The 223,176-nt window shown below is 59.5% G+C and carries 231 protein-coding genes, 1 tRNA gene, 17 pseudogenes and 1 riboswitch (2 of these 250 cut by a window edge); of the genes and pseudogenes, 139 read left to right on the top strand and 110 right to left on the bottom strand.

Going from position 1 to position 223,176, the window contains the following annotated elements; translation table 11 throughout:
* The 3 genes from MUN79_RS03430 to ruvX form a co-directional block, all read right to left on the bottom strand.
* Positions 1-672 carry the 5' portion of a zinc dependent phospholipase C family protein gene (locus tag MUN79_RS03430; RefSeq protein WP_244676396.1) on the bottom strand. Its footprint begins 306 nt before the window's first position, so 672 of the gene's 978 nt are visible here — the first part of the coding sequence; it begins with the start codon at positions 670-672; the stop codon falls past the left edge of the window.
* Positions 673-948: 276 nt separating this feature from the next.
* Positions 949-1,554 carry a peptide deformylase gene (gene def / locus MUN79_RS03425; protein ID WP_244676395.1) on the bottom strand — a complete coding sequence of 202 codons (606 nt, stop codon included), beginning with the start codon at positions 1,552-1,554 and terminating at the stop codon, positions 949-951.
* Positions 1,551-1,961, bottom strand: coding sequence for a Holliday junction resolvase RuvX (ruvX, locus tag MUN79_RS03420; protein ID WP_244676394.1), 411 nt, complete (start codon positions 1,959-1,961; stop codon positions 1,551-1,553). Before ruvX ends, def begins: the two co-directional genes overlap by 4 nt.
* Positions 1,962-2,495: 534 nt before the next feature.
* Here ruvX and MUN79_RS03415 point away from each other — a divergent pair.
* On the top strand, positions 2,496-4,058 hold the full coding sequence (locus MUN79_RS03415) for a S41 family peptidase (RefSeq protein WP_244676393.1): 1,563 nt from the start codon (positions 2,496-2,498) through the stop codon (positions 4,056-4,058).
* A 285-nt stretch (positions 4,059-4,343) separates the two neighbouring features.
* Positions 4,344-4,631 (top strand): hypothetical protein, encoded by a 288-nt coding sequence (locus MUN79_RS03410; protein WP_244676392.1) that lies wholly within the window; start codon positions 4,344-4,346, stop codon positions 4,629-4,631.
* A gap of 239 nt (positions 4,632-4,870) precedes the next feature.
* Here MUN79_RS03410 and MUN79_RS03405 read toward each other — a convergent pair whose 3' ends face one another.
* Both MUN79_RS03405 and MUN79_RS03400 read right to left on the bottom strand, forming a co-directional pair.
* Positions 4,871-5,902 carry a transglutaminase-like domain-containing protein gene (locus MUN79_RS03405; RefSeq protein ID WP_244676391.1) on the bottom strand — a complete coding sequence of 344 codons (1,032 nt, stop codon included), beginning with the start codon at positions 5,900-5,902 and terminating at the stop codon, positions 4,871-4,873.
* Between the two features lie 130 nt (positions 5,903-6,032).
* Complete coding sequence (locus MUN79_RS03400) at positions 6,033-6,617, bottom strand: hypothetical protein (protein ID WP_244676390.1); 585 nt, start codon at positions 6,615-6,617, stop codon at positions 6,033-6,035.
* A 156-nt stretch (positions 6,618-6,773) separates the two neighbouring features.
* Here MUN79_RS03400 and MUN79_RS03395 point away from each other — a divergent pair, with 156 nt between their 5' ends.
* Complete coding sequence (locus MUN79_RS03395; RefSeq protein ID WP_244676389.1) at positions 6,774-7,982, top strand: homogentisate 1,2-dioxygenase; 1,209 nt, start codon at positions 6,774-6,776, stop codon at positions 7,980-7,982.
* 120 nt (positions 7,983-8,102) lie between these two features.
* Positions 8,103-8,630 carry a hypothetical protein gene (locus tag MUN79_RS03390; protein WP_244676388.1) on the top strand — a complete coding sequence of 176 codons (528 nt, stop codon included), beginning with the start codon at positions 8,103-8,105 and terminating at the stop codon, positions 8,628-8,630.
* A 54-nt stretch (positions 8,631-8,684) separates the two neighbouring features.
* Here MUN79_RS03390 and MUN79_RS03385 read toward each other — a convergent pair whose 3' ends face one another.
* From MUN79_RS03385 to MUN79_RS03350, 8 genes are all read right to left on the bottom strand, one after another.
* Positions 8,685-10,256, bottom strand: coding sequence for a T9SS type A sorting domain-containing protein (locus MUN79_RS03385; protein WP_244676387.1), 1,572 nt, complete (start codon positions 10,254-10,256; stop codon positions 8,685-8,687).
* A 259-nt stretch (positions 10,257-10,515) separates the two neighbouring features.
* A complete protein-coding gene (locus MUN79_RS03380; RefSeq protein WP_244676386.1) occupies positions 10,516-12,072 on the bottom strand; it encodes a hydroxymethylglutaryl-CoA reductase in 1,557 nt (518 codons plus the stop codon).
* 102 nt (positions 12,073-12,174) lie between these two features.
* Positions 12,175-12,597 carry an energy transducer TonB family protein gene (locus MUN79_RS03375; RefSeq protein WP_244676385.1) on the bottom strand — a complete coding sequence of 141 codons (423 nt, stop codon included), beginning with the start codon at positions 12,595-12,597 and terminating at the stop codon, positions 12,175-12,177.
* 12 nt (positions 12,598-12,609) lie between these two features.
* Entirely contained in the window at positions 12,610-12,954 is a 345-nt protein-coding gene (locus MUN79_RS03370) for an energy transducer TonB (protein ID WP_244676384.1), read from the bottom strand.
* A 277-nt stretch (positions 12,955-13,231) separates the two neighbouring features.
* Positions 13,232-13,999, bottom strand: a complete 768-nt coding sequence (locus tag MUN79_RS03365) for an energy transducer TonB (RefSeq protein WP_244676383.1) — start codon at positions 13,997-13,999, stop codon at positions 13,232-13,234.
* A 4-nt stretch (positions 14,000-14,003) separates the two neighbouring features.
* Entirely contained in the window at positions 14,004-14,828 is an 825-nt protein-coding gene (locus tag MUN79_RS03360) for an energy transducer TonB (RefSeq protein ID WP_244676382.1), read from the bottom strand.
* A 1-nt stretch (position 14,829) separates the two neighbouring features.
* Positions 14,830-15,615 carry an energy transducer TonB gene (locus MUN79_RS03355; protein ID WP_244676381.1) on the bottom strand — a complete coding sequence of 262 codons (786 nt, stop codon included), beginning with the start codon at positions 15,613-15,615 and terminating at the stop codon, positions 14,830-14,832.
* Positions 15,616-15,932: 317 nt separating this feature from the next.
* A complete protein-coding gene (locus MUN79_RS03350; RefSeq protein WP_244676380.1) occupies positions 15,933-16,733 on the bottom strand; it encodes a WG repeat-containing protein in 801 nt (266 codons plus the stop codon).
* A gap of 211 nt (positions 16,734-16,944) precedes the next feature.
* Here MUN79_RS03350 and MUN79_RS03345 point away from each other — a divergent pair, with 211 nt between their 5' ends.
* The 4 genes from MUN79_RS03345 to MUN79_RS30585 all read left to right on the top strand — a co-directional run bounded on the left by MUN79_RS03345 (position 16,945) and on the right by MUN79_RS30585 (position 18,753).
* On the top strand, positions 16,945-17,592 hold the full coding sequence (locus tag MUN79_RS03345; protein WP_311136647.1) for a phytanoyl-CoA dioxygenase family protein: 648 nt from the start codon (positions 16,945-16,947) through the stop codon (positions 17,590-17,592).
* 2 nt (positions 17,593-17,594) lie between these two features.
* A complete protein-coding gene (locus MUN79_RS30595) occupies positions 17,595-17,759 on the top strand; it encodes a hypothetical protein (protein WP_311136646.1) in 165 nt (54 codons plus the stop codon).
* A gap of 209 nt (positions 17,760-17,968) precedes the next feature.
* Positions 17,969-18,319 carry an SDR family NAD(P)-dependent oxidoreductase gene (locus MUN79_RS30590; protein WP_311136645.1) on the top strand — a complete coding sequence of 117 codons (351 nt, stop codon included), beginning with the start codon at positions 17,969-17,971 and terminating at the stop codon, positions 18,317-18,319.
* Positions 18,283-18,753 (top strand): SDR family NAD(P)-dependent oxidoreductase, encoded by a 471-nt coding sequence (locus MUN79_RS30585; RefSeq protein ID WP_311136644.1) that lies wholly within the window; start codon positions 18,283-18,285, stop codon positions 18,751-18,753. The genes MUN79_RS30590 and MUN79_RS30585 overlap by 37 nt, the downstream gene beginning before the upstream one ends.
* Positions 18,754-18,760: 7 nt before the next feature.
* On the opposite strand, the gene MUN79_RS03335 is transcribed toward MUN79_RS30585, so the two are convergent.
* On the bottom strand, positions 18,761-19,354 hold the full coding sequence (locus MUN79_RS03335; protein WP_244676379.1) for a phosphatase PAP2-related protein: 594 nt from the start codon (positions 19,352-19,354) through the stop codon (positions 18,761-18,763).
* Positions 19,355-19,543: 189 nt separating this feature from the next.
* Here MUN79_RS03335 and MUN79_RS03330 point away from each other — a divergent pair, with 189 nt between their 5' ends.
* The 4 genes and pseudogenes from MUN79_RS03330 to MUN79_RS03320 all read left to right on the top strand — a co-directional run bounded on the left by MUN79_RS03330 (position 19,544) and on the right by MUN79_RS03320 (position 23,127).
* On the top strand, positions 19,544-20,860 hold the full coding sequence (locus MUN79_RS03330) for an amidohydrolase (protein ID WP_244676378.1): 1,317 nt from the start codon (positions 19,544-19,546) through the stop codon (positions 20,858-20,860).
* 78 nt (positions 20,861-20,938) lie between these two features.
* Positions 20,939-22,254, top strand: a pseudogene (locus MUN79_RS03325) (amidohydrolase).
* Positions 22,255-22,261: 7 nt separating this feature from the next.
* Positions 22,262-22,381, top strand: a pseudogene (locus MUN79_RS32335) (hypothetical protein); the annotation flags it as partial.
* Positions 22,382-22,383: 2 nt separating this feature from the next.
* Positions 22,384-23,127, top strand: coding sequence for an ATP-grasp domain-containing protein (locus MUN79_RS03320; protein ID WP_244676377.1), 744 nt, complete (start codon positions 22,384-22,386; stop codon positions 23,125-23,127).
* A gap of 192 nt (positions 23,128-23,319) precedes the next feature.
* On the opposite strand, the gene MUN79_RS03315 is transcribed toward MUN79_RS03320, so the two are convergent.
* Entirely contained in the window at positions 23,320-24,087 is a 768-nt protein-coding gene (locus tag MUN79_RS03315) for an SDR family oxidoreductase (RefSeq protein WP_244676376.1), read from the bottom strand.
* Between the two features lie 514 nt (positions 24,088-24,601).
* Between MUN79_RS03315 and MUN79_RS03310 the strand changes: the two genes are divergently transcribed.
* Together MUN79_RS03310 and MUN79_RS29830 are read left to right on the top strand one after the other, a co-directional pair.
* On the top strand, positions 24,602-25,897 hold the full coding sequence (locus MUN79_RS03310) for a M4 family metallopeptidase (protein ID WP_262922981.1): 1,296 nt from the start codon (positions 24,602-24,604) through the stop codon (positions 25,895-25,897).
* 5 nt (positions 25,898-25,902) lie between these two features.
* Complete coding sequence (locus MUN79_RS29830; protein ID WP_262922980.1) at positions 25,903-26,835, top strand: GEVED domain-containing protein; 933 nt, start codon at positions 25,903-25,905, stop codon at positions 26,833-26,835.
* Between the two features lie 292 nt (positions 26,836-27,127).
* Here the strand turns inward: MUN79_RS29830 and MUN79_RS03300 are convergent, their stop codons facing one another.
* Together MUN79_RS03300 and MUN79_RS03295 are read right to left on the bottom strand one after the other, a co-directional pair.
* Complete coding sequence (locus tag MUN79_RS03300) at positions 27,128-27,862, bottom strand: hypothetical protein (RefSeq protein ID WP_244676375.1); 735 nt, start codon at positions 27,860-27,862, stop codon at positions 27,128-27,130.
* A gap of 76 nt (positions 27,863-27,938) precedes the next feature.
* Positions 27,939-28,658, bottom strand: coding sequence for a tetratricopeptide repeat protein (locus tag MUN79_RS03295; protein ID WP_244676374.1), 720 nt, complete (start codon positions 28,656-28,658; stop codon positions 27,939-27,941).
* Positions 28,659-28,860: 202 nt separating this feature from the next.
* Between MUN79_RS03295 and MUN79_RS03290 the strand changes: the two genes are divergently transcribed.
* Positions 28,861-29,745: an alpha/beta hydrolase gene (locus MUN79_RS03290; protein ID WP_244676373.1), complete on the top strand. Its 885-nt coding sequence runs from the start codon at positions 28,861-28,863 to the stop codon at positions 29,743-29,745.
* On the opposite strand, the gene MUN79_RS03285 is transcribed toward MUN79_RS03290, so the two are convergent.
* From MUN79_RS03285 to MUN79_RS03270, 4 genes are all read right to left on the bottom strand, one after another.
* On the bottom strand, positions 29,742-30,251 hold the full coding sequence (locus MUN79_RS03285) for a methylated-DNA--[protein]-cysteine S-methyltransferase (RefSeq protein WP_244676372.1): 510 nt from the start codon (positions 30,249-30,251) through the stop codon (positions 29,742-29,744). The genes MUN79_RS03290 and MUN79_RS03285 overlap by 4 nt on opposite strands.
* 44 nt (positions 30,252-30,295) lie before the next feature.
* A complete protein-coding gene (locus tag MUN79_RS03280; protein ID WP_244676371.1) occupies positions 30,296-31,015 on the bottom strand; it encodes a phospholipase D-like domain-containing protein in 720 nt (239 codons plus the stop codon).
* A 7-nt stretch (positions 31,016-31,022) separates the two neighbouring features.
* Entirely contained in the window at positions 31,023-32,249 is a 1,227-nt protein-coding gene (locus MUN79_RS03275) for a glycoside hydrolase family 1 protein (protein ID WP_375378236.1), read from the bottom strand.
* 399 nt (positions 32,250-32,648) lie between these two features.
* Positions 32,649-33,590 carry a cation diffusion facilitator family transporter gene (locus MUN79_RS03270; protein ID WP_244676369.1) on the bottom strand — a complete coding sequence of 314 codons (942 nt, stop codon included), beginning with the start codon at positions 33,588-33,590 and terminating at the stop codon, positions 32,649-32,651.
* A gap of 100 nt (positions 33,591-33,690) precedes the next feature.
* Here MUN79_RS03270 and MUN79_RS03265 point away from each other — a divergent pair, with 100 nt between their 5' ends.
* On the top strand, positions 33,691-35,118 hold the full coding sequence (locus MUN79_RS03265; protein ID WP_244676368.1) for an APC family permease: 1,428 nt from the start codon (positions 33,691-33,693) through the stop codon (positions 35,116-35,118).
* 8 nt (positions 35,119-35,126) lie between these two features.
* Here the strand turns inward: MUN79_RS03265 and MUN79_RS03260 are convergent, their stop codons facing one another.
* From MUN79_RS03260 to rocD, 9 genes are all read right to left on the bottom strand, one after another.
* A complete protein-coding gene (locus MUN79_RS03260; RefSeq protein ID WP_244676367.1) occupies positions 35,127-35,675 on the bottom strand; it encodes a GNAT family N-acetyltransferase in 549 nt (182 codons plus the stop codon).
* A 41-nt stretch (positions 35,676-35,716) separates the two neighbouring features.
* Positions 35,717-36,808: a transglutaminase domain-containing protein gene (locus tag MUN79_RS03255; RefSeq protein WP_244676366.1), complete on the bottom strand. Its 1,092-nt coding sequence runs from the start codon at positions 36,806-36,808 to the stop codon at positions 35,717-35,719.
* A 333-nt stretch (positions 36,809-37,141) separates the two neighbouring features.
* Positions 37,142-40,702, bottom strand: coding sequence for a PQQ-dependent sugar dehydrogenase (locus MUN79_RS03250; protein WP_244676365.1), 3,561 nt, complete (start codon positions 40,700-40,702; stop codon positions 37,142-37,144).
* 337 nt (positions 40,703-41,039) lie between these two features.
* Positions 41,040-42,890, bottom strand: a complete 1,851-nt coding sequence (locus MUN79_RS03245) for a vWA domain-containing protein (protein ID WP_244676364.1) — start codon at positions 42,888-42,890, stop codon at positions 41,040-41,042.
* Positions 42,891-42,995: 105 nt separating this feature from the next.
* On the bottom strand, positions 42,996-43,949 hold the full coding sequence (locus MUN79_RS03240; protein ID WP_244676363.1) for a DUF6745 domain-containing protein: 954 nt from the start codon (positions 43,947-43,949) through the stop codon (positions 42,996-42,998).
* Between the two features lie 7 nt (positions 43,950-43,956).
* A complete protein-coding gene (locus MUN79_RS03235; protein ID WP_244676362.1) occupies positions 43,957-44,271 on the bottom strand; it encodes a DUF8820 family protein in 315 nt (104 codons plus the stop codon).
* Between the two features lie 269 nt (positions 44,272-44,540).
* Positions 44,541-45,533, bottom strand: a complete 993-nt coding sequence (gene hemB, locus MUN79_RS03230; protein ID WP_244676361.1) for a porphobilinogen synthase — start codon at positions 45,531-45,533, stop codon at positions 44,541-44,543.
* Positions 45,534-45,865: 332 nt separating this feature from the next.
* On the bottom strand, positions 45,866-46,705 hold the full coding sequence (locus tag MUN79_RS03225) for a hypothetical protein (RefSeq protein ID WP_244676360.1): 840 nt from the start codon (positions 46,703-46,705) through the stop codon (positions 45,866-45,868).
* Positions 46,706-46,770: 65 nt separating this feature from the next.
* Complete coding sequence (gene rocD / locus MUN79_RS03220; protein ID WP_244676359.1) at positions 46,771-48,027, bottom strand: ornithine--oxo-acid transaminase; 1,257 nt, start codon at positions 48,025-48,027, stop codon at positions 46,771-46,773.
* Between the two features lie 205 nt (positions 48,028-48,232).
* Here rocD and MUN79_RS03215 point away from each other — a divergent pair, with 205 nt between their 5' ends.
* Complete coding sequence (locus MUN79_RS03215; protein WP_244676358.1) at positions 48,233-48,439, top strand: hypothetical protein; 207 nt, start codon at positions 48,233-48,235, stop codon at positions 48,437-48,439.
* Complete coding sequence (locus MUN79_RS03210; RefSeq protein ID WP_244676357.1) at positions 48,436-49,158, top strand: LEA type 2 family protein; 723 nt, start codon at positions 48,436-48,438, stop codon at positions 49,156-49,158. The genes MUN79_RS03215 and MUN79_RS03210 overlap by 4 nt, the downstream gene beginning before the upstream one ends.
* An 11-nt stretch (positions 49,159-49,169) precedes the next feature.
* Here MUN79_RS03210 and MUN79_RS03205 read toward each other — a convergent pair whose 3' ends face one another.
* Positions 49,170-49,685, bottom strand: a complete 516-nt coding sequence (locus MUN79_RS03205; RefSeq protein ID WP_244676356.1) for a DUF2314 domain-containing protein — start codon at positions 49,683-49,685, stop codon at positions 49,170-49,172.
* Positions 49,686-49,806: 121 nt separating this feature from the next.
* Here MUN79_RS03205 and MUN79_RS03200 point away from each other — a divergent pair, with 121 nt between their 5' ends.
* The 14 genes and pseudogenes from MUN79_RS03200 to rimO all read left to right on the top strand — a co-directional run bounded on the left by MUN79_RS03200 (position 49,807) and on the right by rimO (position 57,279).
* Positions 49,807-49,989, top strand: a complete 183-nt coding sequence (locus MUN79_RS03200; RefSeq protein ID WP_244676355.1) for a C1orf53 family protein — start codon at positions 49,807-49,809, stop codon at positions 49,987-49,989.
* Between the two features lie 97 nt (positions 49,990-50,086).
* Positions 50,087-50,326 (top strand): 50S ribosomal protein L28, encoded by a 240-nt coding sequence (gene rpmB / locus MUN79_RS03195; RefSeq protein WP_022825070.1) that lies wholly within the window; start codon positions 50,087-50,089, stop codon positions 50,324-50,326.
* A 96-nt stretch (positions 50,327-50,422) separates the two neighbouring features.
* Complete coding sequence (locus tag MUN79_RS03190) at positions 50,423-51,007, top strand: aminopeptidase P N-terminal domain-containing protein (RefSeq protein ID WP_244676354.1); 585 nt, start codon at positions 50,423-50,425, stop codon at positions 51,005-51,007.
* A gap of 353 nt (positions 51,008-51,360) precedes the next feature.
* A pseudogene (locus tag MUN79_RS03180) lies at positions 51,361-51,875 on the top strand (M24 family metallopeptidase).
* On the top strand, positions 51,821-52,078 hold the full coding sequence (locus MUN79_RS29825) for a M24 family metallopeptidase (RefSeq protein WP_262922979.1): 258 nt from the start codon (positions 51,821-51,823) through the stop codon (positions 52,076-52,078). Before MUN79_RS03180 ends, MUN79_RS29825 begins: the two are co-directional and overlap by 55 nt.
* A gap of 149 nt (positions 52,079-52,227) precedes the next feature.
* Positions 52,228-52,410, top strand: coding sequence for a 50S ribosomal protein L33 (gene rpmG / locus MUN79_RS03175; protein WP_100337992.1), 183 nt, complete (start codon positions 52,228-52,230; stop codon positions 52,408-52,410).
* 7 nt (positions 52,411-52,417) lie between these two features.
* Entirely contained in the window at positions 52,418-52,579 is a 162-nt protein-coding gene (locus tag MUN79_RS03170) for a DUF4295 domain-containing protein (protein ID WP_135395614.1), read from the top strand.
* A gap of 195 nt (positions 52,580-52,774) precedes the next feature.
* Positions 52,775-53,754: pseudogene (ftsY, locus tag MUN79_RS03165) on the top strand (signal recognition particle-docking protein FtsY).
* A gap of 175 nt (positions 53,755-53,929) precedes the next feature.
* Positions 53,930-54,346, top strand: a complete 417-nt coding sequence (locus tag MUN79_RS03160) for a hypothetical protein (RefSeq protein ID WP_244676352.1) — start codon at positions 53,930-53,932, stop codon at positions 54,344-54,346.
* Positions 54,347-54,402: 56 nt separating this feature from the next.
* Positions 54,403-54,564: a hypothetical protein gene (locus MUN79_RS03155; protein WP_244676351.1), complete on the top strand. Its 162-nt coding sequence runs from the start codon at positions 54,403-54,405 to the stop codon at positions 54,562-54,564.
* A gap of 95 nt (positions 54,565-54,659) precedes the next feature.
* Positions 54,660-55,277: an acyltransferase family protein gene (locus MUN79_RS03150; protein WP_244676350.1), complete on the top strand. Its 618-nt coding sequence runs from the start codon at positions 54,660-54,662 to the stop codon at positions 55,275-55,277.
* Positions 55,278-55,285: 8 nt separating this feature from the next.
* The gene (locus tag MUN79_RS03145; protein ID WP_244676349.1) at positions 55,286-55,426 is read left to right on the top strand and encodes a hypothetical protein; all 141 of its coding nucleotides are present in this window, start codon (positions 55,286-55,288) and stop codon (positions 55,424-55,426) included.
* Positions 55,399-55,791, top strand: a complete 393-nt coding sequence (locus MUN79_RS03140; RefSeq protein ID WP_244676348.1) for a hypothetical protein — start codon at positions 55,399-55,401, stop codon at positions 55,789-55,791. The genes MUN79_RS03145 and MUN79_RS03140 overlap by 28 nt, the downstream gene beginning before the upstream one ends.
* Before the next feature lie 174 nt (positions 55,792-55,965).
* On the top strand, positions 55,966-57,279 hold the full coding sequence (gene rimO, locus MUN79_RS03135; RefSeq protein ID WP_244676347.1) for a 30S ribosomal protein S12 methylthiotransferase RimO: 1,314 nt from the start codon (positions 55,966-55,968) through the stop codon (positions 57,277-57,279).
* A 39-nt stretch (positions 57,280-57,318) separates the two neighbouring features.
* Here the strand turns inward: rimO and MUN79_RS03130 are convergent, their stop codons facing one another.
* Entirely contained in the window at positions 57,319-57,534 is a 216-nt protein-coding gene (locus MUN79_RS03130) for a hypothetical protein (RefSeq protein WP_244676346.1), read from the bottom strand.
* Between the two features lie 151 nt (positions 57,535-57,685).
* On the opposite strand from MUN79_RS03130, the gene bshC reads away from it, so the two are divergent.
* The 6 genes from bshC (at position 57,686) to MUN79_RS03100 (ending at position 62,523) form a co-directional block, all read left to right on the top strand.
* Complete coding sequence (bshC, locus tag MUN79_RS03125; RefSeq protein WP_244676345.1) at positions 57,686-59,266, top strand: bacillithiol biosynthesis cysteine-adding enzyme BshC; 1,581 nt, start codon at positions 57,686-57,688, stop codon at positions 59,264-59,266.
* Between the two features lie 109 nt (positions 59,267-59,375).
* On the top strand, positions 59,376-60,248 hold the full coding sequence (locus MUN79_RS03120) for a carboxypeptidase-like regulatory domain-containing protein (protein ID WP_244676344.1): 873 nt from the start codon (positions 59,376-59,378) through the stop codon (positions 60,246-60,248).
* 39 nt (positions 60,249-60,287) lie between these two features.
* Entirely contained in the window at positions 60,288-60,866 is a 579-nt protein-coding gene (locus tag MUN79_RS03115; protein ID WP_244676343.1) for a 5-formyltetrahydrofolate cyclo-ligase, read from the top strand.
* Between the two features lie 82 nt (positions 60,867-60,948).
* The gene (locus MUN79_RS03110) at positions 60,949-61,446 is read left to right on the top strand and encodes a biopolymer transporter ExbD (RefSeq protein ID WP_244676342.1); all 498 of its coding nucleotides are present in this window, start codon (positions 60,949-60,951) and stop codon (positions 61,444-61,446) included.
* Between the two features lie 14 nt (positions 61,447-61,460).
* A complete protein-coding gene (locus MUN79_RS03105) occupies positions 61,461-61,682 on the top strand; it encodes an ExbD/TolR family protein (RefSeq protein WP_244676341.1) in 222 nt (73 codons plus the stop codon).
* A gap of 325 nt (positions 61,683-62,007) precedes the next feature.
* Positions 62,008-62,523, top strand: coding sequence for an ExbD/TolR family protein (locus MUN79_RS03100; RefSeq protein ID WP_244676340.1), 516 nt, complete (start codon positions 62,008-62,010; stop codon positions 62,521-62,523).
* 30 nt (positions 62,524-62,553) lie between these two features.
* Here the strand turns inward: MUN79_RS03100 and MUN79_RS03095 are convergent, their stop codons facing one another.
* The 7 genes and pseudogenes from MUN79_RS03095 to MUN79_RS03065 form a co-directional block, all read right to left on the bottom strand.
* The gene (locus tag MUN79_RS03095) at positions 62,554-63,042 is read right to left on the bottom strand and encodes a hypothetical protein (protein WP_244676339.1); all 489 of its coding nucleotides are present in this window, start codon (positions 63,040-63,042) and stop codon (positions 62,554-62,556) included.
* 8 nt (positions 63,043-63,050) lie between these two features.
* Positions 63,051-63,526 (bottom strand): annotated as a pseudogene (locus MUN79_RS31680) (GDYXXLXY domain-containing protein).
* A 71-nt stretch (positions 63,527-63,597) separates the two neighbouring features.
* A complete protein-coding gene (locus MUN79_RS03085) occupies positions 63,598-63,858 on the bottom strand; it encodes a hypothetical protein (RefSeq protein ID WP_244676338.1) in 261 nt (86 codons plus the stop codon).
* Positions 63,837-64,646 (bottom strand): DUF2157 domain-containing protein, encoded by an 810-nt coding sequence (locus tag MUN79_RS03080; protein WP_511177057.1) that lies wholly within the window; start codon positions 64,644-64,646, stop codon positions 63,837-63,839. Before MUN79_RS03080 ends, MUN79_RS03085 begins: the two co-directional genes overlap by 22 nt.
* Positions 64,647-64,657: 11 nt before the next feature.
* On the bottom strand, positions 64,658-64,810 hold the full coding sequence (locus MUN79_RS03075; protein ID WP_244678420.1) for a DUF2157 domain-containing protein: 153 nt from the start codon (positions 64,808-64,810) through the stop codon (positions 64,658-64,660).
* A 247-nt stretch (positions 64,811-65,057) separates the two neighbouring features.
* Positions 65,058-65,366 carry an MnmC family methyltransferase gene (locus tag MUN79_RS03070; protein ID WP_244676337.1) on the bottom strand — a complete coding sequence of 103 codons (309 nt, stop codon included), beginning with the start codon at positions 65,364-65,366 and terminating at the stop codon, positions 65,058-65,060.
* Complete coding sequence (locus MUN79_RS03065; RefSeq protein WP_244676336.1) at positions 65,354-65,779, bottom strand: hypothetical protein; 426 nt, start codon at positions 65,777-65,779, stop codon at positions 65,354-65,356. The genes MUN79_RS03070 and MUN79_RS03065 overlap by 13 nt, the downstream gene beginning before the upstream one ends.
* On the opposite strand from MUN79_RS03065, the gene MUN79_RS03060 reads away from it, so the two are divergent.
* Together MUN79_RS03060 and MUN79_RS03055 are read left to right on the top strand one after the other, a co-directional pair.
* Positions 65,778-66,215, top strand: a complete 438-nt coding sequence (locus MUN79_RS03060; protein WP_244676335.1) for a thioesterase family protein — start codon at positions 65,778-65,780, stop codon at positions 66,213-66,215. The two genes, MUN79_RS03065 and MUN79_RS03060, sit on opposite strands and share 2 nt — an antisense overlap.
* Before the next feature lie 2 nt (positions 66,216-66,217).
* A complete protein-coding gene (locus tag MUN79_RS03055; protein WP_244676334.1) occupies positions 66,218-66,787 on the top strand; it encodes a thiamine phosphate synthase in 570 nt (189 codons plus the stop codon).
* 73 nt (positions 66,788-66,860) lie between these two features.
* On the opposite strand, the pseudogene thiH reads toward MUN79_RS03055, so the two are convergent.
* From thiH to thiS, 6 genes and pseudogenes are all read right to left on the bottom strand, one after another.
* A pseudogene (thiH, locus tag MUN79_RS03050) lies at positions 66,861-67,984 on the bottom strand (2-iminoacetate synthase ThiH).
* 161 nt (positions 67,985-68,145) lie between these two features.
* Positions 68,146-68,918, bottom strand: a pseudogene (locus MUN79_RS03045) (thiazole synthase).
* The gene (locus MUN79_RS03040; protein WP_244676333.1) at positions 68,915-69,535 is read right to left on the bottom strand and encodes a thiamine phosphate synthase; all 621 of its coding nucleotides are present in this window, start codon (positions 69,533-69,535) and stop codon (positions 68,915-68,917) included. Before MUN79_RS03040 ends, MUN79_RS03045 begins: the two are co-directional and overlap by 4 nt.
* Positions 69,522-70,301 (bottom strand): hydroxymethylpyrimidine/phosphomethylpyrimidine kinase, encoded by a 780-nt coding sequence (locus MUN79_RS03035; protein WP_244676332.1) that lies wholly within the window; start codon positions 70,299-70,301, stop codon positions 69,522-69,524. The genes MUN79_RS03040 and MUN79_RS03035 overlap by 14 nt, the downstream gene beginning before the upstream one ends.
* Positions 70,302-70,447: 146 nt before the next feature.
* Positions 70,448-72,289 (bottom strand): phosphomethylpyrimidine synthase ThiC, encoded by a 1,842-nt coding sequence (gene thiC, locus MUN79_RS03030; protein WP_311136641.1) that lies wholly within the window; start codon positions 72,287-72,289, stop codon positions 70,448-70,450.
* Between the two features lie 70 nt (positions 72,290-72,359).
* Positions 72,360-72,563: a sulfur carrier protein ThiS gene (gene thiS / locus MUN79_RS03025; RefSeq protein WP_244676331.1), complete on the bottom strand. Its 204-nt coding sequence runs from the start codon at positions 72,561-72,563 to the stop codon at positions 72,360-72,362.
* A 77-nt stretch (positions 72,564-72,640) separates the two neighbouring features.
* A riboswitch (TPP riboswitch) is annotated at positions 72,641-72,736 on the bottom strand.
* Positions 72,737-73,068: 332 nt separating this feature from the next.
* Here thiS and rlmN point away from each other — a divergent pair.
* On the top strand, positions 73,069-74,136 hold the full coding sequence (gene rlmN, locus MUN79_RS03020) for a dual-specificity RNA methyltransferase RlmN (RefSeq protein ID WP_375378235.1): 1,068 nt from the start codon (positions 73,069-73,071) through the stop codon (positions 74,134-74,136).
* A 90-nt stretch (positions 74,137-74,226) separates the two neighbouring features.
* Here the strand turns inward: rlmN and MUN79_RS03015 are convergent, their stop codons facing one another.
* The 3 genes from MUN79_RS03015 to MUN79_RS03005 form a co-directional block, all read right to left on the bottom strand.
* Positions 74,227-74,922 (bottom strand): hypothetical protein, encoded by a 696-nt coding sequence (locus MUN79_RS03015; RefSeq protein WP_244676329.1) that lies wholly within the window; start codon positions 74,920-74,922, stop codon positions 74,227-74,229.
* A gap of 224 nt (positions 74,923-75,146) precedes the next feature.
* Complete coding sequence (locus MUN79_RS03010; protein ID WP_244676328.1) at positions 75,147-75,956, bottom strand: hypothetical protein; 810 nt, start codon at positions 75,954-75,956, stop codon at positions 75,147-75,149.
* 96 nt (positions 75,957-76,052) lie between these two features.
* The gene (locus MUN79_RS03005; RefSeq protein ID WP_244676327.1) at positions 76,053-77,021 is read right to left on the bottom strand and encodes a YihY/virulence factor BrkB family protein; all 969 of its coding nucleotides are present in this window, start codon (positions 77,019-77,021) and stop codon (positions 76,053-76,055) included.
* A gap of 147 nt (positions 77,022-77,168) precedes the next feature.
* Here MUN79_RS03005 and MUN79_RS03000 point away from each other — a divergent pair, with 147 nt between their 5' ends.
* Positions 77,169-78,005: a DUF6503 family protein gene (locus tag MUN79_RS03000; protein ID WP_244676326.1), complete on the top strand. Its 837-nt coding sequence runs from the start codon at positions 77,169-77,171 to the stop codon at positions 78,003-78,005.
* A gap of 3 nt (positions 78,006-78,008) precedes the next feature.
* On the opposite strand, the gene MUN79_RS02995 is transcribed toward MUN79_RS03000, so the two are convergent.
* On the bottom strand, positions 78,009-78,737 hold the full coding sequence (locus MUN79_RS02995; RefSeq protein WP_244676325.1) for a DUF3891 family protein: 729 nt from the start codon (positions 78,735-78,737) through the stop codon (positions 78,009-78,011).
* A 230-nt stretch (positions 78,738-78,967) separates the two neighbouring features.
* Here MUN79_RS02995 and MUN79_RS02990 point away from each other — a divergent pair, with 230 nt between their 5' ends.
* The 4 genes from MUN79_RS02990 to MUN79_RS02975 all read left to right on the top strand — a co-directional run bounded on the left by MUN79_RS02990 (position 78,968) and on the right by MUN79_RS02975 (position 81,700).
* On the top strand, positions 78,968-79,789 hold the full coding sequence (locus MUN79_RS02990; RefSeq protein WP_244676324.1) for a MeeY/MeeF family manganese export membrane protein: 822 nt from the start codon (positions 78,968-78,970) through the stop codon (positions 79,787-79,789).
* A gap of 215 nt (positions 79,790-80,004) precedes the next feature.
* Positions 80,005-80,691: a hypothetical protein gene (locus MUN79_RS02985; protein WP_244676323.1), complete on the top strand. Its 687-nt coding sequence runs from the start codon at positions 80,005-80,007 to the stop codon at positions 80,689-80,691.
* A 98-nt stretch (positions 80,692-80,789) separates the two neighbouring features.
* Positions 80,790-81,440, top strand: a complete 651-nt coding sequence (locus MUN79_RS02980; RefSeq protein WP_244676322.1) for a hypothetical protein — start codon at positions 80,790-80,792, stop codon at positions 81,438-81,440.
* Positions 81,416-81,700 carry a T9SS type A sorting domain-containing protein gene (locus MUN79_RS02975; RefSeq protein ID WP_244676321.1) on the top strand — a complete coding sequence of 95 codons (285 nt, stop codon included), beginning with the start codon at positions 81,416-81,418 and terminating at the stop codon, positions 81,698-81,700. Before MUN79_RS02980 ends, MUN79_RS02975 begins: the two co-directional genes overlap by 25 nt.
* A 102-nt stretch (positions 81,701-81,802) precedes the next feature.
* Here MUN79_RS02975 and MUN79_RS02970 read toward each other — a convergent pair whose 3' ends face one another.
* Entirely contained in the window at positions 81,803-82,774 is a 972-nt protein-coding gene (locus MUN79_RS02970) for an NAD-dependent epimerase/dehydratase family protein (protein WP_244676320.1), read from the bottom strand.
* Positions 82,775-83,028: 254 nt separating this feature from the next.
* On the opposite strand from MUN79_RS02970, the pseudogene MUN79_RS31675 reads away from it, so the two are divergent.
* The 4 genes and pseudogenes from MUN79_RS31675 to kbl all read left to right on the top strand — a co-directional run.
* Positions 83,029-83,295 (top strand): annotated as a pseudogene (locus MUN79_RS31675) (patatin-like phospholipase family protein); the annotation flags it as partial.
* 62 nt (positions 83,296-83,357) lie between these two features.
* Entirely contained in the window at positions 83,358-83,636 is a 279-nt protein-coding gene (locus tag MUN79_RS31670) for a patatin-like phospholipase family protein (RefSeq protein ID WP_375378234.1), read from the top strand.
* A gap of 6 nt (positions 83,637-83,642) precedes the next feature.
* Positions 83,643-84,080 carry a hypothetical protein gene (locus MUN79_RS02955; RefSeq protein ID WP_244676317.1) on the top strand — a complete coding sequence of 146 codons (438 nt, stop codon included), beginning with the start codon at positions 83,643-83,645 and terminating at the stop codon, positions 84,078-84,080.
* Between the two features lie 256 nt (positions 84,081-84,336).
* A complete protein-coding gene (kbl, locus tag MUN79_RS02950) occupies positions 84,337-85,584 on the top strand; it encodes a glycine C-acetyltransferase (protein WP_244676316.1) in 1,248 nt (415 codons plus the stop codon).
* A gap of 70 nt (positions 85,585-85,654) precedes the next feature.
* Here the strand turns inward: kbl and MUN79_RS02945 are convergent, their stop codons facing one another.
* The 3 genes and pseudogenes from MUN79_RS02945 to folP all read right to left on the bottom strand — a co-directional run.
* Positions 85,655-86,014 (bottom strand): hypothetical protein, encoded by a 360-nt coding sequence (locus MUN79_RS02945; RefSeq protein ID WP_244676315.1) that lies wholly within the window; start codon positions 86,012-86,014, stop codon positions 85,655-85,657.
* Between the two features lie 141 nt (positions 86,015-86,155).
* Positions 86,156-86,992 carry a diadenylate cyclase CdaA gene (gene cdaA, locus MUN79_RS02940; RefSeq protein WP_244676314.1) on the bottom strand — a complete coding sequence of 279 codons (837 nt, stop codon included), beginning with the start codon at positions 86,990-86,992 and terminating at the stop codon, positions 86,156-86,158.
* A gap of 82 nt (positions 86,993-87,074) precedes the next feature.
* Positions 87,075-87,775, bottom strand: a pseudogene (gene folP, locus MUN79_RS02935) (dihydropteroate synthase); the annotation flags it as partial.
* Positions 87,776-87,918: 143 nt separating this feature from the next.
* Here folP and MUN79_RS02930 point away from each other — a divergent pair.
* From MUN79_RS02930 to MUN79_RS02900, 7 genes are all read left to right on the top strand, one after another.
* On the top strand, positions 87,919-88,506 hold the full coding sequence (locus tag MUN79_RS02930) for a DUF1599 domain-containing protein (RefSeq protein WP_244676313.1): 588 nt from the start codon (positions 87,919-87,921) through the stop codon (positions 88,504-88,506).
* On the top strand, positions 88,503-89,612 hold the full coding sequence (locus tag MUN79_RS02925) for a BT_3928 family protein (protein WP_244676312.1): 1,110 nt from the start codon (positions 88,503-88,505) through the stop codon (positions 89,610-89,612). The genes MUN79_RS02930 and MUN79_RS02925 overlap by 4 nt, the downstream gene beginning before the upstream one ends.
* A gap of 133 nt (positions 89,613-89,745) precedes the next feature.
* A complete protein-coding gene (locus tag MUN79_RS02920) occupies positions 89,746-90,801 on the top strand; it encodes an ABC transporter permease (RefSeq protein WP_244676311.1) in 1,056 nt (351 codons plus the stop codon).
* A 168-nt stretch (positions 90,802-90,969) separates the two neighbouring features.
* Entirely contained in the window at positions 90,970-91,491 is a 522-nt protein-coding gene (locus tag MUN79_RS02915) for a shikimate kinase (protein ID WP_244676310.1), read from the top strand.
* 79 nt (positions 91,492-91,570) lie between these two features.
* Complete coding sequence (locus MUN79_RS02910) at positions 91,571-92,128, top strand: sterol desaturase family protein (RefSeq protein WP_311136640.1); 558 nt, start codon at positions 91,571-91,573, stop codon at positions 92,126-92,128.
* A 395-nt stretch (positions 92,129-92,523) separates the two neighbouring features.
* The gene (locus MUN79_RS02905) at positions 92,524-94,407 is read left to right on the top strand and encodes a hypothetical protein (RefSeq protein WP_244676309.1); all 1,884 of its coding nucleotides are present in this window, start codon (positions 92,524-92,526) and stop codon (positions 94,405-94,407) included.
* Positions 94,374-94,943 carry a T9SS type A sorting domain-containing protein gene (locus MUN79_RS02900; protein ID WP_244676308.1) on the top strand — a complete coding sequence of 190 codons (570 nt, stop codon included), beginning with the start codon at positions 94,374-94,376 and terminating at the stop codon, positions 94,941-94,943. The genes MUN79_RS02905 and MUN79_RS02900 overlap by 34 nt, the downstream gene beginning before the upstream one ends.
* 83 nt (positions 94,944-95,026) lie before the next feature.
* Here the strand turns inward: MUN79_RS02900 and MUN79_RS02895 are convergent, their stop codons facing one another.
* The 5 genes and pseudogenes from MUN79_RS02895 to MUN79_RS02875 all read right to left on the bottom strand — a co-directional run bounded on the left by MUN79_RS02895 (position 95,027) and on the right by MUN79_RS02875 (position 102,530).
* Complete coding sequence (locus MUN79_RS02895) at positions 95,027-95,200, bottom strand: hypothetical protein (protein ID WP_244676307.1); 174 nt, start codon at positions 95,198-95,200, stop codon at positions 95,027-95,029.
* A gap of 366 nt (positions 95,201-95,566) precedes the next feature.
* Positions 95,567-97,675 carry a beta-1,3-glucanase family protein gene (locus MUN79_RS02890; protein WP_244676306.1) on the bottom strand — a complete coding sequence of 703 codons (2,109 nt, stop codon included), beginning with the start codon at positions 97,673-97,675 and terminating at the stop codon, positions 95,567-95,569.
* Entirely contained in the window at positions 97,663-97,815 is a 153-nt protein-coding gene (locus MUN79_RS02885) for a hypothetical protein (RefSeq protein WP_244676305.1), read from the bottom strand. The genes MUN79_RS02890 and MUN79_RS02885 overlap by 13 nt, the downstream gene beginning before the upstream one ends.
* A 568-nt stretch (positions 97,816-98,383) precedes the next feature.
* Positions 98,384-100,533: pseudogene (locus tag MUN79_RS02880) on the bottom strand (glycoside hydrolase family 97 protein).
* Between the two features lie 200 nt (positions 100,534-100,733).
* A complete protein-coding gene (locus tag MUN79_RS02875; protein ID WP_244676304.1) occupies positions 100,734-102,530 on the bottom strand; it encodes a glycoside hydrolase family 35 protein in 1,797 nt (598 codons plus the stop codon).
* A gap of 197 nt (positions 102,531-102,727) precedes the next feature.
* Here MUN79_RS02875 and MUN79_RS02870 point away from each other — a divergent pair, with 197 nt between their 5' ends.
* The 26 genes and pseudogenes from MUN79_RS02870 (at position 102,728) to MUN79_RS30565 (ending at position 124,744) form a co-directional block, all read left to right on the top strand.
* Positions 102,728-103,540 carry an alpha/beta fold hydrolase gene (locus MUN79_RS02870; RefSeq protein WP_244676303.1) on the top strand — a complete coding sequence of 271 codons (813 nt, stop codon included), beginning with the start codon at positions 102,728-102,730 and terminating at the stop codon, positions 103,538-103,540.
* 382 nt (positions 103,541-103,922) lie between these two features.
* Entirely contained in the window at positions 103,923-104,786 is an 864-nt protein-coding gene (locus MUN79_RS02865) for a 4-hydroxy-3-methylbut-2-enyl diphosphate reductase (protein ID WP_244676302.1), read from the top strand.
* Between the two features lie 108 nt (positions 104,787-104,894).
* A complete protein-coding gene (locus MUN79_RS02860; protein WP_244676301.1) occupies positions 104,895-105,950 on the top strand; it encodes a hypothetical protein in 1,056 nt (351 codons plus the stop codon).
* 714 nt (positions 105,951-106,664) lie between these two features.
* Positions 106,665-107,327, top strand: coding sequence for an HlyD family secretion protein (locus tag MUN79_RS02855; RefSeq protein WP_244676300.1), 663 nt, complete (start codon positions 106,665-106,667; stop codon positions 107,325-107,327).
* Positions 107,328-107,350: 23 nt separating this feature from the next.
* The gene (locus MUN79_RS02850; RefSeq protein ID WP_244676299.1) at positions 107,351-107,815 is read left to right on the top strand and encodes an efflux RND transporter periplasmic adaptor subunit; all 465 of its coding nucleotides are present in this window, start codon (positions 107,351-107,353) and stop codon (positions 107,813-107,815) included.
* Between the two features lie 12 nt (positions 107,816-107,827).
* On the top strand, positions 107,828-108,937 hold the full coding sequence (locus tag MUN79_RS02845) for a TolC family protein (RefSeq protein ID WP_244676298.1): 1,110 nt from the start codon (positions 107,828-107,830) through the stop codon (positions 108,935-108,937).
* Complete coding sequence (locus MUN79_RS02840; RefSeq protein WP_244676297.1) at positions 108,931-109,284, top strand: TolC family protein; 354 nt, start codon at positions 108,931-108,933, stop codon at positions 109,282-109,284. The genes MUN79_RS02845 and MUN79_RS02840 overlap by 7 nt, the downstream gene beginning before the upstream one ends.
* A 54-nt stretch (positions 109,285-109,338) precedes the next feature.
* Entirely contained in the window at positions 109,339-110,031 is a 693-nt protein-coding gene (locus MUN79_RS02835) for an ABC transporter ATP-binding protein (RefSeq protein ID WP_244676296.1), read from the top strand.
* Between the two features lie 29 nt (positions 110,032-110,060).
* On the top strand, positions 110,061-111,314 hold the full coding sequence (locus MUN79_RS02830) for an ABC transporter permease (RefSeq protein WP_244676295.1): 1,254 nt from the start codon (positions 110,061-110,063) through the stop codon (positions 111,312-111,314).
* Positions 111,311-111,724, top strand: coding sequence for an ABC transporter permease (locus tag MUN79_RS02825; RefSeq protein ID WP_244676294.1), 414 nt, complete (start codon positions 111,311-111,313; stop codon positions 111,722-111,724). Before MUN79_RS02830 ends, MUN79_RS02825 begins: the two co-directional genes overlap by 4 nt.
* Entirely contained in the window at positions 111,706-112,494 is a 789-nt protein-coding gene (locus tag MUN79_RS02820) for an ABC transporter permease (protein ID WP_244676293.1), read from the top strand. The genes MUN79_RS02825 and MUN79_RS02820 overlap by 19 nt, the downstream gene beginning before the upstream one ends.
* 606 nt (positions 112,495-113,100) lie before the next feature.
* On the top strand, positions 113,101-113,265 hold the full coding sequence (locus tag MUN79_RS02815) for a hypothetical protein (RefSeq protein WP_244676292.1): 165 nt from the start codon (positions 113,101-113,103) through the stop codon (positions 113,263-113,265).
* A gap of 63 nt (positions 113,266-113,328) precedes the next feature.
* Complete coding sequence (locus tag MUN79_RS02810; RefSeq protein WP_244676291.1) at positions 113,329-113,493, top strand: hypothetical protein; 165 nt, start codon at positions 113,329-113,331, stop codon at positions 113,491-113,493.
* A gap of 52 nt (positions 113,494-113,545) precedes the next feature.
* The gene (locus MUN79_RS02805; RefSeq protein ID WP_244676290.1) at positions 113,546-113,710 is read left to right on the top strand and encodes a hypothetical protein; all 165 of its coding nucleotides are present in this window, start codon (positions 113,546-113,548) and stop codon (positions 113,708-113,710) included.
* 55 nt (positions 113,711-113,765) lie between these two features.
* On the top strand, positions 113,766-113,930 hold the full coding sequence (locus MUN79_RS02800) for a hypothetical protein (RefSeq protein WP_244676289.1): 165 nt from the start codon (positions 113,766-113,768) through the stop codon (positions 113,928-113,930).
* Between the two features lie 395 nt (positions 113,931-114,325).
* Positions 114,326-116,125 (top strand): prenyltransferase/squalene oxidase repeat-containing protein, encoded by a 1,800-nt coding sequence (locus MUN79_RS02795; protein ID WP_244676288.1) that lies wholly within the window; start codon positions 114,326-114,328, stop codon positions 116,123-116,125.
* The gene (locus MUN79_RS02790) at positions 116,112-117,368 is read left to right on the top strand and encodes a zinc metalloprotease (RefSeq protein WP_244676287.1); all 1,257 of its coding nucleotides are present in this window, start codon (positions 116,112-116,114) and stop codon (positions 117,366-117,368) included. Before MUN79_RS02795 ends, MUN79_RS02790 begins: the two co-directional genes overlap by 14 nt.
* Positions 117,369-117,417: 49 nt before the next feature.
* The gene (locus tag MUN79_RS02785) at positions 117,418-118,827 is read left to right on the top strand and encodes a radical SAM/SPASM domain-containing protein (RefSeq protein ID WP_244676286.1); all 1,410 of its coding nucleotides are present in this window, start codon (positions 117,418-117,420) and stop codon (positions 118,825-118,827) included.
* A gap of 136 nt (positions 118,828-118,963) precedes the next feature.
* Positions 118,964-119,488 carry a cytochrome P450 family protein gene (locus tag MUN79_RS02780; RefSeq protein ID WP_244676285.1) on the top strand — a complete coding sequence of 175 codons (525 nt, stop codon included), beginning with the start codon at positions 118,964-118,966 and terminating at the stop codon, positions 119,486-119,488.
* Positions 119,489-119,493: 5 nt separating this feature from the next.
* Positions 119,494-119,841 carry a cytochrome P450 family protein gene (locus MUN79_RS02775; RefSeq protein ID WP_244676284.1) on the top strand — a complete coding sequence of 116 codons (348 nt, stop codon included), beginning with the start codon at positions 119,494-119,496 and terminating at the stop codon, positions 119,839-119,841.
* Positions 119,730-120,122 carry a cytochrome P450 gene (locus MUN79_RS02770; RefSeq protein WP_244676283.1) on the top strand — a complete coding sequence of 131 codons (393 nt, stop codon included), beginning with the start codon at positions 119,730-119,732 and terminating at the stop codon, positions 120,120-120,122. The genes MUN79_RS02775 and MUN79_RS02770 overlap by 112 nt, the downstream gene beginning before the upstream one ends.
* A gap of 183 nt (positions 120,123-120,305) precedes the next feature.
* Positions 120,306-121,052, top strand: a complete 747-nt coding sequence (locus MUN79_RS02765; RefSeq protein WP_244676282.1) for a hypothetical protein — start codon at positions 120,306-120,308, stop codon at positions 121,050-121,052.
* 11 nt (positions 121,053-121,063) lie between these two features.
* A complete protein-coding gene (locus tag MUN79_RS02760; RefSeq protein ID WP_244676281.1) occupies positions 121,064-121,393 on the top strand; it encodes a hypothetical protein in 330 nt (109 codons plus the stop codon).
* Between the two features lie 196 nt (positions 121,394-121,589).
* Entirely contained in the window at positions 121,590-122,321 is a 732-nt protein-coding gene (locus tag MUN79_RS02755; RefSeq protein ID WP_244676280.1) for a hypothetical protein, read from the top strand.
* 234 nt (positions 122,322-122,555) lie between these two features.
* Positions 122,556-123,361, top strand: a pseudogene (locus tag MUN79_RS30570) (glycoside hydrolase family 97 N-terminal domain-containing protein); the annotation flags it as partial.
* Entirely contained in the window at positions 123,362-124,744 is a 1,383-nt protein-coding gene (locus MUN79_RS30565) for a glycoside hydrolase family 97 catalytic domain-containing protein (RefSeq protein ID WP_311136638.1), read from the top strand.
* Positions 124,745-124,759: 15 nt separating this feature from the next.
* On the opposite strand, the gene MUN79_RS02745 is transcribed toward MUN79_RS30565, so the two are convergent.
* The 8 genes from MUN79_RS02745 to pheS all read right to left on the bottom strand — a co-directional run bounded on the left by MUN79_RS02745 (position 124,760) and on the right by pheS (position 131,417).
* Entirely contained in the window at positions 124,760-125,554 is a 795-nt protein-coding gene (locus tag MUN79_RS02745; protein WP_244676279.1) for an SDR family NAD(P)-dependent oxidoreductase, read from the bottom strand.
* Positions 125,555-126,319: 765 nt separating this feature from the next.
* The gene (locus MUN79_RS02740) at positions 126,320-127,264 is read right to left on the bottom strand and encodes an ABC transporter permease (RefSeq protein WP_244676278.1); all 945 of its coding nucleotides are present in this window, start codon (positions 127,262-127,264) and stop codon (positions 126,320-126,322) included.
* On the bottom strand, positions 127,252-127,491 hold the full coding sequence (locus tag MUN79_RS02735) for a hypothetical protein (protein WP_244676277.1): 240 nt from the start codon (positions 127,489-127,491) through the stop codon (positions 127,252-127,254). Before MUN79_RS02735 ends, MUN79_RS02740 begins: the two co-directional genes overlap by 13 nt.
* A gap of 26 nt (positions 127,492-127,517) precedes the next feature.
* Positions 127,518-128,159 (bottom strand): ABC transporter permease, encoded by a 642-nt coding sequence (locus MUN79_RS02730; RefSeq protein ID WP_244678267.1) that lies wholly within the window; start codon positions 128,157-128,159, stop codon positions 127,518-127,520.
* Positions 128,156-128,764 carry an ABC transporter permease gene (locus tag MUN79_RS02725; RefSeq protein ID WP_244676276.1) on the bottom strand — a complete coding sequence of 203 codons (609 nt, stop codon included), beginning with the start codon at positions 128,762-128,764 and terminating at the stop codon, positions 128,156-128,158. Before MUN79_RS02725 ends, MUN79_RS02730 begins: the two co-directional genes overlap by 4 nt.
* An 854-nt stretch (positions 128,765-129,618) precedes the next feature.
* Positions 129,619-129,692: transfer RNA gene (locus tag MUN79_RS02720), tRNA-Asn, on the bottom strand.
* Between the two features lie 96 nt (positions 129,693-129,788).
* The gene (locus MUN79_RS02715) at positions 129,789-130,229 is read right to left on the bottom strand and encodes a hypothetical protein (protein WP_244676275.1); all 441 of its coding nucleotides are present in this window, start codon (positions 130,227-130,229) and stop codon (positions 129,789-129,791) included.
* Positions 130,230-130,373: 144 nt separating this feature from the next.
* A complete protein-coding gene (gene pheS / locus MUN79_RS02710) occupies positions 130,374-131,417 on the bottom strand; it encodes a phenylalanine--tRNA ligase subunit alpha (RefSeq protein WP_244676274.1) in 1,044 nt (347 codons plus the stop codon).
* A 199-nt stretch (positions 131,418-131,616) separates the two neighbouring features.
* Here pheS and MUN79_RS02705 point away from each other — a divergent pair, with 199 nt between their 5' ends.
* The 4 genes from MUN79_RS02705 to MUN79_RS02690 all read left to right on the top strand — a co-directional run bounded on the left by MUN79_RS02705 (position 131,617) and on the right by MUN79_RS02690 (position 133,305).
* A complete protein-coding gene (locus tag MUN79_RS02705) occupies positions 131,617-131,859 on the top strand; it encodes a hypothetical protein (protein WP_244676273.1) in 243 nt (80 codons plus the stop codon).
* Positions 131,860-131,978: 119 nt separating this feature from the next.
* Positions 131,979-132,155: a hypothetical protein gene (locus MUN79_RS02700; RefSeq protein WP_244676272.1), complete on the top strand. Its 177-nt coding sequence runs from the start codon at positions 131,979-131,981 to the stop codon at positions 132,153-132,155.
* Between the two features lie 87 nt (positions 132,156-132,242).
* Positions 132,243-132,500 carry a hypothetical protein gene (locus MUN79_RS02695; RefSeq protein ID WP_244676271.1) on the top strand — a complete coding sequence of 86 codons (258 nt, stop codon included), beginning with the start codon at positions 132,243-132,245 and terminating at the stop codon, positions 132,498-132,500.
* 193 nt (positions 132,501-132,693) lie between these two features.
* Positions 132,694-133,305 (top strand): hypothetical protein, encoded by a 612-nt coding sequence (locus tag MUN79_RS02690; protein WP_244676270.1) that lies wholly within the window; start codon positions 132,694-132,696, stop codon positions 133,303-133,305.
* A gap of 96 nt (positions 133,306-133,401) precedes the next feature.
* On the opposite strand, the pseudogene MUN79_RS02685 reads toward MUN79_RS02690, so the two are convergent.
* Together MUN79_RS02685 and MUN79_RS02680 are read right to left on the bottom strand one after the other, a co-directional pair.
* Positions 133,402-134,681: pseudogene (locus MUN79_RS02685) on the bottom strand (M16 family metallopeptidase).
* A 79-nt stretch (positions 134,682-134,760) separates the two neighbouring features.
* The gene (locus MUN79_RS02680) at positions 134,761-137,175 is read right to left on the bottom strand and encodes a TonB-dependent receptor plug domain-containing protein (protein WP_244676269.1); all 2,415 of its coding nucleotides are present in this window, start codon (positions 137,173-137,175) and stop codon (positions 134,761-134,763) included.
* Positions 137,176-137,631: 456 nt separating this feature from the next.
* Here MUN79_RS02680 and MUN79_RS02675 point away from each other — a divergent pair, with 456 nt between their 5' ends.
* The 5 genes from MUN79_RS02675 (at position 137,632) to ytxJ (ending at position 141,333) form a co-directional block, all read left to right on the top strand.
* Complete coding sequence (locus MUN79_RS02675) at positions 137,632-138,072, top strand: hypothetical protein (protein WP_244676268.1); 441 nt, start codon at positions 137,632-137,634, stop codon at positions 138,070-138,072.
* 71 nt (positions 138,073-138,143) lie between these two features.
* Positions 138,144-140,132, top strand: a complete 1,989-nt coding sequence (locus MUN79_RS02670; protein WP_244676267.1) for an alpha-ketoacid dehydrogenase subunit alpha/beta — start codon at positions 138,144-138,146, stop codon at positions 140,130-140,132.
* 99 nt (positions 140,133-140,231) lie between these two features.
* Positions 140,232-140,543, top strand: coding sequence for a hypothetical protein (locus MUN79_RS02665; RefSeq protein ID WP_244676266.1), 312 nt, complete (start codon positions 140,232-140,234; stop codon positions 140,541-140,543).
* Between the two features lie 113 nt (positions 140,544-140,656).
* Complete coding sequence (locus MUN79_RS02660; protein ID WP_244676265.1) at positions 140,657-140,980, top strand: hypothetical protein; 324 nt, start codon at positions 140,657-140,659, stop codon at positions 140,978-140,980.
* Positions 140,981-140,988: 8 nt separating this feature from the next.
* A complete protein-coding gene (gene ytxJ, locus MUN79_RS02655; protein ID WP_244676264.1) occupies positions 140,989-141,333 on the top strand; it encodes a bacillithiol system redox-active protein YtxJ in 345 nt (114 codons plus the stop codon).
* A 91-nt stretch (positions 141,334-141,424) separates the two neighbouring features.
* Here ytxJ and MUN79_RS02650 read toward each other — a convergent pair whose 3' ends face one another.
* A complete protein-coding gene (locus tag MUN79_RS02650; RefSeq protein ID WP_244676263.1) occupies positions 141,425-141,829 on the bottom strand; it encodes an OsmC family protein in 405 nt (134 codons plus the stop codon).
* 181 nt (positions 141,830-142,010) lie between these two features.
* Between MUN79_RS02650 and MUN79_RS02645 the strand changes: the two genes are divergently transcribed.
* The 3 genes from MUN79_RS02645 (at position 142,011) to lipA (ending at position 143,780) form a co-directional block, all read left to right on the top strand.
* The gene (locus MUN79_RS02645; RefSeq protein ID WP_244676262.1) at positions 142,011-142,544 is read left to right on the top strand and encodes a hypothetical protein; all 534 of its coding nucleotides are present in this window, start codon (positions 142,011-142,013) and stop codon (positions 142,542-142,544) included.
* Positions 142,545-142,573: 29 nt separating this feature from the next.
* Positions 142,574-142,720: a hypothetical protein gene (locus MUN79_RS02640; RefSeq protein WP_244676261.1), complete on the top strand. Its 147-nt coding sequence runs from the start codon at positions 142,574-142,576 to the stop codon at positions 142,718-142,720.
* Positions 142,721-142,877: 157 nt separating this feature from the next.
* A complete protein-coding gene (lipA, locus tag MUN79_RS02635; RefSeq protein ID WP_375378233.1) occupies positions 142,878-143,780 on the top strand; it encodes a lipoyl synthase in 903 nt (300 codons plus the stop codon).
* Between the two features lie 85 nt (positions 143,781-143,865).
* Here the strand turns inward: lipA and MUN79_RS02630 are convergent, their stop codons facing one another.
* Positions 143,866-144,474 (bottom strand): DUF4136 domain-containing protein, encoded by a 609-nt coding sequence (locus MUN79_RS02630; protein WP_244676259.1) that lies wholly within the window; start codon positions 144,472-144,474, stop codon positions 143,866-143,868.
* Positions 144,475-144,695: 221 nt separating this feature from the next.
* On the opposite strand from MUN79_RS02630, the gene MUN79_RS02625 reads away from it, so the two are divergent.
* The gene (locus MUN79_RS02625; RefSeq protein ID WP_244676258.1) at positions 144,696-144,992 is read left to right on the top strand and encodes a hypothetical protein; all 297 of its coding nucleotides are present in this window, start codon (positions 144,696-144,698) and stop codon (positions 144,990-144,992) included.
* A 104-nt stretch (positions 144,993-145,096) separates the two neighbouring features.
* Here MUN79_RS02625 and gcvP read toward each other — a convergent pair whose 3' ends face one another.
* A complete protein-coding gene (gene gcvP / locus MUN79_RS02620) occupies positions 145,097-148,018 on the bottom strand; it encodes an aminomethyl-transferring glycine dehydrogenase (RefSeq protein WP_244676257.1) in 2,922 nt (973 codons plus the stop codon).
* Between the two features lie 444 nt (positions 148,019-148,462).
* Here gcvP and MUN79_RS02615 point away from each other — a divergent pair, with 444 nt between their 5' ends.
* The gene (locus MUN79_RS02615) at positions 148,463-149,677 is read left to right on the top strand and encodes an NAD(P)-dependent oxidoreductase (RefSeq protein WP_244676256.1); all 1,215 of its coding nucleotides are present in this window, start codon (positions 148,463-148,465) and stop codon (positions 149,675-149,677) included.
* A gap of 56 nt (positions 149,678-149,733) precedes the next feature.
* On the opposite strand, the gene MUN79_RS02610 is transcribed toward MUN79_RS02615, so the two are convergent.
* The 4 genes from MUN79_RS02610 to MUN79_RS02595 form a co-directional block, all read right to left on the bottom strand.
* A complete protein-coding gene (locus tag MUN79_RS02610; protein ID WP_244676255.1) occupies positions 149,734-150,570 on the bottom strand; it encodes a DUF1206 domain-containing protein in 837 nt (278 codons plus the stop codon).
* Positions 150,571-150,641: 71 nt separating this feature from the next.
* Positions 150,642-151,214 carry a hypothetical protein gene (locus tag MUN79_RS02605; RefSeq protein ID WP_244676254.1) on the bottom strand — a complete coding sequence of 191 codons (573 nt, stop codon included), beginning with the start codon at positions 151,212-151,214 and terminating at the stop codon, positions 150,642-150,644.
* Between the two features lie 208 nt (positions 151,215-151,422).
* Positions 151,423-152,016: a hypothetical protein gene (locus MUN79_RS02600; protein WP_244676253.1), complete on the bottom strand. Its 594-nt coding sequence runs from the start codon at positions 152,014-152,016 to the stop codon at positions 151,423-151,425.
* A gap of 41 nt (positions 152,017-152,057) precedes the next feature.
* On the bottom strand, positions 152,058-152,801 hold the full coding sequence (locus MUN79_RS02595; protein WP_244676252.1) for a hypothetical protein: 744 nt from the start codon (positions 152,799-152,801) through the stop codon (positions 152,058-152,060).
* A gap of 186 nt (positions 152,802-152,987) precedes the next feature.
* Between MUN79_RS02595 and MUN79_RS02590 the strand changes: the two genes are divergently transcribed.
* Positions 152,988-154,520 (top strand): hypothetical protein, encoded by a 1,533-nt coding sequence (locus MUN79_RS02590; protein ID WP_244676251.1) that lies wholly within the window; start codon positions 152,988-152,990, stop codon positions 154,518-154,520.
* Between the two features lie 82 nt (positions 154,521-154,602).
* Here MUN79_RS02590 and MUN79_RS02585 read toward each other — a convergent pair whose 3' ends face one another.
* Positions 154,603-154,866 carry a hypothetical protein gene (locus MUN79_RS02585; protein WP_244676250.1) on the bottom strand — a complete coding sequence of 88 codons (264 nt, stop codon included), beginning with the start codon at positions 154,864-154,866 and terminating at the stop codon, positions 154,603-154,605.
* A gap of 196 nt (positions 154,867-155,062) precedes the next feature.
* Here MUN79_RS02585 and MUN79_RS02580 point away from each other — a divergent pair, with 196 nt between their 5' ends.
* Positions 155,063-155,479, top strand: coding sequence for a DUF6799 domain-containing protein (locus MUN79_RS02580; RefSeq protein ID WP_244676249.1), 417 nt, complete (start codon positions 155,063-155,065; stop codon positions 155,477-155,479).
* 15 nt (positions 155,480-155,494) lie between these two features.
* Here the strand turns inward: MUN79_RS02580 and MUN79_RS02575 are convergent, their stop codons facing one another.
* Together MUN79_RS02575 and MUN79_RS02570 are read right to left on the bottom strand one after the other, a co-directional pair.
* A complete protein-coding gene (locus tag MUN79_RS02575; protein WP_244678266.1) occupies positions 155,495-155,977 on the bottom strand; it encodes a WG repeat-containing protein in 483 nt (160 codons plus the stop codon).
* A complete protein-coding gene (locus MUN79_RS02570) occupies positions 155,902-157,389 on the bottom strand; it encodes a hypothetical protein (protein WP_244676248.1) in 1,488 nt (495 codons plus the stop codon). The genes MUN79_RS02575 and MUN79_RS02570 overlap by 76 nt, the downstream gene beginning before the upstream one ends.
* 137 nt (positions 157,390-157,526) lie before the next feature.
* Here MUN79_RS02570 and MUN79_RS02565 point away from each other — a divergent pair, with 137 nt between their 5' ends.
* Both MUN79_RS02565 and MUN79_RS02560 read left to right on the top strand, forming a co-directional pair.
* Positions 157,527-157,928, top strand: a complete 402-nt coding sequence (locus tag MUN79_RS02565; RefSeq protein ID WP_244676247.1) for a hypothetical protein — start codon at positions 157,527-157,529, stop codon at positions 157,926-157,928.
* A gap of 146 nt (positions 157,929-158,074) precedes the next feature.
* Positions 158,075-159,085 (top strand): hypothetical protein, encoded by a 1,011-nt coding sequence (locus tag MUN79_RS02560; protein WP_244676246.1) that lies wholly within the window; start codon positions 158,075-158,077, stop codon positions 159,083-159,085.
* Between the two features lie 89 nt (positions 159,086-159,174).
* On the opposite strand, the gene MUN79_RS02555 is transcribed toward MUN79_RS02560, so the two are convergent.
* Positions 159,175-159,579 carry an RlpA-like double-psi beta-barrel domain-containing protein gene (locus MUN79_RS02555; protein ID WP_244676245.1) on the bottom strand — a complete coding sequence of 135 codons (405 nt, stop codon included), beginning with the start codon at positions 159,577-159,579 and terminating at the stop codon, positions 159,175-159,177.
* A 455-nt stretch (positions 159,580-160,034) separates the two neighbouring features.
* On the opposite strand from MUN79_RS02555, the gene MUN79_RS02550 reads away from it, so the two are divergent.
* From MUN79_RS02550 to proC, 4 genes and pseudogenes are all read left to right on the top strand, one after another.
* The gene (locus MUN79_RS02550; protein WP_244676244.1) at positions 160,035-161,198 is read left to right on the top strand and encodes an L-dopachrome tautomerase-related protein; all 1,164 of its coding nucleotides are present in this window, start codon (positions 160,035-160,037) and stop codon (positions 161,196-161,198) included.
* Between the two features lie 205 nt (positions 161,199-161,403).
* Positions 161,404-164,253, top strand: coding sequence for a 2-oxoglutarate dehydrogenase E1 component (locus tag MUN79_RS02545; protein WP_244676243.1), 2,850 nt, complete (start codon positions 161,404-161,406; stop codon positions 164,251-164,253).
* Positions 164,254-164,396: 143 nt separating this feature from the next.
* Positions 164,397-166,103: pseudogene (gene odhB / locus MUN79_RS02540) on the top strand (2-oxoglutarate dehydrogenase complex dihydrolipoyllysine-residue succinyltransferase).
* A gap of 135 nt (positions 166,104-166,238) precedes the next feature.
* Positions 166,239-167,054, top strand: a complete 816-nt coding sequence (proC, locus tag MUN79_RS02535; protein ID WP_244676242.1) for a pyrroline-5-carboxylate reductase — start codon at positions 166,239-166,241, stop codon at positions 167,052-167,054.
* A 194-nt stretch (positions 167,055-167,248) separates the two neighbouring features.
* Here the strand turns inward: proC and MUN79_RS02530 are convergent, their stop codons facing one another.
* Together MUN79_RS02530 and MUN79_RS02525 are read right to left on the bottom strand one after the other, a co-directional pair.
* Positions 167,249-167,638 carry a group III truncated hemoglobin gene (locus tag MUN79_RS02530; RefSeq protein WP_244676241.1) on the bottom strand — a complete coding sequence of 130 codons (390 nt, stop codon included), beginning with the start codon at positions 167,636-167,638 and terminating at the stop codon, positions 167,249-167,251.
* 175 nt (positions 167,639-167,813) lie between these two features.
* Positions 167,814-168,743 (bottom strand): EamA family transporter, encoded by a 930-nt coding sequence (locus MUN79_RS02525; protein WP_244676240.1) that lies wholly within the window; start codon positions 168,741-168,743, stop codon positions 167,814-167,816.
* A 200-nt stretch (positions 168,744-168,943) separates the two neighbouring features.
* Here MUN79_RS02525 and MUN79_RS02520 point away from each other — a divergent pair, with 200 nt between their 5' ends.
* Both MUN79_RS02520 and MUN79_RS02515 read left to right on the top strand, forming a co-directional pair.
* Positions 168,944-170,599, top strand: coding sequence for a M1 family metallopeptidase (locus tag MUN79_RS02520; RefSeq protein WP_244676239.1), 1,656 nt, complete (start codon positions 168,944-168,946; stop codon positions 170,597-170,599).
* 52 nt (positions 170,600-170,651) lie between these two features.
* Positions 170,652-172,208, top strand: a complete 1,557-nt coding sequence (locus MUN79_RS02515) for a dienelactone hydrolase family protein (protein ID WP_244676238.1) — start codon at positions 170,652-170,654, stop codon at positions 172,206-172,208.
* A 318-nt stretch (positions 172,209-172,526) separates the two neighbouring features.
* On the opposite strand, the gene MUN79_RS02510 is transcribed toward MUN79_RS02515, so the two are convergent.
* Entirely contained in the window at positions 172,527-172,718 is a 192-nt protein-coding gene (locus MUN79_RS02510; RefSeq protein ID WP_311136637.1) for a GIY-YIG nuclease family protein, read from the bottom strand.
* A 183-nt stretch (positions 172,719-172,901) separates the two neighbouring features.
* Here MUN79_RS02510 and lpdA point away from each other — a divergent pair.
* Together lpdA and MUN79_RS02500 are read left to right on the top strand one after the other, a co-directional pair.
* Positions 172,902-174,307 (top strand): annotated as a pseudogene (gene lpdA / locus MUN79_RS02505) (dihydrolipoyl dehydrogenase).
* Between the two features lie 77 nt (positions 174,308-174,384).
* Positions 174,385-174,855, top strand: a complete 471-nt coding sequence (locus MUN79_RS02500; protein WP_244676237.1) for a hypothetical protein — start codon at positions 174,385-174,387, stop codon at positions 174,853-174,855.
* A gap of 64 nt (positions 174,856-174,919) precedes the next feature.
* Here MUN79_RS02500 and MUN79_RS02495 read toward each other — a convergent pair whose 3' ends face one another.
* Both MUN79_RS02495 and MUN79_RS02490 read right to left on the bottom strand, forming a co-directional pair.
* Complete coding sequence (locus MUN79_RS02495; protein WP_244676236.1) at positions 174,920-175,681, bottom strand: hypothetical protein; 762 nt, start codon at positions 175,679-175,681, stop codon at positions 174,920-174,922.
* A gap of 296 nt (positions 175,682-175,977) precedes the next feature.
* On the bottom strand, positions 175,978-177,144 hold the full coding sequence (locus tag MUN79_RS02490) for an AAA family ATPase (RefSeq protein ID WP_244676235.1): 1,167 nt from the start codon (positions 177,142-177,144) through the stop codon (positions 175,978-175,980).
* A gap of 405 nt (positions 177,145-177,549) precedes the next feature.
* On the opposite strand from MUN79_RS02490, the gene MUN79_RS02485 reads away from it, so the two are divergent.
* Together MUN79_RS02485 and MUN79_RS02480 are read left to right on the top strand one after the other, a co-directional pair.
* A complete protein-coding gene (locus tag MUN79_RS02485) occupies positions 177,550-178,116 on the top strand; it encodes a hypothetical protein (protein ID WP_244676234.1) in 567 nt (188 codons plus the stop codon).
* A 326-nt stretch (positions 178,117-178,442) separates the two neighbouring features.
* On the top strand, positions 178,443-178,862 hold the full coding sequence (locus MUN79_RS02480; protein WP_244676233.1) for a hypothetical protein: 420 nt from the start codon (positions 178,443-178,445) through the stop codon (positions 178,860-178,862).
* 131 nt (positions 178,863-178,993) lie between these two features.
* Here the strand turns inward: MUN79_RS02480 and MUN79_RS02475 are convergent, their stop codons facing one another.
* Together MUN79_RS02475 and MUN79_RS02470 are read right to left on the bottom strand one after the other, a co-directional pair.
* Positions 178,994-180,490, bottom strand: a complete 1,497-nt coding sequence (locus tag MUN79_RS02475; RefSeq protein ID WP_244676232.1) for a TPM domain-containing protein — start codon at positions 180,488-180,490, stop codon at positions 178,994-178,996.
* A gap of 110 nt (positions 180,491-180,600) precedes the next feature.
* The gene (locus MUN79_RS02470; RefSeq protein WP_244676231.1) at positions 180,601-181,170 is read right to left on the bottom strand and encodes a hypothetical protein; all 570 of its coding nucleotides are present in this window, start codon (positions 181,168-181,170) and stop codon (positions 180,601-180,603) included.
* 332 nt (positions 181,171-181,502) lie between these two features.
* On the opposite strand from MUN79_RS02470, the gene MUN79_RS02465 reads away from it, so the two are divergent.
* Both MUN79_RS02465 and MUN79_RS02460 read left to right on the top strand, forming a co-directional pair.
* Positions 181,503-181,742 (top strand): nuclear transport factor 2 family protein, encoded by a 240-nt coding sequence (locus MUN79_RS02465; RefSeq protein WP_244676230.1) that lies wholly within the window; start codon positions 181,503-181,505, stop codon positions 181,740-181,742.
* 130 nt (positions 181,743-181,872) lie between these two features.
* Positions 181,873-182,523: a hypothetical protein gene (locus MUN79_RS02460; RefSeq protein WP_244676229.1), complete on the top strand. Its 651-nt coding sequence runs from the start codon at positions 181,873-181,875 to the stop codon at positions 182,521-182,523.
* Between the two features lie 202 nt (positions 182,524-182,725).
* Here the strand turns inward: MUN79_RS02460 and MUN79_RS02455 are convergent, their stop codons facing one another.
* From MUN79_RS02455 to MUN79_RS02445, 3 genes are read right to left on the bottom strand one after another with little or no spacing between them, the layout of a single operon-like run.
* Positions 182,726-183,091 (bottom strand): PQQ-dependent sugar dehydrogenase, encoded by a 366-nt coding sequence (locus MUN79_RS02455; protein WP_244676228.1) that lies wholly within the window; start codon positions 183,089-183,091, stop codon positions 182,726-182,728.
* Between the two features lie 19 nt (positions 183,092-183,110).
* The gene (locus MUN79_RS02450) at positions 183,111-183,740 is read right to left on the bottom strand and encodes a PQQ-dependent sugar dehydrogenase (RefSeq protein ID WP_244676227.1); all 630 of its coding nucleotides are present in this window, start codon (positions 183,738-183,740) and stop codon (positions 183,111-183,113) included.
* Positions 183,698-184,027 (bottom strand): hypothetical protein, encoded by a 330-nt coding sequence (locus MUN79_RS02445; RefSeq protein ID WP_244676226.1) that lies wholly within the window; start codon positions 184,025-184,027, stop codon positions 183,698-183,700. Before MUN79_RS02445 ends, MUN79_RS02450 begins: the two co-directional genes overlap by 43 nt.
* A gap of 309 nt (positions 184,028-184,336) precedes the next feature.
* Here MUN79_RS02445 and lepB point away from each other — a divergent pair, with 309 nt between their 5' ends.
* The 4 genes from lepB to MUN79_RS02425 all read left to right on the top strand — a co-directional run bounded on the left by lepB (position 184,337) and on the right by MUN79_RS02425 (position 186,351).
* Positions 184,337-184,867 carry a signal peptidase I gene (gene lepB / locus MUN79_RS02440; RefSeq protein WP_311136636.1) on the top strand — a complete coding sequence of 177 codons (531 nt, stop codon included), beginning with the start codon at positions 184,337-184,339 and terminating at the stop codon, positions 184,865-184,867.
* Positions 184,858-185,298, top strand: a complete 441-nt coding sequence (locus MUN79_RS02435; protein WP_244678419.1) for a hypothetical protein — start codon at positions 184,858-184,860, stop codon at positions 185,296-185,298. The genes lepB and MUN79_RS02435 overlap by 10 nt, the downstream gene beginning before the upstream one ends.
* Before the next feature lie 32 nt (positions 185,299-185,330).
* Entirely contained in the window at positions 185,331-185,495 is a 165-nt protein-coding gene (locus tag MUN79_RS02430; protein ID WP_244676225.1) for a S26 family signal peptidase, read from the top strand.
* Positions 185,496-185,685: 190 nt separating this feature from the next.
* A complete protein-coding gene (locus tag MUN79_RS02425; RefSeq protein ID WP_244676224.1) occupies positions 185,686-186,351 on the top strand; it encodes a DUF6624 domain-containing protein in 666 nt (221 codons plus the stop codon).
* 134 nt (positions 186,352-186,485) lie between these two features.
* Here MUN79_RS02425 and MUN79_RS29820 read toward each other — a convergent pair whose 3' ends face one another.
* The 7 genes and pseudogenes from MUN79_RS29820 to MUN79_RS02400 all read right to left on the bottom strand — a co-directional run.
* Positions 186,486-186,836 carry a suppressor of fused domain protein gene (locus MUN79_RS29820; protein ID WP_262922977.1) on the bottom strand — a complete coding sequence of 117 codons (351 nt, stop codon included), beginning with the start codon at positions 186,834-186,836 and terminating at the stop codon, positions 186,486-186,488.
* A complete protein-coding gene (locus MUN79_RS29815) occupies positions 186,833-187,075 on the bottom strand; it encodes a suppressor of fused domain protein (RefSeq protein ID WP_262922976.1) in 243 nt (80 codons plus the stop codon). The genes MUN79_RS29820 and MUN79_RS29815 overlap by 4 nt, the downstream gene beginning before the upstream one ends.
* Positions 187,076-187,319: 244 nt before the next feature.
* Positions 187,320-188,096, bottom strand: coding sequence for a hypothetical protein (locus tag MUN79_RS02415; protein ID WP_244676223.1), 777 nt, complete (start codon positions 188,094-188,096; stop codon positions 187,320-187,322).
* A gap of 72 nt (positions 188,097-188,168) precedes the next feature.
* Positions 188,169-188,453 carry a dihydrofolate reductase family protein gene (locus tag MUN79_RS29810; RefSeq protein ID WP_262922975.1) on the bottom strand — a complete coding sequence of 95 codons (285 nt, stop codon included), beginning with the start codon at positions 188,451-188,453 and terminating at the stop codon, positions 188,169-188,171.
* Positions 188,372-188,740, bottom strand: coding sequence for a dihydrofolate reductase family protein (locus tag MUN79_RS29805; protein ID WP_262922974.1), 369 nt, complete (start codon positions 188,738-188,740; stop codon positions 188,372-188,374). The genes MUN79_RS29810 and MUN79_RS29805 overlap by 82 nt, the downstream gene beginning before the upstream one ends.
* Before the next feature lie 142 nt (positions 188,741-188,882).
* Positions 188,883-189,902: a zinc ribbon-containing protein gene (locus tag MUN79_RS02405; RefSeq protein ID WP_244676222.1), complete on the bottom strand. Its 1,020-nt coding sequence runs from the start codon at positions 189,900-189,902 to the stop codon at positions 188,883-188,885.
* Positions 189,878-190,165, bottom strand: a pseudogene (locus MUN79_RS02400) (TPM domain-containing protein); the annotation flags it as partial. The pseudogene MUN79_RS02400 and the gene MUN79_RS02405, both read right to left, overlap by 25 nt.
* 498 nt (positions 190,166-190,663) lie before the next feature.
* Between MUN79_RS02400 and MUN79_RS02395 the strand changes: the two are divergent.
* Positions 190,664-191,149 carry a DUF4468 domain-containing protein gene (locus tag MUN79_RS02395; protein ID WP_244676220.1) on the top strand — a complete coding sequence of 162 codons (486 nt, stop codon included), beginning with the start codon at positions 190,664-190,666 and terminating at the stop codon, positions 191,147-191,149.
* On the opposite strand, the gene MUN79_RS02390 is transcribed toward MUN79_RS02395, so the two are convergent.
* The 3 genes from MUN79_RS02390 to MUN79_RS02380 all read right to left on the bottom strand — a co-directional run bounded on the left by MUN79_RS02390 (position 191,114) and on the right by MUN79_RS02380 (position 194,629).
* Entirely contained in the window at positions 191,114-192,850 is a 1,737-nt protein-coding gene (locus tag MUN79_RS02390) for an FAD-binding dehydrogenase (protein WP_244676219.1), read from the bottom strand. The genes MUN79_RS02395 and MUN79_RS02390 overlap by 36 nt on opposite strands.
* Before the next feature lie 112 nt (positions 192,851-192,962).
* Positions 192,963-194,393 (bottom strand): hypothetical protein, encoded by a 1,431-nt coding sequence (locus MUN79_RS02385; protein ID WP_244676218.1) that lies wholly within the window; start codon positions 194,391-194,393, stop codon positions 192,963-192,965.
* A gap of 14 nt (positions 194,394-194,407) precedes the next feature.
* The gene (locus MUN79_RS02380; protein ID WP_244676217.1) at positions 194,408-194,629 is read right to left on the bottom strand and encodes a hypothetical protein; all 222 of its coding nucleotides are present in this window, start codon (positions 194,627-194,629) and stop codon (positions 194,408-194,410) included.
* 179 nt (positions 194,630-194,808) lie between these two features.
* Between MUN79_RS02380 and MUN79_RS02375 the strand changes: the two genes are divergently transcribed.
* The 5 genes from MUN79_RS02375 to MUN79_RS02355 all read left to right on the top strand — a co-directional run bounded on the left by MUN79_RS02375 (position 194,809) and on the right by MUN79_RS02355 (position 198,225).
* Complete coding sequence (locus MUN79_RS02375; RefSeq protein ID WP_244676216.1) at positions 194,809-196,071, top strand: S41 family peptidase; 1,263 nt, start codon at positions 194,809-194,811, stop codon at positions 196,069-196,071.
* Between the two features lie 78 nt (positions 196,072-196,149).
* Positions 196,150-196,737, top strand: a complete 588-nt coding sequence (locus MUN79_RS02370; RefSeq protein WP_244676215.1) for a YdeI/OmpD-associated family protein — start codon at positions 196,150-196,152, stop codon at positions 196,735-196,737.
* A gap of 176 nt (positions 196,738-196,913) precedes the next feature.
* Positions 196,914-197,294 (top strand): hypothetical protein, encoded by a 381-nt coding sequence (locus MUN79_RS02365; protein ID WP_244676214.1) that lies wholly within the window; start codon positions 196,914-196,916, stop codon positions 197,292-197,294.
* 149 nt (positions 197,295-197,443) lie between these two features.
* Positions 197,444-197,860 (top strand): hypothetical protein, encoded by a 417-nt coding sequence (locus MUN79_RS02360; RefSeq protein ID WP_244676213.1) that lies wholly within the window; start codon positions 197,444-197,446, stop codon positions 197,858-197,860.
* Positions 197,861-197,937: 77 nt separating this feature from the next.
* The gene (locus MUN79_RS02355; protein ID WP_244676212.1) at positions 197,938-198,225 is read left to right on the top strand and encodes a hypothetical protein; all 288 of its coding nucleotides are present in this window, start codon (positions 197,938-197,940) and stop codon (positions 198,223-198,225) included.
* A 110-nt stretch (positions 198,226-198,335) separates the two neighbouring features.
* On the opposite strand, the gene MUN79_RS02350 is transcribed toward MUN79_RS02355, so the two are convergent.
* Positions 198,336-198,515 (bottom strand): hypothetical protein, encoded by a 180-nt coding sequence (locus MUN79_RS02350; protein ID WP_244676211.1) that lies wholly within the window; start codon positions 198,513-198,515, stop codon positions 198,336-198,338.
* On the opposite strand from MUN79_RS02350, the gene MUN79_RS02345 reads away from it, so the two are divergent.
* The gene (locus MUN79_RS02345) at positions 198,507-199,004 is read left to right on the top strand and encodes a hypothetical protein (RefSeq protein ID WP_244676210.1); all 498 of its coding nucleotides are present in this window, start codon (positions 198,507-198,509) and stop codon (positions 199,002-199,004) included. The genes MUN79_RS02350 and MUN79_RS02345 overlap by 9 nt on opposite strands.
* A 74-nt stretch (positions 199,005-199,078) precedes the next feature.
* Here MUN79_RS02345 and MUN79_RS02340 read toward each other — a convergent pair whose 3' ends face one another.
* From MUN79_RS02340 to MUN79_RS02330, 3 genes are all read right to left on the bottom strand, one after another.
* The gene (locus MUN79_RS02340; RefSeq protein WP_244676209.1) at positions 199,079-199,453 is read right to left on the bottom strand and encodes a DUF805 domain-containing protein; all 375 of its coding nucleotides are present in this window, start codon (positions 199,451-199,453) and stop codon (positions 199,079-199,081) included.
* Positions 199,454-199,637: 184 nt separating this feature from the next.
* The gene (gene rlmF / locus MUN79_RS02335; protein WP_244676208.1) at positions 199,638-200,639 is read right to left on the bottom strand and encodes a 23S rRNA (adenine(1618)-N(6))-methyltransferase RlmF; all 1,002 of its coding nucleotides are present in this window, start codon (positions 200,637-200,639) and stop codon (positions 199,638-199,640) included.
* A 158-nt stretch (positions 200,640-200,797) separates the two neighbouring features.
* Positions 200,798-201,295 carry a cold-shock protein gene (locus MUN79_RS02330; protein WP_244676207.1) on the bottom strand — a complete coding sequence of 166 codons (498 nt, stop codon included), beginning with the start codon at positions 201,293-201,295 and terminating at the stop codon, positions 200,798-200,800.
* Positions 201,296-201,535: 240 nt separating this feature from the next.
* Here MUN79_RS02330 and MUN79_RS02325 point away from each other — a divergent pair, with 240 nt between their 5' ends.
* Entirely contained in the window at positions 201,536-202,198 is a 663-nt protein-coding gene (locus MUN79_RS02325) for a T-complex 10 C-terminal domain-containing protein (RefSeq protein WP_244676206.1), read from the top strand.
* Between the two features lie 260 nt (positions 202,199-202,458).
* Here MUN79_RS02325 and MUN79_RS02320 read toward each other — a convergent pair whose 3' ends face one another.
* Positions 202,459-203,790 carry an alpha/beta hydrolase family protein gene (locus MUN79_RS02320; protein ID WP_244676205.1) on the bottom strand — a complete coding sequence of 444 codons (1,332 nt, stop codon included), beginning with the start codon at positions 203,788-203,790 and terminating at the stop codon, positions 202,459-202,461.
* A gap of 246 nt (positions 203,791-204,036) precedes the next feature.
* On the opposite strand from MUN79_RS02320, the gene MUN79_RS02315 reads away from it, so the two are divergent.
* Genes MUN79_RS02315 through MUN79_RS02305 form a run of 3 tightly spaced genes read left to right on the top strand, consistent with a single transcriptional unit; the run spans position 204,037 to position 205,510 of the window.
* Entirely contained in the window at positions 204,037-204,243 is a 207-nt protein-coding gene (locus MUN79_RS02315) for a hypothetical protein (protein WP_244676204.1), read from the top strand.
* A gap of 23 nt (positions 204,244-204,266) precedes the next feature.
* The gene (locus tag MUN79_RS02310; protein WP_244676203.1) at positions 204,267-204,581 is read left to right on the top strand and encodes a hypothetical protein; all 315 of its coding nucleotides are present in this window, start codon (positions 204,267-204,269) and stop codon (positions 204,579-204,581) included.
* On the top strand, positions 204,578-205,510 hold the full coding sequence (locus tag MUN79_RS02305; RefSeq protein WP_244676202.1) for a hypothetical protein: 933 nt from the start codon (positions 204,578-204,580) through the stop codon (positions 205,508-205,510). The genes MUN79_RS02310 and MUN79_RS02305 overlap by 4 nt, the downstream gene beginning before the upstream one ends.
* A 220-nt stretch (positions 205,511-205,730) precedes the next feature.
* Here the strand turns inward: MUN79_RS02305 and MUN79_RS02300 are convergent, their stop codons facing one another.
* Positions 205,731-206,435, bottom strand: coding sequence for a LytR/AlgR family response regulator transcription factor (locus MUN79_RS02300; RefSeq protein ID WP_244676201.1), 705 nt, complete (start codon positions 206,433-206,435; stop codon positions 205,731-205,733).
* Complete coding sequence (locus MUN79_RS02295) at positions 206,432-207,490, bottom strand: sensor histidine kinase (RefSeq protein WP_244676200.1); 1,059 nt, start codon at positions 207,488-207,490, stop codon at positions 206,432-206,434. Before MUN79_RS02295 ends, MUN79_RS02300 begins: the two co-directional genes overlap by 4 nt.
* A 226-nt stretch (positions 207,491-207,716) precedes the next feature.
* Between MUN79_RS02295 and MUN79_RS02290 the strand changes: the two are divergent.
* The 3 genes and pseudogenes from MUN79_RS02290 to MUN79_RS02285 all read left to right on the top strand — a co-directional run.
* A pseudogene (locus MUN79_RS02290) lies at positions 207,717-209,843 on the top strand (outer membrane beta-barrel protein); the annotation flags it as partial.
* A gap of 68 nt (positions 209,844-209,911) precedes the next feature.
* Positions 209,912-210,139 carry an outer membrane beta-barrel protein gene (locus MUN79_RS29800; protein WP_262922973.1) on the top strand — a complete coding sequence of 76 codons (228 nt, stop codon included), beginning with the start codon at positions 209,912-209,914 and terminating at the stop codon, positions 210,137-210,139.
* Positions 210,140-210,458: 319 nt separating this feature from the next.
* Complete coding sequence (locus MUN79_RS02285; protein WP_244676199.1) at positions 210,459-211,703, top strand: tol-pal system protein YbgF; 1,245 nt, start codon at positions 210,459-210,461, stop codon at positions 211,701-211,703.
* A gap of 34 nt (positions 211,704-211,737) precedes the next feature.
* On the opposite strand, the gene MUN79_RS29795 is transcribed toward MUN79_RS02285, so the two are convergent.
* Entirely contained in the window at positions 211,738-212,232 is a 495-nt protein-coding gene (locus tag MUN79_RS29795) for a DUF5723 family protein (protein ID WP_262922972.1), read from the bottom strand.
* Positions 212,233-212,243: 11 nt separating this feature from the next.
* Positions 212,244-213,233, bottom strand: coding sequence for a DUF5723 family protein (locus MUN79_RS29790; protein ID WP_262922971.1), 990 nt, complete (start codon positions 213,231-213,233; stop codon positions 212,244-212,246).
* Positions 213,234-213,706: 473 nt separating this feature from the next.
* Here MUN79_RS29790 and MUN79_RS02275 point away from each other — a divergent pair, with 473 nt between their 5' ends.
* Positions 213,707-214,504: an SDR family oxidoreductase gene (locus MUN79_RS02275; RefSeq protein WP_244676198.1), complete on the top strand. Its 798-nt coding sequence runs from the start codon at positions 213,707-213,709 to the stop codon at positions 214,502-214,504.
* A 92-nt stretch (positions 214,505-214,596) separates the two neighbouring features.
* On the opposite strand, the gene MUN79_RS02270 is transcribed toward MUN79_RS02275, so the two are convergent.
* Complete coding sequence (locus tag MUN79_RS02270) at positions 214,597-215,580, bottom strand: phosphatase PAP2 family protein (RefSeq protein WP_244676197.1); 984 nt, start codon at positions 215,578-215,580, stop codon at positions 214,597-214,599.
* Between the two features lie 447 nt (positions 215,581-216,027).
* Between MUN79_RS02270 and MUN79_RS31665 the strand changes: the two are divergent.
* From MUN79_RS31665 to MUN79_RS02250, 4 genes and pseudogenes are all read left to right on the top strand, one after another.
* Positions 216,028-217,478: pseudogene (locus MUN79_RS31665) on the top strand (aldehyde dehydrogenase family protein).
* Between the two features lie 559 nt (positions 217,479-218,037).
* Positions 218,038-218,370, top strand: coding sequence for a hypothetical protein (locus MUN79_RS02260; RefSeq protein ID WP_244676196.1), 333 nt, complete (start codon positions 218,038-218,040; stop codon positions 218,368-218,370).
* Positions 218,340-219,833, top strand: coding sequence for a GMC family oxidoreductase (locus MUN79_RS02255; RefSeq protein WP_244676195.1), 1,494 nt, complete (start codon positions 218,340-218,342; stop codon positions 219,831-219,833). Before MUN79_RS02260 ends, MUN79_RS02255 begins: the two co-directional genes overlap by 31 nt.
* Before the next feature lie 92 nt (positions 219,834-219,925).
* Positions 219,926-220,339: a DUF4890 domain-containing protein gene (locus MUN79_RS02250; protein ID WP_244676194.1), complete on the top strand. Its 414-nt coding sequence runs from the start codon at positions 219,926-219,928 to the stop codon at positions 220,337-220,339.
* 5 nt (positions 220,340-220,344) lie between these two features.
* Here MUN79_RS02250 and MUN79_RS02245 read toward each other — a convergent pair whose 3' ends face one another.
* Positions 220,345-221,133, bottom strand: coding sequence for an SDR family oxidoreductase (locus MUN79_RS02245; RefSeq protein ID WP_244676193.1), 789 nt, complete (start codon positions 221,131-221,133; stop codon positions 220,345-220,347).
* A 189-nt stretch (positions 221,134-221,322) separates the two neighbouring features.
* Between MUN79_RS02245 and MUN79_RS02240 the strand changes: the two genes are divergently transcribed.
* The 3 genes from MUN79_RS02240 to MUN79_RS02230 all read left to right on the top strand — a co-directional run.
* Complete coding sequence (locus MUN79_RS02240; protein WP_244676192.1) at positions 221,323-221,991, top strand: ABC transporter ATP-binding protein; 669 nt, start codon at positions 221,323-221,325, stop codon at positions 221,989-221,991.
* A 72-nt stretch (positions 221,992-222,063) separates the two neighbouring features.
* Positions 222,064-222,573 (top strand): hypothetical protein, encoded by a 510-nt coding sequence (locus MUN79_RS02235; protein ID WP_244676191.1) that lies wholly within the window; start codon positions 222,064-222,066, stop codon positions 222,571-222,573.
* A 101-nt stretch (positions 222,574-222,674) separates the two neighbouring features.
* Positions 222,675-223,176 carry the beginning of an ABC transporter permease gene (locus tag MUN79_RS02230; protein WP_244676190.1) on the top strand. The gene runs 722 nt beyond the window's last position, so only the first 502 of its 1,224 coding nucleotides appear in the window; it begins with the start codon at positions 222,675-222,677; the stop codon falls past the right edge of the window.

The following is a 223,176-nucleotide window of genomic DNA, read 5'->3' as shown; positions in this document are numbered from 1 at the left end:
GGTCAGCTCCCGCTCGAAGCGCAGCACCGAATCCACGGCGGCATTGGAGCGGCCCACCGCGTCCCAGATGGTCTGGGTCGGGTTCTTCAGATACTCCGGCTGGCCCACGAAAAAGTCGTAGTTGGCACTCAGGATTTCCGGCAGCCGGCTTTCCCAGAACCCGTGAATGCCGCGCTGCCCGGTCAGCTGCCCGTTGTAGTTGTGGGTGGTGTGCAACGGCACGCAGGCGTCGGCAATATAGTGGCCCATGTCGGCCGAGAAACTCAGAATCCGGTCCGCGTCCCGCTTTTTGAAGGCGTCGGTCAGCTGGTATTTCATTTTCACCACCTGCCAGGGCACAATGCCGTGCTTCATCAGCGAGTCTTCCCCGTACTTGGCCACGGCGTCGGCCCAGTTGTGGGGCAGCTTAGTCAGGGCACTGTCGCCGTACACGTCCACGTCCAGGAAGTGGCGCGGGGCTTCGCCGGGCACCACCGAGCGGCGGGAGTCGGGTCGGGTGGCGTTTTCGGTCAGGTAGTCAATATTGGCCTTGTAAAACCCGACCATCTCGGGCGGCAGCGTAAACACCGCCAGCCGGTTAATCAGCCGGTGCCCGAAAAAGCCCCAGGCCTGGGGCCGGTGTGGGAGTAGCCAAAAAGTTGATAACAGGAATAGAGTAAAGGTTTTACGCATAGAGTTTGGGGCCAGATAATCCGTTAATTCAGTTCTGTCATCCTGAGCTTGCGAAGGACCTTCCTCCATGTCCTTACAAACCTGATTCAACGTAACTAAGCCTTTGCTCTACCTCGATGTCCCATTGAAGGAAACGTAGTGGGGTAGGAGAGAAAGGTCCTTTGCAAGCTCAGGATGACAGAGAAAATAGCAGCCCCTAAGTAACAAAAAAACTCGCCGGCCCGGACGCTTTTCTGCGACCCGGCCAGCGAGTTGTATTCCTTCAGACTAAGCGGCTTAGCGGCGGCCCTGCCCGGCGAAGCGCATACGGTAATCGGCATTCACGTCGCCCTTGCTGATGCGGGTGAGCTTGCCCTTGATGAGCTGCTTTTTGAAGCTGGAGATATGGTCGGTGAACAGCACGCCTTCCAGGTGGTCGTACTCGTGTTGAATCACGCGGGCCGTCATACCCGAGAAAGTTTCCTCGTGCTGCACGCGCTGCTCGTCCTCGTAGCGAATCACAATGGTTTCGTGGCGGTACACCGTTTCGCGCACCCCGGGAATGCTCAGGCAGCCTTCTTCAAAGCCCCATTCCTCGCCGGTTTCACTTACCATCACGGGGTTGATGAAAGCACGCTTTACAGGTGCCTCCGTCGGGTCAGCATCCGTGGCTTCTTCTTCGTCCTCGTCATCATCGCCCACCATCGGGGCCGAGTCAATCACGAACAGGCGGACGCTTTTGCCAATCTGGGGGGCAGCCAGACCCACACCGTTGGCGTGGTACATCGTGGCGTACATATCATCGATGAGCTGCTTGAGCTCGTCGGCGGGCAACTCGGCGGGGATGTCTTTGGCGCGGGACTTCAGGACCGGGTCACCGAAGGCAACAATGGGATAAATCATCGGGATTCGAGGAAAGATTGCAAAATAAGGGTGGCGCTTACCTTGTCGACGGTGGCTTTGTCGCGCCGGTCCTTCTTGGACAGGCCGCCGGCCAGCATGGCGGCATGAGCCATGCGTGAGGTATAGCGCTCGTCAATTTCGTGGACCGGCACTTCGGGGAAGTCCTTGCGCAGGCGCCGTACCACGCCCACCACGGCGCTGGTCGAGTCGGTGGCTTCGTTCAGCAGGGTCTTGGGCATACCAATGACAAGGGCCGAAAGAGGCTCCCGGGCGTGCAGGGTTTTGATGTAGGTCAAAAGGTCCTGGCTGTGAATGGTTTCGAGCGGCGTGGCAATGAGCTGGAGCGGATCCGTGACGGCCAGTCCTACTCGCTTATTCCCGTAGTCAATGGCAAGGATACGTCCCATGGAAAGCGTGAAAATGACGGCAGCAGAAGCTAACAGCCCCGCTGCTCTGCAAAGATACGATAGCCCGCAAGATTGGTAGCATTCAAAGCCCGGCCCAAGTCGCCGCGTTAGGCCGCCGTAGCTTACCGCCCGACCCGCCGGAAGCTGAGTTCGTCTAAATCCAAAGACTATGAAAAGTCATAGATTTATCTTTGTGCATCAAGCTTTTAGAACAGCGCTGAATTTGGAGAATAACGAGCTATATCGGGTGTATATAGTTCTTATTTTATAAAGAATTGTACTGTTATTGGAAAATCCTGATTCACCTATGTAGTAGGTGGGTTTCTTGGAAAAGTTTCAATAGCTTTGAAAGCTTACCCTAGCCAGTTACTCCTCCTTATCGTCCGAACTTCTACTCTCTCAGTCGCTTATGAACGTTGAGCCAAACGATGCTCAGGCGCCCGAACCGGTAAGCACGCCGGCTGCTGCCCCCGCAATTCGCGGGCCCAGGTACGGCAGCCGCTGCTGCTGGCGATAGTGTTGGCCTGTGGTATTTTGCTGGGAGCAAACCCGTTTCGGCCTTCCGACCAAAACCCCGACGGCACGGCCCGGGGCTACCTAAAGTTCAAAGAGATTCTGAGCTACGTGGACCGCGACTACGTGGATTCCGTGGATGCTGAGGCGCTGTCCGATTACGCTATTAGCCGCATGCTGGAGCGCCTTGATCCGCACTCGGTCTTTATTCCGGCCCGGCAGCAGCAGCAGGCTTCGGCCTTCTTACAGAGCGACTTCGACGGTGTAGGCGTGGAGTTCAACCTGTTTCGCGACACCGTAACCGTTGTTTCGCCCCTGAGTGGCGGCCCCGCCGAGCAGGCTGGTTTGCAGCCCGGCGACCGAATCCTGGCCGTAAATGGCGAGCAGGTATCGGGTGTGCATATCACGACCGAGCAGATGTTTGGCAAGCTACGCGGCCCCCGCAACAGCAAGGTGCAGCTGCTGGTGCAGCGCCGCCACCAGCGCAAGCCCTTGAGCGTGCTTGTGACCCGCAACCGGATTCCGAACAGCTCAGTGGACGTGGCCTATATGGTCGATAACGAAACCGGCTACATCAAGGTAAGCCGCTTTGCCAGTGGCACCTACGACGAGTTTAAGCAGGCCCTAGGTGACCTGCGCCGGCAGGGCCTGACCCGCCTCGTGCTCGACTTGCGCGGCAACCCCGGCGGCTACCTCGACCGCGCCACCAAGCTGGCCGACGAGTTTATTGGCGGCACCAAGAAGATTGTATACACCGACGGCAAAGGCGACGTGTACGACACCCAGACCTACTCCCGCACCCTGGGCGAGTTTGAGGAAGGCCCGCTGGTAGTGCTGGTGGATGAAGGCAGTGCCTCGGCCGCCGAGGTGGTGGCTGGTGCTTTGCAAGACCACGACCGGGCCCTGGTGGTAGGCCGCCGCACTTTTGGCAAAGGCCTGGTGCAGCAACCCATTGCCCTCAACGACGGCTCGGAGCTGCGCCTTACCATTGCCCGCTACTACACGCCCTCGGGCCGCTCGATCCAGAAGTCGTACCGCGGCGGCTACGAGGCCTACGAAAAAGAGCTGGCCCAGCGCCAGAAGCACGGCGAGTATTTCCACGCCGACAGCATCCACTTCGCCGATTCGCTGCGCTACCGCACCGATAAGGGCCGCACCGTGTACGGCGGAGGGGGCATCATGCCCGACCTGTTTGTGCCCCGCGACACCTCGGCGTACTCGCCCTACTACACCCGCTTGCAAAGCCATAACCTGGTGCGCGAGTTTGCCCTGAACTTCTACCAGGACCACAAAGCCGAGCTGGAAGCCATGCGCTTCGAGCAGTTCAATACTTCGTTCCGCATTTCCGAGGCCCAGCTGCAAGCCCTGACCGCGCAGGCAGCCCACGACGGCGTGCCCGCCGATGCGGCCGGGATGAAGCGCTGCTCTACACTGCTCAAAGACCAACTTAAGGCCCTGATTGCCCGCAGCGCCTACGGCAAAACAGCTTACTACCAGGTGCTGCGCGACCAGGATGCCGAGCTGCAGCAGGCCCTGCGCGCCCTGGGCGGCGACGGCTCCAAGCTGCTGGGCCTGCTCAAGTAAGCTTGACGAATATCTCCGTTAACAAAGAGCCCCCGGATTTCCTGCTGGAAGTTCGGGGCTCTTTGTTAACGCCGACATAGGTGGTATGTCTTTCGCTCGGCCACGTACAAACACCTGTTTTTAATAATCAGGTATTTGTACTTCAAACCGTCTAGTACACTTAGTCGACCTTTGTGATCTTGCCAATCCGAATTATAGTGCGTTTCGCATCATACTTGCTGGGTCAAGATGAGCGTGTAAAGCGGCGACACGATTTGCGCAGCTACTCCCTGATATTTCCTTTTTATGATCGTTGTATTCGTCAACAATTGCGTTGCTGACAGCAGCTTTTCCATTCAGTGGAACGGTGGCCAGTCCAACCGGACTGCTGTAATTCAGTATGGCCAGTCGGTTAGCATCGATACAAGTACCGTTAACATTCCGAATGGTACTTCCTGCTGGGCCCGCGCCTATGTACAGACCGGACCAAACCACGACTCCAGTGACAATTTCACCTTCCCTACCAACGAGGTAACGTATACCCTTACTGGCGGAGTAGATGATCCTGAGTTTTCCTGCAGCGGCTGTAACTAATGGCTTCCTGGGCCGTGCAATCTGCGCCGCTCCGTGCTAGTAGCTCCTGCTCACCGCCTCCTGGTCGCTTCTGACCAGGAGGCGGTGTTGTATATATGGGGGCTTGTTTTTCGGCTGCCGGCTTCTGCCCGTACTGTCACGGTTGCCGGTGTTTTTGCATAGCGCGCAAATAAAAACCGGATTATTCCCTTCCAGTTTTGGAGGAAATAGCCCGGTTTCGTGCGGTAGCGACAGGAGCGTTATTTGGCGGCCCGGGCGACGTCGTGGTAGCGAAACTGCTTGTCAATGGACGTGAAGGGCTTGCCGTCGACTTCAGCGTAGGGATAGATGAAGTAGTTGAGCGTCTGGCCCTGCTGGCGCGGAGCCAGCGTCAGGTCGCGGCCCCGGGTAAACTCAACGCGGTTTTCGTCGTGAGCCCCGAAGAAGTAGTTGCGGCGCGACGGGTCCTTGGCTGCCTCGGAGGCATCGACGGGCACCCAGCCGGTGGCTTTGGTGTAAAACTCAGCCCAGCAGTGGTAGCCTTTTACTTCGCCCTCGCCCCGCTCGGTGGGCAAGGGGAAGCCGATGCTGAAGCGGGCCGGAATACCTACGGCGCGGCAGTAGCCGATAAACACGGCGTGGAAATCGGTGCAGTTGCCGCGGCGGGCGTCGCAGGCGTAGTAGATGTCGCCGCGGCCCCAGCCCTGCCCGGTCTTGTCGTACTTAACGGTGCTGACCACGTGGTTATAAATGGCCTGGGCCTTTTCCAGGTCGGTTTTGGCCTTGGCTTTGGCTACTACTTCCTGGGCCCAGAGGCGGATTTTGTCGTCGAGGGGCACGAGCTGGTCGGCCTGCAGCCAACGCTGCATGTCGGGGTCGGCCGCTTCCTTTTCCTTCTTGCCACCGGCCTCGGGCACCAGCACCGGGTTTTTGTGCTCGCGCCGGGTGGCATCGAACTTCATGCTAACCGAGAAGCTGGTCGGCTCGGGGTTGAGCACGCGCAGGTGCAGCACCTTGTTGCCGTGGGCCGCGTCGAGCAGCTCGTAGGGGTAGGGTGAGCTGATAACCAAGTTGTTGATGTCCTGGGATTTGTCGGAGTGGGGTACCGGAATCCAGAGGTCAGTTTCCTTGGCCTGAGCCGGCAAATCCTTAACCGTAGCCGTGTACTCGAAGGCAAACGTGCGGGCTCGTACCGGCGCGGTGCTCACCGGCGACTTGCCGTTCCAGGACAGCAGCGTGCCGGCCAGAAGCAGAAACGAAAAGGCTTTGGGTAGCGAAGAGAATAAGGACACGAGAAAAAAGTAAAGGTGAAGCCGCGGGCGGCCGGGTTATAAAGTCAGGCGCAAGTTACGCACGCGCCGCGTAGCTGTCAGAAACAGCTACAATCAGGATAACCGGCCTCCGCCAACACCCCGCACTCATTTATAGTGCCAGCGCGGCTTGCAGGCGCGCTGTTTCGGGGCGCAGCTGCGGAATAATCTGGTCGAGGCCTTGCCGGACGCACTGCAAATATAACACCCGGTCGGGCTGGCTGAAATTGGTGCGGCTGTACAAACCGGCCGTAGCGCGCGCCTGCCCCGTGCCCCGATACGAGCCAATCAACTCCCGGCGCTGGTTGAGCACGTCGAGCTGCACGTCTACCACGTAGCGGTAGCGGGCCCAGGGGAAACCCAGCAGGTTGAGGCTGCCCGCCGTCAGGACCGAGGCAAAAGTGAAACCCAGGCCAGGCCGGGCACTCACCCGGCGCGTGTGCAGCACCAGAAAGCCCCGCGACTTGCCATACGGCTCACTGAGCACCTCGCGTACTTCGCGCTCAAACAGGGTGCGCACGTCGTTGGGTACGGCCATCGGGCTGAAGGATAGTAGGATACGCTCACTCTGCACCTCGGGCGTAAGCGTAGGCAGGCGGGTAGGCAGGGTTTCGGCCGTAGGGTTGAGCAGAGCGGGGTCAAACGCTTTGCAGCCGCTACCAAACAGCAGAATCGCGAGGATAAATTTTTTTCTCATCAGGCTTAAAATAAGTGTTTTCTGTTCGTATTACCAGCAGCCAGTCTTACCGCTACCAACGCCTCCGCCCAACTACAGGTGTGGCGGGTCTGGGCTAGCCTGCTTACCTTCACCAACCCAAATCCACCCGATTTCCCACCCGAAAATTCGTTTTGTATGGCTTACTACCATCGTATTGGGCAGATTCCGCACAAGCGCCACACCCAGTTTCGCCAGCCCGACGGCACGCTTTACTCCGAGCAGCTCGTGGGCACGCTGGGCTTTCACGGCGTGTCGTCGTTGCTCTACCACATTCACCCGCCCACCCAGATAAAAAAAGTAGGCGAGCCGGTGCCCTACGCGCCCAAGCTGCTAAAAGACCGGCCCCTGGAGCCCAGCCATTTGCGCACCCTGGGCCAGACGACCACCGGCGGCGACTACCTGCAGGCCCGCCAAACGCTGATCGGCAACGCCGACGTGACCATGAGCATCTGCAACCCGACGGAGCGGCGCATGGACTATTACTATAAGAATGCCTTAGCCGATGAGGTGATTTTCGTGCACGAGGGCAGCGGGGAGCTGTGGAGCCAGCTGGGCATCGTGCGCTTCGAGCCCGGCGACTACGTTGTGATTCCGCGCACCATCATTCACCAGCTCCACTTCGACGAGGGTCTGGTGCGGTTGCTCATTATCGAGTCGTTCAGCCCCGTGGAAACCTGCCGGCGCTACCGCAACCACTTCGGGCAACTGCTGGAACACTCGCCCTACTGCGAGCGGGATATCCGCCCGCCCCACGAGCTGATCACCGGCGATGTGCGCGAATCGGGCGACTACCTGGTCAAGATCAAGAAGGAGGGCTACCTGCACCAGCTCACCTATGGTCACTCGCCGTTTGATGTGGTCGGTTGGGATGGGTATTTCTATCCCTACGCCTTCAGTATCCACGACTTTGAGCCGATAACGGGCCGCATCCACCAGCCGCCACCCGTGCACCAGACCTTCGAGGCGCACAACTTCGTGATCTGCTCGTTCGTGCCCCGCCTGTTCGACTACCACCCCGACAGCATCCCGGCGCCCTACAACCACTCCAACGTGGACTCCGACGAGGTGCTGTACTACGTGGCCGGCAACTTCATGTCGCGCAAGGGCATTGACCTGGCCTCGTTTACGGTGCATCCCAGCGGGATTCCGCACGGCCCGCACCCGGGCACGGTAGAGGCCAGCATCGGCAAAAAGGAAACCCACGAGCTGGCCGTTATGGTCGACACGTTCCGGCCCTTATACCTGACGGAGGCTGCCTTGCCGTACCTGGATGAGAAGTACCCGATGAGCTGGAATCCGGACTTCAAGCACGAGCCGCCCCGCTCGGCCGACATGATGGACTAGCGGCGGAAAAGCCGGAAAAGTGCTATATTTATCTTCTGGCGCCGCCGGCACTAAATCAGTGCAGAGGGCGTTAGGCGGTTTCTATTCCCCCTCCAACTTTCACTGCAATAAATGACTAGCATGAAAAAAGTCCTTCTTCTGGCCCCGCTGTTTCTGCTGCTGGGCTTTATGAGCTGCAAAAAAATCAAGCAGCTGCTGACCTTTGAAATTTCGACTTCGCAGAACATCAAGGTGCCAGCCAGCGCGGCCTTCATTGCTACGCCCGTGGTGCTGCCGGTGCCCGTATCCGTGAATTCCAACGAGACGTTCAAGAACAATAACACCAGCGCCGACCTGGTAAAAGACGTGTCGTTGAGCAAACTCTCGCTCACCATCACTGACCCCCAGGCTGAGAACTTCGACTTTCTGAGCAAAATCAAAATCTCGATTGGCACCGACCAGAACGACATCGTGCCCCTGGCTTACCTGGATGCCGTGCCTAAAGGCGTATCCAGCATCGACTTGACATCCAGCGGCACCAAGCTCGATAAGTACATCAAAGCACCCAGCTACACGCTTTACACCGAGGCTACGGTTAACCGCTCTATTGCCCGCGAAATCACCGTGCGCGCTGATTCCAAGTTCAAAGTAACTGCCGACCCGCTTTAAGCCGGTGTGTACGCCAAAGAAAAGGGCCGCTGGTTTCAGCGGCCCTTTTGTGTTTTAGTGCAGTACCGTCACGCGGCGGTGTAGACTGGTAGTGCCCACTTTCACATCGAGCAGGTAGATGCCCGCGGCCAGGTCGTGAACCGGAATGGTGAGCTGCTGGTGGCCGGCGCCGAGGCTCTGGCGCAGGGCCGTGCGCACCAACTGGCCGGTGGGCGTGCGCAGGTCGACCTGGGTAAGGGTGGGGGCGGGCAGTTCCAGAGCCAGGTGGAGCACCTTGCCGGCCGGATTAGGATAGGTTTGCAGGGTCAGGTCGGGCAGGCTGCCGGGGCCTTTGCTACCCAGCACCGTTACGTCAATCAGGGCCGTCCAGACGCTGGGCTGGGTGTTGTCCATGCGCGTCCAGACGGGGCGCACCACGTTGTTGTAGGCCGTAATGTTGGTATAGTCGCCAAAAAACGCGTTTTCGTTGGGCAAAAACGGGCTCTGGCTGAGGCGAAAGTTCTGGAAGGTCAAGCCGCCGTCGGTGCTGCGGGCCGCGTACACGTCGGTGCGCACATCGGTAGGGCTGGCCGTGTAGTTGCGCCGGTCGTAGAAAACAAACCAGAGGTAGCCAGTTTTCTGGTCCACGGTCATCCAGGTAAAGAATTGGTGGCGGCCGGCCGGGTCGTTGTTTACCCGAGTGGGCGCACTCCAGGTTTGGCCGCCGTCGGTGCTGCGGGCCAGCCACACATCGGTATCGGTGGGGCCGTTGCGCTGGTCGGTCCAGTTCACGTACAGGTTGCCGCGGTAGGGCCCCGGGCTCAGGTCACAGGCCGTGACGGGCAAGCCGTTGGCGCGGTAGATGCCCGGTACGGCGTAGTCCCAGCCGCCGGGCTGGCTCACGATGGTTTTTTCCCGGGGCAGCCAGGTCAGGCCCTTATCCAGGCTGCGGTTGAACACGATGCCCCGCGGGCCGGCCCAGGCCGTGTAGATTTCGCCGTTGGGCCCCACGGCCGGCACGGCGCCTTCCACCGTATTGTCCTCATCCACCGCGTCGCCGCCGTAGAAGCCAATGCGCTGGGGCGGGCTCCAGGTCTGGGCCTGGTCGGTGGACTTAGTGAACATAATCCGGGTACTGTCGCGGCTGCTCAGGCTGCCGTAGGAGTCAAACTCGGTCCAGGTGGCGTATAAGGCGTTGGTTTTGGGGTCCACGGCTACCCATTCCTTGTCCTGCTGCTTGGGCGGGTTCAGGCCAAAATAGCTCCGGTAGGCCAGGGGAGTGCCCACCGCGGGTGTGCGCTGCACCAGCAGCCGGTCGATAAACGGAAACTCCCCGGAATTGCTGCCGGGGTTCGAGAGGTGGAAATAGTAGAAGGCCCCGGTCGTGTCGACCACCACGACCGGGTCGCCCCACACCGAGTAGGGCGAGGTCAGGGTGCGCCAGGTCCAGGTGCGGCCGCCGTCCTGGGAAGTGTACTGGTTGTTGATATTGGCCCCGGCCATCAGCTGCTGGGTGTTCTTGGGGTTGATGGCAATGCTGGTTTCGTTGGGCGAGTTCTGCACGCTGATCAGCACGTTGGGGTGGGCCGACTGGGCGTGGAGCGTGCTGGGTAAACTCAGGAAGCCAAACAGTATAAGTCTTTTCATAACAGGCAATAAGGTGGCTGGTAAAGAACCGGTTTCTGGCCGCACGGCCTGTCCCGCAGGAAGGCGGTGGTGGGTATCCGCCGGATTGGCTTTCAATATATTAACTATAAGATGTAAGAAGGGTAAATTGAAAAAAGAACGTCATGCTGAGCTTGTCGAAACATCTCTACTGTGGGAGTAACTAAATACTTTGACAATAGAGATGCTTCGACAAGCTCAGCATGACGAAAATTGAATTTAACTGGGCCCAACCGGGTGCCTATCGGTTGCGGCCGTACTGCTCGTGGCTGCTGACCCAGTCGGAAGAGGAAATGGCTGAGCCCAGGCTGAGCTCTCCGGCCAGCACCACGCCGGCCACGATTTCCGCAAACTTATTGACCGTGCCCCGGCCCACGCAGCCCAGCATGCGCAGGCACTCGTTTTGGGTGGCTAGGCCGGTGCCGCCGCCGTGGGTGGCCACAATCAGGGACGGAATGGTGATGCTCAGGTACAGGTCGCCTTCCTTGGTTACTTCTGAGTAGAGCACACCCGCCGAAGATTCCGACACGTTGGCCACGTCCTGCCCGGTGGCAATGAAGAGGGCCGTAATGCCATTGGCCGAGTGGGCGCCGTTGTTGTTGGCTCCTGATAGAAAGGCCCCCACGTTGCTTACCTGCCCGTGGTAGGCCAGCTGCTCGGGCGTCACGCGCATGCGCTGCTGCAGCACGTCGCGCTTGATGACGGCCTCGGCCACTACGCGCTTGCCGCGGGTGCGCATCACGTTGATCTGGGAGGCTTTCTTATCGGTGGCGAAGTTCGATTCAAGGTAGAAGTGGCGAATCGGGGCGCCCTTGTAGTTTTCCAGAATCCAGGAGCAGGCGGCAAATGTGGCCCGGCCTACCATGTTCTGCCCGGCCGCGTCGCCGGTGCTGTAGTTGAAGCGCAGGAAGGCGAACTTATTGCTCAGGTAGGTGTCGATGTACTGGAGCTTGGCCACGCGGGAGGTGCTTTCGGCCTCGGGCCGGATCTTGTCGATTTCTTCCTCTACCCAGCGGCCGAAGTCCCGGGCCCCGCGGGCATCGTCGAATACGAAGACCGGGGCCCGCTGCATGGCGTCGCCGACGACGGTGCACTTGACGCCCCCGCAGAGGTTGAGCACCTGAATACCGCGGTTGTAGCTGGCCACCAGGGTGCCCTCGGTGGTGGCCATCGGAATCAGAAACTCGCCCTGGGCGTGCTCCCCGTTTACCACCAGCGGCCCGGCCAGCCCCACCGGAATCTGGGCCACACCGGTGAAATGCTCACAGTTGCCCTGCAGGTCGTGGGCGTCGAAGGAGTAGTGCTTCAGGTGCTTAAACTCCTGACCCGTAAACTCCTCGGCAAAGCGCTGCCGGGCCTGAATGGCGGCCTCGGAGTAGTCGTCCTGGTCCTGGCGCGGAATCTTGTTGCGGTGGCTGGGCAGGTTCACAATAGCGTCTTCCACTTCCACGCTCAGGTTGCCAAACGGGTCGGCGGCAAACTGCACGCACACCTTATGAATGCCTTCGGGGAGCTTGTCGGTGGCCAAATGAAACGTGGCGGCCTGGCCCACGGGCAACTCAAAGCCGGCCGAGTCGGCGTTGAACACCGTGGCGGGCCGCACGTCGCCGTTGCCCAGGTCCAGGGCAATCTGCTCTACGCCCAGGCGCTGCCCATCAATGAGCACGGCGTCGATGCGGGTGATGCGCACCGTGTCGAGGCGGTTCTTGATGCTGAAAGCTACTCCCTCGGGCGTGTTGTGCAGGCTGCCGCGGGTGTAGAGCAGCTTCAGAAGCATGGGGCTGGGCGTGAAAATCATAGAGCGTCGGCGGATGGGGTTCGGTGGGAATATGTGGGTAGTAAAGTGCGAATTTTTCTGGAACCAACGGCGTAATGTGACCTGCTGTTACTGCATCCGGGACTATTTAGGACTGAACCAGACCGGTATGGTCTGCTTCACCGTCAGAGGTCGGCCTTGCTCATTCATAGCCGGTACAAAGTCTCCTAGGGCCCGCACGGCCCGCAGGGCGGCAGAATCGGCCTCCGGCTGAAAGCCCTGCTTTATCCTTGCATTTCGCACCTTGCCGGTGGTGTCAACAGTATACTCCACCAACACCCGGCCCGCAGTTGTAAGGTGATGGGGGTAACGCATGTTTTTACCGATGCTGTTCAGCATACCTTTTGCGCCGCCATCCTTATACACTGGAAACCGACACCCAAAGCAGTGATACAGCGGGTCATCAGTCAGGCCAATGGTAGGTGCTGGTTTGGGTGGGGCAGGACGTTGTGCCTGGGCCTGAGTAGCCAGCAGGGCCAACCAAAGCAGTAGCAGCAGTAGTTTCATGGCTATTCGAGGCTACTGTATACGGCGCTGCGCCCGGGCCTGCCGGCGGAGCTCCCGGCCCGTCGGTTCCTGCGGGGGCTCTGGGCCGAAGCGGATGGGTAAAGTGTACTCTACGTCTACCGGCTGTTTATTGTGTTGCCCCGGGTGCCAGACGGGCATTTGTTGTACCAGGCGCAGGGCCTCGGCATCGAGGGTTGGGTCCAGACCTTTGATAACCTTGGCATTGGTAATGGTCCCGGTCTTGGTGACCACAAAGTCAATCCACACTTTGCCCGTTGCCGTAGCACCCGCCGGATACCGCAGGTTTTGCCGGATGTAGGCAAACAGGCTTTCTATCCCGCCTGTGGGCGTGGGCATGACTTCCGGATGAAACCGTATACTCCTCCTTTCCGCCTTTGGGGCGGATGGCGGAGCCTGCTGCAAAGCTTCCAGGCCTAGCTCTTCTAGGCTCTTGCGGTGCAACTGCTCAGTCGGTTCAAAACGGGCGGCTTCCCCGGTCTTCCGTACTTGAGCCCAGGCTTCTCCGCTCGTCAGGCCAAAGCCATACACTAGTACCGACGCCACCAAGAACCACCGCAGTTGCGAATTGGCCCCCACATTTAAATGCACGTTGAGGATGGGTAGATTCAGCATCTTACTGGCGGCTGAAGGTGATAGGCAGTGTGTAGCTTACCTCCGTTGGTAGTCGGTTCTGCCGGCCGGGCTTCCAGGCGGGCATTTGCCGCACCACGCGCAGGGCTTCCGCGTCGAGCAACGGATCCACTGATTTAAGGATCCTGGCATTGGCTATAGCCCCGGTTCTGGTGACCAAGAAGCCTACGAATACTTTGCCCGAAGCCGTCGTACTATCGGGGTAGTGCAGGTTCCGCTTCAGGTAGGCTTTCAAGCCTTCCATGCCGCCTTTAAACTCGGGCATCTGTTCTGCTACTACTCCGAAGACAATTGACGCCCGGGATTGGGGCAAGGGGCCGAGCGGGGCCAAAGGCTGCGCCTCATTCTCCCTTAAGGCCAGCGGGCTGAGTTCCTCCGGTGTCTTGAGCTGTAGCTGCGTGGCGAACTTTATCCGGGTGGCCAGCTCGGTTTTTTGGAGCTGCGCCCATGCTTCGCCACATGTCAGGCCCAGGCCGCAGACCAGCACTAGGGCCACCACGAACCGGCGCAGCTTCGGCCGTAGCTGCACCCGCGGGGTAGTAGCTAGTTGCTCCGCCCGGAACCGCCCGCACAGCCGCCCGTCCGGGGAGGCGGCGCGGGCGGCGTCCAGGTCGGCCTGGGTGCCGCTGGTGAAGTCGATGACTTCCCGGTCGCAGCTGCGGCAGAAGTGACCCTGGGCCGTGGGCGTCAGCTGCTCGGGGGCCACGGAGCAGGGGGCTAAGCGCACGTTGAGGATGGGCAGGCGGAGCATAGAACTAGCGTTGAAACGTAAGTGGAATGGTATAATACACATTCACGGCCCGGCCGTTCTGCCGGCCGACTACGAATTTGCCCTCCATAAGCCGGGCCACGCGCAGTGCTTCGGCATCGAGCAGAGGGTGAAGGCCTTTGAGTACCTTAAAGTCGCGCAGCTTCCCGTCGGCCCCCACGATAAAGTTGACGAACACCCGGCCTTCCGCATCAAGCATCCCCGTATTTGGCGGCCACTGCAGGTTTTTCTGCACAAAGGACTGTATCCCTTCCCGTCCTCCGGGAAACTCCGGCATCTGCTCCACGTAGCTGTAGACTCTGGGCTCGACCTCTATCCGTGTCAGCGTATCCATGGCCACAAGGCCTTGCACATCCCCGCTGACTATCGTCACGGTGGAAACAGCAGGCGCTTTCTGAGAGGCCTTGGCAGTCGGAAGCGTCTTTTTGCTCAGTGTCTTCCCTTGGTTGGGCTTGCTAGCTGCCGAGGCCACTTTACGCACCTGCGCCCACGCCTCGCCACTGGTCAGCCCCAACCCGCATACCAGCACCAAAGCCACCAGAAACCGCCGCAGTCGGGGGCGCAGCGCCACGCGCCGGGGTAGCGGGGCCGGCTGGCTGGGGGCTAGCTGCTCCGCCCGAAACCGGCCGCACAGGTGCCCATCCGAGGCGGCGGCGCGGGCGGCGTTCAGGTCGGCCTGAGTGCCGCTGGTGAAGTCGATTACTTCCCGGTCGCAGCTGTGGCAGTGGCGGCCTTGCGCGGTGGGCGTCATTTGCTGCCAATCGGCGGGGCAAGCGCGTAGGCGCACGTTGAGGATAGGCAGGCTGAGCATATCAGAGGTGCATGAATGGAATAGCAATTGTGTAGGATACGTCCACGGCCTGCCCGTTTTGCCGACCAGGCACAAATCTGCCCTCAAGCAGTTGCACTATGCGTAGTGCCTCGGCATTCAGCGTCGGGTGCGGAGTCTTGAGCACCTCGGCGTTCTGAATACGGCCGGTCTTATCAATGACAAACTTGACGAATACCTTCCCCTCTGCCTCAGCACTGGCGGCAACGGGCCATTGCTGATTACGTCGTATAAAATCGAGGAGGCCTGCCCATCCACCGTCTTTAAACTCCGGCATCTGCTCCACATGGGTGTACGGCCCGGAGGGCGCCACCGGGACGAAGTCCTGCTCCGAGTAAAACGCCAGAGCGTCGACACCCCCCATTATGAGGGGTTCAACCGGAACATCCTCGTTAAGGTCCTCTACCTGCTCTTGTTTAGGGGGAGTACGCTTGGTAGCGGGGCGAGCCTTACGTACCTGGGCCCACGCCTCTTGGCTGCTCAACCCCAATCCACACACCAGCACTAGGGCCACCACAAACCGTCGCAGCTTGGGGCGTAGCTGCGGCCGCGTCACGGCCGCCACCTGCTCCCGACGGAACATTCCGCACAGTTGCCCATCGGGGGAGGCGGCGCGGGCGGCGTTCAGGTCGGCCTGAGTGCCGCTGGTGAAGTCGATTACTTCCCGGTCGCAGCTGTGGCAGTGGCGGCCTTGCGCGGTGGGCGTCATCTGCTGCCAGCTTTCGGAGCAGGCATTCAGGCGCACGTTGAGGATGGGTAAGTCGAGCATAGGTGTAGGCAGGAGTAGAGCAGGTAAGCTGACAACGTAGCCGCGGGCTTTACCTATATCAGGAAGATACGTTTCTCGGGCATTTATTGCATCCTGCACCGGTGCAAGGTGCTTGCCGAGGCCCCGGCAAGCGGCTTGCACCGGTGCAGGATGCCCAAAGCCTCCCCGGCAAGCGGCTTGCACCGGTGCAGGATGGTCAAAGCCTCTCCGTGAAGTACCTTGCACCGGTGCAAGACGTATCCCGGCGCTTCCCAATGCCTTTGCCACCGGTGGCAACAGCTTCCAGGCGGGGCGGCAAAGGCCCTTCACCCGCGCGGCTAGTCGAAATATTCCCGGCCGCGGCTGTCGATGTAGCCGGTGCGGCCGTCTTGGGTAGTCACGCGGGCCACGTTGGCCACGAAGGGCTCGGCGGCTCGGTACTTGGGCGGCACGAGCAGGCTGCCGTCCTCGGCCAGGTAGCCAAAGCGGCCCTGTTGCTCCACCACCGGGAGCACGAAGTTGTTGGCCTCCACGGCCCGGATGGCGTCGTACTCCAGCGGTAATGTCAGCTTGCCCTTGTTGTTGATAACGCCCCACTTGGCGCCCTGGCGCACGAAGAGCAGGCCGTTGTAGTCTTCCAGAATCTCGTCGTACACATTGGGCACCACGGCCTGACCCACGGTAAAGCGGAAGCCCACCTTGCCATTTTGCCGGGTCAGGTCGCCCTGGGTCAGAAATTCGGTTTCGGGTTCGGGCTCGGGCGGGGTGGTCAGGCGGCGGCCGCTGCCGTCAATCTGAAAGGTTTCGCCGTTGAGTTCCACCGTGGCCCGGTTGCGCGCAAAGGTGCCCGCCTTGGTAAAGTGTACCGGCGTTACGGGGTTGCCGCCCCCGTCGATGTAGCCATACAGCGGCCCGATGCGCACCCAGGCCAGCTCCTGCACGAAGGGCCCGGCCTCGTCGTAGAGCAGAGGCAGCACCAGGCGGCGGTGCTGGTCGGCGTAGCCCCACTTGGCGCCTTGCCGAAACGGAATCAGGCGGGCCGAGGTGGTCTGGGCCGGACTAGAGGCCGTCAGCAACAGGGTCAGGGCCAGCAAAGCCGCTGATTTGGGGACGGAAAGAAAGCGAAGGAGGCCAGACATTGCGGCTAAGATACAAGGCTGACCCTGAATCAGAAACCCGGGCTTCACCGGGCCTTCACCGCCGATGGGCCACCTTGCCCGGGCCCGCCGGCTGAAACAGCGGCCCGGTTCCAGCTGGGTCCGGCGCTGTTTTCACGCTGGGCAGTGGCGGCGGCACCGGGGTTTCGTACCTTTGTCCCGCTACTTACCAGGTATTCGCTGCTTTACTGCTATGGATTTAACCCCTACCTATCCGCGCTTCACCCTGGGCCAGACGCTAACGGCTGAGCAGCGGGAATTCTTTCAACAGCACGGCTTTCTGCACTTCCGGGGCTTTATTTCGCCCGAGCAGGTAGCTCATATTCTGGCCGCTACTGAGGCCATTCAGGCCCGCTGGCTGGCCGAGGGAGTGGAAAAGGTGAATGGCGTGCCCATCAAGTACGGCCACGACGTAGACGGCTCCCGCATTGTGCAGCGCTTTGCCTTTGCCTCCCAGCACAGCCCCGAGCTGCACGAGTTCTTGCAGGATGCCCGCTTCCCGGCCCTGTTTCCGCTGCTTGAAGCCAAGAATGAGCGGATTGGGGAAGACGAGAAGAACGGTCTGGTTATCAACCACTACGTGAACGTGCCCGGCAGCGAGTTCAGCCAGATGGGCTGGCACACCGATTCGTTGCGCGACATTTTCTACGGCCGCCGCATCGGGCCTATGCTCAACGTGGGCGTGCACCTGGACGGCACGCCGGCCACCAACGGCGGCCTGCGCATTCTGCCCGGCACCCACCGGCAGCCCCTGCGCGAGATGATCTTCCGCAAGAAGTACTTCAAGGACCTCTCGGCCGACCCCAGGAGCTGGCCGTCGAGACCGAGCCCGGCGACCTGACCGTGCACGACGGGCGCATGTGGCACCGCGTGGCCCAGTCGCCGCTGGTGGGCGCCGCTTCCCGCCGCCGGGTGATGTACGTGCCCATCATTGCCGGCAAGTACGAGCCCAAGCAAGCCGACAGCCCCACGCCCTTCTACCTGCGCTTCCTGCACCTGGTGAAGTAGGCTCGTAAATCAACGTGTCATTGCGAGGCCAAAGGCCGAAGCAATCCGTGCTCTGCGAAGGTAGTCCCGTCCTTATAACCAGAAAGCCTTTACTCGTAACAGCTAGAAAGGGCTTATCACAGCAAGCCGCCGCGTACATTTCAGAGGACGGATTACTTCGGCCTTTGGCCTCGCAATGACACAAGTTCACCATTTCACAACTTCACCTTATGCCCTACGCTCTCATTACCGGTGCTTCCCGCGGAATCGGTCGGGCCCTGGCCGCCGAGCTGGCCGGGCGCGGCTACAGCCTGCTGCTCACGGCCCGCAGCGCCGATCAGCTTGCCCAGGTAGCCGCTGAGCTAAGCCGGCTGCCCGGCGTGGAGGCCCGGTTTCTGGCCCTGGACCTGGCCGAGCCCGGCGCAGCTTTGCAGCTGGCTGCCTGGGTGCGGGAGCAAACCAGCGAGCTGGCAGTGCTGGTAAACAATGCCGGCTACGGCCTGTGGGGCGGTTCGAGGATTTGCCCCTGGCCGCCCAGCAAAATATGCTGCAACTCAATATGCTGCTGCCCGTGGAGCTGACGCACCAGCTTATGCCTTTGCTCAAGCAGCAGCCCAAGGCCTACGTGCTGAACATTGCCAGCACGGCGGCTTACCAGGCGGTACCTACGCTCACGCTCTACGCGGCCAGCAAGGCGTTCTTGCTTACCTTTTCCCGGGGCCTGCGCTACGAGCTGCGCGACTCTTCCGTGTCGGTGACCTGCCTGAGTCCCGGGGCCACCACCACCGACTTTGCCGACCGGGCCGGTATGAGTGCGGGCCTGCAGGAAGTGGCCGCCAAGCTTTCCATGACGCCCGAGCAGGTAGCCAAGTTCGGCGTTACGGCCCTGCTAGCCGGGGAGGCCGAAGTAATTCCCGGCGCGCTCAATAAGGTGTCGGCCAGGCTCACAGGTTTGGTACCCAAGGCGCTGACCGAGAAAATTGCGGCCAACATCTACGAGAAGCACCTGAAGTAAAGGTGGGTTAGTAGCGGGCCACGCGGCGGGCCAGCCAGGCACTCAAGCCGGCAAACAGCGGGGCCGCCACCACGTCGTAGGTATAGTGGGCGTGCTGAATCAGGACGAGCAAGCCAATGAGGGCGCCGGCCAGCAGCAGGGCGCGCCGCAGGGCTCGGTGTTGCACCGTAAACGCCAGCAGGAGCACGGTGGCGGTGTGGGCCGAGAAGAACAGGTCCTTGGTAATGGGCGTGGCCGAGGCGTAAAAGAGCTGGTCGACCAGCGGGTCGTGGAGCAGAACCAGGCCGGTGGGCGGCTCTAGGGGCAGGAGCCAGAGCGTGAGCAGCCGAAACCCGTGCAACAGGCCGTAGCCCCACAAGGCCCGCAGCAGCAGCGCCGGCCGCGGCACCAGATGCACCACCGCCACGGCAATGCTCAGGTAAATAGCCCCGAACGTAAGCCAGGATACGTCGTGGGCCGGCAGCCAGGCCAGCACCGGGTCGGGCAGCACCACGCCGGGGCGGGCCTGAATGAAGGCGAAGAACCGCGGAATAACGGCCCCAACGCCAGCAGCAACCCCACAATGCCGAGGAGGCGGGCCCGGAAAGCCGGCTGCCGCCACAGCTGCGGCCAGCTGGGCGAAGCCGGGTACGGCGGAGCAGAAACTGGGGAAGAAGCCGACATGTGCTGGATGAACTCGGAAGAAATGCAAAAGTAGCGGATAGGCCGGGGCAGCAAGTGAAAAACAGCTAGGCCGCAAATGGGCCCCGCATTGTACCTTGGGGTCTAATTTCCTTCCTGCCGGTCACTGATGAAATACTTCTATTCTGCTATTCTTGCCGCCGGCTTGCTGCCCGCTGCTGCCCCGGCCGCCCCGGCCCAGAATGCCGCCCTCAATGCCCGCATCGCCAAGCTGGCGGCCGCCGAAGAAGCCAAGGTCATAGCCTGGCGCCGCGACTTCCACCAAAACCCGGAGCTGGGCAACGAGGAAACGCGCACGGCCGGCATCGTGGCCGCTCACCTCAAGAGTCTGGGCCTGGAAGTGCAGACCGGCGTGGGCCGCACCGGCGTGGTGGGCATTCTGCGCGGCGGCAAGCCCGGCCCGGTAGTAGCCCTGCGCGCCGACATGGACGCACTGCCCGTCACGGAAACCTCCGGCGTGCCCTTTGCCTCGACGGTCAAAACAACTTACCTCGGTCAGCCCGTGGGCGTTATGCACGCCTGCGGCCACGACGCGCACATGGCTATGCTCATGGGCGCGGCCGAGGTGCTGAGTCAGGTGAAAAAGGACCTGCCCGGCACCGTGAAGTTTATTTTCCAGCCGGCCGAGGAAGGCTCCCTGCCCGGCGTGGAAGGCGGGGCTAAGCTCATGATTAAGGAGGGTGTGCTCGAAAATCCCAAGGTCGAGGCCATTTTCGGACTGCACATCAACGCCCAGACCGAGGTGGGCAACCTGTCGTTCCGGCCTGGGGGCGAAATGGCTTCGTCCGACCGGTTTACCATCAAGGTCATTGGCAAAGGCGCCCACGGGGCCCGGCCCTGGAGCAGCGTGGACCCCGTAGTGACGGCCGCCCAAATTATCGTAGGCCTGCAAACCATTGTGAGCCGGCAGGTGAACCTGACTGACGATGCGGCCGTGGTAACGGTGGGCACGCTCAAGGGCGGGGTGCGCTACAACGTCATTCCGGCCGATGTGGAGCTGAGCGGTACCATCCGGGCGTTCAACAAAAAGGCCCAGGAACAGATCTGGGCCGCTATCCGGCGCACGGCCACCGGCATTGCCGAAAGCGCCGGAGCTACGGTGGAAGTCGGCATTGAGCCCTACGTGCCCGTGACCTTCAACGACCTGCCCCTGACGGCCAAGATGGTGCCCACGCTCCAGCGCGTGGCCGGCGGCCCCGCCAACGTGAAGGAAGTGAAGGTGAATACCTGGGCCGAGGATTTTTCCCTGTACCAGGAAAAGGTACCCGGCTTGTTCGTCTTCGTGGGCGGCATGCGCAAGGGCGGCGACGTGAACATCACCGCCGACCACCATACGGCCGGCTTCACCCTTGATGAAAGCGGCTTTATCCTGGGCGTCAAAACCCTGGCCACTCTGGCCGCCGATTACCTAAGCATGAAAAAGTAAGACCCAGGGTAGCCTTACCTGCATCTTCCGCTCGCCTTTTCCATCTTTCACCGCACTCCGCCGACCTTTCCCTGCACCATGAAGTCAACCCGCTACGCCATAGCTGCCCTGCTGCTGGGGGCTCTGCTGCCTCATTCCACCACGGCTCAGAACGCAGCCCTCAATGCCCGCATTGCCAAGCTGGCCGCCGCCGAAGAAGCCAAAGTCATAGCCTGGCGGCGCGACTTCCACCAAAACCCCGAGCTGGGCAACGAGGAAACGCGCACGGCCGGCATTGTGGCGGCCCACCTCAAAAGCCTGGGGCTGGAAGTACAGACCGGCGTGGGGCGCACCGGCGTGGTGGGCATCTTGCGGGGCGGCAAGCCCGGCCCCGTGGTAGCCCTGCGCGCCGACATGGATGGCTTGCCCGTCACGGAAAAGAACGAGCTGCCCTTCGCTAGCAAGGTCCGCACTCAGTACAACGGCCAGGAAGTGGGCGTGATGCACGCCTGCGGCCACGATACCCACGTGGCTATGCTCATGGGCGCGGCCGAGGTGCTAAGCCAGGTGAAAAAGGATTTGCCCGGTACCGTCAAGTTCATTTTCCAGCCCGCTGAGGAAGGGTCCTTGCCCGGCGTAGAAGGTGGAGCCAAGCTCATGGTCAAGGAAGGCGTCATGGACAACCCGAAGGTGGACGCCGTGTTTGGAGTCCACATCAACGCCCAGACCGAAGTTGGGACCCTCAAATACCGGCCCGGGGGGAAATGGCGGCTTCCGACGTATTTACCATCAAAGTAAAAGGGAAATCGGCCCACGGCGCCTACCCCTGGCTGAGCGTGGACCCCGTGGTGGTGGCTTCCCAGATTGTGATGGGCCTGCAAACCATTGTCAGCCGCCAAACTCAGCTGACCGAGGACGCGGCCGTTATTACCGTGGGCATGATGCACGGCGGGGTCCGCAACAACATCATCCCCGAGCAGGTGGAGCTGACCGGCACCATTCGCACGCTCAACAAAGACATGCAGCGCAAAATCTGGGACGACATCCGGCGCACGGCCACCAACATTGCCGAAAGCGCCCAGGCTACGGCCGAAGTCGACATTATCAACTACACGCCCGTGACGTTCAACGACGTGAAGCTGACCGAGCGGATGCTGCCTTCCCTGCGCACCGCCGCCGGCTCCGAGAGTAAAGTGGTGCTGCAAAAGGCCGTGACCGGGGCCGAGGACTTTGCTTTCTACCAGGAAAAAGCGCCCGGCTTGTTCGTTTTCGTGGGCGGCATGACGCCTGGCACCAACCCGGCCACTACCGCCCCGCACCATACCGCCGGCTTCCGTATCGACGAAAGCGGGCTGACGCTGGGCGTCAAGACCCTGGCCACTCTGGCCGCCGACTATCTAACCCTGAAAAAGTAAGTTATAGATGAACATTGCCCTCGTTACCTGCGAAAGCCTGACCCAGTACGCGGCGCCCACCGTGGAAGATGAAGACAGCCTGCTCACCCGTTACCTGCGCGAGCAGGGCCACCAGGTAGCCCCGCGGGTGTGGACCAACCCGGCCGTCGACTGGGCCGGCTACGACAAAGTGGTGGTAAAATCCCCTGGGACTACTTCGACCGGGTCGACGATTTCTACGTTTGGCTCGACCGGATGGACGCCACTGGTATTCAGCTGCTCAACCCCTCGAGCATCATCCGCTGGAACGCCGACAAGAAATACCTGCGCGACATGGAGCAGGCCGGCGTGCAGATTGTGCCTACCCACTGGTTGCCCAAAGGCAGTGAGGTGGTTATCGACGAGCTGTTTGACAAGCTCGGCAGCGACCAGCTGGTGGTGAAGCCGGCCGTGAGCGGGGGCGCCAAAAACACCTTTACCCTGACCCGCCTCGAAACCGCCGAGCGTCTGCCCCAACTCACGGAGCTGGTGCAGCACGAAGATTTCCTGGTTCAGCCTTTCCAACCCCAGATTCAGACGGAAGGGGAGTGGTCCTTGATTTACCTGGGCGGGCAGTTCAGCCACTGCGTGCTCAAAACGCCCAAGTCGGGCGACTTCCGGGTGCAGCATTACCTGGGCGGCGGCATCGAGCCCCGCGAGGCTCCCGCCCACCTGCGCCAGGCCGCCGACAGCATCATTGCCCAGTTTGCTCAAGGCTGCCTCTACGCCCGCGTCGATGGGGTAGACGCCGACGGCCAGTTTCTGCTCATGGAGCTCGAGCTGATTGAGCCCTTCCTCTACCTGGCCTCCAGCGAAGGCGCCCTGGCCCGCTACGAAGCCGCCTTGCACGAGTAAGGTTATTAAGCTGTCATTGCGAGCAACGCGAAGCAATCCGTCCTCTGCGCAGTACGACTCGTTCTTTTACCAGAAAGCCCTTTCTCGTTTCGCACGGGAAAGGACTTTTTACTTTAGGTAATTCAGCACATTTCAGAGGACGGATTGCTTCGGCCTCGCAATGACAGGTTGGATACTGGTCCGCGTGAAATATTAGAAGCCATTCACGCTGAAGCCCCCGTCCACACTCAGGGTCTGGCCGGTGATGTAGCTGGCGGCGGGCAAGCACAGAAAGGCCACGGCGCTGCTGACTTCCTCGGGCTCCCCGATGCGCTGCAGCGGCGTGCGGTCCAGCACGCTTTGCAGGTACTGCTCATTGCTGAGCACGCCGGCCGCCAAGGGCGTGCGGATATACCAGGGCGCAATGCAGTTGACGCGAATATTATCCGGGGCCCACTCCACGGCCAGGTTGCGGGTCAGCTGAATAATGGCCGCCTTGGTCATGCCGTACACCGAGCCAGTCCGCAAGTGTACCAGGCCGGCCACCGAGGAAATGTTCACGATGCTGCCCCCGCCGTTGAGCTGCAGCAGCGGATAAGCCGCCTGACACATGCCAAACGTGGATTCCAGGTTAGTTTCCATCACGTGGCGGTAGTCGTCGGCCGAGTACACGGCCGTCGACTTGCGGATGTTGGTGCCCACGTTATTGACCAAGATGTGCAGCTTGGGCCAGCGCCGACTGATTTCGCGCAGCAGGTTTTCCCGCTCGTCGGGGCGGCTCAAGTCGGCGCTTAGGGCGTGGGCGTCGAGGCCCTGGGCCTGCCAACGGGCTACCTGGGCTTCGAGGTCGGCGGCCCCGCGCGCTACGGCAATAACAGTAGCGCCAAAGCGCAGCAGCTCCTCGGCTACGGCGGCCCCAATGCCTTTGGATGCTCCGGTGACCAGGGCAGTGGTACCCTGCAGGCTCCAGCGATTATTCATATTCAGCTATGTTTGGTTGGAAGGAATGACTGGTGCGGAAACGTATAAAATTATGGGAAAAGACAGCTAGTAGCCGTGGTCAAGCCAGGTGTTTACCCCAGCAGCGTGCCGACATAATGAATGATTTTAGCAGAATTTCAGTGAATTAGTCTTTTGTTGAAAATATTTCAACAAAACAGCGAACATCACGGGGTTAAATTCAGTAGATCCGGCCTCGTGTTGATAAATCATTACCTTGCTGCTGTTCGGTAGCCATTCCGAAACCCGCTCCTTTCTTACCAATTCCAAACCACACATTCATGAAAAAAAAGTACTCAGCAGTAGCTATGCTACTGGCTAGCGGATTTGCTTGCTCCACCGTTCAAGCCCAGGACAAGGCCGTTGTTCAGCAAAAAGTCCTATCGGATAAAGGAACCCCGGAGCTGATAGCCTTCCGGGCTGACGCCCCGCTTACACACTCAACGACGCTCGTAAGGCCCTGGCCGAGCAGCTGCAGCTGACCACCAGTGACCAGATGCTCCGTAGCAAAACGGAAATCGACCAGCTGGGTTTTGCTCACGAGCGTTATGAGCAGTACTACAAAGGTGTTAAAGTGGAGCACGCTTCCTACACGCTGCACGCCAAGCAAGGCGCCGTGCAAAGCATGTCGGGCAACTTTGAGCGCATCAGCAACCTGAACGTAACGCCCGCGCTGAGCGCCCAGGCGGCGCTGCAGTCGGCCCTGCAGTTTGTAGGCGCCAAGAAGTACATGTGGCAGGATGCCCGCGAGGAAGCCGGCCTGAAAGAGCAGGAAAATAACCCCGCCGCCAGCTACAAGCCTCAGGGTGAGCTGGTCATCGTGAACAATCAGGAAACGGGCAAGCCCACGCTGGCCTGGAAGTTCAACATCTACGCCCAGCTGCCCCTGAGCCGCGCCTACATCTACGTGGACGCCGCTACCGGCGCCGTGGTACTGCGCGACGCTATTATCAAGCACGCCGCAGCCACCGCTACCTTTGCCACTGCTTACAGCGGCACCCGCTCCTTGGCCAATGAAACGGTAGTGGCCGGGCAGTACCGCCTGCGCGAGTACACCCGCGGCCTGGGCATCGAAACCTACAACTGCCGCAAGGGCAGCAGCTACACCTCGGCCGTGGACTTTACCGACGCCGACAACAGCTGGACGGAGTACAACAACGCCAACTTCGACAACGTGGCCGGCGACGCCCACTTCGGCGCTCAAGCCACCTTCGACTACTGGAAGCTGGTGCACGCCCGCAGCTCCTACGACAACGCCAACGCTAAAATCAAGAGCTACGTGCACTTCGACGACACTCCCGGCGACGGGGTGGGCTACGAAAACGCGTACTGGAACGGCTCGGTGATGACCTACGGCGACGGGGCTTCGCGCTTCCGGCCGCTGACGGCCCTAGACGTGTGCGCCCACGAAATTGGCCACGCCGTGTGCGAGAAAACAGCCAATTTGACCTATCAGAACGAGTCGGGAGCTATGAACGAAGGCTTCTCCGACATCTGGGGCGCCGCCGTTGAGGCCTACGCCGCCGCGCAGTTCGGCCTGACCAAGTCGACCTGGCTGATTGGGGAAGACATTGATAAGGTACGGCCGGCGCTGCGCTCCATGAGCAACCCCAACGCCGAGGGCCAGCCCGACACCTACAAAGGCACTTACTGGAAAGCCACCACCACTTCGCCCACTCAGTCGAACGACTACGGCGGAGTACACACCAACAGCGGAGTGCTGAACCACTGGTTTTACCGCGTAGCCGTAGGGGCAGCGGCACTAACGACATCGGCAGCGCCTTCAGCGTAACCGGCGTGGGCCTTGACGCCGCCGCTAAAATTGCCTACCGGACCGAAAGCGTGTATCTGACGGCTTCCTCCAACTATGCCGCAGCCCGTACCTATTCTATCCAGGCCGCTACCGACCTGTATGGGGCTGGTTCGGCTCAGGTTCAGGCTGTTACCAACGCCTGGTACGCCGTGGGCGTGGGCGCCGCCTATAGTGGCGGCGGTGGCACTACGCCAACCCCCGTTACGTATTGCACCTCGAAAGGCAACAGCGTCGCCTACGAGTTCATCGACTATGTGGCTCTGGGTACCCTGACCCGCACCTCGGGTGCTGATGCCGGCTACTACAACGGCACGGCCCTGACGGCTCCCACCCTGACGGTCGGCACTACGCAAACCATCAGCTACAGCGCCGGCTTTACGGGCACGGCTTACTCGGAGTACTTTAAGGTCTACATCGACTACAACCAGAACGGTGTCTTTACTGATGCTGGCGAACTGGTGGTAAGCTCTGCCGCCAGCACCTCGACGGCCACCCGCACCGGCTCGTTTACGGTACCGGCCGCCGCCAAGAATGGCAAAACCCGGATTCGCTTCGTGATGAGTGACAACTCGGCTACTACCAGCTGCAACGCCTATAGCTACGGCGAAACCGAAGATTATAGCGTGACCATCTCCGGAGGCACGACCTTCGCCGGGGTGGCAGGCATCTCAGCCGGCAGTGCTTCGAGCAAGTTCGACGTGTATCCGAACCCCGCTACCGACCGTCTGACCATCGCGCTGCCTAACAACGCGGAAGTGGTATCGGTACAGATTCTGGATGTGCGCGGCGCCGTTATCAACGCGGCCCGCTACGAAGGCAACGGTCAACTGAACGTGTCTAGCCTAGCTAAGGGCATGTACACCCTGACCGTGAGCGACGGGCAAACCACCTACCGCCAACGCTTCGTGAAGGAGTAGGCGAGCCTAAAACTTCCTGGTAATAGAAAAGGGCCCGTCGAGAGACGGGCCTTTTTTATGTGGGTAGTGACGAGGCTTTTCCCGCATGCCCGGCCTCGGGTAACGGAACGCTCAGCTCTTTACCAGCAGCTAGCCTACACCTTTAAACCAAGCAGGGCTTTCCATCAGGTATAGCTTCGTATTCCAGTTAGAGGCCTTTTGCTGAACTACTTAAACAACGGCTCGTGCCTACGTAAAAGCACCCCTCTCCGCAGGGGAGAGGGGCGCTTTTACGTAGCAACAATAGAACTTGCTACTGCCAGGGCGAGTATTCCAGTTTAAGCTCCATCAGCCCAAATCCGTCGTTGCGGGTGGCATTGCCGCGCTGGCTGATGTCGTCGAGGTGGTCGGTGGTGGTGAAGTAGTACGAGCCCTCAGCCGAGGCATTGAGCTTGGGCGAGAGGCGAAACGTGAGGCCCAGGCCCACGGGCGCGACAATGGCCGTGGCCGGGTAGTCGTTGCGCTCGGCGGTGAGGAAGGTGGTGCTGGGCACCGGCCGCCCGTCGCCCATATACGACTCGGGGGTGTAGAGCAGGAACCCGACGCCGGCCTTCACATAGGGCTTGATCAGGGACGGGGCGCCGTGCGAGTCGGCAAACTCGCCTTCGTCCCGGGTCAGCTCGTAGCGCACAAAGCCGGTGAGGGCGCCGTTCTTGCCCCGGAACGCGTAACCACGCTCCGGCAGCTGGTCTTTGGCGCCCAGCTTAAACACGGAAAGCTCGCTGCCTAGTATCACGCGGGGCCGCACCATATACAGCACGCCCACGCTGCCGCTGGGGCCGGGCAGGTTGTCGTCAAAGCTTTCGGCCAGGTCGCCGTTATAGAAAGCGGCCCCGCCACCCAGGGTAAAATACAGCGGCCCGCGGTGGTAGGGGCGGGCCGAGTTGGTGTAGTGCCGCCGGCGGCGCTCGGGGCTCTGGGCCGCGGCGAAGTGGGCGTACAGCGAAAATAGCAGCAAGCTGCCGAGGAAAGTCAGACGAAAGTTCACGGCCGTATACAGTTGGTGAGCAGCAGGAATACGGCGCCCGCGCATCTACCGTTGCTCCCGAGCTCTGGCCGCCGGCTTATCGGAAGATGCCCTGGGGGTCGGGCAGCTTGGCGCTCAGCTCGCTGATCAGGTCAAAATCGATGCTGCTCACGTTCAGGCTCTGGCCCTTGTGCACGGCCTCCCAGGCCTTGGCGTAGTCTTCCCGCAGGTAATGCACCCGGGCCAGCTGCTGCCAGGCGTAGGCGTTGTTGGCATCAGTTGCTATGGATTTTTCCAGCTGCTGCTGAGCCTGGTCAAGGTCTTTTTTCTTTTTGGTCTGCTCGTAGCGAATCAGGTAGCTCGTGCCCAGGTCGGAGAGCATGAGCGAGTTGGTGGGCGCTACCGTCAGGCCCTGCAGGAGCAGGCTGATGGATTCGTCGGGAGTGGGGTTGCGGCTGGCAATAACGCCCAAGCCCCGGTAGGCGTCGGCGTTTTTCTGATCCAGCAGCCAGGCCAGGTTAAAGCGGTAGAGGGCCGTGTCGGCCTGGTTTTCGGTGATGTACTCGTAGCCTTTGTCGGAAAAGAACTTGCTGGCCTCGGTGCGGGAGGCAAAGTTCCGGTCAATATCGGCCAGGAAGGCGGAACCCACCAGCTGCTGAGCCGCTTCCACCGACAGCCCGCCAAACAGGGGCAGCAGGCGGTTGGCGGCCGTGCCCCCGGCCTCGGTTTTCACTTTGACTTTGGTTTTGCGCTGCGCGTGCACCGGCACGGCCATCAGGCCCAGGCCGCAAACGAGGAGCAACAGGTATTTTTTCATGGGAAAGAGCAACTAAAGAAAAGAACGGGGAAGCGGCCAGTACCAAGGCCATCAGGCAAATATAGGACGGCTACCGGCAACCCGACGCAGCCGGGTACGTTGGCCCTAGCCAAGCTGCCAATCCGGTAGTACACCCACTAAAGTATATAGTCCCGCGCCGGGTTCCCGCCCGCCTTTCTGCTTCGTCGTATTCTTCCCCTACATGCATTTATCCCGTTTGCTGGCCTTGCCCGCGTTGCTGCTGGTTGCCGTACTGGTGCTGGTCGCCAACGAAATGGCCCAGGCCCGACCCAGCCGCCGCTTTGCCAACCTGGCCTATGTGCCTGCCTCCGAAGCCGGCTTCGACACCGAGCGGCACCGCCTCGACGTGTACGCTCCCCGTCGTAAGGCTGCGAAGGCCTATCCGGTGGTGGTTTTTATTCACGGCGGCAACTGGAACAGCGGCAACAAAAATTTTTACTCGTTCATTGGGCGGCGCCTGGCCAAGCAGGGCGTGGTGGCCGTTGTCATCAACTACCGCCTGGCCCCGGGAGTGCAGGTACCAGCCATGGCCGATGATTGCGCCCGGGCCGTAACCTGGACCTACCAGCACATTGCCGAGTACGGCGGCGACCCGCAGCGGCTTTTTACCATGGGCCACTCGGCCGGGGGCGGGCTGGCCGCCCTGCTGGCGGCCGACAACACGTTGTTTACTCGCCGGGGCCTGACAGCCAACCCCGTGCGCGGCGCCATCCTCGACGACCCCGCCGGCCTGGATATGTACGACTACCTGCGCAAGATGCAGTACGCCGGCGACGCGCAGTACCTGGTGCCCTTCGGCAAAGACCCCGCGGTGTGGAAAGCCGTGTCGCCGCTGTACTACGTGACGGCCGCCACGCCACCGTTTCTGGTCTTTATCGGTGGCGAAACCTACCCGTCTATCCGCGACAGTAGCCAGAAGTTTCGGCAAAAGCTGAAGGAGCTTGGCCGGGAGCCGCAGTTTGCCGTGCTGCCCGGCAAAAAGCACGTGCCCATGGTGTTGCAGCTTTATTGGCAGAACAACGTGATATACCAGGAGCTGCTCAAGTTTGTGGGGGCCGGCAGCTAAAAGCCGAACAGCGTGGTTTGGGCCGCGGGCTGCTCGTGGGCCAGCAGCCACTTTTTGCGCGGCAGCCCGCCGGCGTAACCCGTAAGCTGTCCGCTGGCCCCGATGATGCGGTGGCAGGGCCACACGATGGCCAGGGGGTTCTGCCCGTTGGCCGCGCCCACGGCCCGCACCGCCCCGGCGTTGCCCAGCTGCCGGGCCAAATCGAGGTAGGAAGCCGTGCGACCGTAGCGTATACCTTGCAGCACCTGCCACACCCGCTGCTGAAACTCGGTGCCGCTGGGCTGGTCATACACCAAGGAAAAGTCGCGCAGCTCCCGGCCGAAGTAGGCCCGCAGCTGCTGGTGGGCTTCGCGCAAACATAAGGCCACGGCATCCTGGGGTGTTTCCGGTAAGGCAGAATCGTCCAGAAACGTCACGGCGGCCAGGCCGGCATCCGAGCCTTTGAGCTCCAGCAGGCCGATGGGCGTGGGCAGGTAGGAATAAGCAAAGTCCGGAGCAGCAGGCATGGGCGCGAAGTTAGCAGCGGCAAGGTACGCCCAGAGCCGTTCTACTAGCCCCCAAATACCGTCATTTCTGCCCAAAGCCGGTCAAACTCCGTGGTATAGCGCCCCACGGCCGTGGCGTCGTCGGTAATGAGCAGGTTCTCCAGGTTGACCGTAGCCGCCGAGCGGGTCCAGTTATAGCTGCCCGTAAGCACCAGGCGTTGGTCGGCCAGGGCAAACTTGTGGTGCATGTGGTCCGTGGTCTGGTCGATGCGAATCTGCAATCCGCTGGCGTGCAGCTTGCGGATGTCGGAGCCCTTGTCGAACAGCTTGTCGTTGTCGGTAATAAGCCGGATGCCGACGCCCCGGCGGTGGGCGGACAGCAGGGCGTCGGTTATCCGGTCATCGGAAATGGTAAACACGCACACGTCGAGCTGGTGGGCAGCGTGGCTAATAAACTGCCGGATGGCGTCCACGCACTCGTTGCCCGGGCTGAAATGCACGCTGGTCTGGGCCGGCTGGGGTGGGGGCTGGGGCAGCAGCAGGGCGCTGGCCGCCTCCAGCCACTCCACCACGGCCTTGTCCTCAAACGAGTTGAACCGCTCCCGGGCCAGGGCAAACAGCTGCTGGCGCAAGGTGTGCAGAGCCGCGCCCTGCTGCCCGTGCGCGGCCAAGCGGCGGCGCAGCTCCTGGGCCTCCTGCACCGACAGCGTGGAATCGGCGAAGGACTGCTCAAACTGGCGGAGCAGGCCGGAGGTACCAGCGGAGTCGGAAGCGGAGGCGCTCATGCCGGTTTTAGGTTAAGGACAGGGACAAGGCCACGTCCGCTTCGGTAACGTGGGTAATCGGCTTGGGAATAGCGGCCGATACGGTTTCCTGGGCCTGCAGCAGGGCTTCGGCGTAGGCCGTATCCAGCACGCGGGTCAGGCCGGGCTCGGGAGCAGCCGTGTCGGCATCCCACAGGCCGGCGCGGTGCCAGGGCGTGAGGTGGTCCCAGTCGGGCCGGTCGATGATGGGGTAGAGGCAGGCGCCAAATACCGGTACGCCGGCCTGCAGAGCCGCGGCGCACTCCTTGCCAATCATGTCAATCCACAAGGGCCGGTCCATACCGGGGTGGCTGGTTTCGGTAAGCACCACGGGCCGGTTGTAGCGCTGCCAGGCCCGCATTAGCAGGAAGCTCAGGGGGCGGAAGCGCGGGTCGTTGAAGTCATCGGCCCAGGGCAGGGTTTGGTGCGGGTCGAGCTGCCACTGGTTGTCGTAGTAGTAGTTGAAACCCAGCAAATCGAGGTATTCGGGCTTGCCGCCCAGGTCGGGGCACATGCGCCCAGCCAGCATATCGACGGCCTGAAACTGATTTTCGTCAAAGTCCTTGGCCCGCTGCCGCAAGTGGGCGTCGGCGTTGGGAGCGGCTACAATGTGAATGAGGGGCTCGGTAGTCAGAATCCGGATGCCGGGGTCGGCTTCGCGCAGCGCGGCTACTCCTTCGATATAGGCCCGCATCAGCCCGCGCTTTACTTCCCAGCCCTGGCCCACGCAGTAAGGCGAGGTGCCGCGCACGTCGCCGCCGAGCCAGCTCATAAAGCTTACCTCGTTGATGGGCGTCACAATGAGTGTTTCGTCGGGGCGCTGGCCGCGGTAGAATTCCACGAAGGCCCGGCACAGGTGGGCAAAGCGGCGGGCAAACATGGGGTGCAGGGGCGTCAGGTCGTCGGGGTAGCCAAAGTGGCACAGGTCCCAGATCTGCTGAATGCCGTGGCGCTTGCCCGCGTCGAGCATTACCTGCACCGTGCTCCAGTCGTATTGATAGGGTACTTTCTCCACCTGGCTCCAGCGGATGCCTTCCCGCACGCTGCCAATGTTGAAGGGCTGCAGATCCTGGTAGTCGGCGTCGAGGCGCTGTAGGTGGCCGGTAACGTTCAGGAAATCAACGCGGTGCCCGAAGGCGTTTAGCTGGTCGGTGCATTCGTAGCCACCCATCCAGAAAGTGCGAAACGGATTTGTGTGCGTCGTAGTGGAAGACATCATAAGCGCAGGGGTTAACGGGCAAAACAGGCAGCAGCCAGGGCTCTTAAAGCCCGACTAGGGCCTAATGTACCTGAAAAGTGCTGGATTGGTTGGGCTTAGTACTATAAGCATAGATAACACCTATTCATTTATGCTCGGCAGAAACCCTTCGGGCAGGCCTGGTAATAACCTATTCCATAGGCGGGTATACACCTGATGTGTAGCCAGGAGCGTGTATGCCCGCTAGGTGTATAAGTGGATAATGCTGTTGAAAACTTAGGCCCGATGGGCTGTCACTTCCTTCCAAATAAACGAGGTGCTTGCCTCCCGGGCAAACACCTCGTTTCTCAAGTAACCAGCACCCGTCGGCCGCCTGGCGCGTCCGGACTGAGTCAGCCGACAGTACCTGTAGACCGACTAGCTTAAGGCCGCGGCCGTGGCTCGACCTTTGTCGCTGAGGCTTTTGGCTTCCACGAAAATACGCTTGAACTCGGGGTGCCGGGCCCGGATGGCATCCTGCAGCCGGTCGATGGCCTCCTCCACCTGTATGGCGGTCAGGTTGCGCTTAAACTGCACGTCCAGGGCCAGTACCACGTCGGCCGGACCCAGGTAGGAGGTGAGCGGGGGACGGACGCTTTCGACCGCAGCTTCGGCCCGGGCAATGGCGTCGATGCTGGCCAGGGTTTCGTCGTCTACTCCTTCCCCCACCAGCAGGCCCTTGGTTTTGTAAATCAGGAAGATGGCCACCGTTACCAGCAGCACCCCAATGCAAATGGAGGCGGCGCCATCGAGGTAGGGGTTGTTGAGCTTATGGCCAAAATAAACGCCCAGCAAAGCAATTGCCAGGCCCAGCAGGGCGGCCAGATCTTCCATCATAATGGAAAACACCGAGGGGTCTTTGCTGCGGCCCAGCGTGTCCCAGAACCCGGCCTCGCCCCGGGTCTTGTTGAACTCCCGGAAGGCCAAGAAAAAGGAACTGCCCTCGAATAGCAGGGACAAACCCAGCACCCAGTAGTTCCAGGTGGGGTCGGTGATGGGGGCCGGGTGCTTCAGGTGCTCGATGCCCTCGTAGAACGACATGCCGCCGCCCACCGAAAACACCAGCACGGCCACAATCAGGGCCCAGAAGTAAAGCTCCTTACTGCGCCCGAATGGATGGCGGGTATCGGCGGGCTTCTCGGCTTGCTTCACGCCGTAGAGAATCAGCAGGCCGTTGCCGCTGTCAACCAGGGAGTGAATACCCTCGGAAAGCATGGCCGAGGAGCCCGTGAAAAAGGCCGCCACGAATTTGCTGATGGCAATGGCAATATTGGCCCCGATGGCCCCGTACACAACCAGCTTAGAAGAGCTTCCGGCCATAAAATGAAATAAGGATAACGTACCGGTGGTACGCGCCAGTTGAAGCGGAGGTTAACGTCCAGGTTTGAACATTCCGCTTTTATTCGACTTTTACGCCTCTATGACCCAACCTTCTACCGACCCCACTTCCAAGCCCCAGCTGCGCCGCAGCCTGGGCCTGGTGCAGGCCACGGCCCTGAACATGATTGACATGGTGGGCATCGGGCCCTTTGTGACACTGCCGCTGGTCATGGGCCTGATGGGCCCCAACTTTCTGCTGGCCTGGCTGGTGGGCGCGGCCCTGGCCTCGGTGGACGGGCTGATCTGGAGTGAGCTGGGCGCGGCCTACCCTGAGGCGGGCGGCTCCTACAAGTTTCTGAAGCTGGCCTACGGGGAGCAGAAGTGGGGCCGCTACATGTCGTTTCTTTACGTGTGGCAAACCCTGATTCAGTCGCCGCTGGTGCTGGCCTCGGGCGCCATCGGCTTTGCCCAGTACTTCGGCTACCTCGTGCCCCTGACGGAGTGGTGGCAGCCCAAGATGGTGGCCGGCTCGGTGGTGCTACTGCTTATTGTGCTGCTGTACCGCCGCATCGAGGACATTGGCAAGCTGGGCGTGGTGCTCTGGGTGGGCGTGCTGGCCCTCATGGCCTGGCTGATTTTCGGCGGCCTGACGCACCCCAATCACCACGTCGATATTTTCCCCAGCGGCGGGCTGCCGGTGCTGCCTGGTTTGCTGCTGTCGGTAGCCATGGGGCAGGCGGCCGTCAAAACCATCTATTCCTACCTGGGCTACTACAACGTGTGCCACCTGGGGGCCGAAATCCGGGAGCCGCAGCGCGTGATTCCGCGCAGCATTTTCCTGAGCATTCTGGGCATTGCGGCCCTGTACCTGCTGCTCAACTGGAGCGTGGGCACCGTGATTCCCTGGCAGGAAGTGCAGGCCTGGCAGGCCGGGGCCGGGGATAAGTCGCAGTTTATCGTGAGCGTGTTTGTGGAGCGGCTCTACGGGCCGGCTGCCGCCACGGTGGCTACGGGCCTGGTGCTGCTGGTGGCCTTTGCGTCGTTGTTTGCGGTGCTGCTGGGCTACTCCCGCATCCCGTACGCCGCCGCTGCCGACGGTGAGTTTTTGCCCCTGTTCGGCAAGCTGCACCCTACCAAGGACTTTCCCTACGTGTCGCTCCTGCTGCTCGGGGGCGTGGGCTTCGTGTTTAGTTTGCTGTTTCGGCTGGGCGAGGTTATTTCGGCCATCCTAGCCATGCGCATTCTGGTGCAGTTTGTGGGGCAGGCCGTGGGCCTGATCCTGCTGCGCCGCCGGCGCGGCACGGCCGGACTGCCCTTCCGCATGCCGCTGTATCCGCTGCCGGTGGTGCTGGCCATCGTGGTGTGGCTGGCCGTGTTCTGCGGGATTGCGCCGGTCGAGGTAAGCTGGGGCGGCCTGCACTTCCGGCTGTATTTTCAGCTGGCGGCCCTGGGCATGATGGGATTGGGCACGGTGGCATTTCTGCTCTGGAGCCGGCAGCGGGGGCAGTGGCCTTTTGCTAATCGGTAGATCAGCCGTTATTCCAGCCGCTTCTCGTAGCAGAAAAACCGCAGCCCCGGCCGAAACGCCAGCGTGATTTCGCCGGCAAAGCGGTAGCCCAGCTTCGGAAACAGCCGCTGGGTGGCCGCGTTTTCCGAGTTGGTATCCACCCGCAGCGACTTCAGGCCCCAGGCCCGGGCTAATTTTTCGGCCTGGTCCAGTAAGGCGGCCGCCACGCCTTTGCCCTGCGCGTTGGGGTCCACGGCCAGGCGGTGCGTTACAATGGCCGTTTCGGTCGGGTCCCAGTCGGCCTGGGCGTACTCTTCGTCCTGGTCCTGGGTGAGGGCCGCCACGCCGGCTATCTGCCCGTCCAGCTCAGCCACCCACAGCTGCTCCCGGGCAATATCCTGACGGAAAACCTCTTCGTTGGGATAGTCGGCGCTCCACTGCTGGTTGCCGCTGGCTTGCATCAGCGGCACCACGTGGCGTACCAGGTTCAGAATGGCAGGTAAGTCGGCGGTAATGGCGGGGCGAATAGTCGGCATAAGGCGGTTGTAAGGCAAGGCAAATACAAGGGAGGTATGCACTGAAGCCCGGCCCTAAGCTAGGGAAAGATGCGAACCGGTGCTTAGCGGGCCATTTCATTGCGGCCGCCTATCGTGCTGATGTTCATAAACAGGGTGGGGCGCAGCAGCTTGCTGGTACGCAGGTAGTGCTCCATAAAGGCCTGGCTTTTCTGTAAAAGTGTTTCATTTTCTGCCAGAGCCTGCTGAAACTGCTTTAGGGAGGTCTGGCGGCTGGCTTCCTGGAAGCGCACTACGGCCAGCAGTTCTCGCGAACGGGCGAAGTCAGCGGCGATGGGAGGGAGCAGCAGCTGCAGCTCCGCATCCGTTTTCTTGGGCTGAAACTGATGGTTGAAGTAATTCACGAAGTCATTCAGCTTATTGCTGCCCGCATTCATGGCGTTCTGCGCGTTGTTGTACGCCGTGATGTAGTAGTTCTCTTCCAGTACCCGGTTGTTGCCCAAAAAGCTGAGGGTATGGTCATCCTGCACACCGTGTTGCTCTACGCGTCGGTTGGCGGCGTGCAGCTGGGCAATGTAGCTTTGCTGCTCGTAGGCGGTTACTGAGTCGGCCACGTGAAACGGGTGTGCGGCCGGGCTTGGCACGGTTCCCTCCTGAAACTGAGCCGGGCTACGCGGTGTGGCCAACAGCTGCCACAGCGGGTCAAAAGGCATGTGGTCCTTAATCATGGTTACGGGCCGCACTTTGTAGTAAGAGTTGGTAAAGCGCGGCACAAACGTGCTTTCTACTACATACCCCGCGCTCCACGTGGGGTCCATCAGATACCACTCTCCGGCCAGTTGCGTAGCGCACCACATGTGCCCCACCGGAGTCACTGTTCCGTCGTGGTGCTTGGTGTAGCCAGGTATCACGCGGGTTTTAACCCCAGCCTGGTTGGCAATGGCCGCGTAGAGTTCGGCGTAGTTGGTACATACGCCCTTGCGGCTGGCCATAGTTTCCTGCACCACCACGGCTGGCTCGCGCTGAAAGCTTACCACGTAGCGTTTTGCCACATCATAGCGAATATGCGTTGCCACCCACACAAAAGCGGCTCGGGCCTTGTCGGCGTCGGTGGCAAAGGAGACAGTGATATAACGAGCTAGTCCTGCCACCGTGCGGGCCGACGAGTCGGGTACCTGCTGCATTTTGGCATCCACAGCTTGGTATGGAGGTACTGGGGCGGGCCGTGGCTTGGCCTTTTGGGCGGTGGCCGGAAAAGCAGCCCAGCTTAAGAAAAGTACGGCCAGGGTATACCGGCAAAGAAGCGTAAGCATAAGAAGAATAGAGTAAAGAACCAGCCGCCAATTAACAAAGTTGGGCAAATCCCGCGGGACTAGCCCCGAAATTTGCCCACTACTTTCTACTTGATTAAAATCATTGCTGCTTAGCCGCGACGCACTACCTCGGCAGCCTCCACATTGCCCGGGCGGCAAAACAGGGCGAATCCAGCGGACCCGCCCTGTTGAGCTTTTGTAAGAAAACTGACTGTGCTATTCCGATACCACTAGGCGCTGGGTGCTACTGCTACCACCGGCCTGCACCGTTACCAGGTACACGCCCGGAGCCAGTTTTTCCAGGGGCAGGCGCAACTCCGACCGGCCCACAGTAGCCGGCTGGGTAGTGGCAAGCAGCTGCCGGCCCAGCGCGTCGAGCACCGTTACGCGCACTTCCTGGGCTTCAGAAAGCTGCAGGTCCACGGTCACGAACGAGTGGGCCGGGTTGGGGTAGAGACTAAAAAGTACAGGGTTGGCCAGCTTGGTGGTGGCACGTAGTGCTGGCTGGGCCGCCGTGGCGGGCAGCAGCCGGGCCCCGGCCCAGTCGGCGTGGTCGTAGCCGTTGTCGTTGCCGCCGTTGGTGACGACCAGGCGCAGCTCACTGCTGCCACTTACGTTCAGGTCGAGGCGGCCCGTGGCGGAGCTGCCCGTCAGCACACCGCTTTCGTAGGTCAGAACGCCGTCCAGATACACCTGAAACTTCACGCTGCCGTTGTTGCCGACTTCATCATCCACGCCCATGTCGCTCAGGAAACGGCTGTAGCTGCCACCCAGGGCGTACACGATTTCGGAAGCCGCATGTACCCCCAAGCCTTTGGCATACGTTACCCCGCCCAGGCTAATGGTTTTGCTGTCAGAAGGGTCTTGCTCCCCATTGCTACCGTCGCGCTCCACCGGTCCCCAGCCACTGCTGGCCGAAACCCAGCTCAGATCCGACAGGTACACGGCAGCCGGCGCCGGCGCACTGCCCAGCCGCGACAATGCCGTGCCGGGTACAACCTGCTTGGCCAAGCCCGGACCAGCATAGCTCACGCTCAGTACTTCGGCCCCCGTGCGCTCAAAGAAGGTGACCGTAATGGCGTGTACTCCCGCCCGCAGCCCAATCGTGCCCGACTTTTCGGCGGCGCCGTGCAGCCCGTCGTTATTCACGACCAGCTGGTTGCCAATGAAGAGCTGGCTGCCGTCGTCGGAGGTGGTGTAGAACGTGTACACCCCGTCGGCGGGCACCCGCACGTAGCCGGTATAGCGGAAGGCGAAGTTCTCATCCCGGGTGCGCGGAGTCAGGTCGAAGCCGGTTACCGAGCCGGTTTTGGCCGGAGTCAGGGCCGCAAAATTGGGCAGCACGCTCCAGTCGGTGCCTTCGTAATAGCCATAGTTGAGGCCAGCCACGGTGCCCGTTGGGTTTTCGGGCGTGCGCAGAGCGGCATCCGTCACGGTAAAGGCTACTGTCAAGGCCTGACCGGCCGTGCCGGTGGCGCCAGTAGCAGTGTAGGGCGTGGCCGTCAGGGTGTGGTTGCCCACGGTGGGCGTCCAGGGCAGATAGTCGGTCGGGCCATTGTCGCCGGCCAGGGCATAAGGCACAGAGTTTTCGGTCCGGAAGTTGGCATTGGCGTCGTAAGCAAACCGCACGCTGCCCACGGTGGCCGGGTTGGTATTGGCCCGAATGTTCAGATTGCGTGAGGGTAACGTCGCCAGGTTAAGTGTGGCTCCGGCCGGCAGCGGGTCGTAGCCGGCTATGGGCTGGTCGGTGTCGGCATTGAAGAGTGTGAAGCTGGTTACGGCCTGGCTGGCGGGTACCACCCGGAAGCTGGCCGTGTAAGTAGCATCCTCAGTCGGCGTCGGTCCGGTTTGGGTAGCCGCGCCGCCATTGCTCCAGCCCGTAAACTCGTAGGTAACCCCGTTCACCGTCTGCGGACTTACCACGCCCAAAGTCCGCAGTACGCCTTCCACGCTAGTCACGGTGGCGGGCGTGATCAGCGGCTGCCCGTCGAGGGTGAGGCGCAGGCCGGCCGGGTTGGTGGCGAAGCTCAGCACCGAGGTGCGGGGGTAAATGTCGCGGAACACGGTGGAGGTCAGGCCGCCGGCGTCCGTCACGGTCAGATAGAGGCGGTACCACACGTTGGCGGCCGTTTCACCGGTGTTGGGAATGGCAAACGAGCCGGTTTTGAGGCCCTGGTTGAAGGCCGTACCGTCGTGCACGTGGGTGTCGTGGTGAAAGTCGACCCGCCAGCTAAAGGCGCTGGCCGGCAAGGTGCCCTGCTCCGGGTCGGTAGCGTCGCCCGAGAAGGTGAACGTAGTACCAGCTACGTAGGTCGTGCCCTCGGCCGGGGTGAGAATCTGAGCTGTAGGAGCGGTGTTGGGGGCCGTTACGGTTAGCGTGGCGGCCGTGCTGGTAGCTGTGCCCACGGCATTGGTTACTACGGCGCGGTACTGGCCGGCGTCGGCCGCCGCTACGCTGACAATGGTGTAGGTAGCGGCCGTAGCACCAGTGATATTCACGCCGTTTTTCTGCCACTGGTAGCTCAGCGGGGCCGTGCCGGTGGCCGTTACCCGAAACGAAGTCGCCTGACCCGGGGCTACGCTCACGTTGGCGGGCTGCCCGGTAATGACGGGCGCGCTGGTTGAAGGCGTGTACACCACTTTGTACAAAGCTCCGGCGCTGCGGCTCAGGTAGTACAGGTTGCCGTCGAGGCCGGTGGTGAGACCCACGGCGTTGCCCGGCAGGGCTGTGGCAAAGGCCGAGCGGACCGGCGTGCTGCCCGAGAGGTCAATGTAGTTGATCCACTGGTTGCACAAGTCCTGGTAGAAGTACTTGCCCGCGTAGGTAGCCGGGTAGTTGGTGCTGACCGGGTTGAAAAAAGTGCCGCCCGTAATGGCGCAGCCCCGGCCGTCGCCGGTGCCGTGGGGGTAGCTGAACACGGGGCTGGTCACGCCGGCAGCCGTGGTAGCGCCTTCCGTGGCGGGCCAGCCGAAGTTGCGACCCCCGGCAGTAGCGTCGTCAATTTCCTCCCAAGTATTCTGGCCTACGTCGTTAAGAAAAATCCGGCCCGTAGTAGGATGAATAGCAAAGGTATAGGGGTTGCGCAGGCCGTAGCTCCACACGCGGCGGCGCTGCTCGGAGCCAGTTGGGAAGGGGTTGCCGGCCGGCACCGAACCGTCCGGGTTGATGCGCAGAAACTTGCCGTGGTAGGTGTCCAGGTTCTGGGCGTTGCTGCCGTTGGCGTTTTCGCCGATGGCCACGTAGAGCTTGCCGTCGGGTCCGAAGCTCATGGCCCCGCCGTTGTGGTTGGTGGCCGAGCTCAGCGGGTCCAGCTCCAGCACCACTACCTCACTGCCCGCCACGGCTACGTCGCCGGCGGCCGTGAAGCGGCTGATGCGGTTGCGCACCGGCGCCGTGCTGACCGTGTAATACAGATAGATATAGCCGTTGGCGCTGAAGTTCGGGTCGAGGGCTATGCCAATCAGGCCCCGCTCCCCGCTCGAATTCACGCTCAGCCGCACAAAGGGCGTGGCCAGCAGACTACCGTTCTTGATGACGCGTAGGGCGCCACCCTGCTCGCCCACGAAAATGCGCCCGTCGGGCGCGAAAGCCAGCACCGTGGGGTTGCTGATGCCGTTGGTGACCTGTACCTGGTTGAAGCCGGTCGAGAAGGTTTGGGCCGTGGCCGTCAGGGCCAGCAAACTCAGCAACAGTAGCAGCAGGGCCATTTGTAGCCTAACCGTCGAGGGGCGGATCTGGCGGCCGGCGGGCCGCACAACACGGAGAAGTGTTTTCATAGGAAAGCAGGTAGAGGTTGTGGAACATAGAACTGAGGCGGCGTTACCGTAGGTGAAGTTCCGCCGGCATTGGGCCGGTGGCAGCAGTGGAAAAACAGGAGCGGGTAAGCAAGTGGAAAACGTAAAGAATAGAGAATCTTAGTGTTGAGCTTAAAAAAGCAAGTATTCACTATTCCTAATGAAGATAAGAAAGGTCGCCGGCTTTGTCCTGTTTTAGGGTGTTAAGATTATGTCATTGTCGCGGCGCACTGCGGCCAGCAATTGTCAGGGCATAAAAAACAGGACGTCCCGGTGCCGGAACGTCCTGTTAGCCGAGTAAGCTGCTTAGCGCCGTTGCCTACGTAGCTTGCACAAACTTCTTAATGTCGCCGCTGGCAATGTAGGACTTGCCATCCGGGGCGGTATTCACCTGTTCTACCACAAACAGCGTGCTTTCGTCGCGGATGCCGCGGGGGAAACGCATGTTCCAGTTGGGGTCAAATCCGTCGCTCACCACGCGGGCGCGCAGCTTGCTGCCGTCTTTCACGCACTGAATCAGGACGCCCGAGCCAATGGTGTCGGTTTCTTCCAAATCGGCCAGGGTCGTAGCCGGCTTGGCCGGGCGGGAACTGGCGCTGCTGGTGCTGCGGCTGCGCGACGAGCCACCGTAATGGCCGCCAGCCAGCGGGTCGGTTTCGCCCGGCCGCACGAGGCGGGTAATATTGCCCTTGGCCCGGTAGAAAGTGCCATCCGTACTGCGCTCCAGCTCCTCCACAATGTAGTGCGCGCCCTCGGCCCGAATGGCCCGCGGAAACTGGATGTTTAAGTCGTCGTAGCCCGGCGACAACACCCGCACGCGCAGTTTGCCGCCTTCCCGGAAGCAGACGAGCTCCACGCCGGAGCCGGCCTCCGTTACTACAGGCAGGGCATGGGCCGCCTGATCGACGCTTACACCCCGGCCCGATAAGTCGACGCGGGCCCGGCGGCCCTGGAAGGCTTGGTCGCGCAGCTCCTTGCGGCTCTCGTTGTCGAGGTGGCGGCTGGCAATGCGCTGGGCGTAGTGGTTGATCTGGTCGATTTCCTCGGCAATTTCGAAGTGCTCGTGCAAGCCCTTGGCCGTCAGGTCGGCTACCAGTTGCTTGAGTAGGGCCTCGGCTTCCGCGTACTGCCCGGCATCGGCCATATCCACGGCGTGCTCCTTGTCGCGGGCAATGCGCAGGCGGGCCAAGTCCATCGTGACGCCCCCGTCGGTGGCGGCGGCTACGGCCTCGATGCTGCCGGCCGTAATCTGTACAATGTGCTCCCCGGCAATGGCCTCGATGCTGCCCGCCCGGATGGCGTCGGCGCGGTAGGCCACGTGCAGCAGCTGGTGGCTGCCGGTAGGCAGGGCTGGCAGGCGCAATTGCAGGCCCAGCAGTTTGTCTTCGTTCTCGTGCACGTCGCCGAGCTGCAGCACCAGGCGGCCGCCATCCTGGGGCTCCACCCGGGCCAGGCTCAGCACATCCGCTATTTGGGCCTGACCAATGGGGGTGAGGGTCACTGTCAAGTTTTGGGCGGCAATGGCCTTGAGGCTATCCAGCTCGATGCCGAACACGTCGGCCGCGTCATCCAGGGACTGAATAAAGTAGAAGTTGCCCCCGGCAGCGCGGGCCATACCGATAAGCAGATCTTCCTCAAAGTGGGCACCGAAGCCCAAGGTTGTGGTAGTAATGCCCTCTTCGGCTTTTTTGCCGGCCGTGGCTATCAGCACTTCGGAGTTGGTGATGCCGTGGTTGGCCTGCCCGTCGGTGAGCAGCAGCACGCGGTTCACGTGCTTGTCGGTTTTGTGCTTGGCTACCAGCTCGCAGCCCCGCAGCCAGCCCCCGCTCAGGTTGGTAATACCCCCGGCCCGCACGCTTTTGAGCAGGGCCTTAATGGCTTCTTTGTCGGTGACCAGCGTGGCGTCCAGCAGGGTATTTACCACGTCGTCGTACACTACCACGCTCAGCCGGTCTTCGGCCGTGAGGCGGTCCACGAAGTCGGCGGCGGCTTTCAGGGCGTGCTTCAACGGGGCACCGGCCATGCTGCCGCTGCGGTCAATTACCAGGGCTACGTTTAGCGGCCGGCGCTGCGGATTGGGAACATCTTCCCGAAAGCTCAACAGGAGGCTGGTCGAGTCGGCCAGGTTTTCGAGGAGCACCGGACTGGTAGGCTGCTGGGTAATCTGCATAAGCGAATAGGTTAAGGGTTGGAAAGGTTAAAACTAGAGTGGAGTAGTCCCCGGGTAAGTCAGTGGCACCGGTAAAGGTCTAAGAGTCAGAAGTTTGCCCCGGGCCTAGGTTTCGATAAGGGGCCGATAGTCGTGCTCGTTTTCGAAGCCGGCCAACCAGGCGGCGGCCCGGCGGCAGGTGCGCACGTGGGGCGGCACCCGTAGCACGTAGGAGTGGGCTGTGGAGGGGCACTTCACGCGCAACGCCACGATGGGTTCGTCATCTTCGAGCGGAATGCTGAGCAGCTGCCGTTCCCCGCCCGCGTCCCGGTCACGGTCGATAATCAGGCCGCCCACTTCCTCAATGAACCGGTCGAGGCCGAAGCGTTCCAGCAGCACCCGCCGCCGCGTAACGTTGCGCACGTTCAGGATTTCGACGGCTTTGAGGTCTTCGGGGCGGAAGGCGGTGCGCTCATCCACGGCCGTGCCCTGCCAGCGAATGTTCACCTTCAGGCCGCTGGGCAGGCTGGTCAGACCACTACCGGCTACTTCCACCCAGTTGGTCAGGTGCAGGGTGGCGGGCAGGTGCAGCAGCTGGGGGCAGTTGGCTACGGATAAGCTCTTGGCCGTCAGGCGCTCGGGCAGCCGCTGCAGGCGCGGATTGTCGCTCAGGTTCACGGTTTCCCGCACCAGCCAGTCGCCGGTCAGCTCCCGGATGCCGGTGCGCGTAGCCTGCACGCTCGTGGCCCGGAGCCGCTCGGGAAACAGCTCCAGGTTGGGGCAATTGTTTACCTCCAAATGCGTGCATTCCAAAAACGTGGGCAGCTCCCGGAGCCGCGGCTCCCCGTTGAGCCGCAGCGCCCCGCTTACAATCAGCTCGTCGGGCATGCGGCCGGAGAGCAGCAGGGCCCGGGCTTCCTCGGGCGTGGTGCGCACAACCCCGGCAGCCCGGGCATACGCAGCAGTCGGCTCACTGGCAATGCTGGGCGTCGGAGGCACGGGGGCCGCCGGAGCAGCTGGCTCCGGGGCTGCGGGAGCCGGGCGGCGCAGGTGGCGACCCCGGGCGTTGATGCTGAACATAAGGCAGTTAGTCTACTACGGTGCGAATGGCCGAGGGCGTGTACTCCCGCTGCTGCCACACCCGGTAAACGCCCACCGGCAGCTCAATAGGCCGGTGCTCCTCGTGAATCAGCGTGGCCGTCGGGGCCGAAACCACTAGGTACAATTCGTGTCCGTAGGCATACAGGCTGGCGGCGTTGGTTTCACGGATGCGGTGAGAATGGCCAGTATGCTCCCCATGAGCCAGCACAAGCCCCGGCCGGGGCACCGCCCCGGTGGGCAGGACAGCTACGGCTCCAATAAGTACATCACCATGCCGGTACAATGAACTGGTCTGAGTCATAGTATTTTGCTAAAAAAGATGGTAAAGTAGGTTAGATATTCTTTCTACGATATTAGGGCTTTTGGGTTTAATATGCAAGCAATTGACATCATTTTGTACTAATAATTTTAGTAAAAGAGTGGGCGGATTTGACTAAAAATCCGACTGGCTCAACCGGAAAGGCGTTTTGCGGCAGGCTCATTTCGTTTAGCAGCTTTTGCTGCCGACCGGGCAAAAAAAGAACGCACCAGCAGTGGTGCGTTCTAAAAAAGCGGGCAGTAAAATGGAGTTTAGCCGCGGCGCAGCACTTCGGCCGCTTCCTTAGCAAAATAGGTCAGGATGGCGTCGGCGCCGGCCCGCTTGATGCTGAGCAGCACTTCCATCATGGTTTTCTCCCCGTCAACCCAGCCGTTGCGGGCGGCGGCCTTAATCATGGCGTACTCGCCCGAGACGTTGTAGGCCGTAACGGGCAGGTGGGTTTTTTCCTTTACCACGTGAATCACGTCAAGGTAGCTCAGAGCAGGCTTCACCATTACCATGTCGGCGCCTTCCTGCTCGTCGAGGGCCAACTCGCGTAGGGCCTCGCGCTTGTTGGCCGGGTTCATCTGGTAGCTTTTCTTGTCGCCTTTCTTGGGGGCCGAGTCCAGAGCGTCGCGGAAGGGGCCGTAGAAAGCCGAGGCGTACTTGGCCGTGTAGCTCATGATGCTCACGTGGCTGAAGGCGTTGCGGTCCAGGATATCCCGTATCCAGGCTACGCGGCCATCCATCATGTCCGAAGGGCCGATGATGTCGGCGCCAGCGCGGGCCTGGGCCAGGGCCATCTGACCCAGCACTTCCAGGGAAGCGTCGTTGAGGATTTCGCCCGATTCGGCATCTACCACGCCGTCGTGCCCGTCGCTGGAGTAGGGGTCCATGGCCACGTCGGTCATAATCACCACGTCGGGGAACTGCCGTTTGATGTCGGCCACGGTTTTCAGGTAGAGGCCCTCGGGGTTGGCCGATTCCTTAGCCAGGCGGTCTTTCAGGGAGTCGTTGATGCTGGGAAAGGGAGCAAAGGCCTTGATACCCAGCTCCACGGCCTGCCCGATTTCGTCGATTAGGCGGTCGGCGGTGAAGCGGTGAATGCCCGGCATCGAGCTTACTTCCAGCGTTTGATTTTGGCCCTCAATCAGGAAAACCGGGTAGATGAAGTCGTGGGTGGTCAGGTTGGTTTCCTGCACCATGTTGCGGATGACTTCAGACTTGCGGTTGCGCCGAGGGCGGTGTGTGGGGAGAATGGCCATGGATACGTTTGGGAAGATTCAACCGGGCAAAACAACGCCGGCAAAGGTAAGGTTGCGGAATCAAGCGGAATTACTTCCGGCCGTTAATCCTGCCGCAGCTGCGAAATGCGCCTCGCCCTGGCCGCAGCGTGCAGGCTACGCTGGAAAGAAGAGGTATAGCAAGATCAGCACAAGTGCTATTGCCAACAGGTAGCGCAGTGGAAGCTCTGCAATAAGCTCATAATGAAGCTCAACGCTACTGAAAACCACCAAATTTTTCGTGTCCCTGCTTCCGGATTGGCCGTAAAAACAGCCCAGGTGTTCGCACCTCTCTGCTCTATTTATCACCTCTTCTACTTGAAGCCATGAAAGACAGCAAGCAAACTCCCCAGCACCCCAACAGTGGCGAAACCGGCAAGAAAGCTCCCGGAGTAGCCGGCCAGCCCAGCGGCCCCCAGGAAGGTCCCGTAGCCGGCGGTGCCGATAACACCCGCGGCGAGAATAAACCCAGCCGGGAAGGCCACAGCGGCGGCGCCAAGAAAGGCAAGAGCAACTCCTAGCGCCCTTTCGTACCAGAAACCAGTAGCCGCAGTCTGCGCACCGCTCAACTCGGGTGCGCGGGCTGCGGCTACTGGTTTCTGGCCGGCACCAAGGCTACATGTTGAAAAACTCCTGGAAGATTTCCAGCCAGGCGTGGGGCCCGCCAAAGCCCATAACCAGGAAATAATAGCCCAGCAATACCACTGCCGCCCCACGCCCAGTCCCAGCCAGCCGCCCAGCAGCAGGCCCAGGATGATGCCGCCGATAATCAGCAGGGAGCCCAGCACCACGTGCAGCACGTCGGCTTCGCCGTCGTCGGTAGCGCGCCGGGGCTTATGAGCCTTCTGCCAGGCCCGGATGCTTTGCGCTTCCGCGCGGGCCCGGCGCAGCAAAGGCCGGCCTTTGCGGGCGGGAGCTGCCGCTACTGCCCGGCTAACTAGGCGCTGCTCGGGAGCTTTTGGCGCTGCTACGGCAGCCTGGGCCTGGGGAGTTGGCGCTCCTGATTCTGGCGCTGCTGGAGTAGCCGTAGGGCTAGGCGCAACGGCAGCTACGGGCGCGGGCGGCCGAAATTGAAAAGCTACTTTCTCACTACGGCAGCCAGTCAATAGCGTCATGGCCAGCACTAGTACTCGAATTCCGGAATTTACTTTCATCGGCAAAAAATAAGCGGACCGCCAAGGTAAGGCGGTCCGCTCGGGTTTTAGAAAAACGCTCGGGCTTAGAAAGCCAGAATCACCTCTTCGATAATGTCGCAGGCCTCGTGCATCTGCTCCTCGGTAATAACCAAGGGCGGGGCAAAGCGGATAATGTCGCCGTGGGTGGGCTTGGCCAGCAGGCCCCGCTCCATCAGGCTCACGCACACGTCCCAGGCGGTGCGGCCGTCGGCAGCGGGCTTGATAACCACCGCGTTGAGCAAGCCCTTGCCGCGTACCAGCTCCACCACTTCGGGGCGTTTGGCCATCACGCGGCGCATTCTTTCGCGGAATACTTCGCCCTGGACCTTGGAATTGCTGATCAGGTGCTCGTCGTGCAATACGTCGAGGGCAGCACGCAGCACCACGCAGGCCAGCGGGTTACCGCCAAACGTGGAGCCGTGCTGCCCGGGCTGAATCGTGAGCATAATGGCATCCGAGGCCAGCACCGCCGACACCGGCATTGTGCCGCCCGACAAGGCCTTGCCCAGAATCAGGATGTCGGCGTGCACGCCTTCGTAGCAGACGGCCAGCAGCTCACCGGTGCGGCCCAGTCCGGTCTGGATTTCGTCGGCAATGAACAACACATTGTGCTGCTTGCATAAGGCGTGGGCGTGGGCCAAATAGCCGTCGGCAGGCACCATTACGCCGGCCTCGCCCTGAATGGGCTCCACCAAAAAGCCGCAGACGTGCGGGTCCTTCAGGGCTTCTTCCAGGGCGGCCAGGTCGTCGTAGGGTACCACCTGATAGCCAGGCATGTAGGGTCCAAAACCGCCAGTGCTGTCGGCATCGGTGCTGAAGGAAATGATGCCGGTGGTGCGGCCGTGGAAGTTGTGCTCGGCTACCAAAATGCGGGCCTGGTTGGGCGCTATGCCTTTTTCCTGGTAGCCCCACTTGCGGGCTAGCTTTAGGGCGGTTTCTACGGCTTCGGCGCCCGAGTTCATCAGCAGGGCCTTGTCGTAGCCAAACAGCTCACAGAGCTGCTTTTCGGCCGGACCCAGCTGGTCGTTGAAAAAGGCGCGCGAGGTCAGGGTCAGCTTCTGGGCCTGCTCTACCATGGCACCCACAATACGCGGGTGGCAATGTCCCTGGTTTACAGCTGAGTAAGCCGAGAGAAAGTCGAAATACTGCTTGCCGTCGACATCCCACACGTGCACGCCTTCTCCCCGGCTTAGCACCACGGGCAAGGGGTGGTAATTGTGGGCTCCGTAACGGTCTTCGAGGGCCATCAGCTCCTGGCTGCGGCTGGTCGTGGGGGCGGATTGGGTGGGGGTAGCGTGCATAGTGGGAGAGAGTTAAGCCAAGAAAGCAGATTCAGCTAGCCCAAAACTACGCAAAAGCCCGCAAGGCGTTGACGACGTGAAATGAGGAAGCTCGGCTATAACAAACAAACGGCCGGACTACGTAAGGTTAAAATATATATGGTTGGATTTCAATAAGTTGTTGTTGAGCTTCAGTTGCCGTGTTTCATCCTGTATTCCCTTAATCATGGCTACCCACTCCTCTCCCCGCCGACATACCGGCCTCTGGATTCTCCTCGTGCTCGTGCTGCTCGGCGCCGGCGCCTACTTGTACTTCCGCTCCGACAAGGGCAAGGAAGTCTTGGCCGACAAAGGCAAAGAGCTGCTGCCCACCCTCGAAAACGCCACCATGACGGTGGGCAACATCACCCCGACGAGCTGCAGGCCCAGATGAAGGTGGATCTGCGCAACAACATGCCCATTACGCTCAAAGTCGACAGCTTCAGCTACGTGACCAAGGTGGATGGCACCGAGCTAGCCCACGGCGCCAAGGACAAGGCTACCGTGCTCCACGGCGACTCGGTCAGCCGCCTGAGCGTGCCCATGTCCGTGGATTTGAGCAAGGTTAAGGACAAGATCAAGACCAGCCAGCAGGACTGCGTCGACGTGCAGATGGTCATGACCCTGTTTACCACCCTACCCGTAGCCGGTTCCCAGAAGATTCCGGTGGAAGTTACCAAGCGCGTGTACGTGCCCAAAATGCCCAAAATCGAGGTGGCTGACGTGGACATTGAAGACCTGGGGCTCAAGAACGGCGAGGCCACCGTGACACTGAAAATTACCAACTACAACCCGTTTCCCTTTACCATCCGGCAGGTGAAATACAACTTCAGCATCAGTGACGATATGCAGGTGCAGGGCGTGGAAGAAAAGGACGTGTCGTTCCGGGAAAAGGGCACCGAGATGATGCCGATTCACGTGCGCTTCGAACCGAAAGGCATGCCCAAAGTGGCCTTTAAAACCCTCTTCAAAGCCGAGAAAACGCCCTACAAACTGGATGGTCACGTGGTGGTAGCGGCCGGCAAAAACAACCCCAAGGACATGACGATGAACTTCAACAGCAACGGCACCCTGCAGGATCTGAAGAACATCCCGAAGAAGGGTAAAGAATAACCTCCGCCAACTTACTCGCCCAGCCGGTCCAGCCGGTTCTGAATGTCGAGAAACTTGCCTACGTAGTTGCCCTCCTCCGAGCCATCGGCCCGCACGATGGTCCAATCGTACACGGCCTTGGTCGTAAATTCCAGGGTCTGGCCGGTGGTGTAGTCGTGCACGGTCTGCAGAGTATTGGCAATGGTGCCCTGCACGTAGGTGTCTTCCCACTGCTTTACCTGCACGAAGACTTGCTCAAATGTGCCGTCGGCGTCTACCACGCGGGTTGTCAGGTAGAACGTTTCACCCGGCTCGAGGCCGGCTTGGAACCTCTTCTTGGCCTGGGGCAGGGTCCGTAGGGCTTCCTGCATAGGCTTGGCAATAAGCTGGTCGAACAAGGCCATAGACTGAGCCGCGCCTACTGAGCCCGCCTCGGGAATAGGAGCCGGTGCTACCGGTTTATCCGGGGCAGCTTGCTGCGCCCAGGCTTCGGTTTCAAAGCCCGGCAGCAGAAGCAGCGCAAGAACGACAGCTTGATAAGTAGACATAAAACGGCCGGCCAAAGTCTGATTCTGCCGGGCCTTCTAAGGTACGAAACCGGCGGCGTTTTGGCCAGCTGGTCCCGGCTTAAGCAGCACCCCCGGCCTTTTGGGTGTAACTTGCCGGCGTATGGCACTCCAACCGCAACCCCTGCAGCCGGGCGACTATTATCTTACCCCGGAAGGTTTTATGGTCTTTACTGAACAATATCATTTACGCCGCGGATTTTGCTGTAAAAGCGGCTGTCGGCACTGTCCGTGGGGTTTTTCCCGGGCCGGCAAGGCTGCTCCAAAGACTCCGAAGCAGGGCTAACCGCTTATTTTTCAGCGCACCGGTTTGATACTATCGTACAAATACCGATATTTGCGTCCCTTTTTCCAGCATTGAAACCTCTAAGTCCCTCGATATCATGGCACGAGTTTGTGATCTGACCGGCAAGCGTACCCGCGTAGGCAACAACGTTTCGCACGCCAACAACAAAACCAAGCGCAAGTTCTACCCGAACCTGCAGAAGAAGCGCTTCTACATCCCTGAAGAGGATTCTTGGGTTACGTTGAAAGTAGCTACCAGCACTATCCGCACCATCAACAAGAACGGCATCATGTCAGTCCTGAAGAAGGCTAAAGAGCAGGGCTTCATCGTTTACTAGGTTTTTTCGGAAGCCTGGAGTACTAACTTACGGCGAAATGCGCTGAATTGACCCCGTACGCAACGTGCCGGGCAGTTCGGAGTCTTTCCCGTACGTATGCTCTATTCGCTTCTATTAAAATCGCCCCGGGTATTCCTAACTGTCGCACTGACGGTTTCGCTGGCTGGCCTCACGTCGGAAGTTCGCGCTCAGCGACCTGCCGCTGCCGAACGTCCCACTGATTTTCTGGACCCCGCATTTCACCGGCAACGGAGAGAGCTGCTGCGCCAAGCGCTGCCGGCTCGCTCCGTTGCCGTTTTTTTTGCGGCTCCCGTCCGCAACCGGGCCAATGATGTGGACTTTATTTACCACCAGGATCCGGATTTCTACTACCTGACGGGCTATACCGAGCCCCACGCCGTGCTGGTCCTCTTCAAGGAACCTCAGACCATCGGCGGTCAGAGTGGCGTCACGGAGGCCCTGTTTACCCAACCCCGCGACCCGCAGCGCGAGTCTTGGACCGGCCGCCGCCTCGGGGCCGAAGGGCAAAGCAGCAACTCAAGCTGCAATACACGGCCGACAACAAAGCTTTTGCTGAGTCGGGTATTAAGTGGGCCGACTTCGGTCAGGTGCTCTTCCTGGACTTGCCCACCGATGTGCGCGACGAACCCCGGGACCCGGCCGACCTCTACAACCTCGTAGCTGACTTCCGCCGGCTAGCGGGCATACCGGCCGATTACAGCCCGGCCGTAAGTGAGTTGCGCAGCCTGATTGAGCGGGCCGGCCTGACCAATGCGGCCAATTTGCTGCCCTATATTGAGGCCCAGAGCAAGGCCCTGCCTGCCGTAGCCGCCGATCCGTACATCCAGGCTTACCGCAAAGCCACTACCGACGCCGAGCGGCAGAAAGCTGTGGCCAACAAGCCGGCCGCCGGCCGCTACGACGGCGCTACCCTAGGTGATGAGCTGGGTAAGCTGCGCGAAATCAAGACGCCGGAAGAGCTGAAGCTGCTGCGTCGCGCCGTCCAGATTTCAGCTACCGGGCAGCTGGAAGTCATGAAAGCCCTACGCCCCGATATGTCGGAAAATGCCGTGCAAGGCATCCACGAGTATGTGTACCGCACCTACGGCGCCGAGTTTGAGGGCTACCCTAGCATTGTGGGAGCCGGGCCAACGGCTGCATCCTGCACTACGAAACCAACGACAAGCCCCGCCTCGGCAACGACCTGATTCTGATGGACTGCGGGGCCGAATATCACGGCTACTCGGCCGACGTGACCCGCACGGCCCCACCCAGCGGTAAGTTCTCCCCGGCCCAGCGTCAGATCTACGAGCTGGTTTTGGCGGCTCAAGACGCGGCTTTCAAAGAGTGCAAGCCTGGCAGCGAGTTTCAGGGGCCACACAAAGCCGCCCAGCAGGTTATCAACGACGGCCTCATCAAGTTGGGAATCATCAAGGACGCGGCGGAGGCCCGTAAGTACTTCCCCACGGCACCAGTCACTACCTGGGCCTCGACGTGCACGACCGGGGCACTTACCAGCCCTTGCGGCCGGGCGTGGTCATTACCGTAGAGCCTGGCATCTACATCCCGGCCAATAGCCCCTGCGACCCGAAATGGTGGAACATCGGCGTGCGCATCGAAGATGACATCCTGATTACCAGCTCGGGCTACGAAAATCTGTCGGCCGGGGCCCCGCGCACGATAGCCGAAATCGAGAGTGCCATGGCCAAATCCAGCGTACTGGACAATTTCAAGCTGCCCGTTTTGAAGTAACTGCTGCTGAGCGAATACGGGAATTTTTGGGTGTAATTGCTGGTTTTGATTTAAAATCGGAAAAATCTATGCTACTATTTGGCTGACGGTTTGACAATTCCGAAAACACTTGTACCTTTGCAGTCCTTAATCCAAAACCCCAAGTCGAGATGGCTAAGAAAGGAAACCGGGTGCAGGTAATCCTGGAGTGCACCGAGCACAAGAACTCGGGTATGCCGGGCACCTCGCGCTACATTACCACCAAGAACCGTAAGAATACGCCTGAGCGTGTTGAGTTGAAGAAGTTCAACCCCGTGCTCAAGAAAATGACCGTCCACAAGGAAATCAAGTAATTGAGCGATGGCTAAGAAAGTAGTAGCAACCCTGAAAGTAGCAGGCGGCAAAGACTGGGCAAAGGTCATCCGCGCTGTAAAGTCGCCCAAAACCGGCGCTTACACCTTCCGCGAGGAGATGGTCCCCGTTGACAAAGTACAAGAGTACATTGCCTCCGGCACGAAGTAATTCAGTGCCTTCGGGCATAGCTGAATGAAGTGAAGAAGTCCCGCCGCCGTGGGACTTTTTTGCGTGTATAAGGATTTGTTGCGCGTGCTTGCTGGCTCGGGCTTAGTGCTGAACCGCAGATAAAAAGCAACCTTGCACCCGCTTCGCGGCGGTTGCGCGACTAAGCGCCAACAACTAAGCATCAAGCACTATTGAATGGGACTTTTCGATTTCTTTAAGAAAGACAAGGAGAACAAGGAGCAGCAGGAGTCGCTGGATAAAGGGCTGGAGAAATCCAAAACCAGCTTTTTCGAGCAGCTCAGCAAGGCCGTGGTGGGTAAAGCTACTGTGGACGAAGCCGTGCTCGACGACCTGGAAAGCGTACTGGTACACGCCGACGTGGGCATCGAAACCACGGTGAAGGTCATTGACCGCATCGAGAAGCGCGTAGCCCGCGACAAGTACGTAAGCACCGGCGAACTGGACCGCATCCTGCGGGAGGAAATTGCCGGCCTGCTCGATGCTAACAGCGGCGCTACCGGCTCCCGGGCCATCCTGGACCGCGCCGACAACAACGGGCAGCCCTTCGTAATTATGGTGGTGGGCGTGAATGGCGTGGGCAAAACCACGACCATCGGCAAGCTGGCCCACCGTTTCCACTCGGCCGGTAAGAAAGTAGTGCTCGGTGCCGCCGATACCTTCCGGGCCGCTGCCGTTGACCAGCTCATTATCTGGGGCAGCGCGTGGGCGTACCGGTTATTTCGCACGGCATGAACACCGACCCTGCTTCCGTGGCCTACGATGCAGTGCAGAAAGGCGTGGAAATGGGTGCCGACGTGGTCATTATTGACACGGCCGGCCGTTTGCACAACAAGGTGAACCTGATGAACGAGCTCAGCAAGATCAAGCGGGTGATGCAGAAGGTGATTCCGGATGCACCCCACGAGGTATTGTTGGTACTCGATGGCAGCACGGGGCAGAACGCCTTTCTGCAGGCCAAGGAGTTTACCAAAGCCACTGAGGTTTCGGCCCTGGCCATCACCAAGCTCGACGGCACGGCCAAGGGCGGCGTGGTAATCGGCATCTCCGACCAGTTTAACATTCCGGTGCGCTACATCGGGGTGGGCGAGAAGATGACCGATCTGCAGCTGTTTGACCGTCATACCTACGTCAACTCCCTCTTTTCAAAGAAGTAAGCTGACCAGCAGCCTAACCAAAAGCGCCACCGCCTACCGCGGTGGCGCTTTTGCGTTATCTTGGCCCGGCTACTTATTTCTACGCTATGGGCCTTCGGCAACTCCTTAATAAACTCACGGGGCATCCCCAACTCAGGCTCTGGCACCGGCTCCACCGCCAGCCTGTATCCGCGAAGTGCTGTTCGGCGACCTGCCAATGGCGCAGTGGCCCGCTTCTGATTCAGACCTACGCACAGTAGAGCCTTGGTCGTGGTTTGCGGCGGCGCAGCAGGCCCAAGCGCAGCAGGACGCGGTAACTGCCGAGCAGGCCCTGCGGCGGGTGCTGGCCACGGCCGGGCTGGAATCGAGGCACTACTTGCAGGCCTGGCAGGCCCTGCGGGAGCTGGGCGTGACGCCTCCAGCCGACACGGCGAAACAGGTGCTAGGCGTAGTGGTGGAAGTAAGCCTGGAGCAGGGCCTGGACCTATTGGCTGCCTACGCCGACGGTTCGGCGCGCTACTATAACTACAGCGGAGCCGGTGTGGTGTGGGAAAATCCCGACGATTCGCTGGCGCCGCTCATTAGGGCCTTGCTGGGGCCGGGCAGCAGGTAGCCACGCAGATTGGGCCCTGGGAAGAGGCCCGGCCCGCCGCGCCGGGCCAAGGGCAGGTGCGCCTCAACCTGCTCACGCCTTCCGGCCTGCACTTCGGGCAGGCCCCCTTTGATACGCTGTGGCAGGACGCCCTGGGCGGCCCCGTGCTGGTAGCAGCCCAGCAGCTGATGCAGGCCCTCATTGTCAAGCACGAGCAAGTAGCTGAAAAGCACCCGTAGAGCTCCTTGCAGCGGAGCTAGCATCACCCAAATATGTTAGGGCAGTCAGGGCGCAAGCAGACAACCGATTTAGCGGTGGCCGCATCTGGAGAAGTATGCAGATTGCCTACGAAACTTCCGCTCCGGCGGTGCCCGCCGCCGGGCCTGCCCGCCTCAATTCTTTTCTTAGCCAGAAGCTGCGGTTCTGGTCGTTGGCGGCTATGGTGCTGCTGGTATACGTGCACGCCTACAATCTGCACTCCCGCTACCTGCAGCCCTGGACGCCGGTAGATGAAGCGCTGTCGGTGAGTACTTTTCTGCAGTATTTATTGGCCAACGGGCTGCTGCGCTTCCGCATCCCGATTCTGTTTGCCATTTCCGGCTACCTGTTTGCCCTGCACGATACCCGGGCCCCGCACCCGGTGCGGGTGAAGCGCCGGGTGCAGACGCTGCTGGTGCCTTACCTGCTCTGGAGTGCCTTCGGGCTGGGCCTGACCTGGGCTCTGGAGCAGTATGCGCCAACCCGGCAACTGGTGCTGGCCGCCGAGCTGAGCGTTTTCGGGCCCGATAATCCGCTGGTGAGTGGGTACAGTCCGGGGAGTTGCTGCTGCGCTGGCTGCTGCTGCCGGTACCCTTTCAGCTCTGGTTTCTGCGCAGCCTGCTGGTATATAACCTGGTCTACCCGTGGCTGCGCAAGGCTGTGCTGGCGGCCCCACAACTTTACTTTGGCGTAGCCGGGCTGTTGTGGCTGCTCGAAATCAGCGTGCCGCCGCTGCTGGAGGGCACCGGGCTGGTATTCTTTGCCCTGGGAATCTGGCTGCAAAAGCGCAACGTGAACCTGCTCACGCCGCCCCGTTGGCTGCGGCCGGGTGGCTGGCGGTAATCTGGCTGGCGGTGCTGGCCCTGAAAACCTACCTGGCCTTTGCCTCCGACCACCCGCCCTTTATTCCGATGCTGCTGCTGCATCGGGCCAGCGAGGCCCTGGGCGTGGTCGTCATGTGGTTTGGCACCGATGCCCTGGTGCGCGGGGCCATGCGGCAACGGTGGTTTGTCTGGCTTACTGGCTTTTCTTTTATGATTTATGTCCTGCACGTGCCGTTGGTAAACTACGCCACGGAAGCGGCCCTGCGGCAGTGGCCCGGGCAGAACCTGCTGGTGTACTTGCTGCTGCCCCTGGCCGTGGTGGCGCTGGCCGTGGTGCTGGGGCCGGGCTGCGCCGCCTGTTGCCGGGCGCGTACGGCGTGCTGACCGGTGGGCGGGGCTTGTAGGTTTGGCTGGAGCTTGCCTGGGAAAAGGAACAATCCGAGTAGGAAAAGGCGTTGCCGAGTTCGTACCTTTGCGGTCCGAAATTCGTCGTGGGTGAAAAGAGGGCAAGCTTCTCACTGCTAAGAAATTGCCCGACTACCCGCTTATCTCATTCGCATGAAAGTAAGAAGCCAGCTGGCCAATAAAGTCAACGTCATTACCCTGGGCTGTTCCAAAAACCTCGTCGATTCGGAGGTGCTGATGGGACAATTGCAGGCCAATAACTTCCAGGTAACCCACGAGGCCGACAAGAGCGACGCCAACATCGTGATTATCAACACCTGCGGCTTTATCGACAACGCCAAGCAGGAAAGCATCGACACCATCCTGCGCTACGCCGACGAGAAGGAAGCCGGCCGCCTGGATAAGCTCTACGTGACGGGCTGCCTCTCGCAGCGCTACAAGGACGACCTGGAGGTAGAAATTCCGCAGGTCGATGCCTACTTCGGCACCCTGGAGCTGCCCCAGCTGATGAAAACCCTGGAGGCCGACTACAAGCACGAGTTGGTGGGCGAGCGGCTTATTACCACGCCCCGGCACTACGCTTACTTCAAAATTGCCGAAGGCTGCAACCGGCCCTGCTCGTTCTGCGCCATCCCGCTGATGCGCGGCAAGCACGTAGACCGCACCATCGAAGACCTGGTGAAGGAAGCCAAGCGCTTGGCCTCGATGGGCACCAAGGAGCTGATTCTCATTGCCCAGGATTTGACCTACTACGGCCTGGAGAAGTATGGGGAGCGGAAGCTGGCCGACCTCTTGCGCAACCTTTCCGACGTAAACGGCATCGACTGGATCCGGCTGCAATACGCCTACCCGTCGCAGTTTCCGCTGGACGCCCTGGACGTGATGATGGAGCGCCCCAACATCTGCAAGTACCTGGATATGCCCCTGCAGCATATCAGCGACAATATGCTCAAGACCATGCGCCGCGGCATTAGCAAGCGCCGCACGGTGGAGCTGGTGGACACCATCCGGCAGCGCGTGCCCGACATTGCCTTGCGCACCACGCTGATTGCCGGTCACCCCGGCGAAACCCAGCAGGATTTCGAGGAGCTTTACGACTTCGTGGAGCAAACCAAGTTTGAACGCCTGGGCATCTTTACCTACTCGCACGAGGACAACACCCACTCCTACACGCTGGAAGACAATGTGCCCGCCGAAGTAAAGCAGGACCGCGCCGACCAGATTATGGAGCTGCAGCAGGGCATTTCGATGGAGCTCAACGAGCAGAAAGTCGGCAACGTTTACAAAGTACTGTTTGACCGCAAGGAAAGTGGCTACTACGTGGGCCGTACCGAATTCGACTCGCCCGAGGTCGACAACGAAGTGCTGGTGCCGGCCACGCCCGATACCTACGTGTCGCTCGGCGGCTTTGCCAACGTGCAAATCACCGATGCTTCCGACTTCGACCTGTACGGCAAGCTGGTATAGCGCCTTCAGTAGAACCTGATAAAGAAAAAAGCTGCCCGTTCAGGCAGCTTTTTTTCGTTTAGACCTTCTCCGGCGATGCCCCTTGGTCCAGTAGAGCACCAGGCCGATAACTGGCTGAGTGAGTACGGTATGAAACCAGCGGCGCTTTTCCCAGCGCCCGGGAAATTCGCCCCGTTGTATATAAAGCAGGGTGTATATCCAGGGCAGGGGCAGCACAATAAGCAGCCACAGGCCCAGGAGCTGAAACAGATTCATGCGGACGTGGTTTGACCTCTATTCAAGACGGACGTAAAGCCTTGTCAACAGCAAAACGTGCTGCGAGGTGCGCCCGGTAGCGCCGGAACTTGCGGCTTCGCTGTACTTTTTTTCCGGACCTTGCACCGCCAATTGACTTCTCCCTGCCGATATGCCCCTGCATCATCTTAGCTACGCCGCCACGGGCGCCTTTTCGTCCTTTCTCGCCGATTACATAAGCCAGAAACCTGAGCTGCAGCCCTACTACCACCGGTTTCCGCGGCTGGAGGAGTTCGGGGCCCAGATAACGGAAAAGCAGGCGGCCTACTCGCCCGAGGCCCGGCAGCGCCTGGTAGCAGCCCTGCGGGAGCAGTACCAAAGTCTGCCCGACGTGAATCCGGCTGTGGCAGCCAACCTGGAGCTGCTCAGCCTAGATACGACCTTTACCGTCACCACTGGCCACCAGCTCAATCTGCTCACCGGTCCGCTCTACTTTATTTACAAGATTGTAAGCACGCTCAAGCTGAGCCGGCAGCTCAAGCAGCAGTACCCGCAGTGCGACTTCGTGCCGGTGTACTGGATGGCTACCGAAGACCACGACTTCGCCGAAATCAACCACTTTCACCTCTTCGGCAAAAAGCACGAGTGGCAGTCCGCCCAAGTGGGCGGTCCGGTGGGCCGGATGGCGCTGGACGGCCTCTCGGAGCAGATTCTCGACCAGCTGCCCGCCGATGTGCCCGCCGCTTTCCGCGAGGCCTACGAGGCCGGCGGTACCCTCACCGAAGCCACCCGCCGCCTAGTGCACGCCCTGTTTGGCGAATACGGGCTGGTAAGCATCGATGGCGACAGTGCCGCGCTGAAGCAGGCCCTGGTGCCGGTGCTGGAGCACGAAATCCGGGAGCAGGCTTCCAACCAAGCCGTGCAGACCACCAACGCCCAGCTCGAAGCGGCCGGCTACAAACCCCAAGTGTATTCGCGGCCCCTCAACCTGTTTTTCCTGACCTCGGAAGGCAAGCGGGAGCGAATCGAGCAGGACGGCGACTGTTACGCCATCCGCAATACCGACCTGTGCTACACCCAGAACGAGCTGCTGGAGCTGGCCCGCACCCGGCCCGAGTGTTTTAGCCCGAATGTAGTGCTGCGGCCTCTGTACCAGGAGATTCTGCTGCCCAACCTGTGCTACATCGGCGGCGGGGCGGAAGTAGCTTACTGGTTTCAGCTCAAGCAGGTATTCAGTGACAACCAGGTGCCGTTTCCGATGCTGCTGTTGCGCAACTCGGCTCTGTACCTGGGCAAGGCCCACGCCGGCAAGCTGCGCAAGCTGGGCCTCACACCCGCCGACATTTTCCGGCCCCTGCCCGAGCTCAAAAAGCAGGTGGGTGCTACCCTAGGCCAGGAAGAAATCAGCCTGCGGGAGCAGCAGCAGGCCATTGCCGCCGCCTTTCAGCAGGTAACCGAGCTGGCCCAGCGCCTCGACCCGACCCTGGTGAAAACCGTGGCCGCCGAAGCCCAGAAAACGGCCGGGGGCCTGGCCGGCCTGGAAAAGCGCCTGAGCAAAGCCGCCGAAGCCAAGCATGACACGGCCTACTCCCAGCTCACGGCCGTCAAGGAAAAGCTGTTTCCCGGCGGCGACCTGCAGGAGCGCGTCGACAACGTGCTGTCTATTCTGATCAACAACCCGCAGTTTATCAACCAGCTGCTGGAGAGCTTCGAGCCGCTGGCCCTCGAGTTTGCCATTGTGGAAGAGGCGTAGCTTCGACTCTAAGTATTTGCGTGGTAGGCGCACCCGGAAGCTCCGGGTGCGCCTGTTCTGCTTTATATTGCTCCTCTTTTTATCCAGTTAGCCCAGGTTTCATCCAGTTATGCCCCAGTATTCACTTCGCTTTATCCTGCTGCTACCGGCTCTGCTGGCTACGCTTACGGGCCGGGCTCAAGCCATTACTGGCACCATCCGCGACGCCAACACCCACGAGCCGGTGCCCTACGTCAACATCGGGGTGCTGCACAAGGGCGTGGGCACGGTGGCCGACGAGCAAGGCACATACCGGCTAAACTTGGCCGAGGCCCAGCCCACTGATACCGTGCGCATATCCAGCCTGGGATTCCGGCCGCGGCTGCTGCGGGTACAGGAGCTACGGCAGCAGCCCGCCGTGGAGCTGAGCCCCGAGGCTGTGGTGCTGCGCGAAGTGAAGGTAAAAGCCAAGGGAATGTACAAGCGCACCCGCACTCTGGGGTTCCGCAACCCCGACGCCAGCGGCACGCTGAATATGTCGTCGAACGACCTGGGTACGGAAATCGGCTCGGTTATCAACCTTAGCCGCAAGCCCACCCGCGTTATCAATGCCAACTTCAACGTGGCCTACAACCACAGCGGCCCGCTCACGTTCCGGGTGAATATCTACCGGCTGCTGCCCAACGGCCGGCCCTCGCAGGAAAAGCTGCTGCGGCGCGACGTCATCGTCACCTCCGGCATCGAGAAAGGCACCATCACCGTGGACCTCACGCCCGACCAGCTGATTCTGGACGAGGACTTTATGCTGGCTCTGGAGTGGATTAAAGGTCCGGCCAATGCCAAGGTTCAGTCGCAGCTGGCCTTTGTGGCGGGCCTGGGCTACGCCAACAACGATTTTTATCTGCGCGAAACCAGCCAGGCCAGCTGGGAGCGAACTTCGGTAGGAGCATATCTGGCGGGCATGCAGCCCAAAATCAGCTTTTACGTAACCGCCCAGGACTAGCCTGGCTCTACCATTTCTTTCAAGCTTATACCTGCGTTTATGTTGAAAAGTGACCTGCGGCGGCAGATGTTGACGTGGCGGCGGGCTATGTCGGACCTGGAACTGGCAACCCGCAGCCAGCAGGTAGCCGCTCAGCTGTTCAAGGAAACCGACCTGACTAAGCTGGAAACGGTGCACGTGTTTCTACCCATTCAGCGGCAGCGCGAGCTGGATACCTGGGCCATTATTCGCCGCTTCTGGCGGGAGTTTCCCGCCGTGCGCATTGTGGTGCCGGTCATGCAGGAAGACGGACTTTCCCTGCGTCATTACCTGCTCACGCCCCAAACCGAGCTGGTGGAAAATGCCTGGGACGTGCCCGAGCCCCTGAATGCCGAGGAAGTAGCGCCCTACGAGCTGGATGCCGTGCTGCTGCCCCTGCTGGCCTTCGACGAAGCCGGCAACCGCGTGGGCTACGGCAAAGGCTTCTACGACCGGTTTCTGCAGCAGTGCCGCCCCGACGTGCTGCTCATCGGCCTCTCGCTGGAAGACCCCGTGCTGCGCATAGCCGATGCCTGGGAAGGCGACGTGCGCCTGCACGCCTGCGTGACGCCCACCCGGGTGTGGCACTTCGAGCGGTAGCGCTGACCGGGCCTGGGGCGGGAACAACAAACGGCCGTGGGGGAGCGTTGCCTGAGGGTCCGGTTACGAACCCTCGCGCCCTATGACTACCCCATCTTCTATCCGTTCCAGCCGTCGCCGCAATATTCGGCCCCTGGATTTGACGCCTATAGTCTGTGTGAGCCTGGTGCTGGCCGTGCTTTTGCTGCTGACCTCCAAAGCGGCAAAGCAGACGGTGCTACAGCTGACGATGCCCTCCCAGAATCATAAAGAGTACATTCAGAAATTTTCAGCGCACGACGGCCTTACGCTGCTGCTCGGCCGGCAGCGCCAGATTCATTATTACCGGGGCGGTTACTATTCAGGAGAATTGCCTAAGTTACAGACCATTCATAATGGCTACTCGGGCCTGCGGCGCGTCTTGCTGGAAGCCCGTTACAACAATCCCCGGGTCGTTATCCTCATCAAGCCCGGGCCCGGCGCCAAGTACCGCGACTTAGTGGACGCCCTGGATGAGATGAACATCACCGACCAGAAAAAGTACGCGGTGGTGGATCTGCACAAGCTTGATTACGCGCTGCTCCGGCAGAACGGCTTATAAACTCTCCTTGTATCATGGCTACCTCCCAACCGACTCCAGCGCCTGGTCTGCGCTCCGCCCGGCGCAACTTTCGCCGCATCCTGCACCCAGATATGACCCCGATGGTGGGGCTGGGTTTTCTGCTGGTCACGTTCTTTCTACTGGCCGCCGACTTTGTGAAGCCGACGGTGATGCAGTTGACGATGCCGGTAAAACCTAAGTATGATTCAGGCGAGAGCCACTGCGGGGGCTGTTGAGTTTGGATGTTACGACATTGATTCTTGGTAAGAACAGCCAGGTGCACTACTATAAGGGAGATGCTTATAGTTACGACGGTAAGGATACCGAACTGCGAACCACAAATCTTAGCTCTGCCGGATTGCGGCAGATATTGCTGGCAGAAAAGGCTGCAAACCCCAGAACTATAGTAATAATAAAACCGGGTCCTGACGCCAAGTACCGCGACTTGGTCGATGTGCTGGATGAGATTAATATCACCGACCAAAAGCGGTACACAATCTCAGATATGTACCACGGAGACTACGCCTTACTGAAGCACTACAATCTGTAGGTACCTGTATCATGACAACTTCTCATCCTGCCACCGGTCTGCGCTCTGCTCGGCGCACCTTCCGCCGTATCCTGCACCCGGATATGACCCCGATGGTGGGCCTGGGCTTCTTGCTGGTCACGTTCTTTCTGCTTACGGCTGAGTTCTCCAAATCCACTGCACTGCAGCTCTTAATGCCTGCAAAGGCTAAGGCGGATGATATTATTGTAGATAGACGACTCTCAGATGTTGTAACGCTCATTCTTGGCAAGAATGGCCAAGTACATTACTACAAAGGAGGACTCTACTCAGACGATATACCCGAGCTACAAACGGTACATGACGGTTCGGCAGGCTTACGGCGTCTACTGCTGGAAGTGCGACAACGCAATCCTAATACAATAGTCATAATTAAGCCATCAAACGAGGCCAAGTACCGGGATTTAGTGGATGCATTAGATGAAATGAGCATTACTAATCAACGGCACTACGCTTTGGCAGATATGTATCGGGGTGACTACGACCTGCTCAAGCAGCATGGACTATAGAGTTGCTCTTAAGGCTGGTTCGCTCCCGGCTTATCCTTGTTGCGCGGAGCGTTTACCGGCTTTATAGCTTAATACAATTACTGCCAGCACTGCCGCAAACTGAACCAATACCAGCAAAAGCATACTATCAAAGGTTTTCTCTGGACTAGGGGCCAGCGGTGCGGCCGGGTCGAGTGGCGGATAGATGGTGCTGCCATTCAGAGGGTTGCTGAGGGTATACAGCAGCCCCGAGCACAAGCCGACAAATACTGTCCCCAAACCCAGCAGGACCCAGACCACGGGCGCATAACGCCTGTAGAGCAGGTAACTGACCACGCCTCCCAGCAGCAACGGCACAAAGAGCCCCGCCACCAGTAGGTAAGGCGCCACCACAACATAGGTATTGTGCAGCTGTATATCCACGCTGGGAGCTAGGAGCTGGTCGAATCCGAGGGCGGCACTGGTTAGGACCACGGCTAAGGCCAGGGTGCCTACCCCAATAGCGAGAATGGTGACGGAAGTTCGTTTGGCTGTTGACATGGATAAGGCTACTTCGGCAGCTCTTCCACCTTCGTAATGCGGGCCTGACCCCAGGGCGCCACGCTGACGTGCACCAGGAAGGGCCGCCGGCCGCCAGTCTTTTGCAGGCTCTTGCCCGTGGCTTCGGGCACGTAGTACCGCTCCAGGTTATAGCGCAGGCGCAGGCCATGGCGCCAGCTGTCCGTCACCCAGCCGCGTAGCACGGCCTGGTCGGGGCCGGGGTGGTGGGCTCGGTGGGGTATACGGCGGTGGCTTCGTAGGCGCCGTTGCGGGGCTGCAATACCACGTACACCGGCTGGTGCTTGCGGGGCGGTTCGGGGCCCCGCCAAAGCGTGGGTGGCACCTGACTGATGCTGTAATTAAGCCGCAGGTAGTCGCCGTAGAGCAGGTCGCGCGGGTCGACGGGGGTGGTACGTAGCGTAATGGTGCGGCCCAGGGCAGTGGTAGCATAGCCGGCCCCGGCCACGGCCAGCAGAAACAGCATCTGGGCCGCCACGGCCAGCCCGATCAGACGGCGGTGGGTGAAGAAGGAGGGAGTGGTAGTAGGGGCCATGCTTACTCGGGCTGTTTGGAAGACAACGACTGGGCATTCCTGCGCCGCAGATACCAGCTCATGCCCAGCAGCAGCACCCCGCCCACCAGGAAGAACAGCGACTTATCCATAAAGGCCCAGGTCAGCTTGAAGTAGGCCACCATAGTGGTTAGGATGAACAGGACGGTCCCCAGGGTGACCCGGTCGGGGTTATTTTCCTGGTGCGCCCGCCACAGCACCGTGCCCGAGTAGGCGTAGAGCACTACCAGCGTGGCAATGGCCAATGCCAGACCGCCGTGCAGGTAGAAGCCGGGCAGCAGCAGGAGCCAGTCGGTGGCGCTGCCGGGGCGGCCCCGGCGGTACTTGCCCCACCACGACAGGGCAAACACCGCCAGCAAGGCCCCGATGTAGGCCAGAAACGGTGGCCGCAGCATGCCGGCGTAGGTGTCGGCCTCGCCGTAGAGGGCCAGGCCCAGGGTAAACAGGAAAGCCGTGGCCAGGGCGGGGTTTGCAAAGCCCGGCCCGCCGACCGGTCGGTTTGCCAGTCGCCGACGGCGTAAATGAGCATGGCCGGAATAAAGAACCAGGTGATTTTGGCGTGCAGGTGCCCGATGAGCAGCCCTGCCTGCCAGAGCAGGCCCGTGGCCAGCACCGTGCCCAGCAGGGCATCGGGGTGGCGCCACCAGTAGTAGCCGAGGCCCACCACAGTAAGAGCGGCGGTAAGGTAACTGAACGAGCCCAGCTGCCCGGTGCTGTAGCCCTGCACGATACCCCCGATGCAGGCCATCAGCACGAAGATGGTGCGGCTGCGGTAGAGGTAGGTAAGGGCCGTGCCGGCCAGGGCCCAGGCCAGCAGGCCCGGGGCGTCGTAGCCGATTAGCTGGTACATCTGGCTGGTGAGAATAATGCCGCAGCCGAACAAGATCAAGCCCAGCCCAATCAGGCCAATGCCCAGGGACTCATTCTTGCGGGCCAGAAAATACTCGCCGCCGGCGTAGGCCCCGCCCATACTGCCCAGCAGCAGCAGCAGCCGGAGCCACTCGGGTAAGCCCTGCCAGTTGGCGGCCACCACGCTCAGGGCGCTCAGGCCCAGCAGCAGGGAGCCCAGCAGGGCAGCAGCCCCACCACGCGCTGTTCCTCGGGGTACAGAGCCAGGAGCTGCGCGTGCTGCTCCCGGGTAATAATGCCTTGGCGCACCCACTCGGGGCCGTCGGTTTCAAGCAGCTTGCGACTCATAGTTGGGGGTAACTTACGCAGAAACCCGGGGAAGGTGCGGCCGCTGGCTCCTGGCTACAGGTGGGCAGGACAAGCGGCAGCGGCTGTTGAAAGTAGTATTTATTCAAGAACAGAGGTCTGAGGAAGAAGCAAGGTAGCTGGCGGGAAGGTCCAGGGAGGTCCAGGAGAGAAGGCCGGTAGACGGGGAATAGAGCGAAGGAAAGTTTTTGCACTACGCCGGGAAGCCGACCGGCCGTTGGCCGCCGGGTTACTCCGCTGCTTTGCGGGCCCGGGTCATTTCGCGCTTGCCGGGCGGGCCGGGCAGCTTCTCGACCAGCCAGCCGGCTGCTTTCAGGCTACGGCGGAAGGAGCCCTTGGCGCAGTAGCTGACCAGGGTTCCGCCTGGGGCGGTGGCTTGGTAGAGCTGTTCGAACACGGCTTCGGTCCAGAGGTCGGGCTGCTTGTCGGGGGCAAAGGCGTCGAAGTAGATGACGTCGTAGCGGGCGGCAGCCAGGGCCGTGTCTTGCAGGGCTGCGGGCAGCTTGTGCAGCAGAAAATGCTCGGTCAGGTGCACCACTTCGTTCCAGGGGCGGCGTGCAGGTACTCGTGAAAGGCCAGCAGCTCGGGGTTGAGCACGTAGCGCTCCACGCCCAGGCTCTGGATGACGGTGGGCGGCAAGGGGTACTTCTCCAGCGTGTCGTACTCGATGATCTGACTGGCGCTCAGGCTGCGCTGCAGGGTGAGCAGGGCGTTGAGGCCGGTACCAAAGCCGATTTCGAGCACTCGCACCGGCTTGGGCTCGGTGAGGTGGGGCTCCAGACCGGCGGCCAGGTATACGTGCTGGGCCTCGCGCAGGGCCCCGTGGGTGGAGTGGTAGTGCTCATCCAGGGCGGGCACATAGAGGGTGCTGGAGCCGTCGGCTGTGGTTCTAACCTCTACTTTTACGCCGCCTTCCGTTTCGTGCATCATCATCTTTGTTTTTGGCAACATGGCCCGCGTAAAAGTAGCGTTACCCACCGCATATTCCCTGACGGTGCAGATTCCGGTCCGCATCACCGACCTTAATTACGGCAACCACCTGGGGAATGATGCCCTTCTGAGCATCCTGCACGAGGCCCGGGTGCAGTTTCTGCAGCACCTGGGGCTGCGGGAGGTAGACCCCGCCACCGGTCAGGGCGTCATCATGGCCGACGTGGCTATTGAGTACAAGGGGGAAGGCTTCTACGGCGACGTGCTGCACATTCAGCTGGCTGCCACCGAGGTCAGCAAGTACGGCTTCGACGTGGTGTACTGGGTGAAAAACCAGGACGGCCGCGAAATTGCCCGGGCCAAAACCGGCATGCTGCTCTTCGACTACACCACCCGCAAGCTGCGCCCCATGGATGCGACCATGGCCCAGCGCCTGGGCAGCGAAACCCAGCACTAACGATGTTTCAACTGCTGCTTATTTCCTCGCCCTGGTTTTTGCCCGAGGAGCACCATGTTTTGACTCAGCTGTTTGAAGCGGGCCTCACGTCCCTGCACCTGCGCAAGCCCGGCGCCTCGCGGGCCGAGGTGGAGGCCTACCTGCGCGCCGTGCCGGTCGAGTTTCACGGCCGTATTATGCTGCACCAGCACCACGAGCTGGCCCGCGACTACGCCCTGCAGGGCCTGCACCTGCCCGCCGCCACCCGGGGAAAATGGCGGGGCCGCCCGATGCCTGGACAGCACCTGTCCACCTCATTTCACAGCCTGGCCGAGGTTGAAAGGCACCGGCGCCGCTACCACCACGTGTTTTTGAGCCCCATCTTCAACAGCATCAGCAAAGTGGGCTACTCGGCTGCTTTCCAGGCGGCGGAGCTGCAAGCCGCCCTGCACCGCTGGGCCATCCGTCCCACGTTTCGGCCGCAGGTAATAGCCCTGGGCGGCATCGATGCCTCAACCCTGGGCCAGGCCCGGCAACTCGGCTTCGCGGGAGCCGCCGTGCTCGGGCCATCTGGCAGCACCCGAATCCGGTAGCCGTGTTCCGGGAGCTGCAGCAGGTAGCCGCGCAGCCTGTAGCGCCAGTTGTGTAGGTCAAGCTACTGCTGGGTTAGGGGCGGGCCAGAGCGGTTAAAGTCGGGTCCCAGTCTTTCCAGACCGGCTCGTAGCCCTGGCGGCGCAGCATAGCGGCAATTTCGGCGGGGCTACGCTCGTCGGATATTTCGAACTGCTCCAACGACTCGGGGCCACGGTGTAGCCGCCGGGGTTGGTTTTGGAGCCCGCGCTAATGCTGGTGATGCCCAGGCGGATGATATTGTCGCGGAAGCTGGGGCTTTCCCGGGTGGAAATGGACAGCTCCACTTCCTCGTTGAGCAGGCGGTAGGCGCAAACCAGCTGGACCAGCTCCCGGTCACTCATTTCCACTTTGGGCTGCAACAACCCCTCGGCCGGGCGCAGGCGCGGAAACGACAGGCTGTACTTGGTTTGCCAGTAGGTGCGTTCCAGGTAGTCGAGGTGGAGGGCGGTGTAGAAGGAGTCGGTGCGCCAGTCTTCCAGGCCGAAGAGCACGCCCAGGCCCATCTTGTGAATACCGGCCCGGCCCAGGCGGTCGGGCGTGTCGAGGCGGTAGTGAAAGTTCGACTTCTTGCCCTTGGGGTGATGTTGGCGGTAGTCGGCCTGATGGTAGGTTTCCTGGTATACCAGCACCGTGTTCAGCCCCTGCGGAATGAGCCGCTCGTAGTCGGCCTGGTCGAGGGGCTGTACTTCCATGGAAATGTGGGAGAAGTGTGGCCTTAGCGTTTGCAGGGCCTTTTCCAGGTAGTCGACGCCCACGGTCTGGTTGGCTTCACCCGTCACGAGCAGCACATGGTCGTAGCCCCATTCTTTGAGTACGGCCGCTTCCTGCAGCATTTCCACGCTGCTCAAAGTGCGCCGCCGAATCTTGTTGTCGAGGCTGAAGCCGCAGTAGGTGCAGATGTTCTGGCACTCGTTGCTCAGATACAGCGGCACGTAGAGCTGTACCGTATTGCCGAACCGCCGGCGCGTGAGCTGCTGACTGAGCCGGGCCATCTGCTCCAGGTAAGGAGCCGCCGCGGGCGAAATCAGGGCCTGAAAATCGTCCAGGGTGCGCCTGGGCGAAGTCAGGGCCCGCTCCACGTCGGCCGCGGTTTTGGCGTAGATGCTGGCTTTGACGTCGTCCCAGGTGCGGGCTTCGAAGATGGGGCGGAAGCTCATGGGTGAGGTAGGTTAAAAAAAGGCGGTCATGTCGACCGCAGGGAGACATCTCGCGTGCTGATGTAGGAGGAGTAATTAGATTACCACCATTGCAGGCGAGATGTCTCCCTACGGTCGACATGACGTTCTTAAGGTTAAAATTGCCAACCAACAACTATTCGCTAATCCAGAAAGGCCGTGAGTGGGGAGCTGGCTACGGCGTGCGTTACCGGGGCGGCGAGCTTGGCTTCGTAGGCCAGGCGGCCGGCTTCCACGGCCAGGCGGAAGGCGTGGGCCATGGCCACCGGCCGCCCGGCCACGGCTATGGCGGTATTCACCAGTACCGCGTCGGCACCCATTTCCAGGGCCGCGGCGGCGTGCGAGGGGGCCCCAATGCCGGCGTCGACTACCACCGGCACCCGGCTCTGGCTTATGATGATTTCCAGGAATTCGCGGGTCAGCAGGCCTTTGTTGGAACCGATGGGGGCGCCCAGGGCATCACGGCGGCCACGCCCACTTCCTCCAGGCGCTTGCACAGCACCGGGTCGGCGTGAACGTAGGGCAGCACCACAAAGCCCAGCTTCACCAGCTCCTCGGCCGCCTTAAGGGTTTCAACCGGGTCGGGCAGCAGGTACTTGGGGTCGGGGTGAATTTCGAGCTTGAGCCAATCAGTTTCCAGGGCCTCGCGGGCCAATTGGGCGGCAAACACGGCTTCCTTGGCCGTGCGCACCCCGGAGGTGTTGGGCAGGAGGCTGAACTGCGCGTGACCCAGGTGGCGGAGCAGGTCGTCTTCGGCCGAAGTCACGTCGACGCGCTTCAAAGCCACCGTCACCAGCTCCGAGCCGGAGGCCAGCAGGGCTTCTTCCATCAATGCGGCCGAGCTGAACTTGCCCGTGCCGGTAAACAGGCGGGACGAAAACGTGCGGCCGGCAATAACCAATGGTTGAGTTTTCATAGGGTAAGCTCCTGCAAGTAGTTGACAAACTGTGCGGCCGCGCTGGGTAGGTCGTCCGTGTTGGCAATGGCGCCCGATATGGCCACGCCGTGCAGGCCGGTGAGCTGCAGCGCTTTCACGTCGGCCAACGTTATGCCGCCAATGCCGATAATGGGCACTGTGAAGCCCGCTGCTGCGCATTGCTCGAGAATGTCCGTGTAGCCTTCCAGCCCCAGAATAGGGCTTAGCTTTTCCTTGGTAGTCGTAAAACGGAAAGGCCCCAGCCCGATGTAGTCGACGCCGGCCTGCACCAGCTGCTCAATGTCCTCGAAAGTGTTGGCCGTACCACCCAGGATTTTATCAGGTCCTAGCAGCGCCCGGGCCTCAGCCGCGGGCATATCCTGCTTGCCCAGGTGCACGCCGTCGGCTCCGATTGCCAGGGCCAGTGCGGGGTTGTCGTTGATGATAAGCGTGGCGCCGTAGCGTTGGCACACGGCCTGGGTGTTTAGGGCCAGTTGCTTCCAGTGGTTGGGAGCCGCATTTTTCACCCGGAGCTGCACCCAGCGCACTCCGCCGCGGCAGGCCTGCTCGGCGTGCTCGGGCCGGTTGGTTATGAAATGAAGGTTACTGATCTGCATACGGCGGAGAAAGAGGAAGAGAGTGGTAGCCGAGCAGCGTGTCGTTGCTGGCCAGAAAGGTGGTGGTGTAGTGCTTGCCCAGCCGGCAGGCGTCGGGCAAGGAGTTTCCTAAAGCCAGCTGCGCCAGAACAGCGGCCGACAGCACGCAGCCGCTGCCGTGCTTTTCGCCGTGGGGCAGGCGGGGCTGGGTAAAGTGGTAGTTCTCCCCATCAAAAAACAGCGTGTCCACGGCCTCATGGCCGCTGCCGTGGCCGCCTTTAAGCAGCACGGGACAAAACATGGCCGCGTCGGCAGCGGCAGCCTCGGCCGAAGTTGCCGGCCACAGCCGTAGCATCTCCGGCAGATTCGGGGTGATGAGCGTACACTCAGCCAGCAGCTTCAGCACCAGCTTCCAATCGGGATGCTGGTGAAACTCGTAGCCGGCCGTAGCCTTCAGCACCGGGTCCCAGACGATGCAGGCGGCCGGGCGCAGCTGCCGCAGCCACCGCAGCAGCTCCAGCAGCTTCGCTAGACTCTCAAACAGCCCGATCTTGATGTAGTCGACCGGAAAACGCTCCAGCAACAGCCCGATCTGGTCCTGGATATCGGCCAGCGGCACCCAGTTCACCCGCTCAAAAGTTATGTCGTTCTGCACTGTCAGGGCCGTGCATACGCCCAGCCCATATACGCCGTGAGCTTCCAGCGTCTTGCAGTCGGCCAGCAGGCCGGCCCCGGCGCTGGGGTCGAAGCCGGCTATGCTCAGGGCGTACGGGCGGGTTGTGGGCATCGGAGTTGGTAAAAAAGAACGTCATGTCGAGCCTTCGCGAGACATCTCGCCTGGCCTCGTTGCAATGCTAGCTGATTACCACTGCAGGCAAGATGTCTCGCGAAGGCTCAGCATGAAGGGCGGCTTAGCCGGCAGCGACTAAGCGTCTACAGGTAGATTTCACTGCCTTTGTTGACAAACTCCCGCGACTTCTCGGCCATGCCGGAAGCCAGCACTTGGGCGGCCGTCATATCCTGGGTGGCGGCGTAGTCGCGCACTTCCTGGGTGATTTTCATCGAGCAAAAGTGGGGACCGCACATCGAGCAGAAGTGGGCTACTTTGGCGCCTTCGGCCGGCAGGGTTTCGTCGTGGTACTCCCGGGCTGTGTCGGGGTCCAGGCTCAAGTTGAACTGGTCTTCCCAGCGGAACTCGAACCGGGCCTTGCTCAGGGCGTTGTCGCGGTATTGGGCGCCCGGGTGGCCCTTGGCCAGGTCGGCGGCGTGGGCGGCTATTTTGTAGGCAATAACCCCGTCTTTCACGTCCTGCTTGTTGGGCAAACCTAGGTGCTCTTTGGGCGTCACGTAGCAAAGCATGGCCGTGCCGAACCAGCCAATCATGGCCGCTCCGATGGCCGAGGTGATATGGTCGTAGCCGGGCGCAATGTCGGTGGTCAGCGGGCCCAGGGTGTAGAATGGCGCCTCATGACACTCCTTGAGCTGCTTGTCCATGTTCTCCTTAATCAGGTGCATGGGCACGTGGCCGGGGCCTTCGATCATCACCTGCACGTCGTGGGCCCAGGCAATCTTGGTCAGCTCGCCCAGGGTTTCGAGCTCGGCAAACTGGGCCTCGTCGTTGGCATCGGCAATGGAGCCGGGCCGCAGACCGTCGCCCAAGGAAAAGGCCACGTCGTAAGCCTTCATGATCTGGCAGATTTCCTCGAAATGGGTGTACAGAAAGCTTTCCTGGTGGTGGGCCAGGCACCACTTGGCCATAATCGAGCCCCCACGCGAGACGATGCCGGTAACCCGCTTGGCCGTCATCGGGATGTAGCGCAAGAGCACCCCGGCGTGAATCGTGAAGTAGTCCACGCCCTGCTCGGCCTGCTCGATGAGCGTGTCGCGAAACAGCTCCCAGGTCAGATCCTCGGCCTTGCCGTTCACTTTCTCCAGGGCTTGGTAAATCGGGACCGTGCCCACCGGCACCGGGCAGTTGCGGATAATCCATTCCCGCGTCTCGTGAATGTTCTTGCCCGTGCTCAGGTCCATCAGCGTGTCGCCGCCCCAGCGGCAGCTCCACACGGCCTTGTCCACCTCTTCCTCGATGCTGGACGTGACGGCCGAGTTGCCGATGTTGGTGTTGATTTTTACCAGGAAGTTGCGCCCGATAATCATGGGCTCGGCTTCGGGGTGGTTGATGTTGGAGGGAATCACGGCCCGGCCGGCGGCTACTTCCTGGCGCACGAATTCGGGCGTAATATAGCCCTGGGGCGTGCGTGCGCCGAAGCTGTGCCCGCGGTGCTGCACCCGCAGCGGGTCATCCTGGGCCAACTGGTCGATACGCTGGTTTTCCCGGATGGCAATGTATTCCATTTCGGGCGTGATAATGCCCTGGCGGGCGTAGTGCATCTGGCTCACGTTGCGGCCCGCTTTAGCCCGGTACGGCCGGCGGATGTGCTCAAAGCGCAGCGCGTCCAGCGAAGCATCGGCGGCCCGCTGCTGCCCATATTCCGACGAGGTGCCGGGGAGCTGCTCCACGTCGCCGCGGCCCAGAATCCACTCCTCGCGCAGGCGAGGCAACCCTTTTTTCAGGTCGATGGCCATATTCGGGTCGGTGTAGGGGCCGCTGGTGTCGTACACGGTTACCGGCAGGTTTTGCTCGGTGGGATTCACGAAGTCGAACTTGCGCTGGGTGTCGCTGAGCACGATTTCGCGCATGGCCACCCGCAGGTCGGGGTAGAGCTGGCCGGGCACGTAGATCTTGCGCGAGCCGGTCAGGGGCTGGCGCTCCACCAGCGTCTGCTGGGGGCTTGGTCTTTTTTCTTCATCGGAAAAGGAAGTGGAAACGGGTCGGCGGCGCGGCCTAGCCCCCTTGGGTGGCGCGAATAATCGTAATCCGGTCGTGGGCCCGCAGCTCGTGGGCGGGCCAGTCGGGGCGGGGCACTACCACGTCATTCACGGCCACGGCAATGCCGCGCAGGTGCAGCAGCTGCAACTGGTCGAGGGTGGCCGTCAGGGTAGGGGAAACCGGGGCCTCGCAAGGTTTATCGTTGACAAATAGCGTCATGCAACAAGCAGAGTAGCAGGTTGATGGAGTCAGAACAATAAACGATAGGACGGCGTACGCCACGGGCACAGAGCGTCCCGTTTCTGGTCACTTTTCCCTTCGCCAGCATTACCTGGATCAGGTTCCAAGGGTATTTCTCAGTCCCGCGTAGCAGAACACCCCTAAAGTTTATGCCGGCAAGGTAAGGGAATTTGTGAAATGGCGAGGTTGCGAAATTATGATGTTGCAATCCGTGCTTTCTTTCCCTGTCATTGCGAGGAGGGACGACGGAGCAATCCATCCTCTGAAATGTGCCGGGCCCTCTAACTTGATAAGCCTTCACCGTTATAACAGGAAAGGCTTTCTGGGTAAAGGTCATTTCGTATTGCGCAGAGGACGGATTGCTTCGCTTTGCTCGCAATGACAGGCAAAAGGCGGCACTTTTTTCAGCGTCAGCGGGTTAGACAATGTTCTAGCAGATAGGACGCACATCTTCGGCTTCCGCTATAGTATCTTTGCAGTTATGATGATTGACCTGCCCGTTGTTTCCAAGCGCGACATCCGCAAACTCACCCCCGACGAGCTCAAAGCCTTTATGGTGGAGCACGGCGAAAAACCCTTCCGCGCCAAGCAGGTGCTGGAGTGGCTGTGGAAGAATACCGCGGCCTCGTTTGAGGAAATGAACAACATTTCCCTGGCCACTCGCGAGTTGCTGGCCAAGCACTTCGTCATCAACGGCGTGACGGTTCAGAATCAACAACTCAGCAACGACGGCACCATCAAGTCGGCCTTCCGGCTGCACGACGGCAACATCGTGGAGGGCGTGCTCATCCCGCACGACACGCGCATGACGGCCTGCATTTCCTCGCAGGTGGGCTGCTCGCTCACGTGTAAGTTTTGCGCTACGGGCTACATGGAGCGCAAGCGCAACCTGGACGCGGCCGAAATCTACGACCAGGTGGTGCGCATCCGGGAGCAGTGCGAGGCCCAGTATGGCACGCCGCTCACCAACATCGTGTACATGGGCATGGGCGAGCCGCTGCTCAACTACGCCAACGTGGTAAAGAGCGTGGAGCGCATCACCGCCCCCGACGGCCTGAACATGGCCCCACGCCGCATTACGATTAGCACCGCCGGCATTGCCAAGATGATCAAGAAGCTGGCCGACGACGATGTGAAGGCTAATCTGGCCCTCTCGTTGCACGCCCCCAACGACGTGAAGCGCAACGAGATTATGCCCATCAACGAGGCCAACTCCCTGGCCGCGCTGAAGGACGCGCTGCAGTACTACCACCAGAAAACTGGCCGCAAAGTCACCTACGAATACATCGTGTTCGAGAACTTCAACGACACGCTGGAGGACGCCGCCGAGCTCTACCAGATTTCGAAGTGGCTGCCCTGCAAGGTGAATTTGATTGAGTACAACCCCATCGAAAACGCCAGCTACCAGAACGCGGAAGCCGACAAAATCACGGCCTTCCACAAGTTTCTGGCCGACCGCGGCGTGCAAACCAACATCCGCCGCTCCCGCGGTAAAGACATTGATGCCGCCTGCGGACAGCTGGCGGTAAAGGAAAAAGCCGAGTTGGCGTAGTCCTTCCAACCAGAATACTACCGAACGCCACACGGCCCGCTTTCTATGGCAGAGAGCGGGCCGTGTGGCATTTGAGGTTGAATGTCAGCGTTACTTGACGTTGGCCAGCATCATCAGAATGTTTGGGCATTGCGTGCCCATTTGCAGGCCGAGCTTGGTGCCCACAGCCCGCATACGTTCCGAGTCGAGGAAGATGTCGGCGCCGTACTGCTGGGTAAGCTCCTTGGCGTGAGCCTTCATGCTTTTCTGCACTACTTCCTGCAGCACCTCCGACCGTTTTTCGGGCGTGAGGGCGTTCAAGTCCTGCTTTTTCTGGCGGGCTTCCAGGTCGTGGCAGACTTCTACAGCCATCGGCTGCAGGATCTTAGCTTCGGCGGCAGGTATCGGCTGCTTTTTGCTGATTTCCTGCGCGCCCATTTTCATAAACAGCGGCTGCGTGATAGGACACTCCTTTAGCAGCCACAGCCCAATTTTCTTCCCAAGGATTTCTCCGTATTTGTTGGCACCGGCCGGGTTACTGGTCAGAGCCGTAACCAGCTCCGGACTAGTCGAGGCGCTGCTCATGATGAGGCGCACGAAGAGCTGCTGGGCTTCCTGGGCTGTAAGATTTTCGAGGGGCTGCTTGGCATTTTCCGCCGTCAGCTGCCGGCACATATCGGCCCCCACTGTCTGAATAATTTTCTTCTCGGTCAGACTGTCGCTTAAGGCTGTCGTCTGGGCCTGGGCCCGCTGACCAACCGTACACAGGCTCACGAATAATATCAGGGTAACTATCAGTTTCTGCATCCGGCAAAGGTAGTATAGTCGAAGGCCACTGTCAGCGCCGGCCTCGTAAGAAACGGCTGGGATGCTTGCGGGTAATGGACTATGAGTAGAGAAGTAGATTGAGGGTAACCACCGACAGCATCGGTGCATGAGTTTGGCGAGTAGTGTTAGAACAGAAGCCGGATGTGCGCAGCCGCCAAGTCGTTACAAAATCAACTACGGAACACCTCATTGGCCCGGGGTAGCTACTTTTTGTGGCCGCGCCGGGCAGGGGTTGCCTTGGTAGGCTGAGCGGGCTCTGGTTCCTTCGATTGCTTTTGCAGATTTGCCATGCCCCGATCCACCCGTAAGAGACCGGTGAGGTCGGGGCATTCCTCGAACATCACTTGGTCAACATTAAGCCACATGTTGTCTTCCAGCCGCGCATCGTTCAGCAGTTCGTCGCCGAAGGCAATGAGGATAGTCTGCCCATGACGCCTTATAGCAGCAATCCGGGCTTGATAATATAGTTCCAGCCGTTCAGTTGGCAAGCGGCGGCTGAAGGCCTGGACAGAATTCAGCGCAGCCATCTGCCCGCATAGGTCCAACGCTACGGTGCGGACAATCTGTTGCTGGGAAGCCGATAAGTTGGTATCGAGGTTAGTCATCTGAATGCCCAGCTGAACCAGCAGCTTGTTCGCCAGTGGGCAAACCGTGCGCAGACCCAGCACTGCGTTTATCGAAAGGCGCTGAACCGCCGCATCCTCACTAGATGCCCGCAGAACAAACGTATTGAATTCGGTTGAATCCCGAATGATGACGTTCGTTAGCATATCCTGCAACAACCCCATACCCTGAGCCTTCGTCAGCACCGAGAAATCCTGATGGCGGCTTTCCAGGTCTATCTGCTCGCAAAGCCTTTGGGTAAACAAGCGCGTGATGCGGGCCTCACCCGCCACCGTATCGGCGGGGGCACCTCCGGGCCGGGCGGCTTGGGCGCTAGTTTGGGCAAAGCCGGTAAAGAATTGGCCGCAACAAGCGAGCAGCAACACGACCCGAAGGATAACACTTTTCATCAAGGGCAAAAGTAGCGTAGCGCCCCTGATAAATGGTGTTGAAAGTCAACAGTAAGTGCGAGTTGGCAGACAGACTTAGTTGCCCGAGTGGTAAGCCTAGCTTTTGAAGCGGCCCGTAGAGCGGGGCCGGCCGGTGCTGATTTCCTCCTTGGTTTCGCCCTCGGGCACTTCCCGGGTTTCGATGCGCACGGCGTGGTGCTTGGGCTGCACTTTCTGACCAAAGGCGTCGGCAAACTCCTGGGTAAACTCGGCCCCGAAGAAGATGATAAGCGCCGAGTAGTTAACCCAGACCAGCAGCACAATGGCCGAGCCGGCGGCCCCGAAAGCCGAGCCCGGATCAGCCTTGGCAATGTAGAAGGCAATCAGGAATTTGCCCAGCACAAAAAGCAGGGCCGTGATAAAGGCCCCGATGCCCACGTCGCGCCAGCGGATAATGGCATCGGGCAGAAAGCGGTAAATCAGGGCGAAAAGCAGGGACGTGACGGCCAGCGACAAAATAAAGTCGACAAGGCGAATAACGACCACGCCGATTTCGGGAAACCACTGCTGCAGCTGGCCCGTGAAGGCGCTCAGCACGGCGCTTACCACAAAGGAAATAAGCAGCAGCAAGGCCACGCTCAAGATCAGGCCGAAGGAAAGCAGCCGGTCGCGCACAAACTGCCAGATGCCGTTGCGGGGCTTTACTTTCAGGTTCCAGATGTCGTTGATGCTTTCCTGCAGCGTCACAAAGAACGTGGTGGCAGCAAAAATCAGCGCCCCGATGCCGATGATGGAAGCCACGCCGCTTTTCTGCTGCTTGGTGAACTCGGCAATGGAATCCTGCAGAAACTTGGCCGAGTCGGCGCCCAGAAAGCCCCGCATCTGCCCGTAGACCTGGCCCGTCACGGCCTCGGTGCCATACATGGAGCTGGCTACCGTAATGACAATGAGCAGCAGGGGCGGCAGCGAGAAAATGGTGTAGTAGGACAGGGCCGCGGCGTGCCGGAACGAGTTATTGGTCATAAACTCGCTGGCCGTGGTTTTAAGGATACCGACAATATCGGAGAAGCGGTAGTGTGTGGCCATGGGGCGGAAAGCTGGAAGGAGTAAGTACGAGTTAGTACGGGCTACCGGCCGCGGCGTTTAGTTGAGCTGACCAAAACCATCCGGTATGCGTACAGTTGCTAGCTTTAGCCGGGCGCAAATGCCCCGTCGTCCCATCTACTCTGCCCCATGATTCTTTCCCGTTCCTTCCTGTCGTTGCTGCTCGGCACTGGCCTGGCCCTGCTGCTCACCGGCCCCAGCGCCTGCACTTCCTCCAAAACGCTGCCCGCCGGCACAACTGAGGCCACTGGCAAGGTACTGAGCTACCCTACTGCGCCGGGCTTCGACCAGGCCGGCTCTGACGCCCGCGCCCAAGCCTGGGCCGACACGGTGATGCAAAACATGGGCGGCTACCCGGCCTGGCAGCAAACCCGCCTGCTGGGCTGGGATTTTCTGGACGGCTCCTACCAGCTCTGGGACAAGCACACCGGCGACTTCCGCTGGCAGAAAGACACGCTGGTGGCCGTGTATAACCTCAACACCAAGCAGGGCCATACCTACAGCAAGGGGCAGGACATTTCGACCACCGAGAAGGGCAAGAAGCTGCTGGACCGGATGTACCCGATTTGGGTCAACAACTCCTGGTGGCTGCTGATGCCCTTCAAGCTCAAGGACTCGGGCGTGACGCTCACCTACAAGGGCGCGGGTCAGCTCATGGACGGTTCTCCGGCCGAGGTGCTCAACATGACCTTCAAAAACGTAGGCGTGACGCCCGACAACAAGTACGAAGTCTACATCAACCCCAAAACCAAGCTGGTGGAAGAGTGGGCTTACTTCCCCAAGGCCACCGACGCCCAGCCCGCCTTTCGCCGCCGCTGGACCGAGTACAAGCAGTACGGCCCCCTGAAGCTGGCCGCCGACCGCACCGACGGCAAAGATGGCCGCCGCCTGGGCCACATTACGGCCAGCACCACCGTGCCGGCAGGCGTGATGCAGAACCCGGCGCCCATTGCGCGGCTGGAGTAGACTTTATTTGGCAAAGTCCCAGCGCAGCGTCACGATTGGGGCCTGGCGGATGGCTTCGCTTAGTTCCTCGTCGTCCTTGAACTGCAACTGACTTAGCTGGCAGGCTTCCACGCTTACGGAGAATTCCTTGGCCGCAAACGGCCAGGGCGTAATCGTGACCGGGCCCCCGGTGGCGGGCTGGGCTACCTCGTGGCGCTGCCCGTCGGGGCCGGTACTGATTTCGAGGTGGCGGCCCATTTCGGGCAACTCCTGCCGGCACAGAATCAGGCTGAGCCGGTCGCACCACTGCATCAGGTCATAGGCTTGCTGAGCTTCGGCCTTGGTAATGTGCAAGGCCCGGCGCCAGCGCTGCTGACAGGCTTTCTGCTCGTCGAGGAACTGGTCGGTTTCGGGCTGCTGGCCGCGTAGGCTTTCGTAGAGGAAGCTCATGTGCATGCTGGTGAGCAGGCTGCGCCACTGTCCCTGGAAGCGGGCGGCCCGCATTACGCCGGTGGCCTGGGGCAGGGAGAATTCCTTCATGGTAAAGTTGGCGGGGGCTCCGGCCGGCGTGAGGCCGTAGTGGCCGTCCCAGTGTTCCTGCTCGTCGTCGTGCTGGGCAATGGCAGCCAGCAAACCCACCCACCGGTCGGTGGGGCCAAAGGGCTGCCACTGCCAGGCCAGCTGGGCCGCGAGCAGGGCGTGGGCCTGCTGGTAGATAATCTGCCAGCCGTCGGGGGTAAGGTTTACTATCATGGAAGAAGTAAGCGGTGATTAACGCGTGCGGACGAACTTACGGGCTGGGGTCGGGTTAGTTGATGAGTTGTTTCGGGCAGCAGTAGCCCAAACAGCAGCTGACCCATGGCGGCACAGGTTTTTAAGGTGGCTGATGCGTTTTACTGAGGTATTCTACCTTTGTTTACGCCGGCAACCGCGTAGCTGCCTAGTGCCGTATCAGAGTAGCCGACTGTCTTTTCCTTGTTCTTATGAATCCACACGTTCAACAAATTCTCGATAATCCGCTAGCCGCCGCGGCTATTGTCGGCAACCTGGTCATTATCGAGAGCCTGTTGTCGGTAGATAATGCGGCGGTGCTGGCCACCATGGTCGGCGACTTGCCCAAGGAGCAGCGGCAGAAGGCGTTGCGTTACGGCATCATCGGGGCTTACGTGTTTCGGGGCCTGTGCATTCTGTTTGCCTCTTTTCTGATTGAGTTCTGGTTTCTCAAGCCTCTGGGTGGCCTTTATCTGCTGTACCTGGCCTACAACCAGTTCAAGCCCAAACGCTCTTATTCCTCGGACGACGAGGACGAAATCGACAAGGACAAAAGCTGGCTTTACAAGCGCACCTTGGGCCTGTTCGGCAAGTTCTGGGCCACGGTAGCGCTGATTGAGCTCATGGACCTGGCCTTCAGCATCGACAACGTGTTTGCCGTCGTCGCCTTTACCGACAACCTGATTCTGATCTGCCTGGGCGTGTTTATCGGTATTCTGGCCATGCGGCTGGTGGCCCAGGCCTTTGTGCTGCTCATGGCCAAGTACCCGTTTCTGGAAACGGCGGCCTTTCTGGTTATCGGCATTCTGGGCCTGAAGCTGATGCTGAGCTTGTTCGAGCATTATCTGCCCAACCACCCCTTCAGCACCTTCCTGGGCAGCCACGGCGCCGATGTAGGCCTGACGCTCGTCACCGTAGGCTGCTTTGTGGTGCCGCTTATTACCTCGTGGCTCTTCAATGTGCCCCGCCACATGACTATGCCCAAGATGCCGAAGCGCAAGCCAGGCGGAGAAGAAAAGCAGCCGGTGGGGTAAGCAGCCTCGAAAGAAACTATAGTGTTTTGCTCTGGCATTCGGCTACACAAAGTAGGTAGCGGGTGGTCAGCATCATGTACGCCAGAGGCCGTGCGCGTTCAGCCGGCGGAAGGAGGAGCAAGAATTATTCGTTTATTGAAGACAAAATAGTGCGGCGGCCTTGGCAGAAAATTGTCGAGTAGCCATGTATTCCTACCTCTTCTATTCCTGTTGCTATGCGCTTCAGTACCCAACGCCTGTGGGCCGGTTTGTTTATGCTGTTGCTAGTGGGGGCACCTGGAGTGCTGCAGGCCCAAAGCTGGGAGCGGGTTATGGCCCTGGCCGCAACTCCCAGCAGCGAGTTCACCTTTTGTAACACTACCTGCTATGATGCAGCCGGTAACTTAGTCGTCGCCGGCTCTTTCGGAGGGTCCCTGACGCTAGGCTCCTTTACACTGACCAGCGCTGGCAAGCGCGACATCTTTGTGGCCCGGCTCAGTCCGGCGGGGCAATGGACACAGGCAGTGCGAGCCGGCGGCACCGGTGACGACGGAGCCACTGCTTTGCTCTTGCTGCCCGGCGGTGAGTTGGCAGTAGCTAGTTCCTTCGAGAACTCCCTGACGCTGGGCTCGTCTATGCTAACCAGTGCCGGCAAGCGCGACATCTTTGTGGCCCGGCTCAGTCCGGCGGGGCAGTGGACGCAGGCAGTGCGGGCCGGAGGCAGCGAAGACGATGGAATAAGTGCCCTAAGCCTGGATGCCGCCGCGCAACTAGTAGCTGTAGGTTCGTTCGTTAGTCCTACGGTCACTTTCGGGACTTTTATACTTCAGAACACGATCCGGCCCACGAACCCCCTAGTTACCCTCACCCCGACGTGTTTGTCGCTCGCCTCAACGCAGCCGGACAGTGGACTCAGGCCGTGAGCTGTTACGGGAATTATTACGACAGCGCTAGTGCTGTGGCTGCTTATCCTGATGGCTCAGTGCTAGTAGCTGGACAGTACAACAGCTCAGACTTCAGGATGGGCAACAGCCTACTGAGCAGCGCCGGCCCTCCCTACTCGAACATCTTTATGGGGCGGTTGAGTGCCGATGGCGAATGGTCAGAAGTCACCCAGCTGGGAGGCGACCAAGAGGAGCAGCTCGGTCAGGTAGCCCTCGATGCGGCTGGCAACCTGACCTTGGTGGGCTCTTTCAGTGGCTCTACCCTAGCCGTGGGAAGCACTACGCTCAGTAACGCCGGTCCCGTCGGTACCTCCGACATCTTTGTAGCTCGCCGTAACGCGGCGGGGCAGTGGACCCTGGCCGTGCGGGCTGGGGGCACCAGCAACGACAAGGCTCTGAACGTTGCTCCCGGCGCTAATGGTACAGCTACCGTAGCAGGCTACTTTAGTAGTTCTACGGCTACGCTTGGCCCCTTCACGCTCTCTAACGCCGACGCTTCTGCGGCTACTACCGATGTATTTGTGGCCCAGCTCGACGCCGCGGGAGCCTGGGTGTCGGCCCTGACAGCGGGCGGGGTTGATAATCAGCGAGTGAGTGCTCTGGCTACCGATGGGCGCGGAGGGGAACTGTTGTCGGCTATTCGCAAGGGGCTAGCGTCACGTTTGGCTCTACTACGGTCAGCTCAGTCAGCTCTCTTTACGGTTTGGTTGGGCAGTTTAGTGGCCTAGTTACCGGTACTCGGGCTGCTGCGCCAGCAGAGCTATTCAGCCTGGCTCCCAACCCCACTGCTACACAGGCCCGTCTCACCTGGCCCGCCGCCACGGCGGCGCCGAGAGCCGTGCTGGTACTCGATGCCCTGGGCCGCGAAATGTGCCGCCAGACGCTGCCCGCCCGCACCACCACTATGGAGCTCAATGTAACCGGCCTGCAGTCGGGTATGTATCTGGTGCGCTGTGGGGCCGCTGTAAGTCGGTTAGTGGTAGAGTGAGATGAGCGGAGTAATACCTCGAATCAGCCTTTAGCCAACGGGCCCCGTCTTGTACAAGACGGGGGCCGTTGCGTGGTAGGAAACTACTGAAAGGGCCGCTGATTAGGCCGGCTGGAGTTGCTGCTTCAGGTGTAGCAGCATGTCCTGGGTCATTTTGTCGAGGTCGAAGTCGGGCTGCCAGTTCCAGTCCCGGCGGGCGTGCTGGTCGTCGATGCTGGCGGGCCAGGAGTTGGCAATCTGCTGCCGGGAGTCGGGCTGGTAGGTAACCTGGAAGTCGGGTAGGTGGCGCTGGATGCTGGCCGTAATTTCCTTGGGGCTGAAGCTCATGGCACCCAGGTTGTAGGAGCTACGAATTTTGATTTGCTCGGCCGGAGCGTGCATCAAATCCAGGGTGGCTTTCAGCGCGTCGGGCATGTACATCATCGGCAGGTAGGTGTCTTCCTCCAGAAAACACTCGTAGCTCTGGCCGGCCACGGCTTTGTGGTAGATGTCGACGGCGTAGTCGGTGGTGCCGCCGCCGGGCAGGCTCTTGTAGCCAATCAGGCCGGGGTAGCGCAGGCTGCGCACATCCAGGCCGTGCTTGCGGAAATACCACTCGCACCACTGCTCCCCGGCCAGCTTGCTGATGCCGTACACCGTGTTGGGGTTCATCACCGTGAGCTGGGGCGTATTCTCGCGGGGCGTATCGGGGCCAAAAACGGCGATGCTGCTGGGCCAGTACACGCGCTGCACGCCCAGGTCCACGGCTGCGTCGAGGACGTGAAACAGGCCGTCCATGTTGAGCTGCCAGCCAAACTTGGGGTTCTTTTCGGCCGTGGCCGACAGCAAAGCCGCCAGGTGATACACCTGCTTAGGCTTGTACTGGCGAATTACTTCTTCCAGCCGATTTTTGTCCAGCACGTCGAGCAGCTCAAACGGACCGCTTTCCGTGGTGGCCGCGTCTTTGGGCGCCCGCACGTCCGCGGCCACCACGTGGGAGGCGCCGTAGCGCTGGCGCAGTTCGTGGGTGAGCTCCAGGCCAAGCTGGCCGCCGGCGCCGATAACGAGGATAGTGTCGCTGGGAGTAGACTGCATGTTGAGTGGGGGTGGGAGAGTGGTAGAGGGTGGGGCTGCAAAGATACCGCACAGACGCGGTTTGTGGGGCGGGGCTGCCCGTGGAGCTGGTACGTAGGCAGCCGGGGCCGGGGTTGGTCGGGTAAGTGGTTCGGGCCTAATATATTGGTGACCGGTACAGGATTTTTCCCTGATACAACCGCCCGCCCCGAATGCGGCTCCGCTTGGGTACGGTCCGGCTTGCCGGTCACTTCATCCCTCTTCTGTTCTGAGCAATGCGTCGTTTTCTTTCTCTGCTTGTTTGCGCCCTGCACCTGGCTACGGCCAGCTTTACCCAAACTAAACCGCCGGTTATCTACCGCAACCTGGTGATGGAAGGCGGCGGCATCCGGGGCATTGCCTACGGCGGGGCTCTGGCGGAGCTCGAGAAGCAGGGCGTACTGGCCGGTATCCGGCGGGTGGGCGGCACTTCGGCCGGGGCCATTCAGGCGGCCTTGCTAGCCGTGGGCTATTCACCGGCCGAGATTATTACGGTGGTAAACGAGATGCCGGTGCAGCGCCTCAACGATGGCCGCCTGATGTTCTTTGGGGCAGCACTCGGCTTATCAAACAGTACGGCTGGTACCGCGGCGACCAGTTTACCCGCTTCATGGGCGAGCTGGTGGCCCGCAAAACCGGCTCGGCCGACCTCACCCTGGGCCAGCTGCACGCGTTGGCGACGCAAGGCAAAGGCCGCGACCTGTACACCACCGGCACCAACCTGACGCGGCAGTGCGGGCAGGTGTTCAGCTACGAAACCCACCCCGATATGCGCGTAGCTGATGCAGTGCGCATTTCGATGAGTATTCCGCTCTACTTCCGGGCCGTGCTCCTCGATGCCTAGGGCCACGTGGTGCAAAAGCCCGCCCGGGGCCAGGCCGTGGAAGTGTTGGTCGATGGCGGCCTGTTGGCCAATTACCCGGTGAGCTTGTTCGACCAGCCGCAGTACCTGCCGGCGGGTATGAGGGCCAATCAACCCACCGTGAACCCCGAAACCCTGGGCCTGCGCCTCGACCGGCCCGAACAGATTGCCTACGACACCCTGACCACTGGCCGGCAACAGCTGGCGCCCTACCAGATCAACAGCTTCGGCAGCTACGTAGGAGCCTTGTATAACGTGGCCCTGGAAAACCTGAACCCCGCCCGCCCCGCCGACTGGCCCCGGACGGTAAGCATCAGCACGGCCGGCTTTAACCCGAAGATCAAGCGGATGACGGCTGAGCAGAAGCAGCAGCTCATGGACAGCGGCCGGGCCGGGGTGCAGCAGTTTCTGGCGCGGCGGCTGTAGGAAGCGTTGCCCGTTGCGTCTCTTTTCGTTTGTCATCCTGAATGCAGCGCAGCGGAGTGAAGGACCTTATCACGTGGGCTCGAGTGGCTGTTACGCTTGTCGTTCGTATTCCATAAGGTCTTTCGGCTGCGCCTCAGGATGACAAACGATATATGAGGAAGGAAAAATCAGAGTATAGGTAGCGGCGCGAAGCCCGACCCAGACGGTTACCTTTGCCGTATCCCACTCACCACTTCACAATTTCACGACTTCCCGCATGTATACCACCCTCCAGCCCGATCTGCAGCAGCAGCTCCAGGAAATCAAAGACAACGGCCTGTTCAAGAAGGAGCGGGTAATTACCTCCGCCCAGGGCGCCGAAATCACGACGGATGAAGCGGGCGAGGTGCTGAACTTCTGTGCCAACAACTACCTGGGCCTTTCCTCCCACCCCGAGGTAATCAAGGCGGCCAAGGAAGCCATTGATACCCACGGCTACGGCATGTCGTCGGTGCGCTTTATCTGCGGCACCCAGGATATTCACAAGCAGCTGGAAGCCAAGCTGGCCGAGTTTCTGGATACCGAAGACACCATTCTCTACGCCGCCGCCTTCGACGCCAACGGGGGCGTGTTCGAGCCGCTCTTCAACGAGCAGGACGCTATTATTTCCGACGCCCTGAACCACGCCAGCATCATCGACGGGGTGCGTTTGTGCAAGGCGCAGCGCTACCGCTACAACCACAACGACATGGACGACCTGGAAAAGCAGCTCCAGGACGCCCAGGCCAAGGGCACCCGCCACCGCATCATCGTTACCGACGGCTCGTTCAGCATGGACGGCACCATTGCCCAGCTCGACAAAATCTGCGACCTAGCCGACAAGTACCAGGCCCTGGTGATGATTGACGAGTGTCACTCCATGGGCTTTCTGGGCAAAACCGGCCGCGGCACCCACGAGTACCGCGACGTGCTCGGCCGCGTCGACATCATCACCGGCACCCTGGGCAAAGCTCTGGGCGGGGCCATGGGCGGCTTCACCTCGGGCCGCAAGGAAATCATCGAGATGCTGCGGCAGCGCAGCCGCCCGTATTTGTTCTCCAACACCCTGGCCCCGGCCATCGTGGGTGCCTCCCTGCGAGTACTGGAGTTGCTGACCGAAAGCACCAAGCTGCGCGACCAGCTCGAGGAAAACACCAAGTACTTCCGCCAGAAGATGACCGAAGCCGGCTTCGACATCAAGCCCGGGGAGCACCCCATCGTGCCCGTCATGCTCTACGACGCCCGCCTGGCCCAGGACTTTGCCGCCAAAATGCTCGACAAGGGCATTTATGTAGTCGGCTTCTACTTTCCCGTGGTGCCCAAAGGCCAGGCCCGTATCCGGGTGCAGCTCTCGGCCGCCCACACCCGCGCCCACCTCGACAAAGCCATTCAGGCCTTCATCGAAGTGGGTAAGGAACTCGGCACGCTCAAGGACCGCTCGGCGGCCCAGCCCGAAGCTGGCCAGGTAGTAACCAACACGCCCTAAAAACAGATACCGCCGGCTTACAGGAGTAGGCCGGCGGTACTGTTACGGGGCTAGGCTATTAAACCTACGTTTAGGCTGAGCGGAAGCCTGTTGCCTGGCGAATGCTCCGTTCCTGGCCCGAGTTGGGTTCGTTGTAGGTATGGTCGCTGACTTCCACCGACAGCCGTTTGCCAATCAACTGCTTGGTATCTAAGTCTTTCTCGCCTTCTGGTTTGATGCCCACGGCTGAGTATAGCGACAAAATGATAGGTTTACCGGCCGGGGAGTTGTAAAATCGCTGACTTACAAACCCATCTTCGTTTTCCATGCGGACCGCGAAGAAGGGCACTTGTTGATGTTCGCTTACGCCTTCTTCAATGTCGGTAATCTCTACCGTGTGGCGTCCGTCGGGCAGAAAGCCTTTTTCCTGGTTATCAACTGATATCTTCATGGCTTGCTTGTTTTTTTAGCAGGGTTTGCTAATTATAACGGCAAGCGGAGGCATAGAGTTACTTTAGTTTATTCCTTCGATGGCCAAACCCTGCAGTTGATTCTGAGCCCAATAAAAGAGGATTAGATAAACCCCCCTTGCTTACGCCGCTACTTCCGCCGCCGAGGCCGAGGTGCTGGCCGGGCGGGGAGCGGCATCGAAGAGGAACTCGTTGAGACGGGCCCGCAGGTCGGACGACGACAGGTTGCGGAATACTTCCCCACCACGCACCAGCGAAATCTGCCCGGTTTCCTCGCTCACCACCAGCACCACCGAGTCGGTCACCTCGGTCAGGCCGATGGCGGCGCGGTGGCGCAGGCCCATGGAGGCGGGCACGTCGGGATTCTCGCTCACGGGCAGGATGCAACGGGCTGCCTTGATGCGGTTGTTGCTGATAATCACGGCTCCGTCGTGCAAAGGCGAGGTTTTGTTGAAGATGGACATGAGCAGGCGCTTGCTCACGGTGGCGTCGATCAGGTCGCCGGAGTCGCCGTAGAACTTCAGGTCCGACACCATTTGAAAGGCAATCAAGGCACCGGTGTTTTTGCCGGCCAAGCTCTTGGCCGCTTCCACAAAGGGCGTGATGCTCATGCGCTCGGTGGGCGCGTCGCGGCGCCAGGGAAACACCCGCATCCGGTCAAAGGCCGTCGCCTTGCCGATGGTGAGCAGAAAGCGGCGGATTTCCTGCTGAAACAAAATGATGCTGGCCAGCACGCCCACGCTCATAAACTGCCCCAGGATGCTGGTGAGCAGCTCCATGCCGGCGGCTTTCACCACCAGGTAGAGCAGGTAGATGGACATCAGCCCCAGGAAAATCTTCAGCGCCACACTTCCCGTCAGCAGCTTGTAGAGCTGATAGAACAGCACCGTAACCAGCAGCACGTCCACGACGTCTATCCAGCCAATGCGCAGGAAGCCGATGCTGAAAGTGCCAATCACGGGAGGAGGGTAGCATGGTGCGGGAAACCAGCCGAATGGTTTGCACAGCTTCGGCTACATCGTGTACGCGCAAGAGCCGGGCGCCGTTGAGCAAGGCAATGGTATTTACGGCCACAGTTCCGCTCAACGCCGAGTCAGGCGTTAGGCCCAGAGCCTTGTAGACCATGGCCTTGCGCGAGAGGCCGGCCAGAATGGGCAAGCCCAGAAGTTGGAGTTCCCGCAGGCGGCCGAGCAGCTCGTGGTTCTGGGTGGCCGTCTTGGCAAAGCCGAAGCCCGGGTCCAGGATAATGTCGGTGACGCCGGCCGTGCGCAGCCGGGCCACTTTGTCGCGGAAGTAGCGCACCAGCTCCAGCACCAGGCCGTCGGGGTAGTCGGTGAGCTGCTGCATAGTCTGGGGCGTGCCGCGCATGTGCATCAGCACGTAGGGCACTTGCAGCTGTCCGGCCGTGGCAAACATGTTCGCGTCAAGCTCCCCGCCGCTGATGTCGTTGATGATGTCGGCCCCGGCGGCTACGGCCGCGCAGGCCACGCTGCTCCGAAAGGTGTCGATGGACAGGAAGGCTTCGGGAAAGGCGCGGCGCAGGGCCTCCACGGCGGGCAGCACTCGGCTTTTCTCCTCTTCCTCACTGATGTGCTCGGCCCGGGCCGGGACGAGTAGCCGCCCACGTCGAGGATGCCGGCCCCGGCCTGCAGCATGGCTTCGGCGCGGTGCAGCAGGTCGTCGGAGCCCGCCACGCGGCTTTTAGCAAAGAAGGAATCCGGGGTCAGATTCAGGATGCCCATGACCTGGGGCGAGGCCAGATTCAGCACGCGCCCCCCCGGGCAACGCAGCGTTTGCCTCGGAGAAAAACACGTATCTTTCGCGGCCTGGGCAGACATGAGCAAAGAGGCTAAAAACCGGGATTCTTAAAAGTAGGCTGAAAATTTTGAGTAACCAAACCCAGCACGAGTACGACCAGGTGATTGGTCAATGCCGGAGCTTATTCCTGGCCAAGACCCACGACTACGGCACGGCGTGGCGCATTATGCGCCTGCCCTCGGTCACCGACCAGATCTACATCAAGGCCCAGCGCATCCGCTCCATTCAGGAGAAGGGCAAGCAGCTCGTGGCCGATGGGGTAGATGAGGAGTTTGTGGCCATCATCAACTACTGCGTTATTGCCCTGATGCAGCTGCGCCTGCCGGCCGACGCGCCCCTGGATCTGGAGCCCGCCGACGTGGCCGCCGCCTACGACGAGCAGGTGGCCGAAAACCGCCGCCTGCTGTTTGCCAAAAACCACGACTACGGCGAGGCCTGGCGGCAGATGCGGGTGGAAAGCATTACCGACATCATCCTGATGAAGCTGCACCGTACCAAGCAGATTGAGGACCTGGCCGGCCTGACCCGGGTGTCGGAAGGCGTGGATGCCAACTACCGTGACATGCTCAATTATGCCGTGTTTGCCTTGATTAAGCGCGGGGCTCTGGCCCCGAGCCCAAACCTGATTCAGAATAAGGAGTTTAAAGCGTTATGAAATCCATTACCCGTATCTGCTGGCTGCTGCTGGGCGCGCTGTTTATCTTCTCGGGCCTGGTCAAGCTCAACGACCCTATTGGCACGGCCTATAAGCTGGAGGAATATTTCGAGGTGTTTGCCGCCTCCGTGCCTAGCTTGGCCAGCTTCTTCCTGTGGTTTAAGAGCAGTGCCCGGCTGTTGTCGCTCACGCTCAGCTCCCTGGAGGTAATTCTGGGCGTGGCCCTGCTGCTGCGCTGGTACCTGCGCCAAACCCTGTGGGTGCTGCTGGTGCTGCTGGTGTTCTTCACCTTCCTAACCTTCTACTCGGCGGCCTTCAACAAGGTAACCGACTGCGGCTGCTTCGGCGACTTTATCAAGCTCACGCCCTGGACCTCGTTTAGCAAAGACGTGTTCCTGCTGGTGCTCTGGGCAGTGGTGTTCCTCAATCAGCGCTACCTGCGCCGGGTGTTTGCCAAAGGCATGCTGGGCATCATGTACATCACCCTGGCCTCGGCGGTGGCCATCGGCATCGGGGTGCGGGCCCTGGGCCATTTGCCCTACTTCGACTTCCTGCCCTACAAAGTTGGCAACGACATTGGGCAGCTGATGAAGCCCTCGGCGGCCATGCGCTACAAGTACATTATGGAGCGCAACGGCGAAACCCAGGAGTTTACCGAATACCCCACCGACACTACCTGGAAGTACAAGCAGATGGTGGCCCTAAATCCAGAATCGGCCCCAAAAATCACCGACTTCAAGGTCTGGAACGACCAGGGCGACTATACCCAGGAGCTGCTCAAGGGCAACAAGCTGGTGCTTATCGTACAGAACACTGACCATGCCGACCGGGACCGGTTCGAGCTGATCAACAAGCTGATTTCGGCGGCTGATTCGTCCCAGAAGAAAATTACGCCGCTGGTTATTACCAGCAGCAGTCCGGCCGAGTTCGACGCCTTCCGCCACGAAGTCAACCTCTCGGCGCCCTTCTACTACGCCGATGCCACGGTGCTTAAGTCCATGATTCGCTCGAATCCCGGCTTTATGCTGCTCAAGGACGGCGTGGTGAAAGGCAAGTTCCATTACCACGACATTCCCGACCGCGCCAAGCTCGAGGAACTGCTGTAGTTGGTAGTACAAAGCCAGAACGTCATGTCGAATGCAGCGAGACACCTCTTGTGCTGACGTCAGATTACCATTCATCCCTTAGCACGCAAGATTCCTTGGCAAGCTCAGGATGACTTTCTAACCCAAAACCCAAATGATTTCTTTCGTGCTGCGGCGGCTGTTGCAAGGAATACTGGTGCTGGCCGGGGTGGCCCTCACGGTGTTCTTTCTGTTTACGGTGCTGCCCGGCGACCCGGTGGCCCTGCTGGCCGGTCAGCGCTCCGACGTAGCCACCCGCGCCGCCATTGCCGCCGACCTGGGCCTCGACCAGCCCGTGCCGGTGCAACTGGTGGGCTACCTCAATGACGTGTCGCCGCTGGGCCTGCACCCGCGTGACTCGGCCGGCGTGGCCAAATACGGCGGTGTGGCCCTGCTGCCCTTGGGCGACAAGTCCTTGGTGCTGAAGGTACCCTACCTGCGCCGCTCGTTTCAGAGCAACAAGGACGTGCTGCGCATCCTACTCGACCATTTTACGGGCACGCTCTGGCTGGCCCTGGCGGCCATGCTGCTAGCAGCGGTGCTGGGCATCACCTTCGGCATCGTGGCGGCTCTGAAGCCTCATTCCTGGCTCGACCGGGCTCTGATAACCACATCCGTGCTGGGTATATCAGTACCGTCCTTCGTGGCCGGCATCCTGATTGCCATGACTTTCGGCTTTTACTGGAGTCACTGGACCGGCCTGAACCTGACCGGGCAGCTCTACGAAACCGACCCCTTTACGGGCCGCCACCTGGTGCTGCGCAACCTGCTGCTGCCCGCTATTGCCCTGGGCATCCGGCCGCTGGCTGTTATTACCCAGCTCACCCGTAGCTCCATGCTCGACGTGCTCAGCCAGGATTACATCCGCACGGCTCGGGCCAAGGGACTGTCGGGCTACCGCGTGGTGGTGGGGCATGCGTTGAAAAACGCGCTGAATCCGGTGATTACGGCCGTGTCGGGCTGGCTGGCTTCGCTCATGGCGGGGGCTTTCTTTATTGAGTACATCTTCAACTGGAAAGGGCTAGGTACCGTCACACTGCGGGCTGTTGAAAACCTGGACTTTCCGGTGGTAATGGGCGCCACTATCTTCATTGCCTTCCTCTTCGTGGTGGTCAATATCGTGGTCGACGTGCTCTACGCCGTGCTGGACCCGCGGGTAAAGCTGAGTTAATGTGCTGATGTGCTAATATGAATAAATGTGAGAAATGAAAAGAGCGTGTTATTGCTTCGGATGCGCCCCTCAAAGACACATTTTCCACATTCCAGCACATTCTCATATTATTCATTCATTAGCATATGCCCCACATTAGCACATCAGCACATTAGCACATTAGAAACCATGCGTCTGTACTTGATTGGAATGCCGGGAGCAGGCAAAACGACGCTGGGCCGGGCGCTGGCCGTGGCCTACGAGCTGCCCTTCCGGGACCTCGACCAGGAAATCGTGCGGCGGGAGCAGCGCAGCGTGGCCGATATCTTTGCCGCCGAAGGGGAAGCCTACTTCCGGCAGCGCGAGGCCACCGTGCTGCGCGACCTGGTAGCCGAACTGCCCGACCTGGTGCTGGCCACCGGCGGCGGCACGCCCTGCTTCCACCAGAATGCGGAAGTGCTGCTCGAAACCGGCACCACCTTATATCTGCATGTGCCAGTGGAAGAACTGGTGCGCCGCCTGCAGCGGGGCGCCGCTACCCGGCCCCTGCTAGCCGAGACCAGCAGCTCTGAAGCTCTGGAGAAGCGCCTGCGCGAAACCTTAGCCGCCCGTGAACAGTTTTATAGCCGCGCGCCGCTGCGCTGCTCAGGTTCTTCGTGCACGGTGGCGGCCGTACAGCGTCTGTTGGAACAGTACCGAACCAGCAGCTAAATTGGGTCCTGCTGCGTATTCGGCGTAGTGTTTGTGCGGCTCTGCGTACTTTTGCTTCTTACAATAGCTGATCATTCCTATGAATTCCGCTTCTTCTACCTCAGCCCCCGAACTAGCCCCCAGCCCGGTAAAAACACCTGACCAGATCAAACCCAAGCACAAGGGTTCGGCGCAGTTGTTCAAAAACCCCTTACTGGAGCGTCTTACGCACACCCACATTGCCCTGCCCGTATCCATCTTCCTGCTCACGGCGGCGGGTAGCCTGTACTACGGCCTCACGCACGGCTTTATCAACGGCCTTTCGGCTTTCGGCCTGTTTCTGCTGGGCTGGTTTATGTTTACCTACGTGGAGTATGCTATGCACCGCTACTTGTACCACATTCCGGCCACCACGCCGAAGCGGGCCAAGTTTCAGTACACCATGCATGGGGTACACCACGAGTTTCCCAAAGACAAAACCCGCCTGGCTATGCCGCCCATCGTGACGGTATTTGTGGCTTCGCTGCTGTTCTTCATTTTCCGCTTCATCTTCGGCAGCTACGTGTTCGGCATTCTGGCCGGCTTCACGTTTGGCTACGCGCTGTATCTGTTTGTGCACTATGCCATTCACGCCTACGCGCCCCGAAGAACTTCCTGAAAGTGTGGTGGACCCACCACGCCCAGCACCACTACCGGCAGGACGAAATTGCGTTTGGCGTTTCTTCCACCCTCTGGGACCATATCATCGGTACCATGCCCAAGAAAGCGCACGACAAGTAAGCTTTCCAGTTCCTTAGCAGTAGCAGCCCGGCTCCACAAGAGCCGGGCTGTTTTGTTTTAGCGGCGCTGGTTTAAGGCAGTTGGATATTGAGAAGAATATTTCTGTGCATGTGCTAGTCTTCAATCCTGGAATATCTCGGGATAAGTAAATTGGCTCTAATTATTTATGTTTTAAATAAGATGATTTTATATAATTTTAACTATTGGAAGATATTCCGTTGTGGCATCACAAAACGGGATTTCCCGTAGTCTGCTCTACTCAACCCACCACCTATGCAAAAAATCTACCCACTCGCCCTCGTTCTGCTTGGCAACCTACTGCCCCATTTCACCACCGCTCAGTACCAGTTCAAGAATACGGCCGACGCCACCTCGGCCGGTTTGGCGCCTTACGTGCAGAACTTCAATTCCCTGGCCGGCACCAAAGCTGCTTTTTCGAGCAATGCCACCCTGCCCGGCGTGTATGCCCGCTTCACCCTGAATTCCTACGGGGCCAACGAGTTTGAGTCGTACCAACGCCTGAGCACCCCGGCCAAGCTGGCGCCCGACGACGGACAGGAAGGCACCACGACTACCTCCACCGTAGATGCCGACGGTACGCCGCACGGCGCGGCCTGGTACCACTTCGGCACCAGCGGCAGCACCGACCGGGCCCTGGGCGGCATTGCCTCCACCAACATTACGGCCGGGGTTGGCTACATCGGTATCCGGTTGAAAAACAGCTCGACGGTGCCGATTAAGAACCTGGAAATCAAGTATGCCATGGAGCAGTGGTACAACTCGAGCAATACCCAGGAGGCAACCATGCGCGTGCATTATCAGCGTTCCTCAGGACCTATTACCCAGCTTACCACCGGAACTTGGCTGCCCATTGGCGACCTGGACGTACCCGCGCCGTCTACCAGCACGGCCATTACCCCGCGCGACGGCAACGCGGCCACCAACCGGCGCGTGGTGCAGGCTAAGCTGCTGGGCGGCAGCGGCGTAGTGCTGGCCCCGGGCGAGGAGATCATGGTGCGCTGGTCGTATGTGTTCAACTCGTCCAGCAACGGCAATGGCCTGAGCATCGACGACGTCGTGATTACGCCCGAAACCAACATCTTTTACTCTGAAGCCTCCGGCGACCTTGCCGACAAGAACAAATGGGGCATTAACACGGACGGTACGGGCACCAAGCCCCACAACTTTGCCGTGGACAACACCACGTTTTACGTGCGCGGCACCGATTCACTGACCAGCCGGGTGCTTTCCAACTGGGCTATTACCGGGGCCAACTCCAAGCTGGTAGTGGGCACGCCCACCGAGCCGGCCGTGCTGTATGTGGGTGCGGCTACCAATCTTACCGCGACGGTAGATGTAACCTCGGGCTCCCGCCTGCGCATTGCTCGGCCCCAAAACAGCCTGACCCTGGGCACGCTCAACCTCAAGAGCGTGGTGGAGTACCTGAACAGCTCGGCCTCGACTACGCAGCAGGTAAACGGAGGTAGCTACGGCATTCTGAAGCTAAACGGGGTAGGGCCCAAAGTCCTGAATGGCCCGGTACTGGTCAACAGCGACGTGGCCTTTACCAGCTCCGGCCTGTCTACCCTGGCCTTGGCCGACCACGACCTGACCATCCTGAAAAAAGGCCGCATCCGGACTCTGGGCGGCACGAGCTTCTTTTTGACCACGGGCAAGGGCGGCCTGCGCCAGACGGTAACCAACGACGGGGCCGAAGTAACCTTTCCGGTAGCTACCACGGCCGCCGCCGCCGACTACACCCCGGTGGTATTGTCGCAAACGGCGGCCAGCTCCGAGGATACTTATAAAGTGCGGGTTATCGACAACGTGTACCGCAGCTACGATGCCAACGAAAACGGTACCAATCCGGTAACGGAGGGCGTGGTGAAGAAAACCTGGTTTGTAAGTGAGGAAGTGCCCGGCAACTCCGACATCACCCTGCAGGCCTTCTGGAATAGCAAGGACGAGGCCACCGGCTTTGAAGAGACCAACGCCTTTATCGACCACTACACCACCGGCGCCAGCTGGGACCGGGTAAGAAACAATCCGGGAGTCGTGGCAGCCCCTGCGCCGAACCACAAAGGTGCCAAGCGGGCGGGGTTAAGAACTTCTCGCCCTTTGCGGTGGCCTCACGCGCCGGCGGGGTGCTGCCGGTAGAGCTTACCGCCTTTGGGGCGCAGTACACGGGCTCCACGGTGGTGTGCCGCTGGGCCACTGCCACCGAAACCAACAGCGCCTACTTTGTGGTGGAGCGTAGTCAGAATGCCCGGCAATTCACTGAAATAGGCCGGGTGGCCGGGGCCGGTACCAGCACCCGGGCGCAGTCATACTCCTTTAGTGATGCGCGGCCCCTGCCCGGCACAGCCTACTACCGTCTGCGCCAGGTAGACCAGGACGGCAGCACGGCTTTCTCACCGGTGGCCGTGGTACAGAGTGCTGAACAGGCGGCCTTTACGGTAGTGCCCAACCCCGGGGTCGGCGCCTACGAGCTAGGCACCTCTTTCCGGGAGCCGGCCCGCCTGCAAGGCACTGTGCTAAACCTGCTGGGCCAGCCGGTAGTGCAGTTCAATCAGGAGGTAGCGGCGGGCAATGTGCGCACTCCGTTTACGCTGGAAGGTCAGCCCGCCGGGGTTTACCTGGTGCAGCTGGTTACGCCCGGCGGCCCGGTTACGCTGCGGGTAGTGAAGCAGTAGCTACAAACGCAGTCTAGCAACAAGAAAGGGCCTTACCGTGCGGTAAGGCCCTTTCTTGTTATTTATCGGCTGACAAAAGCGGATTAGCGGCGCATTTTGCGAATCAGGAACAGGACCAGCAGGACCACGATGACCACGCCGATAAGGCCCGTCCACATCCCGGCTTTGAATATATCACCGATTATATCGCAGCTGCTGAGCGAGAAGGTCAGTAGGATCAGGAGAACGGGCAGAAAGTAAAAACGGTAGTTTTTCATGGTCAGGTCGAAGAGGAGTGTGGTAGAAAAGGCCAGCGGGCCTTACCCTAGTACGTACTGACCCTTCTCTAAAAAGGTTGACTTCGTGCCGTTCCTAGGAGCTTCCGCGGCCCCGGCCCGGCTGGCTGTGCCCGCCGCGTAGAACTAGGTACTGAGGCGCACCTAAGCGTTAGGACTTACTTTCTTAGCCCACGACAATTTTCCATAACCTCCTTTCAACAGATTCCCAATCCGGCTTGCACCCATAGTCACGGCCACGGGCTGCGGGTGTACAGCGCCACCGGGCAACGGCAGGATTTCATTGTCCACAAAAAAGCCCCACCGGACCAACCGGCAGGGCTTTTGGTTGAAGCTGCTAACTTGGCTTTACTTGGTTTTGACAAAGCGGCGCAGAAGCTGCTGCTGACCCGGCGTCGTTACCTGTAGCGTGTAGATACCGGCTGGCAACTGGCTCGTTTCCACAGAGCTACCCACCACCGTGCCGCTGCTCATCGTCCGGCCGCTGTTGTCCATGATGCGGTACTGACTGCCGCCCAGGTCGGCGGAGGCGCTTAGGTACAACTGGTCAGCTACCGGGTTGGGGTAGAGCTGCAGCATTTCGGGGCTGCGCTGGGCTGCCGTTGCCAGCGTGGTGCGGGCCGCGCTGTTGACTTTAGTAATGCGGACCCAGTTAAGGTTCCAGCCGCCGGTCTGGGCGTAGATGCCGAAGTTGTAGGTGCCGGCGTTAATAGTCACGGTGCGGGACACGGTGGTCCAGTTCTGCCAGCCGCCGGTGCCGGGAATGGCCGTGTTGCCCAGCTGAGTTGCTCCAGCATTAAGGTCTGAGGAAATGGTGCCGCCGCTGGCACCGCTGGCTACGCGGTACTCAATCAGGTAGGAGCCTGAGGTGGGGAAATTGATGCCGTTCCAGACCAGATAGTCGCCGGCATCCACGAAGCCCATGTTCTGCCCGCCGCCTGCGTCGGTGGTGGTTTCTGCTGTCATGCCGTTGTTCACGTTGGCCGCTTCAGCCTGCAGCGTCACGCTGAACGAGGAAGTTGTGGCGGTGCGTACCCGCAGCGAAGTGGTTTTATCATTCCAGTTGCTGGTGCCCAATGGGTTGTTTACCAGGCAGCCGTTGCCGGCGCTGCCCACCGTGAGCGTGCCGCCCGTAAAATTGTCACCTTCGTAGAGCACCACCTCGTAACCGGCGTTAACTCTGAGCGAGGACACGTCGTCGTTCAGGATGCCGCGGCTTTGCAAAGCAGCCAGGTTGTAGTCGCCGGCGGGCAGGGCCACGGCGGTACCGGTGTAGTTGCAGTCCTTGTACATAGTAGCCACGCCCGTAGCAGGCGGTGGAGTAGAGCCGGCGAAACCGCCGAAAGTGGCAATGACCTTGGTAGGCTGGGGCGTGTGTAACGTGGCCGACTGGTCGTTCACGTCGTCGTAGGCAAAGCCGTAGCTGAGGTTATCCACGCTGATGCCGGGCAGGTGCCAGAAGCGGGCATAGTAGTTGGCCGGACCAGTTTGGTAATACCGGCTAGCATCGTACCAGTTCTGCTGGCCGGGGTTGGCAGTCGTTACGTCTACCACGTGGCGGTTGATGGCGGCCGTCATCTGGGCCTGCACTACCAAGTCGCAGTCGCCGTCACTCACACGGTTGTCGAGCAGGCCCTTGCCTTCGAAGGCCATCTGAGTGGTGGGGCGGCCGTTGATAATGCCGGTGCGGCCGGCAAAAGCGCCGTTCTGGCCTACCACGACCAGCCGGTCATTGGCATCTACGCGGCCCTTAAATACGCCCGCATTGCCAGCGTAGAAAATCAGGTCCGTGGTCTTGTACTTGTTCCAGATGGCGTCGATGTAGCTCTTGAAGTAGTTGCCATAAGGGCCGGCTACGGTGCCATTCGAGCCATCCTGAAAAGCCGGCGTCTTGGAAGGGAAGGTGATTTCGCCGGTGGTGCTGTTGACTGTGCCTTGAAACTCGGCCGGCACGTTGGCCTTATAGGCCGCCACAATATCGGCGGCATTTTTCAGCTCGCCCGTACGCTTCTGGTAGCCGTTGCCAAACAGCTCTAGGCCCATGGGGTAGCGGAAAGCGTCGACGCGGGTGGTGTTGCCAAAGAAGCCGTACTGGTTGTTAGTCAGCTCGATGAACTCGTACATGATGCCCTTGTTCGGGTCGTTCGGGTTCTGGTGGTTAGGTGCCGCGTAACCCGAAGGCGCGCCCGAGGAGCCGAAGAAATAGAGGTAAAGCTGTTGGCCCCGGGAAATAAACACCCGGCAGCCGGCAATGTAGGGCAGGGTAAAGGTCTTGTTCGGAATGCTGCTCAGGCGGGTGAAGCAGGCCGCGTATTTGGAGTTTTGCCCGGGGCCGGTGTTGCCATTATAAGTCGGCCCGGTCACGGTGTTGTAGGAGGCACTCATGGGCAGCACCTGGCTGTTAGCGGCATTAATCCAGACGTGGTTACCGGCTGGGTCGATGCCTACGATGGCCACGTAGAGGTCGGAGTCGGGGAAGGGGAGTTGTTGGCAATGGTAAACGGAATGCTGCCCTGGGCCCAGCTGGTGGCCGAAAAGAGCAGGCTGCTCAGCAAGACCAATAGGCTTCGCCAAGCGGTACGCGTACGGGTTTTCATGGAGTTTGGAGTTAAAGTGGGAATTAGGTTGGGGCAGGGCAAAACGCGGCTGGCTCCCCAGATTCTGGGTAGCACAACGGACTGGAAACACAGGTAAGCAGCAGGGCCGAGGTAGGCAAAAGGCTCAGGATAAAGGACTGAGCAGCTGCTAGGGTGATTTAAATATAGTAGGCCTTTTTCAAGAAAAGCAAGGACTGTACTAGGCTAAGAAGGACGCACGCCGGCTTGTATTACGCTTACGTCGCACGACTGCCAGGGCTACTGCACACGCAGGATTTGCTAAGAAGTAAGGTTTGCCTGATTCTTGTGAGAGTGGTGGATTTTTAGTGCTTCGCTTAAAAAACAAGTAATAAAACTGAGGTATAAGCAAAGTTTTTTGAAAATATTTCATCGAATAGAGCTAATTGTTCTGCTTGTATCCGCTTCGTCACTCAACCAGGAAGCAGGTGTCGGCTTCTTGGGAAGAAGGTGAATTCCGCCTTCTTGATGAAATAGAACTTCGTCCTTAAAAACAAAGCCCTGCCTTACGCTTGGTAAGACAGGGCTTTAGTGCTAAAGAAGCAGCGGGCTACTTGGCGCCAGCTTCCATGATGCTGATGGCGTAGCCACCACCGGGGCACAATACTGGGTCAGCTTGGTTTTGCTGGTCACGTTCTGCTTGCGGATGGCGTAGGCCTGCGGGTTTTTCTCGTAGTGGGCATCCTTGGCGTCGGCGTAGATGGTGGCCACGTACTTCTTGCCGGGCTCCAGGAAGCTCAGGTTGATTTTCGAGGTCCGGCCATTTTCGTCGTTGGTGCTGCCCACAAACCAGCTGCTCTTACCCTTGGCCTTGCGGGCGTAGGTGATATAGTCGCCGGGCTCGGCTTCCAGCACTTCGGTAGCATCCCAGTCTACGGCCACGTCCTTTATGAACTGGAAGGCGTCGAGGTGCTTCTCGTAGGTTTCGGGCAGGTCGGCGGCCATCTGCAGCGGGCTGTACATCGTCACGTACAGGGCCAGTTGCCGGGCCAGGGTAGTGTGCACGAAGGAGTTGTTCTGCGGATTATAGGCACTGACCTTGGTCTGGAAAATGCCGGGCGTGTAGTCCATCGGGCCGCCAATAAGCCGGGTGAAGGGCAGGATGGTGGTGTGGTCGGCGTTGTTGCCGCCAAACGACTCATACTCCGTGCCACGGGCGGCTTCGTTGCCAATCAGGTTGGGGTAGGTACGGGCCAGGCCGGTGGGGCGCACGGCCTCGTGTCCGTTCACCATGATTTTATGCTCGGCGGCCTTTTCCAGCACGTACTGGTAGTGGTTGTTTACCCACTGGTCGTAGTGGTGGTGGCCCAGGGGCACGATGTCGCCCACGTAGCCGGTTTTCACGGCGGTGTAGCCGTATTTGTTCATAAACTGGAAGGCCGTGTCCAAGTGCCGCTCATAGTTACGCACCGAGCCCGAGGTTTCGTGGTGCATGATAATGCGCACTCCCTTGCTCTGGGCGTAGCGGTTCAGTTCCTGCACGTCGAAGTCGGGGTAGGGGGTCACGAAGTCGAACACGTAGTCCTTGTGCTTGCCAAACCAGTCTTCCCAACCCGTGTTCCATCCTTCCACCAGCACCGCGTCGAAGCCGTGCTTAGCGGCAAAGTCGATGTAGCGCTTCACGTTGGCGTTGGTGGCGCCGTGGGTGCCGTTGGGCTTTACCTTGGAGTAGTCCAGAGCGTCGAGCTTAATGTTTTCCTGGTTGGTGTACGACCAGGTGCTCTTGCCCGTAATCATCTCCCACCACACGCCCACGTACTTCACGGGCTTAATCCAGGAGGTATCCTTGATTTTGCTGGGCTCGTTCAGATTCAGCACCAGCTTGCTCTGCAGAATGTCGCCGGCTTTGTCGCTCACGATAATGGTGCGCCAGGGCGACACGCAGGGTGTTTGCAGCTCCCCTTTGTTGCCGGCGGCATCGGGCGTCAGGTGCGACTCGAGCACGAAGTTCTTGTCGTCGAGCTCCAGATGCATGCAGGAGTAGTCGATCAGGGCCGCTTCGTGGATGTTGATGTAAAGGCCGTCCTTGCTCTTAAGCATCAGGGGCGTCTGCACGCCGGTTGCCGAGAAAGGCGTTTGGGAGGCATTGGGCGTAGTGGCAGCCTTCATCTTGCCCCGCACTTCCGAGAGGTTCGACGTGACGGTGCTGTACTCCTGGGTATCGTAGTCGCCGGGCAGCCAGAAAGCCTTATGGTCGCCGGCCAGGGCAAACTGCGACTTTTCCTCTTTCACCACGAAGTAGTCAAGCTTGGGCTGCAAGGGAAACTCGTAGCGGAAGCCCAGACCGTCATTGAACACCCGGAAGTGCAGAATAACCGTGCGGCTGGTGGCGGCCTGCTGCAGGTTCACGGTCAGCTCGTTGTAGTGGTTGCGGATGCTCTTGGTTTCACCCCACACCGGCTGCCAGGTTTCGTCGAAGGTTGTCTGCTTAGAATTGGCCACGGTAAAGCCGCTGGTCAGGGCCGGGGCGTTTTTGAGCTCCAAACCCAGCTTGCTGGTCTTAATTACCGGCCGGCCCTTGTAAGTCAGGGCGTAGGTTGGCGCCCCGTCGCTCTGCAGCGTGAAGGTAAGCACCAGCTGCTGGTTGGGCGACTTTATTTCTTCGGCCCGGGCTCCGTTCCAGAGCAGGCACAGCAGCGCCAGCGTGGTACCCAGCGCACGGAAGGAAAAGGCCGCCGAACCGCGTATTTTGTATTTCATAGGGTGGGAGGTAGATGGTGGAATTTCAATGGTTTGCAGAGCAAAACAATGAAAAAATTACGCAACTAATTCGCTCCGCCCCGAAACTCTTGCTATCCGCCGGTTTATCAGTTGGTTTGGTTCAAGCTGGTTGGTGGTTTCCGGCTACTGCCGTGTTGCCGCAGCCGGCTTTACCACGCCCAGAATAGGCTGGTCCACCGTCAGCAGTTCAGCTTGTTCAGGCTTGAGCAGCTCCAGCACGACCACCTCGTTGCGGCCTTTCTGGAGCCACTCGGCCGGCACGTACAGGGTTTGCTGGGGCCTACTTCCCAGTAGCGGCCCAGGTGGTGGCCGTTGAGCCACACGCAGCCCTTGCCCCAGCGGCTCATGTCGAAGTAGGTATCAGCCGGCGTGTTCACCGTGAAGCTGCCCCTGCGCAGTACCGGACCAGTCTCGGTGCCGGCCGGCTGGTCTTTTAGGGTGGCCGTGACCTTCGAAATATCGTCGAAAGGCAGGCCGAAGTGCTGCCAATTGGTGAGCAGCTGCCCGCCAAACGTGACGCGCTGGGTGATGCCCTTGCGGTTATCGTTCAGGTAAGGCCCGAAGTTGATACGGCCCAGGTTTTCCACCAGAATATCCAGGGTCACGGGCCCCGCCGGCAAATTCAGTGTTACACTGTCCTGAGCCAGGCGGCGGTCCAGCACGGCGGCGCGCTGTCCGTTCACCAGCACCACGGCGTAGTCGCGCAGCTCCTTGATGGAGAGCGTACCCATGCGCCCACCCGGCAGCTGAGTCCGGTACAGCACGAAGCCGTAGGCCTGATTTAGGTTCTCAAACGTCAGCGGCTGGGCATTCTGCCGGGGCTTCGGCAGCTGGGCCACGAGGCGGCGGCCATTGGTCAGGGCAATGGGCGGCAGCTGCATCGTGGGCTTGGTCGCCGGCACTGGTGGCAGCATGGCGCCGGCCGGCAAATGCCGCTCAATTACCTGCCGAAACAGCCGAAACTTCGCCGTGGCATTCCCGGCCTCGTCAAGCGGCGCGTCGTAGTCGTAGCTGCTGATTTGGGGCTCGTAAGGCTTGCCCGGGCCTTTGTAGTTGGCTCCGTTCAGAAAGCTCCGGGTGGTGCCGCCGTGAAACATGTACATGTTGATGGAGATACCCGCGGCCAGCACCGAGTCCAGGCGGGCGGCGTAGGTGGCGGCCGGCACGGTGTGGTGCGGCGTGCCCCACCAGTCAAACCAGGCCGGGTACCACTCGGCAATGAAGTAGGGGCCCTGGCCGCCGTGGTGCTGGCGCACCAGCTGCTTCACCTGAGCCGGCTTGTCGAGGCCGTTTACGGCGGGCAGCAGGCCGCTCAGGTGCCCGTTGGCTACGTCCTTGGCCGGGTCGCAGGTGTAGAGCAGCCCATCGAAGCCCGCCTCCTGAAACAGCTGCCGGTTTAGCGCCAGATAGTCTTTGTCGCTGCCGTAGGAGCCGTACTCGTTTTCCAGCTGCACCATCAGCACCGGGCCGCCGTGGTTTATCTGCAAGGGCGCCAGCTGCCGGCCCACGGCCCGAATGTAGCGCTGGTAAGCAGCCACAAACTTCGGGTCCTTGCTGCGCACCTGCAGGCCGGGTTCCTTTTGCAGCCAGTAGGGGTAACCCCCGAATTCCCACTCGGCGCACACGTAGGGGCTAGGCCGCAGCACCACCCACAAGCCCTCTTCCTGGGCTGTTTTCACAAAGGCCGCAATGTCGTTGTTGCCCGTAAAGTCGAACCGGCCCGGCTCGGGCTCGTGCAGATTCCAGAATACGTAGGTGCCGATGGTGTTCAGACCCATAGCCCGGGCCATGCGCAGGCGCTGCCGCCAGGCCTCCCGTGGCACCCGCGGATAGTGCATTTCCCCGGAAATCATCTGGAACGGCTTTCCGTCGAGTACAAACTGCTCCTCGGCCAGCCCAAACGTGTGCGTAGGTGCCTGGGCCCACAAGCGGCCCGGTACACTCAGCAGCAGGATTATCAGCAGTAGCTTCCTCATAGCAAATTGACGTTAGGTATTCGCCCGAATGAGCACGGTTAGCCGCCAAGCTAGCGGCCTGAGTTGACGTTACTCTCCTGCGCTTTACTGGACGGAAAAGAAAAAATCTACTTAAATAGATTATCTTAAGATTCAGTTGGCTTGCGCCGATAAGACTGCTGGTTATTCTCTATTCAATCAGTAGAAACCGAATTGCTATGAATGTGCTGCGCCGAAATAACGTCCACGTCATCGGGCACGGTCCCCAGACCTTGCTCTTCGTCAATGGCTTCGGCTGCGACCAAAGCATCTGGCGCTACCTCACGCCTGCTTTTGCCGAGCATTTCACCCTGGTGCTTTTCGACCACGTAGGAGCGGGCTTGTCGGTTGCGGCTGCCTACGAACCCACCAAATATGCCTCCCTGGAAGGCTATGCCCAGGATGTGCTGGAAATCTGCGACTACCTGGGCCTGGAGCAGGTGTATCTGGTTGGCCATTCAGTAGGAGCCATGATTGGTACCCTGGCGGCCATTGCCGAGCCCGAACGTTTTAAGAAGCTGCTGCTGCTGTGCCCCTCGCCGTGCTACGTCAACGATACCAGCTACTACGGGGGCTTCGACCGGCCCGACCTGGAAGCCATGCTGGCCTTTATGGAAACCGACTACGTGGGCTGGGCCGATACATTCGCGCCCTTCATTATGGGCACCCCCGACCAGCCCACGCTGGCCGCCGAGCTTACCCACAGCTTCTGCCAGACCAATCCGGCCATTGCCCGGCAGTTTGCCCGCGTCACGTTCCTCTCCGATAATCGCCAGGATGTGGGCCAATTGCGCATTCCCTGCCTGCTTGTGCAGTGCGCCGAAGACTTAGTAGCACCTCCCGAAGTGGGAGAGTATCTGCTAGCCGCTATTCCGGATGCCACTCTGGTCACGCTTCCCATTAGCGGCCATTGCCCACAGTTAAGCGCCCCCACCGAAACGCTGAATGTTCTGGAATCCTACCTGCCCACTAATGGCAGTCGGCTCAGGTGAAGGGCAAGTGGCTGATATATAAGTATCTGTGTTAAATGTTGTGAGGTAATGCAGTAATTGACAAAAAGAATTTATATTGCAGCGCTATATATACTCTATCCTTATCCTCAATCTATCCACTACCTGAAACCTGCCGACCAGTAGTTTCCCCCTTTTCCTTTTCCCGCTGCTCATATTCCAGGCTGTGCAACGGTCTGTCGGGATTTCGCGCAACTCATTTCCCTGAACACGCTATCTGTTAGCTGGCTTCTCAACTGAGCAGCAGTGTTTCTGATCTTATTCAGCCAGCCCGGTTAGTGCCCGGCTGTCTGTCTTTCAGCCGTTTTGCGCACTACGGCTAGTGCTTATCATTATCCTTTATATCGTTATTCAGCCCGATTACATGGCACATAATCTTACCGTTAGTATCGACCAGGACTCCGGCTTCTGCTTCGGAGTTACCTACGCCATTCAGATGGCCGAGGAAATACTAAATGACCAAGACTATCTGTACTGTCTAGGCGACATAGTGCACAACGAAGAAGAGGTGGAGCGACTAAAGTCCCTGGGGCTGCGCATAATCACCTATGACGTCTTTACCCAGCTGCACGATGAAATGGTACTTATTCGGGCCCACGGGGAGCCGCCCAGCACCTACCGTATTGCGCTGACCAACAACTTGACCCTGATTGATGCTTCCTGCCCGGTCGTGCTCAAGCTGCAGAACCGCATCAAAGCTAGCTACGACAAGCAGAACAAGATCTTTATTTACGGCACCCACGGCCACGCCGAGGTGCAGGGCCTGCTTGGGCAAACCCAGGGCAACGCAGTGGTGTTCGAGAATATGGATCAGCTGCTGCAACACTCTCTGCCCCAGGAGCTGACGCTTTATAGCCAAACCACCAAAAGCCCCGACAGCTTTTACCGCATTAAGCAGGAGCTGGAGGAACGCGGCTACACGGTAATGGCCAACGATACCATCTGCCGCCAAGTCAGCAACCGCGACAAAGACCTGCGCCACTTCGCCATTCGCTTCGACCACATCGTATTTGTCTCGGGCACCAAGAGCAGCAATGGCAAAGCGCTTTACCAGGTCTGCAAGGCCGCTAATCCCAATACCCACTTTATTTCTAAGGTCGAGGAGTTGGATTTAGCCTGGTTTGAGCCCGGTCAGTCCGTTGGCGTCTGTGGCGCTACCAGCACCCCGATGTGGCTGCTCGAAGACGTGCGCGCGGCCTTGGTTTCCGTGCCCGCCATGGCGAGCTAACCGGCTTTTCTGACTTGGGCAACGCAGCGGTTTTGCTTGCTGCATCTATAACATTTACCGGGGAGCTTATCCTGGTAGCTGTCAGTCGCTTTTCTATAGAATAAGTATATGCCTACCGAAATTCGTACTTCGTCCGGAGCCCCCAATAAGCCCTATGCTTCGGGGCTGCTGGCCCTGCTGGTGCTCGGCGGGCTAAGTGGGTATTATTACCTGCGCAAGCGCTTTGAACCGGCCCCCAACCAGCTCACGGTAAGCAACCTGCCCGCCCTGTGCACCTTTGAGTGGCTGCCCGAGGCTGATGCCCTACCCATCGAGCCTTACGCTTACCTGCTCGTGCCGGTGCAGCTGCCCGGCTGCCCGCTTACTTGCTACCTGCAGTTCGATACCGGCGCGCCTTCCTCCATGTTGTACGCGCATTCCGTGGCGGCCCTGCGGGCAGCGTATCCGGCTACGGAGTCAACTCTGAGCGAAGACAACGGGGGAATTTCTGATTTCAGCTTCCAGCTCGGCCCGGCTACCGTAGCAGCGGCTCACATTCGGCTGCTGCAATACGGCGACGAAGAGTTGCCTACCAACAGCGCTGAGCCTTTCATCATTGGCACTCTGGGCGCCGACGTGCTGGAAAATCGGGTACTCGTGCTCGACTACCAGCAGCGCCAGTTCTATCTGCTGGCCCAGTTACCGGCCGCACTGGCTCGTGAGGCCGTTTTTACACCCTTGCGTTTTCCCCGGCGGCGGGTGTTGTTGAGCACTGCCTTGCTGGGCCAGCAGCAGGAATTGCTGTTCGATTCGGGCAGTAGCGCCTACGCCCTGATAACCAGCAAGAAGCGCTGGAAAGCCTGGGCCCGCGCAAAGGGCAACGTCGAAATCAGCACCGTCAACTCCTGGGGCCATGCCCTGACTGCTTACACGGCCCCCACCCAGGCTTGCTTGCAGCTGGAACACATTGCCTTGCCTTTGTGCAGCGTTACTTACATCCAGGGGGTGAAGTGGTGGCAGTATGCCCTGATGCGCGCTTCGGGTATGGGTGGAATGCTGGGTAATAAACCATTCCGCCAACATACCATTATTCTGGATGCCGCTGGAGGCCGTTTTGGCCTTATCGAGCAGCCAAACAGCGCAGAGGTAAAGTCAGCTGAGGTATTGTCAGCTATTACACGATAGGTAATTATGTTCTTGAAGAATAGGTCAGAAATAATCCGGCAAAATAAATTTCGGCTATTCTTGTATTTATTGAAATTGTTTCTGCATATTTGAGAGCAATATTATAATTACGCTAGTTAGAAGATTTTTACAGCCCTTATCTATACCAACTATGGTTCACTACCCCAGCCCTTATCGGTTTTCTCTGCTACCTTAGCCTAGCCAGGTTTAGTGGCACTGTTGCATGCATATAGGCTGCGCTCCGGCTGCTGTGCAAGGTCTTAGCTGCTTATTTCTTCAGAGCATTAGGCGGCTGTCAACCAGATTATACGGCTTGCTTTCAATCAAAAACAACTGAGCTATAATAGGCGTGCAGTTACGATTTTGTACGTTCTGCTTAATTACCTGAAGTACGCCTTGCATTATTTCTGATAAAACTTGCTCTGATTATCAGGCTGGGTTTTTAATTAAGCGCCTTGGATTATCTGAGGTGATTTTGCAGCCGGCAGCTAATTTTCTGCCAGCGCCCTTTAAAGTTAGATTATCTATAGTTAGTGCTATTACGCATCGGCTCTTGCTGGCTTTTTACGCACAGAGCCCACGTGTTGCAGGTGATATTATCATATTATTTCTATACAAATGGACAGACTAATAGCTCCCAAAGTTAGAAGCCAGAAAAGTCGGCGGCGCTGGTTGCTTAGCTTGGCTCTGGTGGTCATACTTCTCAGCGGTACAATGGCTTTTCGCTCATTTCTGAAGCCTAGTATCCAGCGCAGCGTCATCCTGATGGCCCCGGTAGAAATAGGGGATGTGGAAGCCTCACTGACCGCTGCCGGCATCCTGATTCCCGGTCACGAGGCAGTTATTACCAGCCCCATCCAAAGCACTATCCGGCGAGTAGCCGTGGCAGTAGGAGCCCGCTTGGCACCGGGTCAAACCATCTTGGAGCTGGACAAAGAAGCTGCCGCTTCGAGCCTGGCCAAGCTGGACGATGAGCAACTGCGCAACCGCAACAAAAACTCCCAGCTGCAGCTCGGCCTGGAGCGCGACCTGAACGACCTACGGACTCAGGTAGAAGTGCAGGCGGCCAAAGTAAGAAGCCTGCAGTCCAACCTGCGCGATGAGCAGCAACTGCTCAAAATTGGCGGCGGCACGGCCGAAACGGTACGCCAAGCCGAGCTGAACCTGAAAGTAGCTCAGCTGGAAGCCGACCGCCTGGCCCGCCAGATTCAGACCCAACAACGCTCCAACGCGGCCGATGTGCGGGAACTGGGATATACTATGGCTATTCAGAACCGTGCTATAGCCGAGCTGGCCGGTAAGCTGGCTCAAGCTACCATCAGCGCCCAGGATGGTGGCGTACTGACCTGGGTAAACGACGACATCGGGGCTCAGTAGAGCAGGGGGCCCCATTGGCCCGCGTGGCCGACCTGAGCAGCTTCAAAGTGCGGGCTACCATTTCCGACGCCTATGCTGATGCTCTGCACGTGGGCGACCCGGTGGTAGTGCGCATCAACGGCACCGACCTGCGCGGCACGATTAGCACCATCAGCCCGGCCGTGGATAAGGGTGTGGTAACCTTCTACGCCCAGCTCGATCAGGACCATCATCCGGCCCTGCGGTCCAACCTGCGCGTGGATGTATTCGTGGTTACCAAAGGCCACCACAACGTGGTACGGGTGAAGAACGGCGCTTTCTACCAGGGCGGTCAGGAACAGTCGGTGTTCGTGGTGAAGGACGGCAAGGCCAGCCAGCGCACCGTGCGCTTTGGCGACAGCAACTTCGACTACGTGCAGATTGTGAGTGGTTTGCGGCAGGGTGAGCAGGTCATCGTGTCCGACATGAAGGAGTATCTGGATACGCCGGAGCTGAGCATCACCGAGTAAGGCCCTACGACCATGAAATTCCGGATCCTTCCTTTCCTGGCACTGCTGGGACTGCCCTTCCACGCGGTAATGGCCCAAACGGCCAGCCGTCCTCTCAACCTCGACGAGGTTATTTCCCTGGCCCTGAATCACTCAGCCATTGGCAAGCAAGCCAACACCGACCGGGAAATCGGCTACTGGCAGTGGCGCGACTACCGCTCTACGTACCGCCCCCAACTCGGCCTGCAGGGCACCCTGCCTAACTATAGCAGCACAATCACTCCGGTAGTGCAGCCCGAGGACGGTTCCATTGTATTCAGGCAAATCAAGAATAACAACTCCAATGTGGGGCTGGCCGTCAGGCAGAATATCGGTCTGACCGGGGGCCAGGTTATCGTGGGAGCCGATGTGCTGCGCTACGACGACTTTATCGGCAAGGCCAAGCGCTACAACAGTCAGCCATTTACGCTGGGCCTGACGCAGCCCATCGGGCAGTTCAACGAGTTGCACTGGAACCGCCGCATCGAGCCCCTGCGCTACCAGGAAAGCCAGCGGCAGTTCTTGGAAGAGCGGGAAAAGATTGCCCAGCGCACTACCGAATTGTACTTCGACGTGCTGCTGCAGCAGGTAAATGCCGAAGTGGCCCGCCAGAATGCCCAGGCTACCGACGAGTTGCTGCGCATCGGGCAGGAACGGTACCGCTTGGGCCGCCTTTCCCAGAGCGACTTACTGCAACTTGAGCTTAACTTGCTTGATGCTCAGCAAGCCAAGATTCAAGCCCAGCTCAGCGCCCAGAATGCCACCGTGGAGCTCCAGGCCTACACCGGGCTTACCGGTGCCCCGGCCCTAGACGTACCGGCTTTGGTGCCCCAGCCCGTAGTGGCGCCCGAAGTAGCGTTGGAGCAGGCCCGTCAGCACCGGAGCGCCATGCTGGCCTTTCAGCGCCGCTTGCTCGAAGCCGAGCGCGACGTGGCCCAGGCCCGGGGCACAACCGGTATGCAGGCCACGCTCTCGGCCAACCTGGGCTATGTCAATCAGGCTCCGGAATTGAATAATAGTCTGCAAGATCTGCGCAATCAGCAGCAGGTGAAGCTGTCTTTCTCGGTACCGTTGCTCGACTGGGGCACCGACAGGCCGTGGTGAAGACCGCCAAGCTCACCCGCGACCAGGTGCAGCATACCGTAGCCCAGGAAGAGCGCAGCTTTGCCCAAAGCGTGCTTACCGAAGCCGGGCAGCAGCAACAGCTGGCCGTGCAGCTCCGCCTGGCCCAGCACGCCGACTCCGTGGCCCAGCAGCGCTACAACATTGCCCGCTCCACCTACCTGCTCGGCCGCATCAGCCTGACCGATCTGAGCCTGGCTTCTCAGGCCAAAGACGGGGCTCGCCGCAGCTACATTGCCGCTCTGCGGGCCGGCTGGGTGGCCTATTACCGCCTGCGGGCTCTCACCCTATATGATTTTGAAAAGCAACAGCCCCTGGCTGCGCAATAGCGCCGGCGGTCCTGCTTCGTCTCTTTTATCTCTATCCTCTTTACCGCTACTACCATGACTAAGATTGCTGAAGCGCCCGTTCTGCGGCTTATTGACATCGAGAAAATCTACCAGACCAGCACCGTCGAGACTTCTGCGCTCAACTGCGTGAGCTTGAGTATTAATCGCGGCGAGTTTGTATCCGTGATGGGCCCCTCGGGCTGCGGCAAATCGACGCTCTTGAGCTTGATGGGCCTGCTGGATGAGCCCTCCGTGGGCACCGTGGAAGTGAATGGGCGCCCCGTGCAGTCCTACTCCGAAAAGGACTTGGCCAGCCTGCGCAACGAGAAGATCGGCTTCATTTTTCAGAGCTACCACCTTATCAACGACCTCTCGGTGGTCGACAACGTGGAACTGCCCCTGCTTTACCGTTCGGGTATGAGTGCCAAAGACCGGCGCAAGCGGGCCTTGGCCATGCTTGAAAAAGTGGGCCTGGGGGCTCGTACCAGCCACTTCCCGCAGCAGCTCTCGGGTGGTCAGCGCCAGCGCGTAGCCATTGCCCGGGCCCTGGCCGGCGAACCCGAAATCATCCTGGCCGACGAGCCCACCGGCAACCTCGACTCGGTAATGGGCGAGGAAATTATGGATCTGCTACTGCACCTCAACGAGAAGGAAGGCACCACCATCGTGATGGTAACTCACGATGAGGCCCAGGCCCAGCGCACCAAGCGCCAGATCCGGCTGCTGGATGGCAGCCAGGTAAACTGAAACCCGCACGCGTTTTAGACTCCTATCTTATGTTGCTCAATTATCTGAAAATTGCCTGGAAGGTGCTGCTGCGGCGGCGGTTTTTCACCTTCATCAGCCTCTTCGGAACCAGCCTGACTCTTATGGTGCTGCTGGTGCTCTACGCCATTTTCGACTATACCGTGGGCCCCCACACCCCCGAAACCCAGGTCGACCGGCTGGTATTCATCAACCGGATTCAGCTGGTGGCCCAGGAGGGAGGACAAAGCAACGGCTTTATCGGCTACTCCTTCCTTGACCGTTACGTGCGGCCCATGCGGACTCCCGAGAAAATCTCCCTGAGCGAAGGCAACTACAACAACGTGGAGGCCTACGTGGGGGAAAGTACCCTGAAGCTGGACCGCAAGCTAACCGACAGTGAGTTTTGGCAAGTGCTGAATTTCAACTTCGTAGAAGGCCGGCCTTATACCGCCACCGAAGTGCGCGAGGCCGCTCTGGTAGCGGTTATCAACGAAAGCACCAGCCGTAAGTACTTCGGTACCAGCACCGGCGTGGTTGGCCGCACGTTCGAAGCCGGGGCCGTACACTACCGCGTGGTCGGTGTGGTGCGCGACGTGCCCATTTCGCGCTCCAACTCCTACGCCGACTTCTGGGTGCCCATCACGACCACCAACGAAGACCTGCGCGACCCGGCCTATATCGGCAACTACCAGGCTATTGCCCTGGCCAGCAAGCCTGCCGACGTAGCCACCATCCAGCAGGAGTATGCCCGCATCATTGAGCAGGTGCCCATGCCCGACCCCAAAAAGTACAAAGCCGTCCACTCGTACGCCCGCACTCTGCTGGCTTCGCTCACGGCCCGCTTCAACAACAACGCCGACGCGGAAGGTGGAGTAGGGCGCATGGTGCAGGTTTCCTTGGTAATGGCGTTGCTCTTTATGTTGCTGCCCGCCCTGAACCTGGTCAACGTGAACGTGAGCCGCATGCTGGAGCGCTCCTCCGAAATCGGGGTGCGCAAGGCCTTTGGCGCTACTTCCCGGACGCTGGTGGCCCAGTTCCTGTTCGAGAACGTGTTTCTGACCCTGCTCGGGGGCCTGCTCGGCCTGGCTCTGGCCGCCGGCGCCCTGATGCTGCTCAACTACAGCCAGTTTATGCCTTACTCCGACTTCGCGCTGAATGCCCGGGTGTTTGGGGCCGGCATCCTAACGGCCCTGTTTTTTGGGGCGCTGTCGGGGGCTTACCCAGCTTATAAAATGTCGAAACTGCCTGTAGTACAGGCACTAAAAGCCGACTTCAAGGTATGATACGCCACCTCCTTACCCTTATTTGGAACCGTCGCCGGGCCAATGCCCTGCTGGTTACCGAGATATTCCTGGCCTTTATTGCGGTGTTTGCCGTGACTAGCCTGATACTGTACATGCGGCAGAACTACCAGACGCCTCTGGGCTTTCAGTACCAGGATGTGTGGCAGATCAGCCTGAAGCAAGGAAACCAAACCGGCCAGCAGTTTGCTACCCTGCAGCAAGTGGTGCAGCGCCTCAAGTCCACGCCTGGGGTAAGCAGCGTGGCCCGTAGCGGCGAGAATACGCCTTTCTCGTTCAACAATGGCACCATCAAACTGGACGCCGGCGAGGGCACTAACAAGCGCCGCTCAGAAACCACCGACATCTACTTTGCTGGCCCGAGCTGCAAAACGTGCTCGATCTGCAGATAGCCGAAGGCCGGTGGTTTGACCGCCGCGACGAAGCTGCTACTCGCCGGCCAGTGGTCATTACGGAGGCAACCCGCGCCGCTTTGTTTCCGGGGAAGTCGCCTATCGGTAAAATCGTGCGGGGCCTGAACGAGGAGTGGCAGGTAGTGGGCGTAACCAACTCCTACCGCGCCGGCGGCGAGCTAAGCACTCCACGTCCCGCCATCATGCTCTACGTCAGCCCTAATGACACCGCGGAAGCCTTATCGACCCTGCTCGTTCGGGTGGCGCCCGGGGCCGGGGCCGCGCTGAAAAAGCAGCTGGCCGCGCAAATTCACTCCACCAATCCTTCTTTAAACAGTACCATTTTGGCCTTGGGCGAGCAGCGCCTGGCCAAGCTCAAAATGCTACTGGCCCTGCCCACCATGCTCGGTATCGTATGTCTGTTCCTGACGATGAACGTAGCCTTGGGAATATTCGGCGTGATGTGGCTCAATATCAGCCGCCGCCGCGTCGAAATAGGCCTGCGTCGCGCTATTGGAGCCAGTGCCGGTGCTATTAGTAGTCAGATTCTGGGCGAGATTCTGATCATTACCACCTTCGGCTTATCACTGGGCGTATTAGCCGTTATTCAGTTCCCCATTTTGGGCGTGTTCAATGTGCCGGCTGGCGTTTATATCCTGGCTATAGCGCTGGGCCTGGGTCTTATCTACGGACTGGTTACTCTGTGTGCCGTCTATCCAAGTCAGCTAGCCACGGGTATACGGCCAGCCCTTTCGTTGCGGGAAGAGTAATATAATTTGCGGTAGGATATAATTCGTGCTTGGGATAAGTATTGATACTATTTATTGTTAAATGTGTTAATTGATTTAATTAGAAAAACGCATTTAAAGTGGTGATATTAATTTAGTATGCACAATAAAAAACGTCGAAATTAATTTAAACTAGCTTGCTTTTTTAAATTAATATGAATAGGTTTACTGCATATAAAGTTATTATCTCTAGTGCATTAGTTAGGCCCGGGCTGGTAGTGTGCCCGCCGCTGTTACCCAATCTTTCGGGGCAGCCTTCCCAGTACCTGATTGCCTTTTGCCTTACGGCTTTTCTTCAGCCAGGCCCGCCGTTCGGTGGATGAATTCACGCTTCTTTCCAGGATTACTCCCAAGAGTCGATTGTTGCCGCGCAGTTACGCGCATCAGATCAATCTACCCGCTTGCTTATCGAGCACGCCAGCTGAATGCACGCCAGGCGTCTTGCCCTGCAGTAGCGGTTGACCCTGCTAGGCGTTACCCACTTCGCCTTCCTTGTACCAGGCATCCGAGTGCAGGCTCTCTGTTCCCCTCAGCGATACTTACTACATCTATCACTTTTTCATTTTCCACTTTTCTAACTCCTTTTTTATGAACAACGATCAAAACCAGCTGCTGTCCAAAATCACCGACCTGTCGGAGGACCAGAAACTCGAACTCTTCAGCGTGGAAGAACTCGAAAACCGCCTGGAACTAACCGCCGTGGCCGATTCTGCCATCGACGTTACCGGCAACGCCGTGTGCTGGATTGGCTAAGCGCTACCCGTTTACATTCTGCTTACCCTTTTTTCATTTTTCCACTTTTCTAACTCCTTTTTTATGAACAACGATCAAAACCAGCTGCTGTCCAAAATCACGGATTTGTCGGAAGACCAGAAACTCGAGCTTTTCAGCGTCGAAGAGCTGGAAAACCGGTTGGAGCTGACCGCCGTGGCCGACGCCGCTATTGATGTTACCGGTAACGCCGTGTGCTGGATCGGCTAAGCCTTTGCTTACCTATTTTCCTTCCTTTTTTCCACTTTTCTAATTCCTTTTTATGAACAACGATCAGACCCAACTGCTGTCCAAAATCACCGACCTGTCGGAGGACCAGAAACTCGAACTCTTCAGCGTGGAAGAACTCGAAAACCGCCTGGAATTGACGGCTGTGGCTGATTCTGCCATCGACGTTACCGGTAACGCCGTGTGCTGGATCGGCTAGTTTAAGCCACTTTTCGATTATCCTTTTCCTTTCTCACCTTTCAATTTCTTGTTTTATGAACAACGATCAGACCCAACTGCTATCTAAAATCACCGACCTGTCGGAAGACCAGAAACTCGAGCTTTTTAGTGTTGAAGAGCTGGAAAACCGTCTGGAGCTGACGGCTGTGGCTGATGCCGCTATCGACGTTACCGGCAACGCTGTGTGCTGGATCGGCTAAGCTAGGTCACCGGCTGGGGGCCGTGTAGTGCATGGTCCTCAGCCGGTGAAATGGATGCTCTAAAAAATGCTTAACAGTGAACTGCAACGGTAAACTGTTAAGCATTTTTTGAGCTTCTGCAGGAAAGGAATTTTGGACTGGATAGAATTCTATGAAACTGTTTTTACAATAATTATATGATTGACATCAGTAAAGTGCGCTTTTCTCATCTGGATAAAACTACCGAGAATCTGCGCCAGTCATTTTTAACTTATTTGGACGACAACGTTTCACTTCCAGGTAGTTTAAAGCACTTAGCTTTTCCTAATTCCTTCTTCGACTCGGAGTATTATTTAGTCTTTCCGTATTTATTCCGGAAGGCTTTTGGGGAACGGAACAGCTTGTTTGTCCACCAAGTGTGCGTTTCGGGATTCTTCTACTTCAAGTACCTGCTGTGCCTGGATGCCATGCACGACAAGGACGACATATCGGGACCCGCCAGTGCCGAGCGGGAAAGCCACCTGCTGCTGCAGTCCCACATCTACCACGAGGAGTCGATGAAGATTCTCTCCCGGCATTTTGGGAAGAAGGATGCCTTCTGGGTGCTGTGGAACCAGCGCAACTACGAGTTTCTGGCCAGTATTCTACTCGACAAAGAATACAATGTGCAGATGAGCTTCGATACCTACACCCGGTTGGCCATCAATAAGTGCGCCTTCTCGAAAGTAGGCGCCGATGCCTATTACGCCAAAAACAGCAGTCAGACTGAGCTGCACCGGGCGCTAACCCAGTCGCTGGATTACTTTGCCATTGCCCGCTGCATTCAGGACGACCTGGAGGATTTTAAAAAAGACCTTCAGTACGAGAAAAATAACCTGGGCCATATTTTCCTGCAAGCTTGGCTGAAGTCGAATGGCAAAAAGCTGAAGGACTATACGCCCGAGGTACTGGAAAAGTACCTGTTTACCTCCGAAACCGCCGAACGGATGATGACTCTCTCGAAGAGTTATTATCAGAAGGCCATCGACGAAATTGAGCCGTACCGCAACGAGCTGACGGACTATATCAAAATCATTGACCTAGTTAGAAATAAGATAAATTTCTACAAGGTCAATGTGCAAGCCTACCGGGTGAATAAGCTGCTGGAAAAAATTATCAGCACCACATTCGGTAATCAAACGAGCATTGAAGAAGCCATTGCGCGCTCCAAGAAATATATTGAACGCCTGCAGAGTGACGACGGGTCGTGGTTTGAAGTAACGAACATGCAGGGCCTGAGCAACGTCTGGTCGACGGGCTTCGTGGCTTCTTACCTGGAAAAAGACAATCCGAACCTGGCCAAGGCCAGCGAGTTTCTGCTCGGCAACCAGCAAGACCACCTCTGGGGCTACAACACCGACTGGGTTTTCGATTTCGACTCGACGACCTGCGTGCTGTTTGCCCTGAACAACGCGGAGCACGCCATTGAGCCGTATCTGGGCCTGTGGTTTGAGGGCCAGACCAGCACCGGCGGCTTCCGCACGTATTCCGACACGGCCTTTAACCTGGTCAGCCAGCTGGGCCTAAAGAAAACCCAGCTCAATGGCTGGACCAGCTCCCACATCTGCGTTAGCGCCCTGGCTTATTACTTCCTTAGCCACCTGGAAAACCAGAGCAGCTTCCGGGAGCAGCGGGCCGCGCTAAAAGCCTATATCCTGGCCAACAAGTCGGAGAAAGGCATCTGGCAGCCGTACTGGTGGACTTCCTATTTGTACCCAACCTGCTTCGTGGTGCAGGGAATGCTGCGCGACGAGGAGGATTTCACGGCCGAAATAAACCGGGCCCTGGACTACATCGTCGGCAAGCAGAACAAGGACGGCAGCTTTTCCTGCGAGATTCTAAAGCAGAAGAGCGTGTTCTACACCGCCTTGGTGCTGGATACCATTACCGCCGCGCCGGCCCTGTTGGCCAGGTACCACGGCAACGCCCTCCGGATGAAAGACTGGCTGCTGGCCAATCAGTACGAGGACGGGGGCTTTGCGGGCTCCAACTTCCTGGTTATTCCTAATCCGACGACGCTGAACTGGTACCAGTCCAAAAAGCGCCTGAAAATCAATAAAGCGGGCGGCGGCAACTCTATTACCGGGGAAGTGGCCAACCTGTTTTCTACTGCGGTTTCGCTCCGGGCCCTGCAGCGTTATCATCAATTAGCTACCGCCATCCATGGAAATCAGTAAGGAGTACGTTCCCCAGCTAGCCGAGCAGCACTCGTACGTACAGTTTGATAAAAACACCTACGTCCTGTGCATCGACGGAATTACACCTATCAAGCTCAATGTCAACCAGTTGACCAAGAGCCTGTTGGAGCAGATTGACGGCAACCGCAACCTGGAGGACATCACCTACGCCTTCAACCGCGCCAACCAGGTCAACTTCTCGGTGGAAGACATCATTTCTATCTTCAACAAGCAGTTGGTCGGCTACGGCATTTTCGACACCGACAACCTGGACCGGATTAAGGCCCAGGACGAGTACCTGAAGCTGCGGATGACCTTGCTGCCGGCCTGGGTGGTCAAAAAAATTACGCCCTTTCTCACTTTTCTGTTCAGCGTCAAGCTGTTCGTGGTTCTGTTTGTGGCCAGCCTGGTTTTCCTGGCCGCCAACTTTGCGTTCAACATCGATATTCAGGCCATCTACCACGACTCCAATCCTAAGCTGCTGGGCGTGCTAGTGTCGGTGGTTTACCTAAGCCTGCTGCTCCACGAGTTTGGGCACGCGGCGGCCTGTGAGCGGTTTGGCGCCAACAGCGGGGCCATTGGTTTTGGCTTCTACGTCTTTACGCCCGTGTTCTACGCCGACGTAACCGACACCTGGCGCCTCAAGCGCCACGAGCGGCTCATTGTCGATTTCGGCGGCATTTACATGCAGCTGCTCATGTGCGTGCTGCTCACCATTGCTTTTTACCTTACCCGGGAAAAGGCCCTGCTCTATATTTCCTTCGTCATTGGCCTCTCCGTTGCCGCCAACCTCAACCCGCTGCTGCGTTACGACGGCTACTGGGCCCTGAGCGACGCCCTGAATATCTCCAACCTCAAAGGCAAGTCGATGACGGCCCTGGGTAAGTTCTTTGGTATGTGCATTGGCATCAACAAGAACTGGGACCACAGCCGACGCGCCTTATTCCTGACGGCCTATGGCTTGGTCTCGGCCGGCGCGTTTATCGCCTTTGCCGGATACATGCTCTTTTTCAACCACCATTCCCTGCTCAACTTCCCACTTAACCTATACTCCTTCGTCCACGGACTGCTGTTTGATTTTAAACAAATAGATTTTTTCTGGTTGAAGAGCAACATTGCAAAATTATTTATACCTTTCGTCTTCTACTATATGTTGATTAAGTCTATTATTGAGGGCGTAAGGAATAAATATTTTGCTACCCGGGCTCCGGCCCAACCCGAGGCTGTAGCCCTGGGCGCTTGAATTAAGTAAGTACTAGGTTATTTTATAAACTATTTATGAATCGTACTATATGTATAAGCTTTCCTATTATACCATAATCACGAATCCAATCGATGGTAAGAACACCAGATTGGCTTATTCCACTCGTACGGGCCATATAGTCTCGCTCAGCAGCCTCTGCCACGACTTTCTGCAAAACGGCCTGGTGGGCAGTATTCCGGTCTATATCCAGGAAAAGCTGATTAAAACCGGCATTCTGGTGCCAGCCGAAGAAGACGAGCTAGCTAGCATTATCAACGAGAACATTGATTTCGGCGAAACCGAGCAGGGCCAGCTCAACGAAGTAATTCAGCCGAGCGCCATGTGCCAGTTGGGCTGCTACTACTGCGGGCAGCAGCACGTGAAGAGCAGCATCTCCGACGATCTGGTGAATAAGCTGGTAGAACGCATTTACGACAAGTTCGTGAAGGGCAACTACAAGAAAATTTACATCGGCTGGTTTGGCGCCGAGCCCTTGATGGGGCTGCCCCAGATGCGGGCCATCTACCGCCGCCTGACGGCCCGCATTGCGGATCCAACGGTGCATATTGGGGGGAAGATTGTTTCTAACGGCTTGAGCCTGAAAGAAAACATCTTTGCTGAGCTGGTGCAGGAACTCAACGTGGATACCTTCGAAATAACCCTTGACGGAGTAGAGGAGTACCACGACAGTCACCGCTTTACCAAGGCAGGCGGGCCTTCGTTTAATATTATTTATCAGAATGTTAAGCGCATCGTTTCCAGCCCCGATTACAACCCCGCCAAAACCCGAATGACTATCCGCTGCAATGTGGATATCAACAACGTAGAAGGGGTAGAGCCGCTGATTCGACTTATTGCCGCCGACAACCTGCACCGCCGCATTTACAACCTGTACTTCATCGGGATTTACTCCTGGGGCGGCAATGATGCTCAGACCAAGTCCTTGACCAAGGAACAGTTTGCCCGTATGAAGCTGCAATGGGAGATTTTGCAGGTGAAGCTAGGCTACCCCTTCCACACCACCATGCACAAGCGGAAGAAAACCACCTGCATGGCCACGGGCGGCAAAGGGGAGCTGTACGACGCCTTCGGTAACATCTTCAACTGCACGGAAGTGTCCTATTCCGACTTCTACGAAAACAAGGACTACAAGCTCGGTACCCTGCAGCAGGACACGCTCAAGACATTCGACGTGAAGCCTCACAACGACTGGTATAGCATCGTGCGCGACACCGACAAATACCCCTGCCATAGCTGCCGGTTGCTGCCCATCTGCGGAGGAAGCTGCCCTAAGTCGTGGGTAGAGGGTAATTCGGCCTGCCCACCGTATAAGTTTAATATTCAGAAGGAAATGGAGTTTAAGTACCTGTTGGCTACGACTCCCCTGGCCGAAATGGACGCTGTGCTAACGGCCTTCGAAAACGCCTTCGCCGAAGAAGATTTCGTGCGCTACCGCTAAGCTGCACAGCCGCATATTATCCCACTGGGCCGGCCGGCTTTACCGCCAGCCTAGTACTACTATAGCTACTCCTTTTATCTTACTATTTATCTATTCTTATGAACACGAAAGCATCCTCGTTCTTGGTAGGCGCCCTATGCCCATTCCTACGGTTGACCCGTATCCGGCCTACCATAAAGTACGAAATGAGAATCCAATTTATCGGGTTTCGCCGACGCAGTGGGTTATTACGGGTTATCAGGATGCTTTGTCGCTGCTGCAGAATCCCTTGTGCTCCCACTGGGGGCAGGATTCCGAAACGCAGGCCATTCTCTTCTCCGGCAAAAGTGCTGTTGCCAAAACGCTGTTTGCCTTTGCTCCCGACAGTGGACTGCCCTACCGCAAAAACGTGATGCACGCCTTGGCTGGCAAAAACCTGAAGTTTGATGGCAAAGCCATGCAGGAGCAGGCCGACAAACTGCTTGATAAGTTGGTGGGTAAGGAAGAAATTGACTTTATCAAGGATTACGCCCACCCGCTGACCTTCGAAACCATTAGCCGCATCATCGGTATTCCCGACGAGGACATTCCGGCCCTGAGTGAAACGGTGGCTGAGCTGGACGGTATGTACCTGGGCCTGATTTATAACCCACGACAGCGGGAGTCGGGGGCTTGTTTCTGAGCTTTTTGCGCACATTTATCGAGCATAAGAAGGAGAACCCCGGCGACGACCTGTGCAGCGCCCTGATTGACGCTTGCCGCCGGGAGGAAGAAGACGAGTCGTTTATCCTGTCGATGCTGATTCTGCTGTTCTACGCGGGCCACGATAACATGATGAACTTCCTGGGCAATGCCATTCTGGCCCTCGACAAGCACCAGGCCGAGCAGGCTACCTTGCGGGAGCAGCCGGCCCGGGTGTATGAGTGCGTAGACGAATTGCTGCGCTACGACAGTCCGGTGCAGTTCTTCCTGCTGTTTGCCAAAGGCCCATTCCCCTGGGTACCAAAACCATTGCCGCCGGCAGCCAAATCCTGATTTGTGTGGGAGCGGCCAACCGGGACCCCAGCGTGTTTACCAACCCTGATGGGCTGGACCTGACCCGCAAGCCAGCCCACCTGAGCTACGGTACGGGTGCCTACCGCTGCATTGGCGCGCGCCTGGCGCATATGCAGGCCGGCACCGCCCTGAGCAAGTTTATTGCCCGCACCACGGCCTACGCACCTATTAAGGGTGGCACGAACTGGCGCACGGCTCCCTACGTGCAGCGCGGCCCGTCTTCGGTGAAGCTGCAAGTAACCTGGAATACTGCTCTGTAAGGTTCTTCGGTGGCTGCGTGGCGGCTGGCCGGCTGGCTTGGTAGGCAGGACTACATCTTACTCCACAGTGTAAAGAACTCGGGTATGAATTTAAAGAAATCCAGATACGCGCTTCTCTCAGATGCCTTCGACGCGGAAGAAACGCTGACATCCAAGCGCATGCTCTTCTCGACGCGGAAGGGGATGGGCATTACTATTTCCAACTACGTCTGGTCGCTGATTGAGGCCGGCAACTTCACAGCTATTCCCGACAACCTGTTCAACGTGCTCATGTACCACGAGCTGATTGTGCCCGCGGATGAGGATGAGCTGGAGGAGGTAATTACCCGCAACCAGCTCATGGCCCTGGATACGAGCGGGGCCGAGCTGTCGGTGTACCTGGGCTCGGCGGCAGTGCTGGATGAGGAGCTGCAGCACACCATTGCCCGCCTGCTGGACGAGCACGGGGCGGCTACCAAAAAGAAGCTGGTACTCATCGTGGCCGGGGCTTCGGTGGCGGCGGGCTTGCAGCGCATTCACTGGCTAAGCTCGTTTCTGAACACGCTGGGCCCTGTGGCAGCTCAGCAGAAAGAATATCAGCTGGTAAGCCTGAGTGGCAGTAATTCAGCTCCCGTGCCGCCATTTACCAAGGTATTGCAGGCCCGAGTGACCAAAGTTTCGCTGGTATTGCCGGTAGAGCAGGCCCACGTGCCGCTGGTGTTTCAGGAGCTGCGAGCGTTGCAGGGACCCATGGCCGGGCAGCCCCCGGCACCGGTAGCCATTCAGCTGCTGACGACCAGCGCCACCACCCGGGTGACGGAGGTTGTGCAGGAGTTTCAGCAACTCAAGCAGGCCCTAAGCACGGACATCTTTGTGCAGCTGCTGCCCCGGCAACCGCCGATGCCGAAAATGGCACGCCGGAGCAGGAACTGGCCTGGCTTCAGGAAGTAGGTAATCACAACGTGTGTCTGAATTTGCTGCCCGCGCCTACCAACACCTACTTCCACCACGGAGCGCCAATCCGGACACAGGCTGCGGCGGCCGTGCTGAAGCTGGACCACGCCCCGGTAGAGCTGGATACGGCCGAAGCCCTGGCTACGCGCCGGTTCTACGACACGAGCATCAGCGACTTGCTCCGGGCCAGCCAGATCAGCTGCTCAGCCTGTATTTATCTGCCCATGTGCGGCGGGCGCGCCGATAAAAGCAGCACCCACGACCAGGATTGCCCGGCTTTCGTGCAGAACTTTATGAAGAAGGTAGAGCTGAAATATAACCTCGTTAGATCCTGCTAGTATGGCCACGACCAACACGCCCGTATCCGCTAAGATGAAGTGGAACCGCAGTCAGCTGATTGAAACCAATACCTATGTTAAAGTATATACAGAGGCTCTAATTCGAATTCTACCGCCTTATGATCGACAAACTCTATTCATTGTTTCTAAGCTCTTCGCCGATGGAGCAGCCGAGTCTGGCGGGCGAAGACTCCACATGGCTCGACATCTTTTTGAGCGTGGAGAGAAGTACGTTGCTGCAATACCTGCGGAAAAGTCCCTTCTGAGGCTGTTCCTGTCAAATATCTACGACCGGTCCAAGTCGTTCTACCACTACCGCACTGGCAACCCCACAGAAGCCATTCGGCTGGTGCACAACGCTCTGAGCAACAACATTACGCTGGAGGCCAACGGCCTGGAGTTTCTGGTATTCGACCGGGTGTCGCAGTATCACAACCTGGCCAAGGTGTATTTTGGGCTGCAGCAGCCGGAGCGCGGATTCGAGATTCTGTCGGACGCCATCTGCTTTCTGATGACGGGCCACGCCAACGTTCTGACGGATTTGAACCGCAACTACCTGAGCGCCTACACGGCCGACCTCATTCAGATGCGGTACTCGCTGCTGGCCCTGATGCTGTGCGAAACGCTGACCAACCTGCAGAAAGGCGCCGATGCCGAGGCGTTTGTCCGCGACAGTGAGGGCTTTATCACCCCAATTCTGCAGGCCGCACCCGACTTCGTGTTGCAGGAGCCGCAGGAGGAATTCCTGCAGAAGTGGCTGCTGGTAGTGCGACTTTTCTATCAGAAGCGGTATGCCGATTTCCGGGTAGCCGCCGAGGCCTTTCTGGCTTCGGAGCCTTCTTGCCTGCGTAACGTTCCGCATCAGCTGCTGGAAAGCTTCATCGGCTACAGTAAGGAGTTGAGTGAGCCGCTTCTGGCTGAGGCCTAAGACCCCGTCGGTCTACCTATTTTGGTGGCAAAAATCAGCGCCCCGCCCATCCGGCGGGGCGTTTTGCGTGTTAGGGCAACCGCCAGTAGGAGCCCGGCTTATATGAATAAACTCCGCAACTATTCCCTACTTTTGGTAGCCTCCGCGGCGTACTACAGGCGCGGCTGGCGTCCGACCGGCGGCTGCTATTGGCGGAGCCCAAATGGTAGTTTTTGAGAATCTTACTACATATTGATGAAGAACTTTTTCTTGGTGGCCCTGCTCTGCTCCGCGGGCTTGCGCGTGAGCGGGCAGACTGCTGCGCCCCTGACGGCCCGCATGGAGCAGGTAAGTCTCACCTTCGCTCTGGCACCCGGTGGTCAGCCCACGTACGCCGTGCATTTGGGGGCTAAAACGGTGCTGAAACCTTCCCGGCTGGGCTTGGCGCTGGCCGACGGCAAGGGCTTTGACGGGCCGCTGGAGCTGGTAGGCAGCGAAACCAAGGAGGTAGACGAAACCTGGCAGCCGGTGTGGGGCGAGGTCAAAAGCATCCGCAACCATTACCAGCAGCTTACGGTGCATCTGCGCCAACCCGCGGCCCCCAGCCGGCAGCTGGACGTCGTCTTCCGCGTCTTTGCCGACGGCGTGGGCTTTCGCTACGAGTTTCCGGCCCAGCCCACGCTGCAGTATTTCACGGTGCAGGACGAGAAAACCGAGTTCAACCTGCCCGCCAACCACAAGGCCTTCTGGATTCCGGGCGACTACGATTCCAACGAGTATACCTACAGCACCACCCGCCTGAGTGAGGTCAACTCGGCCAATATCGAGCCTATTCAGCTTAAATCGGCGCCCCAGCGGGTGCAGACGCCGCTGATGCTTAAGTCGGACGACGGGCTCTACATCAACATCCACGAGGCAGCCCTGGTCAACTACCCGGCTATGATGCTCAACGTGGACACCAAAACCTTCGGTCTGAGCAGTCAGCTGGTGCCCGACGCCACCGGCACCGGGGCCAAGGCCTACCTGCAGGCCCCGAGCACACGCCCTGGCGTACCATTATTGTGAGCAACAAGGCCCCGGAAGTACTGGCCTCCAAACTGGTGCTCAACCTGAACGAACCCACCAAGCTCACCGAAACCAGCTGGATTCAGCCCCAGAAGTTTGTGGGCGTGTGGTGGGAAATGCACGTCAACAAAGCCAGCTGGAACTACTCCGACGTGAGCAACATCAAGCTGGCCGACACCGACTGGAACAAGCTCACGCCCAACGGCCACCACGGCGCCAACACGGCCAACGTGAAACGCTACATTGACTTTGCCGCCAAATACGGCCTGCAGAGCGTGCTGGTGGAAGGCTGGAACGTAGGCTGGGAAGACTGGGCCAATAACTGGAAAGAGGAAGTTTTCGACTTCGTGACGCCCTACCCGGACTTCAACGTGGCCGAGCTGCAACAATACGCCCAGAGCAAGGGCGTGAAGCTGATGATGCACCACGAAACCAGCTCATCGGTGACCAACTACGAGCGGCGCCAGGATGCGGCTTACCGCTTTATGAAGGACCACAACTACGACGCGGTGAAAACCGGCTACGTGGGCCGCATCATTCCGCGCGGGGAGCACCACGACGGGCAATGGATGGTAAACCACTACGTGCGCACGGCCCAGAAAACAGCTGATAACCACCTGATGGTCGACATGCACGAGTCGGTGCGGCCCACGGGCCTGCACCGCACGTATCCCAACTGGTTGGCCTCGGAAGCGGCCCGCGGCAATGAGTTCAACGCCTGGAGCAGTGGCAACCCACCCGAGCACGAAACCATCTTGCCCTTCACCCGGCTTATCGGCGGGCCGATGGACTACACGCCCGGCATCTTCCAGATCAAGCTCGAAAGCTGGAACCCGGCCCGCAACCAGGGCAAGCAGGTGCATACCACGCTCACCAAGCAGCTGGCTTTGTACGTGACGCTGTACAGCCCGCTGCAGATGGCCGCCGACCTGCCCGAGGCCTATGAGCAGCACCTCGACGCCTTCCAGTTTATCCGCGACGTGCCCGTGGATTGGGACGATACCCGTATTCTGCTGGCCGAGCCCGGCGAGTATATCACCACGGCCCGCAAGGCCAAGGGCAAGGACGAGTGGTACGTGGGCAGCATTACCGACGAGCAGGCCCGGCAGCAGCAGGTCAAGCTGGACTTTCTCACGCCCGGGCAGCGCTACGAAGCCACCATCTACGCCGACGGCAAAGGCGCCAGCTGGGACAAGAGCCCCATGGTCTACCAGATCCGCAAGCAGAAAGTGGACAGCAAAACCACGCTCAAGCTGCAGCTGGCCCCGGCGGGGGCACGGCCATCAGCATCAAGCCCGTTGGCAAGTAAGACCTGGCTACCAATCATCCAGCATCCCACTAAAAAGCCCGACCAGTGCATTACTGGTCGGGCTTTTTAGTGGGATGCGGACAGTTTATTCCTTTTCCGGCTGCATCTGCGTGTTCATCATCGTGGCCAGCAGGGAGTCGGAGAACAGGGCGCTGGAGGCAAAGTTGAGCTTGGCTCCGAAGGTGGGCAGCACCCGGGCCTCGCCGTTGAGCAGGCCTTTATAGCCGCCTTCGGCCACTTCCTCGGGCGTAGCTTTCTTGCTCTGGCCTACTTTGGTATCCTCGGCATTGGCTACCCGGAAGAAGTCGGTTTCCGTGGCGGGTGGGCACAGAATCGTCATTGTCACCTCCGACTTCATCTCCTTGAGCTCGTGCTGCAGGGCTTCCGAGAAGGAGAGAACAAACGCCTTGGTGGCGGCATATACGGCTTGGCGCGGGTTGGGCAAGAACGACACGACCGAGCCCAGCTGCAGGATCTTACCCGAATTGCGGGTCACCATTTCGCGCAAAAAGAGCTTGGTCAGCGTCATCAAGGCCAATACGTTGACGTGGACGATGCCCATTTCCTTCTGCAGGTCGGTTTCTACGAACAAGCCTGCCTCCCCAAAGCCGGCGTCGTTGACCAATATATCAATCTGCAAGCCCTGGCGCTGGGTTTCCTCAAACAGCTGCACCGGGCCTTCGTGGGTGCTTAGGTCGGCGGGAATAACAATGGTCTGCACGCCGGCAAACTCCTGCTGCAACTTTTGGGCAGCCTCTTGCAGGTCGGCCCCGGGGCGGGCGGAAAGAACAAGGCGGTACTGGTCGCGGGCAAAGCAGCGGGCCAGCTCGAAGCCGATGCCACTGGAGGCCCCGGTAATTAGGACAGTTTGGTTGGTCATAGCGGTAAGAATTTAGGTAGGCTAGTAGGTACCCCAATCCGGCGGATTGAGTTACAGCCTGCCGCGCTTACCGCAAGGCATTCTACTGCTGGGCTGCGTTATAGATTGGCTTTAGTCAACTTATGATGTTTTCCTTCAATAGACCGATTCCTTTTTGCAGCTCTTGTAGGAGTCTATAGGATTCCGGATAAAACTTGACGGTTAAGCTAGCAGGATGGTGGCGAGTATATCTCGCCGTTGGGAAGAGACAAATACTCGTTACATTCTCTTCGTCTACAGGGTCCACAATACTAACTCCAAAGCCACACAGGCCGCCCGTAGGAGGCGATAGGTGATTAGTTCTGAATCAAGTTCAGCGCTGCATCAACCTGCACCTGCACAATATACTCTTGTTGATGGCCCGAATTATCAAACGATGCCTGCTTTATAGCTGCCATAGCAGTCGCCCAGGTACAGCGGCGAATAACTGAAAGATGCAGAGTGGTAGCTTAAGTTTCTTAACCCTGTCTGTTGGCGTTGGGCTTTGACAATCATAGCTGAATCATTGCCTGATAAGCAGTACTACTACAGCAAATAAAACGCCTCAACGGTGAGTGGGGCAGGGGACTTCGTATTCTTCCAGCAATTGCCGCAGGTTGATGTTCATAAGGGTCTTTCTAATCGGTTTTGTTCAAGAAAATTACCGTTTTCCTGAACTATTGTAGCAGGACAAGCACGCGAAAAAGCCGCCGGGCCTGCCGGGGCGGGTTTACTCTTCCCGCAGCGCTACCCCGGGTGAATGCCCGCCGCCAGCAGGCTCGGGTATAGGGCGCAGAACACTGTGAGGCCGTAAATTAAGGCAGCGGACAGCCCTATTGCCATCAAGTACACGCCGGCCGGTACATCCAGCGCGCCCACCAACGGAAACTGCGCCGCCACCAGCAGCCCCGGCAGCAGGCCAAGCGTTGTGACGACCAAAATCTCGCCCACCATCTGGCTGCCGATAGTGCCGGCCGTAGCACCCATCGCCCGGCGTATCCCGATTTCGCCCCGGCGCTTGCTGATGCTCAGCCACAAGACCCCGAACAATCCCAGCGCCACGCTCAGAACCAAGAAGCCGCACACCAGCCCAAGCACGATAAGTGGTATCAGCGCAATTTTCAGGGTCAGTGCACGGTTCTGCTCCAAGGAATTTACCGTCACCGACCAGCCTTTTGCCACGGTGGTAATTTCCTTGATTAGCTGTTGCTCCAGCACAGCGCCGCTGCCGGGCTGCACCCGAACCAAAAAAACGGCCGCCCCATGGGTGCTTTTTTGGGCGGTATCGTACTCCAGCACGCGGCGTCGAAAGCTGACAGGGATAGTTTCGGCGAAGTCGTCTTTCGCGCGGTAGTCCACTACCCCCACTACCTGCCACTCTTTTTCGGCTTTTTCGTCGGTAAACAGTTGGCCCACTGCTTTCTCGTTGGGAAACGCGGCGTTTTTGAGCGCCATGTTGATCACGATAGGAGCGCGCGTGCTAGCCGCGTCGCGTTTGTCGAACCAGCGGCCTTCCACCACGTTGAGCTTCAGCACTTCCCGCAACTCGTCGTCGGCGTCGTGGTTTGCGTTTTTGGGCATTCTTTCGCCTTTGTAGAAATAAGTGCCAATCCGCGTATTAAATGAAAAGGGCGTGTTACTACCCGTTTTGCTCACGCCAACCACGCCTTTGGTGGTTTTTAAGCGCTGCACGGCAAGCTGAAGCTGTTGATGGAAGTCAGTCGTATCCGCTTCGGGTCAATGTTGATTTCCCACACGTTCTGGTAATCAAAGCCCAGCGGCTGGCGGTAGTGGTACACGTTGTACAGGAACAGGCTGCTCACCGCGAAGAGGACGAAAAAGCACAGCAAGATTTCCACAGCCAGCAGCATGGTGGACCGCTTGCGGTTCCAGATCAGGATCAAAAGATGACGTATCATAGGAGGCAGAGGCTATGAAAACACAATTAGTTCGCGCTGACTTTTAGGGCTTCAACGGGCGCCACCCTGGACATTTTGAAGGCGGGATACACGCCCGACAGCACCCCAAAGAACACGGCAGCCAGCAAGGCCCAGCCAAATACGCGCACGTTGAGCGTGAGCCGGGCGTAAGGAATCAAACCGGCGTCATTGATTAGCTCCAGGACGCCGTAGGCCAACGCGAGCCCCAATAGCCCACCCAGTAGGGTCAGAAATATATTCTCGATCAGAAACTGCCCTACCAGCGTGTTGCTGGTGGCGCCAAACGCTTTACGCACTCCTATTTCGGAACTGCGATCCATGATGCGGCTCAGGTTGATATTCACCAGGTTCAGCGCCGGCAACGCCATGAACAGCAAGGCCAGACCAAAGGCGATAAAGTAAAAGGCCGTGATTTTAGGTGATTCCGATTCTCCCTGCCCCAAGATTTGGCGGGTCAACGTGGCCAACAGGTCGTCGGCGTGGGCGGTCAGCGTCTTCACGTCGGGGTTGGGATTGACCACGCGCTTCAGTACCTGCTGATACTCAGCGTCGATGGTTTCCAGGTCAGTGCCTTCGGGGGCTAGCAGCGCCGCGAAATACTCGCCCTCCAGGGCAGGGCCGCGCAGGTCGGCCTTGGTGGTAGTCATGGGGCCCACACTTCGGCGTAGGAGTTGAAGCGCAGAATCGACACGTCGCTGACCACACCCAGCACCTGAAACCGGCGCTGGTCCACTTCAAGGGAGCGGCCCACGACGCCCCGGGTGGTGCCGAAATAGCTGCGGGCCGTGGTTTCCGAAATCACCACCACGCGGTTGGCATCGCGCAGGTCGTTGGCGTTGTAGGGCTTGCCGTCGAGAAAGTGAAAGTCGAAGACCTCCCAGAACACGTTGTCGGTAAACTTTAGATCGAGTTCCACCTTCTTGTTGCCGATGTAGCTGGGGCTGGTCCGAAACAGCGAGTAAACAGCTATTTTCTCGGGCGACTTCATCGGGCGCACGTACTTATCAAGAAAGTAAGGACTGGGCGGGGTATTTATTTGGTTTCCATCCGCAAAGCCATGGTTCAAAAACGTGATAAACGCGATGCGCTCGATACGCGACTCGGGCGTGCGGGCCCCCACGCTGTAGTCGAACAGGGCCACCACCACCAGCAGCACCATGAGCGTAAAGCTGATGCCGAACAAGCTGATAAAGGTGAAGAACTTGCGCCGCAGCAAGACCTTCCAGGCAAGTTTAAGGTAGGAGAGCAGCATAAAAAGGCAGGTTGAAACGTGAGGAGGTGCTGAGGAGAGTCGACCAACAGGCGGCCCCGCGCCGAAGTCGTTTGCAGAGAACGGCCGCCGACCGGGCGCTCCACTCCAAGCCATGGCTAGTGTCAGCGTTCGTGACCACCATCACGACGTCTTCGCCCACTAGGCGAATTACGGCGGTGTGGCCCAGCCACTCCTCCGCTCCATCGGGGCGTGTCTCGGTCGTGCGGCCGTGCCGCTTCGCCACGCCGCCCGGGCCATGATGATCTTGCTCCGGGCTGGGAGTAGCGCGCTCGAACACCTGCGGAACCAAAAGCTTTTAGCGGCTGCCATCTGCTCGCGCCTGTTGCTTGCGCGGCGCTTTCAGCCACTTGTGTAAGTCAATGATGGCCAGCATATAGCGGCGCGTTGGCGCTGCTTGGTAACGGTAGTGCAAATGGCTTTGTCCATTTTCGAACAGGGAATAGGTCAGTCCCTGCTCTGCAATCCAAACCCCGCGCCATATGCATAACTAACTGACCACTAGTTCACAAGCGCAACCTTGGATGAATGTGATTCAGCAAAACATGTCCGTTTTCGAACAACTTGTCCCTAAATGGACGGTGTTAACTCTCGCAAAAAATAGGTTATGCCGTAAATGTGACCTCTTCTGTAATTCTAAGCAGATGGGTTCGTGCTTCCTGTTCAGCAGACGCTGATTTTACGCTTGTAGGCTGTCTGGCGCTGCATACGGGCAGTCGTACCGGTTTTTGTACCGCTATGGCCTGTCATACCCGTCTGGGGTAATGTAGCAATCCTGCCGGATGGGGCTAAAACAAAAATACCCGCCGGATAAGGGCGGGTATTTCCAATCGTAGCGCTCCCTCCTGGGCTCGAACCAGGGACCCTCTGATTAACAGTCAGATGCTCTAACCGGCTGAGCTAAGGAAGCGGTTATGGCGACGTTTATCTGTCGTTGCGGGTGCAATATTAGTGCACTGCGCGATTTCCTGCAAGCATTGTTGCAAAAATAATTGTAAAAAGTTTTCTAGTTTGTGATTGTCAGCGTGTTGCCCGAGAGCGAAGTTGAGTACCGACGCAGCGGTAAGTTGGCCGGACCGCTCTGTGGCTGGCCCTGAAAGTTGAATTGCGACTTGCAGCAAGGGTCAAACAGGTTCACAAACGGCGAAATCTTAACCCGGGCGCAGGTGTCGGTCGAGTTGTAGGTGCAGGCACGCTCAAAGGCCAGATAGGTGCTGGCGTTCTGCCGTACCACAATCAGGCCCCTCACGCCACCCTTGTGATACACGGCCCCGTTATCGAAGCGCAGGGCGCTGTTCTCCTGGTTGGTCAGGAAGAGTACCTCATTAAAGGCCGTAAGCGGAATCTGGGGTTGCGCGCTGGAGCCCGAGTCGCAGCCGCAGAGCACCGCCTGGCTAAGCAGGCCGAATCCGACAATATAGGAGCGGGCAGAAGGCAACGACAACATAGCATTTGGTTTTAGGAGCGTCGCCCCGGTGGGCAATGCCGCTGGGTGCATTGCCCACCGGGCGACTAATGGTAGCTTCACAACGAGGCCCGTGTGTGTTCTTGTTCCGGGCCGCGTATATGGTAAACAATCTTTTGACCCGCTTTATTGTACGCCTTCAAACTGCCGTAGAAAGCGCAGGTCGTTTTCTGTGAACAGGCGCAGGTCCTTAATCTGGTACTTGAGCATGGTGATTCGCTCAATGCCCATACCCCAGGCGTAGCCCGAGTATTTCTCCGCGTCAATGCCGGACTGCTCCAGCACGTTGGGGTCGACCATGCCGCAGCCCCCGATTTCCACCCAGCCGGATTGCTTGCAGATGTTGCAGCCCGTGCCTTTGCAGATTAGGCAGGTAATGTCGATTTCGGCGCTGGGCTCGGTGAACGGGAAGAAGGAGGGCCGGAAGCGGATGTTAATGTCGGCCCCGAACATTTCCTGCACGAAGTAATACACCGTCTGCTTTAGGTCGGCAAAGCTGACGCCTTCGTCAATGAAAATGCCCTCTACCTGATGGAACATCATGTGGGCCCGGGCCGAAATGGCCTCGTTGCGGTACACCCGCCCCGGCATAATGCTGCGGATAGGTGGCTTCTGGCTTTCCATCACCCGCACTTGCACCGTGCTGGTGTGGGTGCGCAGCAGCGCGTCGTGCGTCGGGTCACTGGGGTTGCGGGTCACGAAGAACGTGTCCTGCATGTCGCGGGCCGGGTGGTTTTCGGGGAAGTTGAGGGCCGTGAAGTTGTGCCAGTCGTCCTCGATTTCGGGCCCTTCGGCTACGTTAAACCCGATACGGGAGAAGATGCGCACCATTTCCTCGCGCACCAAGCTCAGCGGGTGGCGGGTGCCCAGGGCGTTGGGCACCACGGGCAAGGTGTAGTCGAACGTTGGGTCGGCGGGAGCGTTCTGGGTGGCGGCTTCGAGCTCCTGCTGGCGCTGGGCAAACTTGTCGAGGGCCAGCTGTTTGAGCTGGTTGAGCTCCTGACCCACGGCCCGGCGCTGCTCCTGCGGCACAGTTTTGAGAAGGTCGAACAAATCGGCCAGTTGCCCTTTGCGCCCGGTGAAGGCAATGCGGAACTGCTCCAGCTGGTCGGGAGCGGAGAGGTCGTAAGCTTCGATTTCGGCGCGGAGGCGGTTGATTTGGTCCTGCATAGTGCGGCAAAGGTAGGGGTCTTGAAATTCAGGACATAAACCGGGCCCGATCAGGCGGCCGAAAAAGTTGGTACGATTGCTGCAAAACTCCTTCTCACAAGCGGCAAAGAAGACTGAACGCGGGGCGCCACCCGTTCGAGCCTACCCGCCGACGGCTATGCGCCTGGTCTGTTATTCATCCTTTCGCCTTCTCTGAGTTATGAACCGTTTCCTGTCTTCCGCTTTCTTCTTTGTAGTACTTAGCGCCGCTTCGGCCCAGGCCCAAACCCAGACCAAAAGTACGTCGGCTGCTGCCACCGATTGGTCGCAGCCCGAGCTGGACCCCTGGACCATTAATGCGCCCACCAAGGAGGAAGCCGCTCCAGCTACCACCACTACTGCTACCACCAACGAAGCTATCAGCTACAACACGGGCTGGAGCAGTGCCCCGGCGTCAGCCTGAGCCTGCACGACAAGCCCAGCACCGACTGGTGGGGCCGCCCACTTAAGAAAAAAGCAAAAAGCAACCTGACTACCGCTCCCGTAGCGCAGACTACCACCGACGAAGCCAGCGACGACCCCATGATGCACTCCTCCGGCGTCATGATTGCGCCCGGCATGAACACGGCCCCTTACCGCGGCACCAGCACCGATTACTGGGGCCGCCCCGTACGTAAGGCCAAGCGCCAGGACGCTAAAGTAGCTGCCAAAATCGCCAAGTCTTCGACCGTTGCCACGACGGCTGCCTCGGGCGAATAAAAGTTAGTGAGGCTCAACGTGGCCTAACCCCTCGAGGGTACCGTATTAGGAACCAGGAGTGTATGTTTCACTTAATCCTGTTGCCTAATGCGGTACCCTCGACTCATTTTCGGGCTGTTGAGCCTGGCTTTTCTGTTGCCCGTGTGCGCCGCTCAGGCCCAAACCAAGCGTGCCAGCGGCTACCATAAGAAAGCTTCACCTGGCCGCTCCCGGGCCGTAGCCCGCGTTTCCAATTCGCGGCGCTACACCGATGAGGACCGGCAGCGGCTGGCCCCGGGAATGCGCATCAACATGCCCACGCCCCCAGCACCGACTATATGGGCCGGCCCATCAAAAAGAAAGTAGCCAAGCCCGCTTCCTTCAGTTCCACAATTTCGTCGGAGAAGACCGCGCCGGCACGCAAGCAATAGCAAGAAAAATATGCGGCTAACTCCAATACTTCGGAATGGAGTAGATATTTTTGTGGTTTCAGGCACAAATCCTACAGTTTCTGCGTAGTAGACTTGACCAAATTTTCTACTACCACTCCTTTTTCGCTATGCTACGTCCCGTTTTTTCGTGCCTTTTGTTGGTTGCCGTGTTGAGCACCTCGAACGCACTAGCCCAGCAAAGCCGCTCGAAGCCGGCTGCTAAGAAGCCCGCCGACTCGTGGGGCGCCGAAACCGCTCCAGCGGCTGCTCCGGCTACGGCCACAACCCCAGCTGCTGCCACTGATCCGGCTGCCAGCAGTGGTTTCGCTGCTCCTGCCGCTGCCGCTACTGAGTCTGTTCCCCAGTCGAATGGCTTTGCCATTGCTCCCGGCTTCACAGCTGCTCCTTCGCACCGCGTCCGGATGGACTACCGGGGCCGGCCGCTGGCTCCATACATCAAGCGTAACGTAAGTACCAATACCTCCACGACGGCTCCGGCCCCAATGGTAGAAGCCACTGCTCCAGCTCAGCCCGCCGTAACGACAACCGAAGTAGCTGCCCCCGTAGCAGCTCCGGCCGCCAAGACTGCTACAGCGTCGGCATCGGCTAGCAAGAAAGTAAGCAGCGCCGGTGCTGCCACCGCGGAGGCCGCGCCCAAAAAGGCTGCCGCACCCGCCAAAAAGGCTCCGGCCAAGAAAGCTGACAACGGCTGGGGTTCTTCCTCCGGTAGCGGCTGGTAAGCCCAGCTTCCGCCACGTGCAAGACCATAAAAGAAGCCCCGTCGGATATCCGACGGGGCTTCTTTTATGGTCTTATACCAAATAGGCTCACGCAGTTTATTCCTCGGAATCAGCAGTGACCAGGGGAGTAGTGGCTACCTCGGCCTGGGCCCGGTAGAAAAGCGTGCTGCTGTTGTCGGGGCGGAGGTACTCCTGGGCGGCGGCCCGCAGTCCTTCGGCCGTTACGGCCTGCACTTTCGCACTTTCCTGATTGATCAGGTCCGTGTTGCCGAGCAGTTTGAAGTAGGCCAACGTCATGGCGCGGTTGAGCAGCTCAATTTCCTCGAAGACGATGGTGGCTTCGGCCTGGTTTTTCACTTTCTCTAGCTCCTGCGCCGAAACCAGCTCCTGCCGCAGCTCGGCCACTACTTCTTCCACAGCGGCGTCGGCGGCTTCCATCGTAATGCCGCTGTTCAGACGGCCGCTGATGACGAGCAGGCCAGGCTCAAGGGAACCGCTGCAGGAAGCCGAAACGGAGTTGAACAGCTGCCGGTCTTTCACCAGGCGCTGGTGGAGGCGGGCCGATTTGCCCCGGCCCAGCACGTCGCTGAGCAGGTCGACGGTGTGGTAATCGGCGGCGGAGCGGGCCGGAATGTGGTATACTTTATAATAAGCGCTGACCGGCACGTCGGCTACCACGTCGAGGTGGCGCGGGGCTGTCTGCCGGGGCTCGGCGGGCAGCTGCCGCTCGTAGCGGGTGCCGCCGGGGATGGGCTCAAACCACTTTTCGGCCAGGCGGCGGGCTTCGGCTACCGTGACGGCGCCGGCAATGACCAGAATGGCGTTGGCAGGGGAGTAGTGCTTGGCAAAAAAGGCCCGCACGTCGTCCATTACCGCGTTTTCGATGTGGCTGATTTCCTTGCCGATGGTGGGCCACTGGTATGGGTGCTGCTGGTAGGCCAAAGGGCGCAGCTTCAGCCACACGTCGCCGTAGGGCTGGTTGAGGTAGTTCTGCTTAAACTCCTCGACCACCACTTTGCGCTGTACTTCGAGCCCGTTTTCGGAGAAGGCCAAACCCAGCATCCGGTCCGATTCGAGCCAGAAGCCGGTTTCGATGTTGGCCGCGGGCAGCGTCAGGTAGTAGTTGGTGATGTCGGGGAGGTAAAGGCGTTGTTTTCGCCGCCCACGTACTGCAAGGGCTCGTCGTAGTTGGGAATATTGACCGAGCCCGAGAACATGAGGTGCTCAAAGAGGTGGGCAAAGCCGGTGTGTTCCACGTCCTCGTCGCGTGAGCCCACATTATAGAGCACGTTGAGTACGGCAATGGGCGTCGAGTGGTCTTCGTGCACGATGCAGCGCAGGCCGTTGGCGAGGGTGAATTCTTCGAATTGAATCATAGGGCAAGATAGTAGGAAGCGGAAATAGTACTGCAATAACCCCTGGAGTAGCGCGGAGGTTCGGGTTCAGCTCACTCGTCTAGAACTGCCCGCGCACACCTAGCTGCCACACCCGGGCTACGGGATACACGCTGGCATCCTGGCCGGCTAGCAGAGGAGAGGCGCCGCCGCTGCTCACGTTGGGGTCGAAGCCGCGGTAGGAGCCCGTAACAAACAGGTTCTGCCCGCCCACCCATACACTCAGGCGCCGGGCTTCCGTATTAAGTACTTCATAGCTAAGCATGAGCTGCGACAGGCGGACGTGGTTGCCGCTAGCCAGGTCCTGGTCGCTGAATGGCCCATAGGAGGCCGCGCGCCCAGGCTTGGGCACGGAAGTATTCTGGTTGTTGGGAGTCCAGTAGTCTAAGGCCCGGACCGAAGCGTTACTATTGCCCGTGGGCCGGTCGAGCCCGACGAGCGTGGTGTTGAGGATCTGATACCCGAACAGGCCATCGAGTTGGGCTTCGAGCTGCCAGCGCTGCCAGTGCAGCTGCTGGTACAGGTTGAGCGTGCGGCGGGGCAACCCGCTGCCCTGATACTGGCCGTCGCCGTAGTCGAACTGCCCGTTGTTGTTCCGGTCGCGGAAGCGGACCCGGCCAGCTTCGGGCGAACTGGCGGGGTAAGTGCCTTGCTGCTCAAATACGAAGAAGCGGCTCACGGACTGGCCTTTCTCGAGCTCGTTCACTTTGTCGATGGAGTAGGTGCCGAAGCGTATTTCCGTTACTTCGTTCTTGTTGGCCGCCACGGCTACGGTGCTCAGGCCCCGGAACTGACCAAGCTGCCAGGAACCACCCAGCGTCAGCTCCACACCCTGGTTCCGGAGTTCAATTTGAGGCGAGTAATAAGACGTGATGGGGCCATTGGTGCCGAAGAATACCGTCGTGAGCGTGGCTTGGGCATCCTCCGTCCGGCGACGGTATACCTGCGCGTCGAGGGTCAGCTTGTCGTGCAGCATGCCCAGGTGCAGGCCGGCATCCACCTGGTCGGTTTGATCAAAGGAGTAGAAGCTACGGGTGCGGCCGGCCCCGGCCTGTAGGGAGAGGGCACTAAGGCTGGCCACATCGGCCAAGAAAGCCTCCTGACCCAGATGCCAGCGTAGCTCGGCCCCTGGAAACCAGCGGTGAATCTCTTTGCTGTCATCGGTGGCCAGTATAAAATCGGACCGCATGGAAGCCCGCAGCTCGTACCGTTTGTCGTACACGTAAGCTACAGCCGCCGTGGCGTTGCGCAGCGGCTCGGTTTCCATCTCCGTCCGAATATAGGCTGTACCTATGCTGGCTGGGTTGTTTAGATAGGCGTAGGTAGTCCGGCGTTCCTGATTTTGGCTGCGCTCGTACTGCTGCTGCTGGTAGTGCAGACTGGCGCTAAGGCCATGCCGGTCGCCCAGCGTCTGTTGGTAGCTGAGCTCTGAGCCATACACAGCGGTTTTGGTTTCCGAATCGGCGCTCTGCTCGTAGCCAATGACGGTGCCATCGGGTACGGTGGTGGGCTTTACGTGGAAATTGCCCGCCAGCTTGGCCTGTTCGCGGCTGGCATAGGCCCGCAGGCTGAGCGCGGGGGTAACTTGGTAGCTAAGCCGCAGCTGGGCCAGCAGGCGGCGGGTGCGCGGCTGGAAGTATACTTCCTCCAGATCCCGCATTGGGTTAAAGGTGTAATACGGGTTGGTTGAAGGCGGAGGCAGAATGGGCCGGGCCTGGAGCAGGGTGGCCAGCGTACTACTGGCATCCGACTGGAAGCCCGGCTGCTTCTGATCCAGCTGGCTGCCGGCTACTTTGGCGCTGACCGTCAGCTTGCGGCCCAGCTGCTGCTCGACGTTGGCCCGCAGGCTGTAGCGGCTTAGCTGGGAGTTGATCAGTACCCCACCTTGCCGCAGGTAATCGGCGGCCACGTAGTAGCGCGTGCCATGCGCGGTGAGCCCATCCACACTCAGGTTGTGGCTTTGCATGCCCGCCACCCGGAAGGCCTTGTCCTGCCAGTCGACGCCGGACAGGTTGTTGAGCTCGGCTGCTGAGTAAGGAGGGCTGTTCCCGTCGTTGCGGGCGGCCTCATTGGCCAGTTCGGCGTACTGGCGGGCATCGAGCAGGTCGTAGCGCTGGCGTACTTGCTGCAAGCCGCCCCAGCCAGCGTAGCGCACCCGCAGCGGTTGGGCCAGCGCGAGGCCGTCGGCGCCGCGGCGGGTACTGATACGAATAACCCCGTTGGTGCCCTGAATACCATACTGCGCCGTAGCGGCGGCTCCTTTCAGCACTTCCACTTGGTCGATGTCGGCCACCGGCAAATCGAGCAGCGGGTTGCCCATCGGGGAGAAAGGCACCGGCTCTTTCACCGGCGCGTACTGCGTCTCGTTGATAAAGCGGTACAAGCCGGTCCAGTTTTCAGGCTTGGCATCCATATTATAAACCGGAATGCCGTCGACTACATACAAGGGCTGACTGCTGCTGGTCACGTTGGCCACCCCCGGATGCGGACCGTAGCCCAGGCCCCGGGCGCCCCGGAGTAGGGCGTAACCTGCACCCCGGCAATGCGGCTGAGGACGGGCTGAACGGTGGTAAACGAAGGCGAACTTACCTGGGTACTTACCTGGGTTATGGGTAGGCCTTTCGCTGTACAAACAAAATGGCCAAGCACAAAGCTGTCAGGAGGAAAACTCACCACTGACTGTGGTGTAAGCAGTGCTGGTTGGCGCCTCGCTAAGGTGTCGAGCTGTTGCGCTTGAGCAAAAGCTGCGCTCAATACAGCAAGAGTAGTATTGGTAAGTAGAATTCGGGTCATACTAAGGATAGAGAAGGAAAATGGATTCCAAAGATAGATGCCGCCGGCCGGCCTATTTCACAAAGCCAGGCCAACAATTTTCCTTTCGTCCAAACCTGTACTTTTATTCTGCTTACTTCCACGGCTGAATCAGTAATAAATGAAACACTATGTAAAAGCATTAGTCTCCATACTGCTGTTAGCAAGTGTAATAGCCTTGGTTCTGACTTCGGCCTGGCACGAAATCGGCAAGTGCAGCGGGCAGGGTTGCCTGTTTGTATTTCCGGTGGCAGGTATTCTGTTTCTGGTGGAGTACTTGCTGCTTGCCCCTTCCTATTTCTGGCTGATGATGGGGAGAGCTTGGTGGGGCGCTCTGCTAGCGGCGGTGAGCATAGCGCTGAGCGTTGCGGGGCTGTATAAGTCGGCCGGCTTTCTTGATGTGAGGATGTATTCTCCCGTGTTTGGCTGGTACCTGACCTATCCGGAGTCATGGCCTGTGCAATACCTCGTCTGGGCGCAGCTTCTGACGGTGGCCCTGGTGCTGCTGAAGGTCGTGTTCCAGGCACCGTTGCGGCGGCTGTTTTCCGACGATATAGGATAGGAGGCAGCGGGGCAATGCGTCTTTCGTCCAAACCTGTACTTTTGCCCCGCTTACTACCCACCCTCCCCCGTATGAATTTCGACCGGAAAGACTACTCCAACGATATCCTGCTCCACCTCTACCAAGGGCTGCTCAAGCCCCGCATGATTGAGGAGAAAATGCTGATTCTGCTGCGCCAGGGCAAGGTCAGCAAGTGGTTTTCGGGCATTGGGCAGGAAGCCATTTCGGTGGGTAGCACCCTGGCCCTGAACCCGGACGAGTACATTCTGCCCCTGCACCGCAACCTGGGCGTCTTTACCGGCCGCAACGTGCCCCTGGACCGCCTCTTTGCCCAGTGGCAGGGCAAAACCACCGGCTACACCAAGGGCCGGGACCGGAGCTTCCACTTCGGCACCAACGAGCACCACATCGTGGGTATGATTAGTCACCTAGGCCCCCAGCTGGCCGTGGCCGGCGGTATTGCCCTGGCCGATTTGCTGGATAAGGAGCCCCGCGTCACGGTAACCTACAGCGGCGACGGTGGGGCCTCCGAGGGCGACTTCCACGAGGCCCTCAACGTGGCCGCCGTGTGGCAGCTGCCGGTTATCTTCATCATCGAAAACAACGGCTACGGCCTGAGTACGCCCAGCAAGGAGCAGTTCCGCTTCAACTACTTCATCGACAAAGGCCCGGCCTACGGCATGGAAGCCGTGCAGGTAGACGGCAACAACGTGCTGGAAGTGTATGACACGGTACGCCGCCTGGCCGAAGACCTGCGCCAGAATCCGCGGCCCGTGCTGCTGGAGGCCCTAACGTTCCGGATGCGCGGCCACGAGGAAGCTAGCGGCACCAAGTATGTGCCCCAGGAGCTGTTTGAGGAATGGGCCCAGAAAGACCCGGTTGAGAACTACGAGAAGTGGCTTTTGCAGGAAGGCATCCTGGACGAGGAGGCCCGCATGCGCTTCCGCGAAACCATCAAGCGCGAAATCGAGGAAGGTTTGCGCGTAGCCGACGCCACACCCATGCCCACGGCCAGCATCGAGCAGGAAATAGCCGACATGTACCAGCCCTTCGAGGCCGATGCTGCGCTTCAATTAACAAGTGACAACCAACAGCCTGCAACGGACAAGCGCTACGTCGACGCCATCAGTGACGCGCTGCGCCAAAGCATGGAGCGCTACCCCGAGCTGGTACTCATGGGCCAGGACATTGCCGACTACGGCGGGGTGTTCAAGGTAACCGAAGGCTTCGTGGGGCAGTTCGGCAAGGGGCGGGTGCGCAACACGCCCTTGTGCGAGTCGGCCATTGTGGGCGCGGGCCTGGGCCTGAGCATCCGGCGCAAGAAGGCCATGGTCGAAATGCAGTTTGCCGACTTTGTGACCTGCGGCTTCAACCAGATTGTGAATAACTTGGCCAAAAGCCACTACCGCTGGGGACAGAATGCCGACGTGGTGGTGCGGATGCCCACCGGGGCCGGCTCGGCCGCCGGGCCGTTTCACTCCCAAAGCAACGAGGCCTGGTTTACCCACACCCCGGGCCTGAAAGTGGTGTATCCTTCAAATCCCCACGACGCCAAAGGCCTGCTCAACGCGGCCATCGAAGACCCCAACCCAGTGATTTACTTCGAGCACAAGATGCTTTACCGCTCTGTCAGCGGGCCGGTGCCGGATGCCTACTACACCACGCCCATCGGCAAGGCGGCCCTGGCCCGGGAAGGCTCCGAGCTGAGCATCATCACCTACGGGGCCGGCGTACACTGGGCTACCGCTCTGGCCGAAGAGCTGAATCTGGACTGCGACATTCTGGACTTGCGCACCCTGCTGCCCTGGGACGAAGAAGCCGTGCGGGCTACGGTGCTCAAAACCGGCCGCGTTATTCTCTTCCACGAAGACACACTTACGGGCGGCATTGGCGGCGAAATTGCGGCCTGGATTGCCGAGCACTGCTTCGAGCACCTCGACGGCCCGGTGCAGCGCGTAGCTTCCCTGGACACGGCCATTCCCTTCTCGCCGCCGCTGGAAAAGGCCTTTCTGCCCCAGCAGCGCCTGCGCGAGCGGGTCGAGAAACTCCTGGCCTACTAAGCCCGCGGCCCGGATTCTGCCCGGTAGTGCGGGTGGAGTCCGGGTTGCTATTTATCTTGCAGACTGATTGATACGCTTCAGTCGGACTATTGCCGCCTTATGATTCGTTTTGCTTTTCGTGGTCTGCGTCATTTGCTGGGGCTGGTGCTCATGTGCTTCCTGATGTCGGTGAGCTGCCATCCCTACCGGATTCCCAACCCCAAGGGCCCGCCGCAGCCCAAGGTGCACAAGGCCAAGAAGGTGGAAAGTGAAGCTGCCGACGGCCGGGATATGGATGCGGCGACGGAAGCCAAGCCCATGAAAAACAGCTACGACAAGAACGGTATTCTTAAAAAGCCCAAGTACAAAAACCGCCGCCTCAAGAAGAAAGTAGGGCAGCGGAAGTTTTTGGGCATCCCGCTCCCGTTCTAACCTCTTTTTTCAGTACCTCGGGCAGCCACTTCTGCGTACAAGAAGCTCCTCGGTCTTACACCGTCGGGGCGCTGGGTAGTCTGCCACTTCACGCTTTCTTTTTCCTGCTTCTTATGCGTCACGTCTGGATTATTGCTGGGTTGGTACTGGGTATCAGTACGGCGGCTGCGGCCCAAACCGAAGACATGTATCCGGCCCGGAAGCGGGCCGAGAACCGTCGGGCCCTGCGCGACGCCCGCAAGTTCAAGGCCGAGTACAAAGACTCCCACCTGGCCGTCGAAAAGACGGATTTGAAGCCCGGCGCCGCCGCCAAGCCTCAGCAACCTAATGACGGCCGCGAGAGTTATAAGTTTGACAACGCCGGCGTGCCGCGCGTGAGTGAGCCGGCCCACATCGGGCTGGGGCTCCGCAAGAAAAAGAAAGCGACGAAAGACTAACCCATCCTATGAGTACTCCCTGGCAACCCCTCACCGAGGCCGAGCAGCTTACCGACATCGTGCGCGAGTCGCACGAGCATCCGGTCCTGATTTTCAAACACAGCACGAGTTGCTCTATCAGCGCCGCGGCCAAAAGCAAGCTGGAGCGCCAATGGCCCGATGCTAATCTGGCCAACGCGTCTATCTACTACCTGGATCTGCTGCGCTACCGCCCCATTTCCGCCGAAATAGCCAACAAGTTTGGCGTACGCCACGAGTCGCCCCAGCTGCTGCTGATTCAGGACGGCGAGTGCCGTTTCGATGCCTCCCACATGAGCATCCGCCTCAGCGACGTACGCGAATTGGTGAAATAGTGAACTGGTGAACTGGTGAGTTCTACGTTCTGACGGCGCAGCAATGCGCGGCTCGAACGACAACTCACCAGTTCACTATTTCACCATCTCACTACTCGTAGAGGAACTGAACCTCCTGCCGGATTTCGGGGTTCAGGCTTAGAGCTACCGGGCAGGTTCGGGCTGCGTTTTCGAGTATGGTCCGTTCCTTGTCCGACAAGGTTGCGGGCATCCGGAAGGTTACGTCAATCTGGGCAATGCGCCGGGGCTCAGTAGCCATGTGTTTCTGCACCTCGAAGCTAACCCCGGTCAGGTTTAGCTGCTGGCGCTCCGCTACGATGCCCATTATGGTCATCATGCAAGTGCCCAGCGCCGCGCTGACCAGGTCCGTTGGAGAAAATGACTCTCCCCGGCCGTGGTTATCTACGGGGGCGTCGGTGAAAATAGTAGTGCCGGAAGCGGAGTGAACAGCTTCGGTGCGAAGGTTACCGGTGTAGCGGGCGGTGGCAGTGCTCATAGTCAGAAAGTTGGCGAGACATTGCCAGCAAATTTACGTACTTTAGATTGTAGGGCCTACGGGCCTCTTTTTCGCGGTTTATTTCCCACTCGTCTAGCTCCTCGCTCCCCGTGCGCAACCTCTATACATTCGGTCTTAGCTTGTTGGCCCTGCTGGGGCTGCGTCTGCCGCACAGGCGCAGGTGTCCTCCGAGGAGCCGTCTTACCGGAAGGAATTCACTTACGGCATCAACTTCAACACCCGCGGCGGCCTTATTGGCGGCGTGGCGGTGCGCTCTACCCGCGTGCTGGACGAGAAATGGTCCCGCTTCTGGGGCGTAGAAGGGGTAGAGGTAAAGCACCCCAAGGAGCAGCGCGTGCTAAACCAGAACTCGGGTGGCTCCTTCGTATTTGGCAAGTCAAACTACTTGTTTGTATTGCGCCCTTCGTATGGTATGCAGCGGGTAATCTTCCGCAAAGCGCCGGAATCAGGTGTGCAGGTAAACGCCCTGGTTGGTGCGGGCCCGTCCATCGGCCTGCTGATGCCATACTACATCTACTACGACTATACGGTGCGGGAAAACCGGCCCGGCGCGCCGGTGCAGGAAGACATTCGCAGCGAGCAGTATGACCCTGTAATCAACTCCGCCGACTCCCGCATTCTGGATCGGGCCCCGATTTTCTCGGGAGCCAATCAAACCAAGGCCCGCATCGGGGGCACCTGCGCGGGGCCCTGAGCTTTGAGTACGGCCGTTACCGCGACGCAGTGGCCGGCATTGAAACGGGCTTTTTGTTCGAATTATACCCCAAGGAGCTCACCATTCTGCGGGCCCCGAACATCAACGACGCGACGCTTAACACGAACTTCTTTCCCTCCGTGTACCTGACGCTTTACATCGGGCACCGCAGCTAGAAAGACGGCGCAGTTTTTTACAACGAATTTGGACTTTTCTGGCGCTCGGGTGTTTATACCCCGACGACGGAAAAGTCCTTCGTTTTTTACCTGTCCCGCTTACGGATGGTACTCATAACTGCTAACTGACAGCTACCTTTGTAGTATGGATGACCTGTTGTTGACTTTACCTATCATTCAAGCTGAAACGGCCGCTCCGGCGGTGCCAGCCAAGCCCCGGAAACCGGACTGGCTGCGCGTGAAGCTGCCGGTAGGTCCCGAATATGCCAAAGTGCGCCGCCTGGTAGACGAGCACAAACTGCACACCATCTGCGAAAGCGGCAACTGCCCCAACATGGGTGAGTGCTGGGGTGCCGGCACCGCTACCTTCATGATTCTGGGCAACGTGTGCACGCGTTCCTGCTCGTTTTGCGCCGTGGCCACGGGCCGCCCCAATGAGTACGATACCGACGAGCCCCGGCGCGTGGCCGAAGCCATTCAGCTGATGGGCGTGAAGCACGCCGTAATTACTAGCGTCAACCGCGATGAGCTGAAAGACCGCGGCGCCAGTATCTGGCTTGAAACGGTGGTGCGCATCAAGGAGCTGAGCCCTGCCACAACCATCGAAACCCTGATTCCGGACGTGAAAGCCAACTGGGCCGCGCTGGATACCATGATTGCCGGCGGGCAGGAAGTGGTGTCGCACAACGTGGAAACCGTGGGCAGTCTCTACCGCCTCGTGCGTCCCCAAGCCAAGTACGACCGTAGCCTCGAGCAGATTCGCCGCACGAAGGAAGCTGGTAAGCGCACCAAGTCGGGCATTATGCTGGGCCTGGGCGAAACCAAGGAAGAAATGTACCAGGCCATGGACGACCTGGCGGCCAACGGCCTCGACATTCTGACTTTGGGCCAATACCTGCAGCCTACCAAGCGCCACATCGAAGTAGCCGAGTTCATTCACCCTGACCTGTTCGCGCACTACCGCGAGGAGGGCTTGCGCCGGGGCCTGAAGTACGTAGAAGCTGGTCCGTTGGTACGCAGCAGCTATCACGCCGAGCGCCACGTCAACGTGCCCATCTAAGTATCGAATTCCGTTTAGTACAAACAAAAAGCGCGGCTCCCATACGGAGGCCGCGCTTTTTGTTTGTGTAAACGAGCAGGTAAGCTTACCGTCGAGCCTGGCTGTTGCGTTCGTCGGTAGGAGGAAAAGCACCCAGCACGCTGCCTACGATACGGTACACTTCTGGCTCGGAAATGGTTTGCTTATCGACTTGGGCTTCGCCCATGCCGCGCCACGCCAGCTCTTTACGCTTGGCATCGACTATGTCGATAATGACGGTACCCTCTTTATACTCCGATACCGAGTTGAGGCCCCGACCATAGCCGTAGCCATAATAGCCGTAGTAACCGCCAAAGGGAGGATAGTTATTGTTGATACGCTGCTTATCTTCCACTTTAGCGCTGTAAGCCACGTACACGTCAGGGTTTTTCTCAACCTGAGTCAGACCCTTGCGGCCCATTTCGGCTTCCACGGCCGTGCGCATGCGCTTGTCCAGGAAAGATTCGTAGCCCTTAGCTGGCCCACCCTGGGTATCGGGTACCTGCTGCGGATACCACGCCCAGGTTTTGTAGGCCCGGAAGTTAACCGAGTGGTCGAAATCAGAAGTAACCCCTACGTGGGAAGAACTAGCGCAGCTAGTAACGCCCAATAGCAAGGAAAGACCCACGGCGGCCATGGCCAGCGGACGGGCAAATAAGCGGGATATGCGGTTCATCGTCGTTTATCAGATAGTGGAGAAAGGAACCCCAGTAGCGAGAATCAGCCGAAAATGCCGACTGAAAAATCCCACCTTTCCGGGTCTGCTATTTTAACGTTGAGAGGTACTGCAACGTTCCCAAAGTAGTAGGCTTGCAGCCTATCCCAGTGAAGAAAATTTATAGGAAAATTCCTTTTAGGCTTGAAATAGCCCTATCTTAACCGACCTAATAACGCAATATGAACAAACGACTACTCTACTTCTTTAGTCTTGCAGCTTTGGCTTCCTGTAGTGCCGCTGGCGAGACGTCAACTTCTACCCGCCCCAACCGTACGCCCGTTGCCTACAACACCGTGGTAGAGTGTACGCTATATGATGGCATGAACAAACAATCGGCGCAGCTCACGACCGTTGGTTCGGGCATGGAAGTGCAGGTAATGGACACCGTGGATGCCTACTTCGTGAAGGCCCGCGTGACCAAAGATGGCAAGCCCCTAACCGGCTACATGTACCGCACCTGCTTCCCGCAGCGTTAGGCTATTTCCAAGTCTGCCGTTCTGCTACACACCCGCTTGCAAACCCGTAAAATAAAAAGAGCCGCTCCTTTCGGGGCGGCTCTTTTTAGGTCAGTAAGCAGGGCTTAGTAGGAAGGTCCTTTGTCGGTGGCTACTAGCTGCTCTTCGTGGTCGGCGTACTCCTCCAGCGGGGTGCAGGAGCAGATCAGGTTCCGGTCGCCGTAAGCCGAGTCGATGCGGCTAACGGTGGGCCAGAACTTGGCCATACGCGTGTAGGGCAAGGGGTACACGGCCTGCTCACGCGAGTAAGGCCGGTTCCACTCGTGGCTGAGCACGGCCGCGGCGGTGTGCGGAGCATGCTTGAGCACGTTATCCTTGGCATCAGCCTTACCCGACTCTACTTCGGTAATTTCCTTGCGAATCGAAATCATGGCGTCGCAGAAGCGATCCAGCTCCTCCTTGCTTTCCGATTCGGTGGGCTCCACCATCAGGGTGCCGGCTACGGGGAAAGACACCGTGGGGGCGTGGTACCCGTAGTCCATGAGGCGCTTGGCAATATCCTCGACCTCGATGCCGGCCTTCTTGAACTGGCGGCAGTCCAGAATCATTTCGTGGGCGCAGCGGCCGTTGGCACCGGTGTAGAGCACGGGATAATGCTCCTCGAGGCGGGCCTTGATGTAGTTGGCGTTCAGAATAGCCGTCTGGGTAGCGGCTTTCAGCCCTTCGCCACCCATCATCGAAATGTAGGCGTAGCTGATGGGCAGAATGCTGGCTGAGCCCCAGGGAGCCGACGAAACGGCGCCGGTAGCTTTTTTGTGACCAACTTCGACTACCACGTGACCGGGCAGGTAGGGAGCCAGATCAGCTACTACGCCGATGGGGCCTACGCCGGGGCCGCCGCCGCCGTGGGGGATGCAGAAGGTCTTGTGCAGGTTCAGGTGGCACACGTCGGCCCCGATGGTGGCGGGTGAAGTGAGGCCCACTTGGGCGTTCATGTTGGCGCCGTCCATGTACACGCGGCCGCCGTGCTGGTGAATCGTCTCGCAGATGTCGATGATGGTTTCCTCGTACACACCGTGGGTGCTGGGGTAGGTTACCATCAGGCAGCTCAGGTTGTCGGCGTGCTGGGCGGCTTTGGCCTTGAGGTCTTCTACATCGATTTCACCGGCGTCCGAGCTTTTCACAACTACCACCTGCATGCCGGCCATAACGGCCGAAGCGGGGTTGGTACCGTGGGCTGAAGCCGGAATCAGAGCAATGTTGCGGTGACCCTGGCCGTTGCCTTCGTGGTAGGCGCGAATCACGAGCAGACCGGCGTATTCCCCCTGGGCGCCCGAGTTAGGCTGCAAGCTAACGGCGGCAAAGCGCGTTACCTCGCAGAGCCAGGCTTCCAGGTCCTCGAAAATCTGCTGGTAGCCCTGGGCCTGCTCGCGCGGGGCGAAGGGGTGGAGGCTACCGATTTCGGGCCAGGTCACCGGAATCATTTCGGCCGTGGCGTTGAGCTTCATCGTGCACGAGCCCAGCGGAATCATGGAGTGAGCCAGGCTCAGGTCCTTGTTTTCCAGCTGCTTCATGTAGCGTAGCATCTCGTGCTCGGAGTGGTGCGTGTTGAAGATGGGGTGGGTCAGGTACTCCGAGGTGCGGACCAAGTTCTTGGGCCAGGTCAGCTCTACTTCCTCGGGAATTTCCACGGCTTCCGCGGCCGACTTACCCAGCACCTTGGCAAACACGGCCACGATGAAGGCTACGTCGGAAGCTTCGGTGTTCTGGTGCAGGGAAATGCCCACGTTCGACTCGCCGAAGTAGCGGAAGTTGATGCCAGCGGCTTCGGCTTCGCGCTTCACGGCCTGCTGCAGCTCGGCGCTTTCCAGCTGGATGTTGAGCGTGTCAAAATAGAACTCGTTGGCTTGCTCCAGGCCCAGAGCCTTGAGCTCCTTTTCCAGCAGCTGAGTCAGGGCGTGGATGTTGGTGGCAAACTGGCGGATGCGCTGCGGACCATGATACACAGCGTACATGCCAGCCAGCACCGACAAGAGCACCTGGGCGGTGCAGATGTTGGAGGTAGCTTTTTCGCGGCGGATGTGCTGCTCGCGGGTCTGCAGGGCCATGCGGTAGGCCTTGTTGCCGGCCGCATCAATGCTCTGGCCGATGATACGGCCGGGAATCACGCGCTTGAAAGCGTCTTTGGTGGCCAGGAAGCCGGCGTGGGGGCCGCCGTACCCCATCGGTACGCCGAAGCGCTGGGAGTTGCCCACGCAGGCGTCGGCACCCAGCTCGCCGGGAGGCGTGAGCAGGGTCAGGGCCATCAAATCAGCGGCTACGGTCACGAAAATGCCGTGGTCGTGGGCCTTGCTGATAAAGTCTTTGTAGTCGAAAATCTGGCCGTCGGCGGCGGGGTACTGCAGCAGGGCGCCAAACAGCGAATCGTCCGACAAATCAACCGAACGGTGGTCACCCACCACCAGCTCGATGCCAAGCGGGGTGGCGCGGGTGCGCATCAAATCAATGGTCTGGGGCAGCACGAGGTCCGAAACGAAGAAGCGCGTGGCGTTTTTCTTCTTGCTCTGGCTGTGGAACATGTGCATGGTCTCGGCGGCGGCGGTGCCTTCGTCGAGCAGGCTGGCGTTGGCAATTTCGAGGCCCGTAAGGTCAATTACCATGGTCTGGTAGTTGATCAGGGCTTCGAGGCGGCCCTGGGCAATTTCGGCCTGGTAGGGCGTGTAGGCCGTGTACCAGCCCGGATTTTCCAGGATGTTGCGCTGAATTACGGCCGGCAGGGCCGTGTCGTGGTAGCCCAGGCCGATGTAGTTCTTGTAAATCTTATTCTTACTGGCAATGCCTTTGAATTTCGCCAAAAAAGCCCGCTCCGTGAGGGCAGCGGGCAGGTTCAACTCGCGCTTGAGCCGGATGGCGGCGGGCACTGTTTCGTCGATGAGCTGCTCGACCGAGTCTACCCCGATGGTGCGGAGCATGGCGGCCACTGCCTCAGCATCCGGACCGTTATGGCGGTCCACAAATACGTCGGCGGGCTTGGTTTTGAGAATCATAAAGGGAGTGGATGAGGGTGGCACAGGGGCTGGCCCGGTAAGGAGCCCCTGACAAAGGTAGCGCGAAAAGGCTTCACGGATAAGCCCTAAAACCGGCAAAAGTTTCGACTTGTTCCGCACTTATGCGTCGTTGGTCGCCTAATTTTTGGCCGCCGCTATTTGGCCGAACCTCTTCCCGGGCTCAAGGCAATAACGAGGCGGAAAGCTGGCTAGGAACCAGACGAAAAAGGCTGGGCTGGTTCCGGGGTTTTTGGCGCAAGCAGGACCTCCATATTTCGGAGGATGGGCTGTTTTAGAGCCTTTTTCAAAAACAGCCATATCCTGGGAAAGAGCAGCAGCGCCAAAGGGTAGCCAGCTTCGCCGCCAGGAATGAGGTAGGCCGCATACTTGCCCTAAAAAACTAGCTTTGCTTTTCCCAACTCGTTCCCACCCAATCTCAACCCCATGCGAAAAGTGACCCTTGGCATTATCTGCGAAGGCAAGAATCCGCCGGACAAACGCGTGCCCCTGACGCCCAAAAAGTGCGTGGAGGCCCAAAGTACCTTTCCCGGGCTGACCGTGGTGGTGCAGGAAAGCCCCGTGCGCAGCTATTCCGACCAGGAATACCGCGACCTGGGCATTCAGGTAAGTCCCCATATGAACCAGTGCGACATTCTGATGGGCGTGAAGGAAGTGCCGGTAGCTCAACTGATTCCGGACAAGACCTATCTGTTCTTCTCGCACACTGTGAAAAAGCAGCCCGCCAACCGGGAGCTACTGCGGGCCATTCTGCAAAAGAACATTACCCTGATTGACTACGAGATGCTGACCAACGCCAATGGGGAGCGGATTGTAGCCTTCGGGCGCTATGCCGGCATCGTGGGGGCGTATAATGGGCTGCTGACCTACGGCCGGAAACACGAGCTCTACCGCCTCAAGCCCGCCTACCAGTGCGTGGACATGGACGACATGCAGGAAGAGTTTTTCAAGGTCAAGAAGCTGCCGCCCATCAAGATTGCCGTAACCGGCTCGGGCCGCGTGGCCCAGGGCGCCCTGGAAGTACTCGACCGGATGGGCATCCGCAAGGTCAGCGTGTACGACTATTTGTACCTGGACTTCAAGGAGCCCGTGTACGCCCAGCTGCGCAGTTCCGATTACAATGCCCGCATCGACGGCCGGGTGTGGGACACCCCCGACTTCCACCGCAACCCGCAGCTGTACAAGAGCACGTTCGACAAGTTTCTGCCCGTGACGGACCTGCTCATTGCCTGCGCCTACTGGCACCCCACGGCCCCCAAGCTGTTTGAGGAAGAGGATACCCGCAACCCGGAATTCCGCATCAACACCATTGCCGACGTGACCTGCGACGTAAACGGCTCCATCCCGTGCACCAAGCGCAGCAGCAGCATTCAGAACCCACTTTTTGACTACAACCCGCAGACCGGGGAACTGGAAGAGCCTTGCTCCCGTGCTGGCAACATCACCATGATGGCCGTAGACAACCTGCCCTGCGAGCTGCCCCGCAACGCCTCCCGGGACTTTGGTCGCCAGCTGCTCGACAACGTGTTTCCCCACCTGCTCAGCGACGATGCCGACGAGGTGATTGAGCGGGCTACCATTGCCCGCGGCAGCCAACTCACCGAGCGGTACCAGTACCTGAGTGACTACGTAGCCGACTAACCAACAAAAAAGGCCCGCTGAGCAGCGGGCCTTTTTTATGACTAGACAACGGGCGCTTAAACCCCGTTAAGCACCGGGTATTTGGCTTGTACAACCATATACACGCCGTACGCTACCAGGCCCAGGGCTACGACGCCCAGCACGCTAGGACCCATTGAGCTCAGCAGGTCAAAGGCGCCTTCGGTGTCCTGTACTTCGCCGGCATTGGAGTGACGAGCGGCCTGCACAAAAAAGTAGCCAATAATGGCCATGACAATGCCCCGGGCCGTGTAGCCTACCTGGCCGGTGCGGTACACAATCTTCTGCTGCTCAGCGGGCAGGCTGCTGGCGTTTACGTGCTTGGCAAACTTGCCCGAGTAGGCCCGCCCGATCTGGTAGAGGCCCGTGCCGATGATGAACAAGCCAATGGCCCCCACCAGCCAGGGACCGTACGACTGTTCCAGCAGTGTGGCTACCATGGACTGCTTGGAGTTGCCCCCGCCGCCGGCGCTGCTTACGGCCGTGTTTTCCCAGGCTGCTTTGCCTGCGTAGTAAGCCAGACCGACGTAAAACAAGCCGCTGGCCGCGTAGCCGATGCGCCGACCGATGCCCTTGGCGCCGTTGCCCTTGTTCTCAGTGTCGCGCAGGGCCTGGGTAAAGCGCCAGATAACGTAGCCGGCCAGTCCCAGGGCAATGAGGCCCAGCAGAAACCGGCCCATGGGCAAATCTTGAATGACCTGCACGGCCTGCTGCTTGTCGGTGGTTTGGCCGCCCCGCTGACCAGTAGCGGCCAGCAGCGCCAAAATGCCCATGGTAAGATACACCACGCCTTTGGCCGCGAAGCCAAAACGGGCCAGGGTGCGGATACCCTGGGAGGGGGAAGGATGAGGAAGTGCGGAAGAAATGGAGGCCATAGTGGAGAGGAGTAAATGAATACTGCTCCTGCTTACGGGCTCCTTCGTGGTTTGGGTACAGTTGTTCCGGCTCAGAGCCGCTGCCCATGCCGGCCCAGGATACCGCTGGGACGAAACACGCGGGCTCCCTGGTCAAGCAACGCCTGGTTTTCGGGGATGTCAAGCGTTAGAACAGGCTTGCCCTGGGCCGCTGGGCTCTGTAGCAACCGGGTCAGATTACCCTGGGGCGTGGCGTAGGGAATGAAAAACTGCTCGGCCAACTCCGCCACCAGCAGGTTCCGGATATCGGCCGTATCCTGGGTGACGGTCTGGACTTCGGACTCAAAAGGCGTAATAAAAAGCAGGCGCCCGGCCTCAATTTCGGGTTGGTACTCGAGGTTGATATTGGGCTGAATGCCTCGTCCCAGGGCATAAACAATGGGCTGCTGCAGCCCCTGCAGTAGATACCGAAACACGGTTTGCTCCAGCATGGAGTGGAAGCCGGAAATAATGCACCGTTCGGCCGCCCGCTGCTCCAGGGCCCACAGGTACGTGGGCCGCTCCACGCTGCTGGGGTAGTGCCGCGAGCAGAAAAAGGCCGTTTTCGGTAGCCCTAGTAGGGTTGCGTCGCCCAGCTTACGAAGTTCTTCGGGACTAATAACCATAAGTATACAGCGCTAAGCTCTGCCGCGAGAATAAGGTTTTGCGGCTTTTAATTAGTGGGCTGCTATATACTAACGGGTGTTTTACCAAAAAAGAGCCCCGCCCCGAGCCTAATTACGTCCGGGGCGGGGCTTTTGTAAGAGTATAGTTGCCTTCAGCATATTGAGGGCAAGCCTGGGTTTGGGCTGAAAGAGGGTCCAGGCCAGGTGCTTACCAGTGGGTAGTACTGTTCAGAATAACGGCTACCACTACTAGCAGCGTGCCCATGCCCGCGCCGAAGCCGGCCGCGGCTTTCCCGAGTTTCTGGTTCTTGGCTTGCTGGCGGTAGGCGCGCACATAATCTGGGTTTTGCAGCAGGTTGGCATCGGGCACAGTCAGGTTGTGAGTAGGCGGGCGGCTACCGCCCACTGCTACTCCCGTTACCAGCCCGGCCAGCGGGTTGACCAGCGTAGCCCCATACGTGCCCCAGAAAGTACCGGGTGCCCGAAAGTACTTGCGGGCATCTGCCGTGCCCTGCCGCATGGCCTCCGACCTGGAAAGCCCCACCAAACCTGAGCTGGCAACTGCTGGCTGCTTAATCAATTCCCGGGTGCCGTTGGCGTAGCGTACCAGAAAAACCTCGGTAGCGGCTATCCGCAGCGTGTCGGTGCTGGCTGTGTCGCGGCGGACGTAGCGGATAGCCTCGGGCCCCACCGTCAGGATCTTGGCCTGAATTTCTTCACCATTGGTCCGCAGAATAACGTCGTGCTGGGCCATGGCAACCTGACTCAGCAGGCAGCCCAGAATAATAAGAGCAAAGCGCATTGGGAAGGCTGAAAGTAAAGGGGTAAGCATATGTTTGATAGTTAGTTACGCCGGGAGTTAAATCCAAATAAGAGGCTGAAGCGGGCCCCGCCGTTGCCGGGTACCACCGCAAGGTTCACCGGGAAGTTTACTCCGTGTGAGCGGAAACTGGTACCCACGGCCAGCACGATGCTCGCACTTATCGGCGACACATTCGGCCCCAGGCCAAACTCCAGTCCTTTGGGGCCCCGGATACCGATTAGCGCATTCAGGCTGGGCACAAACTTATTTTGCTCCAGGCCGCCAATCAGGGGCACAAACTCTACCAGACCCGACGTGCCGTTGGGCAAACGGAAAATGCGGGTTTCAAACTGCCAGCCAAACTGGGTCAGAAAGGGCTTTACGTTATGGTCCGACCGGGCCCGGTCGGCCACGCCGCCCGCTAGCACCGTGAACCCGATGCGTGGCCCGCCCAAATGCACTTCATCGAAGGCCGGGTCTTCGTCGCCGGGTACTACGGTGCCGGAAGCAGCGGCCGGTTTGCCGGGCACCGCGCCCGTGGGCCCCGAGGAAGCTCCGAACAGCTCCTTGGTGCCGTTGGCGTAGCGAATCATGAAGACGTCCGATTTGCGTACAATAATCAGGGGCCCGTCCAGATAATCGAAGCGCTTGTAGTGCACTTCCGTAGGCGTTATTTCCAGCACTTTTACCTGAACTTCCTCCCCGTTTTGTTTGGTGAGCACATCCTGGGCCTGGGTAACCAAGGCTAGCAGGACGAAAAAAAGCGTGAGTACAATACGTTGCATGGCGTGACAGGATGATTAATGAGTAGTAGTGGAAAGATGCACGGATAATCTGGACGGTTGTCAGCCATGTTTTTGCTGGAATAGATTTTTAAATAGTGGCTAAATCAGAAGGATGAGTCTGATGGGCAATAACTTGAATATTAATAATTCGACTTTGTAGATTTATCGTCATCTTCGCTTTACTCCATGGATGACTTACGCACTACCCTTGCCACCTTTTCGGCGGAAGACCGGAAGGATTTTGGCCGGTTTATTCAGCGCCAGCGCAAAAAGCAGAAGGGCCGGATGGACTCCCGCCTGTACGAGCTGCTGCTGCACCAGAAAGAATACGACACCGACGAGCTCGTAACCCGCCTTTACCCGGAAGAGCCCAACACGGTGGCTTACTACGCTCTGCGCAAGCGTCTTATGCGCCACGTTACCGATTTTCTGTTGCTGCGCCAGCGGCAGCAGGATCCTACGGCCGCTTCCTCGGTGCGGGGGCAGCTGACGCTAGCCCAGTATCTGTTTGAGGCCGGTATTCCGCGGTTGGCGTGGCTTACGCTGCGCAAGGCCGAAAAGCAGGCCCAAACCAACGAGCAATACGAGCTGCTCAACACGATTTATAACCTGCAGATAGCCCAGGCCGACAGTGAGTACGCCGACGACCTGAACGACATCATCAAGCGGCGCAACCTCAACAAAAAGGCCGCCGACGAAGAGGAACGGGCCGGTATTGCGCACAGCCTCATTCGGCAGCGCCTGCGCGAGGCCCGGGGCCGGGGTCGGGCCGGCGAGTCATTCGACGGCATTATGCAGGAGGTCTTGCGCGAATACGACCTGCAGGAGGCCTTTGCCCGTCGCCCGTCGTTGCTGTACCGGCTCATGGCCATTGCCCGCAGCGCCATGCTGGCCCGCCGCGACTTTGCCTCCTTCACACCCTTCGTGATTCGGTGTTACAAGCTGATGGAAAAGCGGCACGGCTTTGCCTCGGCCCACCGCTACTATCAGCTCAGCCTGCTTTACATGATTGCGCACGGCCTCTACCGCACGCGTCGCTTCACCGAGTCCATCGAGTACCTGGAGCAACTGCGTACGGCCCTGTACGCCGGTCCGCGCGGCCATTATGCCGACTTTGTGCCTAAGTACACGTTTTTGCTGGCCGCCAACTACGCCTTTCTGCGCCGCAATACCGAGAGTATTCAGCTGCTGGAAGAAGTGCTCAAGGGCCGCGACGTGGTGCTCAACCCCCGTGACCAGCTTACGGCCCGCCTGGGACTAGGCTTCCACTATTTTGCTGAGGGCAAATTCAACAAGACCAACCAGGTGCTCATCGGCATCGGCCGCTCCGATAGGTGGTGCGAGCAGCAGATGGGCCTGGAATGGGTATTCAACAAAAGCCTGGGCGAAATGCTGGTACAGCTGGAAATGGGCAACCCCGACCTGGCCCTCAACCGCCTGCGGGGCATCGAGCGGATGCTGCGCGAGCGGCTCGGCGAGGAAGGCGGCGACTATCACTACGTGCTCAGCTACCTGGGCCTGGTGCGCGAAATCATCGACGACCCGGCTGCACCCTCTAAGCCGGCCTTTGTAGCCCGGATGGAAGCTCTACCCGACTTTCTGCCCCTGGAGCGCGAAGACCTGCACGCTATGAGCTTCTACGCCTGGCTGAAATCCCGGGTAGTAAACCGGCCTTACTACGACGTGCTGCTGGAACTCTCGGCCACGGCCGCCCGGTAGAGCCTGCTCCAGCCAGGAAAGCAAAAAAGGCCCGCACTGTAGTAGCGCGGGCCTTTTCCATGGGTTAAATAACCCGTTGAAACTATTGCTTGGGAGCTTCTTCCACCAGCTTGTCGGCTTCTTTGTTTACTACAACAGCCGTGTCGCCAGCCTCGGGAGCCATGTCGGCTTTTACCTCGCCAGCGGCGTTGGCGGTAGCGTCAGCAGCATTTTCAGTGGTCGTGGCAGCGTCGCTAGCAGCGCTTTCGGCGGTGGCTTCAGCATTTTCCTGGGTTTTCTCCGAGCAGGAAGTAGTAGCGAACATGGCGCAGGCAGCAGCGGCAACAAACAGGGCTTTGAAGGACATTTTCATGGCTAAAGGGTCTTGAATTAGAAGTTTAGGTTTGCTTTCATACTGTTCGAGCTTAAAAGTAACCCAGCCGTTCACCGAAAATCACTGAAAACTTGTGCAGTCATCTCCCCGTAGGTTGGTCACGTTTCGCCTAAGCCCTAGTATTTTGCCCGCTTTCCGTTCTTTTGCCCGCCTATTGTTCGTGTGCTGTTTGGCTGCTTCCTTCTCGGCGCCGGGGCAGAGCCGCAGCCGCAACGACGGATTTCAGCGGCAGGATGGGGCCATGTTTGTCATTCGCAACGGAGTGAGGCGGCCCATGACCCGCGACGCCCACCTGCCTAATGGCCGCATCATTACCCGCGACGGGTTTGTAGTATCTCGCGACGGGCACCGCACCGAGCTGGCAGAAGGCAAGGGTTGCGACCTGAATGGCACCGTAGTATCCGTAACTGGTGGCGGCAATGCACCAGTGCTGTTGGCCCCAGCCGGTACTGCCGCTGTGGGCCCGCCCACGGCAGCCGCGGCTTACCTGCGGCAGGTAGACCGGGGCAAAGGGAAAGGCCGGGGCTGGGGGCATCACAAAAAGCCCAAGCACGGCAAGGGCAAGCATAAAAAGCACGACGACTAGCTTCCCGCCCGAGCATTATTCCACTGGGTCGGCGTCCTGGTCAATATAGAACGTGCGGCCGTCCTGGGTTACGCGGGCCTTGCCGTCGGCAAAGTCGGAGGCGTAGGTGTAGCGGCCAAAAGGCTTGGTTTCGGGCTCGTCGCTGCTCAGGTAACTTTTGCGAATAAAGGTATAGCCATCGGCTAGCCGCACCCGGGCTAGTCCGTCGTGAAAGGAGTATGCCTCCCGAAACACTTTTGGCGCCTGTGTGGGTACGTCGGGTCCGTCAATGTAGAACCAGCCCCGGTAGTCGAGCACGGCCGCGTAGCCTTCGGAAAAGTCCAGGGCATTATAATAGTAATGGTCAAATTCCTGCCCGTCCTCGTCGATAAAGGTATAGGTATTGCCCACCCGTACCCGGGCGTAGCCGCCGCGGTAGGGGTTCAGCGCATCGTAGGTAGGGGGCAGCAGCTCTTTGCCGTCTTCGTCGATAAAGCCAAACGCGCCGGCCTGTTCCACCACGGCCCGCTCGTCGTCGAATTCACCCAGGCTGGTATAGCGGGCGGGTAGCACGGTGTCGCCATCTGCTGCCAGCAAGCCCCAGCGGCCATTCTGCTCGAAGCGGCTGGGCGGCCCGCCGTCAGCGACTTTACACCACTTGCCACCAGCACCAGAGCCAGCACGCCAGTCCCCAGGGCCGCCAGGCGGGGTAGCCGCCGCCGCCAAGCCCGCAACTGCCGGAAGCCGGACTGGATAGCCGGGCGCAGCGTCGGGGAAGCGGAGCTGCCCGTTACGGCCGGGGCGGCTGCCGCCGTTGCCGACGGTCCGGCCGCAGCTGGAGCTTGCAGGCGCTGCATGAGTTGCTCCAGCTGCTGAATCTTGGCGTCCAGTTCCCGGTTGCGGGCCTCGGATTCGGCCCGCGAAGCCTGAATGGCCGCGTCCAGCACCTCCTTCTCCCGACTTTCTGCCGCCAGCCTTTCCTGGAGCTGGGTAGCCTCGGGCGCTACGGGTGGGGCGGCAGCCAGTTGTTGGCGCAGCTGGGCAATGCTTTTTTCCCGCTCGGCTTCCCGCGCTTCCATGGCCCGCAGTTGGGTGGCCAGTTCCCGCTGCATGGCCGCCTGCAGCCGCTCAAGCTCCTGCTTTTCGCGGTTGCGGGCGGCTAGGGCGGTTTCCGCGTAGCCATAGGGGGCCTCTTCCAAGTCATGTACATCTTCGGCGCCCAGCCAGCGCCACAGTTGTGAAGCTTTCTGTTGCAGAAATTCCCCCGCCGTTCTGGATGCTGGGTCGTCCGCGGTGGCGGTATCAGGCTCGGGTTCCGTCTCTAGCGCTGCTATTGTTTCCGTCGAAGCAGGAGTGGCATTCAACTCGGCGGCCAGCTGCTGCAGGTCGGCGGCCGTCAGGTCAATTTCGGGGGTGGCCAGCTGAGCCAAGCGCCGGGTGAAGCGGCTGGGGTCGGCCAGCAGCTGAAAGTTGTTGGCGGCGGGCACCGCACTCATCCGCTCTTCCACTTCCGGTCCAAACGTCACCGGTTCGCCAAAAAGCAGCAGGCCGCTGATGAAATTCAGATTGGCCTGGCCGGCTTGTAAATAGGGTGCCAGCAGGCGGGTGAGGGCCAATTTCTGCTGCAGAAACTGTTGAAACGGGTTGTCGGCTCCGGCTGCTCCGGTCAGGGGAGTTGCGTCGAGCTGCCAGGCAGCGTGGGCAAAGTCGCGGATGGTAAGCCGGCCGCCGCGGGGCTCCAGTACCAGAATCGTAATCAGATGGGGGCGCAGCACTACGGCATCCAGCACTTCTCCTTCCGCACCCGGCACGTTGCCCAGCAGCAGGGTGGGGAGCGGGTGAGGCTCGGCCGCCAAAGCGGCTCGGACGGCCTCAAATTGCTCCCGCCGGGCGGAGTCAGAAAAGGAAGACAGAATGGAAACGTGCAGCATAGATGGAAAAAAGCGGCCTGACGGAGCCGAACAGGGGCCGGGCGGGTTGTACGCACGCGGCTCGACCTTGGTGACTTAACTTTTCTGGAAAGAAGCCAGTATAGCAGGGAAGATCTTTCGCTTTTTTCGCTCTACCCATGGATTCTACTGCGCCCACGCCCCAAAATACGCCCACGCCCACGGTTCCCCTGGACGTGACCGACCAGCAAAACTCGGCCCTGCTCGATGATACGCTGGCATTGCTCAACAACGGAGTGCCTGAGAAGGCCGACCAGCGTGGCTTAGGCGAAATAGACCGTTGGGAACAAGTATTGCGCGCTTCCGAGCGGCCGGGCCTGGCCAAGATCATCCAGGAACTGGTTACGCTTCGCGAGCAACTGGAAACTCCGGATACCGCCGCCCACGATATTGCCGAAACCCTGGCTACCCTCGGTGCCGAAACCGTAAAGGTAGCCGACGAAACCTCCGATGACTACAGCGGCCCGCTCACCCAGCTAGGCAAGCTGCTGATTAAAATGGGTTCCTCACTTTCCCGCTAGTTCCGGATTGTTACCCAACCAAAAGCCTCCGCCAAACACTGGCGGAGGCTTTTGGTTGTTAGGCGCACCCGCGGCAAAGTCGCCTGGCAATGGCCGAATCTCGCCGGGGCATCGTACTTTTGCGCCTTCATTTTTTAGTGCCGCTTATGCTCACCACCACGCCCGACCTTTCGCTCTACGACCCGTTTACGGGCATGCGCTTCGCCAAGCACTGCTTTCTGTGCGGCACGCCCACGCCCGCGCCCTCCGACTCGGTACTGGTGTTTGATGGCTGGTTACTGGAGCGCTACCAGCTGGCTGATCTGCAGATTAAGCTGCTCGACCAGAGCGTATTGGCCTACCCCGAGCTGCGTATGCCCTGCTGCGCCGAGTGCCGACAGCAGCACGTGCAGCCTTTGGAGCAAACCGTGGCTCAGGCCGTGCAGGCCAGCCCCGAAGCTCTGCGCAGCCTCGATGAGAAAACGCTGTTTCTGTGGCTGGGCAAGATGTTCTACGGAGTCATGCTGCTCGAAATTCTCAACGAGCTGGACCCCTTGGTGAAGCCGCTGTATCCGCTGGCCGAAAACACCCAGCTCCTGCGCAAGCTGCAGTGCTTTTTCCAAGTGTTTCAGGCCCTGCGTGTACCCATCGTGTACGAGGATTTCACGCCGGCCTCCATTTTTGTTCTTGAAACCGCGCCGCTCGAAGACACCATTCCCTTCGAGTACGACGACGACCTGAGCACGATGACCTTCAGCATCAAGCTCGATGAAACAGTGCTGGTCAGTTGCTTGATTGACAACGGATTATTGCGCCAAGCTATGGGGCGCGTATACCGGGATGCCCAGCGACCCCTGCACCCCATTCAGATTGCCGAGTTCAAGGCCCGGGTGTACTACGGCGCGTATCTGCTGAACGTAGTGCCCGACTATTTTCCGCGCCCAGTGCAGCCCGGCGACACGGAGCTGGTATTCGATACGCTCATTGACGATGTGACCCGGGAGATTTTCAATCCCTGGGAAAACTCCGCTTACGGTACTTCGCTGCAGGAAATGTGGAAACGGTGGCAGATTCCCTACACCGAAATCATGCGTGACCCCCGGCAGCCTTTAAGCTACCTGTACGACCAGGACGGCGAACCGCTAACGCTGGAGCGCTGGGAGGGTTTGGCTGGTTAAGCAGCCCAGTAAAAAACAGGGTTCCACCCAAAAGTGCAGTCAACGCTGCGGCTTTGGGGGCAAAAAAGGAAAAGGCAGTAAAGCGTGGCTTAGCTGGCGCGCCACTGCGGCTCAATCTTTACAATCTTCACGTTTTTCCACATTTCATCCAAGTGTTCCGACTTCGCGGCCAGGATATCCATGCAGTGCCGGTGCCGCCGGTTCATGGTGTCGTGAATGATGTAGTTGCCGTCGAGCTTGGGCGAAATGCCGGTTACGCGGACGGAGTCGCCGTAATCAAAGTGGCCGCCCCACTTTTTGAGCAGGTCCCGGGATAAAGCCATCCAGCGCATTTTGCTGGAGTGCCGCCGCGGGATGCGCGAATTGTCGGCCGTAACGAAGGGCTCGGAGTCCGTTTGCCGAGCTTCAGCTTCGTAAATGGTTGCCGTAACCGTGAAAGTAGGTAGGCGGCGGGGTGGACGTTGGGCAATAACGGGAGCCGGAACGAAAGCCACTGTACGAGGGCTCAGGTGAGCGACAGTAGAAGGAAGAGCTGCGGAAAAAATGGGCCGCGGAGGAAACAGGAGGGTCAGTAGGACTAACGCAATAGACATGGCGGTTAGGTTGGTGGACTCTTCTTCACACCCGAAGAGAATGGGTTGCCTATATGGAAGGCGGGCAAGGAGGGGTTAACTCCATAAGACCACAAAAGGTTGTCGTACGGGAGTAAAAGTCGGGGCTATATAGTGGAAATATATACTAAAGTAATAAATAATATTAACAAAACAATAAAAAGGCGTGATTAGTTCGTTCAATGCTTCCTTAAGGTTGAGGCTGAGCTAAACCACTCGGGGATGAAGTCGTAAGTAATAGTTGAGTTCCTGACCCTCTTTACTTCCTTTTTCATCCTTTCAAAACACAATTAAGCTCGACTATGTCCTCTTTCCTTTATTCCGCTGCCGGCCGTCAAATGGCCACCTATAGCTGTGGTTTGTTTCTCGCTGCTTTTTCGGTTGCCTGCTCTTCGCCTGCCACGCCCGAGGGAGCAGATGCTGCCAACAATAACTCAGCTTCCGCTGATTCCTCGGCCACGGGCGCAGCGGCAAACTCGCCCTTGCAGGTAGTCGCTGAGTTTCGGGAGCCGCAGATTGTGGGCGTGGCCGTACTGCCCGACGGCCGCACGTTTGGCGACTTCCCGCGCTGGGACGACAACCCCGTAGCGCCGGTTGCTGAAATCGGGACGGACGGCTCAGTCAAGCCCTACCCCGATGCTACCTGGTGCATGTGGAACGAAACTACCCGCAACGAGCCCCAGAAGCACTGGATTTGTCCCCAAAGTGTACACGCCGACAAAACCGGCATGCTTTGGGTACTCGACCCCGCTTCGCCCGGTTTGAAAGCCACGGTGCCCGGCGGACCGAAGTTGGTTAAGATTGACCCCGCTACGAATAAAGTAGTGCAGAACATCAGCTTCCCGGAAAATGTGGCTCCGCGCAAATCCTACCTCAACGACGTGCGCGTCGACACCCAGAACAGCTACGCCTATATCACCGAATCGGGGGAAGGCAGCTTGGTCGTGGTGGATTTGAAAGCCGGCAAAGCTCGCCGGGTACTAACCAAACATACTTCCATGCTTGGCGACACTACCCTGAATATTAAGGCCGATGGGCACGAGATGATTGATGCAACCGGCAAACGGGCCCGGTTCAACGCCGACGGCATTGCCCTGAGTCAGGATTTGCAATACTTGTACTGGAAGCCGCTTACCAGCTATAAGCTCTACCGCATCAAAACGGAAGCCTTGCGCAATCCAGCTTTAACGGACGCTCAACTCGCCCAGCAGATTGAAGACTTAGGCAAAGTGCCGGCCTGCGACGGAATGGAAATCGATGCGGCCAATAACCTGTATTTGACAGCTTTTGAAGATCATTCCATAAAGCGCCGCACGCCGAATGGCAAAATTACGACGGTAGTGCAGGATACCCGTCTGCAGTGGCCCGACACCTTTGCCTTCACCGCTGATGGCACTATGTATGTTACGGCATCCGCCATCCACAAAACGCCGACTTGGAATAAGGGCGTCGGTAAGCAGGACCAACCTTACTGGATTTTTAAGATGGCCTTGCCCAAATAATAACTCCTTGAAGCGCAAAGCTTTCCGGCAGTGCTGGAAAGCTTTGCGCTTTATTTTGAATAGATTGGCTGGCACCATTATGCAGAATCAAGGGTTGCGGAAAATAAGCTTGTGAAATACAGGCATATTTGTGTAATCGAATTTAGGTTTTTGCCTTACTGTGAAGCGTAATACATTTACGCCACTTCACTTAGCTCCTTTTCCCATGGACGCTTACTCTTATATCGCCAATGCCCATGGCGACTACATCGACCAGCTCTACAAAGCCTATCAGGCCGACCCTGAGTCGGTAGACTTCGGCTGGCGCAAATTCTTCGAAGGCTTCGACTTCTCCCAGCAGTACCCTGCCGACGGAGAAGCTCAGGTAGTTGGCTCCGGTGTGCTTAGCACCAATGCCTCTACGGACGGTGCTGGTCAGATTCGGGCCGTCGACACGGTGTCGGCTGACAAGGAAACCCAGGTCAGCAACCTGATTCATGCCTACCGCAGCCGCGGCCACCTGCGCGCCAAAACCAACCCGGTGCGGGAACGCAAAGACCGCAAAGCCCGCCTCGACATTGCCGACTTCGGTTTGAGCGAAGGCGACTTGGACACGACGTTCAAGAACGGCGAAGCCATTGGCCTTGGCGCCAGCGCCAAACTGCGCGACATCATTTCGGCCCTCGAGAAAATTTATACCCGTAGCATCGGCTTCGAGTATATGTATATCCGCGACCCGCAGATCCTGGACTGGTTCCGGGCTAAGGTCGAGAAAGACTCGCTGGCTTTCAACCCCGGTGTAGAGTACAAGAAGCGCATCCTAAAGAAGCTCAACGAAGCTGTTGTTTTTGAGAACTTCCTGCATACCAAATTCCTGGGCCAGAAGCGCTTCTCCCTGGAAGGCGGTGAAACCACGATTCCTGCCCTCGATGCCATTATCAATAAGGCTTCGGAGCTGGGCGTGAATGAGGTCATGATTGGCATGGCCCACCGCGGCCGACTCAACGTGCTGGCCAACATCATGGGCAAGACCTACGAGCAGATCTTCTCGGAATTCGAGGGGACGGCCGTACCGGATTTGACCATGGGCGACGGCGACGTGAAGTACCACATGGGCTACAGCTCGGAGGTAGAAAGCGAAGCGGGCCGCAAGGTGAACCTGAAACTGGCGCCCAACCCCTCGCACCTTGAAGCGGTGAACCCCGTGGTAGAAGGCTTCGTCCGGGCCAAGATTGAACACCAGTACGGTGGCGACTATCACCAGATTCTGCCCATCCTCATCCACGGCGACGCAGCTTTGGCCGGGCAGGGTATTGGTTACGAGCTGACGCAAATGTCGCAGCTGGAAGGCTACAAGACCGGCGGCACCATTCACTTTGTGATTAATAACCAGGTTGGTTTCACCACCGACTTTGAAGACGCCCGCTCGTCTATCTACAGCACGGACCTAGCCAAAATTATTGATGCGCCAGTGCTGCACGTGAATGGCGACGACCCTGAGGCCGTAGTATTTGCCGTGCGCCTCGCTACCGAGTACCGCCAGCAGTTTCACGCCGATATCTTTATTGATATGGTGTGCTACCGCCGCCACGGCCACAACGAGTCGGATGAGCCCAAGTTCACCCAGCCCACGCTCTACAACATCATCAGCAAGCACCAGAACCCGCGCGAAGTCTACAACGCGACGCTGGTGCAGCGCGGCGACGTAGACGCGCAGCTGGCGGCTCAGATGGACAAGGAGTTCCGCGACACCCTGCAGGCCCGCCTCGACATGGTAAAGCAGAAGCCTCTGCCCTACAACTACCAAGCCTTGGAAAACGAGTGGCGCAGCCTGCGTCGCTCCAAGCCAGAGGACTTCGAGCAGTCGCCCGAAACCGGCATTAGCGAAGAAGTGGTGCAGCAGGTCGGCAAGGCCCTGACCACGCTGCCCGAAGGCTTCCGTCCCCTGAAGCAGATTGAAAAGCTGATTGAAGAGCGCAAGAAGATGTTCTTCGATACCCGCGTCCTGAACTGGGCCGCTGGTGAGTTGCTGGCCTATGGCTCCTTGCTGAGCGAAAAGCACATTGTGCGCGTCAGCGGGCAGGACGTGCAGCGCGGTACTTTCTCGCACCGCCACGCCGTACTGCACGACGCCGAGACTTCTGCCCCTTATAACTCGCTGAACTACATCGGCGAAGGCCAGGAAAAGCTGAGCATCTACAACTCGCTGCTAAGTGAGTACGCGGTGCTGGGCTTCGAATTCGGCTACGCTATGGCTAACCCCACGGCCCTGGTTATCTGGGAAGCCCAGTTCGGCGACTTCGCCAACGGTGCCCAGACCATGATTGACCAGTTCGTGGTGTCGTCGGAAAGCAAGTGGCAGCGCATGAACGGCATTGTGATGCAGCTGCCCCACGGCTACGAGGGCCAGGGCCCGGAGCACTCAAACGCCCGCCCCGAGCGGTTCTTACAGCTGGCCGCCGAGCACAACATCGTCGTGGCTAACATGACCACGCCGGCCAACTTCTTCCATGCCCTACGCCGGCAGCTGACCTGGAGCTTCCGCAAGCCCCTGGTAGTGATGTCGCCCAAGTCGATGCTGCGCCATCCGCTGTGCGTGTCGCCGGTCGAGGAGTTTACCTCCGGCTCATTCCGCGAAGTGCTCGGCGACGTGTATGCCGACGCCAAAAAGGTGAAGCGCGTGCTACTGTGCTCGGGCAAAGTCTACTTTGACTTGCTGGAAGAGCAGCGTACCTCGGGTCGTACCGATGTGGCCATTGTTCGTTTAGAGCAATTGCACCCCTTCCCTAAGAAGCAGCTCGACGCCGAACTGGCTAAGTACCCCAAAGCGAAACTCTACTGGGTGCAGGAAGAGCCGGAGAACATGGGCTACTGGAACTACCTGCTGCGCTTCATGCGCCGCGAGCTGGAAGACGTTATTGCCCGCAAGCCTTCGGCTTCGCCCGCTACTGGCTACAACAAAGTGCATATCAAGGAGCAGAAGGAGCTGATTGCCCGGGCTTTTGATAAGCCCAAAGAAGCCGTGGCCGACGAGACCATCAAGGAAACGGCTGCCAACGCCCAAAAGTCTGAATAGCGGTAGCGCAAACCGGCTTTCCTGCTTAGCTTGCGGGAAGCCGGTTTGCCCTGTTCCGTGCGTGGTGCCTTCGGGGTGCTACGCGGCGCGAAGTCAGTGCTTCGTGCTTTAATTTCACTTGAAACCCTTCTAACTCCCTTCCCATGGGTCTGGAAATTAAAATACCCGCCGTCGGCGAATCCATCACCGAAGTAACCATTGCCAAATGGCTGAAGCAGGACGGCGACACGGTAAAGCGCGACGAAGTTATTGCCGAGCTGGAGTCCGATAAGGCCACCTTTGAGCTACCCGCCGAAACCGACGGCGTCCTCAAGATTCAGGTTGCTGAAGGCGAAACCATCGGCATCGGCACTACCATTGCCAGCATCAACGGCGACGGGGCTGCCACTCCGGCTGCGCCAGCCGCTCCCGCTGCTCAGCCCAGGCCGCTGCAGTTCCGGCGGCTCCGGCTGCTGACCCCGTAACCCAGGGCGAGCAGAACCCGCAGGCCAGCAACCAGTCGGGCTACGGCGGGTCACAGGCCGTCTCGGCCGATACGCCTACTGCCGCAGCTCCGACCGCTGCTGCTCCGGCTGCCGGTGGCGGTGCTACCGTAGAAATGAAGATTCCAGCCGTAGGCGAATCCATCACGGAAGTAACCGTAGCCAAATGGCTGAAGCCCGACGGTGCCCAGGTGCAGCGCGACGAGGTTATTGCCGAACTCGAGTCGGACAAAGCCACTTTTGAGTTGCCCGCTGAAGGAGCCGGCACGCTGCGTCATGCCGTGAAGGAAGGCGAAACCATCGGTATCGGCGCTACCATTGCCCGCATCGAGGGTGGCAGTGGCGCAGCTGCGGCCCCAGCGCCAGCCGCGGCTCCGGCTGCTGCCCAAGCTGCTCCGGCTGCTGCCGCTCCGGCTTCGGCCAGCGCTTCCAGCTATGCTACCGGAACGCCTTCGCCGGCTGCCGGCAAGATTCTGGGTGAGAAAGGCATTGCCGCCGGTGACGTGCAAGGCTCGGGCCGGGATGGTCGGATTACCAAAGAGGATGCGCTGAACGCCCAGGCCCGTCCGGCTGCTCCGGCACCCGCTGCCGCTCCGGCACCCGCTGCCGCTCCGGCCGCTGCCCCGCCGCTAAGCCTGCGGCTGCCCCGGCTCCGGCCGCCAGCGGCAGCCGCAACGTGCGTCGGGAGCGGATGAGCAACCTGCGCAAGACCGTTGCCCGCCGCCTGGTGTCGGTGAAGAATGAAACGGCCATGCTTACCACCTTCAACGAGGTAAACATGCAGCCCATCATGGACCTGCGCAATAAGTTCAAGGACAAGTTCAAGGAGAAGCACAGCGTGGGCCTCGGCTTCATGTCGTTCTTCACCAAGGCCGTGTGCGTGGCTCTGAAAGAGTGGCCCGCCGTGAATGCCCAGATTGACGGTACCGACATCCTGTACAACGACTTCTGCGACATCAGCATTGCCGTTTCGGCCCCAAAGGACTGGTGGTGCCCGTGATTCGCAACGCCGAAGAGTTGTCGTTCGACGGTATTGAGAAGGAAATTCAGCGCCTCGCCGGCCTGGCCCGCGACAATAAGCTGACCATCGAGCAGATGACTGGTGGTACGTTTACCATCACCAACGGTGGCGTATTCGGCTCCATGATGAGCACCCCGATTATCAACGCGCCGCAGTCGGCCATCCTGGGTATGCACAACATCGTGCAGCGTCCGATTGCCGAAAACGGTCAGGTGGTGATTCGCCCCATGATGTACCTGGCCCTGAGCTACGACCACCGCATCATCGACGGCCGCGAGTCGGTGTCGTTCCTGGTGCGCGTGAAAGAGCTGCTCGAGGACCCGACGCGCCTGCTGCTGGGCGTGTAATTGGTAGCATATTCAACCTTGCGAAAGGGCGGCCCAGCAACTGGAGCCGCCCTTTTTTGTGTCCTTGCTGCACCAACCTGAACAAAATCAGCTAGTTTACACCGCTGCCAACGAGGTGGCTAACCCGCATACGCAATGGAAAACACGACGAAGATTGCCATTCTGGGCAGTGGCAACATTGGAATTTCGCTGGCGAAAGGATTGGTAAAAGCCGGCATGTCGGCCCCCGAAGCCATAACCCTGACCCGCCGCAATGCTGCTGCCCTGGCCCCGCTGGCCCAGGCCGGCTACCAGACTACTGCCGACAACCTGGCGGCCGTGGAGCAGGCCGACATCGTAGTGCTGGCCGTGCTGCCCCAACAGCTCAATAAGCTGCTGGATAGCATCAAAACTGCCTTTAACCCCGATAAGCACCTGCTGATTTCGGTAATTTCCGGCGTAAGCTGCCAGGATATCCGCAACCAGGCTGGAGCTGCCCTGCGCGTGGTGCGGGCCATGCCCAATACGGCCATCGGTATCGGCCAGTCCATGACCTGTATTGCCAGTGACCAGGAACTGGACGACGACCTGGCTTTAGTGGAAAAGCTGTTTGATACGGTGGGAATGACTGTGCGCATCAACGAGGAACTGATGACGTCCGCTACGGCGCTCTGTGCCTGCGGCGTGGCCTTCTTTCTGCGGGCCATTCGGGCTGCTTCCCAGGGGGGCACCGAAATCGGGTTTCACGCCCACGATGCCCTGAAGATGGCGGCCCAAACGGCGAAAGGTGCGGCCGATTTGCTGTTGCAGCTGGCTTCACACCCCGAGCAGGAAATCGACAAAGTAACTTCGCCCAAGGGCTGCACCATTGCGGGCCTCAACGAAATGGAGCACCACGGCTTCAGCTCAGCCATGATTAAAGGCATCCGGCTTTCGGCCGACAAGGCGGGGAAGTTGTACAAAGAGGACTAAAAGCTCTTTTCTCATTCCGGGGCTGAGCTAACCGGTGCCCGGCGCTAAAAAAGAAACCCGTACTGAGTTCAGTACGGGTTTTTTCTTGGTTTAAGCCTTAGCGTGTGGAGCACCAAAGCTTGGGGTGGGAGGAGTGAAAGGAGGAAACCAGAACAGATTTGCAGAAAAAGGGTGGGAAAGGGAAGTGGGTGTGATTAGTCGACGGGCAACTCGCGGGTGCGGCTCAGGCTGAGGCGAGTAGCCATCTGCCGGGCCAGCTTTTTGGCTTCTTCAGCCTTGGAGCCCGCGAAGCATTCCTCTACGGCGGAGGAGAATAATTTAACCCAGTGCTCGATGTGCGGGCCGCTGGTGGGCAGGGCCAGCTGCTCGGGCAGGGGCTCACCTTCCTGGGTACCTTTGCCCAGCAGGGTGCTGCTCCAGTAACGGTATTGGGTGGTGAGATACTGGGGCCAGTGAATACGGGCCGCAGCGCCAAAACGTGCTCCTAACAAGGTGTCATTGGTGGCTTTGGAGCACAGCGTGTCAACCAAAGTCTTAATGTCGCCTTCGGTACGAATGTCGGGGAGAGTAGCAGATGTTTTCATGAGCGGCGTCTTAGCGAGTTGGTGTACCAAATACGTAGCGAATTTACGCAGGTTACATGACATTCGCTCTATTTATATGCATATTTATTATAAAAAATAGGAATAAGGGTATGAAAAAACGTTTGCACAGGTTGCCAAAGCGTTTTAGCCTATGTTTCAGCTAGCCCAACTATTTCTACGAACTGCTTTTTTGACGGCCGCCCAGCACCACTAAAATCACGGCCGCCACAATCAGCGCCGCGCCGCCCAGCATACCCGTAGTAAGCTGCTCGCCGGCAAAGGCCCAGCCCAGCAGAACGGCTACTACGGGATTAACGAAGGCGTAGGTACCTGCCAGAGCCGGTTCAACTGCCCGTAGCAGCCAGATGTACGCCGAAAAAGCCACGATGGAACCCAGGGTCACCAGATAAGCATAGGCTATCCACGACTTGGTGGTCACGGCGGCTAGCTCGAAGCCGGTGGCTTCGCCGCGCACCAGCCCGATGAGGAGCATGGTGAGTCCGCCGCAAATCATCTGCATGCCGCCGGCCAGGAAAGGGGAGGAAGCCGCCTGCTTTTTCTTGGAATACAAAGAGCCAATGGCCCACACCAAGGCCGCCACCAGCACCAGGGCAATACCAATGGCCTCGTGGCCGGGAATAGCCACGTGACTCACGCCCGGCGTGCGAGCCAGCAGATACACCCCGCCTAGACCCAGTGCCAAGCCCAGCGCCACCCGCAGCGTGGGCCGGGCCGCTACTCCACTCATCCAACCCAGCAGCGCCAGAAACATGGGCACCGTGGCTACCAGCAGGGAAGTCATGCCCGAGGGAATGTACTGCTCGCCTAATGTCACGCCGCCGTTGCCGAAAGTCAGCAGGCAGATGCCGATGATAACGGCCGTGGCCCAGCCCTGCCGGGTAGGCGCCGCCTCGCCGCGCAGGCGCATAAACGTGTAAAGAATCAGGCCAGCCAGCAAGTAGCGCGAACCGGCCATGAGCAGGGGCGGCATACTATCAATGGCGAAGCGGATGCCCAAATACGTGGAGCCCCAGACGATGTAGACGATGGCAAAAGCCCGAGGATGGCGGCGCGGGAAGGAGTGGTAGTAGCAGGCATATAGCAAAGCAAGTCTGGCCGCAAACCTACGGCAAACTCCGGCCCCGCCCACCCAAAACTTGCGGTCCGCTACTTTTGCGAACCTGCCGCCCGGGAAAGCGCCAACTATAGCCGGTCTACCTTTGAGCTGTTCCTGCGCTGCTTTGGCAACCTTAGGGCCGCTGCCGAGTCTGTTACCTGCCGTATTGCTCCCGTTTTCCAACTACTATGCTTCGTTCCTTATCCCTTGTTGCCGCACTGATCGGCCTTATCCCGACGGCCTCGGCCCAGTTGCTGCAAGCCAACCCCAAGGCCACCCGCGCCGACTCCCTGCGCGGCACGCTCACGCCCCTGCGCACCTGCTACGACATCAACTACTACCACCTCGACGTCAAGCTCAACATCGACGACCGTTCCCTGAGCGGCTCCAACCTGTTCCGCTTCACGGCCACCCAGGACTTCACCCGCCTGCAGTTCGACTTGTTTGCCAACCTGACGGTGGAGAAAGTGGTGTACAAGGGCCAGAGCCTGCCCTTTACCCGGGAGGCCAATGCTGTGTTCGTCACCTTTGCCCAGCCCATTCGCAAGGGCAGCCAGGATGAGTTTACGGTCTTCTATGCTGGCAAGCCCCGGGTGGCTGAGCGCGCACCCTGGGACGGGGGCCTGGTGTTTACCAAAGATGCCAACGGCAAGCCCTGGGTGGCTACGGCCGTGCAGGGCCTGGGCGCCAGCGCCTGGTGGCCCAACAAAGACCACCAGAGCGACGAGGTGGACAGCATGCTCATCAGCGTGACGGTGCCGCAGGGGCTGAAGGATGTCTCAAACGGGCGGCTGCGCAAAACCACCAAGCTCAAGGGCGGCCTCACCCGCTTCGACTGGGCCGTGCGCAACCCCATCAACAACTACGACGTGGCTTTGAACGTGGGCGACTACACCAGCTTTTCGGACAGCTACACCGGGGAAAAGGGCAAACTCAGCCTGGAGTACTGGGTGCTGCGCGAAAACCTGGGCAAGGCCAAAACTCACTTTGCCGCCAACGTGAAGCCCATGCTGAAGTCGCTGGAGCACTGGTTTGGCCCTTATCCATTTTACGAGGACGGCTACAAGCTTGTCGATGCGCCCCACCTGGGCATGGAGCACCAGAGCGCCGTGGCCTACGGCAACAAGTACCAGAACGGCTACCTCGGCCACGACCGGTCGGCCACGGGCTGGGGCTTGAAGTGGGACTTTATCATCATCCACGAAAGTGGGCACGAGTGGTTTGGCAACAACATCACCTCCAAGGACATTGCCGACATGTGGGTGCACGAAAGCTTTACCACGTACTCCGAGGCGCTGTTTACGGAAAGCCAGTTTGGCAAGCCCGCCGGTCAGGAGTACCTGCACGGGCAGCGGCGCAATATCCAGAACGACGGCCCCATCATCGGGCCCTACGGTGTCAACCAGGAAGGCTCCGGCGACATGTACGACAAGGGCTCCAACCTGCTCAACATGGTGCGTACCATCGTCAACGACGACGAGAAGTGGCGGCAGATTCTGCGGGGCCTGGGCCAGCAGTTCTACCACCAGACCGTTACCACCGAGCAAATCGTGGGCTACATCAACCAGCAAAGCGGCAAGAATCTGACGAAGGTATTCGACCAGTACCTGCGCTACGGCAGCATCCCGACCCTGGAAATCCGCCAGGAAGAGGGCAAGGTGCTGGTGCGCTGGGTCGCCAACGTGCCCGACTTCGACATGCCCGTGCGGGTGCGCCTCAAAGGTGGGCAGTACGGCTTTATTCAGCCCGGCACCCGCTTCCAGGAAATCAGCCTGCCCGGCGCTACCAAGGACAACCTCGAAGTCGACACGTTCAACTACTACATCGGCGTGTTGGTGGACTAAGTGGCGAAATGGGAAGTCGTATCATTGGGCTCCTTTTCATTCCTGTTGCCTAATGATTCGCACCTTTCTATTCCTTATTCTGATTTTCTGCGCCTCCGTTGCCCGGGCGGCCTCGGGCTTTGCTGACCTCAAGCAAGGTCCTCATGCCGTGGGCTTCCGCGTGGTGCAGCAATACGATTACGCCCGGGCTTATAAAGGCCGTACCGACGCCGTAACCGGGAAACCAACCACCGGCGAGCTGGCACGACCTATCCAAACGCTGGTGTGGTATCCGGCCCAGAAAGGCGGGACCCCCATCCGCTATGCCGATTACCTGCGCACCGAGGCCACCGACGACAACTTCGCCCGCACCGATGCGGAAGCTGCCGCCTTTTTGGCCGACAAGCTGCAGTGGGCTGCCGCCCAAGTAGGCCCCAAGCAGGCGCAGCAACTCTTTGATCAGCGCATGTGGGCCGTGCGGAATGCCTCGGCCGCGGCGGGCAAGTTTCCGGTGGTCATTTATGCCGCCGGCGGTGGGGGCACGGCCCACGAAGCCGCCGACCTGTGCGAGTATCTCGCCAGCTACGGCTACGTGGTGCTGGCCAGCCGCAGCCTGGGTACGCGCACCAAGGACATGAACTTCGACGCTGAAGGGCTCGGTACCCAGGCGCGGGATATCCAGTTTCTGCTGTCCTACGCCCACACCCTGCCCCAAGCCGACCTGGCTCACGTGGCTGCCGCCGGCTGGAGCTGGGGCGGCCTGGCCAATGCCCTGGCGGCCACGCAAGATTCGCGCATTGGTGCCATTGTCAGCTTTGATGGTACCAAAGCCCAGGAGGACACCAAGCCTGTGTCGCGCGTGCGCCTGACCGTACCGTGGCTGTACGTGCAGCGCCGCTCCGAGTCGGTGCGGGAGCTCAGCGCCAAAGGCATGCAGACGACGGGCATTCTGCTGAACGAAGCCAAGTACTCTGACCTCTACCACGTGGTCATGAACCCGATGGAGCACATCGACTTTTCGACCATTGCTCTGCGCGTGGCCGAACCGGCGCACTTCGCGGAGTATTCCCGCGCGGAGGTCGAGGCGGCTTACCACTGGACCTGCCGCTACACCCTGGAGTTCCTCAACGCCCACCTGAAGGATGCCGCCACCGGCCGCCAGTTTCTGGACCGCACGCCCGCGCAGAATGGCGTACCGGCCCACATGGCCCGGCTTTACCACCTGCCCGCTCGGTCCGGCCCCGTGCCCACTCAGGCGGGCTTCGCGGCGGCCCTGGCCCAGGAAGGATTCGATAAAGCCCCGGAAATCTACCGCCAGCTGCAGCAGCAGGAGCCGGCGTTTGCGTTGTCGGAAGGTGAGCTGAACACCTGGGGCTACCAGCTCCTGCGCGAAGCCCGCAACCCGGCCGCCGCCCGGGCCATCTTCGCCCTCGGCACGGAGCTTTACCCTAATGACGCCAACCTCTTCGACAGCCTGGGTGAAGCCGACGAGAAAAACCACGACATCCAAGCGGCCATTACCCACTACCGCCGCTCCCTGCAGCTGAATCCCGCCAACCAGAACGCCCGGCAGCGCCTGCAAAACCTAGGCCCCCGCGGTAGGGGTTGTATGGTGTCTTTGCGAGGCTGAATGCTGAGGCAATCCGTCCTCTACGAAAGTAGTCCTGGCCCTCACCTGGAAAGCCTTTTCCTTTTCCGTGTCATGGCGAGCGAAGCGCGGCCATCCGTCCTCTGCGAAGGTAGTTGCGTCCTTTACCGAGAAAGCCCTTTACTACCACAGATAGTAAAGGGCTTTTCACTTCAGGTAACTCGGCACATTTCAGAGGACGGATTGCTTCGTCATTCTTCCTCGCAATGACACGATTGTTAGTCCAGTATATCAAACAGTTCTTGCCACTCAGGGTTGAACCCATTAATCAAATCCAACTTCTTCTGCCTTGACCCGGCCTTAAGCTGCTTTTCCCGGTCTATGGCGGCTTTTACATCGGCGAACTGCTCCCAATACACCAGCTTGTTCGCGTTGTATGCCGGGATGTAATCCTGTTTTATGTTCGTGAATTCTGCGCTTTAGGCCGTTGGTAATGCCGATATAAAGCACGGTATGGCTGGCGTTGGTCAGGATGTAGACATAGTAGGGCATAGCTTGTTAAGCTAAAGGGCTTTCTGGTAAAAGAGCGGTTGTCACTAGCAGAGGACGGATGGCTTCGCGTTGCTCGCAATGACACGGGGAAAGCTGTCTGAACATCAACTCACAATTTCACCATTTCACAAATTCGCCGTTCGTACCTTCGCCCCAGTTGATTCTCACCGAATTCACCTTAGCATGACCCAATACGACGTTACCGTCATCGGCTCCGGCCCCGGCGGATATGTAGCAGCCATCCGCTGCGCCCAGCTCGGCTTCAAAACGGCCCTCATTGAGAAGTATCCTACCCTGGGCGGTACCTGCCTCAACGTGGGCTGCATCCCCTCGAAGGCCCTGCTCGACTCGACCGAGCACTTCCACAATGCCGGCCACACCTTCAAGGAGCACGGCATTGAGCTCAGCGACTTGCAAATCAACATGAACCAGCTCATCGACCGCAAAAACGGGGTGGTGAAGGCCAATACCGACGGCATTCAGTTCTTGATGAAGAAGAACAAGATTGAGGTGCTGCGCGGCGTGGGCTCGTTTGTCGACAAAAACCACATCAGCATCACGCCTACCGAGGGCGGCGAGGCTCAGCAGATCGAGACCAAGCACGTCATCATTGCCACGGGCTCCAAGCCTACGGTGCTGCCCTTCATTGCCCAGGACAAGGAGCGCATCATCACCTCCACCGAGGCCCTGAACATCCGCGAAGTGCCCAAGCACATGATTGTGATTGGCGGCGGCGTTATCGGCCTGGAAATGGCTTCCGTGTACGCCCGCCTCGGCGCGAAAGTGTCGGTGGTGGAGTTCATGGATTCCCTGATTCCGACCATGGACCGCGCCCTGGGCAAAGAGCTCAAGCGCATCCTGGGCAAGATCGGCATCGAGTTTTTCCTCAGCCACAAGGTAACAGGCGCTACCCGTGAGGGCGACGCCGTGACCGTAACGGCCCTCAACCCCAAGGGCGAGGAAGTGAAGTTCGAGGGCGACTACTGCCTGGTGGCCGTGGGCCGCGTGCCCTACACCGCGGGCCTCAACCTGGAAGCCGCCGGTATCGAAATGGAAGAGCGTGGCCGCATTAAGGTGGATGAGCACCTGCAAACCTCTGTGCCCGGCATCTACGCCATCGGCGACGTGATTCGGGGCGCCATGCTGGCCCACAAGGCAGAGGAAGAAGGCGTGTTTGTGGCCGAGACCCTGGCCGGGCAGAAGCCCCACGTGAACTATCTGCTGATTCCCGGCGTGGTCTACACCTGGCCCGAGGTGGCCGGCGTGGGCTACACCGAAGAGCAGCTCAAGGAGCAGGGCAAGGCCTACAAAACCGGCTCCTTCCCCTTCCGCGCCTCGGGCCGCGCCCGCGCCTCCATGGACCTCGACGGCTTCGTGAAGGTACTGGCCGACAAGGAAACCGACGAAATCCTGGGCGTCCACATGATTGGCCCCGCATCGCCGACCTCATTGCCGAAGCCGTGACGGCCATGGAGTTCCGCGCCTCGGCCGAGGACGTGGCCCGCATGAGCCACGCCCACCCCACCTACGCCGAAGCCATGAAGGAAGCCTGCCTCGCCGCCACCGAGAACCGGGCCATTCATATGTAATTCTGGTCCGACCGGAAGGTGGAAACAGCAAAGCGCCCGAAGCTTCGGGCGCTTTTGCGTTTATTAGCCGTAAGCAAATGTTCCATGAAGAAGGTATACCCCTTATTTCTGGCCGTGGTCGGGTGCACGGCCTGTGGTGCCCCGGCGGCGCCGCAAACCCACTTCCCGACTTACCGGCACGAATACCAGCAGGCCGCTGCCGCGGTGCTGCGCTCGGGGTATTTCATCGGTATCAGCAGCACGCGAAGGAGCTTAGGACAGCACTTAGCTTATCGGCCGCCGAGGTGGATAGCGCCCGGGATTTGGCGGCGGTAAAGACGCTGTTCCGCCTGGAGCCCATCACCGGGCTGAGGGTCATGCCGGATTCAACCATCCACTTCTCATTCGGCTGCGGCGGCAGTGACTGGCAAAGCAAATGCCTGGCAATCGTGTACCTGCCGAACCCGGCTCTGCTCAGCAGCAGGCTGCCCCGGACAACTATCAGCAAGCGGAGCGACTTAGGAAACGGCTGGTATAGAGTGGAAACCGTCACCAGCGTTGCTGATTAGGAAGCCGAAAGGCAGTAACGCAAAAGCGGCTGGAGCTCTGGGGAGCTTCAGCCGCTTTTGTGTGTTAAAAGTTGTCTTCTGGATCAAGATTTATTTCACTATTGTCTTCCGTGAAATCTTCAATCACTTCATCTTCCTGATAATTTATTTCCTCGATATCGTCTTCTTGGTATATAATCTCTTTATTAGTTGTATTACTATTAGAAATTATTTCTTTATTATTTATATCATGATTATTTTCTTTATTGTTGCTTTCTTGATCTTTTCTCGCCAGTTCGTTGCCTTGTTTGGGTAGTTGCTCTTTTGTACTTGAGTCTTGTTTTATTTTTGATTCTTTGAAAGATTTCTCTTTGAACGCTGACTTCATCTCAAGTATCCATTTTGGGTCTTCTTCATTTTTGAATTTTTCAGTTTTAGATATTTCTATATATTTTTTTGCAAACGTCACTTTGTTTTCTCCTTGTTCTTTATCAAAGAACCCCTTTATTAATTTTTTTTCGCTGTCTTTAAGATCAAATACTTCGCTGGAATTTTTGGCGTCTTGATTGTATTCATTGTCATTTAATATTTTTTCTATATCTGTATCTTTGTCTGTGAAGTGTTTTAATGTTTCGTAGTAAATTCTTGGATTGAGGCAATCTTCTATTTCTGTGGGTGGAGTGCTGGTGTTGTTATCTACATTGACTAATTCTGTTCCGCTCTCTTTGTTTAATAGTCGCTTAAAAAACAAATTTTTGAAGCTTTTTACTTCTACTTTGAGAATTTCAGTGTCCGTATCTATTAAGCAATATACTGTGCCTTTTATAACGTAATCTGGATCATTCATTGGTGAAATTAAGCTTTCGTATATCCTTTTTACTTCTTTGTATCCACCTACTGGTAGTATACGTAAATTGTTTTGTTTTATTTTATCAGAAAAAATGTATTCAAAATATATTTTTTCTGATATGCCCTCGCATATTAACCAGTTATATGTTGTTTCGCCTAATAATGAATATGTTATTGCTTGTATTAAATCATTGTGACTTTTGATGGTTATGTCGTATGGAAGAGCACTCTTTAATTTTTTTCTATCCTGTGATATCTTCTCTCTGTAATTATATAAATCGAAAAAATTGATACCTACTTCATTTGGAGTGGTTTTTTCATTGATGTAGCTGATCCTTCAGAGATAACCGGTAAATAGCCATACCAATGTGTTGTTATTATTATTTGATGTCCGAGTCGAGCAAGTTCAAACAATTTAGAAAATTGCTCATAGCATGCAGATACATGTAATGAAGCATCTGGTTCATCGACTGCAAGTATTATCTGCTTGTCCCTTTCTTGGTTTCTTACTAAAAACGAATACGCTACGTCAATAAGTGCTTTACGCTTTTCTCCTGAACTAAGATCATAAACTGCAACCAAAGGAGAGTCATTTGCCTTCTTATTCAAAACCTTTATTGAAAAGTAGGCTTCAATAATCTTTGAAATAAGGTCGGGCATTGTCAAAGAGTTTTTGCTTTTCCCCTTGTATTGATAAGATTCAAGAGTTGCTTCTATATCTTCAACAAATTTATTTAGTTCAATATTTATTCCTTTTAATACCTTGGTAGTTATTGCTTTTTCAATTTCTTTGTGTATATTTTTGTCCATTAATTTTTGCATATCTTGGGTTTCTAATTTAGTATACATTTGAGCATCTGTTTCAACAGGTATGTATAGATATGCGTAGTGGGATATAATATATTCGTAAAATCCATCGAACGACTTTTGAAGTTCTACTTCATTATGTTTGCCTTCTGAATTAAAAAATCCTAATTCGTAATGAATGGGTCCAAAATATATTCCTGGCTCATTTGCTCTTTTTCCTATCATCACAAGTAAATAATCATCTTTGCTGTATCGTGAGGCTAAACTATTTCTATATTCGTTGAATCCATCAGATGTTTTAGATGTAGATTTTATAGTTGAATCCCATAATTGTTTTGATATGCGTTGAGCTGTTTTAAAATGTTTAGCATCCTCTATCGTGGATTGTCTTAAGGTGTCTTTCTTAATCAAAAAGGTAGGTGTTATAAAAGGACTATTTGAACCTTTTATTCCCCCTTTAGCTTTGGCGTCATTATTTATAGGCCATTCTTTTACATCCCTCTTGTTTATTATGAAATCAATTGATTCCAATATTGAGCTTTTCCCAGTTCCATTTTCCCCTATTAAGCTGCAAAATTTTTCACCATTTGATAAAGGAATAAAATGTATCCCTTTGTAAATTTTAAAATGCCTAAGATGTAGTGCTACTATCATTTGTGAAGTATGGGGAAGTGAAAAAATGTAAAAGTCCTATATTAAGAAGTGCTTGATGACAAATATATGTTTATAGTAGGAGCGTTTAAATACTCATGCTGGGCAATTCATCACTTACCATATGCAGTCGCTTGGCTGTGCTGCGTGCTGCCTACGCTCCCACAGCTCTGCTGCGCGCGGCTGCGGTTGTTGGAGTAGCTCGCAGGCGGATTCGCGGCATAGCCACTCTCAGGCATGACACTCACTCAGCATAGCCGAGCGAGTGCCGCGAGGCGATTCCAAACGGCCTTGTACTCAGAGTTACACAATCGAAAAAAAAATATCGATTGTATAACTCACTCACCCCGATGCTTACTTTAGGTGCCAAGCGGCGGAGCAGGGGCTATTCTGCCCGCGGCCAACCCGATGCTGCGTACTCCTACTTCTTTTTCCGAAGGCACCGCTGCCTACGTGCGGCGGCACTTTGCCCTTAGTCAGGTGGAGTTGGGGCGGTGGCTGGGCGTGAATAGCGCCCAAGTGCAAGCCGTGGAAGCCGGACGGCGCAACTTCTCGCCCCAGGCCGAAGCCCGGCTGCGGCGGCTCTCCGACCTGCTGCCCCCGCGGGGGCCGGCGTTGCCTGCGCCCGAGGCTTTGCCGCCTTTGCCCCCGCGGGGAGCCCGTACGGCCAAGGAAGCGCGGGAAGCCGAGCTGCTGCGGCGGCGGGTGCGGCGCTGCGAGCATCTGGCCCGGCAGCTTGCGTTTCAGCTCGAAACCCTGGCTTTGCAGGACGAGGCCCTGCTGCGCCGGCGGCAGGGGGTGGCGGCCCTGCGCCTGGCGTTGGCTACCCCACCCTTGACGCCGGACCCGACTACGACCCGGCCGAGGAAGAAACCTGGCTGGCCCGCATCGAGGCCGATGTGGCGGCCCTGCCCCGCGGCCGGGGCCGCTGGCGCGGGCCCACCTGGCGCTGCGCCGCCAGCTCTTGCTCGATGAGGCTGCTGCTTTGCTGCGCCTGCTGGGCTCGCCGCCGGATGCCGTAGCGCCAACGGTGTAGTTCGCGGCTAGCACGACTATCCTGTATCCTTTAAAGACGACTTACTGCTAACGGCGCGGGGTACGCAAACTACCACCGAAGGTAGGCATAGCCAACGCTCGCGCTACTGTCGCTGAGGGGCTGTTGTTAAGAGTATTGTAAGGATGAGGGGTGTTTGGATATTTATTTTTAAAAACTTATAAATAATATATAACAACAATGTAATATTATTAAGCGGCAGGGTGGTCCTGCCGTTTTTACTATCCTTCTTTTTACTACCTTATTTATGGCCATTGATGTAAAATTGCTGCTCACCCGCGCCCAGTGCGACGCCGTGACTACCGAATTGGACAAGCGCATTCGGCGCCTCGAAAACAAGGAGTCGAACTATGATTATCAGGACGAGGTGGGCAGTGAGCGGGCCACCGAGCTAAACGATGAGCTGAAGGGCCTCAACGTGCGCATTGCCAACCACGACAGCTACCTAGCCACCCTTACCGAGGGCAGCACCGAGTATGAGCGCACCATGGATGCCCGGCGCAAGGACGATGACCGGCGCGGCGACATCCTGGCCCAGCAACGCAAGCGTGGTGGGGTGAAAGTGGTGCTGGGCCAAAGTGCCCTGAAGGAAACCCAAAGCCGCAGCACTTCTCTGGAAGAGGACAAGGCTGCCGTGGCGGCCCACCGCCCCACATTGGCTGCGTAAAAAAACCAGGCAAACAAGAACAACAAACGGCCGGCGCTACCAAAGCGCCGGCCGTTTCTTTATGCCGTAATAAGGGTGCTCCGTCACTCGACTTGCCGCCCGCGGCCGGGCGAGCGGGGCGGCGGCCAGGACTAGCAATGGTCGTCGTGGTGGTCGTGATGATGGTGATGGTGGTGATGGTGGCGGTGTGAGGAGGTCTGGGTACCAAGCTCCTCGAAGTAGACGCGCTCAATGTGCTGGCAAAAGGCGCACTCCCAGATGATCCAGCCCCAGGTTCGGTGCCGGCGGTTGCCGCGCTCCACAACCTCGCGGGACTTGCGTTGCAGGGTGGTGTGCGAGCAGTTGGGGCACTCTTTCGCCTTGGTTTTGGGGTAGAGGTAGCCCAGCACCAGGTGATGCTGGCAGTCGTAGCATTCCCAGGCGTCGTAGTCGAGGGCCTTGATAGATTCCTCCACCTTTTGGCTGGGCTGCAGTACGTTGTGCTCCACGTTCTTGGCGAGGCGGTACATGCTGCCCGTGCATTCCGGGCACTGGTAGGGCTCGTTGCGCAGGGTGCTGAGCTGCCGGCGGTGCCCAATCCAGTACAGCACCAGCGGAATGGGCATCATGAAGCGCAGAAAGCCCAGGCGGCGGTGGGCCTTCACCAGATACGTGTACTGCTCGATGCGGCTGGCACCGGCGTATTCTTGGCGGTAGCGGTACCGGATAACGAGCAGGTGCAAGCTGACGGCCGCCATCGACCAGCCGTAGGTCCAGGCAAGCGGCTCGGACGACGGCACTGTGGCATGTTCATCCGAGACCCTAATTACCTGCGCTAATATCCACAAGCTGACCCCGCTCACGAGCACCTTCAATACTACCGGAACGTGCTTGATACTGAGTAGTACGCCGGTTGTCACGAACATAAGCACGACGCTGAAGAACACCAGCATACCATCGCCCCTCCAGTTGCCGGGCCCGGACCGGTCAGCGAAGGCCAGTTTCGCTGCCGCCAGCGAGTCCTGCTCCTGGATACGAGCTAGCGAATCCTGCTCCTGGATACGGGCCAGTGTGGCAACATCGGGCGGAAAAGCCTCCGCAACCTCGCCGGCATCCGGGTTAAAGAGCCGGAAGTCAGGCGCCACGTTGTGGATCAGCGAGTCAACCCCGCTGCGGATGGCCTTGTCGTACTTCTTCTGTTGCAGGGCGAGCACCATGTAGCGCCTCCCAACCCGTTTGCAATCGTCCAGGGTGAGCGTTTGCTGCAGGCCGCTGCTGATGTAAAACTCCACCCAGCCCTGGTCCTGCACCACCAGCACCAGCAGGCCGTTGTGCCGGTACGTTTTCTCGATTTTCCACCGGTCAAACAGCTTGGCCGCGGCCTTATGGGGAGTTGCCTTCCCGATGCTGCGCACCATCACCACCTGAATATGGGCCTTGTGGTGCATGTCGAGGGCGTACAGGTTGGCCTCGAGGTAGCGGATGGTAGCCGGCTTCAGGAATTTGTTGGGGTCACTGACGTAGTGGCCCTCACGATCAAAGGGGCCCGGCAGCCGGTCGAGCGAGGCCTGCGCGGCGGCTTGTCGGCCCGGCGCACTGAATAAAGTCAATAAAACCAGGGCGCGGAGCAGAAAATAACGCAGGGGCATACTGGGAGCCAAAGTCAAAGAAAGCGGTAATCAAAGGACGGAATAATCGGGCGGTACTACTGCTTGTCGTCGCTCTACAGCCCCTTTTTGTCGTCGGAAAGGAGCTGCGGCTAGGCCAGCAGCCAGAACCGCCAACCGCCCCAGTAGCGGCGGTAGTGCCGCTTGAAACCTTCAAACTCGTCGGGCCGGGGCAGGTCGTGGCCGCGGGCGTAGGACTCATAGTCGGCGCGGTCGGCAAACAGCTGGCTGGTCTTGGAATCCAGGTTGTAGGTGTAGTAGGCACTATCAGGGGCTAAGACGGCGCACAGCATGTCGTGGCGCACCTGGTAGGTCAGCACTTCGCCGGCATCCTCGTAGCCGGAAAGCTGCTGGACAGGCTTGAAATAAGTTGTGACGCCATTCATTTCCTCCATGGCCTCCCCGTGGCCCAGGGGGACGCAGGCGGAGTCGCCAAAGCCGTGGTAGCCCCAGTAGGTGCAGGAAAACCCGACCAAGGCCACCGACACCAGAAACCCACTGACCCACCAAAAGCGCCTGGCATGGCGGCTGGCCAGCACCAGGGGGTGGGTAGGGTTGCGGCGTCCGTAGAGGCGCACAAGCCCCAGCAGCAGCGTGGCGTACACCGAAGCCTGAATCGAAACCTTGAACAAGGTAAAAACCATGTGAAACAGTGCTTCCATAGCCCTAAAGCTAGGGGTTGCGCTACGGTTCCTAAAATCGTAGCAAGCGGCTGGAGCTGCAGGGGCTGCTCATCGGTTGTTACCCAACCCGCTCTTACCAGGTTTAGCCATGCCGACTGCTAAAACATACTTGTAGATCAGCACCCATAACAACGTGAGCAGGAAACGGTACGTAGCCTGCTCTGTTTTTGAATGACATCTTCTGTCCACCTGATTGAAACTACCATGCCCGAAACCAACAAGCAGATTTTGGAAAAGGCCAACGCGGCCATTATGGCCGGTGATAATGAGGGTTCCTGGCGCACTGCACCGACGACACCGAGTGGACTTTCGTGGGCGAGCAGACGTTGCGGGGCAAGGAGGCGGTGCGCCGCTGGATGGCCACGGCCTATGAGCAGCCGCCCGTGTTTATGGTCAAGCACCTCATTGCCGAAGATGATTTCGTAACGGCCCTGGGCTCCATTACCCTGCCCGACGAAAGCGGAAAAGTGGTGGAGTACGCCTATTGCGACGTCTGGCGCTTCCGCGACGGGAAGATGGCCGAGCTGCAGGCTTTCGTCATCCAGCCCTAGCGCCAGGAAAAGGTTACTGACCCGGCCGGTGACGCCCAGCGCGGTAGTGCATAGTTGAGGTGCAGCACTTACTTTCACGAAAGGTAAAGGCATCGGCCAGCTACCTTCCACTGCTTCATCTTCCTTATCTGTGCGCATCGTCTGCTGTATTCTCGCCGCCCTGACCGGCTTATCGGGCTGCACCGTTTTCAGTCCCTACAAAACCACCGAGGACTACTGGTACCACCACAGCTTGAGCAAATCTGAACAGGGCCTGGTGGAGCAACAGGGTAGGCTGGTGAAAGACTGGCGGGCCACCAACAAAAACGGGGACCTGTGCCAAGGGCAGCTGCTGATAACCCAGGGCCCGAACGGTCGTTTCCGGTTCACCGAAACCGGCCTGTGGATAAACCGGTACACGGGCCGCGCCGCCCAGGGCTGGCGGGCCGCCGTGCTGGACTCAACCCGCTACGATGCCAATGGCAACATCGTCTACCGGGCCCAGTACCTGGATGAGAATCAGGACCAGGTGGGGCAGTACCTGTTCGAGAAATGGGTGGGCACCCGCACCGACAGCCTGCGCCAAACTGTGTATTCCTACTATCCTACCGGGCAGCTACGCTATGAGCAACTGGCTACGGTGCTAAACGACACCGAGCTAGGCAGTGACCGTACCAAGCGCAAAGTCCTGCGGAGCATGACCGGCTACAACGAAGCCGGCCAGCCCATTTCCCTGATGGAGCTGCAAAAAGTGCTGTATCAGTGGTATCAGCCTCACATATCCATGGCCAAAGGCGAGTAGTACCGCCAACAGTGGCTTTAAGGGCTGTCGGCTGAGAACAGGCTGCCGCAGCAAGCGGACAGGCTCAGGAAATGACTGATTTAGATTAGAAACCGTTACAAGCGTTGCTGATTAGAAAACGGCTGAAACAGCACAAGCGGCTGGCGCTACCTAGAGCGCCAGCCGCTTGTGCTGTTTCTTGTTGCGGGGGCGCTGCTTAATACTAATTGCCCCGGTAGCTCACGCGCCAGACGATGCCGGTGCCGTCTTCGGCGATGAGCAGGGAGCCGTCGGGGCCGGTGATGATACCCACGGGGCGGCCCCACACCTGGGGCGGGGCGGCTTGGCCCTCGTTGATCTGCCAGCCGGTCACGAAGTCTTCGTAGCTGGCACCGCGGCCGTCGGCGGCGGCGGTTTCGGGCAGGCCGGCGGCGTTCATGCGTACGCGCACCACCTTATAGCCCGAGCCCACCGAGCGGTTCCAGGAGCCGCGCATGGCCAGAAATAAGTCGCCGCGGGCATCCTCGGGAAAGGCCGTGCCGGTGTAGAAGGTCAGGCCCAGGGCGGCGGCGTGGGCGCGCAGCAGCACTTCGGGGTGCGGGTGCTGGCTACCTGGGCCGGGCGGGCTCGGTGATGCGCGGGTCGCGCTTATCGGGGGCCAGGTAGGCCCAGGGGTAGCCGAAGAAGGCCCCGCGGGGCACGGCGGTGGCGTAGTCGGGCACGAGGTCGTCGCCCAGGCCGTCGCGCTCATTCACCACCGTCCAGATTTCGTTGGCCCGGGCCGGATTGACGCCCATGCCCTGGGGGTTGCGCAGGCCCGAGGCGTAGGTGGTCCGGCCGCTGCCATCGAGGTTGAACTCCTGAATGGTAGTGCGACGCTCGTCTTTTTCCACGCTGGCATTCTCCGAGGAGCCGATGCCTACATACATCTTGTTGTTGTGAATCAGCAGGGAGCGGGCCGGGTGCTGGCCGCCGCCGGGCAGCTCGGCCAGCTGGGTGGGCTGCCCCGTAGCCTGCTTCTGGCCGGTGGTATAGTCGTAGCGCAGAATGGCGCCGGAGGTAGCCACGTAGAAGTAGTTGCCGTTGAAGGCCATGCCCAGGGGGCGGCTCAGGGGGCCGCCGGTGGCCCACACGGAGCGTTCATCGGCCCGGCCGTCGCCGTTGGTGTCGCGCAGCACCATAATCTGGTTGAGCATCATCTGGGCCACGAATAGGTCGCCGTTGGGAGCCACCGCCATCCAGCGGCCCTGGGGCAGGTCATCGGCAAAGATGTTGGCGGCGTAGCCCTGGGCACCTTCAGCCGGGCATTGGCGGGCCGCTCATTGAGCACCTGCGGGTAGTTGGTCACCGACTGGCTGGCGAAGGGCGCGGGCAGGTCGCTGACGCGGATGGTGGTGGGGCTGGCCGTGAGGGTTTCGGTGGGAAAACTACCGTTGTCCGGCTCTTCGGTAGCGTCGTCGTCTTTGTCACAAGCTACAAGGCCCAGGGCCGCGACGAGGAATAGAGCGTTAAGTTTGACATGCATAGCGGGTTGGTATAAAGGTTGAGTTTTTCTATACGCGCTGCTATAGAGGCTGTTACATTAAAATAAGGGTCAAGGATTTTAATGCCCGCCGCCCCGGATGTCAGGGTTTTGGGCCTGCTGCCTACGTGGCCCCGCCAGCCGAGCCGGGCACACACCAGAAACCGGCAAACCGGCGTTAAGACCCGAGTATAGATTCTGGAGCATGTTTGCTGGGCTTGCTGGCTCCACCTGGTCACTGCAGGCCAGGCAACCCCGGAGCCTTACGGTCCATCTAGCCCAGCACACCTTCCACTTTCACCTCCCAACCCTATGAGCTTCTTTCGATTCGGGCGCCGCGGCGCTGCTTCACCGGCCCAACCCAAAAGCCTGGCCCGCGAATGGCGCGACAGTGTGGTTTTCGCCGTGGCCGTGGCCACGTTTGTCCGCTGGTCGGCGGCCGAGGCCTACACCATCCCGACGCCCAGCATGGAAGGCTCCTTGCTGGTAGGCGACTGTCTGGTAGTAAGCAAGCTGCACTACGGGGCCCGCACGCCCCAAACGCCCCTGCAAGTGCCCCTGACCCACCAGACATTCTGGGAAAAAGGCCCGCAAAGCTACTCCGACGCCATTCAGCTGCCTTCGTTCCGCCTGCCGGGCTTCTCGGAAGTGAAGCGCAATGACGTGGTGGTGTTCCATGTCCCCCACGAGCAGCAGCGGCCCGCCGACATGCGCACCAACCTGATTAAGCGCTGCGTGGCCGTGGCCGGTGATACCCTGGAAATTCGCCGGGGCAGGTGTTTCTCAACGGCCGGCCGGGGGCGGTGGCCGGTCAGTTGCAGAACACCTACTTTATGCAGGTAAACAACCCCGACGATGCCGTGCGCCAGGCCCTGCACGAGCACGGCGTGGTAGATTACTACGAGCCCGACGGCGTTCCGCGCGCCAGCACCGACCCAGCCACCGGCCGCACTGGCTTCTATATCAGCTGCTCGTCCGCCACGGCCGACTACTTCCGCCGCCAGCCCTACGTGCAGGCCCTGACCGTACCCGAGTACCCGGTCCGCCTGTTTCCGGTCGTGGCCGACTTCCACAACCCTGCTGCCGCGCCCAGCCGCCAGCCTCAGGAGTGGCAGCTCGATGACTATGGTCCTCTGGCCGTGCCCCGCCGGGGGCAGACCATCACGCTCACGCCCGCCAACGCGGCCATGTATTATACCATCGTGGCCCAGTATGAGCACAACGAGGGCATTAGCTGGCAGCAGGGCATGATTTACCAGCACGGCCGGCCCTGACGCGCTACACCATCCGGCAGAACTATTACTTCATGATGGGCGACAACCGCCACAACTCTGAGGATTCCCGCTTCTGGGGCTTCGTGCCCGAAGACCACCTGGTGGGCAAGGCCATGTTCGTGCTGTATTCCCTGGACCAGTACGCCGACCTGCTCCACAAAATCCGCTGGAACCGCCTGTTGCAGCCCATCAGCTAAGGCAGACAGAACTGGGCTGAGTCAGGCAGTAAAGCGCCAAGCGGCGGGAGCATCTTGTAGCTTCAGCGGCTTGGCGCTTTGGTAGTGAGCTTTCCGGGCAGTATTTGCCGGGCTTGCCACCCGAAGGTGCTACTTTGTCTCCCCTTACTATCAACTCTTATTGGTGCATCCTTCGTCTAGCCTTATCAGCATGAAGCACATTCTGCGTGTAGCCTTACTTAGTGGGCTGGCCCTGCCCGCCGCGGCCCAGGCTCCCAAGCTCAACCCCCAGCTCAAGCACGAGCTGGACAGCATCTACGCCGTGGACCAGCGCTACCGGGAGATGCTGTTTGACCCGCAGCAGAGCCGCAACCCCGATTCGCTGGCCGCAGTGCTGGGGGTGCCCAAGGCCGAGCTGAACAAAACCATCATGGACCGGATGGTGCAAACCGACAAAACCAATCTGGCCCGGGTGCAGGTGCTGCTGAAACAGTATGGCTACCCGGGCAAGACCTTGGTGGGCACGCCTACCAACGAGGCCGTGTGGCACGTAATCCAGCACAACCCGGCCACCATCCCCCAGTACCTGCCGCTAATAAAAGCTGCTGCTGAAAAAGGGGAGCTGCCGTTTTCCCGCTACGCCATGATGCTGGACCGCCAGCTGATGACCGAAGGCAAGGAGCAGCTCTACGGCACTCAGGTAACGGGCTACAACGGGCAGCCGGCCTTTGTGTGGCCCATTCAGAACGCGGCCCAGGTGAATCAGCGCCGCAAGCAGGCCGGCTTTACCAATACGGTGGAGCAGAATGCCACCCGGCTTGGCGTAACCTACAAGGTCCTGACCCTGGAAGACGTAGCTAAAATGCCCAAGCAGTAGTGTTCCGCTCTCCTGGTTTTCCGGCCCCGAAAGCAAGACGCCGACCGAGCCGCTTGGTGCTGCATTATTGCCCATAAAAACGGCGGACGCTCCGGGAGCATCCGCCGTTTCTGCTTGTACGGCCGAAGGAGGCGTTACCACAGGCCCATAAAGCCTTTCTTCTTCATTGTGTTGGGCCGGTCCACGTCGAGCACGTCGGAGATGCCGAACTCCTCGAACTTATCAATCAGAGCGTCCACGCCTTTTTCCATCTTCAGGTTCATTTCCTCCCGGTAGATAAAGTACAGGCAGTGGAAATTGATGGTCTTCTCCTCGCTGATTTTTAGCTCCCGGAAAGCTTCGGGCAGGCTCAGGGAAGGCAGCAGCAGCAGGCAGCCCAGCTTGGTAGTGTCGGCAAAAGGAGCGGCTTCTTCCCCGTTGGGAATGGTGTGGCCAACGCCCAGCCAGGTGTGGTACTCGTGCGGGAAGCGGGCCAGAAACTTCATCCAGCCGATGGGCCAGTAGTAGTCATCGTCCTCAAACGTGCCCCCGTCTCGGGCATTTGCCAGGTGCTGGGCAGCAGCACGCAGAGCTCGGCGTAGCGGGCCTCTTCCTCGCCCTCGGGCACCGCCATGGGCAGGTCGCTCATGCCGGAGGTAACCAAGGTGTAGAACGGGAAGTCTTTGCTGGGGTCTACCACGTGCACGTCGAGGTGAACCTTGTCGGAAATGATTTCGTGAAACACGCTGCTGACCGGGCCCACGTGCTGCTCAATGTGGGCTGTAATGGCCTCGATGGTCGCCTCGTCGCCGGACGCCAGGCTGAACGGGCCGGCTCCACGTCCTCGTAGCGCAGGATGGGCCCACCGGCGGGCGTCTTTTCCGGTTCGTGCTCTTGCTCTTGTTCTGACATAGCGGGTAGAATAGATAAGTGAGGCCCCAAGCTAGTATTTTTCCCGGAGGCCCAGCCGGCGCGAACGGGAAGCTACCCTAAGGCTTTTGCACGAAGCGGGCGGCACTTAGCTGTAGCACCACGCTTTTGGCACCGCGCCGGACGCGGTAGCCACCACTGAGCAACGATCTGGCAAAGTCGGTGCGGGCTTCTTCGTCTATCGGGTCTTGATGTTCAGTCAGGCTGATGCGCAGGGCCTGCTGGGCGGCCTGAAAAGTCATATCCACGTTGCAGAGCACCAGTCCGGGGCTTTGGCCGAAGGCCGCGTTATCGAGCAGCAGGTAGTTGCCCTTCAGTTCCAGCACATAGGCTTCACTGGCCAGGCAGCGGCCGTCGCCTTTTTCCTGGCCCAGCAGCAAGTAGAGCGTGCGGCCAGCTGTATTGAGCTTATGAATCTCGTAGAAAAAGCACTCTTGGTCGGGGTGGTAGGCAAAGAGCTGGCCGGCCGCGTTTTTCCACTGGTACACGGGCCGGTGTACGGTGCCCCGCGTGCCGCCCGAGCTGTAAGAATAGGTGAACACCTTGAGGTGAGCGGCATCTTTGGAGTCAGCCGACAACTCCAAGCCCATATTCTTGGCTGCGGCCGCCGATACCTCGTGGGTGCGCAGGTAGAGGATCAGCTTGCGGCTCGTTTCCTTCATCAGCCCTTCCCAGGCCTCGTCTTCAAACTCGGTGCTGGCCTCGATGACAGCCAGATTCTTTTTGAGCTCGGCGGCCGAGGGGTCGTTCGGGCCCGCCTGTTGGGCCATGCTGGTTAAGGCGGGAGCCAGGCCGGTAGCAGCCAGCAGGGCAAGACGGATCAGAAGGTTGGGCATTCAGGGCGGTGTTGCAACGAGGTGGGGCACCAGCTAGAAAACCGGCACTGAGGCTTGGAGTAGGAAAACGGCTTAGCCGCGGACGGGCTCGTAGTGCTGGGCCACGATGCCGCAGGCAAAAGCCGTGGACTTCACCAACGTCAGGCCCAGGGGCCGCTCCAGACCCTGAAAGATACTGAGGCCGCGGCCAATAGCCACGGGGTTGACGAACAGGTGCAACTCATCAACCAGGCCAGCCCCAAGCAAGCCCGATACGAACGTGGCCCCGCCGTAGGCTATGATGTCCTGGCCGGCCCGCTGCTTGAGCTGGGTGATTTCGGCGGCCAGCTCCCGGTGGCCAGTATCGTGTTGGCCCACGGCGACTCGCGCAGGGTGCGGGAAAAAACGACCTTGGGCGTAGCCGTGAATTTCTGGCCGGCCGCGTAATCCGGGGCTTCGGGGTTGGCGGCCACGCCGGCCCAGTGGGGAATAAAACCCTCAGCCAGTTTGCGGCCCAGCACGATGCAGTCGACCGGGTCGGTCAGAGCCTGCACGTAGCCGAGCAGGGCCTCATCCCAGTTGAAGGTCATCCAGTCCATTTCTCCGTTGGGGCCGCCGATAAACCCGTCGACGGTTATTTGCACCTGGAGCTTGAGTTTGCGCATGGTTGGTTGGTAGTTGGTTAAAGCCTGAGTCTGGTGAAAGCCAAAGATAAATGCCGCTCTACCCACCGCAGCAGGCCAAATGCGCCAACCAACGGGCCTTTTGCGACATATTTCCGGGCCTTGCTCCCTGCCAAGCCCGCCGCTACCAGCTGCTGCCCGCCCCGCCGCCGCCGGAGCTGCCCCCGCTGCTGGACGATGACGAGGAGCCCCCGGAGGAAAAAGAGGAGCCGCCCGACGAGGAGGAACTCGACGAAGACAGCTTGGAAGTAGTGTAGCGCACTTTCTTGACGTGGCGGCAGAAGGCGCACTCGTGCACGTGCCAGCCCCAGCCGCCGTGCGAAGTAGTGGCAGCCTGCATTTCCTCATCGGGCTGGGGCTGAAAGGTGCGGTGGTGGCACTCCGGGCAGGGCTCCGCGTCGGTGCTCAGGTTGGCGTAGTCGAGCGTAATCTGGTGGTGGCAGCCGGGGCAGTGCCACACGTCATAGTCCACGGCTTCAATCAACTCTTCCGTGACTTGCCCGGGCTGCAGGGCGTGGTCGTCTTGCAGCTCGTCGAGGCGGTACATGGGCGCGGCGCAGGCGGGACAGTCGTAGGGCTCCTCGCGCAAGGCCGCCAGGCGGCGCTGGTAGCGGGGCCAGTACCAGGCCAGGCCCAGCGGAAACAGGAAGCGCAGCCAGCCCAGGCCGTAGTGGGTTTCGTTGAGAAACGTATAGCGGGCGTGGCGGCTCTTACGGGCGTAGCCGCGGGCCAGCTCTTGGTTTACAAGCAGCAGGTAGCCGTGGACATACAGCAGGGGCCAGGCGTAGCTCAGGGCCATAAACAGGGCCGGAGGCAAAGCCCAGTCTAGGTGTACAGTCAGAAACAGCAAGCCCAGAATCAGCACCAGGCCCAAGCTTAGAATCAGGTGGGAGGACTTGAGGCCCTTGGTGCCCAGCCACAGATACAGCACCAGCAGCACCAGAAAGCCCACGGCCACCATTACTCCCACAGTTTCACCGTCGCCCCAGGCGTTGAAGCTCCGCTGCACCATGATTTCGCTTAGCTGCTCCGAATCTGTGCCGGCCAGGCCCAGGGCCGGGAGCTGCTGGGCTGCCAGGGAGTCGGGCAGCTCGCTGCGGCCGGTGTTGAGCTGGCGGATCAGGGCGGCCACGCCCTGGCGCACGGCCTCGTCGTACTGCCCTCGCGCAGGTAAGGCACCATGTAGCGCTGCTGAATGCGGAAGCACACCACGTCGGGCACGTCGGCCTCCAGCCCATAGCCGGTTTCAAACTCCACCCGGTGCTGGTCGTCCACGAGCAGCATCAGCAGGCCGTTGTTCTTCTCCCTGTCCCCGATTTTCCAACGGTTAAACAGCGTGGTGGCGGCCGTTTTGGGCACTTCTTCCCCAATGCTGCGCGTGAGCACCACGTCGATGTGGGCCCGGCCGGCCTGGTCGAGGGGCGCAGCGTGGCATTGAGTTCCAGCACCGTGGCAGGCTGCAGCAGGTGGTCGGGGTCACTGACGTAGCTTTCCCCAGGGTTTTAGGGTCCGGAATCCGGATAAGGTACTCCGCATCCTGGGCGTAGACCACGCGGCTGACCGGGCCGAGCAGAAGCAAAAGCAGCAGAAAGCGGGTCAGAGGGCAGCGCAGGGGCATAACGGCTAGGAAGGAGTTGGCCGGCCAAAGAAAAGCATATCCGGCTTACTTACCCGCTCTTGCAGGGGCGGACCGCGTTGGCCTCACCTGACCACAATTGGCTTAAGGACTTGGCCGGAGTGTTAGCTGTAAGTTGGTATAGTTCAATCCAGGCAATTCGCTTATGCTTGCTTTCTTCTCCGGTCAACGGCCGGTATAGGGTATTTGGGTAATAAAAAACTAGCACTGGCTATAGAGAATGGGTGTAATACGTTTTGCGGGATTAACTTTTATTGTATTTTTCGGGAATGAAGAAACTCTACTTACTGATTGCGTTGCTAATTCTGTCTTTTTCGGCTACGGCGCAAAAATACCATTTCAAGGGTCTGGGGAATTTCCCCTACGACAGTACCACCCACAAAGTGAAGTACGTCGAAGTCATCGATGCGCCCGGCAGCAGCCCTGCCGACCTATACCGGCGTGCCCGGCAGTGGCTCACGGCCAAAAACGGGCAGGTAACCCTGGGCACCCTGATTGACGAGCCGGAGCGGGGCAAGCTGCGCGGGCGCCTGGCGCTGCTGGGGCCCCGGCAGCCTTTCCGGGCCATCTTCGTGTTTGAGGTGCGCGACGGCCAGCTCCTGTGCAGCATCACCGACTTCACCGCCTCCATGGACGGCATGACCCTGGAAAAGATTGCCGCCCGGGGTGGCCGCAAAATGGACGAGCTGCTGGTGCAGCACGATGCCCTGTTCCGGGAGTCACTGGCCAGCCTGCGCAAGACCGTGCTGCAGTAGCCATTCTCTGCTAACTACGGCTCGCGGGTAGGTTGCCTGAGCGCTACCCCAGCACCTCGGCCACGGCCTGGCCGGCAATGCGGCCCGAGTACAAGCAGCCGCCCAGGAAAGTGCCTTCCAGGGCCCGGTAGCCGTGCATGCCGCCCCGCCGAAGCCCGCAATTTCGCCCGCGGCGTACAGGCCCGGAATCGGCTGGCCGGCAGAGCCCAGCACCCGGCCCGACAGGTCGGTTTCCAGGCCGCCGAGGCTTTTGCGGGTAATGACGTGCAGGCGCACCGCAATCAGCGGGCCCTTGGTGGGGTCGAGCAGCTTGTGGGGCGGGGCCGTGCGAATGAGCTTGTCGCCGAGGTAGTTGCGGGCCCCGCGGATGGCCGTAATCTGGGCGTCTTTACTGAAGGGGTTGTCGAGCTGCAAATCCCGGGCCCGCACTTCCTGCTCCACCTGGGCGTAGTCGAGCAGGTTTTCGCCGCTTAGCTCGTTCATGGCCTGCACCAGCTCGGGCAGGGTGTTGCGCACCAGAAAGTCGGCGCCGTACTGCTTGAAGGCTTCCACCGGGGCCGGGGCGCCCTTGCCAAAAGCCCGGCCCAGGGTTTGCCGCCAGCTTTTGTTGGTCAAATCCGGATTTTGCTCCGAGCCCGACAAGGCAAACTCGTGGCGGATGATTTTCTGGGTTAGAATAAACCAGCTGTAGTCGTAGCCGGTCTGCCGCAGGTGCTTCAGGGTGCCCAGCGTATCGAAGCCGGGGTACAAAGGGCCGGGCAGGCGGCAGCCCCGGGCATCAAGCCACAAGGAGGAGGGCCCGGGCAGAATCCGGATGCCGTGCCGGGGCCAGATAGGGTTCCAGTTCTGTACGCCTTCCACGTAGTGCCACATCCGGTCCTCGTTGATGACGTGGCCGCCGGCCATCTGGGTGATGCCCAGCATGAGGCCATCTACGTGCTCGGGCACGCCCGAAAGCATGTGCGCTGGCGGCGGCCCGAGGCGGGCGGGCCAGTTGCGGCGCACCAGCTCGTGGTTGGCCCCGATGCCGCCGGCCGTGACGATAACCGCCCGTGCCCGAAAGGCAAAATCCCCCACGACTACCCGGGACGTGCTGGCGCCCCGCTCGGCCGCGCTGGGTTCCAGCACTTCGCCCCGGGCTCCTGTTACCACGCCGTTTTTCACGGTCAGCTCGGTCACGCGGTGGCGGAATTTAAGCGTGACCAGGCCCTTTTTTACGGCTTCCCGCACCCGGTACGAGAACGGGGCCACTACGCCCGTGCCGGTGCCCCAGGCCACGTGGAAGCGGGGCACCGAGTTGCCGGGGCCGCGGGCGCCGTAGCCGCCGCGCTCGGCCCAGCCCACCACCGGAAACAGCTTAATACCCATTTGCTGCAGCCAGCTGCGCTTTTCGCCGGCGGCCCAGCCCACGTAAGCCTCGGCCCAGCGCCGGGGCCACAGGTCCTCGGGCCGGTCGAAGTCGGCGTTGCCCAGCCAGTCGGACAGGGCCAGCTCGTAGGAGTCGCGGATGCGCATGCGGCGCTGCTCGGGCGAGTCGACCAGAAACAGGCCGCCAAACGACCAGAAGGCCTGCCCACCCATGTTCTGCTCGGGTTCCTGGTCGAGCAGCAGCACACTTTTGCCCGCAGCGGCCAGCTCTGCCGCCGCCACCAGGCCAGCCAGGCCGGCCCCAATTATCAGTACATCGGCTTCGGTTTGCATACGCAGCTAGCTAAAACCGCCCCGGGCGGCACATGAACGTGGGAGAATTGCCTTCTGTAGCGAATATATCCATTCTGCGGCAGCCGCACCCTGGGCCACTAGCTACCCGGGTTTAGGTTTTCTGAATCAGCCGGAAGCCGTCCTTGGTCACCTGGTACTGCTGGCCCTGAATGGTAATAACCTGGCCGTCGAGGAGCTTGCTCAGATCCAGAATGTCGCCCTCAATGGTGTGGAGGGAAAAGCCGTGCTTGCGGGCCAGGGCCAGGTACTTGGGGTTGATGTAGTCGTGCACGCCGCAGAGGATGATGCGCACGTGGGCGGTGGTGTTCTTCAGCAGCTTGGTGTCGCGGGGGAAGGTGTAGTTGTCGGCAATCAGGATAACGTCGGTGGAGTCAGAGGTGAGCTGCCGGGCGTAGAGTACCGCCTCAATGTCGTTTTCGGGCGCGTCGCCGCCCCCGCCGCCCTTCATGGCCTCGATAAGCTTGTTCTTGGTGGCCTCGTAGCTGTCGGTGCGCACGTGGTAGAGGCCGCCGGTTTTGCCGACTTTTTTCTGCTTGTCGGGCGTGTCGTTGCCGTCGTTGAAGAACACGAAGGTTTTCTCGTCCTGCAGGGTGTTCAGCTGCAGCCAGGCCAGCAGGTCGTAGGTGTAGGGAAACATGCTGCCCGTTACGTCGGTCACCACTACTTCCTTGGTCCACTCGGGGTGGCGGCGCATCACCTGGTTTACCACGTTGGCGTCGGCGGGCAGGGGCGGCTCGGTGGCTGCGGTCGTATCGGTGGAAGCCAGCAGCTCGCCGGCCTTGGTCATGCGAGCCTCGCAGTAGTCGCGCTTGTTCTTTTTCTTCAGAAATACCCGGTAGAGGCGGGCGGCCGAGTCGGTCAGGGCAAAGTTGGTAATGGCCAGGTCGGGCTTGCCAAACACCTGAAACGGGCCCATGGGCAAACGCACGGCTCCTTTGACCTGGAAGGCAAACATGCGGCGGTTGATGGGAAAGCCCGAGGTAAAGGTCACGCTCTGGCGCAGGGCTTCCTCCAGCTCGGCCTGGCAGAAGGGCGCGCCGGTGGTGGGCTGCAAGCGCACCTGCTGGGTGTTGCCCTTGGCGTCCACGGTCAGCTGAAACCTGACAATCTGGGGCGCGCGCTGGGCGCACTGGTAGGTGCGGTGCAGGCGGCGGGCCATCTGCCGCACCGTAAAGCGGGAGAAAGGCAGGTTGCAGGGCACCTTCTTGCCCTGGGTCTTCTTGGCCGTTTTGGGCTTCTTCTTTTCCAGGATGCGCAGCTTGCGCGTCAGGCTGTCTACCTCGGCCCGGCTGCTGGCGGCGGTGTAGTGCTTGGCCACGTACACCACGAAGCCGTGAAAAAACGGTTGGCAGGCGCTGGGACTGTTGCAGCCGGTTTGCTCCACCAGCGTCCAGGTAACCGACTCATCCTGGAGCAAGCCGGGCAGGGAAGCGGCCAAATTGCGGATGCGGCTCAGGTTGAGCTGGCGTTGGTCGAAGGTCGGGTTCAGGCGAAAGGCGGTATACACCAAGTCAATGCGCACGATGTGGCGCTCGTTCAGGTGCAGGGCCCGCAGGTCGGCCCCGAGAAGCTGGAAGGCAGCCGCAAAGCTTCTAGGTCGGGCAGGGGCTGGTACTGAGTGGTGCGGTAGGCGTTGAGTTGGTCGTAAAAGGTGTTCAGCTCGGGCTCAGTCGGGGTAGTTTGGGCACGGGCCGTAGAAGAAAGGAGCAGCAGGAGCAACAGGTAGCCGAGAACAGCACGAGGCAATAAGGGCAGCATCAGGATAAGCTAAAGTCAGGATCAGGACCCAAAATACAGCTTTAACGCCAGGTGGCCGGCGGTATTTTAGCCGACCTGCTTACCCGCGCCCCCGGCAACTACGGCTGAGCCGGAGGCGGCAATGCCCGGCGCATGTTGTACCTATGCGGCGCGGGGCCCCGTTGGCTCCGCCTGTTGCTATGCTACGCTTTATTCTACGCCTGTTTTTCCTGGTCTTATTGGCTCTGCCCAACCCGCTTCGGGCCCAGCCAACGCCGCTCACCCCCGCCCAGTACCAGGAAGACTTCGACTATTTCTGGACCACCGTCGACGAGAACTACTGCTACTTCGACAAAAAGCAGACCGACTGGGCCAGGGTGCGCACGTTGTACGCGGCCCAGCTACCGGGCGTCAGCACCTGGGCGCAGTTTGTGCGCCTGCTCGAAAATGCCCTCAACGAGCTCTACGACAACCACGCCAGCCTCTGGACCAACCTGCCCGACTCGCGCCGGCTGCTGCCCTCGGGCGCCGACGCCTGGGTGCAGTTTCAGCAGGGCAAGGCCGTGGTGGTAGCCGTGCGCGCCGGCTTCGGGGCCGAGCGGGTGGGGCTGCGGCCGGGCATGGAGCTGCTGGCCGTCAACGACGTGCCAGTGGAACAGGCCCTGCGGCCGTTACTGGGGCGCAGTTTGAAGACCGTGGACGAAGCCGCCCGCGAAGTCGCCCTCAACCAAGTGCTGGCCGGCACCCACAACCAGACCCGCAAGCTGACGGTGCGGGCCCAGGGTAAAAAGCGGGACTTGTACCCCGATCAACCCACGGCTCAGCTGGAAAACATCCGCTACGCCGGCCTGCTGGAAAGCCGGCAGATCGGGACGGTGGGCTACATCCGTATCAATAACAGCCTGGGCAACAACGCGCTGATGGCAGCCTTCGACAGCGCCCTGACCCGCCTGAGCGCCACCACCGGCCTGGTGCTGGACCTGCGCGAGACTCCGGGCGGCGGCAACACCACCGTGGCCCGGGCTCTGATGGGCCGCCTCATTACCCGGGAGCAACCTTACCAGCGTCACGAGCAGCCGGCCGAGGTTCGGAATTTTGGCGTCCGGCGCAGTTGGGTGGAGCTGGTGTCGCCCCGCCCGGAGTCCTACACCCGGCCCGTGGTGGTGCTGGTGGGCCGCTGGACGAGTAGCATGGGGGAGGGCATCACCATCGGGCTGGAGTCGATGGGGCGGGCCACGATTGTCGGAACGGAAATGGCCCGGCTCAACGGGTCGATTATGTCGTATCGGCTGCCGCACTCGGGCTTCGGCTTCAATATTCCCACTGAGCGGCTTTACCGGGTAGACGGCCTGCCCCGGGAAGACTTCGTGCCCGCCGAGCGCCCCGAGCCGGCCGCCCCGGCCGGCACCGATGCGGCTCTGGAAAAAGCCCTGCGCCTGCTCCAAGCCCCGACCAAGCCCTAGCCTGAAGTACCCGGGCCAGCCAACAAAAAGCATGGCTGGCTACCAATTTTTACAAAGCCTAACTCCTATATTACCTGTATGGCCCGCCCCGATTCCTACGCTCAGCTGCACCCCGCCACCCGCGCCGAATGGCGGCAGTGGCTGACCGACAATCACACCAGCAGTCCGGGCGTGTGGCTGGTGTACTACAAGAAGGAATCCGGGCAGCCGCGCCTGAGCTACGCCGCGTCGGTGGAAGAAGCCCTGTGCTTCGGCTGGATCGACTCGCACCCGCGCCGCCTCGATGCCGACCGGAGCGCCTTGCTTTTTACGCCGCGTAAGCCCCGCAGCGGGTGGAGCAAAGTCAACAAGGAGCGGCTGGTAGAACTCGAACAGGCCGGCCTGCTGCAGCCCGCCGGCCTGGCTGCCATAGCCCGGGCCAAGGAAAACGGCTCCTGGGAAAGCCTCGACGCGGCCGAAGCCGGCACCGTACCCGCCGACCTGGCCGCAGCTCTGGCGGCCGAGCCCACCGCCGAGCAGCACTTTCGGGCCTTTTCGCCCTCGTCTCGGAAGATGATTCTGACCTGGGTACTGGCTGCCAAACGTCCCGAAACCCGGGCCCGGCGCATCGCCGAAACCGTGCGCCTGGCTGCCCTGAACAAGCGCGCCAACTTCGACCGGGAGTAAGCCGGCCAGTAGCTGCAAGTCATTTGTAAGAAGCGGGAAGCCGGAGGTGTTGCGCCTGCGCCGGAAGCCTGCAGGCGGCCAGTTGCGTAGAAAGTCTGAACAGCCATCCAGGCTGCTGCCCCGGCCCCATGTGTAGCTTCCCAACCCTTTCGCGGTACGTCGCGTTTCTCGGCGCCTTGCTGCTCTGGCCAGCGCTGGCCCAGGCCGGGGAGAAGGACGTAAAGGCGTCGTTTCTACTGGTGGGTGGCATTGGGGGCGTTTTTATCGGGGCCGGCATTTACGCCGGGCTGCTGGCACTGGCCGCCATGTGGGGAAAGCGGCCGGCAGTGCGGGCTGGTGTCTTCGGGCTGGCCATTGGCATTTACCTGTATATCGAGTACTGGTCGTGTTACTTTCTGGCCATTGCCACCCGGTTTTTGCGCACCCGGCGGATGCGCTACGAGTTCGGGGAGCTGACCCCGCTGCTGACCTGGACGCTAATAGGCCTTGCTGTCTGGGCTGCCGCCGGACTCGTACTAGCTCGGCGTCTGGCCCGCGGCCGGGGTCAGCTGCGCTAAACAGAAAGTGCCGGGCGCAAACTAAGCCGCAGCGGAAACCTTCCTGGCTTTCCCCTCGAATACCCTAGTTCATCCGTGGAGCTCTGGCGCTGGCCGGGGCGCTGCGGCTCTACCATCCTCGTTTTCGGCCCTGCTATACTCTGCGCTCCATGTCCAAGCACAAAAAGAAGCATTCCAAAAAAGATGGAGTGTCGGAAGACCTTCTCGATACCGCCGCGCTGTCCATCAAGAAATACCGGAAGGTGACCAACGAAATCAGCAAGCTGAGCCCGGGTCAGAAGCTGGTAGGCGGCGCCATGCTGCTGGCCGCTGGCTATTTCTACCTCGATAAAGTCCGCAACGACGGGCCCGACTCTTTGTTTTCCGGTCTGGGAGCCTTGCTGCCGGGCGGGCCCAAGCCGGGCCAGCTGTTTGCCTCTGCTGCCGACAAAGACGACGAGGACGATGAGGAACCTGCCAGCCCAAAGGCCGCCTTGCCCCGCAAAAGCCGCAAGCACCCCAAAGCCGGCAAGGCACCGGGTAGCTTCGGCCGCAAGCCCGCCGCCAGTCCCGATGATGACCTGTAGCACCCGTAGTGCCCGGCCCTGACTGCAGTTGTACGTCAGCCCCAGGCAATCTGCCTTTTCACTTCTAAGCCTTACTCATGAAAAAGAACAAGCAAACCAAAGTTAAAACCAAAGCCAAACCTGGTAAGAAAAAGTCCTTGTTGGGCGGGGCGGCCAAGTCGCTCAAAAAGCTGGGCCGCGGCAGTGTAGGCAAGCTGAGCACGACTCAGAAAGTGGTGGGTGGCACGGCCCTGGTGGCCCTGGGCCTGAGCTACCTGGCCAACCGGCGCAAGGCTGCTGCCGTTGGCGCGGCCGCTTCTACCTCCGCCGATACGGACGCCAACACCGGCGAAGTCCTGAACGGGACCGAGGGCGCTACCATTTAGTACCTACCGTTTCCTAACCGCGCGGCTGATGCTTCTTACGGAGCTTAGCCGCGCTTTTTTTGCCCTGTTACTCCCCAGGCTCAGGCCAGCCGACAGAGCCGCCATCTGCTTCAGTAACGCAGTAGTACTGCGCCGCCGCGCTGATGCTCCCAGCCTAACGCCAGAAAAAGCAGCCGGCCAGTCCCCAGTAAGTACACGTACAGCCAGGATGGTGGGGCCACCTTGAGCAGGGTAAAGGCAAGAAGGAATTCCGTGCTGGAAATCTGGCCCTGCCGAAGCACGTGAAGCACCGGTGGCCGCTGCTGCCCGGCAACCTTAGGAGCCGACCCTGCGAATACCGGCAGGAGCCGGTGCCGGTAGCGGCGGGCCTCTCCAACCTGATTCCACCTTTCCCCACGACTATGGCTAAAGACAAAAAGAAGTCCTCGAAAAAGGGCAAAGACAGCAAATCCGACAACGTGCTGGACGGCGCGTTTCAGGCCCTGCGCAAGTTTCGCAAGGCTACCCGCTCGGTGGGCAAGCTCACCACCGGCCAGAAGGTAGTGGGCGGGGTAGCCCTGCTGGCCGCGGGCCTGACGTACCTGGCCAAAAAGCATGCGGAAGACGAAGCCGCCAACAAGGCCCTGCCCGGTGCCGAAGCCGCCGAAGCGGCCCTGGCCAGCCTCTCGGAGCCTGCTGCACCTGAGGCTCCTGACGCTCCCAGCCCTAGCGCTGATGAGGTGGCCAATGAGCCCCAGGGCCAGATGCGGGTAGTAAGCAAATCCAAGAAGCGCCGGTAAAGCCTGTACACAAAAAAAGCGGCCAACCGGGAAAGGTTGGCCGCTTTTTTTGTGCGGAGTGGAGAGCGTATTGACTAGACAGCCACGGCGCTGCCTTTGGGGTCGGGGCCGTACTGGTTGGGCCCCTGGGTGCCCTCGGTGCAGGCCAGCACCAGCAGCCAAATCGCGCCCACAAGTGGGATGAACACGATCAGCCAAAACCAGCCGCTTTTGTTGACGTCGTGCAGGCGCCGCACGCCCAGGGCTAGGCCGGGCAGAAATAGGCCCAGAGTAACCAGCGCCGAAACCATGCCGCTGCCGTACTCGAAACCAGTGCCCAGTATGCCATCCACAATGGCAGCAGCAATACCAATTAAGACTTGGAACAGGACGAACATCCAGTATTCCTTGCGCCGGGCGCGGCCTGTGAAAACGGCGTATTTTCGCAGAGCTTGTAAGAAGTATTCCATGCGTACTAAAGGATAACAGTTCCTACTCGTAAGGCTTTTCGGCAACGCCCCGTTTTTGAAGTGGGTTCTGAACTCCACTGCCGCTGCGGCCCAAAAGTGCCTCCAAAGGCAGGAGACGCTGTTTTGAGCCGCAAGGCCCGGGCAAGATAAGCAGTACCGTCAAGCTAAATAGCAGAAAGGCTATTTATTTAACATGCCCGCTTTCGGGTACAGTTGGTACTGGCGCCGGACCTGCCTGCCAGCGCCGCTGCCGCCACTGCTGCTGTTGCTCTGGGTTCAGGAAGGTCCAAGCCACGATGCGGCTCACTTTCTGGCCCTGGCTCATGCCGATGGTGCGCACCTCAACGGCCCCGCGTTTCTCCAGGGTTTTGTAGAGGCCCGGCAGGGTTTCCTTCTTCGAAATCAGGGTCGAAAACCACAGGCAGTTGTGGCGCTGCAGGGCGCTTTCCTCGGCCATGCGCCAGGTGAAAGTGGCCTCGCCGCCCTCGTACCACAGTTCGTTCGACTGCCCCCCAAAGTTCGGAACTGGCTTGGTGCCCAGGTTTTGGGTTTTGCGCCGGTTGGCTGCCTCGGCCTCGGCCGCAGAGGCATGAAAGGGCGGGTTGCACATGGTCAGGTCGAACAGCTCGTTGGCCTTCACGATGCCGCTGAAAATGTCGGAAGCCCGGGGCTGCAGGCGGCAGTCGATGGCGCCAGAAAGGCCGGGGTTGCTGGCCACAATCTGCTTGGCTACCCGAATAGCTACCGGGTCGACGTCGGAGCCCACGAAGCGCCAGCCGTACTCCCGGTGCCCGATAATGGGGTAGATGCAGTTGGCACCTACGCCCACGTCGAGCACCCGCACGCGCTTGCCGGTGGGTACCTCGCCGCCGTTGGTTTTGGCCAGCAGGTCGGCCAAGTAGTGCACATAATCGGCCCGCCCTGGAATGGGCGGGGCCAGGTAGCCAGCCGGAATATCCCAGTGCGGCACGTGGTAAAACTGCCGCAGCAACGCCTTATTGAGCGTCTTGACGGCCTCGGGGTTGGCAAAGTCCAAGGACTCGTCGCCGAACGGATTGGGAGCCACAAACTGCGCTAGCTCGGGCGTGGCGCGCTGCAGGGCGGCAAAGTCGTAGCGGCCCCGGTGGCGGTTGCGCGGGTGCAGGCCGTCTTTTTCGGCGGGCGGGTTGGTGGGCGGTTGGGACATGAGAAACGGAAAAAGCCGGCGGCCCGGAATGGGTGCCGCCGCAAAGCTAGAAAGACCGGGCCGGACTGCCGGGCCGGGAAGCAGGCAAATAAAAAGGCTGAAGCCCGGGAGCTTCAGCCTCTGCAGCTATGATAAAGCGGCCCGCGGGCCGCGAAACATTAGGCGGTAGGAGCGGCAGGTGCCTCGGGAGCAGCGGGCTTCACGGCCAGCTTTACGCCCACGGCCGTAGGTCCTTTCTGGCCCATTTCGACCTCGAACGTTACCTTGTCGTTTTCCTTGATGGGGTTGAGCAGGCCATTGGCGTGCACAAAGATGCTTTCCTGGGTTTCCTGGTCCTTGATGAAACCGTAGCCCTTGGACTCGTTGAAGAAAGCCACCGTGCCCTTGCGAATTGGGTCGTCCTGCTCCATATCTTCCTGCTTGGCCACAGCAATGCGGATGTCCTCGACCTTGATTTCCTGCTTCTTGCGGTTCGGGTCCGGGGGCGTCGAGGAGATGTTGCCAAACTCATCTACGTAGGCCATCATGTCGTCCAGGCTCTGGCCTTTTTTGGCGCTTGCCTGCCGTTCTTCCTTGCGGTCGGCCTTATCGTTCTTCTTCTTTAAGCGTTTTTTTTCGTTTTCCTTTTTGCCAAAGGATGCTTGGGATTTCCCCATATTGGTTCTCGGGTTAGGTGATGACTGCGCTTGCGCCGGGTGAAGGTACACATACGTGGGCGGTGCGTCGGTGAATATAACATATCTGCCGCTATATAAATGCGAAAGTTGAGCACTATTTCCCGCTTAATTCCGTCAAACCCCGCCGTGAGTCATGCCAACCCCGGCCGGACCTCCACCGTACAGCGGCCAAGGGCCATCCAGTAGGCGGGCCCTTTCTCTCACCTATTGCGCTGAACAATGAAAAATACTCTGCTTCTGCTTTCCTGCGTGGCTGCCCTTTCCCTGTGCACCTCCTGCAACCCCGATAAAGCCGCCGCCGTGGATGCGGCCCAAACGCCCTCGGCCGATACAGCCGTGGTCGTAAACAACGACGTGCTCTACCAGGAAGACGGCAACCGGGTGGCCGACATGGTCACCACCGATCTGGGCATTACCGATACGGCCCAGGTGCGGCAGGTGCGCCGCGTGTATTACACCCGCGCCCAGCGTATGGGCGAGCTGAAGTCGCGCTACATCAGCGACACGACCGGGCAGTACGTGGCCATGCGCCAGCTTGATACCGACACGGACAACGAAATCAAGACCGTGTTCAACGATGACAACCGCTACAATACCTACCAGAGCAACCGCCCGCGCTACTACGGCTACGATGATGCCGGCACGGTAACGACGTCCACCGAAACCACCACGACCACCGAAACCGCCGCCCGCCCGGCCCGGCGCACTCCGCGCGGCTCACGCATAGTGGAATACGACCGGGACAAGAACGGGGAAACCAAGATTAAGTACGCCAACGGCAAAACCGTGAAAATCGACGCCGACGGCGACACCAAGGTGGAATACCCCAACGGCACCAAAGTAAAGCGCGACTCCGACGACGGAAAAGTGAAAATCAAGTAGGCCCTCTGGCTGTACTTGCCCGAAAGGCTTCTACCCAAAAGGTGGAAGCCTTTTTTGGGTTTGGGGATACGAAACGTTTATAGTTTAACGGGAAAAAGCGGCTTCATTGAGGTGGGCAAGCAGGCCGATTTGATGCTGGTGGAAGGCAACCCGCTGGAGCAGATTCAGAACCTGCGCCGGGTGAAGCTGGTGGTAAAAGACGGCCGCACCTACGACCCGGGCCAGATGCGCAGCTGGCCGGCTACCAGCCGTAGGCTGCCTCAGGCTTTCTGCTTTCCGTCGAGCCAGTTGAGGATAACGCGCATGAACTCGAAGTTCTTCTCCGGGTTGGCTTGCTCGTCCATGCGCATGGCTTCGGCCATGTCGTGGGCGCGGTTGAAGTGGTGGTCCGTGTCGGGTAGCAGCACGAAGGAGGCGTTGCCCGGGTGGGCGCGGTTTACCACGTCGGCAATCAGCTGGTGGTCGATGGAGTAGGAAATGTAGTCGGAGGCGCCGCGCAAAACCAGCACCGGGGCGTTGAGCTGCTGCCAGTAGGCGGGTAGGTTCAGGTCTTGCCACTGCTGCATGTAAGTGTAGTGCTGCGGAAACGTAAGCACGCGCCGGGCCGCCGGGTATTTGGCCAAGACCTGGGCGGGCGTCTGCTTGTCGGTGAGCAGTAGGTGCAGGGCCGCGCTGTAGGTGCGCAGCAGGCTGTTGATGGAGTCGGCGGGCAGGCCCTGGAGCTGGCTCTGGTTGCGCTTGTTTTCCAGCAGGTACTCGATGAACGTGCGGCTTACGGTGCCGAATACCACCACGCCCTTCAGATTTTCACCCTGGGCCACGAGCGGCGCCATTACCCCACCAATGCTGAAGCCGGTAATAAACACATTCTGCTGATCCACAAAGGGCAGCTGCCGGATGGCGGCCAGTCCCGCCTTGTAGCCGGCTGCCTCACTGAGCAGGTCCGATTCGGCGCAGGGCGTGCCTTTGCTGTCCCCCATGCCGGTTTTATCGACGCGCATAGTAGCGTAGCCGTGGCGGGAAAGGGAGTCGATGATGCGGTTGGTGACGTCGGCGCGGTTGAGCGGGTTGTCTACCGAAAAGCAGCCCACACCCTGAATAAAAAGCACCATCGGCACCTTGGCTTGAGCCGCGCCAGTGGGCCGGGTGATGATGCTGCGCAGCTGGTTGGCCCCGGCCGTGACGCTGGCATACTGCACCTCGTAAAACGGGCTGCTGTCCTTGGGAAAGGCTTTGAACGTAACCGTCTTGCGGATTTTGCGGCCGTTGCGCAGCACCACGAACGGGGCTTTGTCGCCGACTTTGTACTGCCTGAGCTGCCCGACAAACTCGCCCACGTTAGCCCCAACCTCGGTGCTGCCCATTTTCAGAATCACGTCGTTGGGCAGCAGGCCGGCCGCCTGGGCTGAGGACTGAGGCCGCACGCCCCGTACCAGGATGCCATTCTTGTTGGGCAGCTGGTAGCGCTGCTGAATACTGTCGGTGATGCCCTGCAGGTCGATGCCGACGAACACGCGGCGGGGCAGCTGCTGGGCCCGCAGATGGTGAGAGCCAAGAGAAAGAAGCAACAGGATAAGCCCGCGGAGTTTCATGGAAAAACGGTTTGGAAGTAGCTATACATGCCAAATGATGTATATAGCCCGGCCCGGTTGCACTTTCTCACCCGTTCATGTGATGCCGCGCCGGGCCTGAGTCACCGGCAACGTTGCCGACATCGTTTGCATAAAGAAATACCGCCTGGGCCTGCAGCTTGCCTTGACAATTGGGTAATATCAGGGTGCGGTAACGGCGGTCAGCCGGAGTTTTTTGCCGCCCTTCGTTCTGACAACTGCCCCACCATGTTCCCACACGTTTCGAAAAACCAGCTGAGCACCTTGCGGCCGGCCGCCGCTGCCACCTTCCTGCTTACAACTCTGCTGGCCGGTGCCGCGCCGGCCGGGGCGCAGCAGATAGCCTTCCCGGGGCCGAAGGCGCGGGCCGCTTCACCTCGGGCGGGCGGGGCACCACGCAGCAGCCCACCTCGGTTTTCGAAGTCACGAACCTGAACGACGACCAGCAGCCGGGCAGTTTGCGCTACGCCCTGAGTCAGCCCGCCGCGGCCCGCACGGTGGTGTTCCGGGTATCGGGCACCATTCACCTGACTTCCCCGCTCTCCATTGAGCAAAGCAACACCACCATTGCCGGCCAGACCGCGCCCGGAGCCGGCATTTGCCTGGCCGATTATCCGGTGAGCCTGAAAGCCAGCAACGTCATCGTGCGCTTCGTGCGCTTCCGCATGGGCGACAAAAATCAGAACCAAGGCATGGTGCCCGGGGGCGGGGGCGACGATGCCTTCGGGGGGGCTTTCGCCAGAAGCACCTCATTATCGACCATTGCTCGATGAGCTGGAGCACCGACGAGGCTTTTTCGGTGTACGAGTGCGACAGTACCACCCTGCAGTGGAACCTGATCAGCGAGCCGCTCAACTATTCCTACCACTTCGAGAAAGGGGATAAAGACTTCGAGCGTCACGGCTTCGGGGGCATCTGGGGCGGGCAGCACAGCACCATGCACCATAACCTGTTTGCCAGCTGCAACAACCGCACGCCCCGCTTCAACGGCAGCCGCTACACCCATCCGGCGGGCTACGAAAACTGCGACTTCCGCAACAACGTGCTCTACAACTGGGGCGAAAACAACGTGTACGCCGGTGAGGGCGGCAACTACAACATCGTTAATAACTACTACAAATACGGCCCCAGCACCAAGGAAAGCGTGAAAGCCCGGGTGCTCAATCCCTACAAGATCACCGAAGGCAAAAACCTGCTGCCCTATGGCAAGTTTTACCTCAGCGGCAACTACTCCGACGCCAGTGCCGAGGTGACGCGCCATAACTGGCGGGGCGTGACGATGAACAACGGTACCGCCGCCGACACTGTGCTGGCGCAGGCCGCCGCGCCCTTCGACCTGGGCCCCGTGACCACTCAAACCGCCCAGCAGGCCTACGAAGCCGTATTGCAGGGTGCCGGCGCCATCCGTCCCGAGCGCGACACCCTCGACCAGCGCATCATCCGCGACGTGCGCCGCCGCACCGGCCGCCTCATCGACGTGCAGGGCGGCTACGCCCACGGCACACCCTACAGCGTCTCGCAGAAAGCCTGGCCGGAATTGAAGTCTAAACCCGCGCCCACCGATACCGACCACGACGGGATGCCCGACGCCTGGGAAACCAAGCAGAAGCTCAACCCCAAGGACGCCGCCGACCGAAGCAAAACGGCGGCAAATGGCTACACCATGCTGGAAGTGTACCTCAACAGTTTGGTGGGGAAGTAAGGTCAAAGCAAAATGGGCTTTTCGGCTAGCCTGTCTTCTCCGTCTGTCATCCTGAGCAAAGCGAAGGACCTTCCTCCATGTGCTAACAACCATTCTTCAACGTGCAAAAGCTCTTTGACCAAAGCAATGGTAAAGGGCTTTTCATGTTGATACCAGCTGCGGTGGGGCAGGGAGGAAGGTCCTTCGCTTTGCTCAGGATGACAGACTAAATAATGCGGCCTTACTTCTTGAAAAAAGCCAGCAAGTCGGCTTTGTGGGAGTTGCCGATGGGAATGTAGGTGCCGTCGTTGAGAATCACGTTTTCGGGCTGCAGCAGCTTAATGTGGGCCACGGCCACGATAAAGGAGCGGTGCACCCGCAGAAACGCCGAGCCCAGAGTTTCGACCATTTCCTTCATGGTCTGGTGCAGGAGGTAGGTTTTGCTGCCCGTCACGATCTTGACGTAGTCCTTGCAGCCCTCCACGTACACGATTTCGCGGTGACTGACTTTGAGCAAGCCCTGCCGCTCTTTTACTAGTAAGAACTTCTCCTCGTCGGAGCTGGCCTGGGGCACGGGCTGCACGGCGGGCAGGCGGGAAATAGCCTTCATAAACCGCTCGTAGCTGAAGGGCTTGAGCAGGTAGTCGAGAATGTCCAGCTCGTAGCCCTCGTAGGCATACTCGCGGTAGGCCGTGGTCAATACCGTTTTGGGCGGATTCTTCATCGTTTTGAGGAAGTGCAGGCCCGTAATCAGCGGCATTTCGATGTCGAGAAACATCAGGTCGACGGGGTGCTGGAGCAGGTGGTCGTGGGCTTCCATGGCGTTGCGGCACTTGCCGCTGAGCGTGAGGCCGGGCGTCTGCTCAATAAACTGGGTGAGTACCTGGTGGGCCAGGGGCTCGTCGTCCACAATCAGGCAGCGGACGGGGGCGGGCGTATTGGTCATAGCGTAAGGGTTAGTTCGGCGCGGTAGCGGCCGTCGTGTTCAGTTAGCAGCAGCTCGTGGGCGCCGGGATAATACAGGTTCAGGCGCTGGCGGATATTGATCAGGCCGATGCCGCCGCTGCGCTTGGGCGAGGCCGGGGGCGGGGTCGGCAGCATATCATTCTCGATAACAAAGTGCAGCTGCCCGGGCCGGCTGCTGAGCGTGGCCTGCACCAGGGCCGCGTCGGAGAAGTGGTGGCGGCCGTGCTTGAAGCTGTTTTCGACCAGGGGCAAAAGCAGCAGCGGCGGCACCTGCAAGCCCTCGGGTAGGCCGTGAGTTTCAAAGCGGATGCTGGCCCCGGGATATTTGCGCTGCTCCATTTCGAAGTAGTTTTCCAGGAACGTGACTTCCTCAAGCAGGCCAATGTAGTCCTTGCCGCTGTCGTAGAGCACGTAGCGCATCAGCTCCGATAAGAGCAGGATGAAGCGGGGCGTTTCGGGTGAGCCCACCAGGCTCAAGCCGTAGATGCTGTTGAGCGTGTTGAACAGAAAGTGGGGCTGCAGCTGACTTTTAAGCTGTTCGAGCTGCAGGGCCAGATGGTCTTTTTCCAGGTGGCGGCGGCGGTACTCATTCTCGAAGGCCAGCCGCACGAAGGCCACGCAGCTAAAGGCAATCAAATCGGTAACGGTCAGCTCCAGGCTCCACCAGCCGGGCAGCTGGGCCCAGCTGCTCAAGCCATTCAGGTGTGCCAGCGACTTGAACAGCCCGCAAGTGAGCCGGAAGCTCCATGCCGAGCCCAGCCAGAAGTACGCCAGCGTGAGGCCGAGCAGGAGCAAGTGCTGGCGGCGGTGGAGCAGCCGGGGCATCAACCAGCGGTAGTAGGGCAGCACGTAGAGCGTGACCACCACGGCAAAGGCGCACAGGTGGGGAAAGGGAAAGTACAGGCGCACCCGCGGGTGGGGTGGCAGCAACTCCACGTAGGCTGAGTACTTATACAAGCCCACGTACACGGCCCACATCAGGAGTTCGAAAGCGAGGGGAAAGCGGCTGGGCCGGTCGGCGGCGTCTTGTTGCATGGGGGCAAGTTGGCGGTTTTTCGGCCCGCTTGCCGCCCCGGGCCGCCCGACTTTCGACCAATAGGGTGTTTTTTTCGACTAAAAAATGCGGGGTTGGAATTAGTCGGGGCGGGGCCGGAAATGGTCGAATAAGGCCAATAGAAGCGGATTGGAAGCAGTTGTTTTGTCCCATTCCCAGCCGGTTAGCGGCGGGAGTTTTCCTCAACTCTTCCTTTCAACCTCCGATATGAAAAACGCTTTCCACTCCCTGCTTCTCGTTGGTTCGCTGGCCGCTTCGCCCGCTCTGGTTTTGGCCCAAACCAGCCCCGCCGCTACCGCCCAAACCACCGGCGCCGTAACGGGCCAGGTGGCCGACAGCCTCTCGCGCCAGCCTCTGGCTTTTGCCACCGTGATTCTGCGGCCCGCCGGGGAGTCGAAAGCAGCGCTGAGCACGATGACCAACGAGCAGGGCGCCTTCCGCTTCGAGGCCGTGCCCGCCGGGCAATACTCCTTGCTGGTCAATTACATTGGCTACAAGACCTCGGCTCCGGCTGCGTTGACGATAGCGGCCGGCCTGAACCAGGCCCCCGCCGTAGTCCTGGCCGCCGACCGTAAGCTGCTGAAAGGCGTGACGGTGACGGGTACCAAAGCTTTTATCGAGCAGCAGGCCGGCAAGCTGGTGCTCAACGTGGCCGCCAGCCCCATTGCCGCCGGCGGCACCGCCTACGACGTAATTGGCCGGGCTCCGGGCGTGGTGGAGCAGGGCAACGGCTACGTGCTGCGCGGCAAAAGCGTAACGGTGCTGCTCGACGGCAAAACCACCAACCTGAGCGGGGAGGAGCTCAAGAACCTGCTCAGCGGCTTGCCCGGCAGCACCCTGGACAAAGTCGAGGTTATCAGCAACCCTTCGGCCAAGTACGACGCCCAGGGCGGGGCCGTGGTCAACATTATTACCACCAAAAGCCGCAAGCTGGGGACCAACGGCACCGCCACGCTGGGCGCCGGCGCCGGGCAGTACGGCCGCTACAACGCCGGCTTGAGCCTGAACCACCGCACGGCCAGCCTCAATGTGTACGGCGGCCTCGACCGGCTCGAAAACCAGACCTACAGCACCAACCATTCAGAGCGGGCCGCCGCCGACAGCCGCCTGACCGAAAACGGCCGCGAGGTGCGTCACAACCAAAACAACTCGGCCCGCCTCGGCCTCGACTACGACCTGAGCAAGACCAGCTCGGTGGGGGTGCTGGTAAAGGGCATGCTCAACTACCGGGACCGGGACGGCCGCAACAACGCCCTGCTGGCCGCCCAGAACGGTGCTGCCCTGGAGTCGTCGGAGCTGCGCACGGTGGGAGAGGCCCGGTTTCTGAGCCCTTCGGTAAACGTGTACTACAAAACCACGCTCGACACCACCGGCCGCACCCTGCGCCTGAATGCCGACTACTTCGGCTACCAGAAAAACTGGCAGAACGACTACACCACCACATTCGGTGACGAAGGTGCCCAGGCCGATCTGCGCCGCGACAAGTCGCCGGCCCGCAACTCGGTGAAGTCTGCCTCGGCCGACTACTCCCAGCCCTTTTACAAAGGCACGCTCGAAGCCGGCTTGAAAACCACCTTCACCACCACCGACAACGATATTCGCTGGGAGCAGGCCACCGCCGGCCAAGCTTGGACCACCGACCTGGGCAAAACCAACCACTTCATCTACCGCGAGAACATCAACGCGGCCTACGCCAGCTACCAGCGCACGGTGCAGAAGCTGGACCTGCAAGTAGGCCTGCGCGCCGAGCAAACCAACACCACCGGCACTTCCCTGACCCTCGAGCAAACTACCCGCCGCCACTACCTGAACCTGTTTCCCACCGTGTCGGCCCAGTACAACAAGTCGGAGAAGGTGCAGCTGGGCTTTGCCTACCGCCGCAAGATTGACCGGTTCCAGTTCGGCATCGTGAACCCCTTCGTGACCTACATCAGCCAGTACCGCTACGCCCAGGGCAACCCCAACATCCGCCCTTCCTTCTCCCACAACTTCGAGTTCACGCACTCCTACAACAACCTGCTGACTACCTCGCTCAGCTACGGCCACCACACCAGCGTGCTTATCGACAGCTACGAGCAGCAGCCCGGCAGCCAAGTAGTGGTCAACTCCTTCCGCAACTTCCGCAGCGCCGAGTCGCTCGACGGCAGCATGACCTTGATGAAGCCCTGGCTGAGCGGTAAGTGGATGACGGTTACGACGGTGGGTGTCTCGTTTGCCAAAGTCAACGCCAGCACCGTGGGTATCAGCAGCTCCCGGCCCTCGGGCATGCTTTCCTCCAACCACACCATTACCCTGGGCAAGGGCCTAAAGGCTGAAGTATCGGGTATGTACATGTCGCCAATGACCTTCGGGGGCTGGCCTTCCAGTCTCAGTTCTTCACGGGCTTCGGAATTTCCAAGTCGGTGCTCAAGGAGGCCGGCACGCTTACGCTCAACGTCACGGACATATTCAACACCCAGCAGCGCCGCTACGAAGTGCTGGCCGGTGGCCTCAACTCCCGCCACAACGACAAAGTAGAAAGCCGCTTCGTGAAGCTCAACTTCAGCTACAAGTTTGGCAAGAAGACCGTGAAAGCCAGCCAGCGCCGCGACACGGGCATCGAAGCCGAAAAGTCGCGCATGGACAACTAAGCCCGGCGGGCCCCAGCTGCCGACACTTTTATCTATGGCTCGTGAGGTGGCGCCTGAATACCACAGGCCGCCCAGATTGTAAGTGAATAAGTTATGGGAGGCCAGTGCTGCTGTAGCATTGGCCTCCTTTGGCGTGCGGCAGCATCGTAGTTCGGGTTTCGGCGGTGGCGGCAATTGGGAAGAAAGCCGTTATTTTGGCTGGCCCGGTCCCCGTCTTCCAAACCAAGCGGGTAGTAGCGCGTTATGTCATCCGAATGCCGAGCTCCAACCCTGGCCTTGTGGCTGGGCCCAGGCTCAGTTAATCCACGAAGTATATTCTATGCGGCAGTTACTGCTTATTCTGGGCCTGGTTTTTTGCTCGCTGCAGGTTGTTGCCCAGCGCCCTGATTCCACCAAAACGCCCCGGCCCATTCGCAAGATTGAGCTCGAAAACGTGGACATTGCCCCCGGCGCCCGCGACGGCAAAGGCTGGCTCATGCTCGACAAGGACATTCAGCTGGAGCTGGAAGGCGCCATTCAGAACCTCTACAACTTCAAGTACGACAAGGCCGAAAAGCAATTCCGCTCCCTGCGCCGCCGCTACCCCGAGCATCCCTTGCCCTACCTGCTCATGGGCCTGAGCCAGTGGTGGAAAATTCTGCCCACCAACCTGCAAACCAAGCAGTACGACAAGCTCCTGCTGGCCTACATGGACACCACCGTGCGCAAGGCCGAGGTGCTCTACGAGGCCGACAATAAAAACTACGAGGCCTGCTTTTTCCTCTCGGCCGCCTATGGCTTTGATGCCCACCTCAACGCTGAGCGCAAAAACTGGACGGCCGCCACGCTCAGCAGCCGCAAGGCCCTGCGCTACCTGCAGGAAAGCAAGGAAGCCAACGGCCTGAGCCCGGAGTTTCTGTTCGGGCAGGCCCTGTTCAACTACTACGCCGTCTGGATTTCGGAAAACTACCCGCTGCTGCGGCCCGTGCTGCTGCTGTTCCCGAAAGGCAACCGAGGTCTGGGCCTGCAGCAGCTCAAGAACGTGGCCAGCAACGGCTTCTACACCGGCGTAGAAGCCAAATACTACCTAATGCGGATTCTGTACGCGGAGGAAAACAACCTGACCGCGGCCCTGCCCACGGCCCGCTACCTGGCCAACAACTACCCTGACAATGCCTACTTCCAGCGCTTCTACGCCCTGCTCTGCTACCACCAGGGCGACATGATTGAGTGTGAGCGAATCAGCCGCGAAATCTTGGATAAAATTAACCGCGGCCTGCCCGGCTACGAAGGCATCAGTGGGCGCTACGCCACGTATTTTCTGGGCTCCATCGTGCAAAACAGCTACAAGGACGTGGTAAAGGCCAAGGACTACTTCCAGCGCTGCATCGTGTTTTCGGAACTGACTGGCGACACGGAAAGCGGCTTTTACCTCTCGGCCAACCTCAACCTGGGCCGCTTGGCCGACGATGAGAAGGACGTCAAGATGGCGCGGCGCTACTACGAGGTAGTGGCCGATAAGTCGGAGCATAAGTCACCCCAGTACCGCGAGGCTAAGCTGTACCTGAAGAACCACAAAAAGTAAAGGCGGCCTTGCGGGCCGCCTTCGGGGTTGTTAGTTAGTTTATGGTCTTGATTTCGTTGCTGTCCTTGAGGCGGGACTTGCCGTGCTTGGCTTTGCGCTTGCCGCCGTTGGCCAGCTGCAGCAGCGAAATTTCGGCGTAGCCATTAAAGCCGTAGGGGTTGCTGGAGGCAAAGTACGCCGACAAGTCGTTGGAGCCGATAACCAGCGGCCCGAGCCGTACCATCAGGCCGTAGTTGAAGGTCTGGTAGGCATTGGCCATGGTGATGGGCGTAGCGACTTCCAGCCACTTGCTTTCGATGCGGGGCGTGAGCGAGGCAAAGGAGAAGCTGCGCATGCCCACGGCGTACTTGCCGCGCAGGCTCTGGCTTACGGCGGCGTTGGCGTACAGCCACTTGTAGAGGTGGTAGTCCACGTCCACGTTCAGGGTGGTAGGCACGCCGGCTACAAACTGATTTTCCCGCTGCTGTTTCTGGGTGCGCAGAATTTTGTTGAGCCGCGCTTCGTAGTTGTCCAAGTCAATGCCTTCCAAGTCTGATTCGCTTACCCCGAGTTCTTGGTTTTGATGTTGTTGAAAGCTGTGGCGTTATCGGCGTAGCGGATGTAGCCGATGTCCGTTACCGATACGGCCACGCGGTACTTGTACTTGTTGCGGGAGTAGTCGAGCCGGTCCACGCCTTTTTTGTCGATGTAGCGGTACTGGCCCATGTTGGGGCGGTACTCGTACACAAAGCCCAGGTCCATGCCCCAGCCGCCGCCGCTGCCTCCGCCGCCCTTGAGCCACTGCAGGGCTTGGTTGGCATCCACGTTGTCAAAGGCATCGGGGTTGGAATAGCCGAAAGCGGCATCCAGGGCGTTGATGCGCACAATCGTGTCGCCGGTGGCAGCTGTCTTGTCCACAATCTGGTAGTCGGCCTGGCGGCTTTGCAGGTAGCCCGAGCCAAAGCCCACGTAGCGCTTGGCCGTCACGCCGGCCTTCACAAAATGCAGGCTGTTGTCGAGCACCACGCGGCCGTAGGTCAGGGCGTACTCGGAGTAGGCGTTCAGGTTCAGGTTGAAGGTATTGTCGCTGGCCCGGCCGCGGGTTTTGAAGCCGTCCACGGCATTCACAATCAAGGATTCCGACACGGAGTTGCCCTGCAGGGCTACCCGCGCCCGGGTGCTGAAGGCCACGCTCTGGGTGGGGCTCAGACGCAGCATGATGCCCGGGCCGCGCACGTTGAGGCCCGCACTAAAGGACTTGGCCTTGTCGCTGGGGCTGCGGGTCAGAAACTGCTTGTCCAGGTCCAGGTCTTCGTTCGGGGTCTGGGGGCTCCAGGCGCCGGTGTAGCGGTAGGCCGTGTTGGTGACGTGGGCATCGAAGCTGGCCAGCTGAAACTGGAAAAAGTAGCGGTTATCGGCAATAGAGGCCGGATTCCAGCTGGTTCCGGTCAGGCCGGAGTAGTTGCTGCGGGTGCTGTTGAACAGCTGCTGAGCCGCCACGCTGCTCGGGAGCAGCGCCAGCATCAGCCCGCACAGGCGGATAGTAGACATGTAAACGTGTTGCGTTAGGGTAAGTAGTGAGGAGCGGAGCGAGAAATTGAACCCTGGCCGGAGTCCGGCCGGCGGCGTGTAGCCGGCCATACAGGCTCTGGAAGTGCCAGGGGTAATCGGTAAGCAGGTTGGTATTTGCTTGACTTGCAAAATGTTGTGCAAGGTGGGCGCAGGGTTGTTAAAGCATGGGGCGCCCGTTCAAACCAGGTTGATAAACAGCAGCAGGCGGGCTGTTTTAGGACGTTTTAAGGACAAAATTAGGACTTCCACTAGCCGTGCGCAATACCTAGAAGTAGGTATTCTGCGGGAAAAACAAGGCCGGGAAGCAGGACAGTACACCACCTGAGCCATAACCCGACCGGCTGGTCTGCGTTTGGAAATGAACCCAACCTCATTATTCTCAACGCTATGGAAAACAAGCCGACCACCCTGCCCCCCAGCATCAGGACCAGCAGCCCGGCCTCGAATCGGAAATGACACCCCAGCCGGAATACATCCGGCCCGGCTACAAGAGCAGTGAAAAGCTCCAGGGCAAAGTAGCCCTGATTACGGGCGGCGACAGTGGCATTGGCCGCTCAATAGCCGTGCATTTTGCCCGCGAAGGCGCCGATGTGGCCTTTACCTACCTGCCCGAAGAAGAGCAGGATGCCTACGATACCCGCCAGCTGGTGGAGCAGGAAGGCCGCCGCTGCCTTACCCTGCCCGGCGACCTGCGCGACCCGGGATTTTGCCAGTCCATTGTGGATCAGACGGTGCAGGAACTGGGCCGGCTCAACATTCTGGTCAATAACGCGGCCGAGCAGTTTGTCAGCCAGGACGTAACCGAAATTACCGACGACCAGTGGCTTGACACCTTCCAGGTAAACTTTTTCTCCTTCGTGCGCGTCACGCGGGCGGCGCTGGCGCACATGCAGGAAGGCGACTCTATTATCAATACGTCGTCCATCAACGCTTACCGCGGCAACCAGCAGCTGGTAGACTACACCTCCACTAAAGGCGCCATTACGGCCTATACCCGCTCTATTGCCCAGCAGCTGGCCGAGAAGAAAATCCGCGTGAATGCCGTGGCGCCCGGCCCTATCTGGACGCCCCTGATTCCAGCCACTTTCCCGGCGGAAAAAGTAGCTTCCTTCGGCAAAGACACCACCATGAAGCGCCCCGGCCAGCCGTCGGAAGTAGGCCCCTGCTACGTGTTCTTGGCCTCCGAAGACGCTAGCTACATTACCGGCCAAGCCCTGCACCCTAACGGGGGCGAAGTGCTTAACACGTAAGTCGTAAACCTAAGGAGCCCATAAAAAAGGCCGCAGCAATAGGTGCTGCGGCCTTTTCGCGTTTTGACTGGCTTACCAGCGGTACTGCATGGTCAGACCGTAGCTGCCGGCCCCGCCGGTGGGGAGAGGCGAACCTGCTTATACCAGGGCCGGGGCAGCAGCAAGCCGGTTTCCTGGTCCCGTTTTACTTCCTGCCGGCCGTGCATCACGGCTATTTTGCCGAAGCCGTAGCCCAGGGCCAACGCCAGCGGATAGTCGCTGGCCCAGTGCACGCCGTTGTTGAGCATGGCGTAGCTTAGCAGGCCCATCAAAGAGTAGCCAACGGGCCGGATAAAGCGGTATTCGGGGTAGTTTTCGGCAATAACCGTCACCGTAGCCATAGCCGTGCTCAGGTGGCCCGAAGGGTAGGCGTCGTAGTTGGGTACGTGCTGGCTGTAGATTTTCTGGTTCGGAAACAGCCGGATTTTGCCTCGCGGGTAAGTTGTCGTGTACGGACTTTCCCGGCCCGTCAGGTGCTTGAGCACCTGTACTACCAGGCCGTTGGTGTAAGTAGCCTCCATCAGCTGGCTGGCGGTTTGCGAAGCCCTGTTGTCGCGCCCGATCAGGCCGTAAGCCCAGAAGCTGCCCGCAATGCTCAGGTGGGTCCAGCCGTCGCCCAGGAAGTACATGGCGCTGTTCAGGTTCGAGGGGTAGTTGAACTCCAGATCCAGCTGCTTGCCGTTGCCGTAGCGCACGGGCACGTCGAACAAGGTCGTCTGGGTGCTGGCCGACGACAGATTCAGGTGCCGCCCCAGCTGCTTGGCCCCGTCCAGAATCTGCTGGTCGAAGGCGTAGAGCAGCACCGTGCTGGCCACCACGCCCCCAATCATGGGCAGGTTTTTTTTCTGGAAGGCAAACTTGGGGTAGGCCACCACGTCCCGCGGAATATTTAGCAGAAACCGGAACGGCTTGGGCCGCTCATAATGATACACCGTGCCCGAGGGCATTACATAGTCGCTGCGGCGGGGCCGGCGGGCAGTGGTGTCGGCGGCCGCCGGGGTTACGGCTTCCACCCGGCCCGAGTCGGGAGCTGCCACGGCTGCTCGGGCAGCGGCCTCAGCGGAGGCACTTGGGGCAGCGTCAGGCTGCTGGCCAGCAGCAGGGGGCGGAGTACGGAATCGGGAAGCGTAAGCAAACTCATGGCTGGTAAAAAAACGGGCCCAAAAGTACGTTAAAACCCGCGAAGAAGGAATGCCTGAGTATGGATATTTACGCTGTAAATAATTGTGTATTAATGTATTCTGGTAATCGGTTAGAATGAATTTTAGATGAAGAAAACACCCTAAAAAAAAGTAAAAAATTACGCCAAACGGAATGGCTTAGGTGTCCCGAAAGCGCCTAGCCGAATCGGCGGCAGGACAGGGCAAGCAGCCGGGTTGGCACGGTCGTGAGAAGCGCGGGCCCTAGCGTGGCGGTGGACTTGGCCGGCAGCCCTTCCCGGGTGGTTTGCGTATCTTAGACGAACTGGCATTTCTTCCGCACCTATGACCGTTTCCTCCGCGCCGGCTGCTGCTCCGGCTTCTCCCGCGGCCGCCTTCCCGGCTTTTTTGTTCGAGCAGCAACAGCTGCGGGCCCCGGCCCTGCGCCGCGAGTCGGCCGAGGAGCGGGCCGGGCGCCTGCGCAAGCTCAGCCAGTGGATTGAGCAAAACCGCACCGCTATTGAGGAGGCCCTGTACGCGGATTTTCGCAAACCCCCGGCCGAAACCGACGTCACTGAAATCTGGTCTAGCCAGGTGGAAATCAAGCACACGCTCAGCCATCTTAAGCAGTGGATGAAGCCGCGCCGGGTGGGTACACCGCTTTCACTGATGGGCACCACCTCGTGGGTACACTACGAGCCCAAGGGCGTCTGCCTGATTGTTGCGCCCTGGAACTACCCGTTTTACCTGGCCATCGACCCGCTGGTATCGGCGCTGGCCGCCGGCAACTGCTGCATTATTAAGCCCTCCGAGATGACGCCGGCCGTGGCCGCCCTGCTCAGCCGCATGGCCCGGGAGCTGTTCGACCCCGCCGAGGTAGCCGTGGTAGAAGGCGACAAAGACGTGGCCACGGCCCTGCTGCAGCTGCCCTTCAACCATATCTTCTTCACGGGCAGCCCGGCCATTGGCAAAGTGGTGATGCGCGCCGCTGCCGAGCACCTGACCAGCGTCACGCTGGAGCTGGGCGGCAAGTCGCCGGTGCTGGTCGATGCCACGGCCGATTTGCGCGACGCAGCCGAGAAAATTGTGTGGGGCAAGTTTATCAACGCCGGGCAGACCTGCGTAGCCCCGACTACGTGCTGGTGCAGGACAGCGTGCAAAGCCAGTTTGTGGACGAAGTGCGCCGGGCCATCGGTCGGCTCTATGACCCCGCCGGTGAGGGCGTCATCAACTCCCAGTCCTACGCCCGCATCGTCAACAAGCATCATTTTGCCCGGGTTTCGGGCTTGCTGGAAGACGCCCAGCGTCAGGGCGCTCAGGTGGTATCGGGTGGCATTGTGGATGGTAGTCAATGCTTTATCGAGCCCACGCTGCTGCTCGACGCTGCCCCCGGCAGCCGGGTGATGCAGGAGGAAATCTTTGGGCCGCTGCTGCCGATTCAGCCCTTCACAACGCTGATGCAGGCCGCCGACTTTGTGAATGACCGGCCCAAGCCACTGGCTTTGTACCTGTTTACCCGAAGCAACGAAAATCAGCGCTACCTGCTGCAGAACGTGGCCGCCGGCGGGTGCTGCATCAACGAAACTATTCTACACCTGGCCCACCCCGAGCTGCCTTTTGGCGGCGTCGGCAACAGCGGCATGGGCAAGGCTCACGGGCACTACGGCTTCCTGGCCTTCTCTAATGAAAAAGCGGTGCTCAAGCAGCGCACCGGTCGCACCGGCATCAAGTTTATGTACCCGCCCTACACCCCGAAAGTGCAGAAAATGGTGGACTGGCTGATGCGGCTGTTTTAAGGCCGGGAAGTAGAAAGTACGAGGAACAGAACGCCATTCCGAGCCCCGCGAGGAATCTCGCGTGCTGATGTTGTTTATGCTGTCATCCTGAGCGAAGCGAAGGACCTTATCATGGTAGAACGAATTATTGTTACGCTTGTCGTTCGTATCCCATAAGGTCCTTCGCTTCGCTCAGGATGACAGATATGCAAGCTGCCAGCAGCGCAGGTTAAATTACGCGGCATGCCTACTATTCGGGAGAAAATACCGATATTTTCAGGGCCCCGGTTTCCCACACTTGCCCGGTGGCATCCGCCCTTTTTTGTCCTCCCATGAATCTCTCCGCTGTCCATCATCCCACGCTGCAGGCGCTGGCCGACACTTTTGTTCCGGCTTTGCCTGGCCGCTCCGATAAAACCGAGTTCTGGGCCCGAGCCGGCTCGGAAGGAGTTGATCTGCAGAAAGTAGCGGAAGTGCTGAGCGCCCAGCCGTTGGCCGCTCAGCAGGAATTTGAGAAGCTGCTGGGCCTGCTCAACAACCCAATGCTGGGCCTTACCTGGTTTGGGCCCTCAAGCCCTTCGTGCGCCTCGATGCCGAGCAGCGTCAGCAGATGCTGCGCAGCTGGGCCCAAAGCAACCTGCCCCAGCTGCGCAAAGGCTTTCACGCCCTGCGCAAGCTGCTGCTGTTCCTGTACTATGGCTCGTCGGTGGCTGAGCAGGGCAATGAAGCTTGGGGCCATATCGGCTACCCCGGTCCGCTGCCCGACGAAGTAGTAGACACGCCCAAGCCCATCTGGACCCTGCAGCCCACCACAGCCACTACCTACGACTGCGACGTGCTGGTCATTGGCAGCGGGGCCGGGGCGGGGTTATTGCCGGGGAAATGGCTGCTGCCGGCCACGACGTGCTGGTGATTGAAAAAGGACCCTACTGCCACGGTTGCGACTTTACCCAGCGCGAGGTCGACATGATGGGCAAGCTCTACGATGCCAAAGGCGCCCTCACCACCCAGGATGGCGGCGTAGCCCTGCTGGCCGGGAGCTGCCTGGGCGGGGGCACTACCGTCAACTGGGCCGGGGCCTTCCGCACGCCCGACTACGTGCTGCAGGAATGGGCCCGGGAGCATCAGGTGCCGCACTTTGCCTCCCTGGAGTTCAAGCGCAGCCTCGACGCCGTGTCCAGGGCCCTGAGTGTGAATATCGACTACACCCGCCACAACGGCCAGAACCAGGCGCTCTGGGACGGCTCGACCAAGCTGGGCCAGGAAGTAAAGCTGATTCCGCGCAACGAAAAGGGCCTTACCGCCTCCGATGAGCATTTTCGGGGCCTGGGCTACACTACTATGGGCGACCGGTACGGCATCAAGCAGGGTACGCTGAACACGTATCTGCTGCAGGCTTTCGGACACGGGGCCCGCATCCTGGCCGACACCCACATGGAGCGCGTGACGATAGAAGCCGGCGTGGCCAAAGGTGCCGAGGGCGTGCATACCACCGCCGACGGCCGCCGGGTGAGCATCACGGTGCGGGCTAAGCGGGTGGTGGTGGCCGGCGGCTCGGTACAGTCGCCGGCGCTGCTGCTGCGTAGCGGGCTGCGGCACCCGCATATCGGGCAGCACCTGCATCTGCACCCCACGGTGGCCGTTTCGGCCCTGTATCCGCACGCCATCAACCCCTGGCACGGCCCGAGCATGTCGGTGGTCAACGACTGCTTCACGATGCTGAACGGCACCAATTTCGGGGCCAAGCTCGAAACCCCGCCGGCCCACGCCGGGCTGATGGCCATGGTGCTGCCCTGGCTTAGCGGTGAGCAGCACAAGCAGACGATGCTCGAAGCAGCCCACCTGGGCAGCTTCATCGTGCTGACCCGGGACCGGGACGGCGGCCGCGTCAGCATCGACAAGCACGGCGCACCCCTGGTGGATTACGTGCTCAGCGACTTCGACCGGGCCAATATGCTGCAGGGCGTGCGGGCAGCGGCTGAGATTCACGTGGCGGCCGGGGCCCGGAAAGTGTATTTGCCCCACGGCTCTTTGCCCATTCTGGAAGCCGACGGTGGCACGCTGCGCAACCCCGAACTGCTCGACAAACTACCCCACCTAGGCTGGAAGCCCAACCAATTCAGCCTTTACAGCGCCCACCAGATGAGCACTTGCCGCATGGGCGGCACTGAGGCTACGCACCCGGTAAGGCCCAATGGCGAAACCTACGAGGTGCGTAACCTGTTCGTGGCCGATGCCTCGGCTTTTCCGGCCTGCAGCGGTGTCAATCCAATGCTCACTATTATGGCCCTGGCTCACTACACGGCCCAGGAAATGAAAGCCAGTAGCCCAACAGTGGCGTTTTCGAGCAGCCGGTCGGCCGCTGCGGCACAGTAGCGGGCAAAAGGCCTACAGGTCCGGTTTGGCAAGTGAGCATAACCGCCGGGTATAGTTTTCGCGTATGCAGGCGCAGTTTAGCCCCGCTCCCTATGCTCCTTTCTCGTTCCCTGCTGGTTATTGGCGTGCTTAGCACCGTTACGTTTGGTTGTGCCCGCCGCAAAAAGGCGGATATCCCGGAGGCTAAGTCGGTGACGGTGGCGCCGGCAGCGGTGCCCAAGGCCGCCGCCCGCGACCTGACGGACGTGATGACCGACGAGCTGAAGCTGCTGCCCGATCAGCAAGGCAAGGTGCGCTCTATTTTGAGCGGGACGGTGGAAAAGGTGAATGATGCCCGCCAGCGCAACGCCGGTAATCAGACGGCCCTGATGGCGGAGCTCAAGAAAATCAATGCCGACTCCGAAGGCCAGCTTAAGGGCGTGCTGACGGACGTGCAGTACAAGCAGTATCAGGCCAAAAAGCGCCAGATGCAGGCCCAGATGCAGGCCCGCCGCTCCAGCAAATAGCAGCCTTAGCGCACCTGAGCCCTGCGCAGCACCCGGCTGAAGAGGCTGGGTACCCAGCGTTTCAGATACACGCCCAGCGTTTCGCGGCCCCCGATGTATACTTCCTCCCGGCGCCGGGCTATGGCTCGCAGGGCCTGGCGGGCCAGCTCCTCGGGGGGCAACCCTTGCTCGGTAGCCGCGTCCATCGTGCGCTGCGGGCTGCCGTCGGCGGTAAGGGCGTTGATGGAAATCCCGGTGCGCACAAAACCCGGGCAGATGATGGTAACGCCCACGCCACTCTGCCAGATTTCAGCCCTCAACGAGTCGAAGAAGCCGTGCAGGGCGTGCTTCGAGGCCGCATAGGCACTGCGGTAGGGCGAGCCGAACTTGCCTACCAGGCTGCTCACCACCACGATTTGCCCACTTCCCTGGCTCAGCAGCTGAGGCAGCACGGCCTTGGTCAGGGCCACGGTCCCGAAGTAGTTCACTTCCATAAGTTGTCGGTGCACCTCCAGGCCAGTTTCCAGGGCCAAGGAGCGTTGGCTAATGCCGCCGTTGTTAATCAGCACGTCGAGGCGGCCGTAGTGGGCCAGTACTTTCTCTGCGCAAGCCGGTAGCGTATCGGCCTGAGCCAGGTCCAGGGGCAGGAGCAGCACCGGGGCCGGGGCGCAGGCGGCGCCCACCCGCTCCAACTCGGTCATGTTGCGGGCCGAGAGCACCAGCCGGGCACCGGCCCGGGCAAATTCCCGGGCCAGAGCTTCGCCAATACCGGCCGAAGCGCCCGTAATCCAAACGACTTGTTGCGAAAAATACATGCTCTAGGGTGGTGTATGCAGTGGGTTTACAGCAAGATAGGAGTTTGCAACACGCTTCTTGAGGCGTCTTTATACTTGATTTTCTCTATATTAATTATCGGCAGGCAACCTTTCGGGCCGGGCCCCCATCTATCCGCACAGCCCGGCCGGTTTGGCGGCCGATAACCAAAAAGTACGGCCCTGCGCTCTATGATTCAGCTACGCAACATTCGCAAGACCTACGAGGTGGGGAATAACCGGCTGGAGGTGCTCAAAGGCATCGACATGCACATCCGGGAAGGGGAGCTGGTCAGCATTATGGGCTCCTCGGGCTCGGGCAAAAGCACGCTGCTCAACATTCTGGGCATCCTCGACGACTTCGACCAGGGCGACTACACCCTGGCCGGCACCCGCATCGACCGGAACCTGTCGCAGGCCCGGGCCGCGCAGTACCGCAATCAGTTTCTGGGCTTCGTGTTCCAGTCCTTTAATCTGCTCAACTTCAAGAATGCCCTGGAAAACGTGGCTTTACCGCTGTATTACCAGAAAGTGAGCCGGCGGGAGCGTAACCGCCTAGCCCTGGAGTACCTCGACCGGGTAGGCCTGGCCGACCGCGCCGACCACCTGCCCAGTGAGCTTAGCGGCGGGCAGCGGCAGCGCGTGGCCATTGCCCGGGCCCTGATTAGCCAGCCCAAGCTGATTCTGGCCGACGAACCCACCGGTGCCCTCGATACCCAGACTACGCAGGAGGTAATGGACATCTTCAAGGCCGTGAATAAAGAGGGAATGACCGTGGTCATCGTAACTCACGAAACCGACATTGCCGACCAGACCCAGCGCCTGATTCGCATCCGGGACGGCCTGATTGTGAACGACTAAGTGGTGAAATAGTGCGATGGTGGAATGGTGAGTTTGATGTGCTGATTTCCTCTTATCTGAATTGACTTAGCTATGAAAACAACATCTTTTACCCTGACTCTGCTGGCCGCTCTGGCCGCCGCTACCCCCAGCCAGGCCCAGGCTCCGGCCGCTACTGAACAGCAAGCCCTGATGAAGGACCTGGACCGGCTGATGCGCAACCCGCAAAAGCCCAAGCAGGAGCTGCACCTGGCTTTGAAAGGCTGCCACGCCGAGCAGATTATCCGGGACCGGGAGGCCGACGTGGAGATGCCTAAACCCCTGGCCGTCAGCTACGGCGGCTCGAACTCGGGCTGGTCGATGAGCATGGACAAGGGGTACTTCGAGCTGAAAATGGCCTTCGAGTGGGCCGATGTCACCTCTATAACCTACGCCCTGGAGAAAGACGAAGACGAGCCCAAGCATTACGAAATCAAAATCGTGAAGCATAAAAAAGGCAGCAATATCAGCTTCGAGCTGCCGCTCTACACTACCAATGAGGCCACGGTGAAAGATGTGGTGCGCCGCCTGGAAAAAGTGCGCCAGAACTGTCTCCGCAACTAAGAATTGATGTGTGCTGCTGGGCACAGAAACCTTCACCTACTGCAATAGTACCTCAGCACATTTCCCACCTCAGCACAGCAAAAGATGTTTGACCTCGACAAATGGCAGGAAATCCTCGGGACGATGCGCCGCAACAAGCTGCGCACGTTCCTGACGGCCTTCGGGTGTTTTGGGGCATCTTCATGCTGGTGCTGCTGCTGGGCGCGGGCAAGGGCATGGAGAATGGCATCTGGAAGGAGTTTGGCGGCGGGGCCATGAACAGCCTGTTCGTTAGCGCCGGCAAAACATCCTTGCCCTGGCAGGGCCTGAAGCCGGGCCGGGAGCTGAAGTTTACCAACGACGACCTGGAAGCCATCCGGCAGCAGGTAGATGGGGTAGAGCTGCTGGCCTCGCGCAACCGGCTTTTTGGCGAGTACACCATTGTGAATAAAACCAAGAACGGGTCCTACCAGGTGTTTGGGGCCACCGCCGAGTTCTTCCAGCTCAACGGTGAAAAACTTGTTCAGGGCCGGATGCTGAGCCCCTTGGACGGGCTGGAGCGGCGCAAGGTGATAATTATGGGGGAGAAGGTGCGCAAGGTCTTGTTTGGCGACCAGCCCGCCA

The organism is Hymenobacter cellulosilyticus (genome assembly GCF_022919215.1).
Classification (GTDB): Bacteria; Bacteroidota; Bacteroidia; order Cytophagales; family Hymenobacteraceae; genus Hymenobacter; species Hymenobacter cellulosilyticus.
Note: the sequence above shows the minus strand (reverse complement) of the source record. Positions and strands in the feature narration are given on the sequence as shown.

Bases quoted from the DNA above. Each gene is read 5' to 3' on its own strand.
- MUN79_RS03215 (WP_244676358.1), top strand. From the start codon at position 48,233: ATGGCTACCCACTCCTCTCCCCGCCGACATACCGGCCTCTGGATTCTC.
- MUN79_RS02550 (WP_244676244.1), top strand. From the start codon at position 160,035: ATGGCCACCTATAGCTGTGGTTTGTTTCTCGCTGCTTTTTCGGTTGCC.
- MUN79_RS02450 (WP_244676227.1), bottom strand. From the start codon at position 183,740: ATGGCGGTGGCTCCCAACGGCGACCTATTCGTGGCCCAGATGATGCTC.
- MUN79_RS02255 (WP_244676195.1), top strand. From the start codon at position 218,340: ATGGCTGCTGCCGGCCACGACGTGCTGGTGATTGAAAAAGGACCCTAC.
- lepB (WP_311136636.1), top strand. From the start codon at position 184,337: ATGAGCTTCTTTCGATTCGGGCGCCGCGGCGCTGCTTCACCGGCCCAA.
- MUN79_RS03200 (WP_244676355.1), top strand. From the start codon at position 49,807: ATGGCACTCCAACCGCAACCCCTGCAGCCGGGCGACTATTATCTTACC.
- MUN79_RS03095 (WP_244676339.1), bottom strand. From the start codon at position 63,042: ATGTCAACAGCCAAACGAACTTCCGTCACCATTCTCGCTATTGGGGTA.
- MUN79_RS02370 (WP_244676215.1), top strand. From the start codon at position 196,150: ATGGCCCGCCCCGATTCCTACGCTCAGCTGCACCCCGCCACCCGCGCC.
- rpmB (WP_022825070.1), top strand. From the start codon at position 50,087: ATGGCACGAGTTTGTGATCTGACCGGCAAGCGTACCCGCGTAGGCAAC.
- MUN79_RS02500 (WP_244676237.1), top strand. From the start codon at position 174,385: ATGTTCCATGAAGAAGGTATACCCCTTATTTCTGGCCGTGGTCGGGTG.
- MUN79_RS03285 (WP_244676372.1), bottom strand. From the start codon at position 30,251: ATGCCTGCTGCTCCGGACTTTGCTTATTCCTACCTGCCCACGCCCATC.
- gcvP (WP_244676257.1), bottom strand. From the start codon at position 148,018: ATGATTCTCAAAACCAAGCCCGCCGACGTATTTGTGGACCGCCATAAC.
- proC (WP_244676242.1), top strand. From the start codon at position 166,239: ATGGAAAACACGACGAAGATTGCCATTCTGGGCAGTGGCAACATTGGA.
- MUN79_RS29820 (WP_262922977.1), bottom strand. From the start codon at position 186,836: ATGAAGTTTCTGGCCCGCTTCCCGCACGAGTACCACACCTGGCTGGGC.
- MUN79_RS02745 (WP_244676279.1), bottom strand. From the start codon at position 125,554: ATGACCAACCAAACTGTCCTAATTACCGGGGCCTCCAGTGGCATCGGC.
- MUN79_RS02565 (WP_244676247.1), top strand. From the start codon at position 157,527: ATGGATTCTACTGCGCCCACGCCCCAAAATACGCCCACGCCCACGGTT.
- MUN79_RS02695 (WP_244676271.1), top strand. From the start codon at position 132,243: ATGCGGTACCCTCGACTCATTTTCGGGCTGTTGAGCCTGGCTTTTCTG.
- rlmN (WP_375378235.1), top strand. From the start codon at position 73,069: ATGATTGACCTGCCCGTTGTTTCCAAGCGCGACATCCGCAAACTCACC.
- MUN79_RS03060 (WP_244676335.1), top strand. From the start codon at position 65,778: ATGGCCCGCGTAAAAGTAGCGTTACCCACCGCATATTCCCTGACGGTG.
- MUN79_RS03360 (WP_244676382.1), bottom strand. From the start codon at position 14,828: ATGCTCAGCCTGCCTATCCTCAACGTGCGCCTACGCGCTTGCCCCGCC.
- MUN79_RS03120 (WP_244676344.1), top strand. From the start codon at position 59,376: ATGCCCCAGTATTCACTTCGCTTTATCCTGCTGCTACCGGCTCTGCTG.
- MUN79_RS03130 (WP_244676346.1), bottom strand. From the start codon at position 57,534: ATGAATCTGTTTCAGCTCCTGGGCCTGTGGCTGCTTATTGTGCTGCCC.
- MUN79_RS02860 (WP_244676301.1), top strand. From the start codon at position 104,895: ATGCCTACCGAAATTCGTACTTCGTCCGGAGCCCCCAATAAGCCCTAT.
- MUN79_RS02595 (WP_244676252.1), bottom strand. From the start codon at position 152,801: ATGCAACGTATTGTACTCACGCTTTTTTTCGTCCTGCTAGCCTTGGTT.
- rpmG (WP_100337992.1), top strand. From the start codon at position 52,228: ATGGCTAAGAAAGGAAACCGGGTGCAGGTAATCCTGGAGTGCACCGAG.
- MUN79_RS03370 (WP_244676384.1), bottom strand. From the start codon at position 12,954: ATGCCCACGCCCACAGGCGGGATAGAAAGCCTGTTTGCCTACATCCGG.
- MUN79_RS02870 (WP_244676303.1), top strand. From the start codon at position 102,728: ATGAATGTGCTGCGCCGAAATAACGTCCACGTCATCGGGCACGGTCCC.
- MUN79_RS02980 (WP_244676322.1), top strand. From the start codon at position 80,790: ATGGGCAACAGCCTACTGAGCAGCGCCGGCCCTCCCTACTCGAACATC.
- MUN79_RS03055 (WP_244676334.1), top strand. From the start codon at position 66,218: ATGTTTCAACTGCTGCTTATTTCCTCGCCCTGGTTTTTGCCCGAGGAG.
- ruvX (WP_244676394.1), bottom strand. From the start codon at position 1,961: ATGGGACGTATCCTTGCCATTGACTACGGGAATAAGCGAGTAGGACTG.
- MUN79_RS02845 (WP_244676298.1), top strand. From the start codon at position 107,828: ATGAAATTCCGGATCCTTCCTTTCCTGGCACTGCTGGGACTGCCCTTC.
- MUN79_RS02605 (WP_244676254.1), bottom strand. From the start codon at position 151,214: ATGGTTATTAGTCCCGAAGAACTTCGTAAGCTGGGCGACGCAACCCTA.
- kbl (WP_244676316.1), top strand. From the start codon at position 84,337: ATGTATACCACCCTCCAGCCCGATCTGCAGCAGCAGCTCCAGGAAATC.
- MUN79_RS03270 (WP_244676369.1), bottom strand. From the start codon at position 33,590: ATGGCCGGAAGCTCTTCTAAGCTGGTTGTGTACGGGGCCATCGGGGCC.
- MUN79_RS29790 (WP_262922971.1), bottom strand. From the start codon at position 213,233: ATGTCTACTATCCGCCTGTGCGGGCTGATGCTGGCGCTGCTCCCGAGC.
- MUN79_RS02805 (WP_244676290.1), top strand. From the start codon at position 113,546: ATGAACAACGATCAGACCCAACTGCTGTCCAAAATCACCGACCTGTCG.
- bshC (WP_244676345.1), top strand. From the start codon at position 57,686: ATGCCCCTGCATCATCTTAGCTACGCCGCCACGGGCGCCTTTTCGTCC.
- MUN79_RS02765 (WP_244676282.1), top strand. From the start codon at position 120,306: ATGGGCATTACTATTTCCAACTACGTCTGGTCGCTGATTGAGGCCGGC.
- MUN79_RS02690 (WP_244676270.1), top strand. From the start codon at position 132,694: ATGCTACGTCCCGTTTTTTCGTGCCTTTTGTTGGTTGCCGTGTTGAGC.
- MUN79_RS03295 (WP_244676374.1), bottom strand. From the start codon at position 28,658: ATGAAAAAATACCTGTTGCTCCTCGTTTGCGGCCTGGGCCTGATGGCC.
- MUN79_RS03010 (WP_244676328.1), bottom strand. From the start codon at position 75,956: ATGAAAAGTGTTATCCTTCGGGTCGTGTTGCTGCTCGCTTGTTGCGGC.
- MUN79_RS03075 (WP_244678420.1), bottom strand. From the start codon at position 64,810: ATGAGTCGCAAGCTGCTTGAAACCGACGGCCCCGAGTGGGTGCGCCAA.
- MUN79_RS02730 (WP_244678267.1), bottom strand. From the start codon at position 128,159: ATGACTACCACCAAGGCCGACCTGCGCGGCCCTGCCCTGGAGGGCGAG.
- MUN79_RS03375 (WP_244676385.1), bottom strand. From the start codon at position 12,597: ATGAAACTACTGCTGCTACTGCTTTGGTTGGCCCTGCTGGCTACTCAG.
- MUN79_RS02995 (WP_244676325.1), bottom strand. From the start codon at position 78,737: ATGATAGTAAACCTTACCCCCGACGGCTGGCAGATTATCTACCAGCAG.
- MUN79_RS03000 (WP_244676326.1), top strand. From the start codon at position 77,169: ATGATTCTTTCCCGTTCCTTCCTGTCGTTGCTGCTCGGCACTGGCCTG.
- MUN79_RS02665 (WP_244676266.1), top strand. From the start codon at position 140,232: ATGATTCGTTTTGCTTTTCGTGGTCTGCGTCATTTGCTGGGGCTGGTG.
- MUN79_RS03040 (WP_244676333.1), bottom strand. From the start codon at position 69,535: ATGCAGATCAGTAACCTTCATTTCATAACCAACCGGCCCGAGCACGCC.
- MUN79_RS02705 (WP_244676273.1), top strand. From the start codon at position 131,617: ATGAACCGTTTCCTGTCTTCCGCTTTCTTCTTTGTAGTACTTAGCGCC.
- MUN79_RS02725 (WP_244676276.1), bottom strand. From the start codon at position 128,764: ATGCTGCTCTCCTACCTTAAACTTGCCTGGAAGGTCTTGCTGCGGCGC.
- MUN79_RS02320 (WP_244676205.1), bottom strand. From the start codon at position 203,790: ATGAAACTCCGCGGGCTTATCCTGTTGCTTCTTTCTCTTGGCTCTCAC.
- MUN79_RS02330 (WP_244676207.1), bottom strand. From the start codon at position 201,295: ATGGGGAAATCCCAAGCATCCTTTGGCAAAAAGGAAAACGAAAAAAAA.
- MUN79_RS03035 (WP_244676332.1), bottom strand. From the start codon at position 70,301: ATGCCCACAACCCGCCCGTACGCCCTGAGCATAGCCGGCTTCGACCCC.
- MUN79_RS03350 (WP_244676380.1), bottom strand. From the start codon at position 16,733: ATGTCTGGCCTCCTTCGCTTTCTTTCCGTCCCCAAATCAGCGGCTTTG.
- MUN79_RS02920 (WP_244676311.1), top strand. From the start codon at position 89,746: ATGATTTCTTTCGTGCTGCGGCGGCTGTTGCAAGGAATACTGGTGCTG.
- MUN79_RS03110 (WP_244676342.1), top strand. From the start codon at position 60,949: ATGACTACCCCATCTTCTATCCGTTCCAGCCGTCGCCGCAATATTCGG.
- MUN79_RS02240 (WP_244676192.1), top strand. From the start codon at position 221,323: ATGATTCAGCTACGCAACATTCGCAAGACCTACGAGGTGGGGAATAAC.
- MUN79_RS03395 (WP_244676389.1), top strand. From the start codon at position 6,774: ATGGCTTACTACCATCGTATTGGGCAGATTCCGCACAAGCGCCACACC.
- MUN79_RS03065 (WP_244676336.1), bottom strand. From the start codon at position 65,779: ATGTTGCCAAAAACAAAGATGATGATGCACGAAACGGAAGGCGGCGTA.
- MUN79_RS03380 (WP_244676386.1), bottom strand. From the start codon at position 12,072: ATGATTTTCACGCCCAGCCCCATGCTTCTGAAGCTGCTCTACACCCGC.
- MUN79_RS02510 (WP_311136637.1), bottom strand. From the start codon at position 172,718: ATGCCCTACTATGTCTACATCCTGACCAACGCCAGCCATACCGTGCTT.
- MUN79_RS03005 (WP_244676327.1), bottom strand. From the start codon at position 77,021: ATGGCCACACACTACCGCTTCTCCGATATTGTCGGTATCCTTAAAACC.
- MUN79_RS02530 (WP_244676241.1), bottom strand. From the start codon at position 167,638: ATGAAAACATCTGCTACTCTCCCCGACATTCGTACCGAAGGCGACATT.
- MUN79_RS02585 (WP_244676250.1), bottom strand. From the start codon at position 154,866: ATGTCCTTCAAAGCCCTGTTTGTTGCCGCTGCTGCCTGCGCCATGTTC.
- MUN79_RS03015 (WP_244676329.1), bottom strand. From the start codon at position 74,922: ATGCAGAAACTGATAGTTACCCTGATATTATTCGTGAGCCTGTGTACG.
- MUN79_RS02830 (WP_244676295.1), top strand. From the start codon at position 110,061: ATGTTGCTCAATTATCTGAAAATTGCCTGGAAGGTGCTGCTGCGGCGG.
- MUN79_RS03210 (WP_244676357.1), top strand. From the start codon at position 48,436: ATGAAGGTGGATCTGCGCAACAACATGCCCATTACGCTCAAAGTCGAC.
- MUN79_RS02415 (WP_244676223.1), bottom strand. From the start codon at position 188,096: ATGCCCAACCTTCTGATCCGTCTTGCCCTGCTGGCTGCTACCGGCCTG.
- MUN79_RS02340 (WP_244676209.1), bottom strand. From the start codon at position 199,453: ATGGAATACTTCTTACAAGCTCTGCGAAAATACGCCGTTTTCACAGGC.
- MUN79_RS02480 (WP_244676233.1), top strand. From the start codon at position 178,443: ATGGCCATTGATGTAAAATTGCTGCTCACCCGCGCCCAGTGCGACGCC.
- MUN79_RS02650 (WP_244676263.1), bottom strand. From the start codon at position 141,829: ATGAGCACTGCCACCGCCCGCTACACCGGTAACCTTCGCACCGAAGCT.
- MUN79_RS02275 (WP_244676198.1), top strand. From the start codon at position 213,707: ATGACACCCCAGCCGGAATACATCCGGCCCGGCTACAAGAGCAGTGAA.
- MUN79_RS02445 (WP_244676226.1), bottom strand. From the start codon at position 184,027: ATGCATGTCAAACTTAACGCTCTATTCCTCGTCGCGGCCCTGGGCCTT.
- MUN79_RS03345 (WP_311136647.1), top strand. From the start codon at position 16,945: ATGGATTTAACCCCTACCTATCCGCGCTTCACCCTGGGCCAGACGCTA.
- MUN79_RS02875 (WP_244676304.1), bottom strand. From the start codon at position 102,530: ATGAGGAAGCTACTGCTGATAATCCTGCTGCTGAGTGTACCGGGCCGC.
- MUN79_RS02885 (WP_244676305.1), bottom strand. From the start codon at position 97,815: ATGAAAACCCGTACGCGTACCGCTTGGCGAAGCCTATTGGTCTTGCTG.
- MUN79_RS03310 (WP_262922981.1), top strand. From the start codon at position 24,602: ATGCTCCGTAGCAAAACGGAAATCGACCAGCTGGGTTTTGCTCACGAG.
- MUN79_RS02490 (WP_244676235.1), bottom strand. From the start codon at position 177,144: ATGATAGTAGCACTACATCTTAGGCATTTTAAAATTTACAAAGGGATA.
- MUN79_RS03235 (WP_244676362.1), bottom strand. From the start codon at position 44,271: ATGACTCAGACCAGTTCATTGTACCGGCATGGTGATGTACTTATTGGA.
- MUN79_RS02315 (WP_244676204.1), top strand. From the start codon at position 204,037: ATGTTCCCACACGTTTCGAAAAACCAGCTGAGCACCTTGCGGCCGGCC.
- MUN79_RS02735 (WP_244676277.1), bottom strand. From the start codon at position 127,491: ATGATACGTCATCTTTTGATCCTGATCTGGAACCGCAAGCGGTCCACC.
- MUN79_RS02470 (WP_244676231.1), bottom strand. From the start codon at position 181,170: ATGGAAGCACTGTTTCACATGGTTTTTACCTTGTTCAAGGTTTCGATT.
- MUN79_RS02835 (WP_244676296.1), top strand. From the start codon at position 109,339: ATGACTAAGATTGCTGAAGCGCCCGTTCTGCGGCTTATTGACATCGAG.
- hemB (WP_244676361.1), bottom strand. From the start codon at position 45,533: ATGGCCATTCTCCCCACACACCGCCCTCGGCGCAACCGCAAGTCTGAA.
- MUN79_RS03105 (WP_244676341.1), top strand. From the start codon at position 61,461: ATGGCTACCTCCCAACCGACTCCAGCGCCTGGTCTGCGCTCCGCCCGG.
- ytxJ (WP_244676264.1), top strand. From the start codon at position 140,989: ATGAGTACTCCCTGGCAACCCCTCACCGAGGCCGAGCAGCTTACCGAC.
- MUN79_RS02985 (WP_244676323.1), top strand. From the start codon at position 80,005: ATGCGCTTCAGTACCCAACGCCTGTGGGCCGGTTTGTTTATGCTGTTG.
- MUN79_RS02590 (WP_244676251.1), top strand. From the start codon at position 152,988: ATGGATGACTTACGCACTACCCTTGCCACCTTTTCGGCGGAAGACCGG.
- thiS (WP_244676331.1), bottom strand. From the start codon at position 72,563: ATGACGCTATTTGTCAACGATAAACCTTGCGAGGCCCCGGTTTCCCCT.
- MUN79_RS02520 (WP_244676239.1), top strand. From the start codon at position 168,944: ATGCTTCGTTCCTTATCCCTTGTTGCCGCACTGATCGGCCTTATCCCG.
- MUN79_RS30585 (WP_311136644.1), top strand. From the start codon at position 18,283: ATGCTGCAACTCAATATGCTGCTGCCCGTGGAGCTGACGCACCAGCTT.
- MUN79_RS29805 (WP_262922974.1), bottom strand. From the start codon at position 188,740: ATGCGCAAACTCAAGCTCCAGGTGCAAATAACCGTCGACGGGTTTATC.
- MUN79_RS03100 (WP_244676340.1), top strand. From the start codon at position 62,008: ATGACAACTTCTCATCCTGCCACCGGTCTGCGCTCTGCTCGGCGCACC.
- MUN79_RS03315 (WP_244676376.1), bottom strand. From the start codon at position 24,087: ATGAATAATCGCTGGAGCCTGCAGGGTACCACTGCCCTGGTCACCGGA.
- MUN79_RS02755 (WP_244676280.1), top strand. From the start codon at position 121,590: ATGGCTCGACATCTTTTTGAGCGTGGAGAGAAGTACGTTGCTGCAATA.
- MUN79_RS03240 (WP_244676363.1), bottom strand. From the start codon at position 43,949: ATGTTCAGCATCAACGCCCGGGGTCGCCACCTGCGCCGCCCGGCTCCC.
- MUN79_RS02355 (WP_244676212.1), top strand. From the start codon at position 197,938: ATGAAAAAGAACAAGCAAACCAAAGTTAAAACCAAAGCCAAACCTGGT.
- MUN79_RS02610 (WP_244676255.1), bottom strand. From the start codon at position 150,570: ATGGCCTCCATTTCTTCCGCACTTCCTCATCCTTCCCCCTCCCAGGGT.
- rocD (WP_244676359.1), bottom strand. From the start codon at position 48,027: ATGCACGCTACCCCCACCCAATCCGCCCCCACGACCAGCCGCAGCCAG.
- MUN79_RS02245 (WP_244676193.1), bottom strand. From the start codon at position 221,133: ATGTATTTTTCGCAACAAGTCGTTTGGATTACGGGCGCTTCGGCCGGT.
- pheS (WP_244676274.1), bottom strand. From the start codon at position 131,417: ATGCAGGACCAAATCAACCGCCTCCGCGCCGAAATCGAAGCTTACGAC.
- MUN79_RS02790 (WP_244676287.1), top strand. From the start codon at position 116,112: ATGGAAATCAGTAAGGAGTACGTTCCCCAGCTAGCCGAGCAGCACTCG.
- MUN79_RS03355 (WP_244676381.1), bottom strand. From the start codon at position 15,615: ATGCTCGACTTACCCATCCTCAACGTGCGCCTGAATGCCTGCTCCGAA.
- MUN79_RS02305 (WP_244676202.1), top strand. From the start codon at position 204,578: ATGAGCTGGAGCACCGACGAGGCTTTTTCGGTGTACGAGTGCGACAGT.
- MUN79_RS02425 (WP_244676224.1), top strand. From the start codon at position 185,686: ATGAAGCACATTCTGCGTGTAGCCTTACTTAGTGGGCTGGCCCTGCCC.
- MUN79_RS03115 (WP_244676343.1), top strand. From the start codon at position 60,288: ATGTTGAAAAGTGACCTGCGGCGGCAGATGTTGACGTGGCGGCGGGCT.
- MUN79_RS03410 (WP_244676392.1), top strand. From the start codon at position 4,344: ATGATCGTTGTATTCGTCAACAATTGCGTTGCTGACAGCAGCTTTTCC.
- MUN79_RS03275 (WP_375378236.1), bottom strand. From the start codon at position 32,249: ATGTCTTCCACTACGACGCACACAAATCCGTTTCGCACTTTCTGGATG.
- MUN79_RS03190 (WP_244676354.1), top strand. From the start codon at position 50,423: ATGCTCTATTCGCTTCTATTAAAATCGCCCCGGGTATTCCTAACTGTC.
- MUN79_RS02375 (WP_244676216.1), top strand. From the start codon at position 194,809: ATGCTACGCTTTATTCTACGCCTGTTTTTCCTGGTCTTATTGGCTCTG.
- MUN79_RS02675 (WP_244676268.1), top strand. From the start codon at position 137,632: ATGAAACACTATGTAAAAGCATTAGTCTCCATACTGCTGTTAGCAAGT.
- MUN79_RS03265 (WP_244676368.1), top strand. From the start codon at position 33,691: ATGACCCAACCTTCTACCGACCCCACTTCCAAGCCCCAGCTGCGCCGC.
- MUN79_RS02570 (WP_244676248.1), bottom strand. From the start codon at position 157,389: ATGCTGCACGTTTCCATTCTGTCTTCCTTTTCTGACTCCGCCCGGCGG.
- MUN79_RS02970 (WP_244676320.1), bottom strand. From the start codon at position 82,774: ATGCAGTCTACTCCCAGCGACACTATCCTCGTTATCGGCGCCGGCGGC.
- MUN79_RS02895 (WP_244676307.1), bottom strand. From the start codon at position 95,200: ATGAAAAACTACCGTTTTTACTTTCTGCCCGTTCTCCTGATCCTACTG.
- MUN79_RS02780 (WP_244676285.1), top strand. From the start codon at position 118,964: ATGCCCATTCCTACGGTTGACCCGTATCCGGCCTACCATAAAGTACGA.
- MUN79_RS02855 (WP_244676300.1), top strand. From the start codon at position 106,665: ATGGCTTTTCGCTCATTTCTGAAGCCTAGTATCCAGCGCAGCGTCATC.
- MUN79_RS02990 (WP_244676324.1), top strand. From the start codon at position 78,968: ATGAATCCACACGTTCAACAAATTCTCGATAATCCGCTAGCCGCCGCG.
- MUN79_RS02810 (WP_244676291.1), top strand. From the start codon at position 113,329: ATGAACAACGATCAAAACCAGCTGCTGTCCAAAATCACGGATTTGTCG.
- MUN79_RS03390 (WP_244676388.1), top strand. From the start codon at position 8,103: ATGAAAAAAGTCCTTCTTCTGGCCCCGCTGTTTCTGCTGCTGGGCTTT.
- MUN79_RS02615 (WP_244676256.1), top strand. From the start codon at position 148,463: ATGCGAAAAGTGACCCTTGGCATTATCTGCGAAGGCAAGAATCCGCCG.
- MUN79_RS03400 (WP_244676390.1), bottom strand. From the start codon at position 6,617: ATGAGAAAAAAATTTATCCTCGCGATTCTGCTGTTTGGTAGCGGCTGC.
- MUN79_RS02630 (WP_244676259.1), bottom strand. From the start codon at position 144,474: ATGAACCGCATATCCCGCTTATTTGCCCGTCCGCTGGCCATGGCCGCC.
- rlmF (WP_244676208.1), bottom strand. From the start codon at position 200,639: ATGTCCCAACCGCCCACCAACCCGCCCGCCGAAAAAGACGGCCTGCAC.
- MUN79_RS02390 (WP_244676219.1), bottom strand. From the start codon at position 192,850: ATGCAAACCGAAGCCGATGTACTGATAATTGGGGCCGGCCTGGCTGGC.
- MUN79_RS02600 (WP_244676253.1), bottom strand. From the start codon at position 152,016: ATGCGCTTTGCTCTTATTATTCTGGGCTGCCTGCTGAGTCAGGTTGCC.
- MUN79_RS03330 (WP_244676378.1), top strand. From the start codon at position 19,544: ATGAAATACTTCTATTCTGCTATTCTTGCCGCCGGCTTGCTGCCCGCT.
- MUN79_RS02515 (WP_244676238.1), top strand. From the start codon at position 170,652: ATGATTCGCACCTTTCTATTCCTTATTCTGATTTTCTGCGCCTCCGTT.
- MUN79_RS03225 (WP_244676360.1), bottom strand. From the start codon at position 46,705: ATGAAAGTAAATTCCGGAATTCGAGTACTAGTGCTGGCCATGACGCTA.
- MUN79_RS02495 (WP_244676236.1), bottom strand. From the start codon at position 175,681: ATGAATGATCCAGATTACGTTATAAAAGGCACAGTATATTGCTTAATA.
- MUN79_RS02285 (WP_244676199.1), top strand. From the start codon at position 210,459: ATGCGGCAGTTACTGCTTATTCTGGGCCTGGTTTTTTGCTCGCTGCAG.
- rimO (WP_244676347.1), top strand. From the start codon at position 55,966: ATGAAAGTAAGAAGCCAGCTGGCCAATAAAGTCAACGTCATTACCCTG.
- MUN79_RS02395 (WP_244676220.1), top strand. From the start codon at position 190,664: ATGAAGAAACTCTACTTACTGATTGCGTTGCTAATTCTGTCTTTTTCG.
- MUN79_RS30590 (WP_311136645.1), top strand. From the start codon at position 17,969: ATGCCCTACGCTCTCATTACCGGTGCTTCCCGCGGAATCGGTCGGGCC.
- MUN79_RS02545 (WP_244676243.1), top strand. From the start codon at position 161,404: ATGGACGCTTACTCTTATATCGCCAATGCCCATGGCGACTACATCGAC.
- MUN79_RS03365 (WP_244676383.1), bottom strand. From the start codon at position 13,999: ATGCTCCGCCTGCCCATCCTCAACGTGCGCTTAGCCCCCTGCTCCGTG.
- MUN79_RS03385 (WP_244676387.1), bottom strand. From the start codon at position 10,256: ATGAAAAGACTTATACTGTTTGGCTTCCTGAGTTTACCCAGCACGCTC.
- MUN79_RS02945 (WP_244676315.1), bottom strand. From the start codon at position 86,014: ATGAAGATATCAGTTGATAACCAGGAAAAAGGCTTTCTGCCCGACGGA.
- MUN79_RS02475 (WP_244676232.1), bottom strand. From the start codon at position 180,490: ATGCCCCTGCGTTATTTTCTGCTCCGCGCCCTGGTTTTATTGACTTTA.
- MUN79_RS02485 (WP_244676234.1), top strand. From the start codon at position 177,550: ATGCTGCGTACTCCTACTTCTTTTTCCGAAGGCACCGCTGCCTACGTG.
- MUN79_RS02915 (WP_244676310.1), top strand. From the start codon at position 90,970: ATGCGTCTGTACTTGATTGGAATGCCGGGAGCAGGCAAAACGACGCTG.
- MUN79_RS02800 (WP_244676289.1), top strand. From the start codon at position 113,766: ATGAACAACGATCAGACCCAACTGCTATCTAAAATCACCGACCTGTCG.
- MUN79_RS02910 (WP_311136640.1), top strand. From the start codon at position 91,571: ATGAATTCCGCTTCTTCTACCTCAGCCCCCGAACTAGCCCCCAGCCCG.
- MUN79_RS02700 (WP_244676272.1), top strand. From the start codon at position 131,979: ATGATGCACTCCTCCGGCGTCATGATTGCGCCCGGCATGAACACGGCC.
- MUN79_RS02300 (WP_244676201.1), bottom strand. From the start codon at position 206,435: ATGACCAATACGCCCGCCCCCGTCCGCTGCCTGATTGTGGACGACGAG.
- MUN79_RS02785 (WP_244676286.1), top strand. From the start codon at position 117,418: ATGTATAAGCTTTCCTATTATACCATAATCACGAATCCAATCGATGGT.
- MUN79_RS02435 (WP_244678419.1), top strand. From the start codon at position 184,858: ATGCAGGTAAACAACCCCGACGATGCCGTGCGCCAGGCCCTGCACGAG.
- MUN79_RS02235 (WP_244676191.1), top strand. From the start codon at position 222,064: ATGAAAACAACATCTTTTACCCTGACTCTGCTGGCCGCTCTGGCCGCC.
- MUN79_RS03290 (WP_244676373.1), top strand. From the start codon at position 28,861: ATGCATTTATCCCGTTTGCTGGCCTTGCCCGCGTTGCTGCTGGTTGCC.
- MUN79_RS02295 (WP_244676200.1), bottom strand. From the start codon at position 207,490: ATGCAACAAGACGCCGCCGACCGGCCCAGCCGCTTTCCCCTCGCTTTC.
- def (WP_244676395.1), bottom strand. From the start codon at position 1,554: ATGATTTATCCCATTGTTGCCTTCGGTGACCCGGTCCTGAAGTCCCGC.
- MUN79_RS02925 (WP_244676312.1), top strand. From the start codon at position 88,503: ATGAAATCCATTACCCGTATCTGCTGGCTGCTGCTGGGCGCGCTGTTT.
- MUN79_RS03205 (WP_244676356.1), bottom strand. From the start codon at position 49,685: ATGTCTACTTATCAAGCTGTCGTTCTTGCGCTGCTTCTGCTGCCGGGC.
- MUN79_RS02905 (WP_244676309.1), top strand. From the start codon at position 92,524: ATGCAAAAAATCTACCCACTCGCCCTCGTTCTGCTTGGCAACCTACTG.
- MUN79_RS02430 (WP_244676225.1), top strand. From the start codon at position 185,331: ATGATGGGCGACAACCGCCACAACTCTGAGGATTCCCGCTTCTGGGGC.
- MUN79_RS03170 (WP_135395614.1), top strand. From the start codon at position 52,418: ATGGCTAAGAAAGTAGTAGCAACCCTGAAAGTAGCAGGCGGCAAAGAC.
- MUN79_RS02670 (WP_244676267.1), top strand. From the start codon at position 138,144: ATGAATTTCGACCGGAAAGACTACTCCAACGATATCCTGCTCCACCTC.
- MUN79_RS03245 (WP_244676364.1), bottom strand. From the start codon at position 42,890: ATGCAGATTACCCAGCAGCCTACCAGTCCGGTGCTCCTCGAAAACCTG.
- MUN79_RS02865 (WP_244676302.1), top strand. From the start codon at position 103,923: ATGGCACATAATCTTACCGTTAGTATCGACCAGGACTCCGGCTTCTGC.
- MUN79_RS03280 (WP_244676371.1), bottom strand. From the start codon at position 31,015: ATGAGCGCCTCCGCTTCCGACTCCGCTGGTACCTCCGGCCTGCTCCGC.
- MUN79_RS03250 (WP_244676365.1), bottom strand. From the start codon at position 40,702: ATGAAAACACTTCTCCGTGTTGTGCGGCCCGCCGGCCGCCAGATCCGC.
- MUN79_RS02660 (WP_244676265.1), top strand. From the start codon at position 140,657: ATGCGTCACGTCTGGATTATTGCTGGGTTGGTACTGGGTATCAGTACG.
- MUN79_RS02325 (WP_244676206.1), top strand. From the start codon at position 201,536: ATGAAAAATACTCTGCTTCTGCTTTCCTGCGTGGCTGCCCTTTCCCTG.
- MUN79_RS02825 (WP_244676294.1), top strand. From the start codon at position 111,311: ATGATACGCCACCTCCTTACCCTTATTTGGAACCGTCGCCGGGCCAAT.
- MUN79_RS02380 (WP_244676217.1), bottom strand. From the start codon at position 194,629: ATGCTGCCCTTATTGCCTCGTGCTGTTCTCGGCTACCTGTTGCTCCTG.
- MUN79_RS02625 (WP_244676258.1), top strand. From the start codon at position 144,696: ATGAACAAACGACTACTCTACTTCTTTAGTCTTGCAGCTTTGGCTTCC.
- MUN79_RS02715 (WP_244676275.1), bottom strand. From the start codon at position 130,229: ATGTTGTCGTTGCCTTCTGCCCGCTCCTATATTGTCGGATTCGGCCTG.
- MUN79_RS02560 (WP_244676246.1), top strand. From the start codon at position 158,075: ATGCTCACCACCACGCCCGACCTTTCGCTCTACGACCCGTTTACGGGC.
- MUN79_RS03150 (WP_244676350.1), top strand. From the start codon at position 54,660: ATGCAGATTGCCTACGAAACTTCCGCTCCGGCGGTGCCCGCCGCCGGG.
- MUN79_RS02360 (WP_244676213.1), top strand. From the start codon at position 197,444: ATGTCCAAGCACAAAAAGAAGCATTCCAAAAAAGATGGAGTGTCGGAA.
- MUN79_RS02250 (WP_244676194.1), top strand. From the start codon at position 219,926: ATGCTCCTTTCTCGTTCCCTGCTGGTTATTGGCGTGCTTAGCACCGTT.
- MUN79_RS02815 (WP_244676292.1), top strand. From the start codon at position 113,101: ATGAACAACGATCAAAACCAGCTGCTGTCCAAAATCACCGACCTGTCG.